The 230,686-nt window shown below is 59.8% G+C and carries 204 protein-coding genes, 2 tRNA genes, 7 pseudogenes and 1 riboswitch (2 of these 214 only partly in view); of the genes and pseudogenes, 100 read left to right on the plus strand and 113 right to left on the minus strand.

The genetic code is table 11. The features are described 5' to 3' along the window. A protein-coding gene (ptuB, locus tag HB680_RS03455; RefSeq protein WP_213937167.1) for a retron Ec78 anti-phage system effector HNH endonuclease PtuB crosses the window boundary here: on the plus strand, positions 1 to 556 show its 3' portion. Its footprint begins 95 nt before the window's first position; the window shows 556 of its 651 coding nt (coding positions 96–651); its start codon lies off the left edge, out of view; its stop codon occupies positions 554 to 556. 738 nt (positions 557 to 1,294) lie between these two features. Here the strand turns inward: ptuB and HB680_RS03460 are convergent. Continuing rightward, positions 1,295 to 9,919, minus strand: a complete 8,625-nt coding sequence (locus tag HB680_RS03460) for a retention module-containing protein (protein ID WP_213937168.1) — start codon at positions 9,917 to 9,919, stop codon at positions 1,295 to 1,297. 593 nt (positions 9,920 to 10,512) lie between these two features. Between HB680_RS03460 and HB680_RS03465 the strand changes: the two genes are divergently transcribed. The 3 genes from HB680_RS03465 (at position 10,513) to HB680_RS03475 (ending at position 15,538) form a co-directional block, all read left to right on the plus strand. Further along, positions 10,513 to 11,871: a TolC family outer membrane protein gene (locus tag HB680_RS03465; RefSeq protein WP_123509062.1), complete on the plus strand. Its 1,359-nt coding sequence runs from the start codon at positions 10,513 to 10,515 to the stop codon at positions 11,869 to 11,871. A 130-nt stretch (positions 11,872 to 12,001) separates the two neighbouring features. After that, positions 12,002 to 14,161 carry a type I secretion system permease/ATPase gene (locus HB680_RS03470; RefSeq protein WP_213937169.1) on the plus strand — a complete coding sequence of 720 codons (2,160 nt, stop codon included), beginning with the start codon at positions 12,002 to 12,004 and terminating at the stop codon, positions 14,159 to 14,161. A gap of 9 nt (positions 14,162 to 14,170) precedes the next feature. Further along, complete coding sequence (locus tag HB680_RS03475) at positions 14,171 to 15,538, plus strand: HlyD family type I secretion periplasmic adaptor subunit (RefSeq protein WP_213937170.1); 1,368 nt, start codon at positions 14,171 to 14,173, stop codon at positions 15,536 to 15,538. A gap of 120 nt (positions 15,539 to 15,658) precedes the next feature. Here the strand turns inward: HB680_RS03475 and HB680_RS03480 are convergent, their stop codons facing one another. Then, complete coding sequence (locus HB680_RS03480) at positions 15,659 to 16,255, minus strand: DTW domain-containing protein (RefSeq protein ID WP_213937171.1); 597 nt, start codon at positions 16,253 to 16,255, stop codon at positions 15,659 to 15,661. Between the two features lie 4 nt (positions 16,256 to 16,259). Next, on the minus strand, positions 16,260 to 17,153 hold the full coding sequence (locus tag HB680_RS03485; protein ID WP_008034255.1) for a LysR family transcriptional regulator: 894 nt from the start codon (positions 17,151 to 17,153) through the stop codon (positions 16,260 to 16,262). A 357-nt stretch (positions 17,154 to 17,510) separates the two neighbouring features. Between HB680_RS03485 and speB the strand changes: the two genes are divergently transcribed. The 6 genes from speB to HB680_RS03515 all read left to right on the plus strand — a co-directional run bounded on the left by speB (position 17,511) and on the right by HB680_RS03515 (position 23,120). Continuing rightward, positions 17,511 to 18,461, plus strand: coding sequence for an agmatinase (gene speB / locus HB680_RS03490; RefSeq protein WP_054049162.1), 951 nt, complete (start codon positions 17,511 to 17,513; stop codon positions 18,459 to 18,461). 9 nt (positions 18,462 to 18,470) lie between these two features. Further along, a complete protein-coding gene (locus HB680_RS03495; RefSeq protein WP_213937173.1) occupies positions 18,471 to 18,893 on the plus strand; it encodes a nuclear transport factor 2 family protein in 423 nt (140 codons plus the stop codon). Positions 18,894 to 18,947: 54 nt separating this feature from the next. Then, a complete protein-coding gene (locus HB680_RS03500; protein ID WP_213937175.1) occupies positions 18,948 to 20,465 on the plus strand; it encodes a cytosine permease in 1,518 nt (505 codons plus the stop codon). 158 nt (positions 20,466 to 20,623) lie between these two features. Continuing rightward, on the plus strand, positions 20,624 to 22,003 hold the full coding sequence (locus tag HB680_RS03505; protein ID WP_213937177.1) for a sodium:solute symporter: 1,380 nt from the start codon (positions 20,624 to 20,626) through the stop codon (positions 22,001 to 22,003). Between the two features lie 85 nt (positions 22,004 to 22,088). Continuing rightward, complete coding sequence (locus tag HB680_RS03510; RefSeq protein WP_213937178.1) at positions 22,089 to 22,814, plus strand: MBL fold metallo-hydrolase; 726 nt, start codon at positions 22,089 to 22,091, stop codon at positions 22,812 to 22,814. Between the two features lie 54 nt (positions 22,815 to 22,868). Beyond that, positions 22,869 to 23,120: an acyl carrier protein gene (locus HB680_RS03515; RefSeq protein WP_213937180.1), complete on the plus strand. Its 252-nt coding sequence runs from the start codon at positions 22,869 to 22,871 to the stop codon at positions 23,118 to 23,120. Between the two features lie 335 nt (positions 23,121 to 23,455). On the opposite strand, the gene HB680_RS32630 is transcribed toward HB680_RS03515, so the two are convergent. After that, the gene (locus tag HB680_RS32630) at positions 23,456 to 23,584 is read right to left on the minus strand and encodes a PA1414 family protein (RefSeq protein WP_003184145.1); all 129 of its coding nucleotides are present in this window, start codon (positions 23,582 to 23,584) and stop codon (positions 23,456 to 23,458) included. Positions 23,585 to 23,723: 139 nt separating this feature from the next. Then, on the minus strand, positions 23,724 to 24,617 hold the full coding sequence (locus HB680_RS03520; protein ID WP_213937182.1) for a LysR substrate-binding domain-containing protein: 894 nt from the start codon (positions 24,615 to 24,617) through the stop codon (positions 23,724 to 23,726). A gap of 103 nt (positions 24,618 to 24,720) precedes the next feature. Here HB680_RS03520 and HB680_RS03525 point away from each other — a divergent pair, with 103 nt between their 5' ends. Then, positions 24,721 to 25,899: an MFS transporter gene (locus HB680_RS03525; protein ID WP_213937183.1), complete on the plus strand. Its 1,179-nt coding sequence runs from the start codon at positions 24,721 to 24,723 to the stop codon at positions 25,897 to 25,899. Here HB680_RS03525 and HB680_RS03530 read toward each other — a convergent pair. The 4 genes from HB680_RS03530 to HB680_RS03545 all read right to left on the minus strand — a co-directional run bounded on the left by HB680_RS03530 (position 25,844) and on the right by HB680_RS03545 (position 30,085). Next, positions 25,844 to 26,776, minus strand: coding sequence for an EamA family transporter (locus HB680_RS03530; protein ID WP_213937185.1), 933 nt, complete (start codon positions 26,774 to 26,776; stop codon positions 25,844 to 25,846). The two genes, HB680_RS03525 and HB680_RS03530, sit on opposite strands and share 56 nt — an antisense overlap. A 155-nt stretch (positions 26,777 to 26,931) precedes the next feature. Then, complete coding sequence (locus HB680_RS03535; RefSeq protein ID WP_213937186.1) at positions 26,932 to 28,377, minus strand: NCS1 family nucleobase:cation symporter-1; 1,446 nt, start codon at positions 28,375 to 28,377, stop codon at positions 26,932 to 26,934. 363 nt (positions 28,378 to 28,740) lie between these two features. Continuing rightward, positions 28,741 to 29,133, minus strand: coding sequence for a DUF2177 family protein (locus HB680_RS03540; RefSeq protein ID WP_213937188.1), 393 nt, complete (start codon positions 29,131 to 29,133; stop codon positions 28,741 to 28,743). 115 nt (positions 29,134 to 29,248) lie between these two features. After that, on the minus strand, positions 29,249 to 30,085 hold the full coding sequence (locus HB680_RS03545) for a S1-like domain-containing RNA-binding protein (protein ID WP_213937190.1): 837 nt from the start codon (positions 30,083 to 30,085) through the stop codon (positions 29,249 to 29,251). Positions 30,086 to 30,436: 351 nt separating this feature from the next. Between HB680_RS03545 and HB680_RS03550 the strand changes: the two genes are divergently transcribed. From HB680_RS03550 to HB680_RS03560, 3 genes are all read left to right on the plus strand, one after another. Further along, positions 30,437 to 30,625, plus strand: a complete 189-nt coding sequence (locus HB680_RS03550) for a hypothetical protein (protein WP_017337097.1) — start codon at positions 30,437 to 30,439, stop codon at positions 30,623 to 30,625. Positions 30,626 to 30,833: 208 nt separating this feature from the next. Further along, entirely contained in the window at positions 30,834 to 31,553 is a 720-nt protein-coding gene (locus HB680_RS03555) for a TorF family putative porin (protein ID WP_213937192.1), read from the plus strand. Positions 31,554 to 31,632: 79 nt separating this feature from the next. After that, positions 31,633 to 32,502: a DUF6279 family lipoprotein gene (locus HB680_RS03560; RefSeq protein WP_213937193.1), complete on the plus strand. Its 870-nt coding sequence runs from the start codon at positions 31,633 to 31,635 to the stop codon at positions 32,500 to 32,502. A 126-nt stretch (positions 32,503 to 32,628) separates the two neighbouring features. Here HB680_RS03560 and HB680_RS03565 read toward each other — a convergent pair whose 3' ends face one another. Beyond that, positions 32,629 to 33,018: a transcriptional regulator gene (locus tag HB680_RS03565; RefSeq protein WP_213937195.1), complete on the minus strand. Its 390-nt coding sequence runs from the start codon at positions 33,016 to 33,018 to the stop codon at positions 32,629 to 32,631. 174 nt (positions 33,019 to 33,192) lie between these two features. On the opposite strand from HB680_RS03565, the pseudogene HB680_RS03570 reads away from it, so the two are divergent. Then, positions 33,193 to 33,924, plus strand: a pseudogene (locus tag HB680_RS03570) (thioredoxin family protein); the annotation flags it as partial. A gap of 119 nt (positions 33,925 to 34,043) precedes the next feature. On the opposite strand, the gene HB680_RS03575 reads toward HB680_RS03570, so the two are convergent. Beyond that, positions 34,044 to 34,952 (minus strand): LysR family transcriptional regulator, encoded by a 909-nt coding sequence (locus tag HB680_RS03575; RefSeq protein WP_213937199.1) that lies wholly within the window; start codon positions 34,950 to 34,952, stop codon positions 34,044 to 34,046. Between the two features lie 179 nt (positions 34,953 to 35,131). Between HB680_RS03575 and HB680_RS03580 the strand changes: the two genes are divergently transcribed. From HB680_RS03580 to HB680_RS03590, 3 genes are all read left to right on the plus strand, one after another. Then, on the plus strand, positions 35,132 to 35,407 hold the full coding sequence (locus HB680_RS03580) for a hypothetical protein (RefSeq protein ID WP_213937200.1): 276 nt from the start codon (positions 35,132 to 35,134) through the stop codon (positions 35,405 to 35,407). A 294-nt stretch (positions 35,408 to 35,701) separates the two neighbouring features. Continuing rightward, positions 35,702 to 36,286: a papain-like cysteine protease family protein gene (locus HB680_RS03585; RefSeq protein ID WP_213937201.1), complete on the plus strand. Its 585-nt coding sequence runs from the start codon at positions 35,702 to 35,704 to the stop codon at positions 36,284 to 36,286. A 12-nt stretch (positions 36,287 to 36,298) separates the two neighbouring features. Further along, a complete protein-coding gene (locus tag HB680_RS03590; protein ID WP_213937202.1) occupies positions 36,299 to 36,898 on the plus strand; it encodes a hypothetical protein in 600 nt (199 codons plus the stop codon). 63 nt (positions 36,899 to 36,961) lie between these two features. Here HB680_RS03590 and HB680_RS03595 read toward each other — a convergent pair whose 3' ends face one another. Continuing rightward, a complete protein-coding gene (locus tag HB680_RS03595) occupies positions 36,962 to 38,308 on the minus strand; it encodes a DEAD/DEAH box helicase (RefSeq protein ID WP_213937203.1) in 1,347 nt (448 codons plus the stop codon). A 193-nt stretch (positions 38,309 to 38,501) separates the two neighbouring features. On the opposite strand from HB680_RS03595, the gene HB680_RS03600 reads away from it, so the two are divergent. Next, positions 38,502 to 39,800 (plus strand): mechanosensitive ion channel family protein, encoded by a 1,299-nt coding sequence (locus HB680_RS03600; protein WP_213937204.1) that lies wholly within the window; start codon positions 38,502 to 38,504, stop codon positions 39,798 to 39,800. A gap of 110 nt (positions 39,801 to 39,910) precedes the next feature. Here HB680_RS03600 and HB680_RS03605 read toward each other — a convergent pair whose 3' ends face one another. The 6 genes and pseudogenes from HB680_RS03605 to HB680_RS03625 all read right to left on the minus strand — a co-directional run bounded on the left by HB680_RS03605 (position 39,911) and on the right by HB680_RS03625 (position 45,279). Beyond that, a complete protein-coding gene (locus HB680_RS03605; RefSeq protein ID WP_256735447.1) occupies positions 39,911 to 40,477 on the minus strand; it encodes a MepB family protein in 567 nt (188 codons plus the stop codon). 16 nt (positions 40,478 to 40,493) lie between these two features. After that, complete coding sequence (locus HB680_RS03610) at positions 40,494 to 40,757, minus strand: PAAR domain-containing protein (RefSeq protein WP_163909000.1); 264 nt, start codon at positions 40,755 to 40,757, stop codon at positions 40,494 to 40,496. Positions 40,758 to 41,436: 679 nt separating this feature from the next. After that, a complete protein-coding gene (locus HB680_RS03615) occupies positions 41,437 to 41,943 on the minus strand; it encodes a DUF4265 domain-containing protein (RefSeq protein ID WP_213937205.1) in 507 nt (168 codons plus the stop codon). Positions 41,944 to 41,960: 17 nt separating this feature from the next. Further along, positions 41,961 to 42,251, minus strand: a complete 291-nt coding sequence (locus HB680_RS32635; protein ID WP_256735455.1) for an HNH endonuclease signature motif containing protein — start codon at positions 42,249 to 42,251, stop codon at positions 41,961 to 41,963. After that, positions 42,243 to 44,375 (minus strand): annotated as a pseudogene (locus tag HB680_RS03620) (RHS repeat-associated core domain-containing protein); the annotation flags it as partial. The pseudogene HB680_RS03620 and the gene HB680_RS32635, both read right to left, overlap by 9 nt. A 34-nt stretch (positions 44,376 to 44,409) precedes the next feature. Next, positions 44,410 to 45,279 (minus strand): carboxylate/amino acid/amine transporter, encoded by an 870-nt coding sequence (locus HB680_RS03625; protein WP_213937208.1) that lies wholly within the window; start codon positions 45,277 to 45,279, stop codon positions 44,410 to 44,412. A 38-nt stretch (positions 45,280 to 45,317) separates the two neighbouring features. On the opposite strand from HB680_RS03625, the pseudogene HB680_RS32640 reads away from it, so the two are divergent. Then, positions 45,318 to 45,449 (plus strand): annotated as a pseudogene (locus HB680_RS32640) (metal ABC transporter ATP-binding protein); the annotation flags it as partial. Positions 45,450 to 45,627: 178 nt separating this feature from the next. Here HB680_RS32640 and HB680_RS03630 read toward each other — a convergent pair. Further along, entirely contained in the window at positions 45,628 to 46,227 is a 600-nt protein-coding gene (locus HB680_RS03630; protein WP_123507765.1) for an FMN-dependent NADH-azoreductase, read from the minus strand. A 236-nt stretch (positions 46,228 to 46,463) separates the two neighbouring features. After that, on the minus strand, positions 46,464 to 46,793 hold the full coding sequence (locus HB680_RS03635) for a 3-phosphoglycerate kinase (protein WP_213937209.1): 330 nt from the start codon (positions 46,791 to 46,793) through the stop codon (positions 46,464 to 46,466). Between the two features lie 49 nt (positions 46,794 to 46,842). On the opposite strand from HB680_RS03635, the gene HB680_RS03640 reads away from it, so the two are divergent. The 5 genes from HB680_RS03640 (at position 46,843) to aqpZ (ending at position 52,084) form a co-directional block, all read left to right on the plus strand. Continuing rightward, entirely contained in the window at positions 46,843 to 47,766 is a 924-nt protein-coding gene (locus HB680_RS03640) for a LysR family transcriptional regulator (protein ID WP_054049109.1), read from the plus strand. A 14-nt stretch (positions 47,767 to 47,780) separates the two neighbouring features. Further along, positions 47,781 to 48,584 carry an alpha/beta hydrolase gene (locus tag HB680_RS03645; protein ID WP_213937210.1) on the plus strand — a complete coding sequence of 268 codons (804 nt, stop codon included), beginning with the start codon at positions 47,781 to 47,783 and terminating at the stop codon, positions 48,582 to 48,584. A gap of 3 nt (positions 48,585 to 48,587) precedes the next feature. Then, a complete protein-coding gene (locus HB680_RS03650) occupies positions 48,588 to 49,145 on the plus strand; it encodes a peptidylprolyl isomerase (protein WP_213937212.1) in 558 nt (185 codons plus the stop codon). Between the two features lie 85 nt (positions 49,146 to 49,230). Further along, positions 49,231 to 51,063: an ABC transporter ATP-binding protein gene (locus tag HB680_RS03655; protein ID WP_213937214.1), complete on the plus strand. Its 1,833-nt coding sequence runs from the start codon at positions 49,231 to 49,233 to the stop codon at positions 51,061 to 51,063. A 325-nt stretch (positions 51,064 to 51,388) separates the two neighbouring features. Next, the gene (aqpZ, locus tag HB680_RS03660) at positions 51,389 to 52,084 is read left to right on the plus strand and encodes an aquaporin Z (RefSeq protein WP_213937216.1); all 696 of its coding nucleotides are present in this window, start codon (positions 51,389 to 51,391) and stop codon (positions 52,082 to 52,084) included. A gap of 720 nt (positions 52,085 to 52,804) precedes the next feature. Here the strand turns inward: aqpZ and HB680_RS03665 are convergent. Further along, a complete protein-coding gene (locus HB680_RS03665; protein ID WP_213937596.1) occupies positions 52,805 to 53,929 on the minus strand; it encodes a GNAT family N-acetyltransferase in 1,125 nt (374 codons plus the stop codon). 281 nt (positions 53,930 to 54,210) lie between these two features. Here HB680_RS03665 and HB680_RS03670 point away from each other — a divergent pair, with 281 nt between their 5' ends. Then, complete coding sequence (locus HB680_RS03670; RefSeq protein WP_213937218.1) at positions 54,211 to 55,527, plus strand: putative porin; 1,317 nt, start codon at positions 54,211 to 54,213, stop codon at positions 55,525 to 55,527. Between the two features lie 229 nt (positions 55,528 to 55,756). Here HB680_RS03670 and HB680_RS03675 read toward each other — a convergent pair whose 3' ends face one another. From HB680_RS03675 to aceK, 3 genes are all read right to left on the minus strand, one after another. Further along, positions 55,757 to 56,878: a beta-ketoacyl-ACP synthase III gene (locus HB680_RS03675; protein ID WP_213937219.1), complete on the minus strand. Its 1,122-nt coding sequence runs from the start codon at positions 56,876 to 56,878 to the stop codon at positions 55,757 to 55,759. Positions 56,879 to 57,223: 345 nt separating this feature from the next. Next, complete coding sequence (gene hrpA / locus HB680_RS03680; protein WP_213937221.1) at positions 57,224 to 61,135, minus strand: ATP-dependent RNA helicase HrpA; 3,912 nt, start codon at positions 61,133 to 61,135, stop codon at positions 57,224 to 57,226. A gap of 256 nt (positions 61,136 to 61,391) precedes the next feature. Next, positions 61,392 to 63,113 (minus strand): bifunctional isocitrate dehydrogenase kinase/phosphatase, encoded by a 1,722-nt coding sequence (gene aceK / locus HB680_RS03685; protein WP_213937223.1) that lies wholly within the window; start codon positions 63,111 to 63,113, stop codon positions 61,392 to 61,394. Positions 63,114 to 63,448: 335 nt separating this feature from the next. Here aceK and HB680_RS03690 point away from each other — a divergent pair, with 335 nt between their 5' ends. Then, a complete protein-coding gene (locus HB680_RS03690) occupies positions 63,449 to 65,074 on the plus strand; it encodes a methyl-accepting chemotaxis protein (RefSeq protein ID WP_213937225.1) in 1,626 nt (541 codons plus the stop codon). 157 nt (positions 65,075 to 65,231) lie between these two features. Then, positions 65,232 to 66,143, plus strand: a complete 912-nt coding sequence (locus tag HB680_RS03695; RefSeq protein ID WP_213937227.1) for an EamA family transporter — start codon at positions 65,232 to 65,234, stop codon at positions 66,141 to 66,143. A 107-nt stretch (positions 66,144 to 66,250) separates the two neighbouring features. On the opposite strand, the gene HB680_RS03700 is transcribed toward HB680_RS03695, so the two are convergent. Next, entirely contained in the window at positions 66,251 to 66,553 is a 303-nt protein-coding gene (locus HB680_RS03700; RefSeq protein ID WP_213937229.1) for a hypothetical protein, read from the minus strand. Positions 66,554 to 66,895: 342 nt separating this feature from the next. Next, positions 66,896 to 67,759 carry a DMT family transporter gene (locus HB680_RS03705; RefSeq protein WP_213937231.1) on the minus strand — a complete coding sequence of 288 codons (864 nt, stop codon included), beginning with the start codon at positions 67,757 to 67,759 and terminating at the stop codon, positions 66,896 to 66,898. A 455-nt stretch (positions 67,760 to 68,214) separates the two neighbouring features. Between HB680_RS03705 and HB680_RS03710 the strand changes: the two genes are divergently transcribed. Both HB680_RS03710 and HB680_RS03715 read left to right on the plus strand, forming a co-directional pair. Further along, the gene (locus tag HB680_RS03710) at positions 68,215 to 68,760 is read left to right on the plus strand and encodes a hypothetical protein (protein WP_213937233.1); all 546 of its coding nucleotides are present in this window, start codon (positions 68,215 to 68,217) and stop codon (positions 68,758 to 68,760) included. Continuing rightward, complete coding sequence (locus HB680_RS03715) at positions 68,757 to 68,954, plus strand: hypothetical protein (RefSeq protein ID WP_213937605.1); 198 nt, start codon at positions 68,757 to 68,759, stop codon at positions 68,952 to 68,954. Before HB680_RS03710 ends, HB680_RS03715 begins: the two co-directional genes overlap by 4 nt. Positions 68,955 to 69,007: 53 nt before the next feature. Here HB680_RS03715 and HB680_RS03720 read toward each other — a convergent pair whose 3' ends face one another. Together HB680_RS03720 and cysK are read right to left on the minus strand one after the other, a co-directional pair. Beyond that, entirely contained in the window at positions 69,008 to 69,946 is a 939-nt protein-coding gene (locus HB680_RS03720; protein WP_213937235.1) for an aspartyl/asparaginyl beta-hydroxylase domain-containing protein, read from the minus strand. A gap of 261 nt (positions 69,947 to 70,207) precedes the next feature. Further along, the gene (gene cysK, locus HB680_RS03725; RefSeq protein WP_213937237.1) at positions 70,208 to 71,182 is read right to left on the minus strand and encodes a cysteine synthase A; all 975 of its coding nucleotides are present in this window, start codon (positions 71,180 to 71,182) and stop codon (positions 70,208 to 70,210) included. 127 nt (positions 71,183 to 71,309) lie between these two features. On the opposite strand from cysK, the gene HB680_RS03730 reads away from it, so the two are divergent. Then, positions 71,310 to 72,386: a DUF748 domain-containing protein gene (locus HB680_RS03730; protein WP_213937238.1), complete on the plus strand. Its 1,077-nt coding sequence runs from the start codon at positions 71,310 to 71,312 to the stop codon at positions 72,384 to 72,386. Here the strand turns inward: HB680_RS03730 and HB680_RS03735 are convergent. After that, complete coding sequence (locus HB680_RS03735; protein ID WP_213937240.1) at positions 72,383 to 72,886, minus strand: DUF2442 domain-containing protein; 504 nt, start codon at positions 72,884 to 72,886, stop codon at positions 72,383 to 72,385. The two genes, HB680_RS03730 and HB680_RS03735, sit on opposite strands and share 4 nt — an antisense overlap. A gap of 227 nt (positions 72,887 to 73,113) precedes the next feature. Here HB680_RS03735 and HB680_RS03740 point away from each other — a divergent pair, with 227 nt between their 5' ends. Together HB680_RS03740 and HB680_RS03745 are read left to right on the plus strand one after the other, a co-directional pair. Further along, entirely contained in the window at positions 73,114 to 73,959 is an 846-nt protein-coding gene (locus HB680_RS03740) for a MoxR family ATPase (protein ID WP_213937242.1), read from the plus strand. Between the two features lie 21 nt (positions 73,960 to 73,980). Beyond that, a complete protein-coding gene (locus HB680_RS03745; protein WP_213937244.1) occupies positions 73,981 to 75,159 on the plus strand; it encodes a VWA domain-containing protein in 1,179 nt (392 codons plus the stop codon). Positions 75,160 to 75,278: 119 nt separating this feature from the next. On the opposite strand, the gene HB680_RS03750 is transcribed toward HB680_RS03745, so the two are convergent. The 4 genes from HB680_RS03750 to HB680_RS03765 all read right to left on the minus strand — a co-directional run bounded on the left by HB680_RS03750 (position 75,279) and on the right by HB680_RS03765 (position 79,018). Beyond that, complete coding sequence (locus HB680_RS03750; RefSeq protein WP_213937246.1) at positions 75,279 to 76,205, minus strand: biotin-dependent carboxyltransferase family protein; 927 nt, start codon at positions 76,203 to 76,205, stop codon at positions 75,279 to 75,281. Then, positions 76,202 to 76,906: an allophanate hydrolase subunit 1 gene (locus HB680_RS03755; protein ID WP_213937248.1), complete on the minus strand. Its 705-nt coding sequence runs from the start codon at positions 76,904 to 76,906 to the stop codon at positions 76,202 to 76,204. The genes HB680_RS03750 and HB680_RS03755 overlap by 4 nt, the downstream gene beginning before the upstream one ends. After that, the gene (locus HB680_RS03760) at positions 76,903 to 77,655 is read right to left on the minus strand and encodes a 5-oxoprolinase subunit PxpA (RefSeq protein ID WP_213937250.1); all 753 of its coding nucleotides are present in this window, start codon (positions 77,653 to 77,655) and stop codon (positions 76,903 to 76,905) included. The genes HB680_RS03755 and HB680_RS03760 overlap by 4 nt, the downstream gene beginning before the upstream one ends. Positions 77,656 to 77,731: 76 nt before the next feature. Then, positions 77,732 to 79,018 (minus strand): MFS transporter, encoded by a 1,287-nt coding sequence (locus HB680_RS03765; protein WP_213937252.1) that lies wholly within the window; start codon positions 79,016 to 79,018, stop codon positions 77,732 to 77,734. A gap of 158 nt (positions 79,019 to 79,176) precedes the next feature. Here HB680_RS03765 and HB680_RS03770 point away from each other — a divergent pair, with 158 nt between their 5' ends. Continuing rightward, positions 79,177 to 80,091, plus strand: a complete 915-nt coding sequence (locus tag HB680_RS03770; protein WP_213937253.1) for a LysR family transcriptional regulator — start codon at positions 79,177 to 79,179, stop codon at positions 80,089 to 80,091. Between the two features lie 168 nt (positions 80,092 to 80,259). On the opposite strand, the gene HB680_RS03775 is transcribed toward HB680_RS03770, so the two are convergent. The 3 genes from HB680_RS03775 to HB680_RS03785 are packed head-to-tail and all read right to left on the minus strand — an operon-like array spanning position 80,260 to position 82,121. After that, on the minus strand, positions 80,260 to 80,802 hold the full coding sequence (locus tag HB680_RS03775) for a DUF2937 family protein (RefSeq protein ID WP_054049029.1): 543 nt from the start codon (positions 80,800 to 80,802) through the stop codon (positions 80,260 to 80,262). A 12-nt stretch (positions 80,803 to 80,814) separates the two neighbouring features. Then, on the minus strand, positions 80,815 to 81,591 hold the full coding sequence (locus tag HB680_RS03780; RefSeq protein ID WP_054049027.1) for a class II glutamine amidotransferase: 777 nt from the start codon (positions 81,589 to 81,591) through the stop codon (positions 80,815 to 80,817). Between the two features lie 32 nt (positions 81,592 to 81,623). Continuing rightward, the gene (locus HB680_RS03785) at positions 81,624 to 82,121 is read right to left on the minus strand and encodes an MFS transporter (protein WP_213937254.1); all 498 of its coding nucleotides are present in this window, start codon (positions 82,119 to 82,121) and stop codon (positions 81,624 to 81,626) included. A gap of 237 nt (positions 82,122 to 82,358) precedes the next feature. Between HB680_RS03785 and HB680_RS03790 the strand changes: the two genes are divergently transcribed. Both HB680_RS03790 and HB680_RS03795 read left to right on the plus strand, forming a co-directional pair. Continuing rightward, positions 82,359 to 84,413, plus strand: a complete 2,055-nt coding sequence (locus HB680_RS03790) for a S9 family peptidase (protein WP_213937255.1) — start codon at positions 82,359 to 82,361, stop codon at positions 84,411 to 84,413. Between the two features lie 270 nt (positions 84,414 to 84,683). Next, the gene (locus HB680_RS03795) at positions 84,684 to 85,157 is read left to right on the plus strand and encodes a cyclic nucleotide-binding domain-containing protein (RefSeq protein WP_213937256.1); all 474 of its coding nucleotides are present in this window, start codon (positions 84,684 to 84,686) and stop codon (positions 85,155 to 85,157) included. Here HB680_RS03795 and HB680_RS03800 read toward each other — a convergent pair. Beyond that, positions 85,154 to 85,444, minus strand: coding sequence for a hypothetical protein (locus HB680_RS03800; RefSeq protein ID WP_213937257.1), 291 nt, complete (start codon positions 85,442 to 85,444; stop codon positions 85,154 to 85,156). The genes HB680_RS03795 and HB680_RS03800 overlap by 4 nt on opposite strands. 88 nt (positions 85,445 to 85,532) lie before the next feature. On the opposite strand from HB680_RS03800, the gene HB680_RS03805 reads away from it, so the two are divergent. The 4 genes from HB680_RS03805 to HB680_RS03820 all read left to right on the plus strand — a co-directional run bounded on the left by HB680_RS03805 (position 85,533) and on the right by HB680_RS03820 (position 88,703). Further along, complete coding sequence (locus tag HB680_RS03805) at positions 85,533 to 86,219, plus strand: hypothetical protein (protein WP_123410584.1); 687 nt, start codon at positions 85,533 to 85,535, stop codon at positions 86,217 to 86,219. Positions 86,220 to 86,267: 48 nt separating this feature from the next. Continuing rightward, positions 86,268 to 86,642 carry a YajD family HNH nuclease gene (locus HB680_RS03810; RefSeq protein ID WP_123410583.1) on the plus strand — a complete coding sequence of 125 codons (375 nt, stop codon included), beginning with the start codon at positions 86,268 to 86,270 and terminating at the stop codon, positions 86,640 to 86,642. 272 nt (positions 86,643 to 86,914) lie between these two features. Continuing rightward, complete coding sequence (locus tag HB680_RS03815) at positions 86,915 to 87,769, plus strand: hypothetical protein (protein ID WP_213937258.1); 855 nt, start codon at positions 86,915 to 86,917, stop codon at positions 87,767 to 87,769. A gap of 250 nt (positions 87,770 to 88,019) precedes the next feature. Continuing rightward, the gene (locus tag HB680_RS03820; protein WP_213937260.1) at positions 88,020 to 88,703 is read left to right on the plus strand and encodes a response regulator transcription factor; all 684 of its coding nucleotides are present in this window, start codon (positions 88,020 to 88,022) and stop codon (positions 88,701 to 88,703) included. Positions 88,704 to 88,873: 170 nt separating this feature from the next. Here HB680_RS03820 and HB680_RS03825 read toward each other — a convergent pair whose 3' ends face one another. Together HB680_RS03825 and HB680_RS03830 are read right to left on the minus strand one after the other, a co-directional pair. After that, complete coding sequence (locus tag HB680_RS03825) at positions 88,874 to 89,284, minus strand: hypothetical protein (protein WP_213937261.1); 411 nt, start codon at positions 89,282 to 89,284, stop codon at positions 88,874 to 88,876. Positions 89,285 to 89,436: 152 nt separating this feature from the next. Beyond that, positions 89,437 to 89,841, minus strand: coding sequence for a hypothetical protein (locus HB680_RS03830; RefSeq protein WP_213937263.1), 405 nt, complete (start codon positions 89,839 to 89,841; stop codon positions 89,437 to 89,439). A 227-nt stretch (positions 89,842 to 90,068) separates the two neighbouring features. Between HB680_RS03830 and HB680_RS03835 the strand changes: the two genes are divergently transcribed. From HB680_RS03835 to HB680_RS03855, 5 genes are all read left to right on the plus strand, one after another. Further along, positions 90,069 to 93,290: an efflux RND transporter permease subunit gene (locus tag HB680_RS03835; protein ID WP_213937265.1), complete on the plus strand. Its 3,222-nt coding sequence runs from the start codon at positions 90,069 to 90,071 to the stop codon at positions 93,288 to 93,290. Then, the gene (locus HB680_RS03840) at positions 93,280 to 94,446 is read left to right on the plus strand and encodes an efflux RND transporter periplasmic adaptor subunit (RefSeq protein ID WP_213937267.1); all 1,167 of its coding nucleotides are present in this window, start codon (positions 93,280 to 93,282) and stop codon (positions 94,444 to 94,446) included. The genes HB680_RS03835 and HB680_RS03840 overlap by 11 nt, the downstream gene beginning before the upstream one ends. Further along, positions 94,430 to 95,839 (plus strand): efflux transporter outer membrane subunit, encoded by a 1,410-nt coding sequence (locus HB680_RS03845; RefSeq protein WP_213937268.1) that lies wholly within the window; start codon positions 94,430 to 94,432, stop codon positions 95,837 to 95,839. Before HB680_RS03840 ends, HB680_RS03845 begins: the two co-directional genes overlap by 17 nt. Positions 95,840 to 96,097: 258 nt before the next feature. Beyond that, positions 96,098 to 96,568 (plus strand): RNA methyltransferase, encoded by a 471-nt coding sequence (locus tag HB680_RS03850; RefSeq protein WP_010462134.1) that lies wholly within the window; start codon positions 96,098 to 96,100, stop codon positions 96,566 to 96,568. A gap of 79 nt (positions 96,569 to 96,647) precedes the next feature. Continuing rightward, positions 96,648 to 97,025, plus strand: a complete 378-nt coding sequence (locus HB680_RS03855; protein WP_213937270.1) for a DUF2892 domain-containing protein — start codon at positions 96,648 to 96,650, stop codon at positions 97,023 to 97,025. A gap of 101 nt (positions 97,026 to 97,126) precedes the next feature. On the opposite strand, the gene HB680_RS03860 is transcribed toward HB680_RS03855, so the two are convergent. Both HB680_RS03860 and HB680_RS03865 read right to left on the minus strand, forming a co-directional pair. Next, positions 97,127 to 98,356 (minus strand): hypothetical protein, encoded by a 1,230-nt coding sequence (locus tag HB680_RS03860; RefSeq protein ID WP_213937271.1) that lies wholly within the window; start codon positions 98,354 to 98,356, stop codon positions 97,127 to 97,129. Between the two features lie 131 nt (positions 98,357 to 98,487). Beyond that, positions 98,488 to 98,937, minus strand: a complete 450-nt coding sequence (locus HB680_RS03865) for a YcgN family cysteine cluster protein (protein WP_213937272.1) — start codon at positions 98,935 to 98,937, stop codon at positions 98,488 to 98,490. Between the two features lie 280 nt (positions 98,938 to 99,217). Between HB680_RS03865 and HB680_RS03870 the strand changes: the two genes are divergently transcribed. Then, a complete protein-coding gene (locus HB680_RS03870; RefSeq protein WP_213937273.1) occupies positions 99,218 to 99,811 on the plus strand; it encodes a nitroreductase family protein in 594 nt (197 codons plus the stop codon). 415 nt (positions 99,812 to 100,226) lie between these two features. Here HB680_RS03870 and HB680_RS03875 read toward each other — a convergent pair whose 3' ends face one another. The 6 genes from HB680_RS03875 to HB680_RS03900 all read right to left on the minus strand — a co-directional run bounded on the left by HB680_RS03875 (position 100,227) and on the right by HB680_RS03900 (position 106,762). Next, positions 100,227 to 101,159 carry a D-2-hydroxyacid dehydrogenase gene (locus HB680_RS03875; RefSeq protein ID WP_213937274.1) on the minus strand — a complete coding sequence of 311 codons (933 nt, stop codon included), beginning with the start codon at positions 101,157 to 101,159 and terminating at the stop codon, positions 100,227 to 100,229. Between the two features lie 120 nt (positions 101,160 to 101,279). Then, positions 101,280 to 101,573: a YcgL domain-containing protein gene (locus HB680_RS03880; protein WP_007898694.1), complete on the minus strand. Its 294-nt coding sequence runs from the start codon at positions 101,571 to 101,573 to the stop codon at positions 101,280 to 101,282. Then, complete coding sequence (gene rnd / locus HB680_RS03885) at positions 101,570 to 102,703, minus strand: ribonuclease D (RefSeq protein ID WP_213937275.1); 1,134 nt, start codon at positions 102,701 to 102,703, stop codon at positions 101,570 to 101,572. Before rnd ends, HB680_RS03880 begins: the two co-directional genes overlap by 4 nt. 123 nt (positions 102,704 to 102,826) lie before the next feature. Next, on the minus strand, positions 102,827 to 103,489 hold the full coding sequence (locus HB680_RS03890; protein ID WP_213937276.1) for a class I SAM-dependent methyltransferase: 663 nt from the start codon (positions 103,487 to 103,489) through the stop codon (positions 102,827 to 102,829). A 73-nt stretch (positions 103,490 to 103,562) separates the two neighbouring features. Next, positions 103,563 to 105,212 (minus strand): phosphoethanolamine--lipid A transferase, encoded by a 1,650-nt coding sequence (locus HB680_RS03895; RefSeq protein WP_213937277.1) that lies wholly within the window; start codon positions 105,210 to 105,212, stop codon positions 103,563 to 103,565. A gap of 167 nt (positions 105,213 to 105,379) precedes the next feature. Further along, the gene (locus HB680_RS03900; RefSeq protein ID WP_213937278.1) at positions 105,380 to 106,762 is read right to left on the minus strand and encodes a glutamine synthetase family protein; all 1,383 of its coding nucleotides are present in this window, start codon (positions 106,760 to 106,762) and stop codon (positions 105,380 to 105,382) included. 648 nt (positions 106,763 to 107,410) lie between these two features. Between HB680_RS03900 and HB680_RS03905 the strand changes: the two genes are divergently transcribed. Beyond that, a complete protein-coding gene (locus tag HB680_RS03905; protein ID WP_213937279.1) occupies positions 107,411 to 108,598 on the plus strand; it encodes a cyanate transporter in 1,188 nt (395 codons plus the stop codon). A 160-nt stretch (positions 108,599 to 108,758) separates the two neighbouring features. Then, complete coding sequence (locus HB680_RS03910; protein WP_213937281.1) at positions 108,759 to 109,670, plus strand: DMT family transporter; 912 nt, start codon at positions 108,759 to 108,761, stop codon at positions 109,668 to 109,670. A gap of 418 nt (positions 109,671 to 110,088) precedes the next feature. Here HB680_RS03910 and HB680_RS32645 read toward each other — a convergent pair. From HB680_RS32645 to HB680_RS03940, 7 genes and pseudogenes are all read right to left on the minus strand, one after another. Beyond that, positions 110,089 to 110,163: pseudogene (locus HB680_RS32645) on the minus strand (DUF4381 domain-containing protein); the annotation flags it as partial. Positions 110,164 to 110,182: 19 nt separating this feature from the next. Next, on the minus strand, positions 110,183 to 111,595 hold the full coding sequence (locus tag HB680_RS03915) for an amidase (RefSeq protein ID WP_213937283.1): 1,413 nt from the start codon (positions 111,593 to 111,595) through the stop codon (positions 110,183 to 110,185). Beyond that, complete coding sequence (locus tag HB680_RS03920; protein ID WP_213937284.1) at positions 111,595 to 112,935, minus strand: aminotransferase class III-fold pyridoxal phosphate-dependent enzyme; 1,341 nt, start codon at positions 112,933 to 112,935, stop codon at positions 111,595 to 111,597. The genes HB680_RS03915 and HB680_RS03920 overlap by 1 nt, the downstream gene beginning before the upstream one ends. Then, complete coding sequence (locus HB680_RS03925) at positions 112,913 to 114,040, minus strand: aminotransferase class III-fold pyridoxal phosphate-dependent enzyme (RefSeq protein WP_213937285.1); 1,128 nt, start codon at positions 114,038 to 114,040, stop codon at positions 112,913 to 112,915. Before HB680_RS03925 ends, HB680_RS03920 begins: the two co-directional genes overlap by 23 nt. Before the next feature lie 9 nt (positions 114,041 to 114,049). After that, positions 114,050 to 114,931 carry a TauD/TfdA family dioxygenase gene (locus HB680_RS03930; RefSeq protein WP_213937287.1) on the minus strand — a complete coding sequence of 294 codons (882 nt, stop codon included), beginning with the start codon at positions 114,929 to 114,931 and terminating at the stop codon, positions 114,050 to 114,052. Further along, positions 114,906 to 116,474 (minus strand): AMP-binding protein, encoded by a 1,569-nt coding sequence (locus HB680_RS03935; protein WP_213937288.1) that lies wholly within the window; start codon positions 116,472 to 116,474, stop codon positions 114,906 to 114,908. The genes HB680_RS03930 and HB680_RS03935 overlap by 26 nt, the downstream gene beginning before the upstream one ends. Further along, a complete protein-coding gene (locus HB680_RS03940) occupies positions 116,471 to 117,088 on the minus strand; it encodes a thermostable hemolysin (RefSeq protein WP_213937289.1) in 618 nt (205 codons plus the stop codon). Before HB680_RS03940 ends, HB680_RS03935 begins: the two co-directional genes overlap by 4 nt. Before the next feature lie 173 nt (positions 117,089 to 117,261). Here HB680_RS03940 and HB680_RS03945 point away from each other — a divergent pair, with 173 nt between their 5' ends. Continuing rightward, on the plus strand, positions 117,262 to 118,197 hold the full coding sequence (locus HB680_RS03945; RefSeq protein ID WP_213937290.1) for a LysR family transcriptional regulator: 936 nt from the start codon (positions 117,262 to 117,264) through the stop codon (positions 118,195 to 118,197). Positions 118,198 to 118,464: 267 nt separating this feature from the next. Beyond that, the gene (locus HB680_RS03950) at positions 118,465 to 119,400 is read left to right on the plus strand and encodes a LysR family transcriptional regulator (protein ID WP_213937291.1); all 936 of its coding nucleotides are present in this window, start codon (positions 118,465 to 118,467) and stop codon (positions 119,398 to 119,400) included. Positions 119,401 to 119,403: 3 nt separating this feature from the next. Here the strand turns inward: HB680_RS03950 and HB680_RS03955 are convergent, their stop codons facing one another. The 7 genes from HB680_RS03955 to HB680_RS03985 form a co-directional block, all read right to left on the minus strand. Further along, positions 119,404 to 119,769 carry a 5-carboxymethyl-2-hydroxymuconate Delta-isomerase gene (locus HB680_RS03955; RefSeq protein WP_213937292.1) on the minus strand — a complete coding sequence of 122 codons (366 nt, stop codon included), beginning with the start codon at positions 119,767 to 119,769 and terminating at the stop codon, positions 119,404 to 119,406. A gap of 70 nt (positions 119,770 to 119,839) precedes the next feature. After that, positions 119,840 to 121,030 (minus strand): low temperature requirement protein A, encoded by a 1,191-nt coding sequence (locus HB680_RS03960; protein WP_213937293.1) that lies wholly within the window; start codon positions 121,028 to 121,030, stop codon positions 119,840 to 119,842. A gap of 16 nt (positions 121,031 to 121,046) precedes the next feature. Beyond that, on the minus strand, positions 121,047 to 121,985 hold the full coding sequence (locus HB680_RS03965; RefSeq protein WP_213937294.1) for a LysR substrate-binding domain-containing protein: 939 nt from the start codon (positions 121,983 to 121,985) through the stop codon (positions 121,047 to 121,049). Between the two features lie 87 nt (positions 121,986 to 122,072). After that, complete coding sequence (locus tag HB680_RS03970; RefSeq protein WP_213937296.1) at positions 122,073 to 124,169, minus strand: DUF6311 domain-containing protein; 2,097 nt, start codon at positions 124,167 to 124,169, stop codon at positions 122,073 to 122,075. After that, positions 124,166 to 124,552, minus strand: a complete 387-nt coding sequence (locus HB680_RS03975; RefSeq protein WP_213937298.1) for a GtrA family protein — start codon at positions 124,550 to 124,552, stop codon at positions 124,166 to 124,168. The genes HB680_RS03970 and HB680_RS03975 overlap by 4 nt, the downstream gene beginning before the upstream one ends. Beyond that, positions 124,549 to 125,259 (minus strand): class I SAM-dependent methyltransferase, encoded by a 711-nt coding sequence (locus HB680_RS03980; RefSeq protein ID WP_213937299.1) that lies wholly within the window; start codon positions 125,257 to 125,259, stop codon positions 124,549 to 124,551. The genes HB680_RS03975 and HB680_RS03980 overlap by 4 nt, the downstream gene beginning before the upstream one ends. Positions 125,260 to 125,262: 3 nt before the next feature. Further along, positions 125,263 to 126,231 (minus strand): glycosyltransferase family 2 protein, encoded by a 969-nt coding sequence (locus tag HB680_RS03985; RefSeq protein WP_213937301.1) that lies wholly within the window; start codon positions 126,229 to 126,231, stop codon positions 125,263 to 125,265. Positions 126,232 to 126,509: 278 nt separating this feature from the next. Between HB680_RS03985 and HB680_RS03990 the strand changes: the two genes are divergently transcribed. Then, positions 126,510 to 126,701, plus strand: coding sequence for a DUF1508 domain-containing protein (locus tag HB680_RS03990; RefSeq protein ID WP_213937303.1), 192 nt, complete (start codon positions 126,510 to 126,512; stop codon positions 126,699 to 126,701). A gap of 110 nt (positions 126,702 to 126,811) precedes the next feature. Beyond that, positions 126,812 to 127,507, plus strand: a complete 696-nt coding sequence (locus HB680_RS03995; protein ID WP_213937304.1) for a DUF1963 domain-containing protein — start codon at positions 126,812 to 126,814, stop codon at positions 127,505 to 127,507. 109 nt (positions 127,508 to 127,616) lie between these two features. On the opposite strand, the gene HB680_RS04000 is transcribed toward HB680_RS03995, so the two are convergent. From HB680_RS04000 to dapA, 5 genes are all read right to left on the minus strand, one after another. Further along, positions 127,617 to 127,706: transfer RNA gene (locus HB680_RS04000), tRNA-Ser, on the minus strand. Positions 127,707 to 127,790: 84 nt separating this feature from the next. Continuing rightward, entirely contained in the window at positions 127,791 to 128,504 is a 714-nt protein-coding gene (gene purC / locus HB680_RS04005) for a phosphoribosylaminoimidazolesuccinocarboxamide synthase (RefSeq protein ID WP_123507616.1), read from the minus strand. A gap of 28 nt (positions 128,505 to 128,532) precedes the next feature. Next, positions 128,533 to 129,291: an MBL fold metallo-hydrolase gene (locus tag HB680_RS04010; RefSeq protein WP_213937305.1), complete on the minus strand. Its 759-nt coding sequence runs from the start codon at positions 129,289 to 129,291 to the stop codon at positions 128,533 to 128,535. Between the two features lie 6 nt (positions 129,292 to 129,297). Continuing rightward, positions 129,298 to 130,413 (minus strand): outer membrane protein assembly factor BamC, encoded by a 1,116-nt coding sequence (gene bamC / locus HB680_RS04015; RefSeq protein WP_213937306.1) that lies wholly within the window; start codon positions 130,411 to 130,413, stop codon positions 129,298 to 129,300. 17 nt (positions 130,414 to 130,430) lie between these two features. Then, positions 130,431 to 131,309: a 4-hydroxy-tetrahydrodipicolinate synthase gene (gene dapA / locus HB680_RS04020; RefSeq protein ID WP_213937307.1), complete on the minus strand. Its 879-nt coding sequence runs from the start codon at positions 131,307 to 131,309 to the stop codon at positions 130,431 to 130,433. Between the two features lie 328 nt (positions 131,310 to 131,637). On the opposite strand from dapA, the gene HB680_RS04025 reads away from it, so the two are divergent. Both HB680_RS04025 and HB680_RS04030 read left to right on the plus strand, forming a co-directional pair. Beyond that, positions 131,638 to 132,198: a glycine cleavage system protein R gene (locus HB680_RS04025; RefSeq protein ID WP_054046705.1), complete on the plus strand. Its 561-nt coding sequence runs from the start codon at positions 131,638 to 131,640 to the stop codon at positions 132,196 to 132,198. Between the two features lie 10 nt (positions 132,199 to 132,208). Then, positions 132,209 to 132,682 (plus strand): peroxiredoxin, encoded by a 474-nt coding sequence (locus tag HB680_RS04030; RefSeq protein ID WP_123597202.1) that lies wholly within the window; start codon positions 132,209 to 132,211, stop codon positions 132,680 to 132,682. A 114-nt stretch (positions 132,683 to 132,796) separates the two neighbouring features. On the opposite strand, the gene HB680_RS04035 is transcribed toward HB680_RS04030, so the two are convergent. Beyond that, positions 132,797 to 133,867 (minus strand): AI-2E family transporter, encoded by a 1,071-nt coding sequence (locus tag HB680_RS04035; RefSeq protein ID WP_163908934.1) that lies wholly within the window; start codon positions 133,865 to 133,867, stop codon positions 132,797 to 132,799. A gap of 31 nt (positions 133,868 to 133,898) precedes the next feature. After that, entirely contained in the window at positions 133,899 to 134,138 is a 240-nt protein-coding gene (locus HB680_RS04040) for a sulfurtransferase TusA family protein (protein ID WP_213937308.1), read from the minus strand. 98 nt (positions 134,139 to 134,236) lie between these two features. Here HB680_RS04040 and HB680_RS04045 point away from each other — a divergent pair, with 98 nt between their 5' ends. Continuing rightward, positions 134,237 to 135,670, plus strand: a complete 1,434-nt coding sequence (locus tag HB680_RS04045; RefSeq protein ID WP_213937309.1) for a M48 family metalloprotease — start codon at positions 134,237 to 134,239, stop codon at positions 135,668 to 135,670. Positions 135,671 to 135,743: 73 nt separating this feature from the next. Here the strand turns inward: HB680_RS04045 and HB680_RS04050 are convergent, their stop codons facing one another. The 4 genes from HB680_RS04050 to rpoE form a co-directional block, all read right to left on the minus strand. Beyond that, positions 135,744 to 137,168: a DegQ family serine endoprotease gene (locus HB680_RS04050; protein WP_213937311.1), complete on the minus strand. Its 1,425-nt coding sequence runs from the start codon at positions 137,166 to 137,168 to the stop codon at positions 135,744 to 135,746. 246 nt (positions 137,169 to 137,414) lie between these two features. Beyond that, the gene (locus HB680_RS04055; protein WP_213937314.1) at positions 137,415 to 138,374 is read right to left on the minus strand and encodes a MucB/RseB C-terminal domain-containing protein; all 960 of its coding nucleotides are present in this window, start codon (positions 138,372 to 138,374) and stop codon (positions 137,415 to 137,417) included. 8 nt (positions 138,375 to 138,382) lie between these two features. Next, positions 138,383 to 138,970 (minus strand): RseA family anti-sigma factor, encoded by a 588-nt coding sequence (locus HB680_RS04060; RefSeq protein WP_213937315.1) that lies wholly within the window; start codon positions 138,968 to 138,970, stop codon positions 138,383 to 138,385. A 30-nt stretch (positions 138,971 to 139,000) separates the two neighbouring features. Next, positions 139,001 to 139,582: an RNA polymerase sigma factor RpoE gene (rpoE, locus tag HB680_RS04065; protein WP_007944079.1), complete on the minus strand. Its 582-nt coding sequence runs from the start codon at positions 139,580 to 139,582 to the stop codon at positions 139,001 to 139,003. Between the two features lie 558 nt (positions 139,583 to 140,140). Here rpoE and nadB point away from each other — a divergent pair. Further along, entirely contained in the window at positions 140,141 to 141,757 is a 1,617-nt protein-coding gene (gene nadB, locus HB680_RS04070) for an L-aspartate oxidase (RefSeq protein ID WP_213937316.1), read from the plus strand. On the opposite strand, the gene HB680_RS04075 is transcribed toward nadB, so the two are convergent. Both HB680_RS04075 and HB680_RS04080 read right to left on the minus strand, forming a co-directional pair. Beyond that, positions 141,726 to 142,175 (minus strand): protein YgfX, encoded by a 450-nt coding sequence (locus tag HB680_RS04075; protein WP_213937318.1) that lies wholly within the window; start codon positions 142,173 to 142,175, stop codon positions 141,726 to 141,728. The two genes, nadB and HB680_RS04075, sit on opposite strands and share 32 nt — an antisense overlap. Further along, positions 142,159 to 142,413 (minus strand): succinate dehydrogenase assembly factor 2, encoded by a 255-nt coding sequence (locus HB680_RS04080; protein WP_007944081.1) that lies wholly within the window; start codon positions 142,411 to 142,413, stop codon positions 142,159 to 142,161. Before HB680_RS04080 ends, HB680_RS04075 begins: the two co-directional genes overlap by 17 nt. A 148-nt stretch (positions 142,414 to 142,561) precedes the next feature. On the opposite strand from HB680_RS04080, the gene HB680_RS04085 reads away from it, so the two are divergent. Both HB680_RS04085 and HB680_RS04090 read left to right on the plus strand, forming a co-directional pair. Beyond that, complete coding sequence (locus tag HB680_RS04085) at positions 142,562 to 143,503, plus strand: folate-binding protein YgfZ (protein WP_213937320.1); 942 nt, start codon at positions 142,562 to 142,564, stop codon at positions 143,501 to 143,503. 36 nt (positions 143,504 to 143,539) lie between these two features. After that, positions 143,540 to 144,361, plus strand: coding sequence for an HDOD domain-containing protein (locus HB680_RS04090; RefSeq protein ID WP_213937321.1), 822 nt, complete (start codon positions 143,540 to 143,542; stop codon positions 144,359 to 144,361). A gap of 158 nt (positions 144,362 to 144,519) precedes the next feature. Here the strand turns inward: HB680_RS04090 and HB680_RS04095 are convergent, their stop codons facing one another. Both HB680_RS04095 and HB680_RS04100 read right to left on the minus strand, forming a co-directional pair. Next, positions 144,520 to 145,908: a sensor histidine kinase gene (locus HB680_RS04095; RefSeq protein ID WP_213937322.1), complete on the minus strand. Its 1,389-nt coding sequence runs from the start codon at positions 145,906 to 145,908 to the stop codon at positions 144,520 to 144,522. Further along, positions 145,901 to 146,572 (minus strand): response regulator, encoded by a 672-nt coding sequence (locus tag HB680_RS04100; protein WP_054046730.1) that lies wholly within the window; start codon positions 146,570 to 146,572, stop codon positions 145,901 to 145,903. Before HB680_RS04100 ends, HB680_RS04095 begins: the two co-directional genes overlap by 8 nt. A gap of 431 nt (positions 146,573 to 147,003) precedes the next feature. Between HB680_RS04100 and HB680_RS04105 the strand changes: the two genes are divergently transcribed. Genes HB680_RS04105 through HB680_RS04120 form a run of 4 tightly spaced genes read left to right on the plus strand, consistent with a single transcriptional unit; the run spans position 147,004 to position 150,999 of the window. Further along, entirely contained in the window at positions 147,004 to 147,939 is a 936-nt protein-coding gene (locus HB680_RS04105) for a tripartite tricarboxylate transporter substrate binding protein (RefSeq protein ID WP_256735459.1), read from the plus strand. A 58-nt stretch (positions 147,940 to 147,997) separates the two neighbouring features. Further along, positions 147,998 to 148,456: a tripartite tricarboxylate transporter TctB family protein gene (locus HB680_RS04110; protein WP_213937324.1), complete on the plus strand. Its 459-nt coding sequence runs from the start codon at positions 147,998 to 148,000 to the stop codon at positions 148,454 to 148,456. A 1-nt stretch (position 148,457) separates the two neighbouring features. Then, complete coding sequence (locus HB680_RS04115; RefSeq protein ID WP_169371195.1) at positions 148,458 to 149,972, plus strand: tripartite tricarboxylate transporter permease; 1,515 nt, start codon at positions 148,458 to 148,460, stop codon at positions 149,970 to 149,972. Continuing rightward, positions 149,965 to 150,999: an AbrB family transcriptional regulator gene (locus HB680_RS04120; RefSeq protein ID WP_213937326.1), complete on the plus strand. Its 1,035-nt coding sequence runs from the start codon at positions 149,965 to 149,967 to the stop codon at positions 150,997 to 150,999. Before HB680_RS04115 ends, HB680_RS04120 begins: the two co-directional genes overlap by 8 nt. Positions 151,000 to 151,069: 70 nt before the next feature. Here HB680_RS04120 and HB680_RS04125 read toward each other — a convergent pair whose 3' ends face one another. Then, positions 151,070 to 151,486, minus strand: coding sequence for a hypothetical protein (locus HB680_RS04125; RefSeq protein WP_213937328.1), 417 nt, complete (start codon positions 151,484 to 151,486; stop codon positions 151,070 to 151,072). Between the two features lie 174 nt (positions 151,487 to 151,660). Beyond that, entirely contained in the window at positions 151,661 to 152,356 is a 696-nt protein-coding gene (gene ung, locus HB680_RS04130) for a uracil-DNA glycosylase (protein ID WP_213937330.1), read from the minus strand. Between the two features lie 132 nt (positions 152,357 to 152,488). On the opposite strand from ung, the gene HB680_RS04135 reads away from it, so the two are divergent. After that, entirely contained in the window at positions 152,489 to 153,601 is a 1,113-nt protein-coding gene (locus HB680_RS04135) for an enoyl-CoA hydratase/isomerase family protein (RefSeq protein ID WP_213937332.1), read from the plus strand. Between the two features lie 54 nt (positions 153,602 to 153,655). On the opposite strand, the gene HB680_RS04140 is transcribed toward HB680_RS04135, so the two are convergent. Both HB680_RS04140 and HB680_RS04145 read right to left on the minus strand, forming a co-directional pair. Beyond that, positions 153,656 to 154,057: a hypothetical protein gene (locus HB680_RS04140; RefSeq protein WP_213937333.1), complete on the minus strand. Its 402-nt coding sequence runs from the start codon at positions 154,055 to 154,057 to the stop codon at positions 153,656 to 153,658. 197 nt (positions 154,058 to 154,254) lie between these two features. Continuing rightward, positions 154,255 to 154,521: a hypothetical protein gene (locus HB680_RS04145; RefSeq protein ID WP_213937334.1), complete on the minus strand. Its 267-nt coding sequence runs from the start codon at positions 154,519 to 154,521 to the stop codon at positions 154,255 to 154,257. Positions 154,522 to 154,794: 273 nt separating this feature from the next. Next, positions 154,795 to 154,895, plus strand: a riboswitch (guanidine-I (ykkC/yxkD leader). Positions 154,896 to 154,958: 63 nt separating this feature from the next. Here HB680_RS04145 and HB680_RS04150 point away from each other — a divergent pair. The 14 genes from HB680_RS04150 to HB680_RS04215 all read left to right on the plus strand — a co-directional run bounded on the left by HB680_RS04150 (position 154,959) and on the right by HB680_RS04215 (position 170,831). Continuing rightward, the gene (locus HB680_RS04150; protein ID WP_213937335.1) at positions 154,959 to 156,026 is read left to right on the plus strand and encodes a putative urea ABC transporter substrate-binding protein; all 1,068 of its coding nucleotides are present in this window, start codon (positions 154,959 to 154,961) and stop codon (positions 156,024 to 156,026) included. Positions 156,027 to 156,042: 16 nt separating this feature from the next. Continuing rightward, a complete protein-coding gene (locus HB680_RS04155) occupies positions 156,043 to 156,858 on the plus strand; it encodes an ABC transporter permease (protein WP_140666047.1) in 816 nt (271 codons plus the stop codon). After that, positions 156,855 to 157,643, plus strand: coding sequence for an ABC transporter ATP-binding protein (locus HB680_RS04160; protein WP_213937337.1), 789 nt, complete (start codon positions 156,855 to 156,857; stop codon positions 157,641 to 157,643). Before HB680_RS04155 ends, HB680_RS04160 begins: the two co-directional genes overlap by 4 nt. A 13-nt stretch (positions 157,644 to 157,656) precedes the next feature. Further along, on the plus strand, positions 157,657 to 158,382 hold the full coding sequence (locus HB680_RS04165) for an urea amidolyase associated protein UAAP1 (protein WP_213937339.1): 726 nt from the start codon (positions 157,657 to 157,659) through the stop codon (positions 158,380 to 158,382). Positions 158,383 to 158,393: 11 nt separating this feature from the next. After that, positions 158,394 to 159,035, plus strand: coding sequence for an urea amidolyase associated protein UAAP2 (locus HB680_RS04170; RefSeq protein ID WP_213937341.1), 642 nt, complete (start codon positions 158,394 to 158,396; stop codon positions 159,033 to 159,035). Between the two features lie 307 nt (positions 159,036 to 159,342). After that, positions 159,343 to 162,978, plus strand: a complete 3,636-nt coding sequence (gene uca / locus HB680_RS04175; protein WP_213937343.1) for an urea carboxylase — start codon at positions 159,343 to 159,345, stop codon at positions 162,976 to 162,978. A gap of 24 nt (positions 162,979 to 163,002) precedes the next feature. Continuing rightward, entirely contained in the window at positions 163,003 to 164,775 is a 1,773-nt protein-coding gene (atzF, locus tag HB680_RS04180; protein WP_213937345.1) for an allophanate hydrolase, read from the plus strand. Between the two features lie 300 nt (positions 164,776 to 165,075). Continuing rightward, positions 165,076 to 166,563: a sensor domain-containing diguanylate cyclase gene (locus HB680_RS04185; protein WP_213937346.1), complete on the plus strand. Its 1,488-nt coding sequence runs from the start codon at positions 165,076 to 165,078 to the stop codon at positions 166,561 to 166,563. 5 nt (positions 166,564 to 166,568) lie between these two features. Further along, positions 166,569 to 166,787 carry a cysteine-rich CWC family protein gene (locus HB680_RS04190; protein ID WP_123406182.1) on the plus strand — a complete coding sequence of 73 codons (219 nt, stop codon included), beginning with the start codon at positions 166,569 to 166,571 and terminating at the stop codon, positions 166,785 to 166,787. 34 nt (positions 166,788 to 166,821) lie between these two features. Continuing rightward, complete coding sequence (locus HB680_RS04195; protein WP_213937348.1) at positions 166,822 to 167,514, plus strand: pseudouridine synthase; 693 nt, start codon at positions 166,822 to 166,824, stop codon at positions 167,512 to 167,514. Between the two features lie 312 nt (positions 167,515 to 167,826). Continuing rightward, positions 167,827 to 168,711 carry an alpha/beta hydrolase gene (locus tag HB680_RS04200; protein WP_213937350.1) on the plus strand — a complete coding sequence of 295 codons (885 nt, stop codon included), beginning with the start codon at positions 167,827 to 167,829 and terminating at the stop codon, positions 168,709 to 168,711. Positions 168,712 to 168,891: 180 nt separating this feature from the next. Further along, positions 168,892 to 168,965, plus strand: a tRNA-Gly gene (locus HB680_RS04205). Between the two features lie 496 nt (positions 168,966 to 169,461). Next, a complete protein-coding gene (locus HB680_RS04210; RefSeq protein WP_213937352.1) occupies positions 169,462 to 169,725 on the plus strand; it encodes a short-chain dehydrogenase in 264 nt (87 codons plus the stop codon). A 377-nt stretch (positions 169,726 to 170,102) separates the two neighbouring features. After that, positions 170,103 to 170,831: a class I SAM-dependent methyltransferase gene (locus HB680_RS04215; protein ID WP_213937354.1), complete on the plus strand. Its 729-nt coding sequence runs from the start codon at positions 170,103 to 170,105 to the stop codon at positions 170,829 to 170,831. A gap of 169 nt (positions 170,832 to 171,000) precedes the next feature. Here HB680_RS04215 and tam read toward each other — a convergent pair whose 3' ends face one another. Then, positions 171,001 to 171,771 carry a trans-aconitate 2-methyltransferase gene (tam, locus tag HB680_RS04220; RefSeq protein WP_213937355.1) on the minus strand — a complete coding sequence of 257 codons (771 nt, stop codon included), beginning with the start codon at positions 171,769 to 171,771 and terminating at the stop codon, positions 171,001 to 171,003. 393 nt (positions 171,772 to 172,164) lie between these two features. Here tam and HB680_RS04225 point away from each other — a divergent pair, with 393 nt between their 5' ends. Together HB680_RS04225 and HB680_RS04230 are read left to right on the plus strand one after the other, a co-directional pair. After that, positions 172,165 to 172,668, plus strand: a complete 504-nt coding sequence (locus HB680_RS04225; protein ID WP_213937356.1) for an inclusion body family protein — start codon at positions 172,165 to 172,167, stop codon at positions 172,666 to 172,668. A 123-nt stretch (positions 172,669 to 172,791) separates the two neighbouring features. Continuing rightward, complete coding sequence (locus HB680_RS04230) at positions 172,792 to 173,322, plus strand: AidA/PixA family protein (protein ID WP_213937597.1); 531 nt, start codon at positions 172,792 to 172,794, stop codon at positions 173,320 to 173,322. Positions 173,323 to 173,373: 51 nt separating this feature from the next. Here HB680_RS04230 and HB680_RS04235 read toward each other — a convergent pair whose 3' ends face one another. After that, entirely contained in the window at positions 173,374 to 174,456 is a 1,083-nt protein-coding gene (locus tag HB680_RS04235; protein WP_213937358.1) for a type I restriction endonuclease, read from the minus strand. A gap of 324 nt (positions 174,457 to 174,780) precedes the next feature. Here HB680_RS04235 and HB680_RS04240 point away from each other — a divergent pair, with 324 nt between their 5' ends. Further along, a complete protein-coding gene (locus HB680_RS04240; protein ID WP_213937360.1) occupies positions 174,781 to 175,191 on the plus strand; it encodes a low affinity iron permease family protein in 411 nt (136 codons plus the stop codon). 47 nt (positions 175,192 to 175,238) lie between these two features. Here HB680_RS04240 and HB680_RS04245 read toward each other — a convergent pair whose 3' ends face one another. The 8 genes and pseudogenes from HB680_RS04245 to HB680_RS32650 form a co-directional block, all read right to left on the minus strand. Further along, on the minus strand, positions 175,239 to 175,742 hold the full coding sequence (locus tag HB680_RS04245; protein ID WP_123507533.1) for a DUF4142 domain-containing protein: 504 nt from the start codon (positions 175,740 to 175,742) through the stop codon (positions 175,239 to 175,241). Positions 175,743 to 175,816: 74 nt separating this feature from the next. Further along, the gene (locus HB680_RS04250; protein WP_082356627.1) at positions 175,817 to 175,975 is read right to left on the minus strand and encodes a KGG domain-containing protein; all 159 of its coding nucleotides are present in this window, start codon (positions 175,973 to 175,975) and stop codon (positions 175,817 to 175,819) included. A 116-nt stretch (positions 175,976 to 176,091) separates the two neighbouring features. Continuing rightward, positions 176,092 to 177,441, minus strand: coding sequence for a sensor domain-containing diguanylate cyclase (locus HB680_RS04255; protein WP_213937362.1), 1,350 nt, complete (start codon positions 177,439 to 177,441; stop codon positions 176,092 to 176,094). A gap of 101 nt (positions 177,442 to 177,542) precedes the next feature. Next, positions 177,543 to 178,181, minus strand: coding sequence for a LysE family translocator (locus HB680_RS04260; protein WP_213937364.1), 639 nt, complete (start codon positions 178,179 to 178,181; stop codon positions 177,543 to 177,545). 65 nt (positions 178,182 to 178,246) lie between these two features. After that, the gene (gene fos, locus HB680_RS04265; RefSeq protein WP_213937366.1) at positions 178,247 to 178,663 is read right to left on the minus strand and encodes a fosfomycin resistance glutathione transferase; all 417 of its coding nucleotides are present in this window, start codon (positions 178,661 to 178,663) and stop codon (positions 178,247 to 178,249) included. Positions 178,664 to 178,669: 6 nt separating this feature from the next. Continuing rightward, a complete protein-coding gene (locus HB680_RS04270; RefSeq protein WP_213937368.1) occupies positions 178,670 to 179,395 on the minus strand; it encodes a hypothetical protein in 726 nt (241 codons plus the stop codon). Between the two features lie 26 nt (positions 179,396 to 179,421). Then, positions 179,422 to 180,159: a hypothetical protein gene (locus tag HB680_RS04275; RefSeq protein WP_213937370.1), complete on the minus strand. Its 738-nt coding sequence runs from the start codon at positions 180,157 to 180,159 to the stop codon at positions 179,422 to 179,424. A gap of 471 nt (positions 180,160 to 180,630) precedes the next feature. Next, positions 180,631 to 180,891 (minus strand): annotated as a pseudogene (locus tag HB680_RS32650) (LysR family transcriptional regulator); the annotation flags it as partial. On the opposite strand from HB680_RS32650, the pseudogene HB680_RS04280 reads away from it, so the two are divergent. After that, positions 180,865 to 181,352 (plus strand): annotated as a pseudogene (locus HB680_RS04280) (DMT family transporter). The pseudogenes HB680_RS32650 and HB680_RS04280 sit on opposite strands and share 27 nt — an antisense overlap. 78 nt (positions 181,353 to 181,430) lie before the next feature. Here HB680_RS04280 and HB680_RS04285 read toward each other — a convergent pair. From HB680_RS04285 to HB680_RS04300, 4 genes are all read right to left on the minus strand, one after another. Beyond that, positions 181,431 to 182,762 (minus strand): MFS transporter, encoded by a 1,332-nt coding sequence (locus HB680_RS04285; protein ID WP_213937371.1) that lies wholly within the window; start codon positions 182,760 to 182,762, stop codon positions 181,431 to 181,433. Positions 182,763 to 182,950: 188 nt separating this feature from the next. After that, a complete protein-coding gene (locus HB680_RS04290) occupies positions 182,951 to 183,877 on the minus strand; it encodes a hydroxymethylglutaryl-CoA lyase (RefSeq protein WP_213937373.1) in 927 nt (308 codons plus the stop codon). Further along, complete coding sequence (locus HB680_RS04295; RefSeq protein ID WP_213937375.1) at positions 183,874 to 185,067, minus strand: CaiB/BaiF CoA-transferase family protein; 1,194 nt, start codon at positions 185,065 to 185,067, stop codon at positions 183,874 to 183,876. The genes HB680_RS04290 and HB680_RS04295 overlap by 4 nt, the downstream gene beginning before the upstream one ends. A gap of 254 nt (positions 185,068 to 185,321) precedes the next feature. Continuing rightward, positions 185,322 to 186,230 (minus strand): LysR family transcriptional regulator, encoded by a 909-nt coding sequence (locus HB680_RS04300; RefSeq protein ID WP_213937377.1) that lies wholly within the window; start codon positions 186,228 to 186,230, stop codon positions 185,322 to 185,324. A 202-nt stretch (positions 186,231 to 186,432) separates the two neighbouring features. On the opposite strand from HB680_RS04300, the gene HB680_RS04305 reads away from it, so the two are divergent. Together HB680_RS04305 and HB680_RS04310 are read left to right on the plus strand one after the other, a co-directional pair. After that, a complete protein-coding gene (locus tag HB680_RS04305) occupies positions 186,433 to 187,668 on the plus strand; it encodes an aminotransferase class I/II-fold pyridoxal phosphate-dependent enzyme (protein WP_213937379.1) in 1,236 nt (411 codons plus the stop codon). 16 nt (positions 187,669 to 187,684) lie between these two features. Continuing rightward, complete coding sequence (locus HB680_RS04310; protein ID WP_213937381.1) at positions 187,685 to 188,851, plus strand: MFS transporter; 1,167 nt, start codon at positions 187,685 to 187,687, stop codon at positions 188,849 to 188,851. Here HB680_RS04310 and yiaY read toward each other — a convergent pair. Continuing rightward, positions 188,848 to 189,996, minus strand: coding sequence for an L-threonine dehydrogenase (yiaY, locus tag HB680_RS04315; RefSeq protein WP_213937382.1), 1,149 nt, complete (start codon positions 189,994 to 189,996; stop codon positions 188,848 to 188,850). The genes HB680_RS04310 and yiaY overlap by 4 nt on opposite strands. Positions 189,997 to 190,153: 157 nt before the next feature. On the opposite strand from yiaY, the gene HB680_RS04320 reads away from it, so the two are divergent. After that, on the plus strand, positions 190,154 to 191,173 hold the full coding sequence (locus tag HB680_RS04320) for a DUF4917 family protein (RefSeq protein ID WP_213937383.1): 1,020 nt from the start codon (positions 190,154 to 190,156) through the stop codon (positions 191,171 to 191,173). A 127-nt stretch (positions 191,174 to 191,300) separates the two neighbouring features. Here the strand turns inward: HB680_RS04320 and HB680_RS04325 are convergent, their stop codons facing one another. After that, entirely contained in the window at positions 191,301 to 191,843 is a 543-nt protein-coding gene (locus HB680_RS04325; RefSeq protein ID WP_201201381.1) for an XRE family transcriptional regulator, read from the minus strand. A 159-nt stretch (positions 191,844 to 192,002) separates the two neighbouring features. On the opposite strand from HB680_RS04325, the gene HB680_RS04330 reads away from it, so the two are divergent. Together HB680_RS04330 and HB680_RS04335 are read left to right on the plus strand one after the other, a co-directional pair. Further along, positions 192,003 to 192,785, plus strand: a complete 783-nt coding sequence (locus tag HB680_RS04330) for an aldolase (protein ID WP_213937384.1) — start codon at positions 192,003 to 192,005, stop codon at positions 192,783 to 192,785. A gap of 29 nt (positions 192,786 to 192,814) precedes the next feature. After that, positions 192,815 to 193,701: pseudogene (locus HB680_RS04335) on the plus strand (dihydrodipicolinate synthase family protein). Positions 193,702 to 193,830: 129 nt separating this feature from the next. On the opposite strand, the gene HB680_RS04340 reads toward HB680_RS04335, so the two are convergent. Next, the gene (locus tag HB680_RS04340; protein ID WP_213937385.1) at positions 193,831 to 194,175 is read right to left on the minus strand and encodes a YegP family protein; all 345 of its coding nucleotides are present in this window, start codon (positions 194,173 to 194,175) and stop codon (positions 193,831 to 193,833) included. A 166-nt stretch (positions 194,176 to 194,341) separates the two neighbouring features. On the opposite strand from HB680_RS04340, the gene HB680_RS04345 reads away from it, so the two are divergent. From HB680_RS04345 to HB680_RS04355, 3 genes are all read left to right on the plus strand, one after another. Further along, complete coding sequence (locus HB680_RS04345; RefSeq protein ID WP_213937386.1) at positions 194,342 to 194,878, plus strand: RNA polymerase sigma factor; 537 nt, start codon at positions 194,342 to 194,344, stop codon at positions 194,876 to 194,878. After that, complete coding sequence (locus HB680_RS04350; RefSeq protein ID WP_213937387.1) at positions 194,875 to 195,834, plus strand: FecR domain-containing protein; 960 nt, start codon at positions 194,875 to 194,877, stop codon at positions 195,832 to 195,834. Before HB680_RS04345 ends, HB680_RS04350 begins: the two co-directional genes overlap by 4 nt. A 123-nt stretch (positions 195,835 to 195,957) precedes the next feature. Next, on the plus strand, positions 195,958 to 198,516 hold the full coding sequence (locus HB680_RS04355; protein WP_213937388.1) for a TonB-dependent receptor: 2,559 nt from the start codon (positions 195,958 to 195,960) through the stop codon (positions 198,514 to 198,516). A gap of 142 nt (positions 198,517 to 198,658) precedes the next feature. Here the strand turns inward: HB680_RS04355 and HB680_RS04360 are convergent, their stop codons facing one another. Together HB680_RS04360 and HB680_RS04365 are read right to left on the minus strand one after the other, a co-directional pair. After that, positions 198,659 to 198,964, minus strand: a complete 306-nt coding sequence (locus HB680_RS04360) for a ribbon-helix-helix domain-containing protein (protein WP_213937389.1) — start codon at positions 198,962 to 198,964, stop codon at positions 198,659 to 198,661. Between the two features lie 14 nt (positions 198,965 to 198,978). Next, positions 198,979 to 199,560, minus strand: a complete 582-nt coding sequence (locus HB680_RS04365; protein ID WP_213937390.1) for a DJ-1/PfpI family protein — start codon at positions 199,558 to 199,560, stop codon at positions 198,979 to 198,981. Positions 199,561 to 199,859: 299 nt separating this feature from the next. On the opposite strand from HB680_RS04365, the gene HB680_RS04370 reads away from it, so the two are divergent. Next, the gene (locus HB680_RS04370) at positions 199,860 to 200,765 is read left to right on the plus strand and encodes a DMT family transporter (protein WP_213937391.1); all 906 of its coding nucleotides are present in this window, start codon (positions 199,860 to 199,862) and stop codon (positions 200,763 to 200,765) included. Between the two features lie 61 nt (positions 200,766 to 200,826). Here HB680_RS04370 and HB680_RS04375 read toward each other — a convergent pair whose 3' ends face one another. The 4 genes from HB680_RS04375 to HB680_RS04390 all read right to left on the minus strand — a co-directional run bounded on the left by HB680_RS04375 (position 200,827) and on the right by HB680_RS04390 (position 204,431). Next, positions 200,827 to 202,041 carry an SAM-dependent methyltransferase gene (locus HB680_RS04375; protein ID WP_213937392.1) on the minus strand — a complete coding sequence of 405 codons (1,215 nt, stop codon included), beginning with the start codon at positions 202,039 to 202,041 and terminating at the stop codon, positions 200,827 to 200,829. Between the two features lie 273 nt (positions 202,042 to 202,314). Next, a complete protein-coding gene (locus tag HB680_RS04380; protein WP_213937393.1) occupies positions 202,315 to 202,932 on the minus strand; it encodes a TPM domain-containing protein in 618 nt (205 codons plus the stop codon). Positions 202,933 to 202,960: 28 nt separating this feature from the next. Next, entirely contained in the window at positions 202,961 to 203,716 is a 756-nt protein-coding gene (locus tag HB680_RS33015; protein WP_213937394.1) for a TPM domain-containing protein, read from the minus strand. 106 nt (positions 203,717 to 203,822) lie between these two features. Continuing rightward, on the minus strand, positions 203,823 to 204,431 hold the full coding sequence (locus HB680_RS04390; protein ID WP_123507476.1) for a LemA family protein: 609 nt from the start codon (positions 204,429 to 204,431) through the stop codon (positions 203,823 to 203,825). Positions 204,432 to 204,679: 248 nt separating this feature from the next. On the opposite strand from HB680_RS04390, the gene bglX reads away from it, so the two are divergent. After that, complete coding sequence (gene bglX / locus HB680_RS04395) at positions 204,680 to 206,971, plus strand: beta-glucosidase BglX (protein ID WP_213937395.1); 2,292 nt, start codon at positions 204,680 to 204,682, stop codon at positions 206,969 to 206,971. A 128-nt stretch (positions 206,972 to 207,099) separates the two neighbouring features. Here bglX and HB680_RS04400 read toward each other — a convergent pair whose 3' ends face one another. From HB680_RS04400 to HB680_RS04425, 6 genes are all read right to left on the minus strand, one after another. Then, positions 207,100 to 207,780 carry a hypothetical protein gene (locus HB680_RS04400; protein ID WP_213937396.1) on the minus strand — a complete coding sequence of 227 codons (681 nt, stop codon included), beginning with the start codon at positions 207,778 to 207,780 and terminating at the stop codon, positions 207,100 to 207,102. 134 nt (positions 207,781 to 207,914) lie between these two features. After that, positions 207,915 to 209,072: a phosphatidylserine/phosphatidylglycerophosphate/cardiolipin synthase family protein gene (locus HB680_RS04405; protein WP_213937397.1), complete on the minus strand. Its 1,158-nt coding sequence runs from the start codon at positions 209,070 to 209,072 to the stop codon at positions 207,915 to 207,917. 1 nt (position 209,073) lies between these two features. Beyond that, complete coding sequence (locus tag HB680_RS04410) at positions 209,074 to 209,664, minus strand: YceI family protein (RefSeq protein WP_213937398.1); 591 nt, start codon at positions 209,662 to 209,664, stop codon at positions 209,074 to 209,076. Between the two features lie 210 nt (positions 209,665 to 209,874). Next, complete coding sequence (locus HB680_RS04415; protein WP_213937399.1) at positions 209,875 to 210,198, minus strand: amidase; 324 nt, start codon at positions 210,196 to 210,198, stop codon at positions 209,875 to 209,877. Then, complete coding sequence (locus tag HB680_RS04420) at positions 210,195 to 211,289, minus strand: serine hydrolase (protein ID WP_213937400.1); 1,095 nt, start codon at positions 211,287 to 211,289, stop codon at positions 210,195 to 210,197. The genes HB680_RS04415 and HB680_RS04420 overlap by 4 nt, the downstream gene beginning before the upstream one ends. 156 nt (positions 211,290 to 211,445) lie before the next feature. After that, positions 211,446 to 212,333: an acyl-CoA dehydrogenase family protein gene (locus HB680_RS04425; protein WP_213937401.1), complete on the minus strand. Its 888-nt coding sequence runs from the start codon at positions 212,331 to 212,333 to the stop codon at positions 211,446 to 211,448. A 154-nt stretch (positions 212,334 to 212,487) separates the two neighbouring features. Between HB680_RS04425 and olsB the strand changes: the two genes are divergently transcribed. Together olsB and HB680_RS04435 are read left to right on the plus strand one after the other, a co-directional pair. After that, positions 212,488 to 213,243 (plus strand): L-ornithine N(alpha)-acyltransferase, encoded by a 756-nt coding sequence (olsB, locus tag HB680_RS04430; RefSeq protein ID WP_213937402.1) that lies wholly within the window; start codon positions 212,488 to 212,490, stop codon positions 213,241 to 213,243. Further along, on the plus strand, positions 213,243 to 214,034 hold the full coding sequence (locus HB680_RS04435) for a lysophospholipid acyltransferase family protein (RefSeq protein WP_213937403.1): 792 nt from the start codon (positions 213,243 to 213,245) through the stop codon (positions 214,032 to 214,034). The genes olsB and HB680_RS04435 overlap by 1 nt, the downstream gene beginning before the upstream one ends. Before the next feature lie 107 nt (positions 214,035 to 214,141). Here HB680_RS04435 and HB680_RS04440 read toward each other — a convergent pair whose 3' ends face one another. After that, positions 214,142 to 214,720, minus strand: coding sequence for an ACP phosphodiesterase (locus tag HB680_RS04440; protein ID WP_213937404.1), 579 nt, complete (start codon positions 214,718 to 214,720; stop codon positions 214,142 to 214,144). A 171-nt stretch (positions 214,721 to 214,891) separates the two neighbouring features. Between HB680_RS04440 and HB680_RS04445 the strand changes: the two genes are divergently transcribed. The 3 genes from HB680_RS04445 to HB680_RS04455 are packed head-to-tail and all read left to right on the plus strand — an operon-like array spanning position 214,892 to position 217,453. Then, a complete protein-coding gene (locus HB680_RS04445) occupies positions 214,892 to 215,212 on the plus strand; it encodes a helix-turn-helix transcriptional regulator (RefSeq protein ID WP_201195345.1) in 321 nt (106 codons plus the stop codon). A gap of 3 nt (positions 215,213 to 215,215) precedes the next feature. Beyond that, positions 215,216 to 216,382: an MFS transporter gene (locus HB680_RS04450; protein ID WP_213937405.1), complete on the plus strand. Its 1,167-nt coding sequence runs from the start codon at positions 215,216 to 215,218 to the stop codon at positions 216,380 to 216,382. Between the two features lie 21 nt (positions 216,383 to 216,403). Beyond that, entirely contained in the window at positions 216,404 to 217,453 is a 1,050-nt protein-coding gene (locus HB680_RS04455; RefSeq protein WP_213937406.1) for an alkene reductase, read from the plus strand. Positions 217,454 to 217,723: 270 nt separating this feature from the next. On the opposite strand, the gene emhR is transcribed toward HB680_RS04455, so the two are convergent. Further along, positions 217,724 to 218,356 carry a TetR family transcriptional regulator gene (gene emhR, locus HB680_RS04460; protein ID WP_213937407.1) on the minus strand — a complete coding sequence of 211 codons (633 nt, stop codon included), beginning with the start codon at positions 218,354 to 218,356 and terminating at the stop codon, positions 217,724 to 217,726. 265 nt (positions 218,357 to 218,621) lie between these two features. On the opposite strand from emhR, the gene emhA reads away from it, so the two are divergent. The 4 genes from emhA to HB680_RS04480 all read left to right on the plus strand — a co-directional run bounded on the left by emhA (position 218,622) and on the right by HB680_RS04480 (position 226,082). Beyond that, entirely contained in the window at positions 218,622 to 219,779 is a 1,158-nt protein-coding gene (emhA, locus tag HB680_RS04465; RefSeq protein ID WP_213937408.1) for an efflux RND transporter periplasmic adaptor subunit, read from the plus strand. 3 nt (positions 219,780 to 219,782) lie between these two features. Then, entirely contained in the window at positions 219,783 to 222,932 is a 3,150-nt protein-coding gene (gene emhB, locus HB680_RS04470; RefSeq protein ID WP_213937409.1) for an efflux RND transporter permease subunit, read from the plus strand. Further along, positions 222,929 to 224,389 (plus strand): AdeC/AdeK/OprM family multidrug efflux complex outer membrane factor, encoded by a 1,461-nt coding sequence (gene emhC / locus HB680_RS04475; protein WP_213937410.1) that lies wholly within the window; start codon positions 222,929 to 222,931, stop codon positions 224,387 to 224,389. The genes emhB and emhC overlap by 4 nt, the downstream gene beginning before the upstream one ends. Positions 224,390 to 224,822: 433 nt before the next feature. Next, entirely contained in the window at positions 224,823 to 226,082 is a 1,260-nt protein-coding gene (locus HB680_RS04480) for an OprD family porin (RefSeq protein WP_213937411.1), read from the plus strand. Here the strand turns inward: HB680_RS04480 and HB680_RS04485 are convergent, their stop codons facing one another. Beyond that, positions 226,083 to 226,667: a hypothetical protein gene (locus HB680_RS04485; RefSeq protein WP_213937412.1), complete on the minus strand. Its 585-nt coding sequence runs from the start codon at positions 226,665 to 226,667 to the stop codon at positions 226,083 to 226,085. Positions 226,668 to 226,676: 9 nt separating this feature from the next. Continuing rightward, positions 226,677 to 230,686: the 3' portion of an RHS repeat-associated core domain-containing protein gene (locus HB680_RS04490; protein ID WP_213937413.1), read on the minus strand. Its footprint extends 661 nt past the window's final position; only the last 4,010 of its 4,671 coding nucleotides appear in the window; its start codon lies off the right edge, out of view; it ends in the stop codon at positions 226,677 to 226,679.

Raw genomic sequence — 230,686 nt, forward strand, 5'->3', positions numbered from 1 at the left:
ACGCGCGCAGATCTGGGCACACCTCGGCGGTATGCAAGATACGCGCTGTGCCTATTGCGAGGCGGATATCAGCAATCGTGATGCCGCTCATCTTGAGCATTTCCGCCAGCGGAATCGATACCAACCAGGCACTTTCGAGTGGAGTAACCTGTTCGGCTCCTGTAAGCGGGAAGATTCTTGCGGAGACTTTAAAGACCGGTGCGCTCGTTATGACCCTGCCGTACTGATTAAACCCGACGAAGAGGAACCGGACGATTTCTTCGTTTTCGTCAGCGACGGCACCATTGCCGTGCGTGCAGATATCGATGACGCCGCTCGCCATAGAGCGACGCAAACCCTGCGCATCTTCAATTTGAATGCTGAAAACGGTGCGCTTCGTCAAATCAGGCGAGAAGCCGTACGCCCTCATATGGACACTGCCCAGGCCCTCATGGAGATGTTTTTGGACGATCCGGAAATCGAAGGTTTGCAAGCCTTCCTTGACGAGGAGATTCAGAAAACTGCGCATCTACCTTTTGCTACGGCGATCCGTCATTCGTTGTCTGCTCGGCCCTGAAAAAGTGAAAGCCCGCACCGCAACACACTGCTTGGTATCGCGCAGATCATCAGGCTGGACGAACTGGCAGTGAATCGGACACTGGATAACCTCGACCCACAAGACCTGCGGTTTGTCAGGTACACCGCGTTATCGTTCTTCGCGAGCAGGCTCGCTCCCACAGGGGAGTCGTTGCGTGCCCAGTATTCACGCACGGCACAGATCCAGTGCGGGAGCGGACTTGCTCGCGAAAGCGGTGTGCCAGCCGAGATTGATGTTGAATGTGCCGGCCCCTTCGCGAGCAAGCTCGCTCCCACAGGGGAATGGTGGTGTGCTCGGAGGTCGCGTATGGCACAGATCCAGTGTGGGAGCGGGCTTGCTCGCGAAGGCGGTGTGTCTGCCGAGATGGATGTTGAATGTGCCGGCCTCTTCGCGAGCAAGCTCGCTCCCACAGGGGAATGGTGGTGTGCTCGGAGGTCGCGTATGGCGCAGAACCAGTGTGGGAGCGGGCTTGCTCGCGAAGGCGGTGTGTCTGCCGAGATTGATGTTGAATGTGCCGACCCCTTCGCGAGCAGGCTCGCTCCCACAGGGGAATGGTGGTGTGCCCGGCATCCGTGTACGGCGCAGGTCCAGTGTGGGAGCGAGCTTGCTCGCGATGAGGCCGGGACAGTCGCCGCATGATTAACTGCCAGCCCACAAAAAAACCCGCCATCCCCTTTCACCGGGAATGGCGGGTTTTGTCGTTTCAGCCCTTCTGCATCAAACGGTGTCCACCTTCAACGAATGGTCATTGAGCATGCCGGTGATGATGGTCGCCGTGTCGTGCCCGCCCGCCACCACGCCGCCCGCTCCCGGCGTGACGCCGTAGTGGCTGGCCAGGTTGACGCCGGCCAGGTCGATGGTCTGGTTGGGTGTGGCGCCGGCCATGGCGCTGACGTCGATGCTGGTGACCAGGCTCGCACCGCTACCGGTGACGGTGAAGTGCAGGTAGTCGTCCAGCGAGGCGGCGGTGCCGTTTTCGCCTTGCAGCAGTTGGGACAGGTCGAGTTTGTCGGTGCCCGGGGTGAAGTCGGTGACCACGTCGTGGCCACTGTTGCCGGCCAGCCACTGGAAGGTGTCGGCCCCCGAACCGCCGGTAAGGGTGTTGTTGCCCAGGCCGCCGATGAGGATGTCGTCGCCGCCACCGCCATTGAGCACGTCGTTGCCCAGGCCGCCATTGATCACGTTGTTGTTATTGTCTCCGGTCAGGGTGTCGTTGAAGTTGGAGCCCGTCAGGTTCTCGATGCCCGTGAGGGTGTCGGTGCCCGCGCCAATGGTGTTTTGCGCGCTGAGCAGGCCCAGGTTGACGGTGACGCCCGCCGTGGCGTGGGCGTAGCTCGCGGTGTCAGTACCGGTGCCGCCGTCGAGCAGGTCGTTGCCCGCGCCGCTGTACAGCAAGTCATTGCCGGCGCCGCCGTGCAATTCGTTGTTGCCTGAGCCTGCGGTGAGCACGTCGTTGCCGTCGCCGGCGTTGAGGATGTTGTTGCCGGTGCCGGCCACCAACACGTCATCGCCCGAGGTGCCGGTGAGGGTGTGGCCGTCCTGGTAGCTGATGGTCACGTTCGCCGTGTCGCTGCCGCCATGGTTGTCGTTGGCGGTGTAGGTGCCGTGGTAATCCGGGGTGAGGTCGTGGGCTCCGGCGTAGTTGACGGTCATGGTCAGTTGGTAGTTTTCCGACCCGCCAGCGTTGCTGCCACTGGTGTTGGTGATGTTGGTGACGTGGATCTGGTAGGTGCCATCGGATGTCGCCGTGATGGTCCCGCCATCGGCGATGGCCACGAACGCACCGCCATTGAGCGAGTACTCCATGGTGATGTGACCGGCCGCCAGGTTGTGGTCCAGATTGAGGGTCTCGCCCTGTTTCAGTTTGACGGTGATGAGGTCTTCATCGTTGGCGTTGGACGTCGTCACCGCGCCCAGGTAGCCGCTGATCACCAGCACTGCGGTCATCGCTGCGGAGTTCGCCGCGAAGGAGTTCCGCACATCCGCCAGCGCCTGGTTGGCGGCGTTGTTGCCGTTGCCGGCGAAGCTGATGGCGCCGGTGCCGACAAAGTCCGCGCCCTTGGCCACCCAACCGGTGTTGAACGTGGTCGGGGTCGCCGTCATCGGATCGCCATTGGCGTCGGTGTCGTTGGCCAGCAGCAACTCGCCCGGTACCACGATGGTGCCCGACAACACGTTGGTGATGATGTGGTCGTCGACCGCTATCGGTGGCGCGTTCGGGATGACTTTGACCGTCAGCGTCGAACTGGCCAGGTCGCCGTCGTTGTCACTGACGGTGAAGCCGATGTTTTCGGTGATCACCACCGCCGTGGTTTTTTGCGAGGTGTAGGTGTATTCGCCGGTGTCGAGGTTCACCACCAGCGTACCGCTGTTGTTGGTGGCGATGCTGAGGGTGTTGTTCACCGTGTTGAACGTGCCGTGGTTGGTACCGCTGAACGTCAACGCGCCCTGATTGCTGTTGCCTCTCGGGTCATAGGTGTACGTGGTGCCATCGACCACCAGGGTTTTGATGAAACCGCCATCGGCGCCGAACGAACCGCCCTCCAGCAGCGTGCCGGTGACCGGTGCGCCCTGCACGGTGCCCGAGAGCACCGAGTTGAGTTGATTGAGGTCGGTGACCACCACCGCGTTGGTGTTGGTGTGGGTGCTGCCGTCATAGGCCAGTGGATCAAGGTTGGCGTTGCTGACGCCACTGCCCAGGCCGATCGCATAGTTCTTGATGCCATTGGCGTCGAGGAAGTTTTTCAGCGCCGCCTCGTCTGTCGTACCGATGTCCTGGCCGGACGTCGGTTTGCCGTCGGAGAAGAAGTAACCGACGTTCTGCGCCCCGGTGAGTTTGCCGTCCGTGTTGAACGCGGTTTGCAGGGCCGCCACCGCCGCGTCGTAGTTGGTGCCGCCACCAGCGGTGAGGCCGGCGATGATCGACTTGGCGGTCGCCACATCCACCCACACCGTGGTTTTGTCGGTGGCGCTGCTGCTGAAGGTGACGATCTGCACTTTCACGTCGCCCAGGTCATCGTATTTGTCGAGCAAGGCACTGATCGCCTGCTTCGCCAGTGCCAGCCGCGACAGGCCTGGCACCCCGGAGGCATCGGCCATACTGCCGGAGACGTCGATCACCAGCAGCAGGTTGGAATCGATTTCCACTGCAGTCACCGAACGGTCCGATGCCGCGACTTTTGGCACGTCATCGACGATGTTGACCACGATGGTGCTGGTGGTGCTGTTGCCCAGCGCATCGGTGGCTTTGTAGGTGAAACTTTCGCTCAGGGTGTTTGCCCCGTCGTTGGCATTCGGCGAGGTTTTCGGTGCCGAGGTCAACGTGTAGGTGTAGCTGCCGTCCGGGTTGATCAGGATTTGTCCGTAGGTCCCGGTGGCGCTGCCGACCACGCTGTAAGTGAACGGACCGGTGCCGCCGGTGACCGAACCCACCAGCGTACCGGTCGCCGTTTCGCCCGTGCTCGTCGGGTCGCTGCCGGTGACCGTGCCGGGTGCCAGATCCAGGCCATCCTTGCTCAGGTCGAGGGCTTTTTCGAAGACTGTCACGTCCTGATCGACCACCGCTTTGAGGCCGCTGTCGTTGACATTGATGGTGATGGTCGTGGTGCTTTCGTCACCGTCGGAATCACGCACGGTGTAGACGAAGGTGTCGGTGGCCCCCGCCACGCCGACCGCGTTCGGGTTGCTGTGGTACACGGCGTTGCCCGCCGCATCCAGGGTCAGGTAGCCGTAGGTGCCGTTGATGTTGGTGCCCAAGCCGCCCACGGCCGAGGTCCCGGTGTTGCTGCCGGCGCGCACGCCGATCACCGCCCCGCCCGCCGCTGCGCCGTCGGCACCGAGCACGTCGTTGCCGAGCACGCTGAGGTTGAGGGTCGCGCCTTCGGCGACAGTACCGGAGTCTGCGGCGGCGGTTGGCAAGTCATCGACGATGTTGACGTTGATCTGCCCCGACGCCGTGCTGCCGTCGGTGTCCGTCGCCACTACGTTGAAGTTCTCGGTGAGGCTGTTGGCGCCGTTGGCGGTCGGATGGGTTTCGTTGTCCACCAGGGTGTAGCTGTAGCTGATCACGCCGGTGCTCGCGTTGTAACCGGTGATGGTCAGCGTACTGCCCAACGGCGTCACGATCGATTGCGGGAAGCCTGCCGCCACACCGCCCGCCACGACATGAATGCCGCCGACGTCGAGGGTTTGCAAACCGTCCAGCGCGGTGACGGTGAAGGTGCCGCTCTGGGTCAGGGCTGGCGTGTTGGGGTTGCTGCCGTCGCTGAGGTTTTTCTCGTAAACGGTCAGCTCGCCGCCATTGACGTTGAGGCCGTTGAGGACCACCGGGTCGTCGTTGTTGTGGATGTTCAGCACCAGGTTGGCGGTGCTGGTATCGCCGTCCGAATCGGTGATCGTGTAGGCGAAGGTTTCCGTGCCGTTGCCGCCGCCGTGCAGGTTTTTGAAGTCGGCATCGTTGGCGTTGAGGGTGTAGGTGTAGGTGCCGTTGGCATTCAGGACCAGCGTGCCGTAAGTCCCGGTGAAGGTGCCGGGGGTGACAGGCCCGGTGCTCGGCCCGGTGGCGACGAGGTCCGCGCCCTGAATGTCGTTGGTCAGGACGTTTCCATTGAGCGTCAACGCGGTTTCGGACGCGGTGCCGACATTGCTGTCATTGACGGCTTTCGGCACGTCATCGACGATCTGCACGACGATGGTGCTGGTGCTGATGTTGCCCAGCGAATCGGTGGCCTGGTAGGTGAAGCTTTCAGTCAGTGTGTTGGCGCCGTCATCCGCATGCGGCGTGGTGCTCGCCGGCGATGTCAGGGTGTAGGTGTAGGTGCCGTTGGGGTTGAGCTGGATCTGGCCAAAGTTGCCATTGGCGCTGCCCACCAGGGTGTAGGTGATCGCGCCGATGGCCCCGGTGACCGAGCCGACCAGGGTGCCACTGGCGGTTTCGCCGGTGCTGGTCGGGTCGCTGCCGGCGACGGTGCCTGCCGCCAGGTCCTGGCCATCCTTCGTCAGGTCCAGGGCTTTTTCGTAGACGGTCACGTCGGTATCGCTGACCGCTTTGATGCAGCTGTTCGAGACGTCGATGGTGATGGTGGTGGTGCTCTCATCCCCGTCGGCATCGCGCACGGTGTAGACGAACGTATCGGTGGCACCCGGGGCGTTCACCGCGTTGGGATTACTGTGATAGACCGCGTTGCCGTTGGCATCCAGCGTCAGGTAACCGTAGGTCCCATTGATGTTCGAGCCCAGGCCGCCGATGGCCGACGTCGAGGTGTCGCTGCCGGCGCGGACGCCGACTACGGCACCCGTGAGCGCCGGACCGTCGGCACCGCCGATGTCGTTATCCAGCACATTGCCCGAAACTGTCCCGCCCTCGGCCACCGACGCGCTGTCCGGGTGGGCCGTCGGCAAGTCGTCGACGATGTTGACGTTGATCTGATTGGTTGCCGTGCTGCCGTCGGTGTCCGTGGCCACCACGTTGAAGTTTTCGGTGATGCTGTTGGCACCGTTGCCGGTCGGGTGGGCTTCGTTGTCCACCAGGGTGTAGGTGTAGCTGACGACGCCGGTGGTCGCGTTGTAACCTGTGACGGTGAGCGTGCTGCCCAGCGGCGTCACGATCGATTGCGGGAAACCGGCCGCCACGCCACCGACCACGACATGAATGCCGCCGACGTCGAGGGTTTGTAAGCCGTCCAGCGCGGTGACGGTGAAGGAGCCGCTCTGGGTCAGGGCCGGCGTGTTGGGGCTGGTGCCGTCGCTGAGGTTTTTCTCGTAGACGGTCAGCTCGCCACCCACGACGTCGAGGCCGTTGAGGGTCACCGGGTCGTCGTTGTTGTGGATTTGCAGCACCAGATTGGCGGTGCTGGTGTCGCCGTCCGAATCGGTGAGGGTGTAGGCGAAGGTTTCCGTGCCGTTGCCGCCGCCGTGCAGGTTTTTGAAATCGGCGTCGTTGGTGTTCAGCGTGTAGGTGTACGTGCCGTTGGCGTTGAGGACCAGGGTGCCGTAAGTGCCGGTGAAGGTGCCGGGAGTTACAGGTCCGGTCGTTACGCGATCCGCGCCTTGCACGTCGTTGGTCAGCACGTTGCCGTTGAGGGTCAACAGGCTTTCCGAGGCGGTGCCGGCGTTGCTGTCGTCCAGCGCTTTGGGCAGATCGTCGATGACGTTGACGTCCAGGGTCGCGTTGGCGGTGGTGCCGTTGTCATCAACCACGGTGACGGCGAATTGCTCAGGCAGGTTGTTCGCGCCGCCAGCGGTTGGATGCGCGTCATTGCCGTTGAGGGTGTAGCTGTAACTGACCACGCCCGTGTTCGCGTCGAACCCGGTGATGGTCAAAGTGTTGCCCAAACCGGTCGGGATCGATTGCGGGAAACCGGCCGCCACACCGCCGCTGACGACGGTGATGCCGCCGACGGTGAGGGTTTGCACGCCATCCAGCGCGGTGATGGTGAAGGTGCCACTTTGGGTCAGTTGCGTGCTGTCCGGGGCGCTGCCGAGGCTAAGGTTTTTCTCGTAGACGGTGAGTTCGCCGCCCTCGACGTTCAAGCCATTGATGATGACCGGATCATCGTTGTTGTGGATTTGCAGGACGAGGTTGGCGGTGCTGGTGTCGCCGTCAGAATCGGTGATCGTATAGGCGAAGTTTTCGGTGCCGTTACCGCCGCCGTGCAGGGCTTTGAAATCTGCATCGCTGGTGTTCAACGTGTAGGTGTAAGTGCCGTTGGCGTTGAGCACCAACGTGCCGTAAGTCCCGGCAAAAGTGCCAGGCGTCACTGGGCCCGTGGCCACGCGATCGGCGCCTTGCACGTCGTTGGTCAGCACGTTGCCGTTCAACGTCAGCAGGGTTTCCGACGCGGTGCTCGCATTGCTGTCATCCAGCGCTTTTGGCACGTCGTCGATCACATTGACGTCCAGCGAACCGTTGGCCGTGGTGCCGTTGTCATCGACCACGGTCACCGCAAATTGCTCAGGCAAATTGTTTGCGCCGCCAGCGGTTGGATGCGCGTCATTGCCGTTCAAGGTGTAGCTGTAACTGACCACGCCCGTGGTCGCGTCGAACCCGGTAATGGTCAGCGTATTGCCCAACCCGGTTGGAATCGATTGTGGGAAACCAGCCGCCACGCCACCACTGACAACGGTAATGCCGCCGACGGTGAGGGTTTGCACGCCATCGAGCGCGGTGATGGTGAAGGTGCCGCTTTGGGTCAGCGCGGTGGAGTCCGGCGCACTGCCCAGACTCAGGTTTTTCTCGAAAACCGTGAGTTCGCCGCCCTCGACGTTCAACCCATTGATGATGACTGGATCGTCGTTGTTGTGGATTTGCAGCACCAACGTTGCAGTGCTCGCATCGCCATCGGAATCCGTGAGGGTGTAGGTGAAGTTTTCAGTGCCGTTGCCGCCACCGTGCAACGCTTTGAAATCCGCGTCACTGGTGTTCAGCGTGTAGGTGTAAGTGCCGTTGGCATTCAACACCAGGGTGCCGTAAGTACCGACGAAAGTACCCGGGGTGACCGGGCCGCTTTCAGGACCTGTCACCACGCGATCCGCGCCTTGCACGTCGTTGCTCAACACATTGCCGTTCAACGTCAGCAGGGTTTCGGAAGCGGTGCTCGCGTTGCTGTCGTCCACGGCTTTGGGCACGTCGTCGATCACATTGACGTCCAGCGAACCGTTGGCCGTGGTGCCGTTGTCATCGACCACGGTCACCGCAAATTGCTCAGGCAGGTTGTTTGCACCGCCCGCCGTTGGATGCGCTTCATTGCCGTTGAGGGTGTAGCTGTAACTGACCACGCCGGTGGTCGCGTCGAACCCGGTGATGGTCAACGTGTTGCCCAACCCGGTGGAAATCGATTGCGGGAAACCTGCCGCCACGCCGCCGCTGACAACGGTAATTCCGCCAACCGTCAACGTCTGCACGCCATCCAGCGCGGTGATGGTGAACGTACCGTTCTGGGTCAACGCCGTGGCATCCGGCGCACTGCCCAGACTCAGGTTTTTCTCGAAAACGGTGAGTTCGCCGCCCTCGACGTTCAATCCGCCCAGCGTGACCGGGTCGTCGTTGTTGTGGATTTGCAGCACCAGGTTGGCGGTGCTGGTGTCGCCGTCGGAATCGGTGAGGGTGTAGGCGAAGGTTTCCGTGCCGTTACCGCCACCGTGCAGCGCTTTGAAATCCGCATCACTGGTGTTCAGCGTGTAGGTGTAAGTGCCGTTGGCATTCAACACCAGAGTGCCGTAAGTCCCGACGAAAGTACCCGGAGTGATCGGGCCGCTGGTCGGGCCGGTCGGTACGCGGTCGGCGCCTTGCACATCGTTGGTCAACACGTTGCCGGTCAACGTCAGCAGGGTTTCAGACGCGGTGCCGTTGTTGTCATCCACAGCCTTCGGCACGTCATCGGTGATGTTGATGTCCAGTGAGCCGGTGGCCGTATCGCCGTTGGTGTCCCCGGCCACCACGGTGAATTGTTCACTGAGGTTGTTGGCGCCATCACCCGCCGAATGGGTGTCGTTGCCGTTGAGGGTGTAGCTGTAACTCACCACGCCGGTGGCCGGGTTGTAGCCGGTGATGGTCAGGGTGTTGCCTAGCTGCGTGGTGATCGATTGCGGGAAACCCGCGGCCACCCCGCCGCTGATCACGCTGATGCCGCCGATGTTGAGGCTCAGCAAACCGTCGGGCGCGGTCACGGTGAACGTGCCGCTTTGGGTCAGGGCTGCCGGATTGGCCGCCGAGCCGTCGGGCAGATTGGCTTCGTTGAGGGTCAGTTCACCGCCCGCGGCGTCGAGGCCGCCGAGGGTCACAAGGTTGTTCACCGGCGGCACCACCACCGGGGTGTCGTCGTTTTGCTGAACATCGGCGTTGTGCCGTTCTTCAGGAAACTCTGGAATACCGCCGAAACCGGCGGTGGGGAAACCGATGTTCGGATCGACCCGCCCGCCCACTTCTTCCAGCAGCACGAAACTGTGACCGCCACCCAAGGCACCACCCGGGGCACCTGTGGAGGTCGGACCGGCCGCTGTGGCCTCACCGGTTTGGGTCGGGTCAGCGCCGGCGGCAATGGCTTTTTGCAGTTGTTCGACATCGGTCAGTTGCGCCTGACTCGGCGTCACGGCTTCAGCCGTGTCCACGTGGGGCACCTGATGCGCGAGCAGTTGGGACGTCATTTGCAGGCTACTGCCACGCCCCAACGTCAGCTCCTGGCCATTCTGCAGATGCACCGCCACTGCGCCTTCGGCCCCGGTGATCAATTGGTCACCGGCAAACAAGCGGTCGCCCTCGACCAACGCACGTCGAGTACCGTCGGCCGCAACCGCGAACACCTGACCAATAACCTTACTGACGATTCCGATGAGCGTAGCCATGTGCAATTCTCCTGCGCTGCCAACACCTGTCGGCACCTGGTTGCGCGAAGAGCGTGCTCATGGTGAAAAGCGGGCTGCCTGGCGGATCGTCTACCGGAATGCCTGTTTACCAAAGTAAACCGCCTCCCTGGCGACGTTCTCGCCAAGCGTGTCACTCGCGGGCCCAGTGTCCGATTCGGCATAAAACCCTCTGCAATCAATGGCATCGGGTTCCCACTGCGGAACAACCTCCCTGCGAGCGATGCGTAACGGTCCTGAATCACTCGAGTGACAAAAAACTGTCGCTCAAAAACCGTCCCACTTCCCTCCCCTCCAGCACTTCTCCGCCCTATGTCGCTAAGTGGATGGAACTTTCCTCAAACCCTCTGGAGCTCCCTAAGGCTCATGAATCAAGGGCTTTCGCTTTGAACAATGTGCTGGATTTTTCAGAGCGCATAAGTTTTTTTTGACATAACCCTTATGAGAAATAGTTCTTAGGTTTTCTCCAGAATGTTCTTAGCTCTGTTGTTACAAGAGTGAAACGGTTTTACCTAAAAATAACGTCAAGTATTTGACGACAGCTAAGCACCATCAGGAACCAGGGAGAAGTACCCATGCGCCTTTTAACCCCCCTCTGCAGCGCGGTTTTGCTGGCCATGGCCTGCACTTCTCAGGCTCAGGCCATGTCGTTGACCGACGCCATCCAAAGCACGATCGCCACGCACCCCGAACTTGCGTCGCGCGTGGACGCGCGGCTGTCGGCGGATGAGCAAGTGAAAGTCGCCAAAGGGGGCTTCTATCCCTCGGTGGATTTGAACGCCGCTTACGGGCGCGGCTACAGCGATAACACCAATACCCGGGCCTTCGGCAATCACCACACCGAAATCCTCAATTACACCCAGTCGGAATTGCGTCTGCGGCAGATGCTGTTCGACGGGTTCAACACCGCCAACGAGGTCGAGCGCACCAAAGGCGTGTCCAACTCCCGGGCCTATTACGCCCAGGGCACCGCCCAGGATCTGGCCTTGCGCACCATCGAGGTCTACCTCGAAGTGCTCAAGCGCCGTGAACTGGTGACGCTGGCCACCAACAACCTGCAAGCCCACATGCGGGTCAACGACCAGATCGGCCTGCGTACCCAGCGCGGTGTCGGCAGCAACGCCGACTCCGATCAGTCCACCGCTCGCCGGGCACTGGCGCAGAACAACCTCGACACCGCGGAAGTGGATCTGGCGGACGCCGAGTCGAATTTCTACAGCGTCGTCGGGCGCATCCCCGATGAACTCGAAGCACCGCCGTCGACCCGTGGCGAGTTGCCGACCAGCCTGCCGGAAGCCCAGCAGAGCATGGTGGAAAACAACCCGTACCTGAAATCCGCCCAGGCGGATGTGCAATCGGCCGAAAGCCAGTACGAAGTCGCCAAGTCGCCGTTCTACCCGCGCTTCGATGCTGAAGCCGCCGTTGGCGCGAACAACAACGTGCAAGGCGATGAAGGCCACGACAACGAATGGCGCGTTGGTGTGATCATGAACTACAACCTGTTCCGTGGCGGCAGCGACAAGGCCCGCCTGGCCTCCGATGCGCACCAGATCAACCAGGCGATGGACATTCGCAACAACGCCCTGCGCCAGCTCAACGAGAACATTCACCTGGCCTGGAACGCCATGGTCAACGCGAAGAAGCAAACCCCGACGGCGCGCGAATACGCCGAAACCACCAAACGCGTGCGTGCGGCCTATCAGGATCAGTTCGGCCTCGGCCAACGGACCCTGCTCGACTTGCTCGACAGTGAAAACGAGCTCTACAACGCCAACCGCCGCTACACCGAAGTGCGCTACACCGAGGAATACTCGATGTACCGCGTGCTGGCGAACATGGGTCAGTTGCTGAGCAAACAACGGGTGGTGCTGCCCGCCGATGCGATCGCTTCGTCGGAAGTGAAAAACGAAGCCCGTTTGCCTGAACTGAAGTAACCCCCCGCGTAGGAGCTGCCGAAGGCTGCGATCTTTTGATCTTAAAAAATCAAAAGCAAAAGATCGCAGCCTTCGGCAGCTCCTACACGGCGAGATGTGTGGATGTCTGCCAACAACAGGAGCGATCAATTTGACCAGCATGGAACCCGGCAACACTGGGGTCGATCCGCGCCTGAGCTTCGATGACCCGCTTCTGGACGGTCTGTTGATCCTCTGCAAGCTTCACGGTGCGGCGGTCAGCCGCGCCAGCCTGAGTGCCGGCCTGCCCCTGAACAAGCAACGCATGAGCCTGGACCTGCTGCCCCGCGCAGCCGCCCGGGCAAGTTTGCAGGCGCGTTTGTTGCGCCGGGATCTGGCGGATATTTCTGCGCTCAACCTGCCGGTGTTATTGATCCTCAACGATGGCCGCACCGCCGTGCTACGCCGTTTCGGCGATGACGGTCAGTTGCTGATTCTGCCCAGCGAAGCCGAGGGCGGTGAACAATGGGTCAGCCGTGAAGAACTGACCGCCAATTACAGCGGCCAGGCATTGTTCGCCCGGCCGCGCCATGAACTCGAAGACTTGCGCTCGCCGCTCGTACCGCGCGTCGAGGCATGGTTTCGCGACACGCTGAAGCTGTCGAAATGGCTGTACAGCGATGCGATCCTCGCCAGTTTCCTGATCAACCTGTTGGGGCTGATGGTGCCCCTGTTCGTGATGCAGACCTACGACCGGGTGGTGCCGAACCAGGCCACTTCAACGTTGTGGGTGCTGGCCATCGGCTTGCTGATCGGCACCGGGTTCGAACTGGTGCTGCGGGTGGTCCGCGCGCATTTGCTGGACACCGCCGGCAAGAAAACCGACGTGATTCTGTCCGCGACCCTGTTCGAACGCATCACCGGCATGGCCATGAAAGCCCGGCCGGCGACCATCGGCGGCTTCGCCCAGAGCATCCATGACTTCCAGGGCCTGCGCGAATTTCTCACCGCCGTGACCCTGACCAGCCTGATCGACCTGCCGTTCGCGGTGTTGATGCTGGTGGTGATCGGTTTGCTCGGTGGCTGGCTGGTGGTGATTCCGCTGCTGGCGTTTCCGATCACGATCATTTTCGCGATGGTGATCCAAGTGCGTCTGCGCGACACCGTGCAGAAGAGTTTGAGCCTCGGCGCCGAACGCCAGGCCCTGCTGATCGAAACCCTCGGCGGCCTGGAAACCCTCAAGGCCTGCAGCGCCGAAAGCGAGCGCCAGCACAAATGGGAAAGCACCCACGGCGCCCTCACCCGCCTCGACAGCCATGCGCGCAACCTCTCGGCCCTGGCGACCAACGGCACGCTGTTCATCCAGCAATTCTCCGGCATGGCGACCATCGTCGCCGGGGTCTACAGCATCATCGCCGGCAACCTCAGCGTCGGCGCACTGGTGGCCACCTACATGCTCGGCAGCCGCGTGCTCGCGCCGCTGGGGCAGATCGCCGGTTTGATCACCCGCTACCAGCAAGCGCAACTGACCATGCGCAGCACCGATGCGCTGATGTCATTGCCGCAAGAGCGCGATCCGAAACAACGGCCGCTGGAACGCACGCAACTGCAAGGCGCGATGGACGTCAGCGGCGTGACCTTTCACTACAACGGGCAGAACGCACCAGCGTTGGCCAACATCAGTTTCAGCGTCAAACCCGGCGAACGAATCGGCATCATCGGCCGCAGCGGTTCGGGCAAAAGCACCCTCGCGCGATTGGTCATGGGTTTCTACGCACCGGAAGAAGGCCAGTTGCTGCTCGATGGCCTGGACCTGCGGCAACTCGATGTCGCCGACCTGCGCCAACAGATCGGTTACGTCGCCCACGACTTGCCGCTGCTGGCCGGCAGCCTGCGCGACAACCTGACCCTCGGCGCTCGTTATGTCAGCGATTCGCGGATGCTCGAAGTGGCGGAGTTGACCGGCGTCACCGAACTCGCACGCCAACATCCCCAAGGTTTCGACCGGCCCGTGGGTGAACGCGGACAACTGCTGTCCGGCGGTCAACGTCAGGCCGTGTTGCTGGCCCGGGCGTTGTTACTCGACCCACCGATCATGCTGCTCGACGAACCCACCAGTGCCATGGACAACAGCAGCGAAGACGTTCTGCGGCAGAAACTCCACAGCTGGGTCCAGGGCAAAACCTTGCTGCTGGTGACTCACCGCACCTCGATGCTCAGCCTGGTGGATCGGCTGGTGGTGCTGGACAACGGACGGATCGTCGCCGACGGCCCGAAAGAAGCGGTCATCGATGCACTGCGCAAGGGCCGTGTCGGCTCTGCGGCTGTTTAGGAGTTGCCCATGGCTCGTTCATCGTCCGATGTCTCAAAGGATCGCGGCTACTTCGGCAGCTTCAGCAAAAGCGCGGAAAGCGAATACATGCCGGAAACCGCCGGCGCCGCGTTGCAGGATTCCCCGCGCCTGTCGCGGGTCACCGTGTGGCTGGCGGCGGGGCTGCTGATTTCGGCGCTGGTCTGGGCCAAGTTCGCGGTGTTGCAGGAAGTCACAATGGGCGAAGGCAAGGCGATTCCGTCGAGCAAGGTTCAGGTGATCCAGAACCTGGAGGGCGGCATTGTCACCGAGATCTTCGTGCGTGAAGGGCAAATGGTGAACAAGGGCGACACCCTGCTACGCCTGGATGACACGCGGTTTCTGTCGAACAAGGGCGAAAGCGAGGCGGATCGTTATGCGTTGACCGCGCAGGTCGAACGCTTGTCGGCCGAAGCTGAGGGGCGGCCGTTCAAGCTGTCACCGGAAGTGATCGCCAAGGCGCCGCAAGTGGCGGAAGACGAACGTTCGCTGTACGAACAACGGCAACGCCGACTGGCCAGCGAACAACGCACGTTGACCGAACAACTTCGGCAAAAAACCCAGGAACTGGCGGAGTTCCGCTCGAAACAGGGGCAATTCAGTTCCAGCCTGGCGTTGCTCAACCAAGAGATGAACATGTCCGCGCCATTGGTGGGCACCGGAGCGGTGTCGCCGGTGGAAATCCTGCGACTCAAACGCAGCGCGGTGGAGATTCGCGGTTCGCTGAATGCCACGACATTGGCAATCCCCCGGGCGGAATCGGCGATCAACGAGATCAAAAGCAAGATCGACGAATCGGAACAATCCTTCCGCTCCGACGCGGCCAAAGAGCTGAATGAGAAACGCACCGACCTGTCGAAAATCACCGCATCGAGCATTGCCATCGACGACCGCGTGACCCGCACCACAGTGGTGTCGCCGGTGCACGGGATCATCAAGGTGTTGAAGGTCAACACCATCGGCGGCGTGGTTCAGCCCGGCAGCGACATGGTGGAAATCGTGCCGCTGGAAGACAACCTGCTGATCGAGGCCAAGGTCCGCCCGCAAGACGTGGCGTTCCTGCATCCGGGCCAGAAAGCCATGGTCAAGTTCAGTGCATATGACTACACGATTTATGGTGGGCTGAGTGCGAAGCTGGAATTGATCGGCGCCGACACGATTACCGATGACAAGGGCAACAGCTTCTATCTGATTCAGGTGCGGACCGATAAAAATCACTTGGGCGGGGATGTGAAACCGTTGCTGATTATTCCGGGGATGGTGGCGACGGTGGACATTATTACCGGGGAGAAAAGTGTGCTGGATTACCTGCTGAAACCGGTGTTGAAGGCGCGGACTGAGGCGATGCGGGAGAGGTAGTCTCTGGCTGGTTTTTGTGGTGATTGGTCTACCGCTTTCGCGAGCAAGCCCGCTCCCACATTGGAATGCATTCCCCTGTGGGAGCGGGCTTGCTCGCGAAGAGGCCCTGACTGGCAACGACTATTTCGACCCATGATTACGCTGAAAGGTCTGCTCCCCCATCGCCGCAATCTGCCCCTCGATCAACGCCTCGAACGGCTTCAACAACGGCTCGAACGTCGTCGGCGCTTCCAGCGTCTGCAACGCCTGCACAATCGCCTCCACCGTCGACAACGCCCCCGGCCCCGGCGCCTTGCGCAATCGATACCGCGACACACCGCCCTCCGCCAACGTCACCCGAGGCAACGCCGCCAACAACGGATTGAGGTGCAGCAGCTTGCGCGCCTTGCGCCAGGTGCCGTCCGGGACCACCAGCAGCAGCGGCTGATCATTTTCCGCATAAGCCTGTAACGGCTGGGCCTCTTCGGCAGGAAACAACAACCGCGCTTGATAACCCGGTCGATTCAACAACGTCGGCAAATCCTCGAACACCTCGCCCACGATCAATTCGGCATTGTTCAAGCCCAACGCCGCCAGCCGCGCGGTGTTCAACGCATGATTCACTTCGCTGGGATGCTGCAACAGCAACACCCGGGTGCGGCTGTCGAGGCTCGGGATCAGTGGGCACAGGCAATGGGTTTGTGGGCGCAGGCAGCGTGGGCATTGGATTCTGGACATAGTCTTACGCCTGATTGAGCTGTGCTTTGAGCAGATCGCGGAAGGTCTGGATCAGCGGTTCGCGGCTGCGGCCACGGCGCATGATCATCGAGAACGGCGCCTGATAACCGAACGTCGCTGGCAGCAACACCCGCAGATCGCCCTTGTCGGCCCAGGCCTGGGCGTAGTGCTCCGGCAAGTAGCCGATGTACGCGCCGGACAGCACCAGAATCAACTGCGCTTCCATACTTTCCACGGTGGCGGCGCTGTGTTTGAAACCATGGCGCGCGAGTTCGGCCTGGCTCCAGTAACCGCGACCGACCATGCGTTGCTGGGTGATGACTTGTTCGGGAATGCGCCGCTCGGTGAACAGCGGATGACGGCTGCTGCAATACAGCCAGTGTTGTTCGCGGTACAGCGGCATATAGACCAGCCCGCTCATGCGCGTGGAAAACGCACCAATGGCCAGGTCGAGGCGGTTGTCCTGCACACCGAGTTGCAGTTCATACGGGCTCATCACCGACAGGTGCAAATGCACCGCCGGGTGTTCCTGGCTGTAGGCGCCGATGGCCTCGGCGAAGGGCAAGGCCTTGTCGCTGACGGTGGAGTCGATGACCCCGAGGTTCAGGGTGCCGCGCAATTCGCCCTTGAGCGCCGCCGCGTACTGTTCGAAACCTTCAAGTTCGCCCAACAGCCGCAGGGTTTCCTGATGAAACAACTCGCCCTTGCTGGTCAGGCTGAAACCGCCGCGCCCGCGATGGCACAGTACCAGGCCCAACGCGGCTTCGAGCTGGCTCATGTAAGTGCTGATCGCCGAGGTCGAGAGGTTGAGCTCTTGCTGGGCGTTGGCAAACCCCTGATGGCGCACCACGCTGACGAAAATGCGCAACAGTTTCAGGTCGGGTAAAGCGTTGGCCATGGGGTTCTCCAGCAGAAACACAGACACCTGTAGCAGCTGCCGAGCACCGCGAGGCAGCGTTCGGCGGCGAAGCCGTCGTGAATTCAGACAACGCGGTTTGTCAGGTAGACCGCGCGCACAGGTTTTACGACGGCTTCGCCGCCAAACGCTGCCTCGCGGTGCTCGACAGCTGCTACAGGGCGAGGTGGCAAGTCTATCGTCGCCCCCGTCATTAGTTTAGAAAAATCTGAACTAAGTATTTGCCCGTAGCGATTCTTCCCGCTCACTACATTTCGCATGATCGGCCCACAGCGGTGCCCGTACCTTCCGTGAACGGCGCGCCGACATAAATAAAACAACGACGATGAGGCCTTACCCGTGGACAAGATTCTTCACCAACCACTGGGCGGCAACGAAATGCCGCGCTTCGGCGGCATCGCCACCATGATGCGACTCCCCCACCTGACCACCGCTGCCGGCCTGGACGCTGCCTTCATTGGTGTGCCGCTGGACATCGGTACGTCCCTGCGCCCCGGCACCCGTTTCGGACCTCGCGAAATCCGCGCCGAATCGGTGATGATCCGCCCGTACAACATGGCCACCGGCGCTGCACCGTTCGATTCGCTGTCGGTTGCCGACATCGGCGACGTGGCGATCAACACCTTCAACCTGCTGGACGCCGTGCGGATCATCGAAGAGTCCTACCACAGCATCCTCGAACACGACGTGATCCCCCTGACCCTGGGCGGCGACCACACCATCACCCTGCCAATCCTGCGTGCCATCCATAAGAAGCACGGCAAGGTCGGCCTGGTGCACATCGACGCCCACGCCGATGTGAACGATCACATGTTCGGCGAGAAGATCGCCCACGGCACCACGTTCCGTCGCGCCGTCGAAGAAGGTCTTCTGGACCCCGACCGCGTGGTGCAGATTGGCCTGCGCGCCCAGGGCTACACATCTGAAGACTTCAATTGGAGCCGCAAACAAGGCTTCCGTGTGGTGCAAGCCGAAGAGTGCTGGCACAAATCCCTGGCGCCGCTGATGGCCGAAGTTCGCGAGAAAGTCGGCGGCGGTCCGGTGTACCTGAGTTTCGACATCGACGGCATCGACCCGGCCTGGGCCCCTGGCACCGGCACCCCGGAAATCGGTGGTCTGACAACCATTCAGGCGATTGAAATCGTGCGTGGCTGCCAAGGCCTCGACCTGGTCGGCTGCGATCTGGTAGAAGTCTCGCCCGCTTATGACACCACCGGTAATACCTCGCTGCTGGCCGCCAACCTGCTGTACGAAATGCTCTGCGTACTGCCTGGCGTGGCCCACCGCTGAGGATTGGTCATGAACGAACGCGATCAGGTTTTGAAAGCCGCCGCCGATCTGGTGAGCGCTTTTGCCCGTAACGATCGCGAAGCCTACTTCGGTGCGTTCAGCACCGATGCGAGCTTCGTGTTCTACACCCTCGAACAGCCCCTGCTGTCGCGCGATGCCTATCAGGCGTTGTGGGACACCTGGCGCGCCGAGGATGGCTTCGAAGTGCTGTCGTGCACGTCGAGCAACGCCTTTGTCAGCCTGCAAGGTGACGTGGCGATTTTCATCCATGACGTGGCCACCGATCTGCGCATGCAAGGGGAGCAACACTTCAGCCAGGAGCGCGAGACGATTGTTTTCAAGAAACAAGCGTCTGGCCAAGAACAACAAGGCCTATGGCTGGCCTGCCATGAACATTTGTCCGCAATGCCGGAAGGGCTGCCATCCCCTTAGCCAAACAGGTGACGCTCACACACGATGAGCGCGCCTTTATGATCGGAGCTGATCATGAATAACAACAACAAAGACAACGACCAAAGCCTTACGCAAATTGAAACCTACGGGGTCGAACAGATCCCGGACAGCGAACGCACCGCAGGCCCGACGGACTTGTTCCGGATGATCTTCGGCGGTTCCAACACCTTTGCCACCGCCGTGCTCGGCAGTTTCCCGGTGCTGTTCGGCCTCTCGTTCCAGGCCGGTGTCTGGGCAATTGTGCTGGGCGTGTTGCTGGGTTCGCTGATCCTCGCACCGATGGGCCTGTTCGGCCCGATCAACGGCACCAACAACGCCGTGTCTTCCGGTGCACACTTCGGCGTGCACGGGCGGATCGTCGGTTCGTTCCTGTCACTGCTGACCGCCATCGCCTTCTTCTCGCTCAGTGTGTGGAGTTCGGGGGATGCGCTGATCGGTGGCGCCAAACGCCTGATCGGCCTGCCGGAAACCGACCTGACCCTGGGCCTGGCCTACGGTCTGTTCGCGATCCTGGTGCTGACCGTGTGCATCTACGGTTTCCGCTTTCTGCTGTGGGTCAACAAGATCGCGGTGTGGAGCGCCAGCCTGCTGTTCCTGCTGGGCATCTTCGCCTTCGCCGGGCCTTTCGATGTGAACTACGCCGGCACCGTCAGCCTGGGTCAACCGGGCTTCTGGGCGGCGTTCATCGGTGCGGCGCTGGTGGCGATGAGCAACCCGATTTCCTTCGGTGCGTTCCTCGGTGACTGGTCGCGCTACATTCCTCGCGACACGCCAAAAGGCCGGATCATGGCGGCGGTGGTGATTTCGCAGATCGCGACGTTCATCCCGTTCCTGTTCGGCCTGGCCACCGCGACCATCGTGGCGATCAAGGCACCGGACTACATCGCGGCCAACAACTATGTCGGCGGTCTGCTGGCGGTGTCGCCGAGCTGGTTCTTCCTGCCGGTGTGCCTGATTGCGGTGATCGGCGGCATGTCCACCGGCACCACCTCCCTTTATGGCACCGGGCTGGACATGTCCAGCGTGTTCCCTCGGGTGCTGTCGCGGGTCAAGGCCACGCTGCTGATTGGCGTGATGTCGATTGCCTTCATCTTCATCGGGCGCTTTGCGGCGAACCTGGTGCAGAGCGTGTCGACCTTCGCCGTGCTGATCATCACCTGCACCACGCCATGGATGGTGATCATGATCATCGGCCTGGTGGTGCGTCGCGGCTTCTATTGCCCGGATGACTTGCAAGTGTTCACCCGTGGCGAAAAAGGTGGCCGCTACTGGTTCACCCACGGCTGGAACTGGCGTGGTCTGGGGGCCTGGATCCCGAGTGCGCTGGTGGGCCTGTGCTTCGTGAACCTGCCGGGGCAGTTTGTGGGTGTGCTGGGCGATCTGGCCGGTGGCATCGACATCTCCTTGCCGGTGACGTTGGGCCTGGCTTCGCTGGTGTACTTCGCGTTGCTGAGCCTGTTCCCGGAACCGCGGGAAGTGTTTGGGCCGCAGGATGCGCGTAGCAAAGGCACGGACTCGCTCGGTAAAGCGGCGTTGCGCCAAGCCGCCTGATCAAACGCATTACCCCTGTGGGAGCGGGCTTGCTCGCGAAGACGGCGGCACATTCAACATCAATGTGACTGACAGTCCGCTTTCGCGAGCAAGCCCGCTCCCACAAGGGAATTGATTTTTCGCCTCACCATAAAAAAGACAATCGGAGACACGCCATCATGGCATTGGATTTATTCGTCGTACTCATCTACGCCGCCGCGATGCTGATACTCGGCTATTACGGCATGCGCAAAGCCAAGACCAACGAAGACTTTTTGGTCGCCGGTCGCAACCTCGGCCCGAGCCTGTACATGGGCACCATGGCCGCCACCGTGCTGGGCGGCGCATCCACCGTCGGCACCGTGCGTCTGGGCTATGTCCATGGCATCTCCGGGTTCTGGCTGTGCGCCGCACTGGGTTGCGGGATCGTGGCGCTGAACCTGTTCCTCGCCAAGCCGCTGCTGAAACTGAAGATCTACACCGTTACCCAAGTCCTGGAAAAACGCTACAACCCGATGGCCCGCTCCGCGAGCGCGATCATCATGCTGGCGTATGCGCTGATGATCGGCGTGACCTCGATCCTGGCCATCGGCACCGTGCTGCAAGTGCTGTTCGGTCTGCCGTTCTGGATTTCGGTACTGCTCGGCGGTGGCGTGGTGGTGATCTACTCGGCCATCGGCGGCATGTGGTCGCTGACCCTGACCGACATCGTCCAGTTCGTGATCAAGACTGTGGGCCTGATGTTCATCCTGTTGCCGATCTGCCTGTATCGCGTCGGCGGCTGGGATGAGTTGGTGCTGAAACTGCCGGCCGCCGCCTTCAGCTTCACCACCATCGGTTGGGACACCATCATCACCTACTTCATGATCTACTTCTTCGGCATCCTGATCGGCCAGGACATCTGGCAGCGGGTGTTCACCGTCAAGTCCGCCAAAGTCGCGCAGTACGCCGGTACGTTCGCCGGTTTCTACTGCATCCTCTACGGACTGGCCTGCGCCCTGATCGGCATGGCCGCTCACGTGCTGATCCCGGACCTGGACAACGTCAACAACGCCTTCGCCGCCATCGTCAAACTGTCCCTGCCGGACGGGATCCGTGGCCTGGTGATCGCTGCGGCACTGGCCGCGATGATGTCCACCGCCAGCGCCGGCCTGCTCGCCGCCGCCACCACCCTGACAGAAGACCTGCTGCCGAAACTGCGTGGCGGTAAACAGTCGAGCCTGCGGATCAACCGCCTGTTCACGCTGATGACCGGCATCGTGGTACTCGGCATCGCCCTGATCGTGAACGACGTGATCAGCGCCCTGACCCTGGCCTACAACCTGTTGGTGGGTGGCATGCTGATCCCGCTGATGGGCGCGATCTTCTGGAAACGCGCGACCACCGCCGGCGCTATCGCCAGCATGGGCATGGGCTTCGCCACCGCGCTGGTGTTCATGTTCAAGGATGGTCTGGATGCGAACACGCCGATCTACTACAGCCTCGGTGTAGGTCTGGTGAGCTTCGTGCTGGTCAGCCTGATGTCCCGTCGCCCTTCCGTGGTGGCGAGCGCCGTCTAAGCTTTCTATAAAGACTTGATGCTTTCTTCGACGGGTGTGGCGTCGGTTGCCACACCCGTTTTTTTTCGTCTGAAGGAATCTGCTTATGAAGATCGTCAGCCGCGATCAGTGGTTCGAAGTGAAAACCCTGGCCGACGGCATTCGTCTGATTCACGAGCCTTACATCCGGCCCTTCTACCGCTGCAACCTCTGGCACATCCAGGGCCGTGACAAGGACTTGCTGCTGGACAGCGGCTCGGGGCTGGTGAGCCTGCGCGAGCAACTGCCGTGGATCACCGAACGGCCGTTGGTGGCGGTGGCCAGTCATTGCCATTTCGACCATATCGCCGGGCACCACGAATTCTCCGAACGCCTGGTGCACCCGGCCGAAGCGCAAATCCTCGCCGAGCCCGATGGCGAAAACACCTTGAGCACGGCGTTTGTCGGCGACGAGATGTTCGAAGCCCATCCCGACTGCCCGTTGTGCTACGCCGAGTACCGGGTCAAAGCCGCGCCGGCCACGGGTCTGATTGAGGAAGGTGATGTGCTGGATCTGGGCGACCGCGTGCTGCAAGTGCTGCACACGCCGGGGCATTCACCGGGCGGCATCAGTTTGTATGAAGCGGCGACCGAAACCCTGTTCAGCGGCGACATCATCTACGACGGTCCTCTGATCGAAGACGCCTACCACTCCAACCTCGACGACTACGCCCGCAGCCTGCAACGCTTGCATGCGCTGCCGATCCGCACTGTGCACGGCGGGCATTTCGGCAGTTTTTCCGGGGAACATTTACGCACGATGATTGACGAGTGGCAGCGTTCCCACGGCTGAAGCCTGCTGTACTCAACCCAGGGACAACAACAATAACGCCCTCGAAGACCGACCATGAAAAGAGCTGCCGTTCGCGCTGCCGTGCACTGTTTCATCAGCCGCCTGCTGGAACGTCAGGATGACTTCGATGACAGCACCAACCTGGCGCAGATGGGATTGGATAATGAGGATATCGAGGAGCTGATCTTCCATCTGGAAGATGAGTTGGGGTTGACGGCGTTTACAGCGGAAGAAGACCGGATGCTCAAGGACGCCAGGACGGCGGAGGATTTGAGTCGGTTTTTGGTGAGCATTGGGCGGCACTGAATTAGCGCAGCCCTTGTAGCAGCTGCCGAGCACCGCGAGGCTGCGTTCGGTTGTAGCAGCTGCCGAGCCTGCGAGGCTGCGTTCGGTTGTAGCAGCTGCCGAGCCTGCGAGGCTGCGTTCGGTTGTAGCAGCTGCCGAGCCTGCGAGGCTGCGTTCGGCGACGAAGTCATCGTAAGATCAAGCGGTGCGGTGTGTCAGGAAAACTATGCACACTGGGTTAGCGACTGCTTCGCAGCCGAACGCTGCCTCGCGGTGCTCGACAGCTGCTACAAACAGCGCTCGGCAGTTGCTACAGGGAGCGCTCGGTAGTTGCGACACACGGTGCTCGGCAGACCTTACCGGCGGCGCGGCTGGCGTCGACGTTGTTCGTCGTCAGTGCGGATAGGCACAGGTTGCAGAGGCGGTTCGATCAAACCGAGTGCGACACCCAGATCGTGCAGCCAGTTTTGGATTTTCTCTTTCATGGTGCCCCCTTCAGGGTAGTGCCGAGTGGCCAAAATTCTGTAGCCACTTCGCACTGATAATAGTCCGAAGTCCTACGCAATGCTCGCCCAAGATCGCAATGATCTGTTACTGAATTGATCCAAATAGCTGACCAATAGTTCAAGCCGTCGCCAGCGCCGGACTCGGCACCGTCGGATAGACCAATTGTTGCTGCTCCAGCCACGCGTTGAGGTTCGCCCCGACCATGCCTTTGCGCCACATCAGCCACGTGGTGGCGCTGGCAAACGGCTCGGCCAGCGGGTGCACCGCGACGCTTTCGCGGCCCGGCAGGCTGGCGAGCATCGACTCCGACATCAGCGCCACGCCAGAGCCTGCGACCACGCAGGCGAGCATGCCCGGATAAGACTCGATCTCAATCGCCCGCCCCATCGCCGCGTGGTAGTGCGCGAACCAGGCTTCCAGGCGCATCCGGTAGGAACAGCCCTGGCGAAAGGTGAACACCGAGCGCCCTTGCACATCCATCGCGCTGAGGATCGGCGGGTGATCGGCCTCGCTGATCAGCACCAGCCGTTCGTCGCAAAACGGTACGCCGTCGAGGCCCGCCAGTTCCAGCGGACCGTCCACCAGCGCCGCATCGAGACGCCCGGTGAGCAGACCTTCGAGCAATTCGCCGCTGGGGCCGGACTGCACTTGCAGGTTCACCGCCGGATAAGTGCGGTGATAGCGCGCCAGCAGCCCCGGAAGGTGGATAGCGGCCGTGCTGTACATGGTGCCGAGCACGAAGTCACCCGCCGGTTGCCCGCCCTGCACCGCCGCGCTGGCTTCGTCGTGCAGGGCAAACAGCTTGGCGGTGTAGTCCAGCAGGACTTTTCCCGCAGGCGATAACTGCAAACGCTGACGCTCACGCAGGAAAAGTTCGACGCCGAGTTGCTCTTCCAGTTGTTTAAGCCGGGTCGACAGGTTCGACGGCACCCGATGCAAGCGTTCAGCCGCGCGAGTGATGGAACCCTCTTGCGCGACAGCCTGGAAAATCCGCAATTGGCTGAATTCCACGACATTCTCCAAATCAGAACAAGTTACTCACTATTATTCATTTTAAAAGAAAGTCAATCGATCCTAGCCTGACGGTCATTGATCCTTTACCGGAATTCAGACCATGTCCCCTCTGATTCGCTTAACCGCCAGCTTCATCGCCTTGATGATGGCCATGGGTATCGGGCGCTTCGCCCTGACGCCGCAACTGCCGCACCTGCTCAGCGAAGGTCAGATCGACCTGACGGCCGCCGGTCTGATTGCCGCGGCCAACTATCTCGGTTACTTCGTCGGCGCGGTGGACGCGATGTTTGCCCGCCGCCATCACCACGTTCGACTGCGGTTGCTGGGTGGTTTGTGGTTGTGCGTGCTGCTGACCCTGGCGTCGTTCTGGGCCAATGGCTTTTGGTCCCATCTGCTGCTGCGCTTTGGCACCGGCGTGGCCAGTGCCTGGGTGTTAGTGATGATTACAGCGCTGAGCCAGCCACTGGCTGCGGCGGCCGGTCGACCACGGTTGGGCGCGCTGGTATTCGCCGGACCAGGGCTGGGAATTTTTCTGACGGGGATGTTGGCCTTGGGCTCACACCTGCTGGGGCAAACTTCCGCGACCTTGTGGCTGATCTATGCCGCTGTTGCGCTAGTGATGCTGCTGGTCATCCTGCCCTTCCTGCCACAACCGACAACCGCAGTAGCAGCACCGACCGTTAATACATCAGGTCACCAGGGCATCGGTCGTTTGGGCCTGATCTACGGTTTGTACGGCCTGGGCTACATCATCCCCGCCACCTTCCTCTCACAAATGGCCAACGCGCAGTTCCACGGGCAATGGATGGCGGATCTGTTCTGGCCATGTTTCGGCCTCGCGGCAGCGATTGGGGTGTTGCTGGTGAGTTTGCGTCGGCACACCCCGAATGCCACGCGGCATTGGCTGATGGCGACGTTGTGGCTGCAAGCCGCCGGGGTCTTCGCCTGCTTGCTGGGCAGCGGTCCAGGCCTGGCGTTGGGCGTCATCCTGTGCGGCACGCCGTTCCTCGCCTGCATGCAATTGGTGATGCAACGCTCCCGGGAACTGGCACCCCACGCCACCCAGCGCAACGCCGGGCTGCTGACCGCATGCTTCGCCGTGGGCCAACTCGCCGGGCCGTTGCTAGCCGCAACGAGCAGCCATTTCAGCGGTGGCTTGCAGCCCGCGCTGATCTTTGCCGGCAGCGGATTGCTGATCGCCGGGGGATTGTTGCTGCGCCCCGTCAGTACTGGCCGAGGGCTCTGCGCAAACGACGGCGCACCCACTGCTCAGCGCTGACAAAGGTGATGCCGAGCAGCACCAGCACCGCGCCGACGACGAAGTTGAGACTCAGGCCTTCACCCAACAACACCACGCCGAACGTGACGCCAAACAGCGGCGTCATGAACGAAAACACCGCCAGGTTTGCCGCCAGATAGCGGCGCAACAACCAGAACCAGGTCAGGTAACTGAAGAACGACACCACCAGACCCTGGAACAGCACGCTGGCCACCGCCACGGTGGTCAGGCTGACGTGGGTGACCTGACCGCTGAGCATCGCAATCAGCAACAGGCCGACAAACCCGACGATCAGTTGATAGAACAGCGTCAGGGTCACCGGTGCTTCCGACAGCCGCGAGGCGCGCACCACCACGGTGGTCGCCCCCCACGAGGCACCGGCGAGTACGCCCAACGCATCGCCCATCAACATGCGGCGGTCGAGATTGTCCCAGGACACGCCGCCGGCAAACGCAATGGCGATCCCGACAAACGCGAGAAAAATCCCCAGCCATTGCACCGGCCTTAAACGCTCGCTCGGCAACAGCCAATGAACGCCCAACGCGGTGAAAATAGGCGCGGTGTAGAGGAACACCGACATGTGCGCAGCGGTGGTCAGTTGCAGGCCTTCGGAAATAAAGAAGAACTCCAGACCAAACAGCGCACCGGCCAGTAGTCCACCGCGCCACGTATGACTGACCTGATCCCAACCGCCCTTCCAGCAAATGAGAAGTCCTACAAGCAACGCAGAAATACCCGAGCGCCCTGCGGCCTGCATGACCGGCGCGATGTCCGGCGCCGCCCATTTGATCATCACTTGCTGCACACCCCAGATCAGGCACAGCCCGAGCATCACTTGCAGGGCAAACCCATCGGCGCTACGCCGGGTGGCGCTCACCGGAACACCTCGACAACACAATCCATGGCAGTGACTCGACAGTAAAAAGCAAAGCCCCAGCACAAGGCTGGGGCGAAAAATTATGCTGCCGATTATTAACCAGTTGGCCAGAAAATGCCGCCTGCCAGACATCTGTTTAAAAACAATCCCTGCGTTCAGCCAGTGGTCACCATCGCGACCGTGGACCGGGTTTGCTCGCGCCAGGCCAAAACGAAGTAAATCGCGCCACCGAGAAAGCACCCCGTAAACCAGGCAAAGTTGGCCATCGGTTGCAGCACCGGGGTGAAGGTGATCGCCACGCCCATCAACGTTGCAGGAATCAGCGCCTTGACCGCCGTCCAGTTGACCCCGCCGCTGTAGTAATACTTACCGCTCGGCCCGTCATTGAACAGCGCATCCACGTCGATCTGCTGTTTTTTGATCAGGTAGTAATCCACCAGCAGAATCCCGAACAACGGACCGATAAACGCCGCGAGTACATCAAGTGTGTAGTGGATCACTTCGGGGTTGTTGAACAGGTTCCACGGGGTGATGAAGATCGACGCCACAGCGGCAATCATGCCGCCGGCACGCCAGCTGATCTTGCTCGGGGCGACGTTGGCGAAATCGAAGGCCGGGGACACGAAGTTGGCGACAATGTTGATGCCGATGGTCGCAGTGATGAAGGCGAAGGCACCGAGCAACACCGCCACGCTGTTATCGATGCGCGCCACGGTGGCAATCGGGTCGTGGAGCATTTCACCGAACACCGGCAAGGTGCCGGAGACGATCACCACCGTCACCAAAGAGAACGCCAGAAAATTCACCGGCAAGCCCCAGAAATTGCCCCGGCGCACGTCAGCCATGCTGCGGCAGTAGCGACTGAAATCGCCGAAATTCAGGGTCGGCCCGGAAAAGTACGACACCACCAGCGCCGTCGCAACAATCACTTGTCCGAAAGCTTCCCAGCCTGACAGGGATTTTTCCGCGAGGGTGAAACTGATATTGCTCCACCCGGCCTGCCAGACAATCCAGCCGGCGAGCATAAACATCACGCCGTACACCACGGGCCCGGCCCAATCGATGAAACGGCGGATCGATTCCATGCCGGTCCAGAACACCAGCGCCTGAACAAACCACAGGCTGAGGAAACCGAACCAGCCCAGGTAGGACAAACCGGCAAAATGCGGTTCGGCGTAGGCCGCCATCGCAGGAAAAAACCGCAGGACCACGATGATCAGCGCACTGGACGCCAGGTACGTCTGAATTCCGTACCAGGCGACGGCGATAAGGCCGCGGATCACCGCAGGAATATTCGCCCCGAACACGCCGAACGCCAATCGGCAGATCACCGGGTATGGCACCGCCGCTTGCTGGCTCGGCTTGGCCACCAGGTTGGCGATCAACTGCACGATGCAGATCCCGCCGAGCAAAGCGATCAACACCTGCCAACTCGCCAGCCCGAGGGCGAACAGGCTGGCGGCGAACACATAGCCACCGACGCTGTGCACGTCGCTCATCCAGAAAGCGAAGATGTTGTACCAATTCCATTTCTGCGGCAGCGGCCCCAGGTCCTGGTTATACAGGCGTGGGCTGTAGCCGTTGGGCATTTGCTCGGTCATCGCGGGGCTCCTCGTCAGACCGGCCCCACCCTACTGCGTACGGGAGCCGGTATCGTTTGTATACGAGTTGCTACGCAGAATGCGTGCCATAAGGATTAATCGTGTGACAGAACGCGGCTTTACGACTGCTACGCGGCGGGCTTAAAGCCAGTACTCAGAAGGAGAATGCTCATGAACAGGGCGTAGTCGCCTGCTAACGGTGCAAAATTTTATGTATACAACTGGAATGGGTGACTGCTGCGCAGTCAATTCGCGAGCAAGCCCGCTCCCACAGGGATTTGTGTGGGATGAAGATCTTCGGCAGACACACTCCCCATGTGGGAGCGGGCTTGCTCGCGAAGGCGTCATCACAGGCTACTCAGCTCATCGCGCCTTGCGCATTACCCAATGCCCAACAGTGCAGGCCACACTCGTCGCAAAAGCCCCCCACACCATATCCATCACCGCCAACCCTGCCGACCACCCTTTCAACGTCGCCCAGTTGCTCAGGTCATAAGTGCCATAAGCCACCAACCCCAACAACGCGCCCATACGTGCGGCCCGTTGCCAGCGCTGCGCCGGCAACACCACAAACACCACACAACCGAGGACATAAAGGAGATAGAACACCGCAGCCGGGGCCAGCAGCGGTTGGTCGAGCATCAGCGGGCCGAGCAGCGCGCGGTAGGTCGGCGCCATCAGCACGCCGAGCCAGAGGCCGTCCAACACGAGAAACGCCAGCAAGGTGCCGGCGTAAGCGAACAAGGCTTTTTTCATAACACTCGACCTCAGGTGAACTCCACGTAGGAGCTGCCGCAGGCTGCGATCTTTTGCTTTTATAAGATCAAGAGATCGCAGCCTGCGGCAGCGCCTACATGGGGCTGGCGCGAGGTCAGCTTAGTTCAATGCGATCGGCATGAATGACGATCTGGCCGTTCTTGTACAACGCGCCGATGGCCTTCTTGAAGTTGCCTTTACTGACACCGAACATGCTGCTGATCAGGGTTGGATCGCTCTTGTCGCTGATCGGCAGGGTACCGTTGTTGTCGCGCAACTTGGCGAGGATCTTCGAGTTCAGGCTAGTGGCGGCTTCTTCGCCGACCGGTTGCAGACTCAGGCTGATTTTGCCGTCGGAACGGACCTCCTTGATAAAGCCCTTCTCTTCTTTACCGGCGCGCATGAACTTGAAGATTTCGTTCTTGTGGATCAAGCCCCAATGCTTGTTGTTGATGATTGCCTTGAAGCCCATGTCGGTCGCTTCGGCCACCAGCAGGTCAACTTCCTGGCCCAGGGCGTAGTTGGCCGGGGTCTTGTCCAGGTAACGGTCCAGGCGCGCGGTCGCGGTGATGCGGCGGGTGTGCTTGTCGAGGTAGACGTGCACCACCACATACTCGCCGGCAGTCATCTGGCGTTTTTCTTCGGAGTACGGCAGCAACAGATCCTTCGGCAGACCCCAATCCAGGAACACGCCGATGCTGTTGACTTCAACGACTTTCAAACTGGCGAATTCACCGACCTGAACTTTCGGCGTTTCGGTAGTTGCGATGAGTTTGTCATCGCTGTCCAGATAAACAAAAACGTTGAGCCAATCTTCATCTTCGCTGGGAATATCTTTAGGGATATAACGATTCGGCAGAAGGATTTCACCGTCCGCGCCACCGTCCAGATATAAACCGAAGTTAGTGTGTTTAACCACTTGCAAACTGTTGTAGCGCCCGACTAAAGCCATTTCCAATACCCTCATTGCGTGGGCGGCATTCTACCCGGTTTTGCGGGCCGCGCTCGCCGGCCGGCCCAGTGACGCGAGAAAATCCTCTGAAAGCCTTAATTTTCCTGGGTTTGCCGACAGGCTTGCGGCCGCTCGTCAGACGGATCCTGCACCCCAGCTCAGCCTCCGGCAAGCCGGAGGTGCTTTTCCCCAGCCCATCTTCTTATTTAAAACAGCAGCTTAGCTGGATAATTCGAACAACAACTTGTGAATAATCGAGTGATTGCCTCGGTTATTTCAGGGGGATATTTACCAAGCAATTGTCAAGTATTTCCTGTACGATGCCTGGCCAAGTTAATTTTCTACAGGTTAATGGCCGCCATGCGTGTAAAAGCATCCAACAGCAAAGCAAAGCCAGCTCCAGCCGTTGAAACCAGCGAATCGATCAACAACCAGATTGCTGCTTTCCTCAAGTCCGGTGGCGAGATCCAGCAAATTGCCAAAGGCGTCAGCGGCCAGACATTCGGCCCGTCGAAGCAAATCACGCTCGGCAAGAAGTAACACCCTGCTTTAACTGGTCCGTAAGCGCTTTGAGCTTCGAAGCGCTTGGACTGGAACCTCCCGCAACACTCCGCAAAATCCAATCAATATTCCAGAAATCGACGAACGGCCCTCGATGCCGAGCATTCGCCGGTATGCTTGCACACGTCTAGATTAAGCGTTTCAGCAGACTTTTGGTGACTGCTTCCTCGCTGTCATGGAGTGACGCATGCTCAAACCCTCCTATCTATTGCTCGGCGCCCTCCTCGTGTGGTGCTCGAGTGCCAACGCGCAAATCTTCCAGCGTGAATTGGGCGACTTCGATCTCAAGCTCGGCACCACCCCCAGCCGCAGCATGGCCCAAGGTTTGGTCAAGCCCGCCAGTACCGGCTCGTTCCACGGCGGCCTCGACCTGAGTCATGACAGCGGTTTCTACGTCGGCCAATGGTCGCCGAGCATGGGCTTGAGCCCGGGCAGCAACCTCGAAGTCGATTCCTACATGGGCTTTAAACAACCCTTCGATAAAACCCTCGGCTACGAAGTCGGCATGATCCATTACAGCTATCCGAAAGTGGACACCCTCGACAGCCAGGAGCTGTTCGGTGGTTTGACCTTCCTCGGCAGCCGTTTCGGCGCCGCCTTCAGCAACGACCCGGACAAACAGAACAGCACCGTGTTCGCCGACCTGGGGGGCAATCAGCCGTTCGGCATCGGCATCAGCATGAAATACACCACCCACCAGCTCAACACGCCCGTGTCCGTCGACGGTGGCGCGATAGGCAGTTTCACCGACTGGTCGCTGCAACTGTCCCGTGCGTTCATGGGCGTCGACCTGGACCTGATCTACAGCGACTCCAGCCTCAGTGGCAGTGATTGCTCCGCCTACTCCGGGCACAACAGCCAATGCGACGGGCTGGTCACCCTCAAAGCCGAACGCTCCTTCTATTGATCGGCTTGAACTGCCGGGCTTATCTTGCGTTCACATAGAGACACCTTCAAAGAAGCCAGGCCTTCGCAAGGACTCGCCCATGTCGCGCTGGTTTAAACGCGTTGCCCTCCTCATCACCATCACTCTGGCCCTCGGCGCTTGCAGCCGAATGGGTTTGGCCTACCGCAACCTCGACGTGATCATTCCATGGACGCTCAGCGATTACCTGGACATGAACGGCGAACAAAAAGGCTGGTTCAACGAACGCCTCAAGGAACACCTGAGCTGGCATTGCACCACCCAACTGCCGGGTTACCTCGACTGGCTGGACCGGTTGCAAGCGATGGTCGAGACCAATCAGGTCACCGACGAAGCGCTCAAGGCCCGCACTCAGGAAGCCAAGCAAGCCATCGCCCAGACCGCCAGGGAAATCACCCCGTCGGCCATCGAGTTGTTGCAAGGGCTGGATGACCAGCAAGTGGCGGAGATGAACGATGCCTTCGCCAAGGACCAGCGCAAACGCCAGGAGGACTACCTCAAGCCGTCCCTCGACCAGCAAATCAAGGACCGTGGCGAGCGCATGACCAAGCGCCTGAACGACTGGCTCGGGCCGCTCAGCCCCACCCAGCAGCAACGGGTGGTGACCTGGTCGAACGCCTTGGGTGACCAGAATCAGCAATGGATCGCCAACCGCGTGCATTGGCAGAAGCAGTTCAGCGCCGCAGTGGCGCAACGGCAGAGTCCAGAATTCCCACAACGAATCGAGATGCTTCTGATCAATCGCGAGAGTTTATGGACCCCGGCTTACCGCCAGGCCTACGCCAACACCGAGGCACAGGCCCGGGGGTTGCTGGTGGACTTGATGGCCGAGAGCACGCCGGAACAGCGGCAGCGGCTGTTGAAGAAGATTGATGGGGTGAGGAGGGATTTCAATGATTTGAAATGCCTGAAAGCGGTTAAACAAGGCTAAGCCCAACACAAAACCCACTGTGGGAGCGGGCTTGTTCGCGAAGGCGCCGTATCAGTCGAAATCAATGTTGACTGATACGACGCCTTCGCGAGCAAGCCCGCTCCCACATTCGTTTCGGGGTGTTCTTCAGGCAATCTGCGCTTTCGACGCCACCTCATCAAACGTCACTTCATCCAGCGCATCCTGCTGCTCATCCAACACCTGCCGAGGATGGTCATTACCCGGAATGCTGCTGTCGATCAAGCTCAATAAACTCGAGCCCCGCGGCGTCAAAATGTAGTTCGAGCCCGTGCCGCCCTGCTCTTCGGGCCGAGGCTCGATATAACCGCGCTCCAGCAGTAACTTTTCGTACTCGCCGGCCACCGCTTTCAAGTGATCCAGGTTTTCAGTCTGCTCGCCTTCCGATGCTTTCTCCGCCGCGTACTGCTCGGCATAGGCCCGGGGCGTGTAGCTGCCTTCACCGTGCTGCACTTCGTGCAGCAAGCGCTCGATCAAATCCCAGTTATAAGTCGTCATCCTTTCAACCTCCAAGCCAGAGTGTGTGATGGCCTTCATAGGTTGTGACCGACATGGCGGGTAGCCGTTCAGCCGAGGTTTTGAACGGCACCGACCGGTGGTATGTCGAATTTTCCACAGGCCGAACGACTAGGCTGTGTAAGCCAACTCCCAGCATCCCGCAGGAGAAAACCCATGAACATTCAGAACCATCCCGTCGTCTCGCGAGAAGAATGGCTCGCCGCCCGCAAGCAACACCTGGCCCACGAAAAAGCCTTCACCAAGGAACGCGACAGACTCAGCGCCGAACGCCGCGCCCTGCCTTGGGTGAAGATCGACAAGGACTACCGCTTCCAGGGCCCGAACGGCGAATTGAAACTGGCCGACCTGTTCGGCGACAACAGTCAACTGATCATCTATCACTTCATGTTCGCCAAAGGCTGGGACGCAGGCTGCACCGGCTGCTCGTTCCTCTCCGACCACATCGACGGTGCCAACCTGCACCTGGCCCACCATGACGTGGCGGTGGTGGCGGTTTCCCACGCACCGTTCGCCGAATTCCAGGCCTTCAAGCGGCGCATGGGCTGGAAATTCGACTGGGTATCGTCAGAAGGTTGCGATTTTAACTACGACTTCGGCGTCTCGGCCCGAGCTGAAGACATCGCCGCTGGAACGGCGACCTACAACTACGAAAAATCCGACTGGCCCGAAGAAGAACTCCCCGGCCTGAGCGTGTTTTATCGCAACGAAGCGAGCGACATCTTCCACACCTATTCCAGCTATGAACGTGGCCTGGACCTGCTGGTCGGCGCCTACAACTACCTCGACCTGACGCCCAAGGGGCGCAATGAAGAGGAAATCATGGAGTGGGTGAAGCACCACGACAAATACGACGGCAAGGCGTCGTCCAGTTGCTGTCATGGGGGGCTAGCATCTGGAATGCGCTCCCCTTGTGGGAGCGGGCTTGCTCGCGAAAGCGGTACATCAGGCAATAGAGATGTCGACTGTTAATCGCCTTCGCGAGCAAGCCCGCTCCCACAGTCAGATCAGGAATCCGGTGGCAGCGGCTTCTTCACAAAATCCACAAACGCCTGCAACGCCGGTTCCATTTTCCGCTGCTTGGGGTAGTACAGGTAAAAACCGGGAAACGCCGGCGTCCACTCCGGCAACAGATGCACCAACCGCCCGGAAGTGATGTGCTCCCGCACCTGATGCTCAAACAGATACGCAATCCCCGCCCCTTCAAGCGCCACGCGGGTAAGCAATTCCGGCTCGGTGACCACCAACGGACCATTGACCGAGATCGCCAGCCGTTCGCCTTCGCGCTCAAACTCCCAGCGATACAGGCTACCGTCAGTGGGCCCACGATAGGACAGGCATTGATGCTCGCTCAAATCATGCGGCGTGTGCGGTGTGCCGAATTGCTCGGTGTACGCGGGTGAAGCCACGACCATCATTTCCAGGTGCCCGCTCAGTTCCACGGCGATCATGTCCTGATCGAGGCTTTCACCAAGCCGGATTCCGACATCAAACCCACCCGCGACCATATCCACCAAACGCTCATCGGTGACAATGTCGAGGCTCACGCCGGGATAGGTGTTCAGGAACGGCCCGATCAACGGCGCCAGGTAATGAATCGCCGCAATCCGTGGCGCGTTGATGCGCAGTCGACCGCTGGGCGACGTGCCCGGCGTTTGCGTGACACCGGCCAGTGCTGCATCGACCTCGTTGAGCGCCGGTTGCAGGCGCAATAGCAGCCGCGCACCGGCGTCGCTGGGCGACACGCTGCGCGTGGTGCGGTTGAGCAGGCGTACGTCCAGCCGCTCTTCCAACTGGCGGATGGTCTGGCTCAGCGCCGACGCCGACATCCCCAAATGAGCAGCCGCGCGCACGAAACTGCCATGCTCGACCACCGCGACAAAGGCCCGAAGCTGGGCGTATTCACTGCCTCGCATTATGTATGGGTTCCTTAATAAGTCGTCCCGATACTAACGTATTATTGAAACAATACCTCTTCACGATTTTCACCCGCCTCCAAAGAACTCACACCGCCAAGGACTCAAACGGCTGAACTTTTCACGCCAACAAACCCTCAACCGGATAACCCGCCTTAACCGGAACTGAGGCCCTGCCCATGAAAACCCTGCTGAAACTCACCCTCGCCGCCACCCTCGCCTGCGCCCTCCCCGCCTGGGCCTGCACACCCGAAGAAGCCACCGCCAAGCGCGAACAATTGGCCAAGGAAGTGACCCGGCTCACGCAACAGAATCCGCAGAAGGCCAAGGAGATTAACGATGAGTTGCAGAAGATGGACTTGGGAACGGCCAGTGCGGATTTGCCGGACAAGTGCCAGTTGATCGATCAGCGGTTGAAGGAGTTGGATGCGGCGGATAAAAAGGCGGAGGGTTAGGAGCAAAGTCAAAAGATCGCAGCCTTCGGCAGCTCCTACACGAGATCCCGTCCGCTCAATACTTTATGGTCGGGCACCCATCTCGTAGGAGCTGCCGAAGGCTGCGATCTTTTGATCTGGAATTTGCACTAGTGCATTTAATTATTTGCACAAACGCATATCCACACCTAAGGTTACCTCGAGTCCGGATCGGAGCGGCCATCAAACATGGCAAACCGCACACGCCGATCGCTCGGTCACACCGCTACACACCCACTAGCTGGACGCTAGTTTTCACTCATGGAGGATTGAAGAATGTTAACCACTGAAGCAACGCAATTCACCGGCGAGACACTGCCAAGGTGCCTGGTCAGTCATCTGCTCGACCCGCATCTGGTCGACGTCGAAGCGGTCGCACCGCTCAGCGCACTGGCCGCTGGCAGCCTCAACTTCACGATGCAAGCACAAACCCAGACCAACTGGTGCTGGGCGGCGGCTTCCGCCTCGGTCGGCAACTATTACGGCACCGGGTCCTGGACCCAATGCGGTGTGGCCACTGCTGCGCTGGACCGTAACTGCTGCAATCAGCCGGGGCCGTGCAACGTGTACGGTTATCTGGATACCGCCCTGCGGATCACCCGCAGTTTCAACGGTATGAATCAGGGTTCGCTGCAGATGTCGGCGATCCAGAACCAGATCAACATGGGCCGGCCGGTCTGTCTGCGTTGCGCCTGGTACGGCGGCGGCGCGCACTTCCTGGCGATCTACGGCACCAACGGCAACTACGTGCTGGTCGCGGATTCGATCTACGGCTATTCGACCCGTGCGCTGAACTCGTTCCCCGGTTCGTACAACGGCGGCGGCAACTGGACCAACACTTATTTCACCGTGAAAAACTAGGAGGGCGACATCATGCAACTGACTTATCCAAAGGCGCCTTCCAACGGCGTGCAAACCTTGCGTCCGGCGCTGCAAGCGGCGCTGCAAACCCAGGGCTTCGGCATCAATCGCCAGTTCGCCAATGCCACACCGAGCAAGATCAGCCTCAGTGAGGCCTATCGCGGTTACTCGCTCAGCCTGGAGGATTTGCATCAGGGCAAAGGCCTGAAAGACGCCAAAATCGGCGACTGGCATTACCTGGTGTTTTCCGATGGCGTGACGATTGCCGATGCGCAATTGGCTGATGTGCGCGGGCATGTCGAGTTCTCTTCGCTGAACCACGGGGCCATGGCGGCCGCCACGGTCGGTGCGTTGAAACTGGCGGAACAGTCGCCGCAACTGCAAGGCAAAACCGTTGAATTGCGGGTGCTGTTTGTCTCGGCCATTCACCTGGTCGCGATCTGGCTGCATGCCGACACCGAAGACGTGCTGATCCCGATTGAGCCGACGCCCAAGGAATTGGCGGTCACTCGGCTGTACAGCGAAGCCGCCCTGCTCGCTTTGCTGAAACCGGCGGCGAATCAGGCCAAGCAACGCTTTGATGCGGACACCAGTGGGCTGTTGGGGAGCTGACAAACGCTGGACATAAAAAAACCCGGACAGTGTCCGGGTTTTTTATTGGAGCGCTACGCGGCGTTATTCAGCAGCCGGCGCTTCCGGCTTGCGACGCTTGAGCGGCGCCATGCCGTCCTTGCTGACCAGCGACAGAGCGTCGGTCTTCGGACGGTTGGCGATTTTGCGCTTGGTCGGTGCCTTGGCCCCGGTTTTCTTCTTGTCGCCTTTAGCGTCGACTTTTTTCTTCTTCACACCAACGGCTTTGCCCGAAGCCTTGACCTTTTTCGGTCCGCCGTAGGTGCCTTTGACTTCCTTGATGGTGCGGCGCTCGAAGCTCTGCTTAAGGTAGCGCTCGACGCTCGACATCAGGTTCCAGTCGCCGTGGCAGATCAGCGAGATGGCCAGGCCATCGTTGCCCGCACGCCCGGTACGACCGATGCGGTGCACATATTCGTCGCCGCTGCGCGGCATGTCGAAGTTGATCACCAGGTCCAGGCCTTCCACGTCGAGGCCGCGCGCGGCAACGTCGGTGGCCACGAGGATTTTCACGCCGCCCTGCTTCAGACGATCGATCGCCAGTTTGCGATCCTTCTGGTCCTTGTCGCCATGCAGCACGAACGCTTTGTATTCCTGCGCCACCAGACGGCCGTAAATGCGGTCGGCCATGGCCCGGGTGTTGGTGAACACGATGGCCTTCTGATAGGTCTCGTTGGCCAGCAGCCAGTTCACGATCTGTTCTTTGTGCTGGTTGTGGTCAGCGGTGATGATTTGCTGACGGGTGGTCGCGTTCAGGTCGCTGACGTTGTTGAGCTGCAAGTGCTCAGGGTTGTTCAGGACCTTGGCGACCATGTCGCGCAGGCCCGAACCGCCGGTGGTGGCGGAGAACAGCATGGTCTGCTGGCGGTTGGTGCACTCTTGCACCAGACGCTGCACGTCTTCGGCAAACCCCATGTCGAGCATGCGGTCGGCTTCGTCGAGCACCAGCACTTCGACTTCTTTCAAGTCGAGGTTGCCGGCGTTCAGTTGCTCGATCATCCGGCCCGGCGTACCGATCAGGATGTCCGGCACCTTGCGCAGCATGGCGGCCTGGACCTTAAAGTCTTCACCGCCGGTGATCAGGCCGGACTTGATGAACGTGTACTGGGCGAAGCGCTCAACTTCCTTGATGGTCTGCTGGGCCAACTCGCGGGTTGGCAGCAGGATCAGGGTCTTGATGCTGACGCGGACTTTCGCCGGGCCGATCAAACGGTTGAGGATTGGCAAAACAAAAGCCGCGGTTTTGCCGCTGCCGGTTTGCGCTGTCACCCGCAGGTCACGCCCTTGGAGCGCCAGCGGAATAGCCGCTGCTTGCACTGGCGTTGGCTCGACAAATTTAAGCTCGGCCACGGCTTTGAGCAGGCGTTCGTGCAGGGCGAATTGGGAAAACACGGGTGCTACCTCGAAGAAATACAAAAAAACAGCTGCATAGGGTAACGGTTTCGAGCGCCGAGGCCGAGTTTCTTTATGCAAACGACAGTAAACAGTGGCTTTTTTGTTGCCTGATTTGTCCCCAAACGTCATCCACAACGTCTTAAATGCTCTAATCGCCCCGACGCAACCTACAGAAGAATCGTTTTCGCCCATGGATATCAAACAGCTCTGGATCAATGCCCAAGACCTTTGGGGCGCTCTCGACCAGCATCCGCTCCTGCATTCCAGCCTGGCGCTGGTCCTGCTGCTGGTGGTGGCGCTGGTCCTCGGACGAGTGGCGCGCTACCTCATTCTGCACGCCACCAAAATGCTCGGCCGCCAACCGGCGCTGCACTGGGTCAACGACCTGCGGCACAACAAGGTCTTCCATCGACTGGCGCAAATGACGCCGTCGCTGGTGATCCAGTTCGGCCTGTACCTGGTGCCGGAGCTGAGCAAGACCAGCTGGATTTTCCTCGGCAACGTGGCGCTGTCATTCACCATTCTGTTCCTGCTGCTGGCGGCCAGCGCCTTGCTCAGTGCGCTGCTGGACATCTACGCCCGCACCGAACACGCCCGCACCCGCTCGATCAAAGGCTACGTGCAGCTGACGAAAATGGTTTTGTACGTGCTCGGCGCGATCATCATCGTGGCGACGTTGATCGACCGTTCGCCGCTGTTGCTGCTCTCGGGCCTCGGCGCCATGTCGGCGGTGATTCTGTTGGTCTACAAGGACACCCTGCTGTCGTTCGTCGCCAGCGTGCAACTGACCAGCAACGACATGCTGCGGGTCGGCGACTGGATCGAGATGCCGCAAGTCGGCGCCGACGGTGACGTGGTGGACATCACGCTGCACACGGTCAAGGTGCAGAACTTCGATAAAACCATCGTATCGATCCCGACTTGGCGGCTGATGTCCGAGTCGTTCAAGAACTGGCGCGGCATGCAGCAATCCGGCGGACGACGAATCAAGCGCAGTCTGTTTATCGACGCCAGTGGCGTGCGGTTTGTGCGCGATGACGAAGAGTCAAAACTGGCCCAAGTGCACCTGCTGACCGACTACATCGGCCGCAAACAAGCGGAACTCAAGGCCTGGAACGAAGCCCAGGGCAATGTCGCGGCGATGTCCGCCAACCGCCGGCGCATGACCAACATCGGCATCTTCCGCGCCTATGCGTTGGCGTATCTGAAGAGCCACCCCGAGATCCAGCCGAACATGACCTGCATGGTCCGCCAGATGCAGACCACGGCGCAGGGCATCCCGCTGGAAATCTACTGCTTCACCCGCACCACCGCGTGGGCCGATTACGAGCGGATCCAGGGCGACATCTTCGATTACCTGCTGGCGGTACTGCCGGAGTTTGGCTTGAGCTTGTATCAGCAGCCGAGTGGCGGGGATCTACGGGCCGGGTTGTTGCCGGCAGTGTTGGGTGCGAGCCACATCCCCGAGCCAGAAAAACACGTCATGTAACACCACAAATCCCCCTGTGGGAGCGGGCTTGCTCGCGAAGAGGCCGCATCAGTCGACATTAATGTTGAATGACACACCGCATTCGCGAGCAAGCCCGCTCCCACATAGGGTCAGTGTTTATTTTCAAAGAGTCGGCGCACCTGAACAAAGTCGGCATCACCGCTCTGATCCAGCGCAAGGAAATACTTGAGCTGCCATTGCTGCGTCCTGATCGCCTGCCTGGCGATGGGCGTGACCCAGGGCGGATAGACACGAATCGCTCGCTTGCCACCTTCACCGTCAACCGACATGACCCCTTTGGCCGCCAATGTTTTCCGGTCAAACACAAACTGCCCGCAGTGCGATGCATCAGCAACGCTGACCACCACAAAGTCGACCCCATCGCTGATGTCCAGCGGTGCAATCTCGCTGACGGATGTCAGCCGCTTCCACAGTGTCACGAACTGGCCCATCTTGGTGGGTGTGGTTTTCGCTACGCGGAAGACAATCGTCTGGTTGTCGAGGCCAAAGCGGCAGGCGCTGTACTCGGCACTCTCTACCTCACGACGCGCATCATCGGTTAACGCCATCCCCGCTGGTGCGTAGACCTGTGCGATGGCGGCAATCAGTTCAGTCGGGAGATCACCCGAGACAGGGTCTGCGACAGACTTAACCCGATCGAGGATCAACGGAAACAATTCATGGGAGTGCTCATCAGCTAATCACCGCACCCTTTGGCCCACTCGCAATCAGCGCGGCACCGCAGGCGGTTTTCATCCCGTCCAGCGCCACCGCAATGCCGCCCACGGTGTAGGTGCTACTGCCCTCGGCAATCGGAAAAATCCCTTTGCACAGTGGGCAACTGACCTTGTGGCCGACACCGGCAATGGGTTTGCCGTTGAGATCGGTTTGGGAGAAAGCCTCAAGCACCACGCCGCCGTGGCTGGTGGAATCGCCTAATCGAATGATGTCTTTCATGATCTGGTCATCCCTGTAAAAAACCGAGCATCCGCTTACAGCCTGAAAACGCCCGCCAGTCAGCGAACGTCTTTCAGTCTAGGCAATGTTGCCGGGGCCGGTCCTTCTGCATGGGCCAGGTTGACGGAGCCCAAGGCACTTGCGATTACGAGGATCAAGGTTGCGTTTTTCATATTCACTCCATGAACAAAAATGTAGGTGATATTTCACTATTTGAACAACTTCACAACGGCATCCGAATACAGATCAAGTACATCTTTGCGGATTTCAGTACTTTGTGACGCTTCGTTTGGCTTTTCACACTTGGATCTTCGGCCACATATTCCGTTGGGAAAGCGAGAGCCTTCTTCTTCACACCAGCAGCCATCAGGGCCTTGGGGCAGTCAGGATTGCGGTGGATTACTGTAAAAACGGGAAAGATTTATTTTTTTACCTTTAAGATTTGCTTTTACGCCCCCCTTTATTCGTATTAACTAACAGTGGCCAGTACCCGCATTGATCCACTCTTTCCATGAGCTATCAGGAACCAATGTACTTGTAACAAACCACGATTTGGCTTGCTGATTAGTGGGTGTACTCATTTATCGATTCCGTCTCTTGGAAGGTGATAAAAAAATAAATACACCCCTTTATCGCGCTTCGCCACAACCTGCTGCCTGACAAATAATTTTAGTTGGTATCAGTGGGTCATCAATGGAATAGAGGAAAGAGACAAACATTCGCCAAGACGAGCTTGAGAAATCTTGGGATGCTGTAAACAAGCGTCTTCATATGCGATGTTTTCTCCATCCGCGATCGACGCGAGATAGGAGTCAATTTCCGAAAAATCGCAACCAGCAGGAATATCCACTGAAAACAAGGACAGTTCCTGATTAGATGAACAGGATGCACCGAACAACTGAAGCCTGGCGATTATTTTTGACTTGTCATTAGAGTTGCTGGCAAAGACCCTGATGGTGGAGTGCCCGCCTTGCTTCACTACTCGTGCCGCGATTAACTCTTCGCCATCCGGTCGTGCAAGCACCCAGTCCCCTTTACTAACGCCGTAGACATAATACGGAGTATTGTCAATTTCATAGGTCTGCTCTCCCTTGAAGACACCCCAAATAGACTCGGAGGAGACAGGCGGGTAATCATCTTCGTCAGGCGTCAGCTCGAAAACAATTTTGTGAAAGATATCGGTCATGCTTGAAGTGCTCACAGTTAGGAACCACCTAGGCGATTTAGAGCCTTATAATTGGGCTTGATTGAGTTCGAATCCTCACGATTACACCGGCGGCAAAGGATTTCCGTGTTTCCTTCATCGTTCGCACCTCCTAATGAATCGGGATCGATATGATCGAATTGTCGTTCATTCGCAGGAGGAGTGACACCTCGCTGACTTTTCTGCCCGGGAACGACCGCTACGAGGCATTTTTCGCAAGCCTCAACTCCATGGAACTGCTTGTTCTCAACTGCTACCTTCGTCTTTACTGATTTTGGAATCCGAGCCAATCCCAGAGGGTCAACCCACTCCACCGGGTTCGGTGCATATTGATATACGTTCAAGCCACCGGCCAGGCCTATCGGATCTTTGGATATAAAGCGCCCTACTGTTGGATCGTAGTACCGGTAACGGTTGTAGTGAAATCCGGTCTCATGATCATGATACTGCCCCTGAAAACGGATCGGATTGGTTAGATGTTGCCGCTGTGCAAGCGTCGAACGCTGCTCAGACGCCTCTCCCCATACCTTGTATTGGGCGCTCCATGCAACATCGCCCTTCCCATCCGTGAGCTCGAGAGGCGTTCCCAAATGGTCGCACTGGTACCAAGCCAGCACATCAACTGGCTGGACTTTGGGGGTATTGGTCCAAAGTGGGTCATCGGCCAAATTGTAATCGTCTGCGTAGGTGGGCTGACCGAGCAGATGAATTGGTTGGTGCCGCACAGCCTGGGCGAGCGGAAACATAGTTCCCGGTTCGTAAATATAATGGACAGTTCGACCGACACTCTCATCCGATTGTGGTGGACTACTTTCCCACGCTATGTTGTCTCCGTCCCAGCCGTATAGAGTGAAGCCACAACCATGCTCTTTTTGCTTACGTGCATGCTCGCCTAGATTCCATTGAGAGCCGGCCGTAGGTCGCTGTTTGTAATGAGCACTGGAGCTTTTGTACAACCGTCTACCAAGAGCGTCATAGGTGTACTGGACAGTCAATCGGGCATCATCAAAATGCACCAACCGGTCAAATAGATCCCAACGTAAACGACTGTAACTTCCATTTTGCCAACGCTGGATCAGATTACCGCGCTCGTCATATTCAAAGTGAGTACCCGCAAACTCTCTTAGCAGGTTATCTATTAACTGACTTCGACGTGGATCTTGATCAAGCGGTCTCTGGACAGCCTCCACTTTGGCTTCTATCAAATTTCCAGCAGGATCGAATGCGAATGTCTCGACACCTAGTCGGCTAGTCGCACACACAATGCGTCCGACAGGGTCATAGCTGTAATCCATCGTTCCTCGACGGGTATCGTCCAATTTGATCAGCTGTCCCGCTTCATCGTATTTGTAATCACGCTTGAGCAAAGTGCCCTCGTCGTCAATACGACCGAGGAGTTGCTCTTTCAGACGACCCACGGGATCCCAGGTCTGGGTCTGAAGTAAGCGATTCCCCTGATTACGTGAGACTTCGCGATGCAAGTCATCCCGTTCAAAATTCACTATTTCATGATCGTCAAAACGAAGCCCGAGTAAATGGCCGCTGCCGTAGGTCAACCAACTGATCCTGTGCCCATCGGGTCGAATGGTCGCAATACGCTGATTGAGTACATCGTATTCGTGCTTCCAAACAGCCACCATGGGCTTTTCTAAACCCAAATAATGCTGGTGCTCGCGAAGTAGATTCCCTGCTGGATCGTAAAACCATTGCAGGCGGCTTTGATCATTGCATGCAAGGACCATGTTGCCGTGCCCATCATAGGCAAAGGTCTCATATTGAGATTGATCACCAAGAGTTGCACAGCGCTCGACTAGTCGATTCAAAGGATCGAATTTCAATGCGATGAAGCGGTCACCGTTGATACTTCCTGATAGTTGACCACTCTCTTGGTCATACTGATATCGAATGGAATGTCCATCAAAACCGGTTTCCTCCAGCAAACGACCGACCGGGTCGTAGTGGAAGTGCGCGCGTTGTTCGTTTTCGTTTTCCAGGGACAGCAATCTACCTAGGCGGTCCCAACGGTAACGCAGGGTTTGTTCGGCGGCATCGACCCGCTCGGCGACCAGACCGGCAGCGGTGTAACTCCAGGTGGTGCAGCGATCGAGGCCATCGACATGGGCCAGCAAACGACCTTCGGCGTCGCGCTCAAAACGTTCTTCGGTCTTGTCCGGGTGTTTGATCAACACCAGTTGCCCGACCTTGTATTCGTATTCGGTGCTCTGCCCGGCCGCATCGGTGAAGCAGATCATTTGCCCGAATTCGTTGTACGCCCAGGCACTGGTCTTGCCCGAGCAATCGACGTATTCCACCAGTTGCCCGGCGTCGTTGTAGGCCAGGGTTTTTTCGTTGCCGTTGGCGTCTTTGATCGCGGTGGGCAAGCCGGCCTTGTTGTAGGCGTATTCGGTTTTGTTTCAATGGCAGTGCGCAACTTTTTGCGCACTCCCCTTATGGCGCCAATGCTGGCTGACGACGTGTCCCCAACCGACTGATCCACACCGCCATCAAAATCACCGACCCACCGAGGAACAACCGCCCCAGTTCTTCATGCTGATTCCAGATCAGCAAATTGATCAGCAACCCCACCGGCACATGCAGGTTGTTCATCACCGCCAGCGTCCCGCCATTCACCAGGCACGCCCCCTTGTTCCACCAGTACAACCCCAGCGCCGTCGAGACCAAACCGAGGAACACCAGCACGCCCCATTGCAGCGGCGCTTCGGGCAGGAAGTTGTGTTTGCCGAACAGCAAAAACGCCGGCAACGCCACCGCCAGTGCGCCCAAATAGAAATAGCCGAAACGCCGATAGTGCGGCAGATCGCTCGGGTGACGGGCCACCAGATGCTTATAAAGCACTTGCCCGGCGGCGTAGGTGAAGTTGGCCAATTGCAGCAGCAGGAAGCCCATGAAGAAGTCCGGGTTGATCCGGTCGTAGCGAATCACCGCCGCGCCTGCCACGGCCACCAACGCAGCGACCAACGCCCACGGGTTGAAGCGCCGGTTCAGCGCATCCTCGATCAGTGTGACGTGCAGCGGTGTGAGGATGGTGAACAGCAAGACTTCCGGCACCGTCAGCACTCGGAAGCTCAGGTACAGGCAGACGTAAGTCACGCCGAACTGCAATGCGCCGATCAGCAACATGCCGCGCATGAATGCCGGTTCGACCGAACGCCAGCGCGTCAGCGGAATAAACACCAATCCCGCCAGCAACACGCGCACCAGCACCGCGAAGTAACTGTCGACATGCCCGGCCAGGTATTCGCCGATCAAACTGAAGGAAAACGCCTGGATCAGCGTGACAAAAAGTAGATAGCCCATGCTCGCCTCGTTTCGAATGGCGGCGACGATAGCGGGTTTTGCGCTTCACTGCGAATCCTCAGATAACACAAAAATCCCCTGTGGGAGCGGGCTTGCTCGCGAAGAGGCCGTGTCAGTCGACGTTAATGTTGAATGACACACCGCATTCGCGAGCAAGCCCGCTCCCACAGGGGGATTGGTGTTCGGCCATCAAATCGCGGGCAAAAAAAAGCCCGATCTCGCTAAAGCGTTCAATCGGGCTACAGCACTCAGGAGCAACAAGTGCAAAGGGAGGTTCGATGCGCATGCAAACTTGAAGGGTTGCGCCAGGACACTTGAACATCAAGGGATTATCTGGCGATTAAAGCCTCAAGCCACTTGGGAAAGCTTGGCGTTGGCCTGGTTCAGCCCCTTCTCCTGGAAGTCGCCGCCCAGGTTCATGCCTTCGGCGTGAATGAAGGTCACGTCGTGGATGCCGATGAAGGCCATGACCTGGCGCAGGTAGGGTTCCTGGTGATCCGCCGGGCCACCGGCGTAGATCCCGCCGCGAGCGGTCAGCACATAGGCGCGCTTGCCGCTGAGCAGGCCTTGGGGACCGGTGTCGGTGTACTTGAAGGTCACGCCGGCACGCAGCACATGGTCGAGCCAGGCTTTGAGGGTGCTCGGGATCGCGAAGTTGTACATCGGCGCGGCCATGACCAACACGTCAGCGGCCAGCAGTTCATCGGTCAATTGGTTGGAGCGGTCGAGGGAAGCCTGTTCGATGTCGTTGCGTTGTTCGGCAGGTTTCATCCAGCCGCCCAGCAAGTTGATGTCCAGGTGCGGCACCGGGTTGACGGCCAGGTCGCGGACGGTGATTTGATCCGCCGGGTGCGCAGCTTTCCATTGGCTGATGAAGGTCTGAGTCAGCTGACGGGAAACCGAGTCTTGCTGACGGGCACTGCTTTCGATGATCAGAACGCGGGACATGGGATGTAGCCTCCATCTGAGAATGCTGTAAGTCGATGGAGTGGAGATTAAACAGAGTTATATCGATGAAAAAGCGCAAATAACTGCTATAAAGCATCGATAAATTCGTTTATAAGCTGAGCGAACGCTGTATTTGTAGGAGCGAGGCTTGCCCGCGAAGGGGCCGCGTCATTCAACATCAATGTCGACTGGTATACCGCCTTCGCGGGCAAGCCTCGCTCCTACAAGGCTTCATGTCATTTAGGCGAGCAACTCAGGTTAATGCGCATCTTGATAATGGTGCGGGTGAATTTGGCCGTGGCGTTCTTGTGTTTGCCGGCGGGCACTTCGATCGTGCGGGTGCGCGGCGATTCGGGGCCGTTGTTGAACACCACCTTGCAGACCGCATCCGTGGCGCCGTAGTTGTTCACCTGGATAGAAGCGATGTCGTTATCCGTGTCGTAGGCGTTGTAGTCGATGCTCAGGCCATTGAGCTGTTTTTGAACATCGATCGGATAGGCAAACGCAGTCAGCGGCAGCAGTGCCAACACTACGCAACCCGATACTACACAAAACAGCTTTTTCATTCGGCAGTCTCCAATATGGACCGCCAGCTTAGGACAAGAGGAGCTCATCATGAAAGCGCCCCGCGTGACCCTTGATCAATGGCGAACGTTGCAGGCCGTGGTCGACCACGGCGGTTTCGCCCAGGCCGCCGAAGCGCTGCACCGCTCGCAATCGTCGGTCAGCTACACCGTGGCCCGCATGCAGGACCAACTCGGCGTGCCGCTGTTGCGCATCGATGGCCGCAAAGCCGTGCTGACCGAAGCCGGCGGCGTGTTGCTGCGCCGCTCGCGGCAACTGGTGAAACAGGCCAGCCAACTGGAAGACCTGGCCCATCACATGGAGCAAGGCTGGGAAGCGGAAGTGCGGCTGGTGGTCGATGCCGCATACCCGAGCGCCCGCCTCGTGCGCGCCTTGACCGCATTCATGCCGCAAAGCCGTGGCTGCCGGGTGCGGCTGCGCGAAGAAGTGTTGTCGGGCGTCGAAGAGGTTCTGCTTGAAGGCGTGGCCGACCTGGCCATCACCGGTTTCAGCATTCCCGGCTACCTTGGCGCGGAATTGAGCGACGTCGAATTTGTCGCCGTCGCCCACCCCGATCACGCGCTGCACCGCATGAACCGCGAACTGAATTTCCAGGACCTGGAAACCCAGATGCAAGTGGTGATCCGCGACTCCGGCCGCCAGCAGCCACGGGACGTCGGCTGGCTCGGTGCCGAACAGCGCTGGACCGTCGGCAGCCTGGCCACCGCCGCGACATTCGTCAGCAGCGGCCTGGGTTTTGCCTGGTTGCCCCGGCACATGATCGAACGGGAATTGAAGGAAGGCACGCTCAAGCTGCTACCGTTGGACCAGGGTGGCAGTCGCAACCCGAGCTTCTATCTGTACTCGAACAAGGACAAACCCCTGGGCCCGGCCACGCAAATCCTCATCGAACTGCTTCGCACCTTCGACACCGCGCCGCTCGATGCGCCCTTCGCCGCCCCTGAACAAGCCTGACACGGAGTGTACCCATGGCCTATTTCGAACATGAAGGTTGCAACCTGCACTATGAGGAATATGGCCACGGCGCTCCGCTGCTTCTGGTCCATGGACTGGGTTCCAGCACCCTCGACTGGGAAATGCAGATTCCGGTGTTATCCGCCCGCTACCGGGTGATCGTCCCGGACGTGCGCGGCCATGGCCGCTCGGACAAGCCCCGCGAGCGCTACAGCATCGCCGGGTTCAGCGCCGATCTGATTGCCTTGATGGAACACCTGAACCTCGGTCCGACCCATTATGTAGGCCTGTCCATGGGCGGCATCATTGGCTTCCAACTGGCGGTGGACCAGCCGCAACGGCTCAAGAGCCTGAGCATCGTCAACAGCCAGCCACAAGTCAAAATGCAGAAACCCAGCGACTATTGGTGGCTGGCGAAGCGCTGGTGCATGGCCCGATTGTTAAACATGGAAACAATCGGCAAAGCCCTTGGGCGCATGCTGTTTCCCAAACCCGAACAGGCGCATCTGCGGCAAAAGATTGCCGAGCGCTGGGCAAAAAACGACAAACATGCTTATCTCGCCAGCTTCAATGCGCTCGTTGGCTGGGGCGTTCAGGAACGACTTTCCCGGGTCACCTGTCCAACCCTCGTCATTAGCGCCGACCACGACTACACGCCGGTCTCGGTGAAAGAAGACTATGTAAAACTGCTGCCCGATGCGCGGCTGGTGGTGATCGCCGATTCGCGCCACGCCACCCCGCTGGATCAACCCGAACGCTTTAACCAAACCCTGCTCGAGTTTCTCACCGCAGTCGACACCACTACTCAGGATCACTGACCCATGCTGAAAAAAATCGCCCTCGTCGCCGGCTCCGTACTGTTTGCCGCCAACCTGATGGCCGCCACGCCGGCCAAGGCACCGCATGTGCTGCTGGACACTACCAACGGCCAGATCGAAATCGAGCTGGACGCGGTCAAGGCGCCGATCAGTACCAAGAACTTCCTTGATTACGTCAACAGCGGCTTCTACAACAACACGATTTTCCACCGTGTGATCCCGGGCTTCATGGTCCAGGGCGGTGGCTTTACGCAACAAATGCAACAGAAAGAAACCAAGGCGCCGATCAAGAACGAATCGAAAAACGGTCTGCATAACGTGCGTGGCACGTTGTCCATGGCGCGCACTTCCGACCCGGATTCGGCCACCAGCCAGTTCTTCGTCAACGTCAAGGACAACGACTTCCTCGATCAAGGCGATGGCTATGCCGTGTTTGGTAAAGTCGTCAAAGGCATGGATGTGGTCGACGTCATCGTCAACTCCCAGACCACCACCAAAAGCGGCATGAAAGACGTGCCCGCCGATCCTGTGTTCATCAAGTCGGCCAAGGTCATCGACTAAGCTTCACAGGATGTCTTGAGCGGTTGTCGCCCTGCGGCACCGCTCACACTGTTCAAAGGAGAGCCCCAGCGCGGGCGGAGAACCAATGCTTTATCGCCGTTTTGAAAAACTGATCGACATCTTCCGTGACGCACCGACGGCGGCCCCGCCGGATCGGGTTCTCCCCTTCTATACGTATTACTTGAAGCAGGTCTGGCCGAGTTTCGCCGCCCTGCTGATCGTCGGCCTCTGTGCCTCGTTGATCGAAGTCGCGCTGTTCAATTACCTGAGCCGCATCATCGACCTGGCCCAAGGCACGCCGAACCCGAATTTCTTCCAGGACCACGCGCTCGAACTGACCTGGATGGTGGTGGTCACCCTGATCCTGCGCCCGATTTTCTTCGCCTTGCACGACCTGCTGGTGCACCAGACCCTGACCCCGGGCATGACCAGCCTGATTCTCTGGCAGAACCACCGCTACGTGCTCAAACAGAGCCTGAATTTTTTCCAGAACGACTTCGCCGGGCGCATCGCCCAACGCATCATGCAAACCGGCAACGCCCTGCGCGACTCGGCCGTGCAAGCCGTGGACGCCCTGTGGCATGTGTTGATCTACGCGATCAGCGCACTTGTGCTGTTTGCCGAAGCCGACTGGCGCCTGATGATCCCGCTGATGACCTGGATCGCAGGCTTTATCGGCGCGCTCTATTACTTCGTGCCACGGGTCAAGGATCGCTCGGTGCAGTCGTCCGATGCGCGCTCCAAGCTCATGGGGCGGATCGTCGACGGCTACACCAACATCACCACCCTGAAGCTGTTCGCCCACACCAATTTCGAACAGCATTACGCCAAGGAAGCGATCAAGGAACAAACCGAAAAAGCCCAGATGGCCGGTCGCGTGGTCACCAGCATGGACGTGGCCATTACCAGCATGAATGGCCTGCTGATCGTCACCACCACCGGCCTGGCCCTGTGGCTGTGGACCCAGTCGCTGATCTCAGTGGGCGCGATTGCCCTGGCCACGGGTCTGGTGATCCGCATCGTCAACATGTCCGGCTGGATCATGTGGGTGGTCACCGGCATCTTCGAAAACATCGGCATGGTCCAGGACGGTTTGCGGACCATCGCGCAACCGGTCAGCGTCACCGACCGTGAGCACGCCAAGCCACTGGCGGTTGCGCATGGCGAAGTGCGGTTCGAGCAGGTCGATTTCCACTACGGCAAGAAGAGCGGGATCATCGGCGGCCTCAACCTGACCATCAAGCCCGGCGAAAAAATCGGCCTGATCGGCCCGTCCGGCGCCGGCAAATCGACCCTGGTCAACCTGCTGCTGCGCCTCTACGACGTCGAGGGCGGTCGCATCCTGATCGACGGCCAGAACATCGCCGAAGTCGGCCAGGAAAGCCTGCGCGAACGCATCGGCATGATCACCCAGGACACCTCGTTGCTACACCGTTCGATCCGCGACAACCTGCTTTACGGCCGGCCCGACGCCACCGACGCCGAACTCTGGGAAGCGGTGCACAAGGCCCGGGCCGACCAGTTTATTCCGTTGCTCTCGGATGCCGAAGGTCGCACAGGTTTTGATGCGCACGTGGGTGAACGCGGGGTGAAACTCTCCGGCGGCCAACGTCAGCGGATCGCCATCGCCCGGGTGCTGCTCAAGGACGCGCCGATCCTGATCATGGACGAAGCCACCTCGGCGCTGGACTCGGAAGTCGAAGCGGCGATCCAGGAAAGCCTGGAAACCCTGATGCAGGGCAAAACCGTGATCGCCATCGCCCACCGTCTCTCGACCATCGCCCGCATGGATCGGTTGGTGGTGCTGGAAAACGGCAAGATCGCCGAAACCGGCAGCCACGCCGAGCTGTTGGCCCATGGCGGGTTGTATGCGCGGTTGTGGGCGCATCAGACAGGTGGGTTTGTCGGGATCGACTAGGTTGTAGGATCCCTTGTAGCAGCTGGCGAAGCCTGCGTTCGGCTGCGCAGCAGTCGTCATCGGTCTGCCTGAAACACCGCGCTGCCTGATTTACGACTGCTTCGCAGCCGAACGCAGCCTTCGGCAGCTGCTACAAAAGCGTCATTGACTCAACAAAAAACCGCCACAGCCTTCTAACCACGGGCTCTGGCGTTTTTTTATGCCTGCTGGATTTCCGCCGGAACCCTGCTGTACTCAGCCAAGGCTCTGGAGATGAACCTGTTGTAAATCTGCAGGAAGCATCACGCGATACAGTCTCGATAGGTCGCCTATCAAGGACGCTCTCATGTCGCTGTTCAAACGTTCAGTCACTGAGTTGTTAGGTACGTTCTGGCTGGTGTTGGGTGGGTGCGGCAGTGCGGTGCTGGCCGCGTCTTCGCCGTTGGGTATCGGCGTGCTGGGAGTAGCCCTGGCATTTGGTCTTACCGTGCTGACCATGGCGTTCGCCATTGGCCATATTTCTGGATGTCATCTCAACCCCGCCGTATCGGTCGGGCTGTTTGTCGGTGGTCGATTCCCTGCCAAAGAGTTGCCGGCCTACATCATCGCCCAGGTGATAGGCGGGATCATCGCGGCGGCATTGCTCTACTACATCGCCAGCGGCAAGGAAGGTTTCGATCTGTCTGCCGGGCTGGCCTCCAATGGATATGGCGAGCACTCCCCCGGCAAATACTCGATGGCCGCAGGCTTTGTCTGTGAAATGGTAATGACGGCGATGTTCGTGCTGATCATCCTCGGCGCCACCGACAAACGCGCCCCGGCGGGAATGGCACCGATCGCCATCGGCCTGGCCCTGACGCTGATCCACCTGATCTCGATTCCCGTCACCAACACCTCGGTCAACCCGGCCCGTAGCACGGGGCCGGCGCTGATGGTCGGCGGCTGGGCCATCGCGCAGTTGTGGATGTTCTGGGTCGCGCCGTTGCTGGGGGCGGTGGTCGGCGGCGTGACTTATCGTTGGATAAGTAAGGAAGGCAACTGAGGATTGGGCGAGGACTGGTCTTGCCAATAAGAAGACGGTCCTCACGCCCTGCGCGAACTATCCCCACACCGCCAATTTAATTTCCGACAATCAAAAAAGCTATCCCCTGCTATTTTGCATTAACCCTCAGATCAAACAACAACACATACACAACTTGAAAAGCCCGTACATAAAAACTAGCAATCCTTCGTTAGTCCCCAATTCAAGCTCGCTGTTAATATCCACACCATTGAACAAACAGTTCAATACACTACGTGCAAAATCAAAGGACTTATCATGATTAAAAAAATGTTTGCAATCTGCCTGCTGGTTAATGCCGGACTGTTTCAAGGTGCAGCTCTGGCTAACACTGGCAGCCCAATTCAGGGACCGGGAAATTCGCCGACGTGCGGCAGTGGTTATATGTGGGACCCGGTTCAAAAAGTATGCTTTCGAGTTTGAATACATATTTTCAAGCAATGAAATCTGCGATAGGCATCAACGGCCAACAAACAAAAGAACCGCAACATCAAACAGACTTATATTTTCATGCAGCCCATACCGTTTATTATCGGCAGCGAGGTTAATGTGTGTCTGCAATAACTAGCCCGGCATATTCTATCGACTCTGTTTGAATCTGCCTCTCTAAAAAATACCGCCCTCCTATAACCTTAGGGAGGCGGTGTTTTTTTTTACCGGAAGCTAAACGGCTGTGCACAACCGAAGACCTTTAGACAGGCTTCAACCAAGCCGATAAGGCAACGCAGTTCTCGCTTCCTCGGCATAGGCCAGTACTCCGACCCGCTCCTGCTGCAAGAAATCTTTGACCGCCGCTTTCAACCCCGGATGACGCAAGTAGTGCCACGAATGGGTAATCACCGGCTCGAACCCGCGAATCAATTTGTGTTCGCCCTGCGCCCCGGCGTCAAAACGCTGGAAGCCATTGGCGATGGCGTAATCCATGCCTTGGTAGAAACAGGTTTCGAAATGCAAACGGTCGTACTCGGCCAGGCAGCCCCAGTAACGACCGTAGAAGCTGTCATCGCCCACCAGACTGAACGCCATGGCCACCGGCCGTGAACCTTGTTTGGCCAGCACCACGCGAATCGATTCGGGCATGCGCTCGGCCAACAGGCTGAAAAACTCCCGCGTCAGGTACGGCGTTTGCCGACGCACTGCGTAGGTATTGGCGTAGCAGGCGTAGACGAAATCCCACTGCGCCTGGGTCAGTTGCGCCCCCTCAAGCCATTCGAACTCGATGCCCTGCCCGGCCACTTGCTCGCGCTCCTTGCGCATCTGTTTGCGCTTGCGGGAACTGAGCGCGTCGAGGAAGTCCTGGAAGTCCCGATAGCCGCGATTCTGCCAGTGATACTGGCAGCCGATTCGCTGCAACCAACCAGGCTGTTCGGCCAACGCGGCATCGGTAAACGGGTCGGTGAAATTGATGTGTGCGCTGGAAAGTTCTTCGATTTCCAGATAGCCCGGCAGGCTGCTCAGCAATTCAAAACCGTCCTCCACAGTGGCCGCCAACAAACGCGGGCCGCTGACCGGACTGAACGGCACGGCGGTCAACAGCTTGGGGTAATACTCGATGCCGGCACGCGCACAGGCATCGGCCCAGCCATGATCGAACACGTACTCGCCGTAGGAATGCCATTTGCGGTAGCTGGGTAACGCCGCGATCAATCGATCGCCTTCGATGTGCAGCAGATGCTCGGGCTGCCAGCCGGAATGCGGGCCGACGCTGCCGCTGTCTTCCAGCGTCGTGAGGAATGCATGGCGCAGAAACGGCTGACTCCCGGGTACCAGCGCGTCCCACGTTTGTGGCGTGATTTCGGACAGACTTTCCAGACGTTGCAGCGGCATTGGCATTCTCACAGTTCTTTGCGTGACAGCCTCGCGAGTATCGCTGATCGCCGCACATTACACATCCCGTCCTGCGCCGACAGCGCTCTGGAACGAAGGTTCATGAAAGATTTGTATCGTCATCGAGACGCCATCACTTTGCCACTGCACTGTCATAAACCATCGCGATACTGGCGCCTGTTTTTAGAGCGCCGGGTTCTACCCGGTCACTGTTTTCCGTCCGTCATCGGTCGGTTGTGTCCTGGATGGCTCAGTCATCCCTTTCATCTTCGGAGATTGATATGCGTCTTGCTTCCACGAAAACTGCGGCGGCCTTGTGTGGCGGCCTGCTGCTGGCCATGAGTGTTCCGGCGAGCGCCGCAGTCGACGCCAAACTGCTCGATATGCTCAAGGCAAACGGCTCGATTTCCCAGGCGCAATACGCCGAATTGCAAGCCGAACTGGCACAGGATCAGAAGACTCAGCAAATTGCTCAACAGGCTCAGCAAGAGACCAACGAGCAGATTGCCGCGACCGCGAAGAAAACCAATGAACTGAGCACCTTCGACCAGAAACTGGCCTGGGCTGCCAAGACCCAATTCAAGGGTGACGTGCGTTTCCGTGAAGAAACCGTGCACAACGATGGTGTTTCGAACAACAAAGACCAGGATCGTCAGCGCATTCGCGTTCGTCTGGGTGCCTACAGCGAAATCAACCCTCAGGTCGACACCGGTATCCGTATCGCGACCGGCAACAACGATGACGCGCGTTCCACCAACCAGAGCCTGGACGGCTACTTCGACAAGAAGTCGATCTGGCTCGACCAGGGCTACGTGGACTACCACCCTGATTTCCTCAAGAACCTGCACGTGGTTGGCGGCAAAATGCCGCAACAATGGGTGAACATGGGCGACATCATCTGGGATAGCGACATCAGCCCGGAAGGCCTGGCACTGACCTACAAATACCCGTTGGGCGGCAGCACCGAGCTGTTCGGCAGCGCCGGTCACTACACCCTCAAGGACAACGTCGACGGCGACGGCGTGCAGTTCAAGCACGACCTGCGTCTGTATGCGGGTCAGTTGGGTGCGCGCTTCGCTATCACCGACAACCTGAAACTGACCCTGGGTGGCAGCGTCTACGGCTACGACAACGACGACGACATCACCGCTGGCGGCACCACCACGCCATCCATCCTGGCCACCAACGGCAACACCCCGAACGAGCAGTTCAAACTGTACGAAGGTTTTGGTCAGATCGACATCGGTGGCCTGCCAATGCCGCTTTCGCTATACGGTCAGTACGTCACCAACAAAGACGCCAGCAACGATCAGGACGCGGCCTGGTTGACCGGTGTGAAGACCAAGCTCTACGGCTTCGCCGTGGACTACAACTATCGCGACGTACAACGTAACGCGGTGGTCGGTGCCTTCACCGACTCCGACTTCGCCAACGGCTTCACCGGTTCGCGCGGCAGCAAGTTGAAAGTCAGCTATGACATCGACAAGAACTTCGCCCTGGGTGCGACGTACTTCATGGCTAAATCCGACTTCACCAACGCCACCATCCGCGACTCGGACATCAAAACCCTGCAACTGGATGCCGAAGCCAAGTTCTGATACCCCGCAACACGACTCGGGCAAGGAAGCCCGGGCGCTTCTTTACAGCCTCGCGTTGGTCTATCGGTCCCCATCATCCGTCCGATAGCCCAACGCGGGGCTGTTTTCATTTTCCCCTCGCCACAATAGCGCGGCAAAAAAAGATCGCAGCCTGCGGCAGCTCCTACGGGATCGGGTTGGAATCGATTCTGTAGGAGCTGCCGCAGGCTGCGATCTTTTATGCGTTAACTCAGCGTTTGCGCAGAATCACGCTACCAATCGAATACCCGGCGCCAAACGAACTGAGCACCGCCAGCGAACCGCTGGCCAGATCATCCTGGTTCTTGTGAAACGAAATCACCGAACCGGCAGAGCTGGTGTTGGCATAGGTGTCGAGAATCACCGGCGCTTCTTCTTCGGTGGCTTCGCGGCCCAGCAGTTTCTTCACGATCAAGTGGTTCATGCTGAGGTTGGCCTGGTGCAGCCAGAATCGCTTCACGTCACCGATGTTGAGCTGGTTCTCTTCCAGGTGCGTAGCGATCAGCTCGGCAACCATCGGGCACACGTCGCGGAATACCTTGCGGCCTTCCTGCACGAACAGTTTGTCCTTGGCGCCGATGCCCTCTTCCGCCGCGCGGTTGAGGAAGCCGAAGTTGTTGCGGATGTTGTTGGAGAACTTGGTCAGCAGTTTGGTGCTGACAATGTCGAACTGGTACTCGGAGGTCGCCAGGTCAGCACGTTCGATGATCACCGCAGTAGCAGCGTCGCCGAAGATAAAGTGGCTGTCGCGGTCGCGGAAGTTCAAGTGACCGGTGCAGACTTCCGGATTGACCATCAGGATCGCCCGAGCCTGGCCCAGTTGCACGCTGTTGGCGGCGGCTTGAATGCCGAAGGTCGCCGAGGAACAGGCGACGTTCATGTCGAAACCGAAGCCTTGAATGCCCAACGCTTCCTGGACTTCGATGGCGATGGCCGGGTAGGCGCGTTGCAGATTCGAGCAGGCGACGATCACGCCGTCGATGTCCGCGGCGGTCTTGCCGGCACGCAGCAAGGCTTGCTCGGCAGCGCCGATGGCCATCTGGCACAGCACCGACCATTCGTCGTTCGAGCGCTCCGGCAGGCGAGGCGCCATGCGTTGCGGGTCGAGGATGCCGTCCTTGTCCATGACAAAACGGCTTTTGATGCCGGAGGCTTTTTCGATAAACGCTGCACTGGACTCGGTCAACGCTTCGATCTCGCCGCGCGCGATAGCGTCGGCATTGTCGGCGTTGAATTGCGCGACGTAAGCGTTGAAAGACTGCACCAGCTCTTCGTTGGAGATGCTGTTGGCCGGGGTGTACAGGCCGGTGCCGCTGATGACGACGTTATGCATGGTCGTTTCTCTAATCTGTTCAGGCAGAAAGCGTTGGCACCGACGTACCAACACACAAAGGGTCTTTTCCCGGTCCGTGGAATCCAACCTGGCATCGCTTTATTCCGCTCCGCTATGCCTGAGAAGGCTCAAAACGGCGGGGACGGCGTTTATAGGCGCGAAGTTTGCCATAAACGCTGGGGTTTGGCCCTATTTGCAAGAGCAACGGCATAACGCGATACCCATGTAGGAGCTGCCGAAGGCTGCGATCTTTTGATCTTTCTTTTGCCTCGACACCGGAAGATCAAAAGATCGCAGCCTACGGCAGCTCCTACATTGGCATGCAGTGGCCACAGGGTATTGGGGTTATGGCTCCACTTGAGTCCACTGTTTGTTCAGGCGTTTGTCGGAGATCGGCACTTTGGTCCCCAATTGCTGGGCGAACAGGGAAACCCGGTATTCCTCCAGCCACCAACGATAAAGCTCCAGTTGCGGATCGCGCTTGCCTTCCTGGGCGTGTTTGTTGGCGCGGGTTTGATACTGCGCCCACAAACCCGACAATTCGCCGCTCCACACCCGATCCCGCTGCACTTGCGCGCCGATTTTCTCAAAGCGTTGCTCGACCGCTTTCAGATAACGCGGCAACTCCTTGAGCCATTGCATCGGCGTTTCCCGGACAAAACCCGGATACACCAGATGGCTGAGCTGCTGCTTGATGTCATTCAACGCCACGGCCTGGGCCAGGTCGATCTTGCCCTTGAAGCGTTTTTGCAGACCGTGCCAGAGCTTGAGAATCTCCAGGGTCAGCTTCGCCAGACGCTCGGCGTGTTCGGTCCAGCCGCCGCGCTTGCGTTCGGCCAGTGACGCCAACCCGGCGCCATCCCGGGGCAGCGGGTCTTCGCCGTCGAGAATGCAGCTGTCGAGGCTCGCCAGCAGAATGTCTTCGACCAAAGCATCGATGCGCCCCAGTTCGCGGTACATCAGGCCCAGCTCGGTCAGCCCCGGCAACTTGCCGCGCAGGAATTTCGCCGGCTCGGCCAATTGCTGCATCAACAAACGCTGCAACGCGCGGCGATGCTGGAACTCGGCCTCGGCCGGGGTCGAGAAACGCCCTTCCTTGACCGTGCCGCTCTCTTCCACCAACGCCGGATACACCGTCATCGACAGCCCGGCGATCTTCTGCTGGGTCTTTTCGGCGACGGCAGCGAAGACTTTCGGCTCCACCGGTTGCTGGTTTTTCGCAGTTTGCGGCACGGCCAATGCGGCTTGGCTGGCTTCAGCGAAACGCGCGGTCAGCTCGGCCAGATCCCGCCCTTCGCCAAGAAACTTGCCCTGGCCGTCGACGATTTCCAGGTTCATACGCAAATGGCTGTCGACCTGCTGCGAGGCTTCCGCCCAGGCTTCATCGCTGACCCGCGCCCCGGTCATGCGCAACAGTTCGCGGCCCAAGGCCTGGGGCAACGAGCCCTCGGCGAAGGTCATGCGCTGCAACGCGGCTTTGACGAAGTCCGGTACCGGCACGAAGTTCTTGCGCAGGACTTTGGGCAGGTTGCGCACCAACGCCACGCATTTGGCCTCGATCACGCCCGGCACCAGCCATTCCAGGCGTTCCGGCGGCAGCATCGGCAACAGCGGCGCCGGCACGCGCAGGGTCACGCCGTCACGCGGGTGGTTCGGTTCGAAGTGGTAACTCAGGGCCAGTTCCAGATCGCCGATGTGCAACGTGTCCGGGTAATGCAGCGCGGTGACTTCACTGGCCTCGCGGGCCAGCACGTCTTCTTCGCGCATGATCAGCAACTGCGGGTCTTTCTGGCTGTTGACCTTGTACCAACTGTCGAAGGTCGCGGTCTGGTGAATCTCCGCCGGCAGCCGCGCGTCGTAGAAGGCGAACAGGGTTTCTTCGTCGGCCAGAATGTCGCGACGACGGGCCTTGGCTTCCAGTTCGTCGAGCTGTTCCAGCAACTGCGCATTCGCCGTCAGGCACTTGGCCTTGGACTGAATCTCACCGCGCACCAGACCTTCGCGAATGAAAAACTCACGGGACACCACCGGATCAATCGGCCCGTAATGCACCGGCCGGCGCCCGACGATAATCAGTCCGAACAAGGTGATCTGCTCAAACGCCACAACCTGCCCACGCTTCTTCTCCCAATGGGGTTCGAAGTGGTTTTTCTTGATCAGGTGCCCGGCCAGCGGCTCGATCCAGTCGGCGTCAATCTTGGCCACCATGCGCGCATAGAGCTTGGTGGTTTCCACCAGTTCGGCGGTCATCAGCCATTGCGGACGCTTCTTGCCCAGCCCCGACGACGGGTGAATCCAGAAACGCCGCTGACGGGCGCCGAGGTAGTCGCCGTCCTCGGTTTTCTGGCCGATCTGGCTGAGCAGGCCCGAGAGCACGGCTTTGTGCAGCTTCGGGTAATCCGCCGGTTCTTTGTTGAGGGTCAACTGCATGTCGCGGCAGATCAGGCTCAACTGGCGGTGCGAGTCGCGCCACTCGCGCAGACGCAAATAGTTGAGGAAATTCTTGCGACACCAATTACGCAGCGGACTGGCGGTCAGCGCCTGGCGCTGCTCTTCAAAACCGCGCCACAGATTGACCAGCCCGGCGAAGTCAGAATCCACGTCTTTCCATTGTGCGTGGGCCTGGTCCGCCGCTTGTTGGCGCTCCGGTGGACGCTCGCGCGGGTCCTGGATCGACATGGCGCTGGCGACGATCAGCACTTCCTGCAAGCTGCCGAGTTTCGCCGCTTCCAGCAGCATGCGGCCCATGCGCGGGTCCACCGGCAAGCGCGCCAGGTTGCGACCGAGCGGGGTCAGTTGGCTGTTGCGGTCCACCGCCGACAGTTCTTGCAGCAGGTTGAAACCGTCGCTGATCGCCTTGCCATCCGGCGGCTCGATAAACGGGAAATCGGTGATCTCACCGAGGCGCAGGTGCAGCATCTGCAAAATAACGGCGGCGAGGTTGGTGCGCAGGATTTCCGGGTCGGTAAATTCCGGCCGGCCGATGAAATCCTCTTCGCCGTAAAGACGAATGCAAATACCCGGCTCGACCCGCCCGCAGCGACCTTTACGCTGGTTGGCGCTGGCCTGGGAAATCGCTTCGATGGGCAGGCGCTGGACCTTGGCGCGATAGCTGTAGCGACTGATGCGCGCAGTGCCGCTGTCGATCACGTAACGGATGCCCGGCACGGTCAGCGAGGTTTCCGCGACGTTGGTCGCCAGCACCACGCGACGCCCCGGGTGCGACTGGAAAATCCGCTGCTGCTCGGCCGGCGACAACCGCGCGTAGAGCGGCAGGATTTCGGTGTGCTTGAGCTGGGCCTTGCGCAGCATGTCCGCCGCGTCGCGAATCTCCCGCTCGCCGGGCAGGAACACCAGCACATCGCCGGGGCTCTTGCGCTCGCTGCGTTCGAACGCGGCGATTTCGTCGAGGGTGGCGAGGATCGCCTGGTCCACGGTCAAGTCATCCTCGACGCGGTTGCCCTCTTCGTCCTGCTCCAGGGTCAGTGGGCGATACCAGGTGTCTACCGGGAAGGTGCGGCCGGAGACTTCGACAATCGGCGCGTCATCGAAATGTTTGGAGAAACGCTCCAGGTCGATGGTCGCCGAGGTGATGATGACTTTCAGGTCCGGACGACGCGGCAGCAGGGTTTTCAGGTAACCGAGCAGGAAGTCGATGTTGAGGCTGCGTTCGTGGGCTTCGTCGACGATGATCGTGTCGTAGCGTTCGAGGTAGCGGTCGTTCTGGGTTTCCGCCAGCAGGATGCCGTCGGTCATCAACTTGATCAGGGTGTTGGAATCGCTCTGGTCCTCGAATCGCACCTGATAGCCGACCAGCGCGCCCAGCGGCGTGGCCAATTCCTCGGCCACCCGACTGGCGACGCTGCGTGCAGCGATTCGGCGCGGCTGGGTGTGGCCGATCAGGCCATGCTGACCGCGACCGATTTCCAGGCAGATTTTCGGCAACTGGGTGGTTTTACCCGAGCCGGTTTCGCCGGCAATGATCAGCACCTGATGCTTGAGCAGTGCCTCTTTGATTTCGTCGCGCTTGGCGGCGATCGGCAAACTGTCGTCGTAACGAATCACCGGCAGGCTGGCACGCCGCGCCAACACCTGATCACAGGACGCCTGCATGCGCGTCACCCACTGGGCGAGCTTGGCCTCGTCAGGTTTCTTGCGCAGCTCAAGCAACTGCCGCCGCAGCCGGTGGCGGTCGGCAATCATGGCGTGATCGAGGTTTTTCAGCAGTTTGTCGATGGAAGGCGATTCGTCAGTCATCAGGTACGCAATAAGTCGTCTAGTGGCGCAGGGGAGCGATTGTCGCAGATTTGGGTGGTGTTTGGCGTGTCAGAGAAATCCCCCCCTCTCCCTAACCCTCTCCCCAAAGGGGCGAGGGGACTGACCTATGTGTGCTTTCGAAATTTTGCGACCTGAGATACCGAGTCGAACTCAGGATCTGAAAAGCATGAAGATCGGCTCCCTTTCCCCTCTCCCCTTTGGGGAGAGGGTTGGGGTGAGGGGTGGATGTCAGTCTTCACTCGTTATCCATTCCCTTGCGCCGATACGGAAACACATCAATGACTTTCCCGGCGCGAATCGCCTCCTGCAAGCTCTTCCAGTAATCGGCGTTATAAAGCTCGCCATGCAACTGATCGAACAACTTGCGCTGCCCGGAATCGGCAAACAGAAACGGCGGAAACTCCTCCGGAAACACATCCAGCGGCCCGATCGAATACCACGGCTCGGAGGCCATTTCATCTTCCGGTGTGCGCGGTTGCGGGATGTGGCGGAAGTTGGCTTCGGTCAGGAAACAAATCTCATCGTAGTCATAAAACACCACGCGCCCATGCCGGGTGACGCCGAAGTTCTTCAGCAGCATGTCGCCGGGAAAGATATTCGCCGCCGCCAGTTGCTTGATCGCCAGCCCATAATCTTCCAACGCCTCGCGCACCTGCGCCTCGTTGGCGTTTTCCAGGTAGAGGTTCAGCGGCGTCATGCGCCGTTCGGTCCAGCAGTGGCGGATCAGCACCGTGTCGCCTTCGACCGACACCGTGGACGGCGCCACGTCGAGCAATTCTTCCAGACACGCCGGCTCGAACTTGCTCAGCGGAAAACGGAAGTCGGCGAATTCCTGGGTGTCGGCCATGCGCCCAACCCGGTCGACGCTTTTCACCAGTCGATACTTCTCGATCACCGTGGCGCGGTCGACGTTTTTCGACGGCGAGAAACGGTCCTTGATGATTTTGAACACGGTGTTGAAACCCGGCAGGGTGAACACGCTCATGACCATGCCGCGCACGCCGGGGGCCATGATGAACTGGTCGTCGGTGTTGGCCAGATGATTGATCAGCGCCCGATAGAACTCGGACTTGCCGTGTTTATAGAAACCGATCGAGGTGTACAACTCGGCAATGTGCTTGCCCGGCAGGATGCGCTTGAGGAAGCCGATGAACTCCGCCGGCACCGGCACATCCACCATGAAATACGAACGGGTGAAGGAGAAGATGATCGACACATCCGCTTCATCGGTGATCAGCGCGTCGATCTGGATGCCGCGCCCTTCGCGGTGCAGCAACGGGATGACCAGCGGCCATTGTTCGTCCTGGGTGTAGATGCGCCCGACCAGGTACGCGCCTTTGTTGCGGTAAAGCACCGAGGAGAACAGTTCGACGGACAGTTCCGGGTCCTTGCAGACCCAGTCCGGCAGGTTTTCCCGCAGTTGCGCTTCGAGGCGGCGCAGGTCGCCGGTCAGGTCGGCGTAATCCTCGCTGAAGCGGTAGTCGGCAAAGATGCTCGCCAACATTTCCGACAAATGCCCCTGCGGCTTGTAGGTGCGGGTTTGCGCGGCGCGGGCCCGGCGCAGGCTCGGACGGGTGGTGTGGATGAACATGCAGCCGTCGCTGATCAGGTCGTGTCTGAACAGCCCGCAGAAGATCGAGTTGTACCAGGTCTCGGACAGTTCATCGTCGAAACGCAGGTCGATCAACGTGATGTAGGCGCTCTTGACCAGTGGCCAGCAGCTCACGTCCATCAGCGTGTCGGGCTCGAAAGACGCCCGCAGCCGCTCCACCGTTTCGCCGACTTTGTCTTCGTACAGATTGATCCGCGCCGCCGACGCCGATTGCGTCTCCTGCCACTGCGCCTGTTCGAAACGGGCCCGGGCACCGTCGGTGATCTGCCGGAAATGCTCGCGGTAGTCGTCAAAGCCGTCGAGGATCAATCGGGCGATATCGGCGGCGGGCCAATGCTGCGGCATGGTGAGACCTCTGCGGGAATTTCGGAGCCCTGAGCTTAGCCAGTGAACCGGGTGCAGGAGAAGCGTAATTTTTGCCATTGATGTCGAGGGTCGAGCACCGCTTGCGACGATTTTTTAGTCGACCGACTGGTCAGCAATCAGCCCGCTCAGTCACCTCAAACCCCTAATCAGGCAGGGTTCGATCCTCACCTGCCCTGCATCCCCCGAAACAGAGCCTTACAGATTGGTCTTACCAAAATGATGGCACTTTGATATACAAGCCGCCATCACCCGCCTAACAACAAGATTCTCGGTACACGAGGACTCCATCCCAAATCGCCCAAGGAGCACATTTGATGTCAATCAGGAACATGCGCATAGGTTTGCGCGCCGGTTTGAGTTTCGCCGTTTTGGCCAGCCTGCTGATGGTGGTCGGTCTATTCGGCCTGGGTCAGATGGCGACCCTGCGCCAGAGCGCCACCGTGATCGAAGAGTCGTGGATGCCGAGCATCGAGAGCATTCACGACAGTGCGACGAATATCGCCACCATCCGCCTCGAATCCCTGCGGTTGATCGCCGTCAATCAGCCGGCCGTGCGGGAAAAAAGCAAAGGCATGATCAGCGTCCAGCGTCAGGAATTGCTCAAGCGCCTCAACGATCACAAGCAGTTGCTTGCCAGTGACCAGGAGCGGGCCATGCTCGCCAGCCTGAGCGCGGACGTGGCCAAGTACATGGCAATTCTCGACCAGATCATTGCGCAGATCGACGCCGGCCAGACTGAACAGGCCTACGCCCGGCTCAACTCGGAACTGGCGCCCCAGGGCAGCGTGCTGGATAAATCCCTGGAAGCCATGATCAGTTTCAATCAGCAAGGCGCCGAAGCCGCCTCCGCCGAGGCCGCGAAGATGTATCAGCGGGCGCAGTGGATTGTGGGCTCAATCATCGTGGTTGCGCTGTTCGCCACCCTGGCACTCGCCTGGCTGCTGACCCGCAGCATCACCACGCCGATCAATCAGGCCCTGAGCGTGGCCCGGCGTATCGCCGCCGGCGACCTGAGCGGCCAAGTGGTCAGCCACGGCAACGACGAAGCGGCGCACCTGCTCGACGCCCTGGCCGACATGCAAAGCCATTTGCGCACGACCATTCGCGGCATCAGCGACTCGGCGCAACAACTCGCTTCCGCCGCCGAGGAAATGAGCTCGGTGATGGAAGAAAGCACCCGTGGCCTGCAACTGCAGAACGATCAGATCGAGCAAGCCGCCACGGCCGTCACCGAGATGAGCACCGCGGTGGACGAAGTGGCGGCCAATGCGGTGTCCAGCGCCGAGGCGTCCCAGGCTTCGAATGAGGACAGCAAGCACGGGCATGTTCAGGTCAGCGAAACCATCACCTCGATCCAAGGACTGGTCAGCGAAGTGCTCGGTGCCTCGCAACAGGCCGAGGGGTTGGCGGGTCAGGCTCAGGACATCAGCAAAGTGTTGGAGGTGATTCGCGGCATTGCCGGGCAAACCAACCTGCTGGCGCTCAACGCCGCCATCGAAGCGGCTCGGGCCGGTGAGGCCGGGCGCGGGTTTGCCGTGGTCGCCGACGAGGTGCGTTCGCTGGCCCAGCGCACGCAGAATTCCACCGAAGAAATCGAGCTGATGATCAACAATATCCAGCACGGCACCGGGGCCACGGTCAGCGCGTTGCAAAGCAGCGCCGAGCAAGCCAACCAGACCTTGCGCCGGGCCAATAGCGCCGGGCATGCGCTGGAAAAAATCACCGCGTCGATCTCGCAAATCAACCAGCGCAATCTGGTGATCGCCAGCGCCGCCGAGCAGCAAGCGCTGGTGGCGCGGGAGGTCGATCAGAATCTGGTGAACATCCGCGACCTCTCGACCCAGACCGCCGCCGGCGCCACCCAGACCTCTGCGGCCAGCCAGGAGTTGTCGCGTTTGGCGGTGGACCTTAATGGGTTGGTGACGCGCTTCGTCATTTAACTGGGGCTACAGAATAATTGTGGTGAAGGGGCAAGCCCCCCTCACCACAGAAAAGCTCGCTCGCCATAGGGCCGTGTTTAATTTAATGCCCGATTTCCGGTTGCGATCCGCAGGGCTCTCGGCAACACTTCCGCCCCCATAAAGGAAGGAGTCCACCGTGAGCCCTGTCGATATTTTCCGTTTACTGTCGCTGGCGGCGATCTGGGGCGCGAGTTTCCTGTTTATGCGAGTCATCGCCCCGGTGATTGGCACCATTCCCACGGCGTTTTTCCGGGTGTCGATTGCCGCTGTCGGCTTGCTGGTGATCCTCGGGCTGATGCGCATCAGTTGGGATTTCAAAGACAAACTCAAGACCGTGATGCTGCTCGGGGTGATCAACTCCGGGATTCCGGCGACCCTGTATTCCGTGGCCGCGCAAGTGCTGCCGGCCGGTTACTCGGCGATCTTCAACGCCACCACGCCGTTGATGGGCGTGTTGATCGGCGGGCTGTTTTTCCATGAAAAACTCACCGTGGCCAAACTCAGCGGAGTGTTCCTCGGGCTGCTCGGCGTCGGCGTGCTGACCCGCGCCGGGCCGGTGGCGTTCGATATGCAATTGCTGATGGGCGCCCTCGCCTGCCTGCTCGCCACCACGTGCTACGGCTTCGCCGGGTTCCTCGCCCGGCGCTGGCTGGATCACGCCGGTGGCCTCGACAGTCGCCTCTCGGCGCTGGGCAGCATGCTCGGCGCGACGTTGTTCCTGTTGCCGCTGTTCGGCTACAGCGTGATCAGCAATCCACCGGCAAACTGGGGCGGCTGGAATGTCTGGTTGTCACTGCTGGGCTTGGGCCTGGTCTGCACCGCGTTTGCCTACATCGTTTACTTCCGACTGCTCAGCTCGATCGGCCCGGTGAAGTCGATGACCGTGACTTTCATGATCCCGCCGTTCGGTGTGTTGTGGGGCGCGTTATTGCTGGATGAGCCGTTGTCGATGGCGCACATTTATGGCGGGGTGTTGATTGCGGCGGCGTTGTGGCTGGTGTTGAAGCCGGCGGTGGTGAAGCCGGTAGAAGTGGCCACACGCCCGTAGGAGCTGCCGAAGGCTGCGATCTTTTGATCTTGATCCTGATCTTAAAAAACAAGATCAAAAGATCGCAGCCTTCGGCAGCTCCTACAGGGTTATTCAGCCGTCAGTTGCTACACCGCCGCTTTGTATCCCTCTTCCCGCTGCAACGCCCGCGCCTGGACCACATTGAGCATGGCGCAGCCTTCGCGCGCCAACAGGTGCACCGCGCGGGTGACGCGGGTCAGGTCGCAGTCGGAAATGCCGGTGAGGTTGAGGCTGGACAGGGTGTCGGTCAGGTCGCGGATCACGCTGAAGCGGTGCATGGCGCAAGCGGCGATGTCGCTGAGTTCTCGGTGGGTGTTGATGTAGAGGACTGGATTGTCGGCGTCGTAGGTATCGATGGGGAGGTAACGCGGCATGATTTGGTCGTTCACTGGTAAAACTCCTGTAATTAGAGCTGTCACCATTCGCGGCCATACGAAAGGTGGCAGCCGTACGCGGGTTGGCCGACCGGACAGGAGAACCGGCACACCCGCGGGTGTCCCACGCACAGCCGCCATAACACAACATTTCAGGCATTAACTGCCTGAAATGTTGTTGGACACGCTGACGTCCCGTAACCGACCGGCCAAGGTCATTTCGCGGAATTTTCCGCGAGACAAAACTATAGAGGTCGATACCAAAACGCGGCAACAGGGTACGTCGTAGGAAACGTCTTGGAAAGTTGTGCGCTGCTGCGACAGCGCGCACATTCGTTGTAGGACCCTCAGCCTGCGTTAACGCGACTGACGAAATACAAACACCAATCCAACAATAATCAGCAACATCCCCAGCACGCTCAACAGCGCCAGCCGATTACCAAAAATCAGGTAATCCATCACCGCCGTCACCGCCGGCACCAGGTAAAACAGGCTGGTGACATTCACCAGATTGCCCCGTGCGATCAGTCGATACAGCAGCAACGTCGCCAGCACCGACACCACCAACCCCATCCACAACACCGGCACGATGAACCCGGTGCCGTGTTCAAAATGAAACGGCTGGAACGGTACGAAAATCCCGCAGACCAACAACCCGGCCAAGTACTGCACCGGCAGCGTGCCGAGGGGATTGTCGGTGATACGTTTTTGCATGATCGAACCGAAGGTCATGCTCGCCAGCGCCAGCAAGCCAAAGAGCATCCCGGCCAACGACATCCCTGCCAGGCCGATACCCTGGTAAACCACCATGATCAACCCGGCCAAGCCGAGCGCGAGGCCGAACATTCGGCTGGCTGAACGTTGGCGCTCCATGATCACCACGGTGAGGATCGGCTGCACGCCCATGATCGTCGCCATCACGCCGGGCGTAACCTTCAGGTCCAGGGCCAGCAGATAGAAAATCTGATAAGCCCCCAGCAGCACCACGCCCGTGGCCATCGCGTACAGCATCGGCTTGCCGCCCTTGGGCAGTTTCAGCTTGAGCAACGGCACCAATAGCACCAACCCGCACAGGGCGATGACGAATCGAAACAGCAGAAAGGCAAACGGTGATGCGTGGGCCAGGCCCCATTTGGAGAAGATCGCCCCGCTGCTCCACAGCAGAACGAACAGGCTCGTGGACGCCGCCGCGAGCGCGGTTTTTTTCGAAAGGACAAACATGAAATACCACCTGTCATCAGGCAAAAAAGCCAAGTCAGCCGAGGCTGAAGTTCAGTAGTTTTCTCAGACGAAGACTTTTCAGACGAGCAGAGGAACAGCAGAAAAAGCTGATCAGCCCGAAATGCCAACGCCTGGCGGTGATACGACTGCGCACACCGGCGTGCTACTGACAGGAGGGGGGTAATGACTGATCTGCGCAGGCTGCTGAATCCCGCACGGCACGACGCCAGCGTTGACCGCTGAATCGACTACCGCGTTGATGTGGGATGCAGGCATGGGCTGATCTTTTTTGAGGGCCTGCTGGAGGGAGCAGGCGAGTGGCGACTATAGCCAGTCCGCGACATAGATTGCAATGACTTGGTCAAAGGGCCAGTAGCGACAGCTCCGTATGAGCGCCCTACCCTTCAAAAGAACGGATCAGCCCGCCAACGGGGACATGGAATGCACGAGATCACATGCCAAGGGAACGGACGCACATTCGGTATCAGCTATATAAATCGAGGGCTAGAAATCTTGCTGCAACCAGCGCTGCTCAGTTGCAGCATCGACTGAACCTGGCTGGCCCAACGAAAACTGATCTATCACAGGTTCGGTTCGAAGCCATCAATGCACAGGCTCTGGATGCTTGCGAACGCTGGGAGTATCCACACTTTTTATGGGATGAGGTCATAGGATGGAAAGCTAAGGAGCCCTTGTCTCTGGATATTGCCATCTGGTTCGACGAGGAGCTGTGCGGACTATGCTTCGCGAATCCGAACAACAGTCGGCAACGAATCCGAATCGTACGATTGGAAGGGCGACCGGGGGCAGCACATCCTTTAAAGCGCCGTATTGCGACACTGGCAATGATGGCGATTGACCGGTATGCGCAAATTTTAGGCAGCAAATACATTGAGGTTCAGGAACCACTGGAAGGTGCGATTTCTGTTTATCAACAACTCGGCTTTGCATTTGATTCTGAAGGTCGACTTGTCATTGCCGTGGAGGGTCTAGTATTGTGAAAACTGCTCAATTAATGATCAAAACCGGAGGAGATATGCGCAAAGCGATTAAAAAATCCCCCATAAAAAAACGATCATCCGAAACACAAAACAAGCCAGTTACTGCAGAGCTATCAGCAAATCAACGTCGTTTTTTGCAAATACTCGTTGAGGGCATCGAAGGTGAACCTGACGTACTAGCGGGGCGCTGGTAAAGACAGCAAAAAAAAACCGCTCGAATGAGCGGTTTTTCATTACTTGCCCGGAATCACCCAAACAACCAATACCCCAACAGCGTCAACACCACCACCGCCAACACCGGCCGCAGTACGCGATAAGCCTTGGGATGCCGACGCTTCCACTGTTTCACCACGCCGCTGAACTTGTCGCTGGAGTTCTTGCTCCAGGCGTAAGCCCGGTTGATCCCGCCAACGCGTTCATCGTCCAGGTTTTGCGGTGCGGTGGCGCGGCCCAGCAGGCCGCTGACCCAACGGTTGATGCGGGTCATGATGCGGTTGCTCAGCGGTCGTTCGATGTCGCAGAACAGGATGACCCGGGTCTTTTCGGTTTCGTTCTTGACCCAGTGCACGTAGGTTTCATCGAACATCACGTCTTCGCCATCACGCCAGGCGTAGACCTGACCGTCGACGAAGATGCGGCAATCGTCGGAGTTCGGCGTCGACAGCCCCAGGTGATAGCGCAGGGAGCCGGCGAACGGATCGCGGTGCGGGTTGAGATGGCTGCCGCCGGGCAACAAGGCAAACATGGCGCCCTTGACGTTGGGGATGCTGCTGACCAGCGCGACGGTTTTCGGGCACAGGGCTTCGGCCGATGGCAAAGGTTTGTCGTACCACTTGAGGTAGAAACGCTTCCAGCCCTTCTTGAAGAACGAGCCAAAACCGGCGTCGTTGTTCTTTTCAGCGGCGCGGATATAGCCTTCGTCGAACAGGTGCATGGCTTCGTCGCGGATGACTTCCCAGTTGTCCCTGAGCACATCCAGTTCCGGGAACTTGCTGCGATCGAGGTAGGGTTTGGACGGAACGCCGGAGAACAGGTACATCAGGGCGTTATAGGGGGCAAACAGTGCCGAGTGGTTGACAAACTGCCGCAGGACCGGCAGCCGTGCCTTGCCGCGCAAATGCACATAAAGAGTGCTGCCGAGGAACAACAACAGCACCGACGCCTTCGCGGCAAAGGAAAAGGTCATCAACGACTCCTTGAGATATAAGCTACTTTGCACAACGCCATTTACCCGACGTGGCAGCCGGCCATGATAACCACTACCGGCCCGGGGAAAAACCCACATAACTGAACATTCAGTGTTAAGGATTGCGCAACAAAGCATTTATTAACATAAGGTTGCTGAACGAAGGCTGACCTGAATCATCAAGATCAAAAGATCGCAGCCTGCGGCAGCTCCTACTGAAAACCTCGATCGGCGTAGGCGCTGCCGCAGGCTGCTATCTTTTTATTGATGGTTCTCGGCCTCGGTAAACAGATCACTGAACAACATGCTCGACAAGTAACGCTCGCCGGAATCCGGCAGGATCACCACGATGGTCTTGCCCTGCATTTCCGGGGTTTCGGCCAACCGCACTGCAACCGCCATCGCCGCACCACACGAGATACCGCACAAAATCCCTTCTTCCTGCATCAAGCGCAGGGCCATCGCCTTGGATTCGTCATCGGTCACCAGTTCAACCCGGTCGACGATCGACAAATCGAGGTTCTTCGGCACAAAACCGGCGCCAATGCCCTGAATCTTGTGCGGGCTCGGCTTGATTTCTTCGCCGGCCAGTTTCTGCGTGATCACTGGCGACGACACGGGCTCCACGGCCACCGAGAGAATCGGTTTGCCTTGGGTATTCTTGATATACCGCGAAACACCGGTAATGGTTCCACCGGTTCCGACGCCTGCCACCAACACATCGACCGCGCCGTCGGTGTCGTTCCAGATTTCCGGGCCGGTGGTCTTTTCGTGGATGGCCGGGTTGGCCGGGTTTTCGAACTGCGCCGGCATGAAGTATTTGGCCGGGTCGCTGGCGAGAATGTCCGCAGCCTTTTCGATCGCGCCTTTCATGCCCTTGGCCGGCTCGGTCAGTACCAGTTCGGCCCCGAGCGCCTTGAGCACCTTGCGTCGCTCGATACTCATGGACGCGGGCATGGTCAGCATCAGCTTGTAGCCACGGGCAGCGGCTACAAACGCCAGGCCAATGCCGGTGTTACCCGAAGTCGGCTCCACAATGGTCATGCCAGGCTTGAGTTTGCCGGTGCTTTCGGCGTCCCAGATCATGTTCGCGCCGATCCGGCATTTGACCGAATAACCGGGGTTGCGCCCCTCGATCTTGGCCAGGATGGTCACGCCGCGCGGCGCGATGCGGTTGATCTGCACCAGCGGCGTATTGCCGATGGAGTGGGCGTTGTCAGCGAAAATACGACTCATGGCTGGGTCCTTATGCAGCGTTGAATAAGCGTTCCAAGGTATGCCTGTTGCCGGTGGTCGTCCAGTCAGGTCGAACGACCGGTGGCGCCCGCAGTCAATGGCTTAACACTGCCAAGGAATTGCCATCATGAAGCGTCGATACAGTTGGCCCCTATGGACCCTCGCCGGCCTCGTTGTGTTGTTGGTAGCGCTGGATATCGCCCTACCCTATATGGTGCGCAACTACCTGAATGACAAACTGGCGGACATGGGCGACTACCGTGGCCAAGTCACCGACGTGGACCTCGCCCTGTGGCGCGGCGCCTACAAAATCAACGGACTGAAGATCGTCAAGGTCGACGGCAAAGTTCCGGTGCCTTTCGTCAATGCGCCGCTGATCGATCTGTCCGTCAGTTGGCATTCGCTCTGGTACGACCATGCCGTGGTGGCCGAAGTGCAATTCATCCAACCCGAAGTGAACTTCGTCGATGGCGGCGCCAACAAGCAGAACTCCCAGACCGGTCGGGGCACCGATTGGCGCGCGCAATTGGGCAAATTGCTGCCGATCACGCTTAACGAAGTACGAATCAACGACGGCAAAATCAGCTTCCGGAACTTCAACTCCACCCCGCCCGTGAACATGAATGCCACCCAAGTCAACGCCAGCCTCTACAACCTGACCAACGTGGTCGACACCGAAGGCAAGCGCGACGCCCGTTTCGAAGGCAAGGCCCTGTTACTCGGCCATGCTCCGCTGGAAACCACCGCCACCTTCGATCCCCTGAGCAATTTCGAAGACTTCGAGTTCCGCCTGCGGGCCAAGGACATCGAACTCAAACGCATGAACGACTTCGCCTCGGCCTACGGCAAATTCGACTTCAACGCCGGCCACGGTGATGTGGTGATCGAAGCCGAAGCCAACAAGGGCCAGCTCAAGGGCTACATCAAACCGCTGCTGCGGGACGTCGAAGTGTTCAATTGGCAGCAGGATGTCGAAAACAAGAACAAGGGAATCTTGCGCTCCGTTTGGGAAGCCATCGTCGGCAGCACCGAAACCGTGTTGAAAAACCAGCGCAAGAACCAGTTCGCCACCAAAGTCGAACTCAGCGGCAACGTGCACCAGCAAGATATCAGCGCGTTCCAGGCGTTTTTGCAGATTTTGCGCAATGGTTTTGTCCAGGCGTTCAATGCGCGGTATGAGCAGCCGAAGCCGGACGCCGGTTAAGGTTTACGCGTGACCGTGTAGCGACCGGTTTCCTCGGCCGCCGCCAATGTTGAGGGTCGTTGTTGCAAGGAGTCCCAGCCCAGGCAAGCCAGGGCCAATGACTTTGGCACCGCTTCACGTCCGCTGCTGTAACGGCTGATACTGCGGGCGCTGACGCCCAACGCTTCGGCGGCTTGATTCAAAGGCAACCCGGTGCGAGCACGCCAATCGATGAAGATCCGGGTGTTTTCGTCGGCCGCATTTTGCGAGAGCGCATCCAGATACAAAGTGTCCGCGCCAATCTGAATATCCGGCTCGGCCCACTCCACCGTCCAGCCATCATCGCCGAGGGCCGCGCCTTCAAAGACGTGAACCTCAAGCAATGGTTGCAACCCCGGATAAGCGTACAAATCGCGGCTCAAATCCAGCGTCAGCTGTTGACCGTCAATAAAGGTCAACGCCAAGCGGTAGTCCGGCAAAGCCTTTACAGCCGTCAACCGTGGTCGCTTCATGGGTAACATCGTTTCCGCCTTCCAACAAAAGACATGCCCCAAAGGCTATCGCCAAATCGGCGATACCTGAATGCTGGCCTTGCGCCGAGACTGAGTCAAGATGTGACGCCCCATTCAGAGACTGAATAACCCGTCTGCGTTCACAGTCGACCGGGCAGCGCGTTATAGTCGGGCATCACATTTATTCCATCCCGCCCTGCCCGTTCAGGTCGGCGCTACCGTTCGAGGATTAGCAGATGAAGTTCGAAGGCACCCAGGCCTACGTCGCCACCGATGACTTGAAGCTAGCGGTTAACGCCGCTATCACCCTGGAGCGTCCGCTGCTGGTCAAGGGCGAGCCGGGCACTGGCAAAACGATGCTCGCCGAGCAATTGGCCGAGTCCTTTGGCGCCCGGTTGATTACATGGCACATCAAGTCCACGACCAAGGCGCATCAAGGCCTGTACGAGTACGACGCGGTCAGCCGTCTGCGGGATTCGCAGCTGGGTACGGAAAAGGTCCACGACGTCCGCAATTACCTGAAAAAGGGCAAGTTGTGGGAAGCCTTCGAATCCGACGAGCGGGTGATTCTGCTGATCGACGAAATCGACAAGGCTGACATCGAATTCCCCAACGACCTGCTGCAAGAACTCGACAAGATGGAGTTCTACGTTTACGAGATCGACGAGACGATCAAGGCCAAGAAGCGCCCGATCATCATCATTACCTCCAACAACGAAAAAGAGCTGCCGGACGCGTTCCTGCGCCGCTGCTTCTTCCACTACATCGCCTTCCCGGATCGCGTGACGATGCAGCGGATCGTCGACGTGCACTACCCGGACATCAAGAAAGACCTGGTCAGCGAAGCGCTGGACGTGTTCTTCGACGTACGCAAGGTGCCGGGCCTGAAGAAGAAGCCATCGACCTCCGAACTGGTGGACTGGCTGAAACTGCTGATGGCCGACAACATCGGCGAAGCGGTGCTGCGCGAACGCGATCCGACCAAGGCCATCCCGCCGCTGGCCGGCGCTTTGGTGAAGAACGAACAGGACGTGCAACTGCTTGAGCGTCTGGCGTTCATGAGCCGTCGCGGCTCTCGCTAAGAATCGATAAGGGCAATCGCCATGCTGCTCAACCTGTTCAATGAAATGCGCGCCGCCAAGGTGCCGATCTCGGTGCGCGAGCTGCTGGACCTGATCAACGCGCTGAAACAGCGCGTTATCTTCGCCGACATGGACGAGTTTTATTACTTGGCCCGGGCGATCCTGGTGAAGGACGAAAAGCATTTCGACAAGTTCGACCGAGCCTTCGGTGCCTACTTCAATGGCCTGGAAAAACTCGACGATCACCTTCAGGCGTTGATTCCCGAAGATTGGCTGCGCAAGGAATTCGAACGTTCCCTGAGCGATGAAGAGCGGGCGCAGATCCAGTCCCTCGGTGGCTTGGACAAGCTGATCGAAGAATTCAAGAAACGCCTGGAAGAACAGAAAGAACGCCACGCGGGCGGCAACAAGTGGATCGGCACCGGCGGCACCAGCCCGTTCGGCTCTGGAGGCTTCAACCCGGAAGGCATTCGGGTCGGCGATGCCGGCAAGCGCCAGGGCAAAGCGGTGAAAGTCTGGGATCAGCGCGAGTACAAGAACCTCGACGACTCGGTGGAACTCGGCACGCGCAACATCAAGGTAGCCCTGCGCCGACTGCGCAAGTTTGCTCGTCAGGGCGCGGCGGAAGAGCTGGACATCGATGGCACCATCGACCACACCGCCCGCGACGCCGGCCTGCTGAACATCCAGATGCGCCCGGAGCGGCGCAACACCGTCAAGCTGTTGCTGCTGTTCGACATCGGCGGCTCGATGGACGCCCATGTGAAAATCTGCGAAGAACTGTTCTCGGCCTGCAAGACCGAGTTCAAGCATTTGGAGTATTTCTACTTCCACAACTTCGTGTATGAGTCGGTGTGGAAGAACAACATGCGCCGCACTTCCGAGCGTTTTTCGACGCAGGATTTGCTGCACAAGTATGGCGCCGACTACAAAGTGATCTTCATCGGCGACGCCGCCATGGCGCCCTACGAAATCACCCAGGCCGGCGGCAGCGTCGAGCACTGGAACGAAGAACCGGGCTACCTGTGGATGCAGCGCTTCATGGAGAAATACAAGAAGCTCATCTGGATCAACCCCTACCCGAAAGACACGTGGGGCTATACCTCGTCGACCAATATCGTGCGGGATTTGATTGAAGACCGGATGTATCCGCTGACGTTGCGGGGGTTGGAGGAAGGGATGCGGTTTCTTTCCAAGTAATCTTCGTTGGCAGGGCTGACGCCTTCGCGAGCAAGCTCGCTCCCACAGGGGGATGTGTTGTTCACAAAATATGTGAGCAATACCGATCCAATGTGGGAGCGAGCTTGCTCGCGATGCTTTTAGCGGTTAACAAATCGTCGCAGATAGGCGACCTGCTCCCGATGCGCCACGTCCTGCACCACCGGCCGCAACCGCACCTTCGCCCCCGGCAAACACTGCGCCAGCCGCGCCAGCGCCAACGGCGTCAACGCCCCCAGTCGCGGATAACCGCCAATGGTCTGCCGATCATTGACCAATACAATCGGCTGCCCGTCCGGTGGTACCTGCACGGCGCCCAGCGGGATGCCTTCGGAAATCATCGGCTTGCCCTGATATTCCAGCGGAGTGCCCAACAGGCGAATGCCCATGCGGTCGGCGCGGCTGTCCAAAACCCAAGCGCTGTTGAACGCGTCAAACAGGCTTTGCCCGCTGAACGCGCCGATCTGCGCGCCGAGCACCAGGTCCAGCGGTGCATCGCGTTTGAAATCCGGGACATGTTCCTGCGGCAACTCCCGCAGCAGGATTAACCCACTGCCCGAATAGCTCAGCTGCGCATCCTTGGCCAATGGCCGGCCCATGCCATCGAGGCCGCCGAGTTCCTCGCGGACCACCGTCGCACTGCTGCCCAACACTTTCGGCGCATCAAATCCGCCCGGCGCGGCGAGATAGGCCCGCGCTCCGAGCACCGGTTGGGTGAAATGCAGTCGCTGACCTTTGTGCAGCCGGAAACTGCGCCACGGCGCCAACGCCTCGCCATTCACTTGCGCGCCCAGGTCCGCCCCGGCCAGCGCCAGCACGCAATCCTCTTCGGCCACCACGGTAAAGCCGCCGAGGGTGATTTCGATCACCGGTGCATCCAGCCCATTGCCCAGCAACCAATTGGCCCACGACATCGAGCGCCAATCCAGGCCGCCGCCCTGGGTCACGCCCAAGTGCCGCACGCCGAAACGGCCGGCGTCCTGCAACAGACATAGCGGCGTACTTGCTTCAATGCTTAGACGGCTCATGCCTGGGCCTCCAGTGGCGTATCGTCGCCGCCCAAGTTGATGAATTCGGCATGGCTGACGGCTTCGAAACGCACCGTATCGCCGGGTTGCATCAGGCTGTAGCCATCCCGTTCACGGTCGAACAGTTTGGCCGGGGTGCGGCCGATCAGGTTCCAACCGCCGGGGGATACCACCGGATAAGCGGCGGTTTGTCGTTCGGCAATTCCCACGCTACCCGCTGCCACTTTCTTACGTGGCGTGTTCAAGCGCGGCGCGGCCAGCACTTCCTCGACCAAACCCATGAAGGCAAAACCCGGCGCAAAGCCCAGCGCGAACACTTGGTACTCGCGCTCGCTGTGACGGCGGATGACCTCGTCCACCGCCAACCCGCTGCGTTGCGATAACAGACTCAATTCCGGGCCGACACTCAAGTCGTACCAGACCGGCAACACATGGCATTTGCCCGTAGTGCTGGCGTTGGGCGACAGATCGATCAACGCTTCAGCAATCAATTCCCGCGCCTGGGCCGGACTCAGCGCGGTTAAAGCGTAATGCACCATCAACGTCGTATAAGACGGCACCAAATCGATCAAATGCCCGCCAAACGCAGCGCGCAGACTTTCACTGGCCGCGAGCATCCACGGCATGTTCGCTTCGGCGATTTCATCGAACAGGCGCACCATCAGACAGTCCAGCGCCACCACTTCCACCCGTGGTTTCATGACGCGCTCTGCTGGTTCAAGGCCTCGCGGATACGCCGCACGGCCGCCACCGAACTGGCGTTATCGCCGTGCACGCAGAGGGTGTTGGCCTGCAAATGCAAGGCGCTGCCGTCATTGGCCGTGAGGTGATCGCCACGGGCGATGATCAGCGCTTGCTCAATGATTTTCTCGGGATCGTGATGCACCGCGCCCGGCAGTTGCCGCGAAACCAGCATCCCGGCGCGGTCGTAGGCGCGGTCGGCAAAGGCTTCGAACCACAGGGTCACGCCGTATTCATCGCCCAGCGCCTGAGCTGCACTGTTGTCACGGGTGGCCATGAGCATAAGCGGTAGAAACGGGTCATAGGCAGCCACAGCCTCAATCACCGCCCGCAATTGTGCAGGATTGGCCATCATGTCGTTGTACATCGCGCCGTGGGGTTTGACGTAACTGACCTGCCCGTTTTGAGCACGGCAGATGCCGTCCAGCGCACCGATCTGGTAATGCAGCAGGTCTTGAAGTTCCTGGGCGGTGTAAGCCATGGAACGGCGGCCGAATCCCGCAAGATCCTGATAGGCCGGGTGCGCGCCAATCTTCACGCCGTGGCTCAGGGCCAGGCTGACAGTCTTGCGCATGATGCTCGGGTCGCCGGCATGGAAACCGCAGGCGATGTTGGCGCAATCAATGAAGGGCATGACCTCGGCGTCCAGACCCATGGTCCAGTTGCCGAAGCTCTCGCCGATGTCGCAGTTCAATAGCAGGCGGCTCACGGTGAACACTCCTGTAGGCATATTCTTTTTTTACTGCCGGGACATTCTTGGAAAAGCATGCCCGGCAGATTATCAGTTACTCGGCTTCGAGTTGCTTGCCACGGGTTTCCGGCAGGCTCAACGCCGCCAGAATCACCACCCCGTAGGACACCGCCGCAAACGCTCCGATGCCTACGCTCAGCGGCACTTTCTGGCTGAGCAAACCGATAAACAGTGGAAACAATGCCGCCAGAGCCCGACCGATGTTGTAGCAAAAGCCCTGACCCGAGCCGCGAATCCGCGTCGGAAACAACTCAGTCAAAAAGGCGCCCATGCCGCTGAAGATCCCCGAGGCAAAGAAGCCCAACGGAAAGCCCAGCCACAGCATCACGCCGTTACTGACCGGTAATTGGGTGTAGAGCAGCACGATGGTGAACGAGCCGACGGCGAACAGGATGAAGTTCTTCTTACGACCGAGGATATCGGTCAAATACGCGCTGATGACGTAACCGACGTAGGAACCGACGATCACCATCGCCAGATAACCGCCCGTGCCGAGTACGCTCAAACCCCGTTCGTTCTTCAGGAACGTCGGCAGCCAGGACGTGATCGCGTAGTAACCGCCGAGTGCGCCGGTGGTCAGCACCGAAGCGCGAATCGTGGTGAAGAGGATGCCGGGGGCGAAGATCTCGTAGAACTTCGCCGGGTTGCTCGGTTCTTGCTTGGCCTTGGCTTCGCGATAGATTTCCGGGTCCTTGACCAGTCGGCGGACGAAAATCACGAAAATCGCCGGGACGATGCCGAGGATGAATAATGCACGCCAGGCCTCTTCCGGCGGCAGTACCGAGAACAGCAGCGCATACAGAATCGCCGTCAGCCCCCAACCCAGCGCCCAACCGGATTGCACCATGCCCACCGCTTTGCCACGGTCCTTGGCGCGAATCACTTCGCCCATCAGTACTGCGCCGGCGGTCCATTCACCGCCAAAACCGAAACCCATCAAGGTGCGGCTGATCAGCAGTTGTTCGTAGTTTTGCGCGAAGCCGCAGAGGAAGGTGAAAAAGGCGAACCACAGTACGGTCAGTTGCAAGGTGCGCACGCGACCGATGCGGTCGGAGAGAATCCCCGCCACCCAGCCGCCAATGGCCGAGGCGATCAAGGTGCTGGTGTGAATCAGCCCCGCTTCGCCGGTGGTAATGCCCCACATGGCAATCAGAGTCGGCACCACGAAGCTGAGCATCTGGGTGTCCATGCCGTCCAGGCCATAGCCGATCTTGCAGCTCCAGAACGTGCGGCGTTCCTGTTTGTTGATGTTGCGATACCAGTCGAAAGGTCCCGGGCGAGTCGTAGCCTTGGGGATGTCGAGGGTGTCGGGCGCACTCATGGCAAGTCTCCGTACATATTTTATTGGTATTGTTCTGAGCCCCGACGACGCCTATCGTGGGAACCGGATGGCCTGATTTTTGGGCTCCATGCCCTGCGGCGTCCAACTAATAAAAACCCGGCCTAGACATAAGAATTCTTTATCCAAGAGCAGATCCCATGAATTTGAAGTTTCTTGAGACTTTCGTTTGGGTCGCACGGCTGAAGAGTTTTCGCCTGACCGCGGACAAGCTCTTCACCACCCAGGCGTCGATTTCCAGCCGCATCGCGGTGCTCGAAAGCGAGCTCGGGGTGAAGCTGTTCCTGCGCGATTCCCGAGGTGTGAGCCTGACGCCCGAAGGCCTGAAAGTGCTCGAATACGCCGAACAGATGATGGACACCATGCAGGCGCTCAAGCAGTCGATCGAGACCCGATCGAGCAAGGTCGGGCGGGTGCGCATCGGCGTGATGGACACGGTGATCCACACTTGGCTGAGCCCGTTGGTGGCGCAGATGATGGATCACTATCCGTTGGTGGAAATCGAGCTGGTGGCGGATACGTCGCTCAACCTCTGCGATCAGCTGCAAAAAGGCTTTCTCGACCTGATCCTGCAAACCGACCTGTTGCGCCAGGAAAGCGTGCGCAGCCTGGAACTGGCCAGCCACCCGATGGGCTGGATCGTGGCCAGCAATTCCATCTACAACCGCGAGTATTCAGGCGTGGCCGACCTGGCCCGCGAGCGGATCATCACCTACTCGAAAAACTCCCATCCACATCAGGACGTTCTGGCGCTGATGCAAGCCAACGGCGTGATGGCGCCACGGCTGAACTGCGTGAACTCGGTGTCGGCGATTACCCGGCTGCTGCGCGACGGTTTTGGCATTGGCGCGTTGCCACCAGTGCTGGTGGCTGAAGAGCTGGCGCGAGGGGAATTGACCTTGCTGGCGATCGACCAACGGCCACCGAATTTGCAGGTGGTGGTGTCATGGCGGGTCGGGGTGGAATGGGTCGAGGAAATTGTGACGTTGTGTCAGCAGGTGTTGGAGGGGTATGCGCGGAAGGTGGGTGAGGGTTACATCATTCTTGCTGACTGAACCCTTGTAGCAGCTGCCGAGGCACGAGGCTGCGTTCGGCTGCGAAGCAGTCGTGAAATCAGGCGACGCGATGTTTCAGTTAGACCGCGTGCTCCGGTTTTACGACTGCTTCGCAGCCGAACGCAGCCTCGCGGGCTCGGCAGCTGCTACATAGGTCTGTGCTTTGGTTTACAACCCCCGCACATCCCGATCTTCAATCGGCCGGCTCTGACGCAGGCGTTTGCCGCCGAGCACCACCCAGTCGATCAGCCGGAACAGGCATTCAATGCCGAACGACAGCAGCAACGCCCCGCTCATACCCCAGATCATCGCTTCCGGGGTCAGCAGAATCTGGTAGCTGTAGCCATTCCAGGTTTCCTTGCGGATGTCCGGATCAGCGGCCAGCGCCACTTGCAGGAAGCGGATGTACCACGGGCCTTGCATGGCCTGGAACTGTTTATCGAGGGCGATCTGACGGGTGAGCAGGTTGCTCAGGCTGTCGGCATCGCTGCGAAAGATCGGGTCTTCACTCGCCCGGTAATGCGCGACCAACGCCTGCATATCGCCCTTGAAGAACTGATTGGCGGTGCCCTGGAACCCGCTCAAACCGGTCTGGGCCTCAATCAGGTGCGCTTCGACCCGCTTGGCGTAATCGCTGATGAATCCCGGCACCTGGACACCGATCAACAGGCCCGCCGCAAACAACACCAGCCGTAGATAACTGAGCAACATGGGGGTGAGTCCTTATTCGGTCTTGCCCTGGCTGACGCATTCGCCGCGTCGCCAGAGGCTCCATTGGCCCGGTTCGTAGCGGGTCCAGGTTTCGTTTTCGGTCAAGGGTTCGGTGGCGATCACCGTGACCACGTCGTTGGGCGTGGTTTCGGCCTGGAAGTCGACGATCACATCGACGTCCTTCAAGCGTGCCGGGCCGAACGGGGCGCGGCGGGTGATCTGCGCCAGTTTGGTCGAGCAATAGCAGAACAGCCAGTCGCCGTCGCTGAGCAGGCAGTTGAACACGCCTTTGCTGCGGTATTCGGCGCAGGCGGCCACCAAGTCCGGCAGCAGTTCTTCGATTTCTACCGGCTCGGGGAACGCCGCGCGCACCCGGTTGAGCAAGTCGCAGAACGCCGCTTCGCTGTCGGTATCGCCGACCGGGCGGTAAAAGCTTTTGATCGGTTCGAAGTCCGCGAGCTGGCCGTTGTGGGCGAAACACCAGTTACGCCCCCACAACTCGCGCACGAACGGGTGGGTGTTGGACAGGCAGACCTTGCCGACGTTGGCCTGACGGATATGCCCGATCACCACTTCGCTTTTGATCGGGTAGCGTTGCACCAGGTTGGCCACTTCGGACTCGCAACTGGCCGCCGGGTCCTGGAACAGGCGCAGGCCACGGCCCTCATAGAAAGCGATGCCCCAGCCGTCGCGGTGCGGCCCGGTACGCCCGCCGCGCTGCATCAGCCCGGTGAAGCTGAACACGATATCGGTCGGGACATTGGCGCTCATGCCCAATAACTCACACATGCTCGGACTCTCGCTTCAATGCTGGGGCACAGTTACAGACGCGGTTCGATGCGCGAACGCTGGGGGTTGTTCGGGATCGGCGGACGGCCATAGCGATCGTCGCCGGCCACGCCGAACGGTTGCTCGTCTTCATAGTCGTCAGGCTTGATCGCGGCTTTGGCGGCGGCGGCCTGTTCCTTGCGGGCGGTGGCGGCCCGCTCGATCGGCCAGCGGATCAGCACCAGAAGCAGGTACAGGCCGAAGGCGATCATGCCGTACATGAACAGATCGGAAATCGCCCGCCAGGCGTTGTTGCCCACCTTGAACGCCAGGTCCAGAGCGGTGATGGCGATGGCCGGGGCGACCTTTTCCTTCACCGGGTCGATGATGGTCGGGCTGAACAGCAACACCGCCATCAGCAGCCGCAGCGGCTCACGCAGGTAGCGCCACATCCAGCGGGTCAAGCGCATCCACACCAACAGGCAGCCTAAAGCGGCAAAGGCGTAGAGGCCCCAAGCGATCAGATAGTCGTTCTCGGTCATGGTGTCCATGGCAAGGCAGGCAAAGAGGCGCTTATAGTAACGACTTTTCGCCTGTCCGGCTTGTCCCAATACCGGGCCGTTACGCGTAACCCCTGTGGGAGCGGGCTTGCTCGCGAAGAGGGAGTGTCAGTCGACATCATTGTTGTCTGATACACCGCTTTCGCGAGCAAGCCCGCTCCCACAGGGATTTGCAGCGGCATCAAGACCTGCGAAACCCTTATTCCGTACATCGTCCGAGAGCCCTTCATGCCCTTATCCGCCAACGTCACCAGCGCCCCGATTGCCCGCAAGGCCGAAGGGGTTGACCCGTATGCCTGGCTCCAGGAGCGCGACACCGACGCGGTGCTCGACTACCTTAAGGCTGAAAACAGCTACCAAGAGGCGCAAACCGCCGATCAGGCCGGCTTGCGTGAAACCCTGTTCGAAGAGATCAAGGGCCGGATTCTCGAAACCGACCTGTCCCTGCCCTCGCCGTGGGGCCCGTACCTGTATTACACACGCACCACGGCGGGTGACGAATACGCGCGCCACTACCGCTGCCCGCGCCCAACCGATGACAGCCTGGTCATCGATGAAAGCCAGGAACACTTGCTGCTGGACCCGAACGAACTGGCCAAGGGCGGCTTTTTCTCCCTCGGCGCGTTCAGCATCAGCCCAGACCACCAGCGCCTGGCCTACAGCCTCGACACCACGGGCGACGAGATTTACACGCTGTTCGTGAAGGAATTGTCCAACGGCCGTGTCAGCGAACTGGAATTCCAGGACTGCGACGGCAGCATGACCTGGGCCAACGACAGCGTGACGCTGTTCTTCGGCGAACTGGACGACACCCATCGCCCGCACAAGCTGATGCGCTATCGACTGGACGGCACGGCAGCCGAAGAAGTGTTCCATGAGCCGGACGGGCGATTCTTCCTGCACTGCTACCGCTCCAGTTCCGAACAGCAATTGCTGTTGTCTCTGGGCAGCAAAACCACCAGCGAAGTCTGGGTGCTCGATGCGTTCCAGCCGCACCAGGCCTTTACCTGCCTGGCGCCACGGGTCGAAGACCACGAATACGACGTCGACCATGGCGCCCTTGATGGCGAATGGACCTGGTTCATCCGCACCAACCGCGACGGCATCAACTTTGCCCTGTACACCGCCGTCGATACCGGTGTGGCGCCGACCGAGGCCGACTGGCAGAACCTGATCCCCCACAGCGACACCGTGATGATCGAAGGCCTGAGCCTGAACGTCGAAGCCGTGACCCTGAGTCTGCGTGAAGGTGGCTTGCCCATCATCGAAGTTCGCCCACAAGGCCTGGCGCCTTATCGCGTGCAATTGCCGGACGCGGCCTACAGCCTGCATGTGCAAAACAGCCTGGAATTTGTCAGCGACAGGATTCGCCTGCGCTACGAAGCGTTGAACCGCCCGGCGCAGGTTCGCCAACTGGAACTGGCCACGGGCGAGCAGAAAGTGCTAAAGGAAACCCCGGTGCTCGGTCCGTTCGACGCCGATGCCTACGTCAGCCAGCGCCTGTGGGCCACCGCGCCGGACGGTACGCAAGTGCCGATCAGCCTTGTCGTCAAACGCGAAGCCCTTGGAAAGCCAACGCCACTGTATCTGTACGGCTACGGCGCCTATGGCGAAAGCCTCGACCCGTGGTTCTCCCACGCGCGCCTGAGCCTGCTGGATCGCGGCGTGGCATTTGCCATCGCCCACGTGCGCGGCGGCGGTGAATTGGGCGAAGCCTGGTACCGCGCCGGCAAGCAGGAACACAAACACAACACCTTCAGCGACTTCATCGCTTGCGCCGAGCATTTGATCGCCAATGGCTTCACCACCGCGCCGCAATTGGCGATCAGCGGCGGCAGCGCCGGGGGGTTGCTGATCGGCGCGGTGCTGAATCAGCGTCCGGAACTGTTCGCGGCGGCGATCGCCGAGGTGCCGTTCGTCGACGTGCTCAACACCATGCTCGACCCGGACCTGCCGCTGACCGTCACCGAATACGACGAATGGGGCAACCCTGAAGAGCCGGACGTCTATGATCGGATCAAGGCCTACGCCCCGTACGAAAACGTCACGGCCCAGGCGTACCCGGCGACGTTGGTGATCGCCGGCTACAACGACAGCCGCGTGCAGTATTGGGAAGCGGCGAAGTGGGTGGCAAAATTGCGCGCGACCAAAACCGACGACAATCCGCTGCTGCTCAAGACCGAACTGGGCGCCGGGCATGGCGGGATGAGCGGGCGTTACCAGGGATTACGTGACGTAGCCCTCGAATACGCATTTGTTTTCCAGGTTTTGGGCATTGCCTGAGGAACTTGGCTCGGTGATCCGGTCTTAACACCAGACACCGGGCCACGGTTTTCCCGCTATCCCTGTAGCAGCTGGCGAAGCCTGCGTTCGGCTGCGAAGCAGTCGTAAAATCAATCGGTGAGGTCTTCCAGTCAAACCGCGTTATTTGGGTTTACGACTGCTTCGCAGCCGAACGCAGGCTTCGCCAGCTGCTACAAGGGATCGTGGATAGGCGGCGATATTAGCCAGGCCCGAACCCGCACCAGACCACAAAAAAAAGACCGTGACGACATGTCAGAACCGACCTTACTGAACAACGAAATCCGCGACTGGCTGATGGACTGCGGCCTGTTCGATCAATTGCTGCCGGCGGACTTTGCCGCCGCTTCCGGTTATTTCAGCATCAGCACCATCGCTCAGGGCGAAGAGATTTTCCACGAGGGCGACGCCGGCAGTTTCATGTGCATCATCCACACCGGCCAGGTGTCGGTGCAGAAGACCAACAGCGACGGGCAAACGGTGGTCATGGCCACCCTGCGCAGCGGTCGGGCGTTCGGCGAGATGGCCGTGCTCGATGGCGAGCGGCGCTCGGCCAGTTGCGTCGCAGCCAGCAATTGCCAGTTGCTCAACCTGGGCAAGGACTCGCTGGAGAAAATGCTCAACGACGCGCCGAAAATCGCTGCCAAAATCATCCGCGCCCTCGCCGTCTCGCTGTCCAAGCGCTTGCGCATGGCCGACGGGCAATTACTTTCGCAGCAGGTCTAACCCCCCGGTGTCTTGATTTTCGTGCTGTTCGGCTCAAGGCCCGGCAATGGCTGGTCCTTGGTCGGCGGGCTGGGCATTTCGATCGGCACGAGGGGCGGGCCGCCGCTGCCAGGCCCGGTCCGGGGCACGCTGGTCGGGGTGATTTGCGGGTACGGCGTGGGGGTCGCGGTGCCGGGTGAACCGGGCATCGGCGCCGGGCTGGCGGGAATGGTTTGCTGCTGCTGGGCCTGCACTGCAGTTATCGAGAGCGCGGCCAAGGCAATGACCGTTAGAATGGTGCGCTTCATCAATGGCTCCGTTGGCCTTGTTGTCTACTTGCAGGCTACTCCCAACTGCGTCCGTTTGCCTTATGCCAATTTTTTCCAAGAGCCCGCCATGAAACGTTTCGTTCTGCTCGACACCGCCCCCATCCCTGAAAACGGCGGTGCCCTGTGCCTGTTCGAATACGGCGAGGATTTCGTCATCAAGATCCAGGGTGGCGACGGCGGGCAATTGATGAACACCCGCATGCACGGCTCCGAAGACGCCCTGGCCGAGATCCCGTGCCGCAAGGTCGCCGGTCGGCCGAATTCCCGCGTCTTGATCGGCGGTCTGGGTATGGGCTTCACCCTCGCCTCTGCGCTCAAGCACCTGGGCAAGACCGCCGAGGTGGTGGTCGCCGAACTGGTGCCGGGCGTGGTCGAGTGGAACCGCGGACCGCTGGGGGAAAAGGCTGGCAACCCGCTGCTCGATCCGCGCACCGTGATCCGCATGGAAGACGTGGCCAAAGTGCTGCAAGCCGAGCCCCAGGGTTTCGACGCGATCATGCTCGACGTCGACAACGGCCCCGAAGGCCTGACCCAGCGCGCCAACAGTTGGCTCTACTCGTCCGGCGGCCTGAGCGCCTGCGCCAAGGCCCTGCGACCCAAAGGCGTGCTGGCGGTGTGGTCGGCCAGCGCCGACAAGCAGTTTTCCGACAAGTTGAAGAAGGCCGGTTTCAAGGCCGAAGAAGTCCAGGTCTTCGCCCACGGCAACAAAGGCACGCGCCATACGATCTGGATTGCCGAGAAGCTCAAGGGCTGAGCTAAACTCTGTTCATAACCGTCATTAGTCTTCTACAAAGGTGAACCCATGAGTTCGTCCACCCCGACCAATACCTCGAAGCTGGATCGCATCCTCGCCGACAACCAGCGCGACAAGGAAATGGGTTACCGCGACAAAGCCCTGAAGATGTACCCGCACGTGTGCGGCCGCTGCGCCCGTGAATTTTCCGGCAAGCGCCTGAGCGAACTGACCGTGCACCACCGCGACCACAACCACGACAACAACCCGCAGGACGGCTCGAACTGGGAACTGTTGTGCCTGTATTGCCACGACAACGAACACTCGCGCTACACCGATCAGCAGTACTTCCACGAAGGCTCCCTCAGCACGCCAAAAATCGCCAAGGCGACGCATAACCCGTTTGCAGCGTTGGCCGGGTTGATGAAGAAAGAAGAAGACTGACCCCAATCCCTGTGGGAGCGGGCTTGCTTGCGAAGACGGTGTATCAGGCAACATATTTGCTGGCTGACACTCCCTCTTCGCGAGCAAGCCCGCTCCCACAGGGGTTTTGTGTTTGCAGCGGCAATACAGCGGCGACACTTTGCCGCTACCGGCAACCCTTGCCGTACCGCAAACATGTCAAAACCGCTACAAACCTGCCTATAAACGGCTCTCCCCTCTGATGGCACTGTTCTTGCGATGTATCGGCATCAATACACTCAAGGCAGTGAACGATGAACGTCTCTTCTACCTTCAACAGCCCGGCGATGCTGGCTTATGGCGCCGCTGCCCAGGCCAGGGCCAAAACCGCGGCCACCGAGCAGGCGGCCAATGACGGTAAGACCGGCGACGCGGTCAGCCTCTCGCAGAAATCCACGGATTACAGCGGTTCGATCGGCAACAACACGCCGTACTTTCCGGTGCGTGCGGGCATGAACGCGGATGCCCTGGTGCTGGGCGTCACCCAACCCGGCGCGGTCTCCAGTTCCAAGGACAAGTCGTTCGCGGATGTGGCCGTGGACGCGCGCAAGCGCATGGACGACAAATACGCGCAGATGAAGGCCGGCGAAAAGCCGTACACCGGCAGCGTTGAAGACAAGAATGCGTTGATGGGCGACCTGGATCGCCGTTCGCTGAACGCCGTGGCGACCAATGAGGGCGGCAAGTTTTCCAGTGATGAGCAAGAAGCGGCCAAAGCGTTGATGCAGCAGCAGGCGAGTTTGGCGTCGGGTCATTACAGCGGCCCCGAAGATCAAAAGAAAAACTGGAAAGACCCGTTTGCCAATGACCCGATCGGTCGCGCCAAAGCCGCGCTGAATTTCCTCGACAACATGAGCCCCGAGGAAAAGACCAAGCCCGAATGGTTGACCCAGCATCAGACCTTGCAGGACGCGCTGGCTCAGTACGACAAGGGCGACCCCGCTGCCGACGGCAAGAAGAAAGACGGGCACTTCAACAACCTTGCGGAAATCCTCGCGGGCGTCGACACCAGTGGCTCGGGGAGCAAGGACCCGGAGGGCAATAAGATTGCCAATGCGCCGAGCTCGATGATGGACAAGCTAAAAGCGATGTTGCCCAAGACGCAGTAACCCAGGGACAGACACAAAACCCCTGTGGGAGCGGGCTTGCTCGCGAAAGCGATATGTCTGTCACATCAATGCTGGATGTGCCGCCGCCTTCGCGAGCAAGCCCGCTCCCACAGGGGATTGGGGCAGCCTATGGACAAGCGCTGATTGCTTAGCGCATTTCCTTTGTATCGCACATGAAACTTTCATCAGAAAGTCGAGAATCGTTTATTGGCAAAATCGTGACATCCGGAACTCTGAACAGGTAACCGACATGTCCCGAATCTTGACCATCGAAGACGATGCCGTGACCGCCAAGGAAATCGTCACTGAACTGCAAAGCCACGGTTTTGAAGTGGATTGGGTGAGCAATGGCCGCGAAGGCCTGGTGAGCGCGGTCAGTGGCAATTACGACCTGATCACTCTCGACCGCATGCTCCCCGAGCTGGATGGCCTGGCGATTGTCACCACACTGCGCGCCATCGGCGTGGCCACGCCGATCCTGATGATCAGCGCCCTCTCCGACGTCGATGAACGGGTGCGCGGCCTGCGTGCCGGCGGCGATGATTACCTGGCCAAGCCGTTCGCCACCGACGAAATGGCGGCGCGGGTCGAGGTGTTGCTGCGGCGCAAAAGTCCGGCCAAGACCTTCGAAACCACCCTGCGCATCGCCGACCTGGAACTCGACCTGATCAGCCACGAGGCCACTCGTGCGAATCAGCCGCTGAGCCTGTTGCCCACCGAATACAAACTGCTGGAATTCATGATGCGCAATCCGGGGCAGATTCTGTCGCGGATGATGATTTTCGAAGAGGTCTGGGGGTATCACTTTGATCCGGGCACCAACCTGATCGACGTGCATATCGGCCGCTTGCGCAAGAAGATCGACCCACCCGGTTTACCGCCATTGATCCGGACGATGCGCGGGTCGGGGTATGTGATTGCCGAACCGCTGTGAACGCACCACAACACCCTGTAGCAGCTGGCGAAGCCTGCGTTCGGCTGCGAAGCAGTCGTAAATACGGATAACACGGTTTAACTGACACACCGCGCCGTCTGATTTTGCGACTGCTTCGCAGCCGAACGCAGGCTTCGCCAGCTGCTACAAGGGTTTCGTCGCCAACAATGCTATCCGGGCATGCACTGGAAATCGTCAGTCTGCGCCACCTGCTTACCGTGCGAATCCTCAAGCCGCGCACTCACGGCCTGGCCCAGGCTCGACTCCACCAACTGATAGTGTTCGCCTGCCTTGAACTGCGTGTAATGGACCTTGCCTTGGCAGTCTTCCTGATTCGAATCACCACTCGGGATCTCGAACAGCGTCACGGCCAGATCATGTGCACCGGGGGCCACTTCAAAGAAGCGCCCGTCATCGATGCGTTGGCCATCCACCCGTTCGGCCAGCATGTCGTTGGGTGACTCTTCCTGAAGCCCGATCCAGGCCATGCCAGGGTCAGGTTGGGGCATCGGGCCGGCGCAGGCGGATAACAGACAGACCACGCTCAGGCCGGGAATCAATAGCAGCTGTTTAAGTGTCATTGGAATGTCCTTCCTAAAATCTTGAAAACATCGCAATCCCCTGTGGGAGCGGGCTTGCTCGCGAAAGCGGTGGGTCAGTCAACATTGATAGCGACTGACACGCCCTCTTCGCAAGCAAGCCCGCTCTCACAGTGTTTGTTGTTGCATCTGGCTCAGGAGCACAGAAAGCCCTTGCTCTGCGCCACTTGGTTGCCATGGGAATCCACCAGGCTGACGCCCGCCTTCAATCCCTCACTTGACGCATTAACCTGGTAGTGCTCACCCGCCTTGAACCCGTTGTAGCTCAGGCCGCCCGTGCAATTGAGATCCAGCGAGTTACCGTCCGCGCCGCTTTCCAGGGTCATGTCCAGACGATGAGCCCCCGGTTTGACCTCGAAATAACGCCCGTCATTCACCTGCTGCCCATCGATCCGCTGCGCCAGCAAATCGGCACTTCCCGGTTGTTCCAGACCAATAAAGGCTTCGTTCGGATCAGCCTTGGGCATCGGTCCCGCACACGCCGACAACAGACACACCAGGCCCAGACCCGGAAGCAGTAAAAGGGGTTTGAATGTCATGGAAAAACACCTCGAAAAATGGACGCCGAGGCCGCCGCCAGGTGTGGCGGTGGGCGCTCGGCTTGAGGTGAAGAGTGGCGGGCTAGAGCGCTGCGGACAAATGAAGCCCCATGAAAGGTTTTTCAGGAAAACGTTAAAGATTTCTTCATCCCCGTGAAGGCAAATCTTTAAGTTAAAACCGCAAGACTGCCGGGCAATTGCACTTCAAGACCTCGGAGGTTTACGGCATGCTCGGGCTGGTAAAGACTGCACTGCTCAAGCCCTACACGTTTATCGTGCTGGCAATTTTCATCTGCATCATCGGGCCCATGGCGGCCCTGCGTACGCCTACGGATGTGTTTCCCGACATCGGCATTCCGGTGATCGCAGTGGTCTGGCAGTACAACGGCCTGGCGCCGCAGGACATGGCCGGACGGGTGATCTACACCTACGAGCGCTCCCTGAGCACCACGGTCAACGACATCGAACACATCGAGTCGCAATCGCTGCCGGGCATGGGCATCGTCAAGATTTTCTTCCAGCCCGGCGTGGATATCCGCACCGCCAATGCCCAGGTCACGGCGGTGTCGCAAACCGTTTTGAAACAGATGCCACCGGGCATCACGCCGCCGCTGATCCTCAACTACAGCGCCTCGACCGTGCCGATTTTGCAGATGGCGTTCTCCAGCCCCACGCTGTCGGAAGCGAAGATCCGCGACCTGGTGCAGAACAATATCCGCCTGCCGCTGACCTCGGTGCCGGGCCTGGCGATCCCGACGCCCATGGGCGGCAAACAACGGCAGATTACCCTCGACCTCGACCCGCAAGCGCTGGCCGCCAAAGGCCTTTCGGCCCAGGACGTGGGCAACGCGCTGGCGGCGCAAAACCAGATTATTCCAGTGGGCACCGCCAAGCTCGGTCCCAACGAATACACGGTGCTGCTGAACAACAGCCCGAAAGCCATCGACGAGCTCAACGACCTGCCGATCAAAACAGTCGATGGCGCGCTGATCACCATCGGCCAGGTCGCTCATGTGCGCGACGGCTCGCCGCCGCAGACCAATATCGTGCGGGTCGACGGGCGCCGTGCGGTGCTGATGCCGGCGCTGAAGAACGGCAATATTTCCACGCTGTCGATCATCGATGGCATCCGCCAGATGCTGCCGCGCATCGACGAAACCGTGCCGTCGTCGCTAAAGACGTCACTGCTGGGCGACGCCTCGGTGTTCGTCAAACAGTCGGTGGGCAGCGTGGCCAAGGAAGGCATCATCGCTGCGTTGCTGACCAGCGCGATGATCCTGCTGTTCCTCGGCAGTTGGCGTTCAACGCTGATCATTGCTGCGTCGATTCCGCTGGCGGTGTTGTCGGCCATAGCCCTGCTCGCCGCCAGCGGTCAGACCCTCAACGTGATGACCCTCGGCGGGCTGGCGTTGGCCGTGGGGATTCTGGTGGACGATGCGACGGTGACCATCGAGAACATCAACTGGCACCTGGAGCAAGGCAAAGCGGTGAAGACCGCGATCCTCGATGGCGCGAAACAGATTGTCGGCCCGGCCTTCGTCTCGCTGCTGTGTATCTGCATCGTGTTTGTGCCGATGTTCCTGCTCCAAGGCATCGCCGGTTACCTGTTCCGGCCGATGGCACTGGCGGTGATCTTTGCCATGGCCAGTTCCTTCATTCTGTCGCGCACGTTGGTGCCGACCCTGGCGATGTTTTTGCTCAAACCCCACAGGCCGGAGCAAGGTCCAGGGCATCACCCGGAAGATGAGTTCATCAATCATCACGAAGGTGAACAACACACCAAACAACACCATCCGTTAGTGCAACGACTGCTGAATTTCCAGCAGGGTTTCGAACGGCATTTCTCTAACCTGCGGGACACGTATTTCGGCTTGTTGGAGCTGGCGCTGGAATACCGCAAGCGTTTCCTGTTGGGGTTTCTCGCCTGTGTGCTGGCGTCGTTTGCGCTGCTTCCAAGTTTGGGCGAGGACTTCTTCCCGGCCACCGACGCTGGTGCACTGTCGCTGCACGTGCGTTTGCCACTGGGCACGCGAATCGAAGAAAGCGCGGCGGCGTTCGACCGCATCGAAGCGCGGATTCGCGAGATCATTCCGGCGGAGCAACTGGACACCATCGTCGACAACATCGGCATCCCGCTCAGCGGCATCGACATGGCCTACAGCAACAGCGGCACCATTGGCCCGCAGGACGGTGACATCCAGGTCAGCCTCAAGGCCGAGCACAGCCCCACCGCCGACTACGTAAAACGCCTGCGCGAAGCCTTGCCGGAAAGCTTTCCCGGCAGCCACTTTGCGTTCCTGCCGGCGGACATCAGCAGCCAGATCCTCAACTTCGGCGCCCCGGCGCCGCTGGACGTGAAAATCTCCGGGCCCAACGACGCCGCCAACCGCGCCTACGCCGTGGAACTGGAACGACGCCTGCAACATGTGGCCGGGGTGGCTGATCTGCGCATCCAGCAGTCCACCGGTTATCCGTCGTTGCAGGTGAATGTCGATCGCCTGCGGGCGAATGGCCTGGGCATCACCGAGCGCGACGTGACCAACAGCATGGTCGCGTCCCTGGCCGGCAGCTCGCAGACCGCGCCGACCTTCTGGCTCAACCCGGCCAACGGCGTGTCTTACGGGGTGGTCGCGGCCACGCCGCAATATCGCCTCGACAGCCTGCCGTCGCTGGAAGCCTTGCCGGTAACCGGCAGTGACGGGCAATCGCAAATCCTCGGTGGTTTGGCGAGTATTTCCCGGGTGCAGAGCCCGGCGGTGGTCAGTCACTACAACATCATGCCGACCCTGGATTTGTACGCGAATGTGCAGGGCCGTGACCTCGGCGGCGTGGCCAAGGACATTCAGAAAGTCCTCGACGACACGGCGCCCATGCGGCCCAAAGGCGCGGTGATCAGCCTGCACGGGCAGATCGATGCGTTGCACGAAGCCTTCAGCGGTTTGAGCTTCGGCCTGCTCGGCGCGGTGGTGCTGATCTACTTGCTGATCGTGGTCAACTTCCAGTCTTGGGTAGATCCGTTCGTGATCATCACCGCCCTGCCCGCCGCGCTGGCCGGGATTGTCTGGATGCTGTTTCTCAGCGGCACTTCGCTGTCGGTGCCGGCGCTGACGGGAGCGATCCTGTGCATGGGCGTGGCCACGGCCAACTCGATTCTGGTGGTGAGTTTCTGTCGTGAACGCCTGGCCGAGCACGGCGATGCGCTCAAGGCTGCGCTCGAAGGTGGCTACACCCGTTTCCGCCCGGTGTGCATGACCGCCCTGGCGATGATCATCGGCATGCTGCCGCTGGCCCTGTCCGAAGAACAGAACGCGCCGTTGGGCCGCGCTGTGATCGGCGGCCTGATCCTCGCCACCACCGCCACGTTGCTGTTCGTCCCGGTGGTGTTCAGCCTGGTCCACGGACGTCAATCATCTCGTACTGTTGCTGGAGAAAGCTCTCATGTCGCCTGATCAAAAACCGTCGCGCAAACGCCTGATGTGGGTGGGGGTCGGCGGCCTGACCCTGGCCGCGTTGCTGGTGGCCAACGGTCTGGCCGCTCGCACCCGCCACGAGAAAGCCGTGGCGGCCTGGACCGAAACCGCTGCCATGCCGCTGGTCAGCGTGTTCCAGCCGCAACAGAACGTGCACGGCGACAGCTTGCGCTTGCCGGCGCACCTGGAGGCGTGGAGCAAGGCGCCGATTCATGCGCGGGTCAGCGGCTACCTCAAGGACTGGAAAACCGATATCGGCAGCCAAGTGAAGGCCGGGCAGATTCTGGCCGAGATCGACAGCCCGGACCTCGATCAACAAGTGGCGCAAACCCACGCGCGGTTGATCCAGGAACAGGCCAACGCACGCCTCGCCGAAACCACCGCGAGCCGTTGGCAAAACCTGTTGGCGACGCATTCGGTGTCGCGTCAGGAAGCCGATGAAAAACGCTCCAACGCGGCCGCCGCCAAGGCCAACGCTGACGCGGCCGCCGCCGATTACGCGCGACTCTCGGCGCTGGAGGATTACAAAACCATCCGCGCGCCGTTCGCCGGCACCATCACCGCACGCAACACCGACATCGGTCAGTTGATCAAGGCTGACAACGACAGTGATCCAGAGCTGTTCGACATCGCCGACACCCATCAACTGCGCCTGTACGTGCCGGTGCCGCAGAACTACGCCAGTGTGATCCGCCCCGGCATGCAGGCTGAATTGATCGTGCCGGAATATCCCGGCCAACATTTCACGGCGCGGTTGATCGGGGATTCCACGGCGGTTGATCGCCGTTCCGGCACCTTGCTTGCGCAGTTTGTCGCGGATAACCCGGACGGCGCGTTGTTGCCCGGCGACTATGCCGAGGCGACGTTGCAGATTCCGGCGGATACCCATGGCGTGAGCATTCCCGCCAGTTCGCTGATCTTTCGCGCCCAGGGCACGCAAGTCGCGGTGCTGGATCCGGATAACCATGTGCACTTGCGTGACATTCATATCGGTCTGGATCTGGGGGAGCGGCTGGTCATCGATCAGGGTTTGAAGGCTGCGGATAGGGTCGTCGATAACCCGCCGGATGCCCTGCGTGAAGGCGATACCGTGCAACTGGCCGACGCCGGAGGTGTGCATGCGCCCAAGGCTTGAGCTGCTGATCATGGCGCTGGCGTTGCAAGGTTGTTCAATGGCGCCCGTGTACAAAGCACCGGCCATAGACTTGCCGGCTCAGTATCGCGAGCAGACCAGCGATGGGCCTTGGCACTTGGCAAAAGCCCAGCATTTGACGTCGAATTGGTGGCAGCTCTATCAGGATTCGCGCCTGAATGACCTGCAACAGCAATTGCTCAAGGCCAACCCGGACCTGGCGGCGGCCCTCGCGCACTTTGATGCGGCGCAGGCGTATGCCGGGCAGTTGCGTGCCGGGTTGTTCCCGCAGATCACCGCGAGTGCTCAGCCGTTGCGCCAGCGTCAGTCGGACGGCAAACCCTTGCGCGGCAGTAATCAGCCGTCGGTGTATAACAGCAACACCGCTGGGTTTGCGCTGAGTTTCGACCTCGATTTGTGGGGACGGATTCGCAACCAGGTGGCGGCGGGTGATGCTCAGGCCCAGGCTTCAGCGGACGATCTGGCCGCCGCGCGGTTGAGCCTGCAACAGCAGCTCGCGACGCTGTACATCCAGCTCAATGGCCTGGATGCGCAGAACAAAATCCTCACGAGTTCCCTTAGCGATTACACCCAGGCGTTGCAACTGACTCGCGACCGCTATGAAGGCGCCATCGCCTCGGAACTGGACCTGACCCGCGCGCAAAGCCAACTGGCCGAGGCCCGGGCGCAACTGGACGATGTAAGGGCGCAACGGGATCTGGCGGAGCATGCGATTGGGGAATTGGTGGGGCAGCCCGCGAGTGTTTTTCAACTCAGTGCCAGCGAGCAAACGTTGGGCGTGCCCGCGATGCCCGGCGCGCTCCCCAGCACCCTGCTGCAACGCCGCCCGGACATCGCCGCCGCCGAGCGCCGGGTGTTTGCCGCCAACGCCAACATCGGCGTCGCCCGCGCCGCGTGGTACCCGGACTTCAGCCTGACCGGCCTGCTCGGCGGGCAAACCGCTGGCAGCGGCAATCTATTGGCCGCCGGCAATCGCTATTGGGCACTGGGGCCGCTGGTCAATCTGCCGATCTTCGACGGCGGCCGCCTCGACGCCAACGAGCGCCAGGCCAAGGCCGAATTCGAAGAAGCCGCCGCGCATTACCGCAGCCAGGTGCTGCGGGCGGTGCGGGAGGTCGAGGATAACCTCGGGCAACTGCGCGATCTGCAACGGGAGGCGGAGGATGAGCAAGCGGCGGTTGATGCGGCGCAGCACACGCAGACCCTGGCGATGAACAGCTATGAGGCGGGGGCCGTGAATTATCTGGATGTGGTGACCGCGCAGACCTCGGCGCTACAGGCTCAGCGGCAGTTGCAGGGGTTGCAGACGCGGCAATTGCAGGCGAGCGTCGGGTTGGTGGTGGCGCTGGGTGGCGGGTGGAACAGCGGAAGCTAAATGACAACACCTCTCCCGTAGCAGCTGCCGAGCCTGCGAGGCTGCGTTCGGCTGCGAAGCAGTCGTAAAACCAGACAATGCGGTGTCCCAGTTAAGTTGCGTTTTCAGGGTTTGCGGCTGCTTCGCAGCCGAACGCAGCCTCGCAGGCTCGGCAGCTGCTACGGGGATTGCGGCGCCCGAACACCGCCAATCCTGAATCTGCCCGCGCCCTGCCAATCCCCGTATAATCGCCCTCTTTTTCCCGAAGGCACCCCGCTCGTGGCAGACAAACGGTACAGCTGCATTGGTTTGTATAACCCCAAGTCACCGGAGAACGTCGGTTCGGTGATGCGCGCCGCGGGCTGTTATGGCGTGGCGTCGGTGTTCTACACCGGCAAGCGCTATGAGCGCGCCGCCGATTTCGTCACCGACACCAAGCGCGTGCACTACGACATCCCGCTGATCGGCATCGACGACCTGAAAAAGATCCTGCCCCTGGGCTGCGTTCCGGTTGCGGTGGAACTGGTCGAAGGCGCCCGTTCGCTGCCGGAATACACCCACCCGGATCGCGCCCTCTACATCTTCGGCCCGGAAGACGGCTCGCTGGATAAAGAGATCCGCGACTGGTGCGAAGACGTGGTCTACATCCCGACCACCGGTTGCATGAACCTGGCGGCCACCGTCAACGTCGTGCTCTATGACCGCATGGCCAAGGGACTCAACACCCGCTCCGGTGCAAAATTCCGCTGATTCACCGCACATTCGATGGAACAAGCAGCCGCCGCTGGCAGTCAGCTAACTATCATTCCTGAACGCATGGAGACAGATCATGAGCGAACTCAAGCGCGTTGAACGCATCGAATCCACCCCGTTCCAGAGCCACCCGGAACAGAACGTCGAGGGCTGGGAACGCATCGGTTCCCTGGCCGGCGGCGTGGTGATGATGGGCAAGGGCCTGCGTCGCGGCGGTGTGTTTGGCTTGATTCAAGTGGCAATCGGCGGCGTGGCCCTGGCCCGCGGCATTACCGGACACAGTTCGGTGAAAAGCCTGCTGGAGAAAAGCCGTCAGGACATGAACAACGTGCGGGCGAAGATTCAACGGGCGGGTGATGAGTTGAACCAGTTGAAGGCGGCTGCGGAAGCGGCGACCAAGACGGCGACCGTTACCGGGAATGATTCGTTGAAGTCGCCGAAAACCGGGGTTTGATCCGGATATTGCGGCGTGGCTTAGGGCCCCATCGCGAGCAAGCCCGCTCCCACATTGGATTGCGGTCCAATGTGGGAGCGGGCTTGCTCGCGAAGGCGGTGTTACTGAAGCAACTCGGTATCAAGAACCTTGGAAGACTCGCCGATCACGCTTTCACTGAGCTGAACAAACTCCTTGGTATCGACGCTTTCCAGATGCATCGCCCCCCGCTGCACATCATCCAGCGAGCGCTTGTTCCGCGTCTTCAGCCGAATCTCCCGATCCAGTTCCTGTAGCAGCAACACAGCCTTGGCAATCTGCGCCGGGTCAACCTGCGCGCCGCGCAGGGTCGTGACCTTCTGGCTGTCCTTGGCCAGTTTCTTCTGCAAACTCTCGTAGCGCTCATCGCTCATGCCGCCGGCGCGGCGCACCAATTCGATGGCGTAGTACTCGGCCAGGCCTTCGCTGATCCAGTCGCTATGCTGTTTGTCATTGACCCGGCCGAAGACCTGGACCAGTTCGCGCACCAGCACACTGGTGCCGCTTTCGCTGACCAGCGGCAAACGGCTGTTGAGGTAGATCGATTCCCGCGCCGCCAGGCTGCCGCGCCACATCGGGTCGTTGGCGCCGACGATCAGCAATTTGCTCGGATGACGCGGAAACACCGCCTGGGCTTGCGGCCAGACAAACGTCAGCAGCGTCAGCACATCCATGCGGCGCATGCCCTGCCCCTGCGGCGAGGCGACGGTGACTTCGGTTTCCCCCAGCCGTGTGCGGCGGCTGCCGAGATGGCCGGCGAGCATCCAACCGGTGGGTCGGTCGAACAGACGGGAGACGTTGTTGATGCGGAATGTGTTTTTGCCGATGCGCGGCCAGGCGGTTTCGACGCTTTTCCAGCCGCTGGGCAATTCGAACTCCAGGCGCGACACCAGTTCGACGCCGTCCTGCTGATCGAGTTTGGCGGCCGGCACCAGGTCGTCGCCGCGCATCAACGCCCAGTTTGGGGTCATGCGCGTGTCGAAGCTGCCGCTCTTGCGCCCGTGGCTGATGCGTACGCGGTAGGTCAGGCTGGCCTTGTCGGCGGCCGGATGCCAGACGCCTCGGGCAACTTTGCCTGGCGTCAGTTGCCATTGGCCGTCGGCCTTGAAGTCGCTGTAATGGCTGCCGTCGCCCAGGTCAAAGTCGAGGCTGCGCACCGCCGAGCCCCGGGCCAGGGTCAGGCGCACTTCGGCCTGATCGCTTTGCGGCAACAGGCGCACGTGATAATCCAGATCGACCTTCTTCGCCGCCCACACCGACGAACTCAGGGCCAATGCCCCGACGGCCAACGCCAGCCGTAATCCCACAGCCATACACACTCCTTATGTGGCAATAATCACTGCCCATTTTTTTTGTGAGTGCTGCGCACTCAAGCGGGACGGTGCGGCGATCCGACAAGCTCCCTCGCCACAGCGAACTCCCTCACCACAAAAGCAGTGGGCATTCAGCCTGCCCGAAAAATCAGGTGATCCTCCCAGTCGTCTTCCGGCACGCTGCCTTCGGCGAGCATGCGCCCGGACTGGGAAATGCGTTCGTGGTGCACCGCCTCGCGATCGCCACACACCAAGTGGTGCCACAGTGGCAGGTCCTTGCCCTCGCTGACCAGCCGATAACCGCAGGTCGGCGGCAGCCACTGAAACTCTTCGGCCTTGCCCGGCGTGAGCTGGATGCAGTCCGGGACGAAGTCGCGGCGGTTCGGGTAGTCAGTGCACTGGCAGGTTTTCAGGTCCAGCAGTTTGCAGGCGATGCGCGTGTAATAGACGCTGTTGTCTTCTTCGTCTTCAAGCTTTTGCAGGCAGCACAGGCCACAGCCGTCGCACAGCGATTCCCATTCCTGGGGATCGAGTTGATCGAGGGTTTTGCGTTTCCAGAACGGTTCGACTGTGGGGGCCATGGCTCAAGCATCAACATCAGGTGGTGAAAGGCCGCCAGTCTAGTGCCCAAGGCCTTGCGGGCCAAGCGCTGGCGACTGTCGGTAGAACTTCACTTGTCAGTTTTGGCGCCACGAAGTAGCTTTGCCAGTCGCAACGAGCCAAACCTGAAGGCCATTAACGCGCAACCGCGTTGCATTCCGGTGAACTGCCACGGCTCAAGAAAACCTCATCGCTCAGCTCAACTGTGGCCGCTGGTTTTTATTTCGACTCCCTGTCCCAAACGTAGTAAGGAATCTCCGCATGAGTGCCAATCCACGCGTTGCCGAATATGCCATTCACCCACAGTTCACCGATCGCTGGTCGCCACGGGCCTTCACCGGCGAAAGCATCCCGGAAGAAACCCTGCTGAGCTTCTTCGAAGCCGCGCGCTGGGCGCCGTCCGCCTACAACTCGCAGCCTTGGCGCTTTCTCTACGCGCGCCGCGATACGCCGAACTGGGAGCGTTTCCTGGGCCTGCTGAATGAGTTCAACCGCGGCTGGGCGCAACACGCCTCGGCGCTGGTGATCGTGATTTCGAAAACCACCTTCACCGCACCGGGTGCCACCGAAGAAACCCCGGCGTTGTGGCACACCTTCGACACCGGCTCCGCCTGGGGCCACCTGGCGCTGCAAGCGAGCATCAGCGGCTGGCACACCCACGGCATGGCCGGTTTCGACCAGGAACTGACCCGCCAGGAGCTGAACATTCCCGAGGGTTATGCGCTGCACGCGGCGGTAGCCGTGGGCAAACTGGGCGACAAAGCGACGCTGGCGGAATACCTGCAAGCCCGCGAAGAACCAAGCCCGCGTCGTCCGCTGAGCGAGTTGGCGGCTGAAGGCAGCTTCACCCTCTAAACCACACCGCAAACCATTGTGGGAGCGAGCTTGCTCGCGATGAGGTCGTCACATTCAACATCGATGTTGACTGACAGACCGCTTTCGCGAGCAAGCCCGCTCCCACAGGTGATCTCGGGTGTTCACAAATACTGAGTTTCACAGCACATCCCCATGTGGGAGCGGGCTTGCTCGCGAAGGGGTCGTTACGTTCAACATCATCGTTGGCTGACAGACCGCTTTCGCGAGCAAGCTCGCTCCCACAGGTGATCTCGGGTGTTCACAAATACCGGGTTCGCAGCAGATCCTAATGTGGGAGCAAGTCTGCTCGCGAAGGGGCCGGCACATTCAACATCAATGTTGATTGGCAGACCGCTTTCGCGAGCAAGCTCGCTCCCACAGTTGGTTTTGTGCAATGTTCAAGTAAGCGGTGGGTTTAGTACCCGCGATTGAAGTCCACTTCCCCGCGCAACGCTTCGCCCGCCTCGTACGCCCGCAGGTTTTCCACAAACAGGTTGACCATCATCGTTGGCGAGGTCGGTGCCGAGCTGTGGCCGGTCAGGAGCAAGCCCCAGGCGGTCCAGAATGGATGCCGTTGCGGCAGGGGCTCTTGACGGCAGACGTCGATCACCGCGCCGGCCAGATGCCCTTCTTTCAAGGCTTCCACCAGGTCCGCGTCGACCACTGCCACGCCGCGGCCGACGTTGATGAATACTCCGGTGGGCTTGAATTGCTTGAACAGCGCCGCGTCGTACAGGTCATGGGTGTTCGGCGTGTTGGGCAGCAGATTGATCACGTAATCCACTTCACCGACCAGTCGCGGCAAATCAGCCAGCGCGGCCACTTCAACAAACGGTGCCTGTTCCCGGGCTTCGCTGGCGATGCCGTACAACTCGACGCCAAACGGCACGAGGAACTTCGCCACGGTCTGGCCGATGTCGCCGGTGCCGACGATCAGCACTTTGCGCCCCGCCAGACTTTGGCCCAGGCGATTGTCCCACTTGCGCTCGACCTGGCTGACCAACCGCGCCAGCACCTCGCGCTCGTGGCCGAGCATGTAGGTCAACACGTATTCGGCCATGACCTGGCCGAAAATCCCCACCGCCCGGGTCAGGCGATAGTGACGTGGCAAGCCGTCGGCCAGCAGCGGCGTGATGCCGGCCCAGGTCGATTGCAGCCATTGTGGTTGGTGGCCCTGGCGCAGCAGGTTGGCCAGCAAGTCCGGCTGGCCGAGCCAGATCGGGCAATCAGCGGCCTGGCGCGCCAGTTCGGCGGAGTCGCCGCTGGTCAGCACTTCCAGCTCGGGCGCTGCCTGACGCAGCAGTTGGGCGTACACAGGGTGGTCGTGTTCAGCAATCAGAACGCGCATGGTTCAAACCTTTCGAAAACAGAGCAGACGGCCGCCGACGGAGTATCGCTCCATCGCGCTGGCCATCGCCAAAATCATTCCAGTGTTTCATACAGGCTCTGAACAGAACCTGTCTGCCGATCACATCGGGTCGTTGCGGCGCAGTAACTCTTCGGGCAAGTGTTCGATGTACTCGTCCTCGGCCGGCGGCATTTGCAAGTGATAACCCTGTTTCTCAAGGTTTTCCAGGACCACGGTGATGTCCTCGCGCGACAGTTTGCGCTCAGGGGTCAGCACCAGATCGAAGGCGTGATGCGGCTTGCCGAACGCCGCCATCAACGATTCCGGGACGCGCTCCAGTGCATCGCTTTTGAGCACATAGAGGTACATCTCGTTTTTCTTCAGACTGCGGTAGATGGAACAAATACGTTTCAAGGCTGTTCTCCGGCGGTGGCCAGGCTGTCGAGCAGCGCCTGGCCCATCAATTCGCGGCGCCAGCCACGCAACGAATCAGGCAATTGGTAAGGACCGTTGGGGTAGCCGCTCTTGAGCAGCGCTTCCAGGGTTTTCTTGCGCAGCATCAGTTCTGGCGCGATGTTCAGGCGTTCAGCTTCGGCCTGGCCGATCGCCCGCAGTTGCTTGACCAGCACGGCGGCGTCCACCGGCAACGGCTCTGGCACCGCTGGCGGCCATTGATCAGGCGAAACACTGGCAGAACGCTTGATCAGATCAAGCAGGAATTCGCCGTCCTGACGCACGGTGCGCGGGTGCATGTCTTCGATTTTCGCCAGCGCGCCGAGGTTGTCCGGCTGAGTCCGCGCCAGCGGCCACAGGGAATGCTCACGGACGATGCGGTTGCGCGGCAGATCCCGCGCGCGAGCTTCGTGCTCACGCCAGGCGCAGAGTTCACGCAAGACCGCGAGTTGCGCGCGGGACAGTTTCCAGGCGAGTTTGGCTTCGCGGTAGACCTCGTACGGGTCGACCTCGCGGCGCAGGTTGGCCACCAGTTCGGCGCCGTCCTCCAGCACCCAGTTGTATTTGTCTTCGGACAGCTTCGGCTGCAGGCGTACGTACACTTGCGCCAGGTGCAGGGCATCTTCGGCGGCGTAGCTGATCTGGGTGTCGGACAGCGGACGTTGCAGCCAGTCGGACCGGGTCTCGCCCTTGGGCAGGTCAATGCCGAGCACTTCCTGGACCAGCCGCGAGTAGCCCATGGAGAAACCGAGGTTCAGGTAGGCGGCGGCCAGTTGCGTGTCGAACAGCGGCGCCGGCAGGCTGCCGGTCAGGCGCAACAGGACTTCGAGGTCTTCGCTGCACGCGTGAACCACTTTGACCACGGCCGGGTTTTCCAGCAACGCGGCCAACGGCTGCCAGTTGTCGATGGTCAGCGGATCAATCAGGTAAGCGCGTACGCCATCGCCGATCTGCAGCAGGCCTGCGATCGGGTAAAAGGTGTCGACCCGCATGAATTCGGTGTCGAGGGCAACGAATGGCAGCTGCTGCCACTCGGCGCAAAACTGACCGAGGCTATCGTTGTCGCGAATCCAGTGAATATCGATGGCCACACGGCTCTCCCTTGAAGAATGGCGCGCAGTATATATCGCCCCCGGCGATTTCCGCGCATCCACTGAACAAGAGCTTTAGCGAAAAGACCTGCTTAAAGGCAAGAAATGTCTGACGAAGAGAGGTTAGCCGGTCTTACGCAGCACGTAGACCCGCATCCGCGCGCAACCGGGAAAGAAGTCCTGGTGACTCAGCAGGCTGAAACCCGCCTGTCTGAACTCGGCTTCCAGCAACCACTTGTTCGGCAGCGGCTGGGGTTGCGCGCCTACCTCGGCGGTTGACCGGCGCCTGAAGCGACGTTCAAGCCGAACCGCGACAATCACCGTGTCGCGGCTGACGCGGTGGAACTCCCCCAGCATGGCTAATCGATGTTCCGGACTGGCGATATGTTGAAACAATTGCATGCAAATCATGCAATCCACCGCGTTCGCCGATAATCCAATGGTGAACGCCGAACTCTGAAAGGTCTTGATCCGCGTCAGCAACTGTTGCGGGTGATGGGTGCGGGCGTGATCGAGCATGTCCTGGGACGGGTCCGACGCCAGGATCACCCGATTCCCGTGTTCGGCCAGCACCGGCCAGAAACACCCGGCACCACACGCCACGTCCAGCAACAAACCCGGCTCGCCGGCGACCTTGAGCGCGTTGCGCACCAACTGCTCGACGCGCCAGAACGCCAGGCGTCCGGCCAGGCCACGGGGTTGCGGCTGCAGGCAGACGCGAGCGTGTTCCTGATCGTAGCGCCGGGCGAACTCAAGCTCGATGGCGGATGGGGGCAACGCAGACATGTGCATGGGCTCTTATTGGAGGATCTACCGGCCGCAGATTAGCGGCCGGCCCGTGAAAAAAAGGTCGAAGCCCTCACTTTTTCGCCAGCACACCGTCGATGACTGGCGCGCGGCAGCCGGCGAACATGTCCAGGTCGGGGTTGTAGACCGTGCTGTCGACCTCCAGCAGACCGAGCATCGAATGGAACAGGTTGTCCTGGCTCAAGGGCTTTTCGCGACTCAGTTGCAGACAATGGGTGTCCACCGCGAACGACTTTTGATAGCTGTCGGAGAACCACGCCAGCATGGCCACATGTTTCTGTTGTTCCGGCGCCATCATGTAAGGCGTGCCGTGGAGGAACAAGTTGTACTCGCCCAGGGATTCCCCGTGATCGGACAGGTACAGCATCGCCGTATCGACTTTGTCCTGGTTGCTGCGCAATAGATCGATCAGGGTCGACAGTACGTGGTCGGTGTACACCAACGTGTTGTCGTAACCATTGACGATACTGTCGCGACTGCAATTGTTCAGCGCATTACTTTCGCAAACCGGGGTGAAGTGTTCGTACTCTTTGGGGTAACGCTTGAAGTACTCCGGGCCGTGGCTGCCCATCTGGTGCAATACCAGCACGGTGTCTTTATCCAGGGTGTCGATAAAGTGCTGTAAACCTTGCAGGAGAATTTCATCGCGGCACTCACTGCTGGAGCACAACACCGGGTCTTTCAAGTTGCTGACGTCATCAATAGTCACCCGATCGCAGGTGCCTTTGCAGCCCGACTGGTTATCGCGCCAGATCACGTCCAGACCGGCGCGTTTGAGTACGTCCAACAGGCCTTCTTCGTTCTTCGCCTTGCTCGCGTTGTAATCCTTGCGCCCCATGTTGGAGAACATGCAAGGCACCGACACCGCCGTTTCCGTGCCGCAGGAATGCACGTCAGTAAAGGCAATCAGGCCGGCCTCTTTACTCAGTTTTGGTGTGGTGTCGCGGTCGTAACCGAGGATGCCGAAGTTTTCGGCCCGGGCACTTTCGCCGACCACCAGCACCGTCAGGGATTTGCGACCATGGGTCTGCCAGGTCAGGTCTTTGCGGGCGTCTTCACCGATCTTGATAAAGGGTTGTCGCGCCGACACCACCTGCTCGCGCAGATAACCGACCGAGGCGCCGATGTAGTTGCTCGGCACCACCATCAAATGCAATTCATGGTGATTGCGAAACAACGACGACAGCCCCTGATAGTTCACCAGCGCCACGCCACCAATGACCGCCACAGACGCCACACTCACCAAGACCTTACTTAATAGATCACGGTGCCAGGCGCGATAACTGATCGGGGTTTTCCACAACAACCACGAGGGCAGAACACCCAACAGGACAATATAAGCAAACAACTTTATCGAGAGTAAGTCGCGCACTTCCGTGGCATTGGTTTCGGCGAAGTTGCGAAACATGCCGGCATCGATCAACACACCGTACTGATTCATGAAGTAAGCCACGCCGGCACTGACCATGAAGATCAGCGTCAGCAACGGCTTCAGCACAGGCCGGAACGCCAGCAGGGTCAGCACCACGTTGAACGCACCGAACACCATGACGCCAAACGCCACACGCATCGCCATGCCCTGGGCATTGGTGGCGGTGATTTCGAAAAGGTGCTGCCAGAGAACCAGATTGAATCCGGCTAATAAAAAGGCGCTGGCAATCAGTGTCACCCACTCGGGGCGCACGGCTTTGAATTTCAACATGCGGATCGACTGTTCCTGAAAAGAAGTGCCGCCGGCCAATGTGAAAATTTCATTTTCCGCGACAGCACAAACTTTAAGCAGGCAACCATCAATTTTTCGTGAAAAAGAAGCCAACGATTAGTTGGCTCCCGATATAAACATGAAACTTTCAAGTATTTGCGAAACAGTCAGGCCTGGTTCAGGTACCAGCGCCAATCCTGCTCCCCGACCTCGCCCATGAACTGCCGATACTCAGCTCGCTTCACCGCCAGGTACACGCCGAGGAATTCAGCGCCGAACGCTTCCCGCGCCCAAATCGAACCTTCCAGCGCGCGCAATGTGGTCAGCCAGTCGGTGGGCAGCAGTTCGGTGGCCTGGGCGTAACCGTTACCTTCTACCGGTGCGCCGGGGTCGAGTTGCTCGCGGATGCCACGGTGAATGCCGGCCAGAATCGCCGCCGCGGCCAGATACGGATTGGCGTCGGCTCCGCAGATGCGGTGTTCGATGTGCCGGGAGAACGCAGGTCCGCCGGGCACCCGCAGGCTGACGGTGCGGTTATCCACGCCCCACGTGGCGGCCAGCGGCGCATAGCTGTTGGTCTGGAAACGCCGATAGGAGTTGGCGTTCGGGCAGAACAACAGCAACGAATCGAGCAAGGTGCTGAGCATGCCGCCCACTGCGTGCCTGAGCAGCGGTGTGCCGTCGGGCGCTTCGCTGGCGAACAGGTTGTTGCCGTCCTTGTCCGCCAGGCTGACGTGCATGTGCATGCCGGTGCCGGCCAGGTCATCGAAAGGTTTGGCCATAAAACACGCCGCCATCCCGTGCTTGTGCGCCACGCCTTTGACCAATCGCTTGTAGCGCACCGCTTCGTCCATCGCCTGCAACGCATCGGTACGGTGTTCGAGGGTGATTTCCACCTGGCCCGGGGCGTATTCGGAAATCGCCGTGCGCGCCGGAATACCCTGGAGTTTGCAGGCGCTGTAGAGGTCGGCGAGGAACGGCTCGATCTGCTCCAGTTCACGCAAACCGTAGACTTGCGTCGCTCGTGGCCGCCCGCCATCGACGTCGCGCGCCGGTTGTGGCCGACCGTTGCTGTCGCGCTGTTGATCCAGTAAATAAAACTCCAGCTCCGCCGCCATCACCGGGTAATAGCCGTCGGCCTGCAAACCCTCGATGACCTTCGCCAGCAAGTGACGCGGGTCGGCAATCGTGGCCGGCATTCCTTCCTTGGGGTGCATGCTGACCTGCACCGCCGCCGTGGGAATCAAGCGCCACGGCATGCGTTGCAAACTGCCGCTGACGGGATAGGCGCGGCAATCGATATCGCCGACGTCCCACACCAGTCCGGAATTTTCCACGTCATCGCCATTGATGGTCAGGCCGAGAATGGTGCTCGGCAAGGGCCGGCCGCTTTCGTACACCGCCAACAGTTCATCGCGATGCAGCAATTTGCCCCTCGGCACGCCGTTGTTGTCGAGGATGAACAACTCGAACATCTCGATATCCGGGTTCTGCTCCAGGAAGGTCAGGGCTTCTTGCTGCGTGGCGAAGGAGGTCGTGGCACAACTCATGGGAGTTCTCGTTTTTCCGTGTCAGGCAAACGCGCAGGCGTTGCCGGTTTGATCCCGGCGCTCAGCCTGGAACCTGTAGGAACAATTAACGGGAAACGCGAGAATCCGGCGGGCGCGCATGACGACAATGCCACAGCGCCCAGAAGGCCAGTTCGGAGGGAAGTGCTGAGAGGGTTGGCGCGGTGGCAGGCAGGAATCGACGACCGAGGCTGGATGCTTGGTGGTGGAGTGCGACTGGCCAACCGTCCATAGAAGAAACCGCAGAAAACAGATGAGTTGCAGCGTCACATGGGTGGATATTCCGTTAAATCGGGAATTGGAGAACTTTGGTTGCAGTCTGGCTAAACATTACGCAACCCACTGCAAGGTGCCTTGTAGCAGCTGCCGAGGTACGAGGCTGCGTTCGGCTGCGAAGCAATCGTGAAATCAGGCGACGCGGTGTTTCATTAAAAACGCGTGCTCAGGTCAGACGACTGCTTCGCAGCCGAACGCAGCCTCGTACCTCGGCAGCTGCTACAGGTCGCGTTTCGGATCAAAGCCCCGGTTGACGGCGGTTTATTTAATTTCTAGATACCACCCCAGACTTTCTGATTTGCCGCTGCCCGGCCCCTCGCGCCTAATCAAGACCTTGTTCTTGAAGGCTTGCTTATGGAAAACGTTCGCGCAACTACCCGCCCTGCCCTCTGGTTAATCGCCAGCATTATTCTCGTCGCATTGAACCTGCGCCCGTCCATGGCCGCGGTCGGCCCCTTGCTGTCAGCGATTCGCGGGGACATCCCGCTGAGTTTCAGTACCGCCTCGCTGCTGACCATGCTGCCCGTCATGGCCATGGGCCTGGCGATGTTCCTGGGCATGCGCGTCGCGCAGCGCTTCGGTGAACACCGGACCATTGTCCTGTCCCTGGTGATCATCGGTGTGGCCACGGTCTCGCGGCTCTACTTGGACAGCACCCTTGAACTGATCCTCAGCGCCGTACTGGCTGGGGTCGGGATCGCCCTTATTCAAGCGGTGATGCCGGCGCTGATCAAGTCGCGCTTCAGCGACAACGTCTCGCTGTTCATGGGTTTGTACGTCACCTCGATCATGGGCGGTGCGGCCATCGCGGCCTCGTTCTCGCCGTTCGTGCTGGCGCAGACCAGCAGTTGGCGCATGGGCCTGGCGATCTGGGCACTGTTGGCGCTGCTGGCCCTGGGTTTCTGGTTTGCCCAACGCTCGGCCATCCCGCAATTACCCGCCGCGCCGAAGGGTCGCCAGGAATCGTTCGTCGGTAATTCACGGGCGTGGTTGCTCGCCGTTTTCTTCGGTTTGGGCACCGCGTCATACACCTGTGTGCTGGCCTGGCTCGCGCCGTATTACGTGGAAAAAGGCTGGAGCGAACAGAACGCCGGTTTGCTGCTCGGGTTTCTGACGGCCATGGAAGTGATCTCCGGTTTGATCACCCCGGCGATTGCCAACCGCAGCCAGGACAAGCGTCTGGTGCTGGCGGTGTTGCTGGCGTTGATCATGGCCGGTTTCTGCGGCCTGATCCTCAGCCCGGAACGCTTCAGTCTGCTGTGGCCGTGCCTGCTGGGCCTGGGCATCGGCGGTCTGTTCCCGATGAGCCTGATCGTGTCCCTCGATCACCTGGACAACCCGCGCCGCGCGGGCGGCCTGACCGCTTTCGTGCAAGGCATCGGCTACCTGATCGCCGGGCTCTCGCCGCTGATTGCGGGAATGATTCGCGACCAGTTGGGCAGCTTCGAATGGGCCTGGTGGTCACTTACCGCGGTGATGGCGGTGATGATCGTGATGGTGTTGCGCTTCAACCCGAAACGTTACGCGCAGCATATCCAATAGTGTTCGACGGTCCTTTCAAGGCCTGCCTCCTGGCTGATCAGCCCATTCCTTGAAAGGACCTCTGCAAGTAATTGCGGCCATGTATTTAAAAACTCGCCCGTGCCCGCAGGCCGGCCTACCTATCATTGGCGTCTTGCACTTGAACGCCGGGGGAGCACTCATGAAACAAGTCGGTTTTGCAGCAGCTCATTGGGGCATGTTGATCTGGGCGATGCTGATCGCCGCGTCTTTTTTTGCCGCAGCGGAGGTCGGCCAGGCGATTGATCCGATCCTGTTAACCGGGTTGCGCCTGCTGTTTTCAGCCTTGATGTTCCTGCCGCTGCTGCTGTTGAAAAACCACTCGCCGATCTCGGTCAAAGGCTTGCTCGCCCACGCGGTGCTCGGGCTGTTGCTGGCGACGTATTTTGGTTCGCTGTTCGAAGCGCTGCGCTACACCACGGCGGTCAACACTGCGACCCTGTACACGCTGGTGCCGTTGATGACGTTGTTCTTTGAAGTGTTCCTGCTGCCGAGCCCAAGCCTGAAAACCCGCTTGTTGCCGATGCTGATTGCGGCGGTTGGCGCGGTGCTGTTGATCCTCAAGGGGTCGGCGCCAGGGGAATTGCCGGCGCTGTATCCGGTGGTGGTGTTCGGCATCGGTTGCCTGGCGATGGCGCTGTATTCGCCCCTGAGCCAGCGTTTCAAGGCCAAGACTTTGAAGGGTCGTGACCCGGTGGCGATGACCTTCTGGAACATGCTGTTCGGTTCATTATTTCTGCTGGTGTTCTGCCTGTTCAGCGGCGGCTGGCGCAGCGGTGCACAACTGGCGGTGAGCGATATGTTGTGGCTGGTGTATCTGGCGCTGTTTGGCACCCTGGCGACTTTCTGGCTGCTGCATCGGGCGATCGGGGTGATATCGCCTTCGACGGTGATTTCCTATGTTTATCTGAATACGTTGTTTGTCACGCTGTTCCATTGGTTCTGGCTGCGGCAACAACCGGCGCTGATCGAGGTGTGCGGGGCAGTGTTGGTGGGAGTCGGGATGTTGGCGCTGGTGGTCAGCAGCCGGAATGTGAAAACCGTTACCGCTTGAAATCCGATCAGTGTGGGAGCGAGCTTGCTCGCGATAGCGGTGTGTCATTGAGCATTGATGCTGGCTGACACGACGCCTTCGCGAGCAAGCCCGCTCCCACAGGGGATCGGAGTTGGATGCAAATATTGAATTCACCCTGGACCAAATGTGGGAGCGAGCTTGCTCGCGATAGCGGTGTGTCATTCAACGATGATGTCGACTGACACGACGCCTTCGCGAGCAAGCTCGCTCCCACAGGGGATCGGAGTTGGATGCAAATATTGAATTCACCCTGGACCAAATGTGGGAGCGGGCTTGCTCGCGATAGCGGTGTGTCATCGAGCATTTGATGCTGGCTGACACGACGCCTTCGCGAGCAGGCCCGCCCGCAGGGGGATCGGAGTTGGATGCAAATACTGAATTCACCCTGGACCAAATGTGGGAGCGGGCTTGCTCGCGAAAGCGGTGTGTCATTGAGCGTTGATGCTGGCTGACACGACGCCTTCGCGAGCAAGCCCGCTCCCGCAGGGGGATCACTGCATGGCGGGGGTCACCGGGCTCCAGCGGGTCATTTCCCGCTCAAGGAAGTTGGCCACGGCCAGCAGGCGTTCTTCTTGCCAGTGCGGGCCGATGATCTGGATGCCGATCGGCAGGCCGCTGACCGGGTCGTGCCCGGCGCGGATGACCACCGCCGGGGAACCAGAGAGGCTGAACGGGAACACGAAGGCGTAGCGATCCCGGTCCAGCAGCGACTCGCCATGGGCGAACGCGACGTCCGGGAACACCGGGCAGATGAACAAATCGTGCTGATTGAAAAACTTCGCCAGTTGATAGCGAAACGTGTCGATCATGATCCAGTCGCGCTTCATTTCATCGACGCTCAACTCAACCTCTTCGCTCAAGCGAATCAGCTCCGAGGTGGCCGGCGTGTAGGTCTGTTTGTCCATCGACGCAAACAGCTTCTTCCAGCTACGCCCGGCATCCGCGCCGGTGATGAACACTCGCCACAGCACATCGCTGGCGTCGTCGAGCATCGGCGGCGTGGTCGAGGTCACTTGTTCGACCACACTGCTCAAACACGCTTCGACCCGTTGCAGCACCTGCTTCACCGCCGGGCTGACTTCGGTCCGCGCCGACTCCCAGGACAATGCGACACGCAGCTCCGCCAGCGGTTTGCTCTCGGTGAATGGCACGTCGACGGTGTCCGGATCGTGACCGTCAGCGCCGCTGATCAGTTGTCCGAGCAGCGCCAGGTCATCGACATAACGGCCCATCACGCCAAACGCCGAGGTCAGGTGGAACAGCCCGGAGCGGTCGTTGGGAAACTGCCCGGTCAACGGCACGCGGCCCTGGGTCAGCTTCAAACCGCAAACCCCGTTGAAATGCGCCGGAATGCGCACGCTACCGCACGCATCCGAGGCCAGCCCGGCCGGCGAACAACCCGCCGCGATCGCCGCCGCTTCACCGCCACTGCTGCCTCCAGCGGAACGTTGCGGGTCGTAAGGGTTGAGCGTGCGGCCATACAACAGGTTGTCGGTTTCGAAGGCCATACACAGCTCGGGCACGTTGGTGATGCCGAGGATGATCGCGCCGGCCTCACGCAACCGGGCGACCACCGTGGCGTCCTCCTGGCTGGCTGCGCCGAGCAACTCTTCCAGGCCACGGGACATGCGAAAGCCGCGCACATGGCAGACGTCCTTGATGGTCATCGGGATGCCGTGCAACGGCCCACGAATATTGCCGATGCGCGCCATCTCATCGGCTTCCCGGGCCTGCCGGCGCAACTCGTCAGCAGACTCCAGTTGAATCAACGCATTGATCTGCGGGTTACGTTCGGCAATCCGCTGAAGGTAGAACTCCAGCAGACTGACACTGGTCAGCACGCCGCGGCGCAGCAGGCCGGCCATTTCCCGCAGGGTCAAGGTGTCCGGATTGAAAATGCTCATCAGTGCTCCGCTTTGCTGCGTAGCAGCTTATTGGGGATGTGGTACATGTTGCGCACCACCAGGGAAAACGCCTTGACCGCCAGTTTCGGCCGGCGGGCGATGGCTTCCAGGGCTTCTTCGGTCATGGTCAGGACATGCCGCAGGGCTTCGGGGGTGATGTTCAGCGGCGGGTAAAAACGCAGCACCGGATGCTCGGCTTTTTCATTCATTGAATGCCCGGCGTGCACGCCACGCTTGCCCAACTCCATGCTCATCAGCGCTTCGTAGACCGAGCCGCGCAAACGCAGGCCAGTCATCAGACCGACACCGGGCACATCCTCGACAATCTGCGGGTAACGCTGGGCCAACCGTTGCAGGCCATGACGCAGTAAACCGCCGTTGACCCGCGATTGCTCGACCAGGTTGTGCTCCTCGATATAGTCGATCGCGGCCAGCGCCGAAGCGCAGCCCACCGGATGACCGCCGTTGGTACGCTGGTCCGGCTCGATCTCGCGTAATGGGTATTGCGTGCTCAGACGCTGGCTGTACATCGCGCAGGCGAACGAGGTGTAGCCGCCGGTCAGGCCTTTGGAAAGGATCATGATGTCCGGCACGATGTCGTCGTACTGCACGGCGAACCATTTGCCGCAGCGGCCGAAACCGGTCTGGATTTCGTCGGCGATCAGCAAGGTATCGGTGGCATCGCACAGGGCACGGATGTTGGCCATGTAGCCGACCGGCGGCACCTGCAAATGCGCGCCGCCGAGGATCGGCTCGACATACACCGCACACACGCCCTCGCCCACGGCCTTCTGCAACGCGGCGAAATCGCCGTACGGCACGTAGGTCACTTCCGACGCGGCGGTGCCATAACTGCGATGGTGCTGTTGCTGGCCGAGGATGCTCATCGCCGCCAGGGTCTTGCCGTGGTAGGAATCGCTCATGACCACGATCCCGCGCCGATCCTTCTGTACCTTGAGCACATAACGCATGCTCTGTTCGATGGCTTCGGCACCGGAGACCATGTACTGCACATCGCCCCACTCACCCGGCACCAACGCTCGCAGGCGCTCGGCCAGTTGGTCTTGCACCGGGTGCACCCGACCTTCGGGAACCCAAGCCATGTGATGCAACTGGGTCTGCACCGCCTCGCGCACCGTCGGGTTGCGATGACCGACGATAAACACCCCGTAACTACAGGCGCAGTCGATAAAGCGCTTGCCGGTATGGTCGGTGACATAGATGCCATCCGCGTCCTTTTCGACGCTGGTCTTGCCCATGCGATAGAGCTTGGTCGCCGAGGCACTCCAATGCCGCTGGCAATCATCCAGCAGTTGTTCATGCGGCATGGTTAAGGACATGGCTGAAAGTCTCCTTGATGATGTTGGCGGCGCGCTGGATGTGTTCGGCGCGCGCGGTAACCGGGCAACGCAAAATCAATTCGCGGCCACGGGGTGGACTGACGTAGATGCCACGCTGATACAGCTCTTCGCACAAATCGACGGGGTTGACATCGGCGGCCAACGGCAGGCTGACCCAGGCGCCACACGCGACGGCGCCGAATGCGGTGAGCGCTTGCGCCAGGGTCTGGCCGTTGTTGAAGCATTGTTTGGCCGAATCGTGGGCCTTTACATAATCGAGTGCCGCCATCGCGGCGACGCAGGCCATCGGGTTACCGGCCGTGGTGCTGCCGTGCTTGGCCGGGCTGCTGCGACCGTAAACCTGATAGGCCATTTGTTCGCTGCAGGTATAAGTGCCGATCGGAATCGCACTACCGCCCAACGCGCCGCCCAGCACCACAATGTCGGGGGTGTTGTGGTAGCGCTGAAAACCAAACAACGTGCCCAGGCTGCCCAGGCAACTTTGCACATCGACCGCGATGACCGGCGCCGAGACCTTGGCCGCCGAAGTATAGAGCTGATCAAGCAGCGCTTGGTCGATCAGACGCAGGCGACCGTCTTCATCGATCACGGTGCTGGTGTGGCACACCGCGAAGCAATCGTTCCAGTCGACCTTGCCCAGGTCGCGGGCATCACTGATTCCCACCAACTCGAAGCCGAGGAAACGCTGGATCTCCAGATAGTCTTGCTCCGCGCCAAGGCATCGCCCGTAACTCAGCGAGCCATAGTCGCCGCCCTGGATAAACACGATGGTGTTGCCCTTGGGCTTGAGGCCTTTGCACAGTTTCAAGGCACCTTCGAACGCTTCATCGCCGGAGCTGCAGATATAAGAGCTGACCAGCGGCGCCGGCAGCAGCTCGGCCAGTCGCTTGCAAAAAGCAATCAGTGGCTCGGACATCAGCACCCGATTCGACAAGCCCATGCGGTCGGCTTGCAGGCTGACCGCCTCGATCACCGTTGGCACCTGAAAGCCGAAACCGCCGGCCAGGTCGATGATCTGGCGGCCATCGCCGTCGGTGTACGTCTCGTACTGACCTGAAATGATCTGTTTGTTATTGGTTTTCATAAAGAGGTCTCAGCGGTAGCTCAAGGCGTTGAAAATGCGTCGACGGTCGTCAACGATGGCTTCACGGCCATGCATCACTCGACGGTTGTCGATCATCACCATGTCGTGGTCGCGCCAGCCGACCGGGTAGGTGTATTGCGCAGAAACAGCGGCGATTTCCACCAGGAACTCGGCGGGAATCGGCTGCCCGGACACGGTGTCGATCACCGGCACTTCATAGTTGAAGGACGGTCCGAGGATGCTGTTGGCGAAGGTCGGGCGCTGGCTGAATTCAGAGACCAGAATCGCCGGGGTGCTGAAGGCGTAGTGGATCGAATCATCGACAGGATTGAAGGTGATCACAGTCTGCGGATCGCCGCCAACAATCTGCATCAGATCGTCGATGCTGACCGCCGCCGGGTCCGAGAGCGCTGGCGAATAGTGGCAAACCAACCGACGCCATTTGTCGCCGGCGACGGTGCGGCTGTAGCGAATCGGGTTTTGCTCGAAGAAGGTGCGGCAGGCCGGCGACAGTTTCGCCAGCACTTTTTCGCCGTCGCACAACGTGGTTTGCGAACCTTTGCGCGGCGCTTCCTGGCAATAGAACCAGGTGATGTCCGGCCAGAACGGTGAGTTGCCATTCTCGCAATGCAAGCCAATTTCCTGTCGGCCCGCATCCACCAACTGCGCGGCGCCACCGACCATGATCCGCGCCGGATCGAGGCTCAGCCGCGAACTGTTTTGCCGCACATAGGCGCTGAAATCCTCAGCGCTGTGGATGCAATTGCGTAACAGGACAACCCCGTAGTGCCCCAGCAATTCGTACAGCTCGGGTTTGCCGAGGCTGGCGAAATGGTGTGGCTCGATAATGGAGATGTCGGAACTTTCACAGCGATAGGCAGGCGTGTTCATCAGCAGCATTCCCTTGCAGGTCGGCGAAAACAGTGGCGATATCGGCGCGTTTCGGGCGGCCGGTGACGGTATAGAGTTGTTCGAGCAATGGATCGTCCTTGGTCAGCAGCCACAGGCGGCTAGGGCGCTCGATGTCGGAGAAGTGCCGGGTTGACCAAGCGGCCAGTTCTTCGCGATCCGGCGCCGACTCGACACAGAGCAACGCCACCAAACCATGGGTTTCATCAAAGAACACCGCGGCATCGCGCACGCCGGGATACTCGCGGTACTCCAGCTCGACTTGTTCCGGGCTGACGTTGCGGCCATTGGGCAGGCAAATCACATTCTTCTTGCGACCCCGGACGTAGAGATAGCCCTCGGCATCCAGTTCGCCCAGGTCGCCGGTGTCCATCCAGCCATCGTCGGACATCGAACAGGCGCTAGGGTCCTTGCCCGAGTAACCGCTGAACAACGAGCTGCTCTTGACCTCGATGGTCTGGTCGGCGCCGATGCGCACCTGCACATGCGGCAGGGGTTTGCCGACACTGCCCAGACGTTGGTGCTGCGCGGTGTTCATGCTGACGACGGAGGCGTTTTCGGACAGGCCATAACCCTGGAACACCGGGATGCCATCCTCGGCGAGGGCATTGAGGATATCGATGCTGACGGCCGCGCCGCCGCAGGTGATATGCACCCCCGAATGCAAGTAACGGGACAGGCGTTCGCTGTGTGCATCGCCTTGGGCCAGTTGCTCGTAAAAACGATTGAGCATGACCGGCGGCACCGTCAGTGCCGTCGGCTCGACCCGCAGGATCCACTCGATCAAACGCTGCGGCGAAGTGCCCGGTTCGCCGAGTAACGGTTCACCTTCTGGTAAAAAGTGCACGATCCCGCCGGCCAACAACGGCAAGTACGCGGCGGTCACTTGCTCCAGCAGCAGGCTCAACGGCACCAGCGACAGGTAACGGCGATGAGCATCGACCGGCATTCCCTGGCGCAGGGAGGTCAACACCGCCCCCACCGCCGCCGTGCTCAGGCGCACACCTTTTGGCCGACTGGTCGTGCCCGAGGTGTGGATGATTTTGCAGATCCAGTCGCTCTCGCCGTCCGGCTCATGCAGCAGCGCTTGCTCCAGGGCTGGATCGCTGAGGCGCCTCAAGCGGCTCGCGGGAAAATCGAGCATCCAGCGCTCGGCCAGCGTGCGCTCGCCGGCGGCATCCACGAGAAAACCGTCGCAGCGCTCGGCCAAATGTTCGGCCTGGGCCTGGCTGAACGCCAGCGGCAAAGGCAACGCAGTGATCCCGGCAAACAGGCACGCCAGATCGGCCACCAGCCAGTCGCTGCTGTTGCGGGTCGCGATCCCCAGCACGACGTGGTCGCCATGGGCCGGGGTGTCAAAACGCCGTTGCAGTTCAGCCGCCAGGTTCAGCGCCCGTGCTTCCAGTTCGCCGTAGGTCATGACCGCCGCGTGTTCCAGACCGGTCGCGGCACAATCGACAGCACAGACTTTCTCGCGATTGGCCTGCAGCGCTTGCCGCAGGTCCGCAATAAAGCGGCCGCTCATGGCTGTGCCCTTGCCGGCAGATCTGTCGGCAACTGGGTGAACAACGTGCCGAGGGTCATGGCGGCGAATCGGGAGCGTTTCGGGTCCACTCGGATAAAACCGGTGACCGGCATTTTCGAATAATAGGAGCCCCAGTTTTTGCCGCCATCGTTGGCCAAGCGCTCTGGGTCGGCGGTCAGCAGCGGTTCGAAATCGATCTGGCAGCTTTCCATCATTTCCCGGACCCGGGGCGTAACGGTGCACAGCAGATAGTGACCACCCATGCACCAGGCCAACAGCGGGATCATGTTGACCATGATCATTCCGGCCGTCAGGTGATGGGAAATCAAACTACCGATTTCAACAATAGTTGACCGATCGATCGTCTTTTCAAAACGTTCGGACAGTATCGTTTCTATTGGTTGCGACAGGTATTGCTCGGAGAACAGCGTCCGGTGATCGGCAAACGTTATACCGGCACAAGACAGAATACGTTCCTCATTGTCCAGTGTGACCGCAAAGTATTGCGGGCTGGGCTCTACCGTCGCCTTATAAGAACTGCGGAATTTTTCTTTCACAACTTCAGTGGCTTGCACCCATAACGGTGTCTGACTTTCAGTGACACGTACCAACACTTCGACCTCCCTGTCCCTATTCAGGACTCCTTTTAAAGTGAGCGAGAATATATTGAGGAAATCTCCGACAGACTATTTAAAAAACCAATTGCTTCCGCTAATATATAAATAAACAACCTTGTCACAAAAATAAAAGATAGTGACGCACATGGATTTTCACCGAGACGGATTTTATGCTTAACAGTAATTTACTCAGAAAACTCGATATGCAGGATCTGATGGTGTTCGTGGCCGTATACGAACAAAGCAGCGTCACCGAGGTCTCTGAAACCCTTTGCGTCAGCCAGTCCACCGTGAGTTACTGCTTGAAAAAGCTGCGCACGAGCTTCGACGACGAGCTGTTCATAAACACCCGTAATGGCATGTGGCCTACTAACAAGGCCACTACGATGTATGGCCACGTGTTGAAAATCCTTAAAAGCATAAACATATGCCATTCCGGCTTACACGCATTCGACCCCACGCAAAAAGAAATCACGTTTAATATCTGCGCACCGGAATATTTTGAACTCCTGATACTTCCTAATTTATTGAAACGATTTATCGGCAGTAGTTTTCCAGTTATTGTGAACATCCAAAAATTCCACCGAGACATTCCGATCGAAGAACTTATCGATGGTCGCTTTGATCTGGTTATTTGTTTTGGCCCCAACTTTCATCGCAGTTCCAAAAGTTTGAAATCACAGATACTGCTGGAAGATGACCTGGTCTGCGTCGTCGATAAAAACTCCGCCCCACCCGAGAACGAGTTCAGCCTGGACAGCTTTGTCGCACGCCAGCACATCTTCCCGACCCCATGGACTTCCGACACCAACATGGTGGATGGCTGGCTCAGCAAATGGGCGTACACCCGCCAGATCGTCGCCCGGGCCAACAGTTACGTGGCTGCACTCAACATGATCCCCGGGACCGATTTCGTGCTCACCCTGCCCCGGCGCATCCAGATGCTGATCAGTAACGATGGCAAGTTCAGCCATTGCAAACCGCCGACCGGTTTACCCAACTTTACGCTGGACATGTTGTGGAATGAAAAACCGGGTCAGGACAGCGCCAACAACTGGTTTCGCGAACAAATTGTCAGTGTCTGTGCGCAGGACGGCTTGTTGTAATAAGAACTATTAACATACAACTTCCCGTTGAATGACCCACCGAAGGCAAATATCGGGCATCACCTCGGCACTTTGGCGAGTGGGTCATCAGCGCGGGCGGCGTGACGCCGAGCGCTTTCGAGCGACAGGTCGTGTTACCTACACGATGTGTCCCACATCTGACATTGAAGTCTCCTACAGGGCATTCTCCTGGCACCATCGTTCCGTTACGATCATTCGCACACGTTTGCGCACCGTCAGCGCAAGGAGCACAGCGAGACAGAACGGATGCTGAACAGTAACTTGCTTAGAAAGCTCGATATGCAGGACCTCATGGTGTTTACCGCCGTGTATGAGCAAAGCAGCGTCACCGGTGTGTCAGAAGCACTCTGCGTCAGTCAGTCCACCGTGAGTTACTGCCTGAAAAAACTGCGCACCAGTTTTGAAGACGAGTTGTTTATCAACACCCGTACCGGCATGCGTCCCACCTATAAAGCCGGCACCATGTACGCCCATGTGCAGAGGATTCTTGAAAGCATCAACCTCTGTCACGCCAGCGCCCAGGCGTTCGACCCGACGTCGCAGCCCGTCACTTTCAACATTTGCGCACCGGAATACTTCGAGCAGTTGATCCTGCCGCGCCTGTTGAAGCGCTTCGATTTCGCCGACCTGCCGGTGGCGGTCAACCTGCACAAGTTCGAAACCGATATGCCCGCCGACGAGTTGCGCGACGGCAGCCTCGACCTGGTGATCTGTTTTGGCCCGAACATTCATCCCGGCCACACCGACTTCAGATCACGGATGTTGCTCGAAGACGATCTGGTCTGCGTCTTCGACAAACGCGCTACGCCACTGGAACCGCGCTTGAGTCTGCAAGCGTTCACCGAACGCCAGCACGTGTTCTCGACACCGTGGTCAGCCGCCACCGACAGGGTCGATGGCTGGCTGGCACGGCAGGCGCAAAAACGTCAGATCGTCAAACGGTCGAATAGCTACAGCGCGGCGCTGAAGATGATCACCGGTACTGATTTCATTCTGACCCTGCCCCGGCGCATTCAGCGTCTGCTGGCCAACGAGGCGGTATTCAATCATTGCGAAGCCCCTAACGGCCTGCCGGGTTTCACCCTCGACATGCAGTGGAGCCAAACCGCCGATCAGGACAGCGCCAACACCTGGCTACGCGAGCAAGTGCTGAAGGTCTGCGCCGAACAGCAAGCCGCCTGAAACTCAGAGGCCGATGGCGATCTTGGTGTAGGACTCGCGATCAATGTCGAGGATTTCCACGCACAACTGGACTTCAACACCCGTCGGCCATTCACACAGATCCTGCACCACGGCCAACAGGCTTTCGGACAGCTGTTTTTTGATTTGCGGCGAGCGACCGCTGAGCAACGCCAGCTTCACATGCACGAAGGCCCGCTCGCCCAATCCGGTCCCGACCTTGAAGGTTTCGACCTTCAGGGCACGGCTCTTGATATCGTGCTCCGCCGCAAACTGACCGGACCCCACCAACGTATTGTTGAGCCGGATCAACGCCACGTCGGCGTTCAACCCGGGCAGGTTGGCGGTGTATTCCATGTGCAGGTGAGGCATGACGGTGCTCCTGAGGATTGGCGGAAAGGGTCTACATATATCACAGCGCCGTCCGGATCCCGGCGGACTTTTAGTGTTCCCCTGCCGCCAGGGACTCACGCAACGCCACGGCTTCCCATACGGCCACCAACACCACCACCGCCGTGGTCAACGCGCCGAGCATCAACGCCGAAAACAGATGATTCAGCGCCAATGGCAGCATCACGAGCAACAACCCCAGGCCGACCAAATGGGACAACGGCGGCAATAGCCGATCAGCCATGACCCATTTGAACAGTGCATTGCCCAGCAGAAACAACCACGGCCCGGCGATGATCGCGAGGATGCCCGCGTCGCTGGCGTGATCCGGATGCATCAATACCAGCTCATCGGCCACGGCACTGACGATAACCCCGGCGACGATCAAGACATGCAGATAGGTGTAGGCAATTCGTGCCTGCCGGCCCGGATCAGCGGAATGGGCAATGCGATGGTGGGCACGCTCAGCGCCGCTGTCGAAATACACCCACCACATGGCGATGCTGCCGAGCACCGCCACCACAAACGCCGTCACGCCTGACAGGCTCAAGTCCAGTTCGGCAAACGTCGCTCCCGTCACCAGCAGCGACTCGCCCAAGGCAATGATCACGAACAAACCACAGCGTTCGGCCATGTGATTGCCTTCGACATTCCAATCTTCCAGCGTCGAACGCCCCAGGCCAGGCACCCAGAAATACAGGGACGGCGAGATCAGTTCGATCAACAGCGCCAGCGCCCAACAGATCAGGCGCTGATCGCCCTCCAGAAATGCGCCAGCGATCCAGAACACCCCGGACAGCACCAGCCAGGCGAGAATGCGCTGGAAATTGCGGGTCATGTTCAGCGGTTCGCCGCGCACCGCCCATATCGCAAACAGCGTGCGCCCGACCTGCATGAACACGAAGGCCCCGGCGAACATCAGCCCATGATCGGTAAAGGCCTTGGGTATCGATGAAGAGAGCAGCAAACCGGCGATCATCAGACCGAACAGCCCGAGGCGGATCGGCAGTTTTTCTGGATCGAGCCAATTGGTAATCCATGAGGTGAAAATCCACACCCACCACACCGCGACCATCATCAGCGCGACTTGCACCGCGCCACCGATGGACAAGTGCGCCAGCAGGGAATGGGAGAGTTGGGTCACCGCAAACACGAAGACCAGATCGAAAAACAGCTCGACCATGCCGACCTTGCCACTGTCGTGGCTACCGCGCCCTCGTAACAACGAACGGGATTGGCTCATGGTTGGGGCTCCGCTGTCAGAGTGAACCGGCGTTGTGCATCTCGGCCAGACCGCGTTCACTCATGAACGCTTCCAGGCGCGAACGCAGCCAGCGTTCGGCCGGGTCGGTGTCGACGTGGCTGAGCCAGACCATGGACAGGTCCAGGGTCGGCGTCTTGAACGGAAAGGGCTCCTGAAACAAATGACCCGACGCCGCCATGGCGCTGGCCGTGTAATCGGGCAGGCTGGCAATCAGGTCCGTCCCCGCCAGCAGGGCCGGCAACGAACTGTATTGCGGCACGGAAAGGACCACGTGGCGCTTGCGGCCAATTTCCGCCAGCCACTCATCGGCGTAGCCACTGACGTTGGCGGTGTGGGAAACCAGCACGTGGGGGCGCGAGCAATATTCATCGAGGGTCAGCGGTGTGTCAGACGCATCGGCGCGCAAAATGCTGGGCAGGATGTGTCGTAGCAATTTGCGCTTGGCGTTGGCCGGCAGGCCGCGGGTCTGGCTGATGCCGACGGTAATGTCACCGGAGGCCAACAGGTCGGGAATCCGCCAGTAATCGACATGCTGGACCACAAATACCACCTTCGGTGCTTCCTGGCGCAAGGCTCGCAACAACGGGGGCAACAGGCCGAACTCGACATCGTCCGAGAGCCCGATCCGAAAGGTCATGGTGCTGCTGGCCGGGTCGAAATCGTGGGTCAGGCTCAAGGCTACCGAGAGTGAATCCAGCGCCGGCGACAGGTGCTGGATGATTTCTTCGGCCCGGGCCGTCGGCTCCATGCGATGGCCGACGCGAATGAACAGCGGATCATTGAACATCGTGCGCAAGCGGTTGAGCGCAGCACTGATGGTTGGCTGGCCAAGAAACAGCTTCTCCGCGACCCGCGTCACGTTGCGCTCGAGCATCAATGTCTCGAACACCACCATCAGGTTGATGTCGGCTTTGCGTAGTTCATTGCGATTCATCCACTGCACCCCGGTCCCCAAGACTTGGGCCAGTTTAGAAAGGCCGGGAGGTGGCGTCTATCGGCATGATCGCCGCGATACGCAGGATCACTGCACCGACAGGGATTTCACCCCCAGGCCCATGACGCGCCCATCGTCCCCGAGCCCCAATTGTTTCGGGCTGATCGCATCGGGCAACTGCACATGAATCCGCATCAACGAGTCGCTGGCGACGGCTTGGTGGATGGCCGCGGTGATCGGGATTTCGATGCGATTGCCTTGAACCGTTGTCAGACGCGTCGTCAACGCTTGTACGCCGTTGATGCTGAACACCACCGTCTGACCGGCATGCATCGGCAGCACGAAACCCAACGCGTCGATCACGATGGACTGAGCCTTCGGCGGCACCCGAAGCAGAATGTCCGCCTCCGCGCCTTCCGACCAGGTGCCCCAGGTTTCCGGTGCGCCCCACCCTTCGGTCAGGTGATGAGTCTTACGGTTGAACGCTTGTTGCTGCCCGACCTTGATCATCGGCACCCAATTCATCGAACGCCCTTCATCCTCGACCGCAAGGCATTGGGTGCACTGCTTCCAGCCCGGCGCCAGCACCACCAGGCCATCGATGCGAGCGAGCAGGTCCGTATCGCTGTTGACGGTCTTCACCGCTTCGAGCATGGAATTATCATCAAGGATGTAAAGCGAGTCTGAGTCGTAGTGCCCGGTTTCCAGCATGCGCCGGGTCTTTTCCTCGGCCCGCTCCAGGGCCTTCGTGCCCATTCGGCCGAGATAAACAGCGTCGGTGTTCATCCCATGGACTGCGGCGTAGTCAGCCAGTGGCTGCCAGGTTTCCGGCTGATTCTGCGGCGGTAACCAACGAATGTTCGCGTAGCGGGAGGCAGCACTGGCCCAGAACGGGTCACGCAACGGTGTCGACCACTCGGCGGCCGGCGCCATCATTCGGCTCAACCGCAGGCCACCCCAACCGTTGCGGGTATCCACGGCCTGGACGCACAACGCCACCGCCAGCAGGCACACCGCCGTCAGCGGCCGATTGCCACGTACCACGAGGTAAATGATGGCAAACACAATGACGTAGAACACTGGCCAGAACATCCGCCCGGACGCCCGGAAGATATTCGCCAACTGGATGATTTTCTCCGGCAACGGAATGCGAACGGTGAACAGGCCGAGACCGATTTCGTTCGTCAGCGCAAACAGCAGCAGTCCGATCAGCGCCAGCACCAGAATGGGCAGACTGCGCACCGCATTGCCAAAGTCGGTTTTACCTCGCAGCAGCACGACGACAGCGAAGATCGCCAGCAATAGCACTCCGGCCCCGAGATAGTTGAAACCTTCGTAATCGCCAGGGCCTTGAGGAAAGTCCGGCAAGACTCCGGACCAGCCACTGGCATTGATCAGCGACAACACATTCATCCGATACAAACCAAAACCAGCCGCCATCGCGCCTTTGCCGACACTGAAATAACCCGCCTGCCAGCAACACAGGCTCACCAGCAAGAACAGCAAAAGCAGTTCGATCAGCGCCGTGCGCCGGGTCAACTGGCCTTTGAGGGTTCTGCCCGCCAGGTCGGCAATCCAGATCAACGCCACCATTGCCAGCAAGTAAGCGTGTACCAGCGCCGTCACCGCCAATAGCGCGCCCCAGGCCAGCCGGCGCTTCTGCACACCGGGATGCAGCGCCAGATACAGCGCGGCCAGAATCAGAAAATGCCCGGACAGGGACAGATGCCCGCCCATGCGCAAAAACATCGGCGGCGAAAACAGAAACAAGCCTGTGCCCAGCAATCTCAGGGCGACATTGGGCGTCACCAGCCCCATTAATTTCCAGGCAAACCAGCCCTGCAGGACAAAACACGCCAACAGCCAGATCCCGAAGTACTGGAACGTCTCGGGCAACCAGGCGTTGAACGGTTTGAACAGCAGGGCCAGCAGCGGATTGGAGTCAGAAAAAATGATCGCGTTGCCCAGTTCCAGCCCGTAGTTCGGGTTAAGTCCGAGCGGAAAAGTCCACGGCGAGTGTCGGAAAAACACCCAGCCCAGGTAATGAGTGGCCGTATCGCCAACTTCCAGCCAGGCAATGTTTTGCGGATCCAGGGCGCGCGGCCCGATCACGATGAAAAACGTCACCACGCCCATCAACAGGGGCAACAATGCGATCGCCCAATGCTTGCCAGAATCCTTCATCGATAGGTCCAAAAGTTGTGCAATACAAAAGTGAAGGCGGGAAGGGTCAACGCCACCGCACCGATCCCCAGCAAGTAATTGAGCCCCGCGATTTGCGCCGCCCAGGCCACGAACATCGCCAACAGGAAACCTGCGCCAGACACCATCATGAAGCGCAGCAATGTGCGGCCACGCAGGCGGGCGGAAAAGCTCCAGGTCGTGTTGATCAAGTAGGACACCACCGTCGCCACGGCAAATGCCACGCCATTGGCCAGGGGCGGCATCGGCATCACGAAGTTGATGAACAACACGGCGACGACCGCATGAAGCGCCGTGACAAACACCCCGGTCACGGCAAACCTCAGCGCCCTTTTGATCAGCGCCGATTTTTCGGCTGACCTCACGGCTTCTGCGCCAGCACGAACACCGTCAGGCCCGCCAGGCGATTCGCCCCCATGAACGGCAGCTCAATGCTGCACAAGGTCTTGAGAATCGAATTCACCACGGGATGATGCTGTTTGAGCTGCGAACGCGGCGGCGACGGTTGCGTGCCTTTGGGCAGCAGCCGCAACGTCGCCGCAATCGGGAACACCGCACCGAAATAATAAGCGCCCTGCTTCACCGTCAAACCAGCGTCCCGTGCGACTGTTTCAAATTGCGCCAGGGTGTAGCGGCGCTTGTGTTCCAGAAAGTCATCGTGCCCGCTCCAGAGAAACTGGAACGCCGGCACCGTCATCAAAAAACGGCTGCCGGACGGGACTTTATCGACATAGGCCTTGAGCAACCCGACGTCATCATCCACGTGTTCCAGCACGTCCATCAGCAGCACCAGATCAGCGTCCACCGCATCGATCCCGCGGCGGTAATGCACCGGTTTTCCAGAGGTGCTGGCGTCCGAGTCAGCGTCATAACTGATGTCGACGCACCAGGCTTCGTTCGCAGCCGTGTGGGTCAGCAGGTGATGGGTAAAAAACCCGGAACCGGCGCCGACGTCGAGAATCTTTTTGATCGGGGCATCACCCAGCAAACGCTTGGTGGCCGCCGCTTTCGACGCGTAATACCAATGCTGGTCAATGCTTGAACCGAGGATGTCGGTTTCCTTGAGATCCATGGTTCAGTCCTTGGGGTTATAGACACGACGCACCAGATAAACCGGTCGGCGTTTGGATTCGATATAGGTGCGGCCCAGGTATTCGCCAAGCACCCCGATGCCGATCAGTTGCAGCCCTCCGAGGAAGGTCACGGCGACCATCAGCGAGGCGTAACCCGGCAGATCGATTCCGGAAACCAACGTGCGCAAAATAATGAAAATAGCGAACGAGAACGACACCAGAGACACGAACAGCCCCAGATAGGTCCAGACCTTGAGCGGGTCGGTACTGAAACTGGTGATGCCTTCCAGCGCGAAATTCCACAGCCGCCAACCGTTGAACTTGGTTTCACCCGCCACCCGCTCCGGGCGCTCGTAATCGACATGGGTAGTGCGAAACCCGACCCAGGCGAACAGGCCTTTCATAAAGCGCCGGGATTCGGGCAGCGACTCCAACGCCTCGACCACACAACGATCCATCAGACGGAAATCACCGACATCCTTGGGCAGCGGTTGGTCAGCGATTCTGTTGTGCAGGCGGTAGAACCAACTGGCCGAGGTTTTCTTGGCCCAAGAGTCGGTGTGGCGACTCACACGATGGCCCAACACCACTTCGTAGCCTTGGCGCCACAAGGCAATCATTTGAAGAATGACTTCCGGCGGATCCTGCAAATCGGCATCCATCGGCACCACCACCTGACCGGTGGCCGCCTGCAAGCCGGCGGTCAATGCCGCTTCCTTGCCGAAATTGCGGCTCAGATCGACGATCCGAATGTGCGGGTCAGACTTCTGGCGCTCCAGAAGCAAATCCAGCGTCGCGTCGGAGCTGCCGTCATTGACGAACACCATCTCAAGGCCCACCAGCGCCTCTTCCTTGAAGACGTCAGTAATCCGCGCGATGAACAAATCAATGGTCGCCGCTTCATTGAATACCGGGATGACGAGCGAAAGCGCCACGTGCCCGGCGAGTTGCGTTCCGTGCTGATGAGTCAATTGATTGCTCTTTTTTATAGTGATTTTTCAACAATCGTTGGTCGCCGAGGTGTTTTCCGGCGCCATGAGCTGCCCCGTATTAAGCAGGAGCAAGGGAGGTGATGCAAGGGCGAAACTGCGGCGGTTTTGGCCATTCTTCCAGCGCTCGATCAGCTGTAGGAAAAGCCTTCAAATCATTGGAAACAAATGCCCGATGGCCAAAAAAACCAGCTCCGCTAGGCTTGCTGACATGCGGCACACAGGTTGTCGCAAATAACGAATCGCATGGAGCGAGCTGAATGTATTTTGAGATTTACAGGCAATCGAAAGGCACCCCGAGTACTGGCAAAGGCCAGTGGCGCTGGCGGTTACGGGCGGGGAATCATGAGACGGTTGCGAGTGGGGAGTCGTATGTGAACAAGGCGGATTGTTTGCATGTGATTGAGTTGATCAAAGGGGTGCATGGGGAGACGCCGGTCAAGGAAATCTAAGCGATAGAGTCAGCTGCCCGTGCGCCACGGGCAGCCCTTGGATCACGAGTTCGACCCTACAGGCAACGACCGCATTGGTCGCACCCTCCCTGCTCAGGAGTTTGGTTTCGATGGAGATGCAAGAAATCAGGCGACGCCTCGCCACACCCGCCATAAAGTTCGTCGCCGGCGGATTCCCACCGACGAATAAAAATGATGAAAGCTGGCTCGGTAAGGTTTTCCTTTTCCGCCCGGATGAAGCAATACCCAGAAACAGCGCCGGCGATCAACTACGCCCCTACGCCCAGATATTCCTTCCCGATCTACCCTTCAACAGCCTGGCCCTTAAAGGGATTCGCCTGCTAACCGTATTTATTTCCGAGCCCTTCCCCGAGCCGCTCGAACCCATGGGCAACAACTGGCTCATCCGGGAATATGGGTTTGATGATGTGCTGGTACGCAAGGAACTTGCAGTCGCAGGTTCGCACCTCAAGCCCTGTGCACTGAAGGCAGAATTGGTGGAGGAAGACTTTCCTCTCTGGGACGGTGGCGGTGTTCCCGTGGAGCTCGAAACGGAAATTCTGAAACTTGAGCGATCTGGGCAAATAGAGTCCTACTACGACCAGATCACTCACACCTACGAACACAAGATCGGTGGTTACCCCTCGTTTTGCCAGCCAGGCATCAACCCTGGTGAGCATTTTGAATTCGTATTCCAGATCTCGTCCGACTCAAAAATCAATTTGAATGTCGTGGACAGCGGCAGCCTGATGTTCTGGAAAAACAAAGTCACCGGGGCATGGGCTATCTACTACGACTTCTATTAACCAAAAACGGTTAGGCCTTGGCCCAGCGGTTAAAAGGACACAGGTCCGGAAAGCGCCAGAAACGAAAAAGCCCCGTAGCTTATTCAACTACGGGGCTTTTTCTATGTAATGGCGGAGAGATAGGGATTCGAACCCTAGGTACCGGTGAAGGTACAACGGATTTCGAATCCGTCCCATTCGGCCACTCTGGCATCTCTCCAACGGCGCGCATCATAACAACACTTTTGCCGGAAGCGAACCCCTTTAAGCAAAATTTTTCCGTGCTATCAGATGCTTGCGTCGGTTAAAGCGGTACGCCCAGACGATTGGCGACTTCTTCGTAGGCTTCGATGACGTCACCGAGGCCCTGGCGGAAGCGGTCTTTGTCCATTTTCTTGCCGGTAGCCTTGTCCCACAGGCGGCAGCCGTCCGGACTGAATTCGTCGCCCAGGACGATGGAACCGTCGGAGAACACGCCGAATTCGAGTTTGAAGTCGACCAGCAGCAGGCCGGCGTCGTCGAACAGTTTGCTCAGGACTTCGTTGACCTTGAGCGACAGTTCTTTCATGCGAACCAGTTGCTCGGCGGTGCCCCAACCGAACGCCACGACGTGGGATTCGTTGATGAACGGGTCGCCCTTGGCGTCGTCCTTCAGGAACAGTTCGAAGGTGTAAGGGTTGAGCTTCAGGCCTTCTTCGACGCCCAGACGCTTGACCAGGCTGCCGGCGGCATAATTACGCACAACGCACTCGACCGGGATCATGTCGAGTTTTTTCACCAGGCATTCGTTGTCGCCCAGCAGTTTGTCGAATTGCGTCGGCACGCCGGCGGCTTCGAGTTTCTGCATGATGAAGGCGTTGAACTTGTTGTTCACCATGCCTTTGCGGTCGAGCTGCTCGATGCGCTTGCCGTCGAACGCCGAGGTATCGTTGCGAAACAGCAGGATCAAGCGGTCAGCGTCGTCGGTCTTGAAAACCGATTTGGCTTTGCCGCGGTAGAGTTCTTCACGTTTTTCCATGATGGGCTCCGCTTGCTAAGTAGGTGGGCTAGGCGATGTGTCGCCAGTCGAGCCCTGAATCTTGATCGGCCAGTTGCAGCCAGTCCGGGTCGCACCCGAGGGTGTCGACAAAACATTGCCGGGCTAGCTGCGGCAGGTTGTTCTTGCTGCTCAGATGGGCCAGGACCAGATGTTGCAGGCCTTGCCAGCCCAACTCGGACACCAGGAATGCCGCCTGGTGGTTGTTCAAATGTCCCAGTTCACCGCCCACCCGCTGCTTCAGGAAGTACGGGTAGTGACCGCGAGCCAGCATGTCACGGCAATGGTTGGACTCGATCATCAACGCATCGAGATCCCGATAGCCGTCCAGCACTTTGTTGCAATACGAGCCCAGGTCAGTCAACAGGCCGAAGCGCCGTTCACCGTCATTGAAAACGTACTGTGTCGGCTCTTGAGCATCGTGGGCCACGGCAATGACTTCGATGTTCAGGGCGCCGATTTGCAATTGCTCGCCGCCGGCCAGGAAGCCCGCGGGTTCAATCGGTTTGCGCATCCCGCGCAGGGTCCCGCGACTGAGGTAGACAGGCAGATTGTAACGCCGAGACAGCAAACCCACGCCATGCGCGTGGTCGGCATGTTCGTGGGTCACGAGTATCGCGCTCAGTTGCGCCGGGTTAACACCCAGGCGCAACAGGCGTTTTTCGGTTTCTCGCAAGGAGAAACCACAATCCACCAGCACATACGTATCAGCGCTGGCTATCAGCGTGCCGTTCCCTTGGCTACCGCTGCCGAGAACGGCAAAACGCATGTGATATCAGCCCAGGTTGTCCTGAATCACGCTCAACACTTTGCGGGCCACATCGGCCGGCGCAACGGTGTTGATGTTTTTCTCGACGGTGACCTGGACGTTCTCGCCAACCTTGCTCAAGCGAACCTGATAACGCTCGGCACGGGCTTCAACTTCTTCCTTGTTCGGCTTGCTGCCGAACAGGCTGCTGAAGAAACCAGGCTTTTCGTCTTTCTTCTCGGCTTTTTCGGCCAGGTTGATGTAGTACAGGCCCAGGCTGCGGTTGATGTCTTCAACGCGCCATTCGCCCTGTTCCAGCGCACGACCGACACTCGACCAGGCGCGGTCCAGATCAGGCCCCACGTTCAGCACCGGGTTGCCGCTGCCGTCTTCGCTCAGGCTGACGCGATTAGGCGTATCGAAATCACGGGAAGCCAGCATGGAGACCGAACCGCCCTTCTCTGCCGTGCGGCTCATGCTCACAAGCAAGTCGTCCACCAGTGCCGCGTCCAGGCCAGTGTTGACCGAGCGGTTGGTGAAATCGACGTTGGCAGTGCTGCCCGAAGGACGCTGGGCGCTGACCACATAGATCTCACTGGTGTTGCGCTGCACGCCTGGCTCGATGCGGACCCGCACGCGGGTTTCGCTGTCGGCGCTGATGCCGGCCGCGCTCAGGCGCTTGGCCATGGCGGCGGACAGTTCGTCGGAATGCTGCCAGGTGGTGGTGAATTCGCCGGTTTGCGGGCGTTGTTCATCCAGACGGAAGCCGTTGTCCTGGAAGAACTGCACCGCCACTGGCCAGACTTCGGCCGGAGGGTGCTGACCCATGACCCAGCTCGAATCACCGCTTTTTTGCAGGGTGTAGTCGCTGGCGTCAGCAATCGCCGACAGCGGCTGCGGACGCGGCACGATGTATTCGCCCTTGGCAGTGTCATCGGCCACGTTACGCGGGATCGGCAGCAGCGGATCCAGACGTTTGGCGGTGCTGACATTCGGTGGCAGTTGCATCGGTGCAGTCTGTTGCGCTTCCAGGTAATCGCTACCACGGTCACGGAAGTAACCTTCCGGGCCCCAGATCCATCCGCAGCCACTGGTGCTGGAGATAATCAAGGCAAGTGCGGAAAGTCCGGCCATTCGCTTCATGCGTTGTACTTCCTCAATTAAACCAGGACGCCGGACTGGCGCATGGCCTGCCGCAGCGGTTCGTGACAGGCAGCGCTGAGCCAGGTGAGCGGCAGACGGATACCGTCCGGCATCAAGCCCATTTCATGCAGCGCCCATTTCACGGGGATAGGGTTGGATTCGATAAACAGCGTCTTGTTGAGCGGCATCAGTTTTTCGTGGATGGCGCGAGCGGTCACGGCGTCACCCTTGAGCGCGGCGTTGCACAGGTCGGCCATGTCACGCGGGGCAACGTTGGCGGTCACCGAGATGTTGCCTTTGCCGCCCAGCAGGATCAGCTCGACAGCGGTGGCGTCGTCACCGGAGATCACCAGAAAGTCTTTGCTGACACCATCGATGATCGCCTTGGCGCGGCTCAGGTCACCAGTGGCTTCCTTGATACCGATGATGTTTTTCACGGTCGACAGGCGGATCACGGTCTCGGCCAGCATGTCGCACGCGGTGCGGCCAGGCACGTTGTAAAGGATCTGCGGGATATCGACGGCTTCGGCGATGGCCTTGAAGTGCTGGTACAAGCCTTCCTGGGTAGGCTTGTTGTAGTACGGCGTGACCAGCAGGCAGGCGTCGGCGCCAGCGCTCTTGGCGTTGGTGGTCAGCTCGATGGCTTCGCGCGTCGAGTTGGCACCCGTGCCGGCGATGACCGGGATGCGCCCTGCAACCTGCTTGACCACGTAACGAATCACTTCGATGTGCTCGTTCACGTCTAGCGTGGCCGATTCACCTGTAGTACCGACCGCCACGATGGCGTGGGTGCCGTTTTGCAGGTGAAAGTCCACCAGTTTGCTCAGGCTGTCCCAGTCGAGACGACCTTGTGCATCCATGGGTGTGACCAGTGCCACCATACTGCCCGCAATCATGCAACCGCTCCTGCCGGAAAAAGAGAGCCGTAATGGTACTGGCGCCAAGATGCTTGTACAAGCGAAGTACTGCGCTGCTGCCATTCCCCTTGGCGCTGCTTTTCGCTACCCTTCAGACTTTGATCGGTACTGATAAGCTCGTACGCCGGGTTCCAGCCTCCATTTTCGGCATCACAAGCCCCGATCCAGCGTTGCCACCCCTCGCTCCGGCCACTCTGGAGCACGTTGCAACCTTCGGCTCGGGTTTTCTGAATTCGTCTGCGCAGGGTCGCCCCCGGTAAAAAAAGCCCGTAGAAGTATCGACCGCTCATCGCTTTAGGAATGCTGCATGTCCACCCCCACAGTTCGCGAACAATTCCTTGTCATCAGTGCCCTCGGCGCCAACCCCATGGAGCTGACTAACGTCCTGTGCCGCGCCAGCCATGAAAACCGCTGCGCCGTGGTCACTTCTCGCCTGACCCGTCATGGCGAGTGCAGTGCCCTGATCCTCGAGATCTCCGGCAGCTGGGACGCTCTGGCCCGCCTGGAAGGCAGCCTGCCGATCCTCGCCAAGAAGCACGCCTTCACGGTCAACGTGGTGCGCAGCGCGGCCCTGGAGAACCGTCCACAGGCCCTGCCGTATGTCGCCTATGTCAGCTCGGCTTATCGCTCGGACATCATCAACGAGTTGTGCCAGTTCTTCATGGACCACAACGTCGAGCTGGAAAACCTGACCTGCGACACCTATCAGGCACCGCAGACCGGCGGCACCATGCTCAACGCCACGTTTACCGTGACGCTGCCGGCCGGCGTGCAAATCAGCTGGCTGCGCGATCAGTTCCTGGATTTCGCCGACGCGCTGAACCTGGACGCCCTGATCGAACCGTGGCGCCCACAAAACCCAATGTAAGGAAGCTTTCATGGCCGTTGCTATCGACCAACCGGTTACCGACTTCGAAGCACCCGCCACCAGCGGGCAGACCGTCAGCCTCGCGAGCCTCAAAGGCAAGCAGGTGGTGATCTACTTCTATCCGAAGGACAGCACGCCGGGTTGCACGACCCAGGGCCAGGGCTTTCGCGATCAGTTGGAGGCTTTTAAAGCCGCCAACACCGAAGTCTTCGGCGTGTCCCGCGACAGTCTGAAATCCCACGAGAACTTCAAAGCCAAGCAGGCATTCACCTTCGAGCTGATCAGCGACAAGGAAGAAGCGCTCTGCCAACTGTTCGACGTGATCAAGCTGAAAAAACTCTACGGCAAGGAATACATGGGCGTTGATCGCAGCACCTTCCTGATCGACAAGAACGGTGTGTTGCGTCAGGAATGGCGCGGCGTGAAGGTGCCGGGGCATGTGGATGCGGTTTTGGCTGCGGCTCAGGCGCTCAATAAAGCCTGATTTTGTTGGCGCCTGTTCTGACAGCCCGCTCCCACATTAGACCGCGATCCAATGTGGGAGCGGGCTTGCTCGCGAAGAGTCCCTTGAATTCACCGCAAAAATCAAACCTGACGATTAAAGCAGCGGCGCGACCACCGGCTCCTTGCGCGGCCACGCATCCAGCACTGCCTTGAACAGCGTCGCCAGGGGAATCGCAAAGAACACCCCCCAGAAGCCCCACAACCCACCAAACAACAACACAGCGCAGATGATCGCCACCGGGTGCAGGTTGACCGCTTCCGAGAACAGCAGCGGCACCAGCACGTTGCCGTCCAGGGTCTGAATGATCCCGTAGACCGCCATCAGGTAGATGAACTGATCACTCCAGCCCCACTGGAACAGTGCAATCAGCATCACCGGCACGGTCACCACCACGGCGCCGACGTAAGGCACCACCACCGACACGCCCACCAGCAACGCCAGCAGCGCCGCGTAGTTGAGCCCCAGCACGACGAAACCGATGTACGTCACGCCACCGCAGATGAAAATCTCGATGACCTTACCGCGAATGTAGTTGGCAATCTGCCGGTTCATTTCATGGGCGACGCGGGTAATCAGCGCCCGCTCACGCGGCAGGTAGCCGCGCACCCACTGCCCGATCATTTCCCGGTCCTTCAGGAAGAAGAACACCAGGATCGGCACCAGCACCAGGTAGATCATGATGTTGACCAGCAGCGGCAAGCTCGACAACGAAAACGTCAGCGCCCACTGGCCAAACTTGCCGATCTCGCCCCGCGCCACTTCGATGGCTTGCAGCACCTGCTCGTCGGACACCAGATGCGGATAGCGCTCAGGCAATAGCAACAGCAGCGACTGCCACTTGGCGAGCATGCCGGGCAACTCGTTGAACAATGTGATCAGTTGATGCCAGAGTAACGGCACGACGACCACGATGAACACCAGCAACACCCCCATGAACAACGCGAACACCAGCCCCACGGCCACGCCGCCGGGCACGCGCAGGCGTTCGAGGGTGACGACCAGCCCCTGCATCAGATACGCCAGCACCATCCCGGCCAGCACTGGCGCGAGCATGCCGCCCAAGGTGAGCACTGCGGTAAACCCCAGGAACAGCAGCACCGCCAACACCACGGCTTCTTCATCGGAGAAGTAGCGCTGAATCCAGTCGCGTAACACTTTGAACATCAATAATCCTTAGTAACGAACGCAGCCGGTTTCAGGCTTTTTTCAACCAATAGCGGTAAACACCCGCCTCGTCTTCTTCAAGCAGCAGCGTATGACCGGCCAATCGGGCAAAGGTGCGGAAGTCGCGCTGGGAGCCCGCGTCCGTGGCGATCACCTTGAGCACCGAGCCGCTGCTCATCCGATTGAGTTCCAACTTGGCCTTGAGCAATGGCAACGGACAATTCAGGCCGCTGGCGTCCAGTTCAACGTCATGGGCTACAGCATCGGTCATTGCATCACTCCGGGTCAGGTGGTTGAGCGGCCTAGAATATCTGGTCCGAAGCCCACTGTCCGGCTACAGTAAGGTCTTTGTCGACTAAGGCTTTGTGCATGACTTTTTTGCGCCCTACCCTGCTGACGCTCGCTTGCCTGCTCGCCTCACCAGGCTTCGCCGACGACCTGCCGTCACTCGGTGACGCCAGTTCTGCCATTGTCTCGCCGCAACAGGAATACCAATTGGGCCGCGCGTGGCTGGCGATGTTGCGCAGCCAGGTACAGCAGCTCAATGACCCGCAGCTCAAGGATTACGTCGAATCCAGCGTCTACAAACTGGTCGAGACCAGCCAGGTGACTGACCGACGCCTGGAATTCATCCTGATCAATAGCCCGCAGCTCAACGCCTTTGCCGCGCCGGGCGGGATCATCGGGGTCAACGGCGGTTTGTTTCTGAATGCCCAGACCGAGGGCGAATACGCTTCGGTACTGGCCCATGAATTGGCTCACTTGTCGCAACGCCACTTCGCCCGTGGCGTCGAAGCTTCGCAACGCATGCAAGTGCCGATGATGGCCGCCCTGCTGGCCGGGATCGTGATTGCCGCTGCGGGCGCCGGTGATGCCGGGATCGCCACCATTGCCGGTACGCAGGCGGCCGCCATTCAGGAACAACGGCGCTTCTCGCGCCAGAACGAGCAGGAAGCCGACCGGATCGGCATCCTCAATCTGGAAAAGGCTGGCTACGATCCGCGCTCGATGCCGAATATGTTCGAACGCTTGATGCGTCAGTACCGCTTCGATGCCAAGCCACCGGAATTCCTGCTGACTCACCCGGTGACCGAATCGCGGATCGCCGACACCCGCAACCGTGCCGAACAAGCCAAACAGGGCGGCATCGAAGACAGCATGCGTTATCAGCTAATTCGAGCACGGGTGCAGCTGATTTATGAAGAAACCCCGGGCCTGGGCGCCAAACGCTTCCGCGCCCAGCTTGATGAAAACCCGAAAAGCGATGTCGCCCGTTACGGTCTGGCCATTGCCCAGATCAAGGGCGGCCAGCTGAATGAAGCCCGGGAGAATCTCAAGCAATTGCTGGCCACGGCACCGAACGAGATCATCTACAACCTGGCCCAAGTCGATCTGGACATCACCAACAATCGCCTGCCGGATGCCCAAACCCGGGTCGACCGGTTGCTCACCCAGTTTCCGGGCAATTACCCGCTGAACCAGGTACGGGTCGACTTGTTGCTCAAGCAGAACCGCACTGCCGATGCGGAAAAAGCCCTGGAAAACTTGCTCAAGTCCCGCCCGGACGATCCGGATGTCTGGTACATGGTGGCAGAAACTCGCGGGCTGTCGGGCAACATCATCGGCTTGCATCAAGCGCGCGCCGAATACTTCGCGCTGGTCGGCGATTACCGCCAGGCCATTCAGCAGTTGGACTTCGCCAAACGCAAGGCCGGCGGCAACTTCCCCTTGTCGTCGCGGATCGATGCACGGCAACGGGAGCTGATGGAGCAGGAACGCATGATCAAGGACATGATGGGCTGATTTATTTATAGAAATCCGGGCACAAAAAAAACCGCCTCTTTCGAGGCGGTTTTTTATTCAGCCAACAACCGGTTTATTCAGCCAGTTTGAAGGTGATGAAGCTGGCGCGATTTTGACGCAGAACCCGCATCGATACCGAGCGATTCTTCGGCAGTGCCTTAGCGATCTCGGTGAACTCCTTGGTAGAGCCGATCGCCTGGTTGTTCAGGTGCGTGATCACATCGCCAGGCTGCAAGCCGATCAGCGATGCAGGACCGTCCTGAACCTCCTTGATCACCACACCACCCTTGAGGTCGTAGGTTTTCTTCTGCTCATCGGTCAGCTCGGTGACAGAAACACCCAAGCGGTTGCTGCTGCCCTCGACACCGGCTTTCGGCGCGGCGTCCAGTTCCTTGCCTTCTTCCGGGATAGCGCCGACGGTCAACTCGACATTCTTGCGCTTGCCCTCGCGGATCACTTCAAGATTGGCCTTGGAGCCTGCCTTCAGTGCGCCAACCAGATGCGGCAGATCAGCAGACATGACGATCGGTTGACCGTTCATGCTCAGGATCACGTCGCCCACTTGCAGGCCACCCTTGGCCGCCGGGCCGTCATCCTGGATCTGAGCCACCAGCGCACCGGCCGGTTTCTCCAGGCCAAACGATTCAGCCAGATCCTTGTTCACTTCCTGAATCACCACACCCAACCAGCCACGGCTGACTTTGCCGCCGCTTTTCAGCTGATTGGACACATCCATCGCGACGTCGATAGGGATCGCGAACGACACACCCATGAAGCCGCCGGAACGGGTGTAGATCTGCGAGTTGATCCCGACCACTTCACCGTTCAGGTTGAACAGCGGACCACCGGAGTTGCCCGGATTGATCGGCACGTCGGTCTGGATGAACGGGACATAGTTCTCGTTCGGCAGGCTGCGACCGATGGCGCTGACGATGCCTTGGGTCACGGTGTGGTCAAAGCCGAACGGCGAACCGATGGCGACGACCCATTGACCGGCCTTCAGGTCCTGGGATTTACCGAGCTTCAGCACCGGCAGGTCCTTGCCCTCGATTTTCAGCAGCGCCACGTCGGAACGTGGGTCGGTGCCGACCAGCTTGGCTTTCAACTCACTGCGGTCGGCCAGACGGACGAGAATTTCGTCGGCATCGGCGATCACGTGGTTGTTGGTCAGGATGTAGCCGTCAGGCGAGATGATGAAACCCGAACCCAGGGACTGGGCTTCGCGCTGACGATCGCCACGGGGCGAGCGCGGTTGCGGCATGCCGCGCTCGAAGAACTCGCGCAGCGCAGGTGGCAAGCCTTCGAGATCGGGCATCTGGCCCGACACTTTGCGATCAGGCAGTTTTTGCGTAGTGCTGATGTTCACCACCGCGGGCGAGGCCTGTTCGACCAGTTGCGTGAAGTCAGGCAATTCGGCCGCTTGAGCAGGGACCGCCTGACCGAGCACCAGCACGGTGGCAAAAATGGAAAGATAAGTCTTCAAGCGTGGTATCGACATACGGCTCCCGTTACGACGAGCATGGTTAAGCGATATGGAGCAAGGAACACCGGGAACGATACGCCGGTATTTTTGTTCCGGGAACAACAAACAAGGCCAGAGCCGAGAGGCTCTGACCTATAGAAAAATTCAGGGGGTTTTGCAAATGAAAATGCTCACCAAACATTTCGACATCTCAATAGTGGGATAGGCATTGCGCACCTCTCACACAATCAAATCGTCGATCCATGAGCATCACAATTCAGCTCACTGTTTGGCCGTAGCAGCATTGGTGCGCATGGACAGCGCAATCCGTTCGGCGGTACCGATCGGGATCTCACCGACTACGGTGACCATCATCTCGCCTTGAGGCGTGGTCAAGCGCCGTGAAACGGCAACGGTTGGGCCCAACTGGGTACGCGTATCGGTAACCGTAGCGCCATTCAGCGGCTCGAGGAACACCGAGAAGCGGGCCAGGCCGTCGTCATACATCAGGCTGCTGACTTGGGTTTTGGTCTCAGGGTCTTTGCGCGAAGAGCTGCTGCTGAGTTCGAAACCCGGCGGCAACCAGTCCGAATGCCAAGACTCGGCAGTTTTGAGCGCCGTGGCCTTGTCGGTGTCGAGGGCAAGCGCCTTGCAATCAGGGCCGGCCTGCAAATCAGCGTCCGACGGAACCTCGGCGGTATCCAGTTGCGTGAACTGGAAGCGCTCCAGCAACTGACCCTTGTCATTTAACAGCAATGACTTCAGGGGCAAGCCGGTTTCCTTGTCCAGATGTAACTCGAAACCGTAACGATGCTGATCGCGTGGCGTCAGTGACACAATCACTGCCGCACGCCCAGCCACACGCGACTTGCCGATGACGGCAAGGTCGTACCAATTCTTGAGCTTTTGTGGATCGAGTGCACGAGCAGCAGAGTTGGGAGAGTCCCCCAGCCCTGCGATCAGGGTGCCGCTGACGCATTGAGTATGTCCATCAATGCGCACGACTTCCTGTGCCGAGCCGTCGAGCTGGAGTAAACGCTCGCGGACCTTGCCATCCTGAACGCGGTGCCAGATGTTGTGGGTAGAAAAACTACCGTTACGCTCGTAAACAAAAGTACCGTGAAAGCTTTGCTGTTGCTCGGCCTGACCCAGACGTGTCAACCAGTCCTGGGCTTCATCGGCGTGGGCTGGAACAACAAACCAGCCACCGAGCAGAAGCGTAAGTAGAGGTATGGCGCGCATGATCCTCCTTAGCGGTTTTCCAGGCTTGCTGCACGAGCGTAAGGCAGAGCGCTTTCAGTGCCTTTCAATGCAGCCTGTTGAGCATGTTGGCGCAAGTAGCTTGGCAGACGCTGATCGTGCCAGCCCGGCTGACCTTGCAATACGCCGTTGGCCATAGGGCCAGTGGCTTCCGAACTCTCACTATAGCCTGCCAATACAGCCGGGCCCTTGACTTGTGGAACAGCCAGGGTGGACTGATTGGATTGCTGAGCCAATTCGACGCCAGCAATTTCGTCCTGGTTGTACAGACGAACACCCGCCAATACAGCAACGGTCACCGAAGCAGCGACGGCCAGACGACCCAGGCTGCGCCATGGTCCGCGAGATGCCTTGGCCGGGACGGCTTCATCTTCCAGCGCAGCAGAGACTGCCGCAGCGATGTCCAGACGTGGAAGCAGCAGATCCTTATGCATGACTGCCCGAGCGATCTGGTAACGAGCCCAGGTTTCGCGGGTTTCAACATCGTCAAAGGCATTCAGTACCCGACGCAATTCCAGCTCGTCCGCTTCGTTATCCATCACTGCGGACAGCGATTCCTGCAGGGCTTCACGACTCATGGCGTTCCTCTCTTGGCTGTCGCCGCTGTCTCAGTTTTCCTGCAACAACGGCTGCAGGGCTTTATCGATGGCTTCCCGAGCCCGGAAAATCCGAGAGCGCACGGTACCCACCGGACATTGCATGACGGCTGCAATGTCCTCGTAACTCAGACCATCGAATTCACGTAAAGTTAAGGCCGTACGCAAATCTTCTGGAAGTTGCTGGATGGTTCGATGGACGGTGCCTTCGATCTCATCCCGCAGCAATGCGCGTTCTGGCGACTCGAGATCCTTGAGGCCATGATCGCCGTCGTAGAACTCTGCGTCTTCGGAACTGACATCACTATCCGGCGGCCGACGGCCGCGTGAAACCAGATAGTTTTTCGCCGTGTTAATGGCGATGCGGTAAAGCCACGTGTAAAACGCGCTGTCTCCGCGGAAATTACCAAGTGCACGGTACGCCTTGATAAAGGCTTCCTGTGCGACATCCTGGGCTTCATGGGTGTCGTGCACGAAACGCACGATCAACCCGAGAATTTTGTGCTGATATTTCAGCACTAGCAGATCGAAAGCTCGCTTGTCGCCGCGTTGAACGCGCTCGACCAGCTGCTGATCCTCTTCCTGGGTTAGCATGAACACTCCTCGATAAGCTCGAAGGAGGCTTGCATAACTAAACGACCAGACTTGCAAACATAGACTCGGGCTTTTCGCAAAAGTTCTCCCCCTCCAAGCAAGTTTCCTGCGGGCTCTGATTTGGCACGCACGAAAAGCGCAGCTCGGGATAACCCGGCTGCGCGAATAATCTTGTCATCGGATTCGCCGGCAAGGACCCAACCGCAGATCCCGCTCCGAAGCCGACACTGTCCCTTGATTCAGGCAACCAGCTATTGATCTTGGGCCTTTGGCAAAAGTTCCAAATATTTATAGCCGGGTGCAACCGACATTGTGCAACCGTGGGGCGAAAAAGACTGTTAAATCCACGATACAGTCGTCTTGTCGCCGAACCAGCGAAAAAAACATCCGACGAAGCGTCCGGTCTTTTCCGTCACAGTAGTTTCACAATGCCATGTAGGCCCGGCTATTGTGCCGCTCCCCCCCTCTATATACTAGTGGGCTGTGTGGCTGCTTGACTCGCCGATCCAGGTGTCTTGCGCCAACCCCGACCCGGGTCGCTTTAAGCGGAATCCAGAAATGAGCCAACAGTTTCAACATGATGTCCTGGTGATTGGCAGCGGCGCTGCCGGTTTGAGCCTTGCGTTGACCTTGCCCGGTCACCTGCGCATTGCCGTACTGAGCAAAGGCGACCTCGCCAATGGCTCGACGTTCTGGGCCCAGGGCGGTGTCGCTGCGGTGCTGGATGACACCGATACCGTTGAATCCCACGTCGATGACACCCTGAATGCCGGCGGTGGCCTGTGCCATGAAGACGCGGTGCGATTCACCGTCGAGCACAGTAAAGAAGCCATCCAGTGGCTGATCGACCAAGGCGTGCCCTTTACACGCGATGAACAGTCCGGCACTGAAGACGGCGGTTTCGAGTTCCACCTGACCCGCGAAGGCGGTCACAGCCATCGGCGCATCATCCATGCCGCCGATGCCACCGGTGCGGCCATCTTCAGAACCTTGCTCGATCAAGCCAAGAAACGCCCGAACATCGAATTGCTGGAACAACGGGTCGCCGTCGACCTGATCACCGAAAAACGCCTGGGCCTGGAAGGCGACCGCTGCCTCGGCGCCTACGTGCTCAATCGCGCCAGCGGCGAAGTCGACACCTATGGCGCGCGCTTTGTGATCCTCGCGTCCGGCGGCGCCGCCAAGGTCTACCTCTATACCAGCAACCCTGACGGCGCCTGCGGTGATGGCATTGCCATGGCCTGGCGCTCGGGCTGCCGCGTGGCGAACCTGGAGTTCAATCAGTTTCACCCCACCTGCCTGTATCACCCGCAGGCCAAGAGTTTCCTGATCACCGAGGCCCTGCGCGGTGAAGGTGCGCACTTGAAGTTGCCGAACGGCGAACGCTTCATGCAACGCTTCGACCCACGGGCCGAACTCGCGCCACGGGACATCGTCGCCCGGGCCATCGACCACGAGATGAAGCGCCTGGGTGTCGACTGCGTCTACCTCGACATCAGCCACAAGCCAGAGTCGTTCATCAAGACTCACTTCCCGACGGTGTACGAACGCTGCCTCGAGTTTTCCATCGACATCACCAAACAACCGATCCCGGTGGTTCCGGCGGCGCACTACACCTGCGGCGGCGTGATGGTCGATCAGCAGGGCCGCACCGACGTGCCAGGCCTGTACGCCATCGGCGAAACCAGCTTCACCGGCCTGCACGGCGCCAACCGCATGGCCAGTAACTCGCTGCTGGAATGCTTCGTCTACGCGCGCTCGGCGGCGGCGGACATTCTTCAGCAGTTGCCGCAGGTGTCGATCCCCATCGCCCTGCCCGTCTGGGATGCGAGCCAGGTGACTGACTCCGACGAAGACGTGATCATTGCGCACAACTGGGATGAACTGCGGCGATTCATGTGGGACTACGTCGGCATCGTGCGCACCAACAAACGCCTGCAACGAGCCCAGCACCGGGTCCGACTGTTGCTGGACGAAATCGATGAGTTCTACAGCAACTATAAAGTCAGCCGGGACTTGATCGAGTTGCGCAACCTGGCTCAGGTGGCCGAGTTGATGATCCAGTCAGCAATGGAACGCAAGGAAAGTCGCGGACTGCATTACACCCTCGACTACCCGAACCTGCTGCCCGAGGCCCTGGACACTATTCTGGTGCCGCCCACCTACGCCGACTGAACGTAAGCCGCACCCGCAGGCGTCGGTGCAAGTCCGCCGCCTGCGAATCCCGGGGCACGCAGATCGTGCTGACCCGCCGCTCGCCCCGACGAAACCGCAACACCACGACCAACGGTAGCGCCAGGCTGTCCGGCTGCAACTGCACAGGCTGCCAACCCTGAGCCTGACTCCACAATTGCCAGCCATCGGCATCGCGGCGCAAACCGCGAATTGCCTGAGGATGTGTCAGCAGAATCTGGCGCGGCAATGCCCAAAAACCGTGGACCACGCACAGCAACATGCCGAGCGCGTAAGCCCAGGCCGGTATGGAAAGCAGAAACAACGAACCCAGCGCGAATAGCTGAGCCAGAACGTAAGCCGCCAGCAACTGCCGCGAGGCATGCCAGCGGCACTCGAACGCGTTACTTGGGCTGGACACGATCCAGGATCATGCGAACCATGCGTTGAAGCTCCGGATCTTCCGATTCGGCGCGCTCCATGAACCAGCCGAACATGTCCTGATCTTCGCACTCGAGCAGCTTGCGGTAGCAGTCGCGGTCGACATCATTGAGGTGCGGATAGACCTCTTTCACGAACGGTACCAGCAACACGTCAAGCTCAAGCATGCCGCGGCGGCTGTGCCAGTAGAGGCGATTCAGTTCAACATCTTCGACCATGGAGCGCTCCTCAAATAGGCGGCAAGTATACAGCCCAAAGCTTGAGCGAACAGTCGGCTTTGGTCGGGCCTTCTGTCCTTTTGTGAACTACCCATTTCATGGGCGCCCCCTTATGATGTCCTCCAGACTCTTTACCCTGCGATGACCCATGGCCGATTCTGCTTTTTTCTGCACCCTGTCACACGAAGGCGTTCTCGCGGTTCGCGGCGCGGATGCCGGCAAATTCCTGCAAGGCCAACTGACCTGCAACCTCAACTACCTGAGCGACACCCAGGCCAGCCTCGGTGCCCGCTGCACCCAGAAAGGCCGGATGCAATCGAGTTTCCGCATTATGCTGCAAGGCGACGGCGTGCTCCTGGCCATGGCCAGTGAACTGCTGGAGCCGCAACTGGCGGACCTGAAAAAGTACGCCGTGTTCTCCAAATCCAAATTGACCGACGAAAGCGCCGCCTGGGTTCGCTTCGGCCTCGAGCATGGCGATGCGGCACTGATCAGCCTCGGTCTTGAGTTGCCGGCGGACACCGACAGCGTTGCGCGCAATGAGGGTCTGATCGCCATTCGCGTCTCACCTGAACGCGCCGAACTGTGGGTCGCCGCGAACCAGGCCGACGCCATCAAGACCAAGCTCTCCGCCGCTCTGGCCGAAGGCGAGCTGAATCAATGGCTGCTGGGCCAGATCCGCGCAGGGATCGGCCAGGTCATGCCGAGCACCCGCGAGCTGTTCATCCCGCAGATGCTCAACCTGCAAGCCGTCGGCGGCGTGAGCTTCAAGAAGGGCTGCTACACCGGCCAGGAAATCGTCGCGCGGATGCAGTATCTGGGCAAACTCAAGCGTCGTTTGTATCGCCTGCAACTGGACGCCGGCGAATTGCCGGAACCCGGCACGCAACTGTTTGCCCCGAGCCACAACAGTTCGATCGGTGAAGTGGTGATTGCCGCTCGTGGCGAGCAAAACATTGAACTCCTGGCCGTGCTGCAAGCCGAAGCAGCAGAGGCCGGTGACATCCACCTGGCGGCGCTCGAAGGCCCTGCCCTGCACTTGCTCGACCTGCCTTACGCACTGGATCGCGATAAAGAAATCCAGCGCTGACCGCAGTATTTTTATGCAAGACCCTAGAGAACAGAAATGAGTGAGCTGGCGGATAAGGTCCAACAGGATTTGGTTGAGGCCATCGATAACGATGACCTGGTTCTGCCAACATTACCGGAAGTGGCCCTGCAGATTCGCAAGGCTGCTGAAGATCCGGAAATCAGCGTTAGCACCCTGAGCAAAGTGATCGGTCGCGACACCGCGTTGTCGGCGCGCCTGATCAAAGTGGTCAACAGCCCGTTGCTGCGTGCGACTCAAGAAGTGACCGACCTGCACACCGCCATCACCCGTTTGGGCGTGAACTACAGCAGCAACCTGGCCATTGGTCTGGTGATGGAGCAGATTTTCCACGCCCGCTCCGAGGTGGTGGAGCAGAAAATGCGCGATGTCTGGCGCAAAAGCCTGGAAATCGCCGGCGTCAGCTACGCGTTGTGCCGCAGCTACACCCAACTCAAACCTGATCAGGCGGCGCTGGGCGGGTTGGTGCATCAGATTGGCGTGTTGCCGATCCTGACCTACGCCGAAGATCACTATGAACTGCTCTCGGACCCGGTCAGCCTCAATCACGTGATCGACCGCATTCATCCGCTGCTGGGCGACAAACTGCTGAGTGTCTGGGAATTTCCGGAAATGCTGGTGAAACTGCCGGGGCAGTACCTCGACTTCAAGCGCGATTCCGCACGGCTCGATTACGTCGACGTGGTGCAGGTCGCCAGCCTGTATTGCCACAAAGGCACCGATCATCCGCTGGCGCGGATCGATGCGTTCAGCGTGCCGGCGTTCAAGAAGCTGGGGATTGATCCTGAGAATGAGGCGATGTGCAGGGACCTGGAAGAGTCGCGGTCGATGTTTTATTGATTGTGAACTCAAGCAATTGTGGCGAGGGAGCTTGCTCCCGCTCGGCTGCGCAGCAGTCGTAATCGGATAACCCGGTTTGACAGAAATACAGTGGCGCATGGTTTTGGGGCTGCTTCGCAGCCCAGCGCGAGCAAGCTCCCTCGCCACAGGTTCTGTGCTCACTCCCCGGCAATAAAACTCACCCTCACCTTCAACCCGGCCTTCTCCCCATCGTGCAAGCTGATCTGCGCCAAATGCGCACGACAGATCTCGCCAACAATCGCCAACCCCAACCCAGACCCCGCGACCTGCTGATTACGCCGATAAAAGCGCTCAAACACCCGGTCGCGCTCTTCCAGCGGAATTCCCGGCCCATCGTCCTCGACTTCCAGCACGGCGGGCGCCGTCACGCGCAGGATCACATTGCCGCCCGACGGCGTGTGGGCCAGGGCGTTATCCACCAGATTGCTCAGCAATTCGTTCAACAACGTCGGCTCGCCCCGCAGCCACACCGGTTCCTCGGCCTCCAGCGCCAGCGCCACGCCCCGTGCGTGCGCCAGCGGTGCCATGGCCATGCCCAATTCCCGGGCTAGCTGACTCAGATCCAGCAACTGCGCGCCGCCCTCGGCAATCGCCCGCGCACCGTTTTCGACCCGGGCCAGGGACAGCAACTGGTTGGCCAGATGCGTCAGACGATCCGTGCCTTGGGCGGCAGTTTCCAGGGTGCTGCGCCAGGTTTGCGGTTCGCTGGCGCGCAGGCCTAATTCCAGTCGCGCCTTGAGCGCGGCCAGCGGCGTGCGTAACTCATGAGCGGCATCGGCGATGAACTGCGCCTGACGCTCGAACTGCCCGCGCAGACGCTCGGTAAAGTGATTGAGCGCCCGCACCAACGGCCACAATTCACGCTGCACTTCCACCAGCGGCAAAGGACGCAAGTCATCCGATTGCCGCTCTTCCACCGCCGTGCGCAGACGCTCCAGCGGACGCAGCGCCGCACTCACCGCAAACCACACCAGCAGCAACGCACCGATGGCCAGCATGCCCAAGCGCAGCAACGTATCCGCCGCCAGGCTGCGCGCCATGCTGACCCGCGCCTCATCGGTTTCCGCGACACGGATTTCCGCCATGCCATTCATGTTCGGTTCGCTCACCGGTTTGAGCAGGCTCACCACCCGCACGTTCTGCCCGCGATACACGGCGTTGTAGAAACTCGCCAGCGCCGGGTAGTCATCGGTGCGCGGCGTCCCCGGCGGTGGTGGTGGAAGGTTTTCGTAACCGGAGATCAGGTTCTGATGAATGTCGTTGACCAGATAAAAAATGCGCCCGGCGCTGTCGTAGGCAAAGGTGTCGAGCGCCACGTAAGGCACATCGGCGCTGAGGGTTCCGTCGCGCTGGGAAACACCGGCGGCGATGGTCCGCGCCGAGGCCAGCAAAGTGCGGTCATACGCCGTGTCGGCCGCTTCGCGACCGTTCCAGTACGCACTCAAACCACTGGCCAACATCAAAACCACCAGCAACGACGCCAGGTTCCACAGCAACCGCCAACGCAGGCTGCTGGGCTTATGCATCGCGGCTTTCCAGCAAATAGCCGAGGCCGCGGAAGGTCACGATCGCCACCGGTTGGCCGTCGAGTTTCTTGCGCAGGCGGTGGACGTAGATTTCGATAGCGTCGGGGCTGGCTTCTTCATCCAGGCCAAAAACTTGAGAGGCCAGTTGCTCCTTGCTCATCACCCGACCGGGACGGGCGATCAGCGCTTCAAGCACGGCCTGCTCGCGAGAGGTCAGGGTCAGCAATTCTTCGCCGAGGGTGAAGCGTCGGGTGTCGAGGTCATAGGCCAGCACGCCGCAACGTTGCTGACGCTCACCGCCTAACACACTGCGCCGCAGCAAGGCTTTGACCCGAGCCTCGAGTTCGGTCAGCTCGAACGGTTTGGCCAGGTAATCATCAGCGCCCAGATTCAGGCCATGCACCCGGTCCTTGACGTCGCTGCGGGCGGTCAGCATCAGCACCGGCAGGTTCTTGCCCCGGGCCCGCAGGCGCGCCAGCACTTCGAAACCATCCATGCGCGGCAGGCCGACATCGAGGATCGCCATGGCGTATTCCTCGCTGCTCAAGGCCAGGTCGGCCGCCACGCCGTCGTGCAAGACATCCACGGTCAACCCGGTGCTCTTGAGCGCCTGGGCGACACTTTCGGCGAGCTGCAGATGGTCTTCGACGAGCAGGACACGCATGGACAATTACCTCGTTCAGGGATGGTCGACGCCATTCTTTGGCGCGGAGTTTACAGCCGCATCCGCCGCTGTGAAGCCCGAAAACCTTGAAAGTCAGCTGAAAGGTTAGCGAAAGGTTGGCCGGTTAGAGTCGGCCAAGGATGGCTTCGACTGCAAGCCATCTATCGTGCGTTGAAATGTAGCTCCCGAAAAACGCCTTGATGCGTTTTCGCCAATAAGAACAATAACGAGGTACTGCACCATGCTGTCCAAACAGCCCCAGGTTTGCCCGCCCCAACCCTTTTCCAGATCCCTTTCGTTTACGCTTGCCAGCGCTCTTGCCGGCTGCGCGACGCGAAACCGCCGCACCTGAAACATCCCCAAAAACAACAACTCCCGAGGAGACAATAATGAATCGATCACTGCGCCGTTTCGCCCTTGCCGCCGGCTGCATGCTGTTCGCCGGCCAACTGATGGCCGAGCCCAAACGCCCGGAATGCATTGCCCCGGCCTCCCCCGGCGGCGGTTTTGACCTGACCTGCAAACTGGCGCAAAGCGCGCTGGTGAATGAAAAACTGCTGACCAAACCGATGCGCGTGACCTACATGCCCGGCGGTGTCGGCGCGGTGGCCTACAACGCGGTGGTCGCCCAGCGCCCGGCCGATGCCGGCACGCTGGTGGCGTGGTCCAGCGGTTCGCTGTTGAACCTGGCCCAGGGCAAGTTTGGCCGGTTCGATGAAACCAACGTACGCTGGCTGGCAGCGGTCGGCACCAGCTACGGTGCGATCGCGGTGAAAAGCGATTCGCCTTACAAGACCCTCGACGATCTCGTTCAAGCGCTGAAGAAAGATCCGAGCAAAGTGGTGATCGGTTCCGGTGGCACCGTCGGCAGCCAGGACTGGATGCAAACCGCGCTGATCGCCAAGGCTGCCGGGATTAACCCGCGTGACCTGCGTTACGTCGCCCTCGAAGGCGGCGGTGAAATCGCCACGGCCCTGCTCGGCGGCCACATTCAGGTCGGCAGCACGGATATTTCCGACTCCATGCCGCACATCCAGAGCGGCGACATGCGCCTGCTGGCGGTGTTCTCCGAGAAGCGTCTGGACGAGCCGGAAATGAAAGACATCCCGACCGCCAAGGAACAAGGTTACGACATCGTCTGGCCAGTGGTTCGCGGCTTCTACCTCGGGCCAAAAGTCAGCGACGAAGACTACGCCTGGTGGAAAGACGCCTTCGACAAACTGCTGGCGTCCGACGAGTTCGCCAAGCTGCGCGATCAGCGTGAACTGTTCCCGTTCGCCATGACCGGCCCGGAGCTGGACACCTACGTGAAGAAACAAGTCGCGGACTACAAAGTGCTGGCCAAAGAGTTCGGCCTGATCCAGTGATCGTCTCTGTCTAGCGGCTGCGGCCTCGCTTGCGCGGGTCGCGGCACAGGAGTTTCTCATGCTCTTACAACGCATTTTTGCTTCGGTGCTGCTGGCGATCTGTATCGGCCTGGCACTGATGGCATGGCCGTATCAAGCGGCTTTTTCCTACGAACCCGTAGGACCTCGGGCCTTTCCGTTGTTGATGCTCGGGCTGATGGGCCTTGGCTTGCTGTACATGCTGTTTCGCCCGACGCCCATCGTGCACAGCGATGACGACCCGAAACTCGACCGCGAAACCCTGAACAAAATCGGCATTTGCATCGTCTTGCTGCTGATCTTCGCCGGACTGTTTGAACCGTTGGGCTTCATTCTCAGCAGCGTCCTGATCGGCATCCCGATGGCGCGCCTGTATGGCGGTCGCTGGCTGCCCAGCATCGTCGTCACCACGCTGATGAGCATTGGTCTCTACCTGCTGTTCGACAAGTTGATGGACGTGCCGTTGCCTCTGGGCCTGCTCGACGTTCTGGAGAACTGATATGGATACTTTTGGCTATTTGGGCCAGGGTTTCGGCGTCGCGCTGAGCCCGTACAACCTGGTGACCGCGCTGTGCGGCACTTTGATCGGCACCGTGGTCGGCCTGTTGCCGGGTTTGGGCCCGATCAACGGCGTGGCGTTGCTGATCCCGATTGCTTTCGCACTGGGGCTGCCGCCGGAATCGGCGCTGATCCTGTTGGCGGCGGTGTACCTGGGTTGCGAATACGGCGGGCGGATCAGCTCGATCCTGCTGAACATCCCGGGCGAAGCCTCTACCGTCATGACCACCCTCGACGGTTATCCGATGGCCCGCAAAGGCTTGGCTGGTGTGGCGTTGTCGCTGTCGGCGTGGAGTTCGTTCATCGGCGCATTTATCGCCACCTGCGGCATGGTGTTGTTCGCCCCGCTGCTGGCGAAATGGGCGATTGCCTTCGGCCCGGCGGAATACTTCGTGCTGATGGTGTTCGCGATTGTCTGCCTCGGCGGCATGGCGGGTGACCGTCCGTTGAAGACTTTCATCGCGGCGCTGATCGGCCTGTTTCTGTCGAGCGTCGGGATCGATGCCAACAGCGGCGTGTACCGTTTCACCGGGGACAACATCCATTTGACCGACGGCATTCAGTTCGTCGTCCTGGTATTGGGCCTGTTCTCCATCAGCGAAATCCTCCTGCTGCTGGAAAAAACCCATCGCGGCCAGGAAGCGGTGAAAGCCACCGGGCGCATGATGTTCAACTTCAAGGAAGCGTCTTCGGTGTTCGTGGTGAACATCCGTTGCGGCCTGCTGGGCTTCATCATGGGCGTGTTGCCGGGGGCCGGTGCGACGCTGGCCAGCGCCGTGGCCTACATGACCGAAAAACGCATCGCGGGCGCCAAAGGCACCTTCGGCCAGGGCGACATGCGCGGCCTCGCAGCGCCGGAAACCGCCATCGGCGCTTCGGCCTGTGGCGCATTGGTGCCGATGCTGACCCTGGGCGTTCCGGGATCGGGCACCACGGCGGTGATGATCGGCGCGCTGTCGCTGTACAACATCACCCCGGGCCCGCTGTTGTTTCAACAACAACCGGACATCGTCTGGGGCCTGATCGCCTCGTTGTTCGTCGCCAACATCATGCTGGTGATCCTCAACATCCCGATGATCCGCATCTTCACCCGCATCCTTGCCGTGCCGAACTGGGCACTGGTGCCGGTGATCGCGATCATTACCGGGATCGGCGTCTACGCGGTGCACGCCACCACGTTCGACCTGTTCCTGATGGTCGGCATCGGTATCTTCGGCTATATCCTGCGCAAACTGGATTTCCCATTGTCGCCGGTACTGCTGGGCTTCATCCTTGGCGGCTTGATGGAGCAGAACCTGCGTCGCGCCCTGTCGATTTCCAACGGTGCACTGGAAATCCTCTGGTCGAGCCCGATCACCTTCGGTGTCTGGGTGCTGACTGCGATCATGCTGCTCATGCCGATCCTGCGGATCTGGCGTAAACGTTCGGTTGCGAGGCGCGCCATTGCCGATGTCTGATCGTCCCTTCAAAACCTGGTGGGGAACACCGCTGGTCGGCCTGCTGGGCGGTTACCTCGCCAGCCAGGTCGGCTGGCCGCTGCCGTGGATGGTCGGCTCGTTGCTGGCGATCATCCTGGTGCGCTGCCTCACCCCTTGGCAATTGGCGGAAATCCCTGGCGGGCGCAAGTGCGGCCAGTGGATCGTCGGCATCGGCATCGGCCTGCACTTCACCCCGGTGGTGATGGAGCAGGTGTTGAGCCATTTCGGTTTGATCTTCTTCGGTGCGTTGGTCACCAGCCTGTCCAGTGTGGTCGGGGTCTGGTTGATGCGGCGTACCGGGGAAGATCGCGCCACGGCGTTTTTCTCCAGCATGCCGGGCGGTTCCGGTGAGATGGTCAACCTCGGCGCGCGTAATGGCGCGGTGCTCAGCCGGGTTGCGGCGGGGCAAAGTCTGCGGGTGCTGGTGGTGGTGCTGTGTGTGCCGGCAGCGTTCAAGTATCTGCTGGGGGACGGTACGCCAATCGGCCATGCCACGGTCGTTGATTGGCGTCTGTTGGCGGTGCTATTCCCGGCGGGCGCCCTGCTCGCTTGGGGTTGGCAGCGGTTGCGCCAGCCCAATCCATGGCTGTTCGGGCCGTTGCTGGTGAGTGCGGCGGTGAGTATCGGTTGGGATCTGCACATCGGTTTGCCCAACGGCGGCAGCCAGATTGGCCAATGGTTGATTGGCAGCGGCTTGGGGTGTCACTTCAATCGGCAGTTTTTCCGCCGGGCACCGTCCTTTATGGGGCGGACGCTGATTGGCACGGCGCTGACGATGTTGATCGCCACGGCGGCGGCGCTGGGGTTGAGTGCGCTGACCCATCTGGATTTGCGCTCCCTGACGCTGGGCATGATGCCCGGCGGGATTGCGGAAATGAGTTTGACGGCGGAGACCCTGCAATTGTCGGTGCCGCTGGTGACGGCGATGCAGGTGATGCGGCTGTTGTTTGTGTTGTTTCTGGCGGAGCCGTTGTTCAAGTATTGGAATCGGGTGCCTGAGCGTTAGCCCAATTAGTCTTCGTGTCCTTTATTTTTAATCCCACCCAAAAAATCATGGGTGGGATGCTCCCAGTCTTTCATCGAACAATAAGAAATTTCCCCAAATGAACTTCAAAACCAGGGCTGCCGGCCACCCTGAAATGGAAATCTGAAGCGATGAATCTATTCTCCACCCGATCAATAACCAAACTTATTCTTCCGCTTTGCGCCGCTAGCCCTTCACTCTGCCAATCCTCAGAAAAATACGCCCGAACCACACCTTCCGGGCCAATTGAATGTTCCCCATCCTGAAGATCCTTGGGTAGGTAAAAATCGATCCCTGTGAATGCCGTCTCGTCACCAGACCATCCACTCAACCGAAACTCCTTTTCGCTCTCTCTAACAGCGACATGATCAGTCGAAAAACGATCATCAGGCTTGCGCGTTGTTACGGCGGTCATCTCACCCTGCCCTTTAGGCAATGCCTTAATCTCTTTAAAGCTTAACTTTTTCATGACGAACTCCCTCTAGAATTAATGTCCAGGCAAAACGTGAACCCTACAAGTTTTGCCAGTGACTAATTCAACAGAAGCCCCTAAACCTCGTCTACTGTCAGAAATAACAGGTCACCGCTGATTTCTCGCGGTATTGGATGAACGGTTAACGTGATATCTCACTATCGATGATCATCACGCAACAGGCGGCAACCGCCACTCAATCGGCGTTTCGCCATTCTGTTCCAGAAACTTGTTGGTCCGGCTGAAGTGCCCGCAACCGAGGAAGCCGCGATAGGCGGACAGTGGCGACGGATGCACCGAGGTCAGCACCAAATGCTTGGTGGCATCAATCAGCTTCTGTTTGCTCTGGGCATGGGCGCCCCACAGCATGAACACCAGGTGCGGTTGCCGTTCACTGACGACTTCAATGATCCGATCGGTAAAATACTGCCAGCCCTTATCCTTGTGCGCATTGGCATTCGCGCGCTCGACGGTCATCGTGGTGTTGATCATCAACACACCCTGGTCGGCCCAGCTCTGCAGGTAGCCGTGGCTCGGGATGTCGATGTTCAGATCACGTTTCAACTCTTTATAGATGTTCACCAGCGACGGCGGCGCCGGCACGCCCGGTTGTACCGAAAAGCACAAGCCATGGGCCTGGCCCGGGCCGTGGTACGGGTCCTGGCCAAGAATCACGACCTTGACCTTGTCCAGCGGCGTCGAGTTGAGCGCGTTGAAAATCATCGGACCTGGCGGATAGATTTCCTTGCCGGCCGCGCGCTCCTGTTGCAGGAATGAACGCAACTCTGCCATGTAGGGCTGGTCGAATTCGTCACGCAGCGCGTCCTTCCAGCTCGGTTCGAGTTTGATACGGTCGTCAGCAGTCATGGTCATACCCGGCAAAAACAATGGGGCGAACCCTAGGAAAGCTGGGCAGGCTTGTCAATTGATCTGACACAGAACCGGCACTTTCCTGCAATGCGATCATACTGAACGCTCAAATTCCCGATCGAGGTCACGATGAATCTGCACTTCGAAGAACTCACCGGCACCGACGGCGCCCGCATCGGCATCGCCAGCCTGGATGCCGAAAAGTCGTTGAATGCCCTCTCCTTGCCGATGATCAACGCCCTGCGCGATCAGATGGACGCCTGGGCCAAGGATCCACAAATCGTCTGCGTTTTGCTGCGCGGCAACGGCGCCAAGGCCTTCTGCGCCGGTGGCGAAGTGCGCAGCCTGGTCGAAGCCTGTCGCAATCATCCGGGGGAAGTACCGCCTCTGGCCGCACAGTTCTTCGCCGCGGAATATCGCCTCGACTTCAAGTTGCACACCTACCCCAAACCGCTGATCTGCTGGGGTCACGGTTACGTCCTCGGCGGCGGCATGGGCCTGCTGCAAGGCGCGAGCATCCGAATCGTCACGCCGAGCAGTCGCCTGGCGATGCCGGAAATCAGCATCGGTTTGTACCCGGACGTTGGCGCGAGTTGGTTCCTCTCACGGCTGCCCGGCAAGCTCGGGTTGTTCCTCGGCCTGACCGGCGCACACATGAATGCCCGGGATGCGGTCGATCTGGATCTGGCCGACCGCTTCCTGCTCGAAGAACAGCAGGAAGAACTGGTCGAAGGCCTGCTGCAATTGAACTGGCAGGAACAGACCTCGATGCAGCTCAACAGTCTGCTCAAGGCTTTGCAGCAGGAAGCCGTCGCACAGATGCCCGAGGCGCAATGGCCGCCGCGCCGCCAGCAGATCGATGAATTGCTGGACGTCAGCGACGTGCGCTGCGCCTGGAAAGCCATCAGCCACCTGCGCGATGACACTGATCCGCTGCTCAGCCGCGCGGCGAAGACCATGAGCGAAGGCTCACCGGTGACCGCGCATCTGGTCTGGGAACAAATCGCCCGGGCCCGACATTTGTCGCTGGCTCAGGTTTTCCAGATGGAATACACCCTGAGCCTCAACTGCTGCCGTCACCCGGAATTCAGCGAAGGTGTGCGGGCGCGGTTGATCGACAAGGACCAAAAGCCACACTGGCACTGGCCGGACATCAATAACGTGCCGGATGCGGTGGTGGAGGCGCATTTTCATAAGGTCTGGGAAGGTCGGCATCCGTTGGCGGATTTGTCGGAGTACTAAAATCCAGGCATAAAAAAAGCGGCGCTTAATGCGCCGCTTTTTTGTAGCTGCTGATTAACGGTGGTTGCCCCGGCCATCGCGACCGTCATGATCGCCACGTCCGCCTCGGTGGTCGCCTCGACCACCACGGTCATTGTCCCAGTTGCCCCGATTGCGGCCATCCCAACCGCCTCGGTCATGTCCTTGCCAGCCACGGTTGTGAGACTGGTAGTAGCGCGGTTGCGCCTGGTAATAACGCGGCGCCGAGTAATAACGGGGAGCCGGCTGATAGTAACGCGGTGCTGGTTGGTAATAGCGTGGAGCCGAGTAGTAGCTGCCACCGCCCGAGTAGTAAGCCGGCGCGGGGGACGAGTAGACCTCAGAACTGTAGTAGCTGCCTCCATCTCCGTAGGAATAGGGAACGCATGCACCAAGGGAAAAACTCAACACGACCAGCAGAAGAATTCGGCGATACATGGCGGCCTCCTGGACCGCGAGTAGCCACACCAGCGACGCTGGCAGGCGACAGCCAATTGTTAGCGACTGTCGAAAGATCAGACATCGATTTCGGAATCTGGTGCGCATCTGAAACACGTTGAAACAAGTCCCCGATGAAAGGTTTTTCATCTTCGGCATAAAAAACGGCGCTTCCTTCAGTGGAAGCGCCGTCGTGATCAGTGGCGACCGTAACGGCCGCCACCGTGGTAATAACCCGGTCCGCGACCGCCGTAATACCCGTGGCCACCGTAGTAATAGTAGCGATAGCGCCCGTAATACCGGGGGTTGGAATAGCCGTAGTAATAAGGCGAGTAGTAATAACCGGGGTAGTAATACGGCGTTGCATACACATCCGCCGTGCCGGCGTAGTAATAGCAACCGGACAGTCCCAGGCCCAACACCGCGCCCAGCAGTAATCGACGAAGCAGTTTTTGGTAAACCATGGCGGCCTCCTGAAAGACCCGCGACAGCAATCGGCACTGGCCGACTCACACCTGTTTTGACTGTGAAACCGGCACCCAGTGCGCGCAGGCGAAAACCTTCGGATAAGCGGCCCATTGCGGTGCGCCGATGCACCACGACAAGGCAACCACGCGTCCTCTCCCATCGCCCCATCGGCGTCATCCCCCAGCCCAGAGGCTTCGCAGCGACTTGGCACGGCTCTCGCTTTAGTAAAAGCGTGCAGGAGTCATCACAGGTTCGCGGCACCACAATTTGCAATGGCTGACTAGGGTTCCGGCTCGCTTAGGCGAGTGACTGGTCCGAGAGTTGGCGACCTCCAGTTGAGGTTACACGGCGGGACAAAAGCCCGGGAGACAAGCCACCGTTCGCGGTGCCGCGTTGACTCCTGCCCGCCCTTGATCAACTGGAGAACCATCCCATGACCCGATTCCGTTTGCCCGCCCTGCTCGCCGCTGCGTTTGCCGCCCTCGTCAGCGTCTCGTCCCAAGCCGCCCAGAAAGACCATTTCAGCGTCTGCTGGACCATCTACGCCGGCTGGATGCCCTGGGAATACGCCGGCAGCCAAGGCATCGTCGACAAATGGGCGAAGAAGTACGGCATCAAGATCGATGTGGTGCAGCTCAACGACTACGTCGAATCCATCAACCAATACACCGCCGGTCAGTTCGACGGTTGCACCATGACCAACATGGACGCGCTGACCATTCCGGCCGCCGGTGGCGTCGACAGCACCGCGCTGATCGTCAGCGATTTCTCCAACGGCAACGACGGCATCGTGCTCAAGGGCGAAGGCAAGAAAGTCATCGACCTCAAGGGCATGGACGTCAATCTCGTCGAACTCTCGGTTTCCCACTATCTGCTGGCCCGCGCGCTCGACTCCGTCGATCTCACCGAGAAAGACCTGAAAGTGGTCAACACCTCCGACGCCGATATCTCCGCCGCCTTCAACACCGATCAGGTCAACGCCGTCACCACCTGGAACCCGATGCTCTCGGACATCAAGGCCAAGCCCGGCGTGACCGAAGTCTTCAACTCCAGCCAGGTGCCCGGCGAAATCATGGACATGATGGTGGTCAACAGCGCCACCCTCAAAGACAACCCGGCCCTGGGCAAAGCGCTGACCGGCGCCTGGTTCGAAGTGGTCGAGTTGATGAACGCGAAAAACGCCGCGAGCAAAGCCGCCCTCGAACACATGGCCAAGGCCTCGGGCACTGACCTGGCCGGGTTCCAGTCGCAACTCGACACCACCAAGCTATTTGCTACTCCGCAGGAGGCGCTGGCCTTCTCCACCAGCAAGCAACTGCCGGAAACCATGCGCAAGGTCGCCGAGTTCTCGTTCCAGCACGGCTTGCTCGGTGAAGGCGCCAAGGACACCAGCGCCGTCGGCATGGCGTTCGCCAACGGCGTGACCAGTGGCGACAAAGGCAACCTCAAGCTGCGCTTCGATCCGAGCTACGTGCAGATGGCCGCCGACGCCAAGCTGTAAACAGGAGGACCTGGCCATGCGCCTGATCAATCGCCACCCGGATCGCCCGAGTCGCTTGCTGTTGGTGATCCTGCCGTTCGCCCTGGTGCTGTTCGCCTACTTCATGGGCTCGGCCGAGCGGCTGACGGACAACCCCAACGACAAACTGCTGCCCAGCGCGGTGCAGATGACCGACGCGGTGAAACGCCTGGCCTTCGTCGCCGACAGCCGTACCGGCGAATACCTGCTCTGGCAAGACAGCGCCTCCAGCCTGCGACGGCTGGCCATCGGCCTCGGCATCAGCGCGTTGGCCGGGTTGTGCCTGGGCATGGCGGCCGGAACCTTGCCGCTGTTTGGCGCACCGTTGTCGCCGTTGCTGACGGTGTTGTCGATGGTGCCACCGCTGGCAATCCTGCCGATTCTGTTCATCGTCTTCGGCCTCGGCGAGTTGTCGAAAGTGATGCTGATCGTGATTGGCATCACCCCGGCGCTGGCCCGGGATCTGGAACAGCGTGCCCGGGAAATTCCGGTCGAGTTGCTGATCAAGGCCCAGACGCTGGGCGCTTCGACCTGGACCTTGATGCTGCGGGTGGTGCTGCCGCAATTGTTGCCACGGCTGCTGATCTCGTTGCGGCTGATGCTCGGTTCGGCGTGGTTGTTCCTGATCGCCGCTGAAGCCATCGCTTCCACCGACGGCCTCGGCTATCGAATTTTCCTGGTGCGTCGTTACCTGGCGATGGATGTGATCCTGCCGTACGTAGTGTGGATCACCCTGCTCGCATGGTTGATGGATTGGGGTTTGAAGCGCCTGACTCAGCGTGCGTTCCCTTGGTATGAAGGAGCGCGGGCATGAGCTTCATCACGGTGAAAAACGTCTGGCAGCAGTACGCCGATCAAGTGGTGCTCGAAGGGCTGAATCTGAACGTTAACGAAGGTGAGTTCTGCACACTCGTCGGCGCGTCCGGTTGTGGCAAATCGACCTTCCTGCGTTTGCTGCTGGGCCAGGAAAAGGCCAGTCGCGGCGAGATTCTGCTCGACGGCCAGGCCCTGGCCGGCGAGCCGGATTCAAGCCGTGGTGTGGTGTTCCAGCGCTACTCGGTGTTCCCGCACCTGACGGTGCTGGACAACGTCGCCCTCGGCCTCGAACTGCCACGCTCGCCCCTACTTGGCCGCTTGTTCGGCAGCGCCAAAAAAGACGCCCGGGAACAGGCCTCAGTGCTGCTGCACAAAGTCGGCCTCGGCCACTCGCTGGACAAATACCCGGCGCAGCTCTCCGGCGGCATGCAACAACGACTGGCGATCGCCCAGGCCCTGATCATGAAACCCCGAGTGTTGCTGCTCGACGAACCCTTCGGCGCCCTCGATCCGGGCATCCGCAAAGACATGCATGTTCTGCTGCTGGAGCTGTGGCGCGAGACCCGACTGACGGTGTTCATGGTCACCCATGACCTGTCCGAAGGTTTCAGCCTCGGCACCCGTTTGCTGGTGTTCGACAAGGTTCGCCTCGACCCGCACGCCCCCGGCGCCTATGGCGCGCGCATCACCTACGACATCCCTTTGAACAGCGACCGCCGCGCCACTCGCGCCGCCGTCGATGCCTTGCCGGCAGAGCTGGCAGGCACGCTTCGCACCGCTTAAGAGGAATTTGCACATGACTGATGCGACCCAACTGTTCCCGCCGTTCGCCGAAGAAATGCTTCCCGGCGGCGGCCACCGCTCCTTCGTGTTAAAGCGCGGCCAATTGCTGCGCCTGACCGACCTGCGCGGCGGCGCCAACGTCAGCCTGACGTTGCTCAATGCCAACGAAAAAACCGAACGCCTGAACCTGCCCGACAGCCTCAAATGCCAACACACCGCCAAGCTCACCGCCGGCCATTGCCTTTATTCGGACATGGGCCGCGTACTGGCCGCCATCACTGCCGACACCTGCGGCTGGAGCGACAGCCTCGGCGGCGTGCTCTGCGCTGAAGAAGTCGCGGAGAAATATGGCCAGGGCCGCTATCAAGAACTGCGCAATGGCTTCTTCCGCAACGGCACCGACAACCTGCTGGTGGAACTGGGCAAGTGGGGGTTGGGCCTCTCGGATTTGCTGATGACCCTCAATTTGTTCAGTCGCGTGAACGTCGATGAGGCCGGGCGTTTCCACTTCGTCGAGGACAATTCCAACGCCGGCGACTACATCGAGTTGTACGCGCCGATGGACACGCTGGTGGTGCTCACCGCCCTGCAACATCCGATGGACCCGTCACCGGACTACGCACCGAAACCGCTGAAGCTGAGCTGGATGAACGCCGACGCCAGCGTCGCCGAACACTGCCGCACCTCGCGCCCGGAAAACGAGCGCGGCTTTATCAACACCGACCGTTTGTTCGCCTGAGGATCGCTGCCATGTCACTCGCCATCGCCACACCACACAAGCAGCCCGAAACCGCGATCTACCGCGCCACCATCCCCGCAGGCGAACCCTGGCTGATGGAGGTCAAGGCCGGCCAGACCTTGCGCATCCTCGACCTGGAAGGCAACCAGGCCGTCGACACCTTGTTCTACAGCGTCGCCAACCCGAAGGAACGCTACGACGTACAACGCACGTTGCGCCGACAGAACAGCGTCTACCTGAGCACCGGCAGCGTGCTCTATTCCAACCTCGGCAAGCCGATGCTGACCATCGTCGCCGACACCTGTGGGCGCCACGACACCCTCGGCGGCGCCTGCGCGCAAGAGAGCAACACCGTGCGTTATGCGTTGGAAAAACGCTACATGCACAGCTGCCGCGACAACTACCTGCGGGCCTGCGTCCACGATGGGAGACTCGGTAAGAGTGACATCGGGCCGAACATCAATTTTTTCATGAATGTGCCGGTCACGGCTGACGGTGGGCTGACCTTTGAAGACGGCATTTCAGCGCCGGGGAAATACGTGGATCTGCGGGCGGAGATGGATGTGATTGTGTTGATTTCCAACTGCCCGCAATTGAACAACCCGTGCAATGCCTACAACCCTACGCCTGCGGAGTTGCTCGTATGGAACTGACATTCTTGCGGTTGCGCAAGTGGTTGTTTGCGCTGTGCCAGGCGCGTTCGGGCCAGTGCCTAACCCCCTCCAAACACCACTGAACCCATGTGGAAGCGGGCTTGCTCGCGAAAGCGGTGTATCAGTCGACAGTGATGTTGGATGTGCCGGCCTCTTCGCGAGCTAGCCCGCTCCCACAGGGGGCCAGCGGTGTTTGTAAGGTTGGTGATTCTGCCGTCGGGGACGACCCCGGCGCCTATCGAAAAACTGCGGGACGGCCCGCATCCCAGGTCGAGGCTGATGCGTTATCGCCTCCGGGGGTTTTGCCATGTTCGAAAAAGTCCTGATTGCCAACCGTGGCGCGATTGCCTGCCGCATCCTGCGCACCCTCGGTGAATTGCAGGTCAAGGGCGTCGCCGTTTACTCCGAAGCCGATGCCGCGAGCCTGCACATTTTGCAGGCCGACGAAGCTCACAGCCTCGGTGAAGGCGCCGCCGCCGGCACCTACCTGGCGGTGGATAAAATCCTTGCCATCGCTCAAGCCTCCGGCGCCACGGCGATCCATCCCGGCTACGGTTTTCTCTCGGAAAACGCCAGGTTCGCCGAAGCCTGTGAAGCCGCCAACATTGCGTTTATCGGCCCGACGCCGGAACAATTGCGGGTGTTCGGCCTCAAGCACACCGCCCGCGCGCTGGCCAAGCAGCACGGCGTGCCGATGCTCGAAGGCACCGAGTTACTCGACAGCCTCGACGCGGCGTTGATTGCCGGTGAACAGGTCGGCTATCCGGTGATGTTGAAAAGCACGGCTGGCGGTGGCGGCATTGGCATGCGCGTGTGCCGCAGCGCTGCGGAACTAAGCGAGTCCTTTGAAGCAGTCAAACGCTTGGGCCAGAACAATTTCAGCGACGCCGGGGTGTTCATCGAGAAGTACATCCAGCGTGCCCGGCATCTGGAAGTGCAGGTATTCGGCGATGGTCGCGGCGATGTGATTGCCCTCGGTGTGCGTGATTGCTCGGTGCAGCGGCGCAACCAGAAAGTCCTCGAAGAAACCCCGGCGCCGAACCTCCCGGAAGGCATGTCGGATGAGCTGTGTGCAGCGGCGATCAAACTCGCCAAAGCGGTGAATTACCGCAGCGCCGGCACGGTGGAGTTTGTCTTCGACAGTGAAGACCAGCGCTTCTACTTTCTGGAAGTGAACACGCGGTTGCAGGTGGAGCACGGCGTCACCGAACAGGTGTGGGGCGTGGACCTGGTGCGCTGGATGGTGGAACTGGCGGCCGGTGATTTGCCGCCACTTCATGAATTGAGCAAAGGTCTGAAAGCAAACGGGCATGCGATTCAGGCACGGCTGTATGCCGAAGATCCGGGCCGGGATTTTCAACCGAGTCCGGGCTTGCTGACGGCGGTGAACTTTCCCGCTGCCGATGGCAAACACCTGCGGATCGATACCTGGGTCGAGGCCGGTTGCGAGATCCCGCCGTACTTCGATCCGATGATTGCCAAGGTCATCAGTTGGGCGCCGACTCGCGAACAAGCGGCTGCCGATCTGCATCAAGCCTTGGGCGACAGTCTGTTGTACGGCGTGGAAACCAATCGCGATTATTTGCGGCAGATTTTGCTCGATACGCCTTTCGCCAGCGGTCAGCCGTGGACGCGTTGCCTGGAAGGTCTGGTGTATCAGGCGAACACCTTTGAAGTACTTAGCGCCGGCACGCAAACCAGTGTGCAGGATTATCCGGGGCGCCTCGGCTACTGGGCGGTTGGCGTGCCGCCGTCGGGGCCGATGGACAGTCGCGCACTGAGGTTGGGCAATCGTCTGCTCGGCAATGACGAAGGCTTGGCGGCGCTGGAAATCACCATGAGCGGACCGTTGCTGCGCTTCAATTGCGAAGCGGTGGTGGCGGTTACCGGGGCGGTGATTCCGCTGACGTTGAACGGCGAAACCGTGCCGATGAACACCGCACTGCTGATACCGGCGGGTTCTACGTTAAGCCTTGGCACGATTGCCGGTGCGGGCGCCCGCAGTTATCTGTGCCTGCGCGGCGGGCTGCAAGTGCCGGATTATCTGGGCAGCAAAAGCACCTTCACCCTTGGCCAGTTTGGTGGGCATGGCGGGCGGGCGCTGCGGGCCGGGGACGTGTTGCATGTGCCAGCGTTGAATGACCGTGAAGTGGGAGCACAACTGCCTTTCACCGAGTTGCCTGAGGTGCGGCAGATTCGCGTGATTTATGGTCCTCATGGCGCGCCGGAATACTTCACCGAACACTACATCGACACGTTCTTCGCGACGCAGTGGGAAGTGCATTTCAACTCCAGCCGAACCGGTGTGCGCTTGATCGGGCCGAAGCCGGAATGGGTGCGGGCCGATGGCGGCGAGGCGGGATTGCATCCGTCGAATATCCATGACAATCCGTATGCGATCGGGGCGGTGGATTTTACCGGGGACATGCCGGTGATCCTCGGGCCGGATGGCCCGAGCCTGGGTGGGTTTGTGTGTCCGGTGACGGTGATTGAGGCGGATCTTTGGCAGTTGGGGCAGTTGAAGGCTGGGGACAAAGTGCAGTTCCTTCCTGTAGATCTCAAAATCGCCCGCTCACTTGCCTTGGAATGGAATCAATGTGGGAGCGAGCTTGCTCGCGAAAGCGGTACACCAGACACATTAATCTCGACTGACACGACGCCTTCGCGAGCAAGCCCGCTCCCACAGGGGGTTGTGTCGCCTGTGGTGTTGGATTTGGGTCTGGGGGATACGCGGCTGGTGGCTCGCTTGTCTGGAGATACTCATCTCCTGCTAGAAATCGGCGCCCCCGAACTGGACCTGGTCCTGCGCTTCCGCGCCCACGCCCTCATGCAAGCCCTGGAAAGCAAAAACCTGCACGGCGTGATCGACTTGACGCCCGGCATCCGCTCCCTGCAAGTCCACTACCAACCCGAACAACTGCCCCTCGCCGACCTCCTCGGCATCATCGCCGGTGAATGGGACGCCGTGTGCGCCGCCAAAAACCTGCAAGTACCGTCACGCATCGTGCATCTGCCGTTGTCCTGGGACGATCCGGCCTGTCAGTTGGCGATCGAGAAATACATGACCACCGTGCGCAAGGACGCGCCGTGGTGCCCGAGTAATCTGGAGTTCATCCGTCGCATCAACGACCTGCCGAACCTCGACGAAGTGCAGCGCACGGTGTTCGACGCCAGCTATCTGGTGATGGGCCTCGGCGATGTCTACCTCGGCGCACCGGTCGCCACCCCGCTCGACCCGCGCCATCGTTTGGTGACCACCAAATACAACCCGGCGCGCACCTGGACCGCCGAGAATTCGGTGGGCATCGGTGGCGCCTACATGTGCGTGTACGGCATGGAAGGCCCCGGCGGTTATCAGTTTGTCGGGCGCACGTTGCAGATGTGGAATCGCTACCGCGAGGTCGCGGCGTTCGACGGCAAACCGTGGCTGCTAAGGTTCTTTGATCAGATTCGTTTCTACCCCGTGAGCGCCGATGAGTTGCTGCGTATTCGTCGGGATTTTCCCCTCGGGCGCTTCGAACTGAACATCGAAGACAGCCAGTTGAACCTGGCGGATTACCAGGGGTTTCTAGCGAAAGAAGCCGAGAGCATTGCCGCATTTCGGGAGCAGCAGAAAGGCGCGTTCAACGCCGAGCGCGAACGCTGGATCGCCAGTGGCCAGGCGCATTTCGACAGTGAAGAACTGATCCCCGAAGCCACCGAAGATGCACCGCTGGCCAGCGGTCAACTGAGCGTCGACAGCCACATTGCCGGCAACCTCTGGCAGGTGCAGGTTGAAACTGGCGCACGGGTTGAGGCCGGGGATGTGTTGGTGATTCTGGAGTCGATGAAGATGGAAATCCCGCTGCTCGCGCCGATGGCCGGGGTGGTGCGCAAGATTCTCGTACAACCGGGTTCGGCGGTGCGCGCCGGGCAGCGGGTCGTGGTGCTGGACCTCGACTGAACTCATTTTGAAAAGGATCGAATCATGAATTTCAATCTGCAACTCGACGCCCTGCGCAGCGCTTATCGCGACGGCCATACCACGCCTCGGCAATTGCTGTTGAGCCTGCGCGACAAAGCCGCCGCGCTGAACCCGGATTATCACCTGTTCATCCATTTGCTCAGTGTCGAGGAACTGGAACCGTACCTCGCCGCGCTCGACGGGCGTGATCTCGACAGTTTGCCGCTGTACGGCGTGCCGTTTGCGATCAAGGACAACATCGATTTGGCGGGCATTCCCACCACGGCGGCGTGTCCGGCATTTGCCTATGTGCCGGAGCGTTCGGCGACCATCGTCGAGCAGTTGCTGGCGTTGGGGGCAATTCCGCTGGGCAAGACCAATCTCGACCAATTCGCCACCGGGCTGAACGGCAGTCGCTCGCCTTATGGCGCGTGCCCGAACAGCGTGCTGCCGGAGTATCCGGCGGGTGGTTCCAGCGCCGGATCTTCGTTGGCGGTGGCCTTGGGCATAGCAAGTTTCTCCCTGGGGACGGACACGGCGGGCTCCGGGCGCGTGCCGGCGGCGTTGAACAATCTGGTGGGGTTGAAAGCCACCAAGGGATTGATTTCTACGGGCGGCGTGGTGCCGGCCTGTCGCACGCTGGATTGCGTCACGACCTTCACTGCGACTGCCCGTGAGGCCAGTCAATTGCTGGCGCTGACCGCGCATCTCGATCCACGGGACGCCTACAGCCGCCGCAATCCGTTGTGGAATGACGGCTCGGCATTCGGCGCGCCGCGCCCCTTCCGTTTCGGCGTGCCCCGCGCCCGGGACCTGGAATTTTTCGGCTGCCCGGAAGGCCCGTTGTTGTTCGGTGATGCCATCGATCAGCTGAAAGCCATGGGCGGTGAAGCAGTGGAACTGGACCTGTCGCCCTTCCTCGAAGCCGCTCAGTTGCTGTATGAAGGCCCGTGGGTGGCCGAGCGCTACAGCGTGGCCGGTGAGCTGATGGAGCAAAACCCCGAAGCGGTGCTGCCAGTGATTCGCGCGGTACTGGCCAAGGCCCCGGCGGTGACCGGCGTGCAGACCTTCCGCGCGCAGTATCGACTGCAAGAGCTGAAGGCGCTGTGCGACCAGGCACTGGAAGGACTGGATTGCGTGCTCACGCCGACCATCGGCCGCCCCGTCACCTTGGCGGAACTGGCGGCGGAACCGGTGCTGCGCAATTCGGAACTGGGCTATTACACCAACTTCATGAACCTGCTCGACTACGCCGCCGTCGCCGTGACCAGTGGTTTCATGGGTAATGGCTTGCCGTGGGGCGTGACGCTGTTTGGTCGGGCGTTTACCGATCAGTATTTGTTGAGCGTGGCGGATGCTTTCCAGCGTCAAAAAGATTCGTCTGCGCCAACGACCGTGGCTCGCAATGATCGTGCTCGGCTGGTGGTGTGCGGCGCGCATCTGGAGGGGCTGGCGTTGAACTGGCAACTCAAGCAGCGCGGGGCTCGACTGCTTGAATCGACGTTTAGCTCACCGGACTACCAGTTGTACGCGCTGGCCGGCGGCCCACCGTTTCGTCCGGGGATGGTGCGGGTGAAGGACGGCGGCGTGGCGATTGCGGTGGAGGTCTGGGAATTGCCGAGCAGTGAATTGGGCTCGTTCCTGACCGGGATCCCGGCGCCGTTGGGGTTGGGCAAGGTGCAACTGGCGGATGGGCGCTGGGAGAGTGGGTTTATTTGTGAGGCTTACGGACTTGAAGGCGCGGTGGATATCAGTCATCTCGGCGGGTGGCGGGCTTATCTTGAGACTCGTGGCTGATCCGACATCCACCCCTCACCCTAGCCCTCTCCCCAAAGGGGCGAGGGGACTGAACGAGGTGTTCATACGACTTACACCGACCTGAGATATCGAGCCGAACGAAATACCTTAAAAGCATACGGTCTGCTCCCTTTCCCCCTCTCCCCTCTGGGGAGAGGGCTGGGGTGAGGGGTGGCTCTTTCTTTCGCCACAACTCTCAATCAACCCAAATCACCCGCCATTCCCCCCACAAATCCCGCAGTTATTTCCCCCCAGTCCCACTAGAATGCATGCCATCAGGTCACTGCCAACGGAACCACCATGCCGCTTCGCTCGCCGCTGTATTCCCAACGTTCGTTGGTCCTCACGCTGATTGCGTTATTGGGTGCCGGTTTCCTCGCCACCTCGTTTCTCAGCTACTACGCCTCGCGAGCGTCGATCCGCGACAACATCGTCAACACCGAATTGCCGCTGACGTCCGACACGGTCTATTCGGAAATCCAGAAAGACCTTGTCAGACCGATCCTGATTTCCTCGATGATGTCCCGCGACACCTTCATGCGCGACTGGGTGGTCAACGGCGAGCACGACCCCGACCAGATGACCCGCTACCTCAACGAGGTCATGACCCATTACGGCGCCTACACAGCGTTTTTCATCTCCAACAGCAGCCTGACCTACTACCACGCCAAAGGCGTGCTCAAGCAGGTCAAGATCGACGAACCCCGGGACGCCTGGTACTTCCGTGTTCGCGACATGAAAGAACCCTACGAGATCAACGTCGACCCGGACCTGGCCAACAAGGACAACCTGACGTTCTTCATCAACTACAAGGTCTACGACTACGACAAACGCTTTATCGGCGCGGCCGGCGTCGGCCTGACGGTGGATGCGGTGATCAAGCTGATCGACAAGTATCAACAGCGTTATCAACGCAGCGTGTACTTCGTCGACACCTTCGGTCGCCTGGTGCTCACCGGCGCCGAGGGCGGTCCTGAAGGTGCGCGGGCGGGCCAGAGTCTGGGCGACCTCAACAGCATGAAAGGCCTGGTCAGCCAGTTGCCCAAACCCCACAGCGGCAGCTACGAATATTCCGTCCACGGCCAGGGACATTTCCTCAACGTGCGGTTTATTCCGGAGCTGAACTGGTACCTGTTCGTCGATAAACGTGAAGACAGCGCCCTCAGTGAAATCCGCCAGTCGTTGTACCTCAACCTGCTGATCTGCCTGCTCGTCACCTTGATTGTGCTGGCCCTGCTCAACCGGGTGATCAAACGTTATCAGGGCAAGATCCAGGCCCAGGCGACCCTCGACAGCCTGACCGAACTGCCCAACCGCCGGGGCTTCGACCTGTTGGCGGCGCAAGCCATGCACGAGGCCCAGCGCGAACCGAAACCGCTGACGGCGTTGCTGCTGGACCTCGACCATTTCAAAGTGTTGAACGACACCTACGGCCACCTCGCCGGTGATCAAGTGCTGATCGGTTTCGCCCGGGACCTGGAAAGCTGCCTGCGGCATTCCGACATTGTCTGCCGTTGGGGCGGTGAGGAATTTATCGTGCTGCTCAAGGACACCGACGGTGAGACCGGTCAGAAAATCGCCGAGAAAATTCGTCAACATGTGGAAAAACAGCGTTATGCCTACAACAACAAGGAACTGCATCTGACCGTGAGCATCGGCCTGACCACCCTGCAACCGGATGAAACCTTGCATACGCTGCTGTCCCGGGCCGATCATGCGATGTACCGGGCCAAGCAAGCCGGCCGCAACCGCACCTGCGTGGAAATGCCTCACTCCGTTTATGAATGACCTTGATGAACAAGCCTGACCTCTGCCCGGCCTGCGGCGCCCCCAACGACTGCAGCCTGGCCGACCCACGAACCGCCGACCGCGCCTGCTGGTGCTACGGCGTCAGCATCGACCCGGCGGTCCTCGAAGCGCTGCCGGCCGAACTGCGCGACCTCTCTTGCCTGTGCCCGCGTTGCGCCCAGGTCGAGGCGCAGCTGCAAGCAGCCGCCCGGCCGATCACGTAAGATGCGCGGCCCTTCTCCGTCCGATTGTTAACCGATGCGTGTAGATCGTTTCCTCAGCAACTTGCCGCGCTTCAACCGTAAGCAGGTTCGTCTGTTGCTGGTGGAAAAACGCGTGCGTATCGACGGAAAAGTCGTCAGCGACCCTCATAGCGAAGTGTTGGAATTCAGCTGCGTTGAAGTCGACGACGACGTGCTGCAGGTCGGCAAACCCGCGCGCTATTTCATGCTGAACAAGCCGCCCGGCTGCGTCAGCGCCACCCGCGACCCGCAACACCCGACGGTGCTCGATCTGATCCACGAACCGGACAAATCTGACCTGCACATCGCCGGACGCCTGGACTTCAACACCACCGGTCTGATGATCATCACCAACGACGGCAGTTGGTCGCGGCGCCTGACCCAACCGCAAACCAAATTGCCCAAGGTCTACTACGTCGAGACCGAACAGGACATCGGCCCGGAGTATGCAGTCACCTTCAACGAGGGGCTGTACTTTGCCTTCGAGGAACTCACCACGCAGCCCGCCGAACTGGTGCTGCTCGGCGCGAAGTCGGCGCGGCTGAGCATCGTCGAGGGTCGTTACCACCAAGTGAAGCGCATGTTCGGCCATTTCGACAACAAGGTGCTGCGCCTGCACCGCGAAAGCATGGGCCCGCTGCTGCTCGATAACGCGCTAAAACCGGGCGAGTACCGTGCGTTGCGCACCGAAGAGATTCAATTGATCTAAGCAGGCGACCGCTCAGCAGAAGTTGTCGAACAATTTACGAATGACACTTGCGCGATGTCGTGACCCCTGCTTGAATCAGGACGTCGGCCAAATTGTGACCGACGAGTCACAACATACTTCTAAGAAACTTTTTGCCGGCAGAGAACCCTCAGGTTCCGCTTTCCACCGGCAGACTGCCCGCCAATAACAATACCCGTCGACCTGCCTTACCGGATCGACATGGGCCTCCAAATTCCAGGCGTATGCCTACCTGTCACAAAGCTCGTGCAATCTCATTTGCGCGCATACCCGCTTGCCCAGGAGTCTTATGACATGAGGCCAGAAATCGCTGTGCTGGATATACAGGGTCAGTATCGGGTTTACACGGAGTTCTATCGCGCAGACGCCGCAGAGAAGACCATTATTCTGGTCAACGGCTCGATGGCCACGACTGCGTCGTTTGCTCAGACCGTGAAAAACCTCCATCCGCAGTTCAATGTGGTGTGCTACGACCAGCCCTACGCGGGCAAGTCAAAAGCCCACAACCTGCACGAGAAATTGCTGACAAAGGAAGTTGAAGGCCAGATCCTGCTGGAGCTGATCGACCACTTCGCCGCCGAACACGTGCTGTCGTTTTCCTGGGGCGGCGCCGCGACCCTGGTCGCCCTCGCCCAACGGCCACGGCGCATCGAAAAAGCCGTGATCAGCTCGTTCTCCCCAGAGATCAACGAGCCCATGCGCGACTACCTCGAGCGCGGCGTCGACTACCTCGGCAGCCGTGATGGCGACCGGGTCGGCAACCTGGTCAACAGCACCATCGGCAAACACCTGCCGTCGCTGTTCAAGCGCTTCAACTATCGCCACGTGAGCAACCTGGCCGAGCACGAATACGGGCAGATGCACTTCCACATCAGCGACCTGCTGCACAGCGATCGGCAGTGCTTCCTCAAGGCTGCCGAAAAAATCAACGTGCCGGTGCTGTTCATGAACGGCGAATGGGACGAATACACCGCCGCCGACGGCGCCCGACTATTCGCCAACCACGTGCAACACGCCACCTTCAGCACCCTGCAAGCCACCGGGCACTTTCTCGACATGGAACACAAAGCCGCCTGCCGAGACAGCCAAAACGCACTGCTGGGCTTCCTGAAACCCGAGCAATACGCCAGCCGACCGCGTTACCACTACGTCCAGGACCACCATGCACTGGCAATCTGAAACAGCGTCATCGCGAGCAAGCCCCACCCTACAGCGTTAACGTTTTGTGTAGGAGCGAGGCTTGCCCGCGAATGGCCGTTACGCGGTCCATGCCTTCGTGCTACCCCGTGCTAAATGCAACGCGCATAAAGAAAAACTTCAAATCCACGCGCACATCTGGTACAAAGTCAGCCGCTCTGAGCGGGTGTCGTATAATGGCATTACTCCAGCTTCCCAAGCTGATAACGAGGGTTCGATTCCCTTCACCCGCTCCAATCGAATTTTGGTCTCGCGTTGAGGTTTTTTGACGGGGGATGTAGAGATAGAAAAAAACCGGTCCTATGTGGCCGGTTTTTTTATGGCCGGGATTTAGTGGAACCGCCTGTAAACGCCCGCCCAATGGAGTGCCAACGGCCCATTTTCCGGGGCGCCAATGGCGCCAAATCTCGAAATAGCAACGTCCTACACTACTCTAGGAATTGTCCGTAGACTTGCGGATTGCCGTGTCTTTGTCATGAGCCCTATAGTCCGATCCACGCCCAAATGGCGTATCGGGTTTGGCGACTTGATGACAACGACCCAGAAAACTCCGGGATTTTTCGGAGCTTTTCTGACTGCATTTTGCTGCGCTTTTTTTGGTGGCTGTGCGTGGGAGATCTTCGGGTCTGCCGGTTTTACCGTTGTCCGGTTCGCCAACCCGCGTACAGCTACCACCCTATTGTTTGGCGACGATTGAGTGGTAGGTCTTTAACCTACTAACGGTAATCACTTATGAACGAATACATGGCTTTAACCAGCAACGCCGACGATCTTCCCTCCCTGTTCGTCAACACGACACAACCGCTGCACTCACTGCTCAGCACGGCCAGTTACAGAATCCGGGCCGTGACACAGCTGCTTGAAAACCTCGCGATGCGGGGTGATGTCACGTCTGATTCGGTGGTCCTCAGCGACTTTGCGTTGCTCTGCTGCGTGCCCTTGCGCGACGGTTGCGATGTGCTGGACGTGATCGCTCGACGCATGGATGCGGAATAGTTCTGACGTTAGATTGGGCGCCTTTTGGGGCGCCCTTTTCGTTTCTGTAGCAGCTGGCGAAGCCTGCGTTCGGCTGCGCAGCAGTCGTGAAATCAGGCGATGCGGTGTATCAGAAGGACCGCGAATTCAGGTTTTACGACTGCTACGCAGCCGAACGCAGGCTTCGCCAGCTGCTACAAAGGTGTGTTCGTCCTTGGTTACATATCCATAACGCACATCTCGTTTCCCGTTTTAATCCAACCCGCTAGCATTCCCTCATCTACAACCACCCTCCCCCTGCGCGACCATCAACGAATACGCGCCATCACTCTTCGAGGGAAACCAATCGGCCGCACCACCGGTGCCGCCCGTGACGAACTCAGCAGAGCAATTCGAACATGACGCAAAACATTTACGACGATCCGGAGTTTTTCCAGGGTTATAGCCGGATGGGCCGCTCCATTGGTGGTTTGGATGCAGCGCCTGAATGGCCGGCCCTTCAATCCATGCTGCCGTCGATGAAAGGTCTGAAAGTGGTAGACCTGGGCTGCGGTTATGGTTGGTTCAGCCGTTGGGCCAGTGAGCAAGGTGCCGACAGTGTGCTTGGTGTTGATGTGTCGGAGAAGATGCTGGAGCAGGCGCGCAAGACAACTTCCGCAGCCAATATCCGATATGAACGCGCCGACCTGGAACACCTCGACCTGCCCGTCGGCAGTTTCGACCTGGCCCACAGTTCGCTGGCATTGCACTACATCAAGGATTTGCCCGGCCTGTTCACCAATATCCACAAAGCCCTGAAACCCGGCTCTCGATTTGTGTTTTCCATCGAACATCCAATCTTCATGGCCCCCCGCAATCCGGGGTGGTTGATTGATGACGAAGGTCGCAAGCGTTGGCCGCTGGACAGCTATCAACTGGAAGGTGAGCGGGTGACGAATTGGCTGGCGGAGGGTGTGATCAAGCAGCACCGTACGGTGGGGACTTTGTTGAATGCGTTGATTGCGGCGGGGTTCACGATCCGGTACGTCAACGAATGGGGGCCGACGGATGCGCAGGTGGCGGCGCAGCCGGCGCTGGCGGTGGAGCGTGAGCGGCCGATGATGATGTTGGTGGCGGTGGAGCGCTGAAATGCGGCAGGCTGATGCCACTTAACTAAGGAACACCGCAATCCCTGTGGGAGCGAGCTTGCTCGCGATGGCGTAGTGTCAGTCAATATCAATGTTGGCTGACACACCGCTATCGCGAGCAAGCTCGCTCCCACAGGTTCAGTGTTTCAAATGACTATCTCAGGGGCTTTTATCGTGTCGCTACGATGAACAACCGCGGAAACGGCAACAACACCGTCCCATCCTCCAACGCCGGATAAGCCTGTTCAATCGCCGCCAGATACCGCCTCAAATACTCCGCTCGCTCCCCCTCATCCAACGGCTCAAGAAACGGCCGCAACCCACTCCCCTTGAACCACTCAACAACACCCGAAGCCCCACCCGCCAGCGGATGATGGTAAGTCGTGCGCCACACATCGACGCGCGCACAGTGCGGCTTGAGCATCGAGTAGTAAGCGCTGGCACTGGCCATGTCCGTCCGTTGCCCGGCGGCGTCCGCCAACTTGCTGGCCCAAGGACCATTAGCGGCGACTTCGCGCATTAAACGGTGGGAGGGTTCATTGAGATTGTCCGGCATCTGGATTGCCAGGCTTCCACCCTCGGTCAGTCGGGATGCCAGCGAAGGCAGCAACGTGGAGTGATCAGGCAGCCACTGCAAAACGGCGTTGGCGAAAATGACGTCGAACGGGCCGCTATCGTTCCAGGTTGCGATGTCAACGGTGTCGAACTGCACCTCGGGCAAGCGCTTGCGGGCGGCGTCGATCATGTCGGGCGAACTGTCCACGCCACGCACCAGGGCATTGTCGAAGCGCTCGACCAGCAACTCGGTGGAGTTGCCGGGGCCGCAGCCGATATCGATGGCCGAACGCGCGTCCACGGGCGGGATGGCCGCGAGCAAATCGCGGGCCGGGCGGGTGCGTTCATCTTCAAAAGCGACGTATTGTTTGGCGGACCAACTCATTGCGTTCTCCTGTCGAATGGCTGTCCTGGCCTGGACCGACAACCGGTTCGCTACGATACCCCGACCCGCGCGCCAGCCCTATTCGACTTATGTAACACGCAAGTCTGAGATGGGGTTTTCTTATCGCCAAATCATCGGAAATCATAACCAAATCGACCGTTCGTCGAGGGAACGGTCAAGCAATTTTGACAGCCTATGTTTCGCATCTATAGTCCTAATCGCGGCCAGTCGGAAGGAACCCGACCTGTCAATTTGCACGCATGGAGCAAGGCCTGTTCAAGCCTCGTGCATGGTGGGTTCCGCCCGTAGTGTTTCAACAACGGCCGTAAGGCAAGCAAGCGTTGTCATGCCTGGAAAGTTGCCGGGCAATCACTATGAACAAGGAGCTTTACTATGTCTCGAGTCACGGATGTGCTGGTCTCAATCGACACCGAAACCATTCTGAAAAAATACCCGAACATCAGCAAAAACCCCGCCGCACCGACGATGATCGACGTCAATCACGTGTACATGGTGACCAACCAGGACAACGTGATCAGTGGTCAGGCCGGTGGCGAACTCAACTTGAAAGCTCGGGTGGGCGACCTGGTTCGCTGGCGTGAAACCAGCCTGTCGCAGAGCTTCGAGACCGCGGTGATTTTCTACAAGTTCATTGGCAACGTCGGCAACGAGTTGATCTCCACGCCTACACCGCGCAAGGCCACAGCCTGTGTTGCCGTTCCTAACCCCAGTAATCCGTCAGTGCCAAGCTGCCAGAAAGTCGATAACCACTATTGGTCTTCGGAAACGCTTGCGACCGGCAGCGTGACCTATCACTTCCATTTCCTGATCGTCGATCGTGATTGCCAAATCGTCGGCTGCTGCTCGTGGGATCCGTTCATCACCATCCGCAACTGACGAAGTCCGGCCCCTTGGCGACAAGGGGCCAACCCAGTTCGTTGCCGTTTCGGCAGGAACAGGATGTCTTGCATGAACCGAAGCGGCTGTCGTCTTGTGCCAACATCATGAAAGGAATCCATGATGACTTCCGAACCGATCAAATCGCCTTCATCCAGTGTCGCGGCAGCCAACAATGTGTTGCTGGTTGTTGATGCCGAGTCGCTGCTCGCAAAGTATCCGACCCCCAGCCTTGAGGCTGAAAATCCAACGACCATCAGCGATGGATTCATTTTCGTCGCCAGCGGAATAGATAATGTTAAAAATGACAGTAAATTGACATTAGCCACCCACAACGGAAAAACCTTCCATATTCGTGGCAGGACCGTGAGCCTGATCGCCGAACACAGCGTGGTTTTCTACGACATGTCCGTGGGCGATTCCCAAGTGCTGTCGCCGCCAAAACTGCAGGTCAACAGCGACCTCACCGTGCCAGCCCCTGATCCGGAAAACCCGACCCAGCCCGGCAGCCACCAGGCCGATGATCACTATTGGGAATGCACGCACCTGAAGCCGGGCGTCGCCGCCTGCGAACTGAGCTTCATGCTGGTTAACCAGCGTTGTGAAGTGGTGGGGTGTTTCGGTTGGGAGGTTGAGGTGACGCTTTCTGCTTGAACAATTCCCACAAAAAACCGGCCTCGAGGGCCGGTTTCTAAATACTCCGTGTTAATCGTAATAGCCGACCGTCTTTTTCAAATCATCCGAATAGTTGTAGATATCGTCTATCGAACTGATTGGATGCCGGGTTTCATTTTTCTCTTGGTCAAAAATCCCGATGTATTTCTGTGTGCGATTAAAGTGCAGCCGACAAATCGGCTTTCGGTTGTTGTCGTCAAGCAAAATGCCAAAATAACTCTGGGTGTCACGTTGAACAATCCGCTTGGCATCCACAACAGAACGAACCACAGCTCGAACGATGTGATAGCCCTCCAGCTCCTCTAGCGTAGTAATAACCTTGTCCTCTGACTCATCTCTCACCTCAGGCTGCTCAGCAGTAGTGGAAACGGGTGAAGAAGCCAATGCTGGTTGCATGGCGCCGCTCATAGCTGATTTGAGCCGTACGTTGATTTGATCATTCAGGAATTGCACAACAGCCTTTCTTGTCAGCTCATGAAACTGCTCACGCACTTTTTGTGTAATCACCCCGTCGTACACGCGGGACGCGAACACTTTCACAAAATCGTCATCGGGCTTACTGACCTGCGCGGCAATGATCTTTTTGATTTGGCTGACGTATTTCAATTCACCGGCAGCACTGATGATTGAATCGACGTCGAATGCTGATTTGGTGAGTTTGACCAGTTCGGGAACGGAATACTCATCGATATCCAGAAGATCGAGCTCAAGAAAAGGCTTCTCGTCCATCTTGTTCGGCGCGTCCAAGTCGGTGAAAAATTTGTAGACTTGGCCGTTGGTCAGTATGGAGATCCGTGCACTGGTGACATGAAAATATCGAAAGAGCTGAGAAGCATGATTGATGTGCAGTGGCTCGCCGATTTTTTTGCATTCGATCAGAATCTGAACTTCGCCGTCCTTCATGATGGCGTAGTCAATTTTTTCGCCTTTTTTCGTTCCGATGTCGCACACAAACTCTGGAGTTACCTCCGTCGGATCGAACACGTCGTAGCCCAGAACCGTGCTGATAAAGGGCATAACAAAAGCGTTCTTGGTCGCCTCTTCTGTCTTGATTGCAGCGCTCTGTAAACGAACTTTGGCAGCTAGGCTTGCTAACTTTTCGAAGAATTCCATGAGTGGCCTCTGACGTGGTTTCGATCCATGTGTTTGCATGCTGGCGATTTGACTGCCCTTGATACTAGACACAAACCGGCACAAAGAAAGAATCCGGCCAGGAATGGGAAATAGAAGCTGTTTCTATGATTGTTACCCATAGAGTAATTCGCTACCGATCGCCAAGATCGCAGCCTTCGGCAGCTCCTACGCCGACCGCGTTCCAACGTAGGAGCTGCCGAAGGCTGCGATCTTTTAGCTCTCCCCCGCATCGTTGTTAAAAAAGAAATTCCCACATGCCGTCGCTGTCTGAATTTCAGGCGCATCCCTATAAGGAACACGGCAATGAAATTCGCAAAAGTCTCCCAGAAGCTCGCTTTATGGGCCGGCAGTCCCACGACGTTTTTGATCGCGATCATTCTGATTGCTGTATGGGGATTGACCGGGCCGATCTTCCACTACAACGACACCTGGCAACTGATCATCAATACTTCAACCACCATCATCACCTTCCTGATGGTATTCCTGATCCAGAACACTCAGAACCGCGATACGGATATCTTGCACTTGAAGATCGATGAGTTGCTGCGGGTGACGAAGGAGGCGCAGAACGCGATGTTGGGGCTGGAGTCGCTGGATCTGAAGCAACTGGAGGAGTTGAGGAAGCAGTACCGCAAGATCGGCGAAGGCGAAACGATTGCCATGGACGTCGCTCCCAGCGACGACAAACCGAAGCCAAAATTCGACCAATGCTGAGGAAGCGCTATTCGCGGGTGACCTCGGTCACCCGCGCAGCATAAGGGTTAGCGGCTGGCTTGCAATGCCTTGGCCATCTGCAGGTGGTTTTGCAGTTTGGGCAGGGTTTCTTCGGCGAACGCTTTGATTTCCGGAACGTCGGTGGTCTGCGCTTCCTGCTGGATCTGGTCGATAGCAGCCTGGGTGTTTTGCACCTGACTGGCAGCGTAGGCTTGGTCGAAAGTCGGGCCATCCTTCACTTCGGGGATCATCGTTTTGGACTTGTCGATCACTTCTTCCCGAGGCGCCACCGGCAAATCGAGCTTCTTGGCGATTTTTGCCAGATGCTGGTTGGCGGTGGTCAGGTCATTGATGACCACGACGGTGTAGTCCTTGACCTCTTTGGATTCGGTTTTCTGGTGCGCCAGGCGACTGGCTTCGATGTCGGCCATGCCTTTGGCGGACGCATCGTTGATGAAGTCTGCAGGCGACTGGGCAAAGGCGCTGCTGGCACACAGGCCCAGCAACGTGGCAAAACTGGCATTACGTAAACGGGTGGCCATCCGGCTCATGGTCGCGCCCTCCTCGAAATAAAATTCAAACGGGAGCTTGCGCCCCCGTCTCTCAATCAAAACTACCCTCGCCACTAACGAGATTTCTGACCACCTTTGCGGCCCATATCGGTTTTCGCAGGGTCTTTCTCGACAGTCGTGGTGGTAGTTTTCCCACCTTTGCGACCGGCTTCAGACGCCTTCGTTCGATCGTTGGCGAAGTTTCCCGAGTTAGAGTTTCTTGAAGTAGGCATGATTCTCATCCTCTTGGTGTTGATCGCGGCGAGCAAACGCCCGCATAGGATCAGAATTCTCATCGGGGCAAAGGTTTAGAAAAAGTGCGGATGCTGCGACGAACGGCAGCGAACGTTCAGACTTCAAGCGGCCGATGACTGAGGCGTTTGGCGGCGTACATCGCCTCGTCGGCGTGGCGGAACAGCTGTTTTTCTTCAGTGCCGTGCTCTGGGTAGAGCGCCGCGCCGATGCTCGGTTCGATGTTCAGGCTGTGACCATCCAGCCGCAGGGGCTGCGCCAGGACCTGTCGGATTTTTCCGGCAACGCTGTCGGCGTCTTCCGCCGCGTGAATGCTGTGCAGCAGCACGACGAACTCATCCCCGCCGATGCGCGCCACCGTGTCAGTGTCCCGCACGCAACCCTTGATGCGATTGGCGACCGCTTGCAGCAACATGTCGCCGACCGCATGGCCGTGGGTGTCGTTGACCTGTTTGAAACGGTCCAGGTCGACATACAGCAACGCCATTCGCCCGCCCTCTGAACGCGCCAGCGCCAGCGACGCCTTGAGCCGGTCACGCAGCAGTTCGCGGTTAGGCAGTTGGGTCAATTGATCGTACTGCGCCATGCGTTGCAGCCGTTCGTGCAATTGCTTGCGCTCGATGGCCGTTGCCACCTGGGCGCAGACGTATTGCAGCAGTTCTTTGTCTTGCTCGGTGTAGCGCTCGCCGCCGGCCTCGCTTTTGACGATCAGCGCGCCGATGGTGCCGTTTTGCGAATTCAGCGGCACGCCGAGCCAGCAGGGTGAGTCCTGCCCCGCCACCAGCCTTTCAAAGCCCTCGGGCAGCTCGCTCTGGTCCGGGGTCAGCAAGATCGGCTGGCCGCTGCGGATAACCTCGGCGCACAGGCGTCCGGTGACCGTGCCGGGTAGTTCGGGCTGAAGCTCGCGGTCGTCGACGTGATAGGGGAAGTTCAGCTGCGCGCAGTGTTCGTCGTACAGCGCGACGGAAAAATTCAGCGCCGGCAGCCATTCGCCGATGATCGTGTGGATGCGCTTGAACAGCGCCAGCAAGTCTTCCGCCGCGTGGGCCGCTTCGGAGATCGCATACAGCGCCGCTTGTCGCGACTCGGCCTGTTTGCGTTCGGTGATGTCCCGGGCCACGGCGATGCGCAGTTGATCGACTTCCGACCAGCGCGCCGACCACAGGATGTGCACCACCCGGCCATCCTTGCGCAGGTAGCGGTTTTCGAAGTTGAGCTTGGGCTCGCCGCCCATGATTTCCCGCGCGGCATCGAGGGTGCGCTGGCGGTCGGCGGGGTGCACCAGATCGATCATCGGCTGGCCGATCAATTCATCCCGCGTGTACCCGAAAACGCGCTCGCAGGCGGCACTGACAAATACAAAGCGACCTTGTTTATCCACCGCACAAACGGCGTCCAGCAGCAGGTCGATGTAGCTCGCCAAAGGCGCGGAATTTCTGGTGGTCATGGTGCAGGGCGCGTGTCCGGCAATGCAGCGAGAAAAAACCGTCCCTGACCGGTCAACGCCGGAGCGCTGACTGTGCGACTGACGCCTCCCTGCGATCAGTCTCAAGCCTTGTTCGACACCAACCCCGGCAACGCATGGGCCAAGGCGTTGACGGCGAAGCCGATAAACATCACGCCACACAACCGCGTAATCAACAATTCATGCCGCTGATACAAGGTGCGCACTCGCCGCGCACCGACAATGCCAATGAGAATAGCGTACGCCAGCAATCCGCCCACGAAGCTCAGGGCAATCAGCCAGGGCAGCATCGACCAATGGAGTAATTCAGCGCGACTGGACAGCAGCGCGGTGAACGTCGCCACCGCCACCGGGTAGGCTTTCGGATTGGTCAGACCAAACAAAATGCCGTGCCAGAACGGCTGCCGCGCCGGCCCTTGCGGCGCATCGGCGCTGCTGCGGCGCGCCCGAATCGCCCGCAAACCGAGCCAGAACAGGTACAACCCGCTGAGCACGCCCAGCACATCGAACGCCGTACTGCCGATTTCCCGGGCACCGACAATCGCGATCAACGCGGTGCTGCACCAGACCACATCCCCGAGCAAATGCCCGCACAAGAACCCCGCCCCGGCCCACCGACCGCGAGCAGCGCCGATCCCGAACACCGCCAGCACGCCCGGGCCGGGGGTGATGCCGTAGATGAAGCCGGAGGCGAGAACGGCCATTAGCAGCGATGGGGTCATGGGAAATCCTGTGCAAGCGTTTGGGCAATGGGTCGCAAGTCTATCTCAGGACCGTCGGCATCGACTTACAGATCGTCGAAGAACTTCATCCCCGCATACGGCCGTTGCCGACACGCCTCCAGCCGCGAGGCCAGATCGCCGACATGAACTTCGAGCTTGTGGCCGTCCGGGTCGAGGAAGTAGAACGACGCGCCTTCGCTGCGGTTGTCGCGCCATTCCTTTACGCCGGCAGATCGCAGGCGCTCGACGAACGGCAGGAAATCCGCTGCGCTGAGGGTGAAGGCGTAATGGGTGTAGTCGGCGGCGGGCTCGGCGTTGCGCGATGGGTCGTGGGAAAGGCACAACCACAGGCCCGGTAGCGAGAGATAGGCGCCGGTGTCCCAGGTCGCGTCGAGGCGCAGTTGCAGCAGGTTTTGGTAGAACGCTACGCTGCGGTTCAGGTCGGTGACGGCGAGGGTCAAGTGGTTGAGGCCGGTGAGCATGGGTGATTAACCTTTGAACGCTTCTGGCACGACATATTGCTTACCGTCGTAGCTCAGGGTGACGCGGGTGGGTTTCAACTTTTTGGACTTGTCCTGGCACTCTCCACCTACAACAACGTTTTCAGTCATCGTTACGGTAGAAGTCACCACAAGATCAGCGAAACCGTTATGCAGTGTTTTGCTTATATCGACGGTTCGTTGTGTTGAATCGCCCTGTCCCGCGCAGTTGCCATCCCACTCACCCTTGCTCGTTGAAATAACCAGCCCTTCCAACACCGGGCGCAATGTTTTGCCCTCCTTGATATACAACGCCAACTCGGTCTTGTTGTAGGGGCTGACGCTTGAGTGGTGTCCAAAATTCGAACGAATACCAAAGGCGCGATCATCCGGGGTCAACTTGTACCGTGCCGTATCAATCGCCAATCCGTCATACGCCACGGCATCGGAATAGTAGGCGTCTTTTTTACGGTAAGTGGCCAAGGGTTTCGAACTGGTTGAATGGATGACCGACAACTCCAGGTCGACGTTTCCGCCATCATTGTTGGCGTCGATGGAATCTGGTTTGAATGTCGATGTGACGACAATGGTCTGGTCGTCATAGGCCGGCCAGACCTTGCAAATAGTGAACGATTGCTGGCCCAAGGAGGTTTCCTGGCAATCGGCCTGTGCCTGGCTGGCAGCCGTCATGAGGCCGAGGATGGCGAGTGAGGCCAGCCGTTTTTTTGCGGTCATTATGTTCTTCCCTGATTGGCGCGCAGTCATTGGACGGCCTTGAAGCCTCGTGGCAGAACGTAGGTTTTACCGTCGTAACGCAGTGTGGTCAGAACAGGTTTGGCGGTGGTCGATTTAACCTCACAGGCCTCCCCTTCTCCTTCGCCGACCATGCCAGTCGTTACCGACTTGACGATCAAATCCGCGTAGCCGTGGGAGCTGGTTTTACCGATTTCAATGGTTCGAACGGTGTTCGCACGTTCACCGGCACAGCGCGTATCCCATTCGCCGCTGTAGTCATACACAACGAGGCGGTCCAGCACCGGGCGCAACTTGTTGCCTTCTTTTACATAGAGCGACAACCAGGACTCATCCATGGGATTGGGACCGGATGACCCTTTGAACCTGACTCGTATGCCAAACGCGCGTAGATCGGGCGTGAGTTTGTAGCGTGCGGTGTCGAGTTCCATATCGGCAAAAACAAAGGCATCCGACTCAAAAGCATCTGATTTGTGATACGTCGCCAACGGCTTCGAATCACCCGCCGAGACAACCGCCAGATTGAGATCATATTTCCCCTCAGGCCCGGAATCGCTCGCCGAATACCCGGATGTGAACTGCGATAACGCCGTAATTGCCAGTCCCGGATAAGCCGGCCAGTCCTTGCACACCGAATAACCGAAATCCCCATAAAACGGCGGTTTCTCACACGCGGCAAACGCCTGCGTCGTCATCAACAAACCGCACAGCGCTGCACAACCCCTCAAGCCAGACTTCAATGTCATTCCCTGTTCCTTGTGTGGTTAGAAGATCATCCAGATTCAGGCGCGCACTATCCTCGGTGCGCGGCATCCGCTCAACAAATTGTTCCGTCAGAGGGATGGAACCGTCCACTACTCCATGCGGCTACGTTGTATGTTTGAGTTACAAGCCACGAAATCGAGACATTCATGCCTAATCGTTCAGAGAGTCTGCCCGCCAACACCGCCGATACACCCACTAACGACTCTTGAGAAATGGTGGAGATACGGAGGGCGCTGAGAGAAGCCGATGCGGGAGACTTCGCTACAACTGAAGCAATGAACTCAATCATCGAAAAGTGGTGCCCACAATAATCCGTACCCGATCTGTAGCAGCTGGCGAAGCCTGCGTTCGGCTGCGCAGCAGTCGTGAAATCAGCCGATGCGGTCCTTCAGAAAGACCGCGTGCTCAGGTTTTACGACTGCTTCGCAGCCGAACGCAGGCTTCGCCAGCTGCTACAAAGTGTGAGTATCGCTTGGCTTTACGCACGCCTCAATCCGCCCATTCAACCAATTCAACGCCTGATCCCCACCCCGCCGTTTATGCCACACCAACACAAAGCTAAACGACGGAATATGAAACGGTGGCGCAACGACCATCAACGACTACTCATCAATCCCGCGCAGCCCACGGGAAGCCACGGTGAGAATCAACTCCGTCCCGCTAATAAACTCCGGCGCCACGCTCCGGTGCGGCAGGCTGTTGGCAACTCGGCGGTGATTGCCGGGGCAGTGGTGACGTTTCAGAGTGCGATCAACGCCAACTTGAGTCGCGGCCTCGGGCATCCGCTGTGGGCGACGCTGGCCTCGTTGCTGGTGAGTTTGCTGGTGAGTTTGCTGGTGCTGCTGCCGATCATCCTCGCCCTGCGTTTGCCGCTGCCGTCGCTGGCGTTTGTCAGCAAGGCGCCGCTGTGGATGTGGGCCGGTGGCGTGTTCGGTGTGTGCTTTGTGGCATTGCGGTGATGTTGCTGCCCAGGCATGGCGCGTCGGGGTTTGTGGTGCTGGCGCTGACCGGACAGGTGATGGCTTCGATGGTGCTCGATCATTTCGGGTTGTTCGGGTTGGTGGAGCGGCAACTGACGCTGCCTCGGGTGTTTGGCGCGCTGTTGGTGGTGGCGGGGGTGGTGTTGATTCAGTTCAGCAGTTCCTCGGGTAAAGCGTTGATTGCGACTTCTTGAACATCAAAAGATCGCAGCCTCCGGCAGCGCCTACAGGGGTGCGTGGCCTCTGTAGGAGCTGCCGAAGGCTGCGATCTTTTAAAACTTATCGAGCGTGCGCAGTTTCTGCGGCAACCCCCACATCAGCAACGCAGCCGCAATCAACGCGGCAACGCCGATGACATACAGCGCCGGGGTGGTGCTGCCGGTCAGGTCCTTGATCCGCCCCACCATCACCGGGCTGACGATGCCGCCAAATTGCCCAAGGGTGTTGATCACCGCAATCCCGCCCGCCGCACCGGCGCCCGCACCGGCCAGCAGTTTCGGCGGCAGGGTCCAGAAGCTCGGGATGCAGGCAATGATCCCGGCACCGAGCAAGCCCAGCGCGACGATCAGGAAGGTCGTGTGGTTGGCGAAGATCCCGGCGCAGAAGAACCCGACCGCGCCCAGCGTTACCAGCCCAGCGACAAACTTGCGGCGCTCGCCGGTCGCATCGGACAACCGCCCGATCACCACCATGCTGATCGCGCCGCAGATGTAAGGGATCGCCGTGAGCAAACCGATCATCACCGGGCTTTCGGTGCCGGCGCTGCGGATCAGTTGCGGGGCCCAGAAATTCAAGCCATAGGACGCGACCTGGATCAGGAAGTAGATCAGCCCCAAGGTCAGGAACCCCGGAATCTTCAGCGCCGCGAGCAACGAGCCGCCGCCCTTGTGCGGTTCGTGGTGGGCGATGCGACTGGCCAGCAACGTCTTCTCAGAAGCTGTCAGCCAATGGGCGTCTTCGATGCGGTCCTTGAGCAACTTCAGCACCAGCAAACCCAGGACGATGCAGGGCACGCCGCCGAGCAGGAACAGCCAGTGCCAGCCGCGCATGTCCATCACGCCGTCGAGGTGTTGCAGCACCAGGCCGGAGAACGGTGCGCCGACCAGACCGGCGAACGCCGAGGACAGAAACAGCATCGAGGTGATGCGCCCGCGATAGTGCTGCGGGAACCACAGCGTCAGGTAATACAGGACGCCGGGCGCAAAACCGGCCTCCATTGCGCCGATGACAAAGCGCAGCGCGTAGAACTGCCATTCGCTGTTGACGAAGACCATGGCCGCCGTCGCGACGCCCCAGGACATCATGATCCGGGCGATCCAGCGCCGGGCGCCGACCTTGTACAGCATCATGTTGCTCGGCACTTCGAACAGCACGTAACCGACCACGAACAGCCCGGCGCCGAGGCCGTAGGCGGTGTCGCTCAGGCTCAGGTCGGTTTGCAGTTGGAACTTGGCGAAGCTGATGTTGATGCGGTCGAAAAACGCGAACAGGTAGCAGACCATGATCAGCGGCATCAGGCGCCAGGCGACTTTGCTGACCAGGGCTTTTTCGACATCGAGGCTAACGGACGGGCTCGCGCCCGCCTCCAGTACATTGAGGCTCATGGTGTTTCTCCAGGCGGACTTCCCGTGGGTGTCCGATTGTTTTTGTTGTCTGGTTGAGGTGCTTGGTGATGGAGCTTTTCTGTGGGAGCGGGCTTGCTCGCGAAAGCGGTGTGTCAGTCAATATGGATGGCGACTGACACGACGCCTTCGCGAGCAAGCCCGCTCCCACAGGGGTTATTCGGTGTGGCTCAGGACGGCGTTGGATGCAAATCGCAATTGCGCCCGGCCTTGGCCAGTTGACCGGGCACTTCATGGCCCAACAGCGCCGGCAAGCCTCGGGACAGTTTCAGCAGCAGCGGCAAATCGATGCCGGTGTGAATGCCGATTTCATCGCACAGGTTGACCAGGTCTTCGGTGCAGATATTGCCCGAGGCGCCCGGTGCAAACGGGCAGCCACCGAGCCCGCCGAGCGCCGCGTCGAAACGTCGGGCACCGGCCTCATAGGCGGCGAGGACGTTGCACAAGCCGAGGCCACGGGTGTTGTGGAAATGCAGGGTCAGGTCCGCTGGCGACACCCGCTGCAACACCCGGCGAACCAGTCGATCCACTTGCCGTGGATTGGCCATGCCGGTGGTGTCAGCCAGGGTGATGCCCTGAATGCCGAGTTCCTGATAGGCCTCGACGATTTGCAGCACACGATCCTCATCAATCTTGCCTTCGAACGGGCAGCCGAACGTGGTGGCGATGCTGCCGTTGAGTCGCACCGGCGTGCCGCCGACGTATTGCACGATTTCACCGAACGCCGCCAATGAGGCTTCGCAACGCATGCGCATGTTGGCCAGGTTGTGGGTCTGGCTGGCGGACATCACCAGGTTCAACTCATCGGCCCTCGTCGCCAGCGCCCGCTGCGCGCCTTTGAGGTTGGGGATCAGCGCGACGTAAATCACGCCAGGTTGGCGGGTGATGCCCTTGAACACCAGCTCACCATCGCGCAACGCCGGAATGGCTTTCGGTGAGACGAACGAACCGGCCTCGATGCGGCTGAACCCGGCCAGCGACAGTTGGTCGATCAACGCAATCTTGTCGGCGGTTTCGACCCAGGTCGGCTCGATCTGCAAGCCGTCGCGAGGCGAGACTTCCTGAACGATCAGCGTCTCGGAAAAGTCAGTGATCATTGCACCACTCCTGCGGCTTTCAGCCGTTCGATGTCGGAACCGGTCAGACCCAGCCCGGCAAGAATGCCGTCGGTGTGCTGACCCAAACCAGGCCCGGACCAGTTCACGCCGCCGGGGGTTTCGGAGAGTTTCGGCACGATGCCCGGCATCTTCACCGTGGCGCCGCCGGGCAGTTCGGCGTTGAGCAGCATGTCCCGCGCCTGATAGTGCGGATCGGCGACGATGTCGGCCACGGAATAGATGCGCCCGGCCGGGACTTCGGCGGTTTCCAGCGCGGCCAGTACCTCATCGATTGGCAGACTGCTGGTCCAGTGCGTGATCGCCGCGTCGAGCACATTGCTTTTCAAGGCGCGACCGTCGTTGTGGGCGAATTCCGGCGCGTCAGCCAGATCGCTGCGACCGATCACGTTCATCAGGCGCTTGTAGATCGGATCGCTGTTGCCGGCGATCACCACGTAGGCGCCATCGGACGTCAGGTAGGTGTTGGACGGCGCGATGCCCGGCAACGCGCCGCCGCTGCGTTCGCGGATATGGCCCTGCATGTCGTATTCCGGCACCAGGCTTTCCATCACGTTGAACACGCTTTCGGCCAGGGACACATCGACCACTTGCCCACCGCCCTGCCCGGTCTTGACCCGCAGCAGCGACATCAGCGCGCCGATTACCGCGTGCAATGACGCCAGGGAATCACCGAGGCTGACCCCGACCCGGGCCGGCGGCGAACCGGGGGTGCCGGTGGTGTAGCGAATCCCGCCCATGGCCTCGCCAATGGCGCCGAAACCCGGGCGGTCGCGGTACGGACCGGTCTGGCCGTAGCCGGAGATGCGCACCAGGGTCAGGTTAGGGTTGAGGGCGTGCAGCACGTCCCAGCCCAGGCCGAGTTTTTCCAGGGCGCCGGGGCGCAGGTTTTCGATCAGCACGTCGGCGCTGGTCGCCAGTTGCTTGACCAGTTCGATGCCTTCGGCGGATTTCAGATTGAGTGCCAGGGACTTCTTGTTCCGCGATTGCAGGTACCACCACAGCGAGGTGCCCTCGTGCAGCTTGCGCCATTTGCGCAGGGGATCGCCCTGGCCCATGGCTTCGATCTTGATCACCTCGGCGCCGAACTCGGCCAGCATGCGCGCGGCAAACGGCGCGGCGATCAGCGTGCCGATCTCGATTACTTTGATTGCACTCAAGGGGGCAGTCATCGCGGGGTACCTCTTTATTCTTGGAATATGTGCCAAGGCTAGAGGACCAGGGGGTGGGGAATCCAACCTTCAGTTGGCAAGGGGTGTTCGTGAAACGCGAACGCTCTGGAGATTACCGCGACCTCAAGTCCGTCTTCGCGAGCAAGCCCGCTCCCACATTAGATCTCCAGTGAACATGGATTTTGTGTCCTCAGAAAATCCCCTGTGGGAGCGGGCTTGCCCGCGAAGAGGCCGGCCCATTCAACAAAAATGCATCAGGCCTGACCCCGCAACTGCTCAAACAACATCCGACTCACCGGCGACAACCCCGCCTCATCCCGCACCACCAGAATCAACGCCCGATCCGACCAGTCATCCGTCAACGGCACCGCGTGCAACCCCAACGCCCGCCCAAACAATTCATAGGCTTTCTGCGGCAAGATCCCGATGCCCATGTTCGCCTGGACCATCCGGCACATCGCATCGAACCCCGGCACATGAATCCGCAACCGCAACACCTTGCCCGCCTTGCGCGCCGCCGCGTGGGTGCGCATGTTGATCGAACTGGCGGCATGCAAACCGACGTAGTCGCTGCCCAGGGTATCGGCAAATGCCAGGGTTTCGCGGCTGGCCAACGGATGATCCGCCGGCATCAACACCACCAGTTTGTCCTGGCGATAGAGCACGCTGTGCAAACCTTTGACGTCGCTGTCGCTGGAGCAAATCCCGAGGTCCGCCACACCGTCGAGCACGCCTTGAATCACGCCGCTGCTGGGCCGCTCTTCAAGGTCAGTCTTGACTTGGGGATGGCGCTCGGAAAAGTCCCGCAGGTCTTCCGGCAAGAACTGAATGATCGCCGACAGGTTCGCCAGCATCCGCACATAACCGCGAATCCCGTGACTGTGCTCGCCCAGTTCCAGCCCCATTTTCTCGACGTTGAACAGCATCTGCCGGGCATGGTGCAGCAGCGTCTCTCCGGCCGCGGTCAGGGTCATGCCCTTGGCCTGACGCACGAACAGACTGATGCCGAACGCCTCCTCCAACTCCATCAAACGCTTGCTCGCCGCTGACACCGCAATCGCTTCACGGGTGGCGGCACGGGTCAACGTGCCTTCTTCGTGGACGGCGACGAATAGCTGGAGGGTGATCAGGTCGAGGCGGCGAATCAGGCTTTTTTGCAGCATGGGGGGCTCGATGGCGTGGGTTCGGCTGAGTCGGCAGGATAGCCCGGTTTTGGCCCACAGCCCCACAAGGCACCTTCCTACACATAAATCTCTTGTAACACTCAACCTCGTCGGAATTGGCCGATTCAATGCCCTCGCCGCCCTCTGTAAAGTCTGGAAACACACACGGACCGTTACATCACTCAAGGAAAGGCACGTTCACATGGATCAGTCACCCCACGCGGAAAACACCTTCACCAACTATCGAAAACTGATTTCACTGGCCGACCACGACTGGGAAACCGCCGAAGCCGGGAAAGTCGCAGGACTCAATGTCGACATCCGTAGCGCCAACTGTATGGTTGACCAATACGGGCGCGTATTTCATCACTTCTGCACCACCTCTTACCTGGGTCTGGATCACCATCCCGATCTGCTCAAAGGTGCCATGAACACGTTGTGGGCAACCGGCACCCTACGCGTCGCCAACTCGAAAAACCGCTGCAAACTGGCGATTCTGGACCAGTACGAAACCGAACTGTCCGAGCTGTTCGGCGCCCGTTGTCTCAGCACCTTGTCGTGCAGCGCGGCGAGCGCCGGGGTTCTGCCGTTGCTGGCCAGCGGCGTGTTCACCGACAACCGCCCTCCCGTCATGGTGTTTGACCGGTTGGCGCATTACTCGATGAATCACCTCAAAGCCGCGTGTGCGGACGAAACCAGAGTGGTGACGTGTCCGCATAACGACATGGACTTCCTGGAAAAACAATGTCAGCAGAACACCACCGTCGCGTACGTGGCCGATGGCGCCTACAGCATGGGTGGGGTCGCGGACATGGACAGTCTGTTGTACCTGAAGGATCGCTATGGGCTGTTTCTCTATCTGGACGATTCCCATGCCCTTTCCGCTGTCGGAAAATTTGGCGCCGGCCTGGTGCGCCCCAGGTTGCCCGTCCTTGACGATGACTGCCTGATCGTCGCGTCGCTGGGCAAGTCGTTTGGCGCCAGTGGCGGTCTGGTGATGCTCGGCAGCGAACGGCAGAAGAAGCTGATTCAGCGTTACGGCGGGCCCAGCAACTGGTCGCAAAGCCTGAACAGTGCGGCCATTGGTGCAGGCAGGGCATCGATCAGGCTACACCGCACCCCGGAATTCGCCGCATTGCAGGAAAAACTTCAGGTTAATATCCGGCTCTTTGACAGCCTGATTCGGACCGAACAGCACGGCAGCAACATGGCGATTCGCCTGATTCGCTGCGGTGAAGCGGCGCTGGCAAACAGTCTGGCGACCGAATTGGCCAATCTGGGTTTCTTCACTTCGGCGGTGTTTTTCCCGGTGGTTGCCCAAGGTCAGGCAGCCATCCGGATCACGTTGCGTGCCGATATGGAGGCCGCGCTGATTCGCCACTTTTGTGAACTCATCACCGAGCTTTTGCACACTCACGGCCGGGACGTCAACGGCTGACCCCAGGGAAGATTCCATGAAGAGCAGCACCACCCTCCTCGTCACCTGCAGCACGGTTTTTCTCGCGCAGTTGGGCATGAGCATTTACCTGCCGGCACTGCCGGAGATTGCCCGCCATCTGTCCGCCGAGGCGTCGCAGGTGTCGTGGGGGCTGGCGGTGTACCTGATCGGCATGGCGCTGCCGATGTTGTTCTGGGGCAGCCTCGGTCAACGTATTGGGCGCAAACCGGTGTTGCTCGCGGCGCTCGGTATTTATGGCCTGGGCAATCTGGCCTTGCCTTTGAGCCAGACGCTGGAATCGTTTCTGTTGTTTCGACTGGTTCAGGGCATTGGCGCCAGCGGGATTTCGGTGATGGCGCGGGTGTTGATCCGCGACAGTTTTCGCGGTGACCTGCTGGCCAAGGCGTTGTCGTGGATTTCGATTTCGTTCGTGGTAGCGCTGGGGATTGGCCAATACCTGGGGTCGATCATTCAGGTGGCGCTAGGCTGGCCGGCGATCTTTTATCTGTTGGGAGCAGTCAGCCTGGGGATGGCGGTGATCGTGGCGCGGGTCACCTTTGCGGTGTTGAGCGAAGAAAATGCTCAGTCGTCAGCCTGGCCGAGCTACTGGCGCATTTTGCGTCACCGCGCGTTCCTGCTGCCGGCCTTGGCTGGCGGCCTCGGTTACGGGGTGATCATCGCGTTCAACACCGCCGCACCGTTGATTCTGCAAGGGCCGTTCAACTGGTCGGCCGTGGAATACGGATTGCTGGGTTGGCCGATCAGCGCCGCGTATTTTCTCGGGGCGTTGGGCGTGAATCGCTTCGTGTTGCGCACCGGCCAGCATTGGTTGATGACATTGGGTGTCGGTCTGGTGCTGGCCGGCAGCGGGGTGATGTTGCTGGGGAGTGTGGCGGGAACGTCGGTGGCGTTGCTGTTCTGGCTGCCCTACTGCGTTGCGGTGCTCGGCCAGTCGTTGAATTATCCGATCAGCCTGTCGCTGGCCAACGATGGTTCGCCGGTTGGTGGTGCTTATGCGATGGCGTTGAGCGGCTTCATTCATCAACTGATGGCGGCGGTCATTGGCGGCATCGCCAGCCTGATCGCCAGTCAGCAGGCGTGGCCATTGTCGTTGTTGTGCACCTTGCTGGCCCTGGGCGCGATGCTCTGTGTGAGGTTCGCGCCGGGCCGCAAAACGGGTTAGAACGCGCTGCGGAAAATCTCCTCGATCTGCCGCTGATCCGCCGGGCGCGGATTGGTCAAGCCACAGGCGTCTTTCAGAGCGTTGGCGGCGAGGATCGGGATGTCGTTGAGCTTGGCGCCGAGGTCACGCAGACCGCCGGGAATTTCCACGTCCTTGGCCAAACTGCGAATCGCCGCGATGGCCGCTTGTGCGCCCTCTTCCGGGCTGAAGCCACGAATATCGGCGCCCATGGCGTGGGCCACGTCGGTGAGGCGATCGCCACACACCAGCGCGTTGAAGCTTTGCACATGCGGCAGCAACACAGCGTTGCACACGCCGTGGGGCAAGTCGTAGAAGCCGCCCAATTGGTGGGCCATGGCGTGGACGTAACCGAGGGACGCGTTGTTGAACGCCATGCCGGCGAGGAACTGCGCGTACGCCATGTTTTCCCGGGCGGCCATGTCGCTGCCGTCGCGCACGGCCAGGCGCAGGTTGTTGCTGATCAGGGTGATGGCTTTCAGCGCGCAGGCGTCGGTGATCGGGTTGGCGGCGGTGGAGACGTAGGCTTCGATGGCATGAGTCAGCGCATCCATGCCGGTGGCGGCGGTCAGACTCTTAGGCATGGCGACCATCAGCGCCGGGTCGTTGACCGACAGCAGCGGTGTGACGTTGCGGTCGACGATGGCCATTTTCACGTGACGCGATTCGTCGGTGATGATGCAGAAACGAGTCATCTCGCTGGCGGTGCCGGCGGTGGTGTTGATCGCGATCAGCGGCAGTTGCGGTTTCTCCGATTGATCGACGCCTTCGTAGTCGCGGATCTGCCCGCCGTTGGTCGCGCACAACGCGATGCCTTTGGCGCAGTCGTGGGGCGAACCGCCGCCCAGGGACACCACGAAATCACAGCGGCTTTCCTTCAGCAGGCCCAGGCCGCGCTCGACGTTGGCGATGCTCGGGTTAGGCTTGGCGCCGTCGAAAATCACCGAATCGATGTCCTGCATCGCCAGTTTCTCGGCGATCATCGCCGCCACGCCTGCCTTGGCCAGCCCGGCGTCGGTGACGATCAGCGCTTTGCGAAAGCCGTACTTGCGGATGGCGTCCATGGCTTCGTCGAGGCAACCGGTGCCCATGATGTTCACGGCGGGGATGAAAAACGTGCTGCTCATGACCGAATCTCCTGCGAGGGGCCGAATCGACAGCGCCGATTCAGCGGATGAACACAGGATCGACCGATCAGTCACGGCGCATGTTGATCTGGCTCAACCCCCGGTCGTGATAAAGTCGCCGCCCATCCGACCTTTCGCTTTTGAGACGACCAACGCAATGACCGATTTCCAGGATGTTGATGCCCAACTTGAAGACTGGAACGCCTTGCGCACCACCGCTTCGTTCAACGGCCTGCTGCTGGGCAACGGCGCCAGCCGCGCGGTGTGGGACGACTTTGGCTATGACTCGCTGTTCGAAAACGCCCGAACCGTCGAAGAAAAACCTCTAAGCCAATCCGAGCTGAGCGTGTTCGATGCGCTGCAAACCCGCAGTTTCGAGCAGGTGCTGAGCGCGCTGAAAATCACCAGCCGCGTGAACAAGGCCCTGGCCGTCAGCTCCGCCGCACCGCGCAATCGCTACTACGCGATCAAGGAAGCGCTGATCAACACCGTGCACGCGGTGCACATTCCTTGGCGACTGGTGGTGCCTTCGACATTGGCGACGATCAATCGCGAACTGGCCAGTTACGGGACGGTGTTCACCACTAACTACGACTTGCTGAGCTACTGGGCGATTCAGCACACGCCGGACGTGATCACCGATCTGTTCCACGGCACCGAGCCGGGCTTTGACTTGAGCGCCAGCGCCACCGACAAACCGCGTCTGCTGTACCTGCACGGCGGTCTGCATCTGGTGCGCAATCAGGACGGCACCGCGCGCAAATTGATGTCCACCGAGGGCACGTTGCTCGGCAGCTTCGCCATCAACAACACGATCAAAACCCTGGATGACGTACCGCTGTTCGTCAACGAAGGCCCGGCCCAGGACAAGCTCAAGACCATTCGCAGCTCGGACTATTTGTCGTTTTGCTATGACCAGTTACTGGGGCATGGCGAGGGGTTGTGCATCTTCGGGCATGCGCTGGGCGAGCAGGACAGCCACATCATCCACGCGTTGCGCCAGGCGAAACCGAAGGTGGTCGCGGTGTCGATTTATCCGCGCAGCAAGGCGTTTATTCAGCATCAGAAGCGGCATTACGCGAAGGTGTTTGAGGGGACGGGGGTTGAGTTGAGGTTTTTTGATTCGAAGACGCATGCGTTGGGGAGTACGAAACTTAGGGTTCCGGTCGAGGTTTAGCGGCGAGTCGGCTGACGCCTTCGCGAGCAAGCCCGCTCCCACAGGGGATCTCATGTGTATCCAAAGTTTATGTTCACTGGAGATCCCCTGTGGGAGCGGGCTTGCTCGCGAAGCTTTTGCTCTTGATTCATTCTTCGGTGCTATGCACCACCACCAACAACTGCGCCTGAACCTCCCCCACTGACCGGATCCGATGCGGTTTCTGCGCATTGAAATGCAGCGCATCCCCCCGGTTCAGCAGCACCCGCTCATTCATGAAGTCCACTTCCACCTGCCCTTCGTGGACGAACAGAAACTCTTCCCCCAAATGCTCCTTGAAGGTCTTGTCGGTGAATTCGCTCGGCGGGTAGATGATGAACGGCAGCAGGCTGCGTTCACTGACCTGATGGGCCAGCACCGCATAACCGGGGCTGTGGTCGTTGGCGGCCAAGGATTGGCGTTCGTCGCTGCGCACCAGGCTGTAGCTGTCGAGGCTGATGCTGTCTTCGGAGAACAATTCCTCGACCTTCACGTTCAGTGCCTTGGCCAGTTTCAGCGCAGCCGCAATCGACGGGGTGTTCAGCCCGCGCTCGACTTTCGACAGATAACTCTTGGTCATGCCGGACTTTTCGGCCAGGGCCTCCAACGTCACGCCAAGTTTTTTCCTGAGTAATTTCAAACGGATAGACATGTGCAGCGATTAATCCATCAAGGAGTCGACGATTTGTCCTTGCCAATGACACAAAGTGTCATATAGCCTCTTTAGTGTCATTTGCATTCACCCACGACCTTGCAAGCAACGGGTAAACCGCAAACCCGACGTCCGTTGAACCAGCCAAAGGACACCGATATGGCCAAGACCTTAGCACTCCCCAAAGACCAACTGGTCAAGCAAGCGCTGATCCAGATGCAAAACACCCTGGCGGATAATACGTGGACCGACCGGCAAAAGCTGGCCCTGACCTGCCGCATCCTGTTCGAGAACGGTCACGACTCCGGCCTGGCCGGGCAGATCACCGCTCGCGGCCCGCAGCCAGGCACCTATTACACCCAGCAATTGGGCCTGGGTTTCGATGAAATTACCGCCGGCAATCTGTTGCTGGTCAATGAAGACCTGGACGTCCTCGAAGGCCACGGCATGCCCAATCCGGCCAATCGTTTTCACAGTTGGGTGTACCGCGCCCGGCCGGACGTGAACTGCATCATTCATACGCACCCGACCCATGTGGCCGCGTTGTCGATGCTTGAAGTGCCGTTGCAGGTGTCGCACATGGACCTGTGCCCGCTCTACGAAGATTGCGCGTTTCTCGAAGCCTGGCCCGGTGTGCCGGTGGGCAATGAAGAGGGTGAAATCATTGCCGGCGCACTCGGTGACAAACGCGCGATCCTGCTTTCGCACCACGGCCAGTTGTCCACCGGCGCGAGCATCGAGGAAGCCTGCGTGATTGCGCAACTGATCGAACGCGCGGCGAAGTTGCAGTTGCTGGCGATGAGCGCCGGGACAATCAAACCGATCCTGCCGGAACTCGGCCGCGAAGCCCATGACTGGATTTCCAAACCGAAACGCCACGCCGCCGCGTTCAACTACTACGCTCGGCAGAACCTGCGTCAACACGCCGATTGCCTGAACTGAACCCATTCATTTTCAAAAGGAGCGACAGCATGTCGAACCCAAACATTCACGGCATCATCGGCTACACCATCACCCCGTTCACCGCCAATGGCGAAGGCATTGATCTGGAAGCGCTCGGCCGTTCCATCGACCGCTTGATCGACAGCGGCGTCCACGCCATCGCACCGCTGGGCAGCACTGGCGAAGGCGCTTACCTGAGCGACGCGGAGTGGGATCAGGTCAGCGAGTTCAGCATCACGCATGTGGCGAGACGGGTGCCAACCATCGTCAGTGTGTCCGACCTGACCACCGCCAAAGCCGTGCGCCGCGCGCGTTTCGCCGAGGCGCATGGCGCCGACGTGGTGATGGTGTTGCCGGCGTCCTACTGGAAACTCAGCGAAGCGGAAATCCTCGCCCATTACCGCGCCATCGGCGACAGCATCGGCGTGCCGATCATGCTCTACAACAACCCGGCCACCAGCGGCACCGACATGTCGGTGGAGCTGATTCTGCGGATTTTCAACGCCGTCGAAAACGTCACGATGGTCAAGGAAAGCACCGGCGACATCCAGCGCATGCACAAGCTGCAACTGCTGGGCGAGGGTCAGGTGCCGTTCTACAACGGCTGCAATCCACTGGCGCTGGAAGCGTTTGCGCCGGGGCGAAAGGCTGGTGCACGGCGGCGCCGAACCTGATCCCGCAGTTCAATCTGGAGTTGTATGACGCGGTATTGGCCAACGATCTGGGCAAGGCGCGTGAGGTGTTCTATCGCCAGTTGCCGTTGCTGGATTTCATCCTCAAGGGTGGCTTGCCGGCAACGATCAAGGCTGGGCTGCGAATGACCGGGTTGGAAGTGGGGGATCCACGATTGCCGGTGTTTGCGTTGAGTGAGGCGGGTTGTGGGCAGTTGCAGGGGTTGTTGAAAGCACTGCGCTGATCATCAGATACACACAAAACCATGTGGGAGCGGGCTTGCTCGCGAAAGCGGTACATCAGACAAAAATCTGTCGACTGACACACCGCTTTCGCGAGCAAGCCCGCTCCCACAGGGGATTAGTGTCGGGTGTTAGAGCACCGGCAACGTCTTGTCCTTGATCACCGTCGTCGGCCCGTTCGCCTTGACGCTGGCGATGCCCTTCTCCCGCGCAGCATCGGACGAATACGCCTCACTGCTTCCAATGATTTCGTGATTACCGGCCTTGAGGTTGAAGTAAGGATGACCATCCTTGGTGGTCTTTTTCTCGTAGCGTTCATCCAGCGGGCTGTTTTTCTGCACCGAGGCAATGCCGCCCTCGGCGGCCGCGCGGGTGGTGTAGTGCTCGCTGTTCAGAATGGTTTCGGCATTGGCCGCTTTCAGAACAAACCGAAACTGCCCGGTGCTGGTTTTGCTCAATTCATACCATCCAGACATGGTGCTCTCCTGTCGATTGATCCAGTCAACGTTGCCTGACAGTAAAGACCCTCCACACGGTTTAGCCACTTCTAGAGAACAGTCCTCACGTGCCAGAAGACAAATAGCAATAGTTCTCGATATCATTCGCGACTTTCTGCGCCGCGCTTCGTCAAGAAGGATATCCATGTCTCGCCTCACGCCCGACCCGCTGTCGGCTGACTCCTTTCGCCGGTTCTACGGGGACATCCTGCATTACCTGCGCAAACGCACGGATAACCCCAGCGACGCCGCGGACATGACCCAGGACGTGTTCACCCAATGGCTCGATTACGGCGACCGCGCCAAAGTCGAACAACCACGGGCGTTTCTGTTCCAGATGGCACGCAACCTGCTGCGCGATCACTGGCGGCGGCAGAAGGTGCGGCACATCGTGCAGCCCCATCACGAGGCAGACCCGGAACCCATCGCCGACGATCAGCACGACCCGTTGGCCGGCGCGCAACGCCTGCAACGCCTGGAGCAACTCAAAAGTGTTCTCGCCGAACTCTCGCCGCGCCGTCGAGAAGCCCTTATGCTGCACCGCTTTGAAGGCCTGAGTCAGGCACAGATTGCCGAGCGCATGGGTATTTCCCTGAGCATGGTGGAAAAACACATCGCCTTCGCCCTGTTGCATTGCAAGCAACGCCTGGACCACGAGAACGGCACGGAGCAGCCTGTATGAACCCCCAACACGAGATCGACAGCGATGTGCCGGATGACGGCATCGACGCCCAGGCCGCGAGCTGGTTTGTGCGCAATCGCCAGGATCAGGGCAGCGCCGACCGCAAGGCCTTCGAGCTGTGGATGAACGTGCCTGAACACACCAAGGCCTACCGCGCATTCGAAGAGTTGTGGGCCGATCTGGCCGAACTCCAGCAACAAAACAAACCGGTGCCGCTCGTGGTACGGCGCAAACCCAACATCTGGCGCCCGGCGCTGGCGATTGCGGCGGCGCTGGTCTGTGCGGTGCTGGCGTTCAATCTCGGCACGCCCCATGGCGTCTATCAGCAACAGATCGCGGCCCAGGCCAAAGGCGCGCGTACCTTCAATTTGCCTGATGGCAGCACCTTGTCGGTCAACGCCAACACTCGGCTGCGCATCGCTTTCGACGGCCAGCAACGGCAGATTTACCTCGATCAGGGCCAGCTCTATCTGGAAGTGGCGCCGGACAAAGAGCGGCCACTGTGGGTTCATTCCGGCGAAGCCACGGTGCGGGTGGTTGGCACCGGTTTTGATGTGCGGCGCACCGACAAACAAGTGGTGGTGAGCGTCGCCCACGGCCAGGTCGCGTTTGCCCCGAACAGCACCACGCAAACCCTGCTCGGCGCGCAACAACAGGCCGCATTCGACCTGGCCAGCGGCACCTTGCAACAGCAGACATTGACCGACGCGCCAGTCGCGGACTGGCGCAGCGGCCACTTGTCGTTTCGCAATCGCGAACTGGTCAGCCTGATCGACGAATTGAACCTCTACCGTGCGCGCCCGGTGCTGCTGGCCGATGGAAAACTGGGACGGTTCAAAGTCTCGGGCAACCTCGATGTGAATGATCCCGACGCATTGCTCAACGCGCTCCCGGCGCTGATTCCGGTGAAAACTGTCGCCCTCGCCAACGGCCAGATACGCATCGAAGCACGCTGAAAAAACCTCACATGAGAATATTTTGCATTCGCATGTGAGGTTTTTTTTGCCTGCCGCGTCTTCCTCCGGTCTGCGTTGTGCACGCAGGCCTTTTTGGCCTTTTTCGCCGCCCTGGGGGATTCAATGTTTCGCGCGTCTTCGTCTTATCCGCTCGTCTGCCTTCGCCCGACCCTGCTCGCCGCCTGCCTGACGCTGAGCCTGCAAGCCCACGCCGAGTCCATCAATCTGCACCTGCCGGCGCAGTCGCTGGCCACATCGTTGAGCCAGATTGCCCGACAGGCGAACATCCAGTTGCTGTTCGACGAAGCGCAATTGCGCAACCTCAAGGCCCCGGCCATTGACGGCGATTACAGCGCCGAAGCGGCGATCCGGCAGTTACTCGATAACAGTCAGTTCGGCCTGATCAAGATCAACCAGACCTACGTCGTGCGTCCCGAAGAACCGGTCACCAGCAGCAGCGACGGGATCCAGCTCGACGCCTTGAGCGTGATCGGCACCGGTACCGAAGTCGATTCCAGCACCGTCGGCCGCTCGACCCTGACTCAGGCTGACATCGACCGCCACCAACCGAGCAACATCCCCAGCCTTCTGGCGACTCTGCCCGGCGTGAGCATGGGCGGCTCGATGAAGCCCGGCGGCCAGACCATCAATATCTGGGGCCTGGGCGACGCCGAGGACGTGCCGCTGACCGTGGACGGCGCGACCAAAAGTGGCTTCGAACGCTACCAGCAAGGTACGATTTTTATCGAGCCGGAGCTGATCAAACGCATCGAAGTGGAGAAAGGCCCGCACTCGATGCTCACCGGCAACGGCGGTTTCGGCGGCACTGTGCACATGGAAACCAAGGACGCCCCGGACCTGTTGCAAGAGGGGCGCAACAGCGGCGCGATGGTCAAATACGGCTACGCCAGCAACGACCATCAACAGACCTACAGCGGCGCGGTGTTTGGCCGGACCGATGACGGTCGCGCTGATGCGCTGGTGTACCTGACCAAGCGCGATGGCGACGACATGAAACTCGCCGGCACCCCGCCGGACCCGGATCACAGCTACCCGATCAATCCCAGGCGCCTGCCCAACAGCGCGCAAGATCTCGACGGTCAGTTGCTCAAATTCAACCTGCACCTTAATGACGAACACAGCGTCGGCCTCTCGTATTCGCGTTCCCAAAGCGAGCGCTGGACGCCCTTCTCGTCCGCCAGTTACCCGACGCCGCCGACCCCGTCGAACATCAAACAGTACGGTTACGAAAATGCCTTGAAGCGTTTTCTGGCCAATCGCGAAACCATCGACACGACTTGGTCGACCAAGTACCAGTACCAGCCGCTGGACAATCGCTTGATCGACTTCAAGCTCAGCTACTCGGAGTCCAACACCGACCAGACCGACGAGCGCGATGCCACGGCGTTTTTCCAGACCTCCACCGGTGGACGCAAAATGGACACGGCCTACAAGGACCGCATCCTTGAGGCGAGCAACATCAGCCTGTTCGACACCGGCGTCCTGGCCCACGCGGTGACCAGCGGCGTGCAAATCCGCAAGCACAGCCGCGACACCGAGATGTGGATGCCGGGCAAGACCTACGATGTGCCGAAGTACAACTTCGGCTATTTCCAGCCAAGCTTCATGCCCCAGGGCAAAGTCGACACCAACAGCGCTTACCTGCAAGACGCGATCACTCTGGGCGATTTCACCCTCACGCCGTCCGTGCGCTATGACCACGTGCGCAACCGTGGCGAGGCCAACGACGCGCCGTTCTACGACAACCCGGATCCTTCGTTCGGCCACGATTACAGTGATCGCACCTACACCGGTTGGTCGCCGCGCCTGTCGGCGTTCTGGAGGATGACGCCGGATGTCGGTTTCTTCGTCGACTACAGCAAAACCTGGCGCGCGCCGGTGATCGACGAGCAGTACGAAGTTCAGGGCGTGGGCAGCCGCACCGCCACCAGCGTCGACCTCGACCCGGAACGCATCACCGGTTGGCGCGCCGGTAACATCAGCAACTTCGCCAACGTGTTCCAGGACCACGACAACGTGCAAATCCGCACCACGCTGTTCCGCAACAAAATCGATGACGAGATCTTCAAGGCCACGGGCGTCGGTTGCGAAAACCAGGCGATCAAGGGCGGCACCATCGCGTCGGACTGCAAGGGCTCGGGCCCGATGGGCAACTACCGCAACATCGGCGGCCTGACGATCAAGGGCTTCGAAGTGGAAAGCTTCTACGACTCCACGTACCTGTTCGGCTCGCTGTCCTACTCGTGGCTGACCGGCAAGCACGAAGGCGCCTACACCAACCCGTGGGGCCCGGATGTTTGGGCGCGCGACATACCGCCGCCGAAATGGATCGCGGTGCTGGGGGTGAAGATTCCGAGTTGGGATGCACAGGTCGGTTGGCAGGGTGAGTTTGTGCGCAAGACCGACCGCTTGCCGAGTGACAACTATGGTTCGAGCAAAAACACCGTGGGTGATGTGTTTTATGACCAATACGCGAATGATCGTTACAACGTGCAGGGGTTGTTTGCGAACTGGAAGCCGCAGCAGGCTTATTTGAAGGGGACTGAGGTGAATCTGACCGTCGACAATCTGTTCAATGAGGATTATCGACCGGCGTTGAGTGGGGATCGGGCGTATAGCCAGGGGCGCAATGCCAAGGTGAGTGTGACGCGGTTTTTCTGATTCGGGATTTGTGGCGCCTGACCTGGCGCCTTCGCGAGCAAGCCCGCTCCCACAGTGGTCCTCGGTGTGTTCACATTCTTGTGAACACCAAAGAAACCCTGTGGGAGCGAGCTTGCTCGCGATGGCGTCGCCACCGTCTCAGCTATTTTGCAGCCGTGCGCACCACCGACAACTCCGGCGCCATCACCCGCCGCTGCGCCAAATACCGCATACAACTCACCCGCAAGAACGACGCAAAATTCACCACTTCCCCGCGATAGTCCATCACCTCTTCATACAGCTTGGCGATCAACTGGTTGGTCGTCATGCCATCGACGTCGGCGATTTCGCTGAGGATGTCCCAGAACTGATTCTCCAGCCGCAGGGTGGTGACCACCCCGCAGATGCGCAGCGAGCGGGAGCGCGATTCGTAGAGGATCGGATCGGCTTTGACGTAGAGCTCGCACATGGAAACGTCCCTCGTTACAGCGTGATTTGGGTGCCCAGCAGGCCGAGGAAACCGGCGAGCCAGTTCGGGTGGGCCGGCCAGGCCGGCGCAGTGGCCAGATTGCCTTGAACGTGGCCTTCCGTCACCGGGATATCGATGAACGTGCCACCGGCCAGGCGAACTTCCGGGGCGCAGGCCGGGTAGGCGCTGCATTCGCGACCTTCAAGAATCCCCGCGGCGGCGAGCAATTGTGCGCCGTGGCACACGGCAGCAATCGGCTTGCCAGCCTTGTCGAAATCTCGCACCAGCTCCAGGACTTTTTCGTTCAGGCGCAGGTACTCCGGCGCACGGCCGCCCGGCACCAGCAGTGCGTCGTAATCAGCGGCGTTGACCTTGGCGAAGTCGAAATTCAGGGCAAACAGGTGACCGGGTTTTTCGCTGTAAGTCTGGTCGCCTTCGAAGTCATGGATTGCGGTGCGCACGGTCTGGCCGGCGGTTTTGTCCGGGCACACGGCGTGCACGGTGTGACCGACCATCAGCAGCGCCTGGAACGGCACCATCACTTCGTAGTCTTCGACGTAATCGCCGACCAGCATCAGAATTTTCTTGGCAGCCATGGGGAGGACTCCTCTGGGAATACGTGGGCGTGCAGGAGTATTCAAGGTAGTCCTAATCCGCGTGGGCGGGTAATAACCAGCTACTACCGACAGACCGCGTTATCGTTCTTCGCGAGCAAGCCCGCTCCCACATGTGCCCGAGTCGCCCATGGGAATGCGGTCAACTGTGGGAGCGGGCTTGCTCGCGAAGAGGCCCTCAAACTGTACGGATAATTCTGCGCCTAGCTGTAACAGCGGCAAACCTAATGTTTATGGCTAGATGAACACTCTTCCCGCCACCCTCGACTCTGGTTGCCCTCATGTCCTCGCGCGAAAACACCGGCATGGCCCTCGGCCTGCTCGGCGTCGTCATCTTCAGCCTTACCCTGCCCTTCACCCGCATCGTCGTGCAGGAAATCCACCCGCTGCTCAACGGTCTGGGCCGTGCGCTGTTTGCGGCGGTGCCGGCGGCGTTGTTGTTGCTGTGGCGACGGGAGAAGTGGCCGACCTGGAAACAGGTCAAAGGCCTGACGCTGGTGATCGCCGGAGTGATCCTCGGTTTCCCGGTGTTGTCAGCCTGGGCGATGCAGACCTTGCCGGCGTCCCACGGCGCACTGGTCAATGGCCTGCAACCGCTGTGCGTGGCGCTGTACGCCGCGTGGTTGTCCCATGAACGCCCGTCGAAAGCATTCTGGGCCTGCGCCGCGCTGGGCAGTGCGTTGGTGCTCGGTTATGCGTTGATCAGCGGCGCCGGCAGTATTCAGGCCGGCGATTTGCTGATGCTCGGGGCGATTGCAGTGGGCGGTTTGGGTTATGCCGAGGGCGGCCGTTTGGCCAGGGAAATGGGCGGCTGGCAGGTGATCTGCTGGGCGCTGGTGCTGTCGACGCCGCTGCTGATCGGCCCGGTGACGTACCTGGCGTTGCAGCATCAGGGCGAGATCTCGGCCAAGACCTGGTGGGCGTTTGGCTACGTGTCGCTGTTTTCGCAATTCATCGGGTTCTTTGCCTGGTACGCCGGGTTGGCGATGGGCGGGATTGCGCGGGTCAGTCAGATTCAGTTGTTGCAGATCTTCTTCACGATTGCGTTTTCGGCGTTGTTCTTCGGGGAACACATCGAGCCGATTACCTGGCTGTTTGCGGCCGGGGTGATTGTGACCGTTATGCTGGGCCGCAAGACCGCCATAAAACCTCATGTGGGAGCGGGCTTGCTCGCGAAGGCGGACTAACAGTCAACACAAATGTTGAATTTGACGGCCCCTTCGCGAGCAAGCCCGCTCCCACAAGGGATCAGAGATAGCCGTCCGAATGCAGCAACGTTTCCAGGCAATGCTCCGTGATCTGATAGAAATCCTTCAATTCCTGAATCTTCACCAACAACTGCGCCGGGTCCACTGGCTCGGCGCGTTTGACCGCCAGGATCATCTTGTTCTTGTTGGTGTGGTCCAGTGAGATGAACTCGAACACCTTGGTCTCGTAACCGCAGGCCTCAAGGAACAACGCGCGCAGGCTGTCGGTGACCATTTCCGCCTGTTGGCCCAGGTGCAGACCGTATTGCAGCATCGGCTTGAGCAGCGCCGGACTCTGGATTTGCAGGCGGATCTGTTTGTGGCAGCACGGCGAGCACATGATGATCGACGCACCGGAACGAATGCCGGTGTGGATCGCGTAGTCGGTGGCGATGTCGCAGGCATGCAGGGCGATCATCACGTCCAGCTCGCTCGGCGCCACGCTGCGCACGTCGCCGCATTTGAACACCAGCCCCGGATGGTCGAGCTTCGCGGCGGCTGCATTGCACAGGTTGACCATCTCTTCGCGCAACTCGACGCCCGTCACTTCACCTTCAGCGTTCAAGGTGTTGCGCAGGTAGTCGTGGATCGCGAACGTCAGGTAACCCTTGCCCGAACCGAAGTCCGCCACCCGCACCGGTTTATCCAGCGCCAGCGGCGAGGTGGTCAGGGCATGGCTGAAGACTTCGATGAACTTGTTGATCTGCTTCCACTTGCGCGACATCGCCGGGATCAGCTCGTGCTTGCTGTTGGTCACGCCCAGGTCAGCGAGGAACGGCCGGCTCAAATCGAGGAAGCGGTTTTTCTCCCGGTTGTGCTCGGCGGACGGCACTTCGCGCAATTGCTGGGGTTTGCTCTTGAACAGCGAAGGCTTGCCCTTTTTGCTGTATTCGAGCTGCGCTTCGTCGGTCAGGGACAGCAAATGCGCATTTTTAAACGCGTCCGGCAGCAGCGCGGCGATGGTCGCCACGCCTTCGGCCAGCGGGAAATTCTTGGTGATGTCACGGGTCTTGTAGCGGTAGACGAAGGACAGGCAAGGCTGATCCTTGACCGTGAGCTGCTTGATGATCAGCCGCTGCAAGTCCACTTCGGCGCCGACGTACTTGGCCAGCACCAGTTTGATGAAGGCGTTGGCGTCGAGGCTGGTTTGCAGCAAGTCGATGAATTGGCCGTGGTGATCCGGCGCGAGGCTGGCGGGGGTGGCGGTGACGGACATGGAAAAACGGCCTCGGGCGGTGCGAATCGGGGAATGGCGGGTATTTTAGGGGGGATGCGGGTTTGGGACACGCTGTTATTTACCGAACGGCGCGATCTGTAGCAGCTGCCGAGCCTGCGAGGCTGCGTTCGGCTGCGCAGCAGCCGTGATTCCTGCTATCTTGGCCCGTCTGAAACACCGCGTTGTCTGGTTTTACGACTGCTGCGCAGCCGAACGCAGCCTCGCAGGCTCGGCAGCTGCTACAAGAACTGAGCGCTGCCAAGACTCCGGTGGTCAGCCCAACACCACCAACCGATTCGGCAACTCATTGCGCACCTGCGTCACCGGCACATGCACCTTGAGCAATTCGCCGCACGCTTCGATGCAGGTCACAAACCCTTGCAACGTCTGGCCCTGCTTCACCTGTTGGGTAAACGCCGCGACGATCATGTCCCAGCTCTTGTTATCCAGTCGTTTGGAAATCCCTTCGTCCACCAGGATTTCCACATAACGCTCGGCCTCGCAGACAAAGATCAGCATCCCGGTACTGCCCACGGTGTGGTGCAGGTTCTGCTCCAGAAACTGCCGCCGCGCCAGGTTCGACGCGCGCCAATGGCGAACCCGGCGCGGGATCAGGTGGGTGGTGACTTTGGGAATGCGGAACACCAGGCACAGCACGATAAAACTGACCCACTGCACCAGCAACAGGCTGTGCAGGGTCAGCGCGCCGGTCAGGTAATGCACGACACCCGGCACCACCAGCGCCAGCAAACTGGCCCACAGCAACGGGATGTACGCGTAGTCGTCGGCGCGGGCCGCGAGCACGGTGACCAGTTCGGCATCGGTTTCGCGCTCGACCCGGGCAATCGCCTCGGCGACTCTGCGTTGTTCGTGTTCAGTCAGTAATGCCATGGTTAAAAATGCTCGTTCATTATTATTTTCACCAGCCGCCCGACGAACCGCCGCCCCCGAAACTGCCACCACCGCCGCTGAAGCCCCCGCCTCCACCGCCGCCGCCAAACCCTCCACCGCCGAAACCGCCGCTCGAACCACTGGAGCCGCCTCGGCCGGTAGGCAGGATACCCAGCATTTGCAGGACAAAAATCGTCAGGATGAACAGCATCACCAGAAAGATGAACAGCCCAGGATGCCGAGAAACGAAATCGCTGTCCTCATCACCTCGCGGCTCATACACCGTTGACGGTTCATCCAGCGGACTGCCGCCCAACACCACCAGCATCGCCGCGACCCCGTCGCTGATGCCCTTGCTGAAATTGCCGGTCTTGAACGCCGGGGTGATCACCTGGTTGATGATCACCGAACTCTGGGCATCGGTCAGGCGATCTTCCAGGCCATAACCGACTTCGATCCGCAACTTGCGCTCATCCCGAGCGACGATCAGCAGCGCGCCGTTGTTCTTGTCTTTCTGGCCGATGCCCCAGGCGCGCCCGAGTTGGTAACCGAAATCGGCGATGTCGGTGCCCTGCAAATCCGGCAAGGTCACCACCACCAATTGCTCGCCGGTAGCGGTTTCGTGGGCCTGGAGTTGCTGGGTCAACTGCTCGCGCACCGCCGGCTCGATCATCTGCGCGTTGTCCACCACCCGCCCGGTCAGCGGCGGGAACTTCAGCTCGGCCTGGGCCGTGACCGCAACCATCCAGAGCAACAGCACCAGGCCCATCTTCAACACGCGCATTGGAATCCCTCCGGGACAGCGGCAAGTTTCAAGCGGCAAGCTGCAAGTAGAAGCAGGACGAGTTGCCCTCGCTTGCCGCTTGCCACTTACAACTTGTAGCTATTCGTCAGAATTTCACTTGCGGCGCTTTTTCAGCATCCGGGCTGGTCGCTTCGAAGGTCTCGCGGATCGGCAAATCGCTGTACATCACGCTGTGCCACAGGCGACCGGGGAAGGTGCGGATTTCGGTGTTGTATTTCTGCACGGCGAGGATGAAGTCGCGGCGGGCCACGGCGATACGGTTTTCGGTGCCTTCAAGCTGCGATTGCAAGGCGAGGAAGTTCTGGTTGGCCTTGAGGTCCGGATAGCGCTCGGACACCACCATCAAACGGCTCAGGGCACCGGTCAACTGGTCCTGGGCGGCCTGGAACTGCTTGAGTTTTTCCGGGTTGTCGAGCGTATTGGCATCGACCTGGATCGACGTCGCCTTGGCCCGGGCTTCGACCACGGCGGTCAGGGTGTCTTCTTCGTGCTTGGCGTAGCCCTTGACGGTTTCCACCAGGTTGGGGATCAGGTCGGCACGGCGCTGGTATTGATTCTGCACCTGACCCCAGGCGGCCTTGGCCTGTTCGTCGAGGGTCGGGATGTTGTTGATGCCGCAGCCGGCCAGCAGGGTGGTCAGCAGCATCAGTGCCGCGACTTGCAGGCTCGAGCGATAGTTGAGTCGTACATTCATGTAGGTGATGCTCCCGTGCACATTCCGTTGAAAAACAACCTGCGGCCTTCAAACCCGGCTGATGAGGCATAATCTGGCGCCACCACTGGATTGCATCGGGCCAATGGGCTAAAAGATGCCCTGCGCGAATAAGAGTTCAGAAGTGTGCTGCATTTTCCTGAACAACGCCCGAACAACAATAGTCGCTCCCTAAATTTTGGCTGACCGGCGTGTATTCACTGCCGCTTAGGCTTTTGAGAAAACTATTCATGAAGAAGCTGTGTTTGCTGGGCCTGTTCGTCAGCCTGGCCAGTCATACCGTACTGGCCGCCACGACCCCCGCACCTCTGGAGAACAAGGACGCTTTCATCAGCAACCTGATGAAACAAATGACCCTCGATGAAAAAATCGGCCAGTTGCGCCTGATCAGCATCGGCCCGGAAATGCCTCGGGAGCTGATCCGCAAGGAAATCGCCGCCGGCAACATCGGTGGCACGTTCAACTCGATCACCCGCCCGGAAAACCGTCCGATGCAGGACGCTGCCATGCGCAGCCGGTTGAAGATCCCGATGTTCTTCGCCTATGACGTGATCCACGGCCACCGCACCATTTTCCCGATCCCGATTGCCCTGGCGTCAAGCTGGGACATGGACGCCATCGCGCGTTCCGGGCGCATCGCCGCCAAGGAAGCCGCGGCGGACAGCCTCGACATCACCTTCGCGCCGATGGTCGATATTTCCCGCGACCCGCGTTGGGGCCGGACGTCCGAAGGTTTCGGTGAAGACACGTACCTCGTCTCGCGCATTGCCGGCGTGATGGTCAAGGCCTTCCAGGGCCAGGGCGCCAACGCGGCCGACAGCATCATGGCCAGCGTCAAGCACTTCGCCTTGTACGGCGCGGTCGAGGGCGGTCGCGACTACAACGTCGTCGACATGAGCCCGGTCAAGATGTATCAGGACTACCTGCCGCCGTACCGCGCCGCGATTGATGCCGGCGCTGGTGGAGTGATGGTTGCGCTGAACTCGATCAACGGCGTACCGGCCACCGCCAACACCTGGTTGATGAACGACCTGTTGCGCAAGGAATGGGGTTTCAAGGGCCTGGCGGTCAGTGACCACGGGGCGATTTTCGAGCTGATCAAGCACGGTGTCGCGGCGGACGGTCGTGAAGCGGCGAAGCTGGCGATCAAGGCCGGCATCGACATGAGCATGAACGACACCCTCTATGGCAAAGAGCTGCCAGGGCTGTTGAAGGCCGGTGAAATCCAGCAGAGCGACATCGACAACGCCGTGCGCGAAGTGCTGGCCGCCAAGTACGACATGGGCCTGTTCAAGGACCCGTACCTGCGCATCGGCAAGGCTGAAGATGACCCGGCGGACACCTACGCCGAAAGCCGCATGCACCGCCCCGAGGCCCGCGACGTTGCGCGCCGCAGCCTGGTGTTGCTGAAAAACCAGAACGACACCCTGCCGCTGAAGAAAACCGCGAAAATTGCCCTGGTCGGTCCATTGGCCAAGGCGCCGATCGACATGATGGGTAGCTGGGCCGCCGCCGGTAAGCCGGCGCAATCGGTGACCCTGTTCGACGGCATGAACGCCGCCGTGGCCGACAAAGCCACACTGATCTACGCCCGTGGCGCGAACATCACCAGCGACAAAAAAGTGCTCGATTACCTCAACTTCCTCAACTTCGATGCCCCGGAAGTGGTGGATGACCCGCGCTCGGCCCAGGTGCTGATCGACGAAGCGGTGAAAGCCGCCAAGGACGCGGATGTCGTGGTAGCGGCGGTCGGTGAATCCCGTGGCATGTCCCACGAATCGTCGAGCCGTACCGACCTGAACATCCCGGTCAACCAGCGCGAGTTGATCAAGGCCCTGAAAGCCACCGGCAAACCGCTGGTGCTGGTGTTGATGAACGGCCGTCCGCTGTCGATTCTCGACGAGAAAGAACAGGCTGATGCGATTCTGGAAACCTGGTTCAGCGGCACTGAAGGCGGCAACGCCATCGCCGACGTGCTGTTCGGCGACTACAACCCGTCGGGCAAACTGCCGATCACCTTCCCGCGTTCGGTGGGCCAGATTCCGACCTACTACAACCACCTGAGCATTGGCCGGCCATTCACGCCGGGCAAACCGGGCAACTACACCTCGCAGTATTTCGATGACACCACCGGGCCGCTGTTTCCGTTCGGTTTCGGCTTGAGCTACACCACGTTCAGCGTGGACGACATGGCGCTGTCGTCGACCACCCTGAACAAGACCGGCAAGCTCGACGCCAGCGTCATGCTGAAAAACACCGGCCAGCGCGACGGCGAAACCGTGGTGCAGCTGTACATCCAGGACGTGACCGGCTCGATGATTCGCCCGATCAAGGAACTGAAGAACTTCCAGAAAGTCATGCTCAAGGCCGGCGAACAGAAAGTCGTGCACTTCACCATTACCGAGGACGACCTGAAGTTCTACAACGCCCAGCTCAAGTACGCGGCGGAGCCGGGCAAGTTCAACGTGCAGATCGGCCTGGATTCACAGGACGTGACGCAGCAGAGTTTCGAACTGCTGTAATTTTCCAAACGCCACAAAAACCTGTGGGAGCGGGCTTGCTCGCGAAGGCAGTGTGTCAGTCGACATCAGTTTGAATGACACACCGTTTTCGCGAGCAAGCCCGCTCCCACAGTTGTTTTGAGTCGCGATCAAATTTTGTGTTCGACGCCAATCCCGCTGTAGGAGCAAAGCTTGCTCGCGAAGAGGCCCGAACATTCAACATCTTCGTTGAATGTGATGCCGCCTTCGCGAGCAAGCTCGCTCCCACAGTTGTTTTGGGTTGAAATCAAATTTTGCGCTCGACGCCAATCCCCTGTGGGAGCGGGCTTGTTCGCGAAGAGGCCGTCACATTCAGCATCTTCGTTGAATGTTAAGCCGCCTTCGCGAGCAGGCTCGCTCCCACAGTTGTTTTGGGTTGCCATCAAATTTTGCGCTCGACGCCAATCCCTTGTGGGAGCTGGCTTGCTCGCGAAGAGGCCGTCACATTCAGCATCTTCGTTGAATGTTAAGCCGCCTTCGCGAGCAAGCTCGCTCCCACAGTTGTTTTGGGTTGAAATCAAATTTTGCGCTCGACGCCAATCCCCTGTGGGAGCGGGCTTGCGCGCGAAGAGGCCATCACATTCAGCATCTTCGTTGAATGTTAAGCCGCCTTCGCGAGCAAGCTCGCTCCCACAGTTGTTTGGGGTTGAAATCAAATTTTGCGCTCGACGCCAATCCCCTGTGGGAGCGGGCTTGCTCGCGAAGAGGCCGTCACATTCAGCATCTTCGTTGAATGTTAAGCCGCCTTCGCGAGCAAGCTCGCTCCCACAGTTGTTTTGGGTTGAAATCAAATTTTGCGCTCGACGCCAATCCCTTGTGGGAGCGGGCTTGCTCGCGAAGGCGGTGTGTCAGTCGCAATCAGTTTGAATGACACACCGCTTTCGCGAGCAAGCCCGCTCCCACAAAGGGTATGCGGTGTTGGCGACTATCCGCGTCGATCCAGCAGATTCACCACCAACCGATCCACATATCCCCACACTCGCTGCTTCACCCGCCGCCACAACGGCCGGCGTTGCCAGGCCTCGAGGCTGACTTCCTGGCTCAGGGCAAAGTCCTTCTCGAAACTCGCCGCCACCGCCGCCGTCAATCCGGGGTCCAGCGCTTCCAGGTTGGCCTCCAGGTTGAAGCGCAGGTTCCAGTGGTCGAAGTTGCAGGAACCGATGCTTACCCAGTCGTCCACCAGCACCATTTTCAGGTGCAGGAAACACGGCTGGTATTCGAAGATTTTCACGCCGGCCTTGAGCAGTCGCGGGTAGTAACGGTGCCCGGCGTACCGCACCGACGGGTGATCGGTGCGCGGTCCGGTCAGCAGCAAACGCACGTCGATGCCGCGTGCGGCAGCCTTGCGCAACGAGCGGCGGACTTTCCAGGTCGGCAGAAAATACGGCGTGGCCAGCCAGATGCGTTTCTGGCCGCTGTTCAAGGCACGGAACAACGACTGCAAGATATCCCGGTGCTGACGGGCGTCGGCATACGCGACCCGGCCCATGCCCTCGCCCATGGACGGCACCCGAGGCAAACGCGGCAGGCCGAAGTGCGAGGCGGGTTTCCAGGCGCGGCGATGGCGGTTGGCGATCCATTGGCGGTCGAACAGCAATTGCCAGTCCAGCACCAGCGGGCCGCTGATTTCCACCATCACTTCGTGCCATTCACTGGTGTCTTTGCCCGGCGTCCAGAATTCATCGGTGACACCGGTGCCACCGACCACGGCCAGGCGCTGGTCCACCAACAACAGCTTGCGGTGATCGCGGTAGAAGTTGCCGACCCAGCGCCGCCAGCTCAGGCGATTGTAGAAACGCAGTTCCACCCCCGCCGCCATCAAGCGCTGACGCAGGTTCAGCGTGAACGCCAGGCTGCCGTAATCATCGAACAGGCAACGCACCCGCACACCGCGCTCGGCGGCTTGCACCAGCGCCTGGACCATGGCCTCGGCGCAGGCCCCCGCTTCCACCAGATACAGCTCCAGTTCGACCTGTTCTTCAGCGCGGGCAATCGCCACCAACATGCGCGGAAAGAACTGCGGACCGTCGATCAGCAATTCGAAATGGTTGCCTTCACGCCACGGAAATACGGCACCGGCCATGTCAGCGCGCCGTGAAAATCAGCACCGCACTCACCGGCACCGACAAACTGATGGCCGACAAACCGGCGACCTTGCGCAAACCTTCCAGCCCCGGGGCCAGGTCGAAATCTTCAACGTTGATCACCAGCGGCTCCAAAGTCACCACTTGAAAGCGCCGGTCATCGAGCCGGGTCGCCAACAGTTCGGCGCTGTATTCATGTTGTTTGCCGTGAAGGCTGACGGTCAGCGGCAAACGCAATTCCAGCTGGGCGCCGGGCGCCAGGTCGTTGATCGGTCGCAGGTCGATCTGCGCGGTGATCAGCGCATCGGGAAACGTCTGGATCTCGAACAGGTCCTTGCGCATCCGCTCGTCACGCAGCGGGATGCCGCTGTTCACCGAATCCATCTCGACTTCCACCCGCGCCAGGCCCGTGGGCTCGACCTTGCCGTGCAGCACCAGAAAGCGCTGCACTTCGGAAATGTTGGCATTTTTGGTGCTGATGAACGACAGCCGCGACGACTCGCCGTCCAGGTACCAATCGGCGTGGGCCGACAGCGTGGCCCCGGCCAGCAGCAGGAAGGTGAGGGTTTTGCAGAGGGCGCGGTTGAACATAGACACTCGTGGGGCAAGAAAACCTGAGCGAACCTTAACCGCCTGCGAGCCAGATGCAAACCTGTGTAGCAGCTGGCGCAGCCTGCGTTCGGCTGCGCAGCAGTCGTAAAATCAGACACTGCGGGGTTTCAGGTAGACCCAAGCGGCTGGATTGACGACGGCTTCGCCGCCGAACGCAGGCTTCGCCAGCTGCTACATCGGTAGTTGCGTTCAGGGGATCAGACGACACCCCTGGCGTTCGCCAATCCACTGCGCGCTATTGCTGCGCCCCATGCCACTAACCGTCACGTGCTTTGAAGCTTCGTCATCGGTAAACCCGCTGAAGGGCAACCACTGCTTCACATAGCCATGACAGTAGCCGGCGTCATTATTCATCACGTAACGGCAGGAACAATATTCCTTGGCGGTGTAGGCGCTGATGATGTCCGGGAATGCCCACAGCGCCACCCGCTCCTGCCAGATCCAGCCGAGCAGCAAAATCAGCAGCAATAGAAAAACGCTGGTGAAGGGACGACGGCGAACAAAACCGTTCATGGCTGCACCTTCCCGGCAAACGCCTTCAGCGCAAGTTTGAGCAGTTCGTTATGCCGGTAGCTGCCGTCGCGATCATCGCCATAACGCACGATCACCAGGTCTTCACTGGGAATCACATACAACACCTGCCCCCAATGGCCCAGCGCCGCGAAGGTGTCGGCCGGCGCATCGGGCCAGGGTTGCGTCGCGCCGTCCACCGCGCGATTAAGCCACCACTGACCTCCGGGCACAGCCTCGTCCTGATGGGCGCGATAGCCGGCAAACGGTTCGCGATTGAACGCGACCCAATCCTTGGGCAGCAATTGTCGATCACCCCAACGACCATCGCGAGCCATCAACAATCCGACCCGCGCCAGATCCCGGGCGGTGAGGTAGGCGTAGGACGACGCGACGAACGTCCCGGTGGCATCGGTTTCCCACACCGCATGGCGAATCCCCAAGGGCTCGAACAACGCGGTCCACGGATAGTCTGGATATCGGCTCGGGCCGACGATGTTTTTCAGCGCGGCCGAGAGCAGGTTGCTGTCGCCGCTGGAATAGCGAAACGCCTGGCCCGGCGCGGCGTATTCATCATGCCCGGCGGTGAACGCGGCCATGTTCGAGTGGCCGCGGGTGTAGAGCATGGCCACCACCGAGGATTTCAGCGGCGCGTATTCGTAGTCTTCCTGCCAGTCGAGGCCGGAGGCCCAGTGCAGCAGATCGGCCAGGGTAATCGCCGGATGATTCTCCAGCGCCGGGTAAAACTTCACCGCCGGGTCCTGCAGGGTGAACAAACCTTCGCCATACGCTACGCCGAGCACCGCCGCCATCAGGCTTTTACTGATCGACCAGGTCAGGTGCGGGGTGTCGGCGGTAGTCGCGCCGGCATAGCGTTCGTAGATCAATTGGCCGTCGCGGATCACCAACAAGGCGTCGGTGCGGATGCCGGTTCGCGTGGCGTCATCGCGGGTCGGGAAGGCGTAGGTTTCCAGGGCTTCAAGGGCCGGGCCGGTGATCGCCGGGCCTTGCGCCCATTGTTCGGCGGGCCAGTTTTCGGCGTGGGCCGACAGGCTGAGCAGAAGGATGAAAAGCAGGGACACACCTTTGAACATGGCGGGGGCTCGGGCGGATGGGCCTGCTGAGACTAGTTGAGGTTGGTTACAGTTTTTGAGTTTGTGTTGTCCATGACGCCGTCTTCGCGAGCAAGCCCGCTCCCACAGGGGAATGCATTTCAAATGTGGGAGCGGGCTTGCTCGCGAAGAGGCCAGTCAATCCGGCGAAGATCCCGCGAGTGCCTTGGCCAACCGCTTCCCCCGAGCCCCCGCCGCCAGATCCATCACCGCCTGATCGCGCTGCCACATCGCCGCCCACAACGGCGGCCCACCCGCCAAGGCCTGATTCACCTCAGCCTTGAGCCCCTCAAACTGCGCAAACAACCCACCGAGCAGCACATGCCCGGCCGCACTGCCCGGCGCCTGGCGACTGGCTTCCGCACACCCGGCCAGCAGCGCCAGCAAGCGCAGTTGCAGGGTTTGCGGCCAGTCGCTGTCCTGACCGACGCCATACAGCCAAGCGCTCATGGCGCTCAACACATAGACGTCTTCCAGGGTGCGAAACGGTTTGACGTAAGCATCCCAGCCATCCCCCGCCAGCAATTCGCAGAAGGCGTTGTCGAGAAACACCCGACTGTGGCTGATGTCCGGCATCAACGGGATGGCCGGGAGTTTTTCCAGGCGCACGCCTGGTTCGCCGGGATACACCACCGCCAGGCTCAACCGTGGTTTTTCCCCGAGTTCTTCGCTGCGGGCGGCGATCAGCAGCCAGTCGGCGGCGTCGCCGGCGGTGACGAAATCCTTACGCCCATCGAGGCGCAGATCCTTGAGGCGGGTCTGCATGTCCGCCGGGCGCAGGCTGCGCTGTTCGGTCGCGCACAGGGCGCCGAGGCTCTGCGGCGCGCTCGGCCAGAGCATGCGCAACGCCGCTTGATAGCCCACCAGAAACGCCAGCCCCGGCGTCGCCATCAAGCGTGCGCCGGCCACCGCCAGTTCGAACGGCGTGACCGTGCCCAACTGATGCAACAAGGTCGCGAAGCCTTCGGCCAGGTCCGCGTTGGCGGGCAGGCGTTCGCGGCGATTGAGCAGGGTTTGCCAGGGCATAAGAGGCTCCTTGTGGGCTGTCATATAAGCATCACCAAAGCTTCATGGCGATGACACCGGGGCTACATAGCCTGACTTTGCACAACACGGCTGCATAAAGAAAGTCGATCGGCTGCAACCCACGACGGGTGCCCGGCCCGTACGGAGATTCACAATGACTCAGATCGCCCGCATCAGCGACACCGGCAATGAACGCCGCCTGCAAGCCGAACGCCTGATCGGCAGCGAGGCTTTGCAGGAAGCCCAGGCCCTGCGCTTCAACGTGTTCAGCGGCGAATTCAACGCCAAGCTGAAAGGCGCGGAACGTGGCCTGGACATGGATGATTATGATGTTCACTGCGCCCACATCGGCGTACGTGACTTGAACACCGGGCGTTTGGTGGCGACCACCCGTTTGCTCGACCACACCGCCGCCAGCAGCCTGGGCAAGTTCTACAGCGAAGAAGAATTCAGCCTCCATGGCTTGGTCCACTTGAAAGGTCCGATCCTGGAAATCGGTCGCACCTGCGTCGACCCGGCCTATCGCAACGGCGGCACCATCGCCGTGCTCTGGGGTGAACTGGCCGAAGTCCTCAACCAGGGCGGCTACAGTTACTTGATGGGCTGCGCGAGCATCCCGATGCAGGACGGCGGGATTCAGGCCCACGCGATCATGCAGCGCCTGCGCGAACGCTACCTGTGCACCGAACACCTGCGCGCCGAGCCGAAAAAGCCGCTGCCGACCCTGGACATTCCCTCGAACGTGATCGCCGAAATGCCGCCACTGCTCAAGGCCTACATGCGTCTTGGCGCGAAGATCTGCGGCGAGCCGTGCTGGGACGAAGACTTCCAGGTCGCCGACGTGTTCATTCTGCTCAAGCGCGACGAACTCTGCCCGCGTTACGCCAAACACTTCAAGGCGGCCATGTAATGAGTCGCCTGCGGGTGTACGCGCGAATTGCGCGAGTGCTGATCGTGGTCGCATTGGGCTTGACCATGGCCAGTGTGTTCGGCGTGTTCGAACGCGCGGGGATTGCCCACTCGATGGTCCGGCGTCAGCGCTGGTCGCGGTTTTTCATGGCGCGGTTGAGCAACGCCCTGCCCTTTCGCGTGACCGTGCATGGCGAGCTGCCGAAGGCGCCGATGCTGTGGGTCAGCAACCACGTGTCCTGGACCGATATTCCGCTGCTGGGCATGATCACGCCGCTGTCGTTCCTGTCCAAAGCCGAAGTGCGCACCTGGCCGGTGGCCGGCTGGTTGGCGGCCAAGGCCGGCAGTCTGTTTATCCGCCGGGGTTCGGGCGATAGCCAGTTGATCCGCAAACAGATGACTCGTCATTTGGAGCAACAGCATCCGCTGCTGATGTTCCCGGAAGGCACCACCACCGATGGCCGTTCGTTGCGTACCTTCCACGGGCGACTGCTGTCTGCGGCGATTGATTCCGAGGTGAAGCTGCAACCGGTGGCGATTCGTTACCTGCGTGACGGGAAAATCGACTCGCTGGCACCGTTTATTGGCGACGATGATTTGCTCTCGCACCTGATGCGTTTGTTCGCCAATGATCGGGGGGATGTGGAGATTCACCTGCTCAAGCCGATTGCCTGCGAAGGTCGCGAGCGTGCGGCGCTGGCGTTCGAAGCGCAGCAGGCGGTGCAGAGGGCGTTGTTTGGAACGATCCCGGAAAAACAGCAAGTGCCGATGCGTCCCGCGATTGCTGCTTGAACACACATCCCCTGTGGGAGCGGGCTTGCTCGCGAATGCGGTGTATCAGTCGACTTAGATGTTGAATGACCTACCGCATTCGCGAGCAAGCCCGCTCCCACAGGGGTTCATGGTGCTGGGTAGTTTTGGGTGAATGCCTGAAGCTGCGGATAGAACACTCTGAAATCCTCACTCAACGGCTCATACAACCCTCGCAATTCCTGCATCGCCCCGGCCAGTTCTTCAGGCTTGGTCAGGCGCCGGGAAATCCCCCGCAGCACCTGCGCCAACACTTCGAAATCCTGATAAGAGCCCAACCAGTCATTCGCCATCATGTGCGGCGCAATCTGCGCCAGGCGATCGGGCAACTGCGGCTCGTTGGACAGCACCCGGTAAACGTCCGAAGTGAATTGCGCCAGCGGCTGATCCGCGTAAAGCGTCCAGTCCCGGGCCAGGCAATGGTCGAAAAACACGTCAAGGACGATCCCGGCATAACGCCGCCGGGTGACTGAAAACCGTGACAACGCGATGTCCACCAACGGATGACGGTCGGTGAACACGTCGATGCTGCGATGCAGCTGGATGGCGGCTTCGATCTCCGGGGCGAACTGCCCTTGCAGCCGTCCCTTGACGAAATCGCCATAGAGGCTGCCAAGCAATTGACCGGGGCGCTGGCCACCGAGGTGCAGATGTGCGAGATAGTTCATGTCGCGCAGCTTAGCACTGCGCGTTCGTATCGTTACACCCAGCGTATCGTTATAACCCGATATACCGATTTACTCGGTCATCAGACCGAAATCATATTGGTATATCGCGATTCAACGATTTAAAGTTCGCCTCATCGCGATATAGCGTTTTACTCATCACGAGCCCACACCATGACCCTTGACCTCGACGAAATAATAAAAGCCCTGGCACACCCAGTACGCCGAGACATTCTCATCTGGCTGAAAGACCCCAAGGTCCAGTTCCCGGAACAGATCCACAACCACGAATACGGCATTTGCGCCGGGCAGATCGATCAGCGCTGCGGTCTGTCGCAGTCGACTGTGTCCGCGCATTTGGCGACGTTGCAACGTGCGGGTCTGATCAGCAGCCAGAAAGCCGGTCAATGGCACTTCTTCAAACGCAACGAGGACGTGATTCAGGCGGCCCTCGACGCCATCGTCAAAGAGCTCAGCGCTCCGACAAGGACTTAATCAATGCCCCTCTCGCTACTCATTCTGGCCCTGAGTGCCTTCGCCATCGGCACCACCGAGTTCGTCATCATGGGCCTGCTGCCCGATGTGGCGGCAGACCTCGGTGTGTCGATCCCGGGCGCCGGCTGGCTGGTGACCGGATACGCCCTGGGCGTGGCCATCGGTGCGCCGTTCATGGCACTGGCCACCGCCCGACTGCCGCGCAAGGCCGCGCTGGTAGCGTTGATGGGGATTTTCATCGTCGGCAACCTGCTGTGCGCTCTGGCCAGTGACTACAACGTGCTGATGTTTGCCCGTGTGGTCACCGCCCTGTGCCACGGCGCGTTCTTCGGTATCGGTTCAGTCGTTGCGGCGGGCCTGGTGCCGGCCAACAAACGCGCTTCGGCGGTGGCTTTGATGTTCACCGGCCTGACCCTGGCCAACGTCCTCGGCGTGCCGTTGGGCACTGCGCTCGGTCAGCAATACGGCTGGCGCTCGACTTTCTGGGCGGTGACCGTGATCGGCGTGATCGCCCTGATCGGCCTGATCCGCTTCCTGCCGGCCAAGCGCGATGAAGAAAAACTCGATATGCGCGCCGAACTCCGCGCCCTCAAAGGCGCCGGGATCTGGCTGTCGCTGAGCATGACGGCGTTGTTCGCCGCCTCAGTCTTCACCTTGTTCACTTATGTGGCGCCGCTGCTGGGCGAAGTCACCGGCGTCTCGCCACGCGGCGTGACCTGGACCCTGATGCTCATCGGCCTGGGCCTGACGGTCGGCAACATCATCGGCGGCAAACTGGCTGACAAAGGCATGGCGGCGACGCTGATCGGTGTGTTCATCACCATGGCGGTGGTTTCCACCGTACTGACCTGGACCAGCGTTGCCGTGATCCCGACCGAAATCACCCTGTTCCTCTGGGCCACCGCGTGCTTCGCCGCTGTCCCGGCCCTGCAAGTGAACGTGGTGACCTTCGGCAAAGCGGCACCCAACCTGGTGTCGACCCTGAACATCGGCGCGTTCAACGTCGGCAACGCACTCGGTGCCTGGGTCGGCGGCAGCGTCATCGCCCACGGCTTCGGCCTGACCAGCGTGCCCCTCGCGGCCGCCGCACTGGCGGTGCTCGCCCTGCTGGTGACCCTGATTACTTTCCGTCAGAGCGGTAACCCCGAACTGGCCCCTGCTACTAACTGAACCTCACGAGGGTTGTATTAAATGACGACTATTTTCGATCCGATCAAACTGGGCGACCTCGAGTTGGCCAACCGCATCATCATGGCACCGCTGACCCGCTGCCGCGCCGACGAAGGCCGTGTGCCGAACGCGCTGATGGCCGAATACTACGTACAACGTGCCTCGGCCGGCCTGATCCTCAGCGAAGCCACCTCGGTGACGCCGATGGGCGTCGGTTACCCGGACACCCCCGGCATCTGGTCCAACGACCAGGTACGTGGCTGGGCCAACGTGACTAAAGCGGTCCATGCGGCCGGCGGCAAGATTGTCCTGCAACTGTGGCACGTTGGGCGGGTTTCCCATGAGTCGTACCTCGACGGCGAAACACCGGTTGCACCGAGCGCCATCCAGCCTAAAGGTCACGTCAGCCTGGTTCGCCCGCTGGCCGACTACCCGACGCCGCGCGCTCTGGAAATCGCTGAAATCGCCGACGTCGTCGACGCTTACCGCGTGGGTGCCGAGAACGCCAAGGCTGCCGGTTTCGACGGCGTGGAAATCCACGGCGCCAACGGTTACCTGCTCGACCAGTTCCTGCAAAGCAGCACCAACCAGCGCACCGACAACTACGGTGGCTCCCTGGAAAACCGTGCGCGCCTGCTGCTGGAAGTGACGGACGCCGCGATCGAAGTCTGGGGTGCCGGCCGCGTGGGTGTGCACCTCGCACCGCGCGCTGACTCCCATGACATGGGCGACGACAACCTGTCCGAGACCTTCACTTACGTGGCTCGCGAACTGGGCAAACGTGGCATCGCCTTCATTTGCTCCCGCGAAAAAGAAGCCGGCGACAGCCTGGGCCCACAATTGAAAGAAGCTTTCGGCGGCCCGTACATCGCCAACGAGCGCTTCACCAAGGACAGCGCCAACGCCTGGCTGGCCTCGGGCAAGGCTGATGCGGTCGCGTTCGGCGTGCCGTTCATTGCCAACCCGGACCTGCCGGCGCGCTTGAAAGCGGATGCACCGCTTAACGAAGCACGTCCAGAATTGTTCTATGCCAAGGGTCCGGTCGGCTATATCGACTATCCAACGCTGTAACGATCGCAGACATTAAAAAGCCCCGACTCGAAAGAGCCGGGGCTTTTTTTGCACTCGCGTTCAACGAATTGGAAGCTTCGGAAGCTATTTGCGGGTTTATTTACAGTCCTTAACACCCACGAAACAAATTCCCTACAAAATACGTAGCTCGCTACCTATCAACCTGCTACTAGTCCGTATATAAAAGCACACCATGATGTCGAGGCGAGCAAAGCAAATGGGTTGCTGCCTGAAGTGTTGACACAACCTGTTCCAATTACGCATTTTGTTTCATTTGCGCAGGCTGGGGCTCAAGCGCAGCATATCCAACCCTGTATTGACCCACCGCTCGGCCTCGACGTGCAGCTCAAAGCTGTCGGGCGCCAGTAACCACTGATACAGGATGCCGTCGATGTAGGCATGCAGGCTGATCGCCGCGCGGGCCGTGTCGAGATCTTCCGGCAATTGGCCCCGATTTACCGCATTGGTCAGGGCCAGGGCGATGCGAACATTGCAGTCGAGGCTGACCGCCCGGCGTTGCTGGCGCAGGTCACACATTTCATCGGTGAATTCGCACTTATGAAACAGAATCTCGTTGATGCGTCGGGTCTTCGGGTCCAGGGCAACTTGATGAAACAAATGAGTCAGCAACTTGCGCATGCAGCCCAGCGGATCGAGTTCGTGCTCGCTCTCACTGGCCTTGGCCATTTCATCCAGTGGCTCATGCAGGGTATCGAGCATCGCCTGCACCAGGTCCGCCTTGTTGCTGAAATGCCAGTAGATGGCCCCGCGAGTAACGCCAGCCAGGCTAGCGATGTCCGACAGCGTCGTGCGTGCCACGCCCCTTTCATAAAAGGCTTTCTCTGCCGCTTCGAGTATCTGGCTACGGGTTTCTTGAGCTTCCTCTTTGGTACGACGGACCATGGCAGTACAACCTCAATCAGGATGCTTCAGCGATGTCTGAACAACCGCTGAATAAAAGTGGGGCGAATGCTCTTGGGAGTCGTCCCCGGCCTACAATTCAAACCTTTGAACAGCTTCCGTAACGGTGTGGGTACGCAGCCTAGGTGTTTACAAACAACCATGAACGTAAGTATATTCATTAGCAAGCTACTTATCTACTCAGCGCACTTTTTTTACCCTTCCACCTTTCGAGTGCGCATCTTGCGCGCCTGACCCGAGGATTTTCATGCAATTCAAGCCAGCTGTTACCGCTCTGGTCACCGCCGTCGCCCTCGCATCGCTGCTCAGCGGATGTAAAAAGGAAGAGGCACCTCCGGCCCCTCCCGCCCCTCAGGTCGGCGTCGTAACCCTGCAACCTCAAGCCTTTACCCTGACATCCGAACTTCCAGGCCGTACCAGTGCGTACCGCATCGCCGAAGTTCGCCCACAGGTCAACGGCATCATTCTCAAGCGCCTGTTCAAGGAAGGTGGCGACGTCAAGGCCGGCCAGCAGCTCTATCAGATCGATCCGTCGGTCTATGAGGCCACCCTGAAAAGCGCCGAAGCCAACCTGCAACAGACCAAGTCGATCTCCGATCGCTACAAGCAACTGGTCCAGGAGCAAGCCGTCAGCCGTCAGGAATACGACACGGCCACGGCCAATCGCTTGCAGTCGGAAGCGTCCCTGCAGTCCGCCCAGATCAACGTGCGCTACACCAAGGTCTACGCACCGATCACCGGTCGCATCGGCCGTTCTTCGGTGACCGAAGGCGCGCTGGTCACCAGCGGCCAGACCGACGCGATGGCGGTCATTCAGCAATTGGACCCGATCTATGTCGACGTCACTCAGTCCTCGGTCGAGTTGCTTGAACTGCGCCGCGAACTGGAAAGCGGTCGCCTGCAAAAGGCGGGCGACAACTCGGCCGCGGTCAAACTGACCCTTGAAGACGGCAGCCAGTACAAGCAGGACGGCAAACTGGAGTTCTCCGAAGTCTCGGTTGACCAGACCACCGGGTCCGTCACCCTGCGCGCCGTGTTCCCCAACCCAGATCACACCCTGCTGCCCGGCATGTTCGTTCACGCCCAGTTGCAATCCGGCGTGAACAGCGCGGCGATCCTGGCTCCGCAACAAGGTGTGACCCGCGACCTCAAAGGCACCCCGACCGCACTGGTCGTCGGTCCCGATAACAAGGTCGAGCTGCGTCAGCTCAAGGCCAGCCGTACCGTCGGCAGCCAGTGGCTGATCGAAGACGGTCTCAAGGCGGGCGATCGCCTGATCACCGAAGGGCTGCAATTCGTCAAGCCTGGCATTGAGGTCAAGCCGACCGAAGCCACCAACGTTGGCGCAAAGAACCCGGCCCCCGCTCAGACAGCTGATAAGGCTTACAGCGGCAAAGGGGAGTAAACCATGTCGAAATTTTTTATCGACCGTCCGATTTTCGCGTGGGTAATTGCCCTCGTGATCATGCTGGTCGGGGCTCTATCGATCCTCAAGCTTCCCATCAACCAATACCCGAGCATTGCGCCGCCGGCCATTGCGATCCAGGTAACCTACCCAGGCGCGTCCGCACAAACCGTGCAGGACACCGTGGTGCAGGTCATCGAGCAACAGCTCAACGGTATCGATAACCTGCGTTATGTGTCGTCGGAAAGTAACTCCGACGGCAGCATGACCATTACCGCCACCTTCGAGCAGGGCACCAACTCCGACACCGCGCAGGTTCAGGTCCAGAACAAACTGAACCTGGCCACCCCGCTGCTGCCGCAAGAAGTGCAGCAACAGGGTATCCGCGTGACCAAGGCAGTGAAAAACTTCCTGCTGGTGATTGGCGTGGTCTCGCAAGACGGCAGCATGTCCAAGGACGACCTGTCCAACTACATCGTGTCGAACATGCAGGACCCGATCTCCCGGACCGCCGGTGTCGGTGACTTCCAGGTCTTCGGTGCCCAGTACGCGATGCGGATCTGGCTCGACCCGGCCAAGCTGAACAACTTCAACCTGACCCCGGCCGATGTCAGTGCCGCGATCTCGGCACAGAACGTTCAGATCTCCTCCGGTCAACTCGGTGGTTTGCCGGCCTTGCCTGGCCAGCAACTGAACGCCACGATCATCGGCAAGACCCGTCTGCAGACTGCCGAGCAGTTCAAGGCGATCCTGCTGAAGGTCAACAAGGATGGCTCGCAAGTCCGCGTCGGTGATGTCGCCGATGTCGGTCTGGGTGGCGAAAACTCCAGCATCGCGGCGCAGTTCAACGGCAAACCGGCTTCAGGTCTGGCGGTAAAACTGGCCAACGGCGCCAACGCCCTCGATACGGCCAAGGCTCTGCGTAAAACCATCAGCGACCTGCAGCCGTTCTTCCCGCAAGGGATGGAAGTGGTGTTCCCGTACGACACCACTCCGGTGGTGACCGAGTCGATCAAGGGCGTGGTTGAAACCCTGGTCGAAGCGATCGTGCTGGTGTTCCTGGTGATGTTCCTGTTCCTGCAAAACTTCCGCGCCACCATCATCACCACAATGACCGTGCCGGTGGTATTGCTGGGTACGTTCGGCATCCTCGCGGCGTTCGGTTTCAGCATCAACACCCTGACCATGTTCGGTATGGTGTTGGCCATCGGCTTGCTGGTGGACGATGCCATTGTCGTGGTGGAAAACGTCGAGCGGGTGATGAGCGAGGAAGGCCTGTCGCCCAAGGAAGCCACCAAGAAATCCATGGGGCAGATCCAGGGCGCGCTGGTCGGTATCGCGTTGGTGCTGTCGGCGGTACTGCTGCCGATGGCGTTCTTCAGCGGTTCCACCGGTGTGATCTACAAGCAGTTCTCGATCACCATCGTTTCGGCCATGGCGCTTTCCGTGATGGTCGCTTTGATCTTCACCCCGGCGCTCTGCGCCACCATGCTCAAGGCGATTCCGAAAGGCGAGCACGGCACCCCGAAACGCGGCTTCTTTGGCTGGTTCAACCGCAACTTCGACCGTGGCCTCAGAAGCTACGAGCGCGGTGTCGGCAACATGCTCAAGCACAAGATCCCGTATCTGTTGGCTTACTTGCTGATCATCGTCGGCATGATCTGGCTGTTCACCCGCATCCCGACCGCGTTCCTGCCGGAAGAAGACCAGGGCGTACTGTTCGCCCAGGTGCAAACCCCGGCCGGTTCCAGTGCCGAACGCACCCAAGTGGTGATCGACGAGATGCGTTCTTACCTGCTGGAGAAAGAATCCGGTGCGGTAGCCTCGGTGTTCACCGTAAACGGCTTCAACTTCGCCGGTCGCGGGCAGAGCTCCGGTCTGGCGTTCATCATGCTCAAACCGTGGGGCGAGCGTGATGCGAGCAACAGCGTGTTTGCCCTGGCAGGCCGCGCTCAGCAGCACTTCTTTACCTTCCGCGATGCCATGGTGTTTGCCTTCGCACCACCAGCGGTACTGGAGTTGGGTAACGCCACCGGTTTCGACGTGTTCCTGCAAGACCGCGCCGGTATCGGTCACGACAAGCTGATGGCTGCGCGTAACCAGTTCCTCGGCATGGCGGCACAGAGCAAGGTGCTGTACCAGGTGCGTCCGAACGGCCTGAACGACGAACCGCAATACCAGTTGGAAATCGACGACGAGAAAGCCAGCGCCCTCGGCCTGACCCTCTCCGACATCAACAGCACGCTGTCGATCTCCTTCGGTAGTAGCTACGTGAACGACTTTATCGACCGTGGTCGGGTGAAGAAGGTTTACGTACAAGGCAAGCCAGGCTCGCGCATGAGCCCGGAAGACCTGAAGAAATGGTATGTGCGCAACAGCGCGGGCACCATGGTGCCGTTCTCCGCGTTCGCCAAGGGCGAGTGGGTGTACGGTTCGCCAAAACTGGCCCGTTACAACGGCGTGGAAGCGATGGAAATCCTCGGGGCTCCGGCGCCGGGCTACTCCACCGGTGAAGCCATGGCCGAAGTCGAAGCCATTGCCAAGAAACTGCCGGCGGGCGTGGGTATTTCCTGGACCGGTCTGTCCTACGAGGAACGGCTGTCCGGCTCGCAAGCGCCAGCGCTGTATGCCCTGTCGCTGCTGATGGTGTTCCTGTGTCTGGCGGCGTTGTATGAAAGCTGGTCGATTCCGATCGCGGTCATGCTCGTAGTGCCACTGGGGATCATCGGTGCATTGATGGCAACAAGTCTGCGAGGGCTGTCCAACGACGTGTACTTCCAGGTGGGGCTGTTGACAACCATCGGCCTGGCATCGAAAAACGCCATTCTGATCGTCGAGTTCGCCAAGGCACTGCACGAGCAAGGCAAATCCCTGCGCGAGGCGGCGATCGAGGCCTGCCGCATGCGTCTGCGACCGATCATCATGACGTCGCTGGCCTTCGTACTCGGTGTGGTTCCGCTGGCCATCTCCACCGGCGCCGGTTCGGGCAGCCAGCATGCGATCGGCACCGGGGTAATTGGCGGTATGATCACCGCCACGGTCCTGGCGATCTTCTGGGTCCCACTGTTCTTCGTCACCGTGTCATCCATCGGCCAGCGTAATAAAGCTGACGAGGAAGACGCCAATGAAACTCCTAAAGAGGCTGGCCAATGAGCAAGTCGCTACTCTCCCTAGCTGTTGCCGCTTTCGTGCTCGGCGGCTGCTCGCTGATTCCTGACTATCAGCAGCCTGCAGCACCGGTGGCAGGTCAGTTCCCGCAAGGTCCGGCGTATTCGCCGGCCCAGGCGCCGAGCCAGGCCGCTGCCGAACAAGGCTGGAAGCAGTTTTTCCATGACCCGGCGCTGCAACAGATGATCCAGGTCGCCCTAGAGAACAACCGTGACCTGCGTGTCGCGGCCCTGAACATCGACGCATTCGCCGCTCAGTACCGCATTCAGCGTGCGGATCTGTACCCGGCCATTTCGGCCACTGGCTCCGGCAGCCGTCAACGTGTTCCGGCGGACATGTCGCAAACCGGTCAGGCGGGGATCACCAGTTCCTACTCCGCCACGGTCGGTATCAGCGCCTATGAACTCGACCTGTTCGGTCGGGTTCGCAGCCTGAGCGAAGAAGCCCTGCAGAAATACTTCGCCACCGAAGAAGCACGGCGCAGCACCCAGATCAGCCTGGTCGCCAGTGTGGCTAACGCCTATCTGACCTGGCAGGCCGACAAGGAACTGCTGAAACTGACCCAGGACACCCTCGGCGCGTTCGAGGAGAGCTACAAGCTCACCTCGCGCAGCAACGAAGTCGGTGTTGCATCGGCCCTGGACCTGGCGCAGTCGCGTACCTCGGTGGAAAACGCCCGGGCACAACTGGCCAAGTACACCCGTCAGGTCGCTCAGGATGAAAACAGCCTGGTGCTGCTGCTCGGCACCGGCGTGCCGGGCAACCTGCAAGCCGCCAAGCCATTGTCGGATGATCTGCTGAGCGACGTACCGCCGGGTCTGCCGTCGGACTTGCTGCAGCGTCGTCCGGACATCCTCCAGGCCGAATACAACCTGAAGGCCGCCAACGCCAACATCGGCGCGGCGCGGGCTGCGTTCTTCCCGAGCATCAGCCTGACCGCCAATGCCGGCACCCTGAGCCCGGACCTGTCCGGTCTGTTCAAGGGTGGTTCGGGGACCTGGCTGTTCTCGCCGCAGATCAACCTGCCGATCTTCAACGCCGGCAGCCTGCGCGCCAGCCTGGATTACTCGAAAATCCAGAAAGACATCGGCGTGGCGAACTACGAGAAGTCCATTCAAACGGCCTTCCAGGAAGTCGCCGACGGCCTGGCCGCCCGCCAGACCTACACCGAGCAGTTGCAGGCCCAACGTGATTTCGTCGCCGCCAACCAGGACTACTACCGTCTGGCCGAGCGTCGTTATCGCATTGGTGTCGACAGCAACCTGACCTTCCTCGATGCCCAGCGTCAGTTGTTCAGTGCTCAACAGACACTGATCACCGATCGTCTGGCGCAGTTGAACAGCGCGGTCAATCTGTACAAGGCGCTGGGTGGTGGCTGGAACGAACAAACGGCGAAGAACGAGCCGTTGAAAGAAGAAGCGCCGAAGTTGAAGTTGTTCTGATAGCGCTTTGAACTACAAGAAGCCCACCGATTGGTGGGCTTTTTGTTGGCGGCGGGAAGAGGTGTGTTGTCCGGCCTGGCGCCTTCGCGAGCAAGCCCGCTCCCACAGGTGACCGCGTTCTCTCTGAAGGAATGCGGTCACCTGTGGGAGCGGGCTTGCTCGCGAAGAGGCCAGCACATCCGCCCCAAAATCCAAGCCAATCTTACGTTCGATAATCGCCCAAAACCCGTCCAAGCCAATTGAATCCCGCCGCCCATCCCCCGCACCATTCGCCTCACAAAACCAATAACAACAGGTTCATCACCATGCCCCCGCGCCCTGCCCTGTCCGGCTGATCTCACCCGTTCCTCCCCCCTTTTCAAATCTTGTGTCTGCACCCCCAGGTTGCGGCAGCGCCCCGTTTCACCCCTAACAATTAGAGAGACCCGAGCCCATGAAGCCTTCCACCGCGCAGTACCTGTTTCCCAGCCTCATCGCCGCCGCACTGGCCGGCAGTGCCTTGCCCGCCGCCGCCGAAGAGTCGGGTTTTGTCGAGGGGGCCAAGGTCAACCTGAACCTGCGTAACTTCTACATCAACCGTAACTTCACCAACCCGACCAAAGCCCAGGGCAAGGCTGAGGAATGGACGCAAAACTTCATCCTCGACGCCAAGTCCGGTTTCACCCAGGGCACGGTCGGGTTCGGGATGGATGTGCTGGGGCTGTACTCGCTGAAACTCGACGGCGGCAAAGGCACCGGTGGCACGCAGTTGCTGCCGCTGGATCACGATGGGCGCCCGGCGGACAGCTTTGGCCGCACCAACGTCGCGTTCAAAGCCAAGCTATCCCAGACCGAAGTGAAGGTCGGCGAATGGATGCCGGTGCTGCCGATCCTGCGTTCGGATGACGGCCGCTCCCTGCCGCAAACCTTCCGTGGCGGGCAAATCATGTCGAAGGAAATCGACGGCCTGACGCTGTACGGCGGCCAGTTCCGCGCCAACAGCCCGCGGGACGACAGCAGCATGAGCGACATGTCGATGGTCGGCAAAGCGGCGTTCACCTCTGACCGTTTCAACTTCCAGGGCGGCGAGTACGTCTTCAACGACAAGCACACCCAGATTGGCCTGTGGAACGCCGAACTCAAGGACATCTACAGCCAGCAATTCGTCAACCTGATCCACACGCAGCCCATCGGCGACTGGACCCTCGGCGCCAACCTCGGTGTCTTCTACGGCAAGGATGACGGCAGCGCCCGGGCCGGCGAGTTGGACAACAAGACCTGGTCCGGCCTGTTTTCGGCCAGGTACGGCGGCAACACCTTCTATGTCGGCCTGCAAAAACTCACCGGCGACAGTGCCTGGATGCGGGTCAACGGCACCAGCGGCGGCACACTGGCCAACGACAGTTACAACAACAGCTACGACAACGCCCAGGAACGCTCCTGGCAAGTACGCCACGACTACAACTTCGTCGCCCTCGGCATTCCCGGCCTGACCCTGATGAACCGCTACATCAGCGGCGACAACGTACACACCGCCACCACCACCGACGGCAAGGAATGGGGCCGCGAATCAGAACTGGGTTACACCGTGCAAAGCGGCACGCTCAAGGACCTGAACGTCAAATGGCGCAACTCGACCATGCGCCGGGACTTCAGCAACAACGAGTTTGATGAGAACCGGCTGATTGTCAGCTATCCGATCAGCTTGCTGTAATCAGGGCCCCATCCGGGAGCGGCTGCGCTCCCCCTTCAATTCGGCCTGCTTGGGAACCATGCCAGGTTCTTTGTTCTGGATTTTTCTCACGCCACGGCCTAAAAAATAGTGCCAGTTTTTACCCGACTGCAAAGCGGCATCGGTCCAGTAATAGTTGTCCGGTATTTTGGAAACGGTGCCGTCCGCAAACGTCACACCTTTGTTGGCAACTTTTTTCAGTATCCGGACAAGGCAGCTGGACACTTTTTTTTCCGTCTCGCTGGGGTCACCGAGAAACGTGGACGCCCCTAGCGCTTCCTCATCTTCACCGCCGTAACGAATGTCGACGAAACCCTTGCGGTCGCTACGGGTCAGGTCACGCTGTCCTTTCCCCAGGACTCTTTCACCCTCCGCACGGTCACCGATCATCAGCGCCAGGAACGGCGAATCGTTGTACAGAGCGTATTCATCAGCACCGACTTCACTCACCTCGGCAAAGGGAGTTTCATAATTGTCCGAACGATAAAGACTCAAATCGGCTTCATTTTTAAGTTGATTCACGACGCTCGAAAAATCGTTAAACGTCATAAAGACTGCCCGATCCATATCACTTCCTTATAGAGGACATGCCACATTGTTATAGCCGCGAAACTCAACCGCATCAGGCGTTTGGCTACCCGTGGTTTTATTAAGGAGATCGTCCCTGGCCTCTCGTTCACGTTTGATGGGCGTCACTCCGTCGGCTTCGACCTTACCGACATTACCGTAAACCAGGCTACCGTCGGCAGGCTTGAAAATGATATCTGGCCGCCGCCCGTCTTTATGCCCGCCGGGTGTCGGGATGAGGGTTTCTTTCCCTCCGCCACCGGCGATAACCGTGCCGTTTGCAGCCCGCACCTCATCGCCCCAGGCTTGAATCATTTCATTGTGCGGCCCCTCGCCATCGGTTTTCGGACCTCTTTTCGCCAAGCCCAGTGGGTCAACCCATTGCACCGGGTTCGGCGCGTAAGCGTAGAGGTTCAAACCGCCGGCGTAACTGAGCGGATCCTGACTGATAAACCGCCCGACCGTCGGATCATAGTATCGATAGCGGTTGTAATGCAGCCCGGTCTCATGGTCGTGGTATTGCCCCTGAAAGCGAATCGGGTTCGTCAGCCCCTGACGCTGCGCCCATTCCGAACGCTGCTCGCGCACTTCCCCCCACGCTTTGTAATGAGCGCTCCAGGCGATGTTGCCCTGCTGATCCGTCAACTCCTGCGGTGTGCCCAAGTGGTCGCATTGATACCAGAACAACGCATCAAAGGGTTGCACCGTCGGTTGGTGACTCCACAGTGGATCATCACCCAGACTGTAGTCGCCGCTGTAGTCAGGTTGCCCCAACAGGTCGATGGGTTTGTGCCGAAGCGCCTGGGCCACCGGGACAAAGGTGCCGGGTTGATAGAGGTAATGAACCGTGCGTCCCGTCGCCCCGTCCACCGCGCCGGGGCTACTTTCCCAGGCCAGATCGTCGCCGTCCCAGCCATACAGGGTAAAGCCGCAACCGTATTCCCGCTGTTTGCGCGCCTGTTCGTGGCGGTTCCATTGCGAGCCCGCCTCCAGGCGTTGCTTGTAATGCGCGCTGGAGTTTTTGTGCAGACGTCGTCCCAATGCGTCGTAGGAAAAGTCCACGGCAAGATGCGAATCTTCGAAATGCACCAGACGGTCGAAAAGGTCCCATTGCAACTCGCTGCGCTCGCCATTGCGCCAGCGCAGAACCTGATTGCCACGCTCGTCGTATTCGTAATGGGTGCCGGCGTGTTCGCGCAGCAGGTTGTCCATGTGTTTGCTGGGTGACGTGTCTTGATCCAGCGGTCGACGTACGGGTTGAACCGACTCGTCCAACAGGTTGAGCGCCGGGTCAAAGGCAAAGGTTTCCATGCCCAGGCGACTGCCGGCGCTGAGTAATTGGCCGACCGGGTCGTAGCGGTAGACCAGAGGGCCACGGCGACTGTCACGGATGTCCGTCAGTTGCCCGGCGGCGTCGTAGGTGTATTCGCGTTTGATCAGCGTGGACGTGTCGTCAACCCGTGTCAGCAGCTGCTCCTGCAAGCGCCCGGCGGGATTCCATTTTTGCGTTTGCAGCAACTGGTTGCCCTGATGACGGGCGACTTCGCGGTGCAAGTCATCGCGCTCATAGCCTGCCAACTCGTGTTCGTCGAGGCGCAGAGCGAGTAAATGGCCGCTGCCATAGGTGAGCCAACTGACCCGATGACCGTCCGGCCGAACCGTGGCAACGCGCTGGTTGAGGGCATCGTATTCGTGCTGCCACAGCGCGACCGTGGGTTGTTCCAGCGCCAGGTAATGCTGATGCTCACGCACCAGATTCGCAGCCGGGTCATAAAACCACTGCAAACGACTTTGATCGTTGCAAGCCATGATCAGGTTGCCATTGCCGTCATAGGCGAACGTTTCGCTCTGGGACCGATCTCCCTGACGGGCGCTGCGTTCGATCAAGCGCCCCATGGGATCGAAGCGGGTGGCGATGCTGCGCCCGCCGTTCAGGGTGTCGCTCAGCCGCCCGGTTTCAGGGTCGTAGCGGTAGCGCGTCACACGACCATCAAACCCGCTCTCCTCCAGCAAACGGCCGACCGGGTCGTAGTGGAACTGGGCACGGCGCTCGTTTTGGTTTTCCAGGGCCACCAGTCGGCCGAGGCGGTCCCAGCGATAACGCAGGGTTTGTTCGGCGGCATCAACACGCTCGGCGATCAGACCGACCGCGTTGTAACGCCAGGTGGTGCAGCGCTCCAGCGCATCGACATGCGCGAGCAAGCGACCCTCGGCATCCCGCTCGAAGCGTTCTTCGGTCTTGTCCGGGTGCTTGACCAGCACCTGTTGCCCGGCCCGGTACTGATACTCGGTGCTCTGCCCCGCTGCGTCGGTAAAGCAGATCATCTGCCCGCGTTCGTTGTACTCCCAGGTGCTGGTCTTGCCCGAGCAATCGGTGTACTTGATGAGCTGCCCGGCATCGTTGTACTCAAGCGTTTTCTCATTGCCATTGGCGTCCTTGATCGCGATGGGCAGGCCGGCGGGGTTGTAGGCATATTCGGTCTTGTTGCCCAGCGGATCGATGGCTTCCACTAGGTTGCCGTGATCGTCATAGCCCCGCTGCCACTGCCCGCCTTCGGCATCGCTGATCTTGATGATCTGATCGTGATCGTCGTAGGCGTAATGCACCACGCTGTCGTCGGCCCGGATGTGCTCCAGACGATTACCACGCTCGTCGTAGGTGTAGCGGTCGCTGGTGCCGTCGACATGCACATGACGAATCAGGTTTTTTGCGTCATCACGGAAGAACCATTCCGAACGCTCATCCGGATGACGAATGCGGTAGGTGTAGCCAAGGATGTCGTAGTAATGCCAGGTTTCGTTGCCGTGGGCGTCGGTGACGTACGTCAGGCGAATGTTCTCGTCCCACTCCAGGCGCGTGTCGAAACTGCCGTCGTCGGCCCATTCGCGGATGGCTTTGGCGTCGGCGCCGGTACCGTGCCATTCCAGGTTCATGCCGCGAGCAGTGCGGTCGGTGTAGCGGGTGATCAGGTGATGTTGGTACTGATAGGACCAAGCCGCGCCGTTCTCGTCCTGCGCCTGAATCAGGTCGCCATCAGCGCCGTATTGATAAGCACAGAGTTGACGCAACGGAACGCCGTCGACGATTTCCCAGAGGCCGGTCAACCGGCCATGATCGTCGATCATGGTGCCCAGGTGCCGATGGACCTTCGTGACGTCGTCCTGATAAGTGATCAGGTCCGACAGCACCGACAACTCGCCATGGCGATGCTCGTAATGCAGCATGATCCCGGCACCGTTGCGCAGCACCACGTTCGTCAGCACATAGCGCTGGCCACGGCGGACGTAGGTTTCCTTGCGCTCAAAACCACGGCACAGCAATAACTGGTGTTCGCCGGCACGAACCACCGTCACGTTTTCGATGGCGTCGTAATGGAACTGGCCGACTTTGGGCAGCGGGTAATTGTGGCTGCGACCGTCGGCGGCATGCAGCAGCAGGCCATCGTCGACACAGTCGAAGCGCGTGGTGAGCTCGCTGACCCAGCGCGCGCCAAGTTCACTGTGGTCGTACGCATCCAGGCGCGAGTTGTAGGTGCGGGTCCATTCGATGGGGAACGGCCCTGGCAAACTGAAATCGGTATGCCTGAGGACTTCCGACCCCAGCGCAAAACGGATACTGCGTTTGGTGCCGGGCATGACCCCGTTTTTACAAGGATTGCTGTTACCCCTCGCCGGTGCCTGACGACTGGTGGCTTCCAACCGACCTTCGCCGGCCTTGTGTCTGGCCTGGGTGGTCGAGCCGGGTTTGACCCCCGCGCCCTGGCCATGGGCACGGCGCTTGCGGAAACTGGTCACCGCACCGGCCAGCACCTGGAGCAACCACCCGATGGAATGCCGGGCTCCGGGATTACCCAGTTTGCTCAGTTGCGTGCGCAACTCGGGGCCCATCGCCTTCAATACGCCAGTGTGCGTCAGCACCAATTGCCGGGCCTGCTCCGGCAACAGGTTCTTCGCCGCACTGTTGGCGACGCCCTTCCCCGCAGCCTTGTAGGCGCTGAACGCTGCGCCGAAGATGTTGC

Source organism: Pseudomonas sp. dw_612 (assembly GCF_018449725.1).
In the GTDB taxonomy this organism is placed as follows: Bacteria; Pseudomonadota; Gammaproteobacteria; order Pseudomonadales; family Pseudomonadaceae; genus Aquipseudomonas.

Bases quoted from the DNA above. Each gene is read 5' to 3' on its own strand.
- HB680_RS04420 (WP_213937400.1), bottom strand. From the start codon at position 211,289: ATGTTCAAAGGTGTGTCCCTGCTTTTCATCCTTCTGCTCAGCCTGTCG.
- HB680_RS03535 (WP_213937186.1), bottom strand. From the start codon at position 28,377: ATGACCGAGCAAATGCCCAACGGCTACAGCCCACGCCTGTATAACCAG.
- HB680_RS04080 (WP_007944081.1), bottom strand. From the start codon at position 142,413: ATGGTCGAAGATGTTGAACTGAATCGCCTCTACTGGCACAGCCGCCGC.
- HB680_RS04485 (WP_213937412.1), bottom strand. From the start codon at position 226,667: ATGGATCGGGCAGTCTTTATGACGTTTAACGATTTTTCGAGCGTCGTG.
- purC (WP_123507616.1), bottom strand. From the start codon at position 128,504: ATGGAAAAACGTGAAGAACTCTACCGCGGCAAAGCCAAATCGGTTTTC.
- HB680_RS03870 (WP_213937273.1), top strand. From the start codon at position 99,218: ATGAGTGCCAATCCACGCGTTGCCGAATATGCCATTCACCCACAGTTC.
- HB680_RS04275 (WP_213937370.1), bottom strand. From the start codon at position 180,159: ATGACATTGAAGTCTGGCTTGAGGGGTTGTGCAGCGCTGTGCGGTTTG.
- HB680_RS03735 (WP_213937240.1), bottom strand. From the start codon at position 72,886: ATGTTACCCATGAAGCGACCACGGTTGACGGCTGTAAAGGCTTTGCCG.
- HB680_RS04255 (WP_213937362.1), bottom strand. From the start codon at position 177,441: ATGACCACCAGAAATTCCGCGCCTTTGGCGAGCTACATCGACCTGCTG.
- HB680_RS03960 (WP_213937293.1), bottom strand. From the start codon at position 121,030: ATGAGCCAATCCCGTTCGTTGTTACGAGGGCGCGGTAGCCACGACAGT.
- atzF (WP_213937345.1), top strand. From the start codon at position 163,003: ATGAATTTCAATCTGCAACTCGACGCCCTGCGCAGCGCTTATCGCGAC.
- HB680_RS03820 (WP_213937260.1), top strand. From the start codon at position 88,020: ATGTCCCGAATCTTGACCATCGAAGACGATGCCGTGACCGCCAAGGAA.
- HB680_RS03990 (WP_213937303.1), top strand. From the start codon at position 126,510: ATGTATTTTGAGATTTACAGGCAATCGAAAGGCACCCCGAGTACTGGC.
- HB680_RS04085 (WP_213937320.1), top strand. From the start codon at position 142,562: ATGGCCGATTCTGCTTTTTTCTGCACCCTGTCACACGAAGGCGTTCTC.
- HB680_RS04305 (WP_213937379.1), top strand. From the start codon at position 186,433: ATGGATCAGTCACCCCACGCGGAAAACACCTTCACCAACTATCGAAAA.
- bglX (WP_213937395.1), top strand. From the start codon at position 204,680: ATGAAGAAGCTGTGTTTGCTGGGCCTGTTCGTCAGCCTGGCCAGTCAT.
- HB680_RS03775 (WP_054049029.1), bottom strand. From the start codon at position 80,802: ATGTTGCTCAGTTATCTACGGCTGGTGTTGTTTGCGGCGGGCCTGTTG.
- HB680_RS03590 (WP_213937202.1), top strand. From the start codon at position 36,299: ATGCAACTGACTTATCCAAAGGCGCCTTCCAACGGCGTGCAAACCTTG.
- HB680_RS03840 (WP_213937267.1), top strand. From the start codon at position 93,280: ATGTCGCCTGATCAAAAACCGTCGCGCAAACGCCTGATGTGGGTGGGG.
- HB680_RS03585 (WP_213937201.1), top strand. From the start codon at position 35,702: ATGTTAACCACTGAAGCAACGCAATTCACCGGCGAGACACTGCCAAGG.
- HB680_RS04340 (WP_213937385.1), bottom strand. From the start codon at position 194,175: ATGTCTGGATGGTATGAATTGAGCAAAACCAGCACCGGGCAGTTTCGG.
- HB680_RS04120 (WP_213937326.1), top strand. From the start codon at position 149,965: ATGTCTGATCGTCCCTTCAAAACCTGGTGGGGAACACCGCTGGTCGGC.
- HB680_RS04115 (WP_169371195.1), top strand. From the start codon at position 148,458: ATGGATACTTTTGGCTATTTGGGCCAGGGTTTCGGCGTCGCGCTGAGC.
- HB680_RS03790 (WP_213937255.1), top strand. From the start codon at position 82,359: ATGCCCTTATCCGCCAACGTCACCAGCGCCCCGATTGCCCGCAAGGCC.
- HB680_RS03825 (WP_213937261.1), bottom strand. From the start codon at position 89,284: ATGACACTTAAACAGCTGCTATTGATTCCCGGCCTGAGCGTGGTCTGT.
- HB680_RS03705 (WP_213937231.1), bottom strand. From the start codon at position 67,759: ATGTTTGTCCTTTCGAAAAAAACCGCGCTCGCGGCGGCGTCCACGAGC.
- HB680_RS03955 (WP_213937292.1), bottom strand. From the start codon at position 119,769: ATGCCTCACCTGCACATGGAATACACCGCCAACCTGCCCGGGTTGAAC.
- HB680_RS03540 (WP_213937188.1), bottom strand. From the start codon at position 29,133: ATGAAAAAAGCCTTGTTCGCTTACGCCGGCACCTTGCTGGCGTTTCTC.
- HB680_RS04455 (WP_213937406.1), top strand. From the start codon at position 216,404: ATGACGACTATTTTCGATCCGATCAAACTGGGCGACCTCGAGTTGGCC.
- HB680_RS03740 (WP_213937242.1), top strand. From the start codon at position 73,114: ATGAAGTTCGAAGGCACCCAGGCCTACGTCGCCACCGATGACTTGAAG.
- HB680_RS04300 (WP_213937377.1), bottom strand. From the start codon at position 186,230: ATGCTGCAAAAAAGCCTGATTCGCCGCCTCGACCTGATCACCCTCCAG.
- HB680_RS03755 (WP_213937248.1), bottom strand. From the start codon at position 76,906: ATGAAACCACGGGTGGAAGTGGTGGCGCTGGACTGTCTGATGGTGCGC.
- HB680_RS03855 (WP_213937270.1), top strand. From the start codon at position 96,648: ATGAGCGAACTCAAGCGCGTTGAACGCATCGAATCCACCCCGTTCCAG.
- HB680_RS03475 (WP_213937170.1), top strand. From the start codon at position 14,171: ATGGCTCGTTCATCGTCCGATGTCTCAAAGGATCGCGGCTACTTCGGC.
- HB680_RS04100 (WP_054046730.1), bottom strand. From the start codon at position 146,572: ATGCGTGTCCTGCTCGTCGAAGACCATCTGCAGCTCGCCGAAAGTGTC.
- HB680_RS03460 (WP_213937168.1), bottom strand. From the start codon at position 9,919: ATGGCTACGCTCATCGGAATCGTCAGTAAGGTTATTGGTCAGGTGTTC.
- aqpZ (WP_213937216.1), top strand. From the start codon at position 51,389: ATGTCGCTGTTCAAACGTTCAGTCACTGAGTTGTTAGGTACGTTCTGG.
- HB680_RS03645 (WP_213937210.1), top strand. From the start codon at position 47,781: ATGGCCTATTTCGAACATGAAGGTTGCAACCTGCACTATGAGGAATAT.
- HB680_RS03465 (WP_123509062.1), top strand. From the start codon at position 10,513: ATGCGCCTTTTAACCCCCCTCTGCAGCGCGGTTTTGCTGGCCATGGCC.
- HB680_RS03690 (WP_213937225.1), top strand. From the start codon at position 63,449: ATGTCAATCAGGAACATGCGCATAGGTTTGCGCGCCGGTTTGAGTTTC.
- HB680_RS04095 (WP_213937322.1), bottom strand. From the start codon at position 145,908: ATGCATAAGCCCAGCAGCCTGCGTTGGCGGTTGCTGTGGAACCTGGCG.
- HB680_RS04380 (WP_213937393.1), bottom strand. From the start codon at position 202,932: ATGGCATTACTGACTGAACACGAACAACGCAGAGTCGCCGAGGCGATT.
- HB680_RS03890 (WP_213937276.1), bottom strand. From the start codon at position 103,489: ATGTCTGCGTTGCCCCCATCCGCCATCGAGCTTGAGTTCGCCCGGCGC.
- HB680_RS03630 (WP_123507765.1), bottom strand. From the start codon at position 46,227: ATGTCCCGCGTTCTGATCATCGAAAGCAGTGCCCGTCAGCAAGACTCG.
- HB680_RS04350 (WP_213937387.1), top strand. From the start codon at position 194,875: ATGAACCCCCAACACGAGATCGACAGCGATGTGCCGGATGACGGCATC.
- HB680_RS04445 (WP_201195345.1), top strand. From the start codon at position 214,892: ATGACCCTTGACCTCGACGAAATAATAAAAGCCCTGGCACACCCAGTA.
- HB680_RS04150 (WP_213937335.1), top strand. From the start codon at position 154,959: ATGACCCGATTCCGTTTGCCCGCCCTGCTCGCCGCTGCGTTTGCCGCC.
- HB680_RS03635 (WP_213937209.1), bottom strand. From the start codon at position 46,793: ATGAAAAAGCTGTTTTGTGTAGTATCGGGTTGCGTAGTGTTGGCACTG.
- HB680_RS04390 (WP_123507476.1), bottom strand. From the start codon at position 204,431: ATGAATGTACGACTCAACTATCGCTCGAGCCTGCAAGTCGCGGCACTG.
- HB680_RS04160 (WP_213937337.1), top strand. From the start codon at position 156,855: ATGAGCTTCATCACGGTGAAAAACGTCTGGCAGCAGTACGCCGATCAA.
- HB680_RS03550 (WP_017337097.1), top strand. From the start codon at position 30,437: ATGGCCGCCATGCGTGTAAAAGCATCCAACAGCAAAGCAAAGCCAGCT.
- HB680_RS04125 (WP_213937328.1), bottom strand. From the start codon at position 151,486: ATGAAAAAGTTAAGCTTTAAAGAGATTAAGGCATTGCCTAAAGGGCAG.
- HB680_RS04345 (WP_213937386.1), top strand. From the start codon at position 194,342: ATGTCTCGCCTCACGCCCGACCCGCTGTCGGCTGACTCCTTTCGCCGG.
- HB680_RS03720 (WP_213937235.1), bottom strand. From the start codon at position 69,946: ATGACCTTTTCCTTTGCCGCGAAGGCGTCGGTGCTGTTGTTGTTCCTC.
- yiaY (WP_213937382.1), bottom strand. From the start codon at position 189,996: ATGAGCAGCACGTTTTTCATCCCCGCCGTGAACATCATGGGCACCGGT.
- HB680_RS03560 (WP_213937193.1), top strand. From the start codon at position 31,633: ATGTCGCGCTGGTTTAAACGCGTTGCCCTCCTCATCACCATCACTCTG.
- HB680_RS04295 (WP_213937375.1), bottom strand. From the start codon at position 185,067: ATGACTGCCCCCTTGAGTGCAATCAAAGTAATCGAGATCGGCACGCTG.
- HB680_RS03945 (WP_213937290.1), top strand. From the start codon at position 117,262: ATGCTTAACAGTAATTTACTCAGAAAACTCGATATGCAGGATCTGATG.
- HB680_RS04145 (WP_213937334.1), bottom strand. From the start codon at position 154,521: ATGGTTTACCAAAAACTGCTTCGTCGATTACTGCTGGGCGCGGTGTTG.
- HB680_RS04450 (WP_213937405.1), top strand. From the start codon at position 215,216: ATGCCCCTCTCGCTACTCATTCTGGCCCTGAGTGCCTTCGCCATCGGC.
- HB680_RS03925 (WP_213937285.1), bottom strand. From the start codon at position 114,040: ATGAAAACCAATAACAAACAGATCATTTCAGGTCAGTACGAGACGTAC.
- HB680_RS04405 (WP_213937397.1), bottom strand. From the start codon at position 209,072: ATGGCCGGTGCCGTATTTCCGTGGCGTGAAGGCAACCATTTCGAATTG.
- HB680_RS03950 (WP_213937291.1), top strand. From the start codon at position 118,465: ATGCTGAACAGTAACTTGCTTAGAAAGCTCGATATGCAGGACCTCATG.
- olsB (WP_213937402.1), top strand. From the start codon at position 212,488: ATGACTCAGATCGCCCGCATCAGCGACACCGGCAATGAACGCCGCCTG.
- HB680_RS03800 (WP_213937257.1), bottom strand. From the start codon at position 85,444: ATGAAGCGCACCATTCTAACGGTCATTGCCTTGGCCGCGCTCTCGATA.
- HB680_RS03845 (WP_213937268.1), top strand. From the start codon at position 94,430: ATGCGCCCAAGGCTTGAGCTGCTGATCATGGCGCTGGCGTTGCAAGGT.
- HB680_RS03930 (WP_213937287.1), bottom strand. From the start codon at position 114,931: ATGAACACGCCTGCCTATCGCTGTGAAAGTTCCGACATCTCCATTATC.
- HB680_RS04050 (WP_213937311.1), bottom strand. From the start codon at position 137,168: ATGTCGATACCACGCTTGAAGACTTATCTTTCCATTTTTGCCACCGTG.
- HB680_RS03575 (WP_213937199.1), bottom strand. From the start codon at position 34,952: ATGCGAGGCAGTGAATACGCCCAGCTTCGGGCCTTTGTCGCGGTGGTC.
- dapA (WP_213937307.1), bottom strand. From the start codon at position 131,309: ATGATTGCGGGCAGTATGGTGGCACTGGTCACACCCATGGATGCACAA.
- HB680_RS04195 (WP_213937348.1), top strand. From the start codon at position 166,822: ATGCGTGTAGATCGTTTCCTCAGCAACTTGCCGCGCTTCAACCGTAAG.
- HB680_RS03915 (WP_213937283.1), bottom strand. From the start codon at position 111,595: ATGAGCATTTTCAATCCGGACACCTTGACCCTGCGGGAAATGGCCGGC.
- HB680_RS04230 (WP_213937597.1), top strand. From the start codon at position 172,792: ATGACTTCCGAACCGATCAAATCGCCTTCATCCAGTGTCGCGGCAGCC.
- HB680_RS03810 (WP_123410583.1), top strand. From the start codon at position 86,268: ATGAGTTCGTCCACCCCGACCAATACCTCGAAGCTGGATCGCATCCTC.
- HB680_RS03555 (WP_213937192.1), top strand. From the start codon at position 30,834: ATGCTCAAACCCTCCTATCTATTGCTCGGCGCCCTCCTCGTGTGGTGC.
- HB680_RS03785 (WP_213937254.1), bottom strand. From the start codon at position 82,121: ATGGACACCATGACCGAGAACGACTATCTGATCGCTTGGGGCCTCTAC.
- HB680_RS03675 (WP_213937219.1), bottom strand. From the start codon at position 56,878: ATGCATAACGTCGTCATCAGCGGCACCGGCCTGTACACCCCGGCCAAC.
- emhR (WP_213937407.1), bottom strand. From the start codon at position 218,356: ATGGTCCGTCGTACCAAAGAGGAAGCTCAAGAAACCCGTAGCCAGATA.
- HB680_RS03710 (WP_213937233.1), top strand. From the start codon at position 68,215: ATGCCAAGGGAACGGACGCACATTCGGTATCAGCTATATAAATCGAGG.
- HB680_RS03970 (WP_213937296.1), bottom strand. From the start codon at position 124,169: ATGAAGGATTCTGGCAAGCATTGGGCGATCGCATTGTTGCCCCTGTTG.
- HB680_RS04320 (WP_213937383.1), top strand. From the start codon at position 190,154: ATGACCGATTTCCAGGATGTTGATGCCCAACTTGAAGACTGGAACGCC.
- bamC (WP_213937306.1), bottom strand. From the start codon at position 130,413: ATGAAGCGAATGGCCGGACTTTCCGCACTTGCCTTGATTATCTCCAGC.
- HB680_RS03765 (WP_213937252.1), bottom strand. From the start codon at position 79,018: ATGAGTGCGCCCGACACCCTCGACATCCCCAAGGCTACGACTCGCCCG.
- HB680_RS04215 (WP_213937354.1), top strand. From the start codon at position 170,103: ATGACGCAAAACATTTACGACGATCCGGAGTTTTTCCAGGGTTATAGC.
- HB680_RS04425 (WP_213937401.1), bottom strand. From the start codon at position 212,333: ATGCCCTGGCAAACCCTGCTCAATCGCCGCGAACGCCTGCCCGCCAAC.
- HB680_RS03770 (WP_213937253.1), top strand. From the start codon at position 79,177: ATGAATTTGAAGTTTCTTGAGACTTTCGTTTGGGTCGCACGGCTGAAG.
- HB680_RS04240 (WP_213937360.1), top strand. From the start codon at position 174,781: ATGAAATTCGCAAAAGTCTCCCAGAAGCTCGCTTTATGGGCCGGCAGT.
- HB680_RS03500 (WP_213937175.1), top strand. From the start codon at position 18,948: ATGAATAACAACAACAAAGACAACGACCAAAGCCTTACGCAAATTGAA.
- HB680_RS04155 (WP_140666047.1), top strand. From the start codon at position 156,043: ATGCGCCTGATCAATCGCCACCCGGATCGCCCGAGTCGCTTGCTGTTG.
- HB680_RS04170 (WP_213937341.1), top strand. From the start codon at position 158,394: ATGTCACTCGCCATCGCCACACCACACAAGCAGCCCGAAACCGCGATC.
- HB680_RS03995 (WP_213937304.1), top strand. From the start codon at position 126,812: ATGGAGATGCAAGAAATCAGGCGACGCCTCGCCACACCCGCCATAAAG.
- HB680_RS03510 (WP_213937178.1), top strand. From the start codon at position 22,089: ATGAAGATCGTCAGCCGCGATCAGTGGTTCGAAGTGAAAACCCTGGCC.
- HB680_RS03860 (WP_213937271.1), bottom strand. From the start codon at position 98,356: ATGGCTGTGGGATTACGGCTGGCGTTGGCCGTCGGGGCATTGGCCCTG.
- HB680_RS03515 (WP_213937180.1), top strand. From the start codon at position 22,869: ATGAAAAGAGCTGCCGTTCGCGCTGCCGTGCACTGTTTCATCAGCCGC.
- HB680_RS03505 (WP_213937177.1), top strand. From the start codon at position 20,624: ATGGCATTGGATTTATTCGTCGTACTCATCTACGCCGCCGCGATGCTG.
- HB680_RS03875 (WP_213937274.1), bottom strand. From the start codon at position 101,159: ATGCGCGTTCTGATTGCTGAACACGACCACCCTGTGTACGCCCAACTG.
- emhA (WP_213937408.1), top strand. From the start codon at position 218,622: ATGCAATTCAAGCCAGCTGTTACCGCTCTGGTCACCGCCGTCGCCCTC.
- HB680_RS04235 (WP_213937358.1), bottom strand. From the start codon at position 174,456: ATGGAATTCTTCGAAAAGTTAGCAAGCCTAGCTGCCAAAGTTCGTTTA.
- HB680_RS03835 (WP_213937265.1), top strand. From the start codon at position 90,069: ATGCTCGGGCTGGTAAAGACTGCACTGCTCAAGCCCTACACGTTTATC.
- HB680_RS03485 (WP_008034255.1), bottom strand. From the start codon at position 17,153: ATGGCCAACGCTTTACCCGACCTGAAACTGTTGCGCATTTTCGTCAGC.
- HB680_RS33015 (WP_213937394.1), bottom strand. From the start codon at position 203,716: ATGCGCGTGTTGAAGATGGGCCTGGTGCTGTTGCTCTGGATGGTTGCG.
- HB680_RS04225 (WP_213937356.1), top strand. From the start codon at position 172,165: ATGTCTCGAGTCACGGATGTGCTGGTCTCAATCGACACCGAAACCATT.
- HB680_RS03650 (WP_213937212.1), top strand. From the start codon at position 48,588: ATGCTGAAAAAAATCGCCCTCGTCGCCGGCTCCGTACTGTTTGCCGCC.
- HB680_RS04105 (WP_256735459.1), top strand. From the start codon at position 147,004: ATGCTGTTCGCCGGCCAACTGATGGCCGAGCCCAAACGCCCGGAATGC.
- HB680_RS04270 (WP_213937368.1), bottom strand. From the start codon at position 179,395: ATGACCGCAAAAAAACGGCTGGCCTCACTCGCCATCCTCGGCCTCATG.
- HB680_RS03745 (WP_213937244.1), top strand. From the start codon at position 73,981: ATGCTGCTCAACCTGTTCAATGAAATGCGCGCCGCCAAGGTGCCGATC.
- HB680_RS03830 (WP_213937263.1), bottom strand. From the start codon at position 89,841: ATGACATTCAAACCCCTTTTACTGCTTCCGGGTCTGGGCCTGGTGTGT.
- HB680_RS04010 (WP_213937305.1), bottom strand. From the start codon at position 129,291: ATGCGTTTTGCCGTTCTCGGCAGCGGTAGCCAAGGGAACGGCACGCTG.
- HB680_RS03795 (WP_213937256.1), top strand. From the start codon at position 84,684: ATGTCAGAACCGACCTTACTGAACAACGAAATCCGCGACTGGCTGATG.
- HB680_RS04200 (WP_213937350.1), top strand. From the start codon at position 167,827: ATGAGGCCAGAAATCGCTGTGCTGGATATACAGGGTCAGTATCGGGTT.
- HB680_RS03900 (WP_213937278.1), bottom strand. From the start codon at position 106,762: ATGAGTTGTGCCACGACCTCCTTCGCCACGCAGCAAGAAGCCCTGACC.
- HB680_RS04360 (WP_213937389.1), bottom strand. From the start codon at position 198,964: ATGTGCGAGCTCTACGTCAAAGCCGATCCGATCCTCTACGAATCGCGC.
- HB680_RS03935 (WP_213937288.1), bottom strand. From the start codon at position 116,474: ATGAGCGGCCGCTTTATTGCGGACCTGCGGCAAGCGCTGCAGGCCAAT.
- ung (WP_213937330.1), bottom strand. From the start codon at position 152,356: ATGACTGCTGACGACCGTATCAAACTCGAACCGAGCTGGAAGGACGCG.
- HB680_RS03905 (WP_213937279.1), top strand. From the start codon at position 107,411: ATGGAAAACGTTCGCGCAACTACCCGCCCTGCCCTCTGGTTAATCGCC.
- HB680_RS32630 (WP_003184145.1), bottom strand. From the start codon at position 23,584: ATGAAAGAGAAAATCCAAAACTGGCTGCACGATCTGGGTGTCGCACTC.
- HB680_RS03655 (WP_213937214.1), top strand. From the start codon at position 49,231: ATGCTTTATCGCCGTTTTGAAAAACTGATCGACATCTTCCGTGACGCA.
- HB680_RS03565 (WP_213937195.1), bottom strand. From the start codon at position 33,018: ATGACGACTTATAACTGGGATTTGATCGAGCGCTTGCTGCACGAAGTG.
- HB680_RS03730 (WP_213937238.1), top strand. From the start codon at position 71,310: ATGAAGCGTCGATACAGTTGGCCCCTATGGACCCTCGCCGGCCTCGTT.
- HB680_RS03815 (WP_213937258.1), top strand. From the start codon at position 86,915: ATGAACGTCTCTTCTACCTTCAACAGCCCGGCGATGCTGGCTTATGGC.
- HB680_RS03920 (WP_213937284.1), bottom strand. From the start codon at position 112,935: ATGTCCTTAACCATGCCGCATGAACAACTGCTGGATGATTGCCAGCGG.
- HB680_RS03600 (WP_213937204.1), top strand. From the start codon at position 38,502: ATGGATATCAAACAGCTCTGGATCAATGCCCAAGACCTTTGGGGCGCT.
- HB680_RS04090 (WP_213937321.1), top strand. From the start codon at position 143,540: ATGAGTGAGCTGGCGGATAAGGTCCAACAGGATTTGGTTGAGGCCATC.
- HB680_RS04365 (WP_213937390.1), bottom strand. From the start codon at position 199,560: ATGGCTGCCAAGAAAATTCTGATGCTGGTCGGCGATTACGTCGAAGAC.
- HB680_RS04435 (WP_213937403.1), top strand. From the start codon at position 213,243: ATGAGTCGCCTGCGGGTGTACGCGCGAATTGCGCGAGTGCTGATCGTG.
- HB680_RS04185 (WP_213937346.1), top strand. From the start codon at position 165,076: ATGCCGCTTCGCTCGCCGCTGTATTCCCAACGTTCGTTGGTCCTCACG.
- HB680_RS03965 (WP_213937294.1), bottom strand. From the start codon at position 121,985: ATGAATCGCAATGAACTACGCAAAGCCGACATCAACCTGATGGTGGTG.
- cysK (WP_213937237.1), bottom strand. From the start codon at position 71,182: ATGAGTCGTATTTTCGCTGACAACGCCCACTCCATCGGCAATACGCCG.
- HB680_RS04055 (WP_213937314.1), bottom strand. From the start codon at position 138,374: ATGCGCGCCATACCTCTACTTACGCTTCTGCTCGGTGGCTGGTTTGTT.
- HB680_RS03670 (WP_213937218.1), top strand. From the start codon at position 54,211: ATGCGTCTTGCTTCCACGAAAACTGCGGCGGCCTTGTGTGGCGGCCTG.
- HB680_RS03495 (WP_213937173.1), top strand. From the start codon at position 18,471: ATGAACGAACGCGATCAGGTTTTGAAAGCCGCCGCCGATCTGGTGAGC.
- HB680_RS04190 (WP_123406182.1), top strand. From the start codon at position 166,569: ATGAACAAGCCTGACCTCTGCCCGGCCTGCGGCGCCCCCAACGACTGC.
- HB680_RS03980 (WP_213937299.1), bottom strand. From the start codon at position 125,259: ATGGATCTCAAGGAAACCGACATCCTCGGTTCAAGCATTGACCAGCAT.
- HB680_RS04245 (WP_123507533.1), bottom strand. From the start codon at position 175,742: ATGAGCCGGATGGCCACCCGTTTACGTAATGCCAGTTTTGCCACGTTG.
- HB680_RS03805 (WP_123410584.1), top strand. From the start codon at position 85,533: ATGAAACGTTTCGTTCTGCTCGACACCGCCCCCATCCCTGAAAACGGC.
- HB680_RS03615 (WP_213937205.1), bottom strand. From the start codon at position 41,943: ATGACCGATATCTTTCACAAAATTGTTTTCGAGCTGACGCCTGACGAA.
- HB680_RS03865 (WP_213937272.1), bottom strand. From the start codon at position 98,937: ATGGCCCCCACAGTCGAACCGTTCTGGAAACGCAAAACCCTCGATCAA.
- HB680_RS03610 (WP_163909000.1), bottom strand. From the start codon at position 40,757: ATGAAAGACATCATTCGATTAGGCGATTCCACCAGCCACGGCGGCGTG.
- HB680_RS04285 (WP_213937371.1), bottom strand. From the start codon at position 182,762: ATGAGCCTCAATGTACTGGAGGCGGGCGCGAGCCCGTCCGTTAGCCTC.
- HB680_RS04165 (WP_213937339.1), top strand. From the start codon at position 157,657: ATGACTGATGCGACCCAACTGTTCCCGCCGTTCGCCGAAGAAATGCTT.
- HB680_RS04480 (WP_213937411.1), top strand. From the start codon at position 224,823: ATGAAGCCTTCCACCGCGCAGTACCTGTTTCCCAGCCTCATCGCCGCC.
- HB680_RS04030 (WP_123597202.1), top strand. From the start codon at position 132,209: ATGGCCGTTGCTATCGACCAACCGGTTACCGACTTCGAAGCACCCGCC.
- HB680_RS04140 (WP_213937333.1), bottom strand. From the start codon at position 154,057: ATGTATCGCCGAATTCTTCTGCTGGTCGTGTTGAGTTTTTCCCTTGGT.
- HB680_RS04135 (WP_213937332.1), top strand. From the start codon at position 152,489: ATGAATCTGCACTTCGAAGAACTCACCGGCACCGACGGCGCCCGCATC.
- HB680_RS04060 (WP_213937315.1), bottom strand. From the start codon at position 138,970: ATGAGTCGTGAAGCCCTGCAGGAATCGCTGTCCGCAGTGATGGATAAC.
- hrpA (WP_213937221.1), bottom strand. From the start codon at position 61,135: ATGACTGACGAATCGCCTTCCATCGACAAACTGCTGAAAAACCTCGAT.
- HB680_RS04250 (WP_082356627.1), bottom strand. From the start codon at position 175,975: ATGCCTACTTCAAGAAACTCTAACTCGGGAAACTTCGCCAACGATCGA.
- HB680_RS03480 (WP_213937171.1), bottom strand. From the start codon at position 16,255: ATGTCCAGAATCCAATGCCCACGCTGCCTGCGCCCACAAACCCATTGC.
- emhB (WP_213937409.1), top strand. From the start codon at position 219,783: ATGTCGAAATTTTTTATCGACCGTCCGATTTTCGCGTGGGTAATTGCC.
- HB680_RS04355 (WP_213937388.1), top strand. From the start codon at position 195,958: ATGTTTCGCGCGTCTTCGTCTTATCCGCTCGTCTGCCTTCGCCCGACC.
- HB680_RS03780 (WP_054049027.1), bottom strand. From the start codon at position 81,591: ATGTGTGAGTTATTGGGCATGAGCGCCAATGTCCCGACCGATATCGTG.
- HB680_RS04370 (WP_213937391.1), top strand. From the start codon at position 199,860: ATGTCCTCGCGCGAAAACACCGGCATGGCCCTCGGCCTGCTCGGCGTC.
- HB680_RS04110 (WP_213937324.1), top strand. From the start codon at position 147,998: ATGCTCTTACAACGCATTTTTGCTTCGGTGCTGCTGGCGATCTGTATC.
- emhC (WP_213937410.1), top strand. From the start codon at position 222,929: ATGAGCAAGTCGCTACTCTCCCTAGCTGTTGCCGCTTTCGTGCTCGGC.
- HB680_RS04260 (WP_213937364.1), bottom strand. From the start codon at position 178,181: ATGACCCCATCGCTGCTAATGGCCGTTCTCGCCTCCGGCTTCATCTAC.
- HB680_RS04310 (WP_213937381.1), top strand. From the start codon at position 187,685: ATGAAGAGCAGCACCACCCTCCTCGTCACCTGCAGCACGGTTTTTCTC.
- tam (WP_213937355.1), bottom strand. From the start codon at position 171,771: ATGAGTTGGTCCGCCAAACAATACGTCGCTTTTGAAGATGAACGCACC.
- HB680_RS03640 (WP_054049109.1), top strand. From the start codon at position 46,843: ATGAAAGCGCCCCGCGTGACCCTTGATCAATGGCGAACGTTGCAGGCC.
- HB680_RS04210 (WP_213937352.1), top strand. From the start codon at position 169,462: ATGAACGAATACATGGCTTTAACCAGCAACGCCGACGATCTTCCCTCC.
- HB680_RS03545 (WP_213937190.1), bottom strand. From the start codon at position 30,085: ATGGCTTTAGTCGGGCGCTACAACAGTTTGCAAGTGGTTAAACACACT.
- HB680_RS03665 (WP_213937596.1), bottom strand. From the start codon at position 53,929: ATGCCGCTGCAACGTCTGGAAAGTCTGTCCGAAATCACGCCACAAACG.
- HB680_RS03750 (WP_213937246.1), bottom strand. From the start codon at position 76,205: ATGAGCCGTCTAAGCATTGAAGCAAGTACGCCGCTATGTCTGTTGCAG.
- aceK (WP_213937223.1), bottom strand. From the start codon at position 63,113: ATGCCGCAGCATTGGCCCGCCGCCGATATCGCCCGATTGATCCTCGAC.
- HB680_RS03625 (WP_213937208.1), bottom strand. From the start codon at position 45,279: ATGGGCTATCTACTTTTTGTCACGCTGATCCAGGCGTTTTCCTTCAGT.
- HB680_RS03895 (WP_213937277.1), bottom strand. From the start codon at position 105,212: ATGTTGAAATTCAAAGCCGTGCGCCCCGAGTGGGTGACACTGATTGCC.
- HB680_RS03525 (WP_213937183.1), top strand. From the start codon at position 24,721: ATGTCCCCTCTGATTCGCTTAACCGCCAGCTTCATCGCCTTGATGATG.
- HB680_RS04375 (WP_213937392.1), bottom strand. From the start codon at position 202,041: ATGTCCGTCACCGCCACCCCCGCCAGCCTCGCGCCGGATCACCACGGC.
- HB680_RS04045 (WP_213937309.1), top strand. From the start codon at position 134,237: ATGACTTTTTTGCGCCCTACCCTGCTGACGCTCGCTTGCCTGCTCGCC.
- HB680_RS04325 (WP_201201381.1), bottom strand. From the start codon at position 191,843: ATGTCTATCCGTTTGAAATTACTCAGGAAAAAACTTGGCGTGACGTTG.
- HB680_RS04025 (WP_054046705.1), top strand. From the start codon at position 131,638: ATGTCCACCCCCACAGTTCGCGAACAATTCCTTGTCATCAGTGCCCTC.
- HB680_RS04040 (WP_213937308.1), bottom strand. From the start codon at position 134,138: ATGACCGATGCTGTAGCCCATGACGTTGAACTGGACGCCAGCGGCCTG.
- HB680_RS04330 (WP_213937384.1), top strand. From the start codon at position 192,003: ATGGCCAAGACCTTAGCACTCCCCAAAGACCAACTGGTCAAGCAAGCG.
- HB680_RS04415 (WP_213937399.1), bottom strand. From the start codon at position 210,198: ATGAACGGTTTTGTTCGCCGTCGTCCCTTCACCAGCGTTTTTCTATTG.
- HB680_RS04290 (WP_213937373.1), bottom strand. From the start codon at position 183,877: ATGATCACTGACTTTTCCGAGACGCTGATCGTTCAGGAAGTCTCGCCT.
- uca (WP_213937343.1), top strand. From the start codon at position 159,343: ATGTTCGAAAAAGTCCTGATTGCCAACCGTGGCGCGATTGCCTGCCGC.
- nadB (WP_213937316.1), top strand. From the start codon at position 140,141: ATGAGCCAACAGTTTCAACATGATGTCCTGGTGATTGGCAGCGGCGCT.
- HB680_RS04440 (WP_213937404.1), bottom strand. From the start codon at position 214,720: ATGAACTATCTCGCACATCTGCACCTCGGTGGCCAGCGCCCCGGTCAA.
- fos (WP_213937366.1), bottom strand. From the start codon at position 178,663: ATGCTCACCGGCCTCAACCACTTGACCCTCGCCGTCACCGACCTGAAC.
- HB680_RS04410 (WP_213937398.1), bottom strand. From the start codon at position 209,664: ATGTTCAACCGCGCCCTCTGCAAAACCCTCACCTTCCTGCTGCTGGCC.
- HB680_RS04035 (WP_163908934.1), bottom strand. From the start codon at position 133,867: ATGTTCAAAGTGTTACGCGACTGGATTCAGCGCTACTTCTCCGATGAA.
- HB680_RS03910 (WP_213937281.1), top strand. From the start codon at position 108,759: ATGAAACAAGTCGGTTTTGCAGCAGCTCATTGGGGCATGTTGATCTGG.
- HB680_RS03580 (WP_213937200.1), top strand. From the start codon at position 35,132: ATGAAAACCCTGCTGAAACTCACCCTCGCCGCCACCCTCGCCTGCGCC.
- rpoE (WP_007944079.1), bottom strand. From the start codon at position 139,582: ATGCTAACCCAGGAAGAGGATCAGCAGCTGGTCGAGCGCGTTCAACGC.